The following is a 230,686-nucleotide window of genomic DNA, read 5'->3' as shown; positions in this document are numbered from 1 at the left end:
CGACAATACGCGTCAGGGCTATAGTCCAAAAACATCGGTAATATCAGGGTATTTTTGATAAAAAAGCCTGCGCAATAAATGTTGCGCAGGCTATTGGTACGACAGAACCTTTTATTTACATAGAATAACTCCAGTAAATGGATCTGGCGCATATACGCTCCCTGTCGTACTTGAGCCGTCAGTGGCAGTTAAATACTTGTAATACATTACACTTGAATTACCAGTTTTATATCCATATGAAATAATAGTTTGTTCTGGAGCAGTGATACTGTAAGTTTCTCCGGTTAGTTTATGGCTTGCTATAAAATACTGAGTACCTTCGTATAAACCACGTATTCCGTCATGGTTCCCGGAACTTCTGCATTGATTCGGGTAACCTGCATATCGAGCCAGATTGGTCACAGGGACTTTTGCTACAGCCAGTAAGTCTATTGTAGGAGACGTTTGTGTTATGCCCGTCTCATTGTCAGTAAAGGTTAGCGTTCCTGTAACAATGCTTCCTTTGGTTACCGTTGCCATGACTGTAGTACCGTTTATCGGGATGCCATTTGTTGCTGTTAATGTCCAACGAGAGCTATCAACAGCTTTATTTCCTGCTGTGACGAATTGCACGGGCTTATTTAAAGGCAATATAAAACCGCTCATATCAGACCACTCCAGAATGCTTTTATCAACCTGGTTTAATGGTTTAATAAGCGGCGTCACGCGAGGGTATGCTTTCAAAGCAAAAGGTGCATTATTAACAGTATAAGATGCGCTTATTTCAGCGTCCGTCGTAGCATCGACAAGTTCATCGGGTTTGATGGCAATAGTAGCAATACCATCAGCATCTGTTTTACCTGCAGTTATCGTTGCATTATAGGCAACCGTCATATCTACATCAGCATCTGGCACTGGGTTGCTATATTTATCGCGCAATGTCACGCTGCACTGAAATTCTGTGCCTGCGAGTCCTTTACAGTCAGTTGCTGTTGAGTTTGTCGGATCAGCCGGGCCGGCAATAAAGCTAACTTTGCTACTTGCCGCAACTTTACTCCCACCGTTTACACTGGCCGATATTTGAACATCAGAAACAGCCTTTGAGCTGCTCATGGTGATCATGGCTTTACCGTCGGCTCCAGTGGTACTGGTACTGGCGGACAGTACCGTGTTGGCATTGTCCACACTCCAGTTCAGAGCTGCACCGCTCACCGCGTTGCCGTTGGCATCGGTGACGAGGACGGTACAGGTAACCTGATCAGTGCCATCGGCGACGACCTGGGTTTTGTCGACCTGGACGTCAGACAGGGTCGTGGTGGCAATATTACCAATCATCTTCACCGTTACGGTCTGACTGGACTGATTAATACTCGCTGTAATTTGCGACGCACCGGCTTTGGTGGCGGAATAGGTAATTTCCGCAATACCCTGGCTGTTAGTAACGCTGTAATTATTGGTCTGGAAAGTTCCTGTTGCATCATCCGAACTCCAGTTAACCCGTTGATTGGCAACTGGATGTCCGGTTTTGTCCGTTACTGTAGCTTTCAGCGTTATGTTATCACCTGCGGGCACATCCGTTGTTGTGGACGGGGTGAGCGCCGTCACAGTGGCGGTAGCCGCGTCGGCAGCAAAACTGATAGTTTCAGACGACTGATTTACGCCATTAACGGTTGCTACAGCCTGATAAGCGAGCACATCCTCTGAGGTGAGTGTTGCTGTAACCTGACCTTTGGCATCAGTTTTTTGCGGACTGCTGGTAAGATGATATTTACCTGTTGCTGGCTGAACCTGCCATGTCACTTCACTCTGGCTGACGAGGTTTTTGTATTCATCTTCCACGGTGGCGGTCAGGGTAACCACATCCTTGCCGTTCGCCGTCGCGCTGTTTTTACTGACGCTGACGTTAACCGGTTTTGCACTCTGTATATCAGGCGTGATGGTTAGCTGCACGGTTTTCTGGCTGTGGTTGTCGCTGGATGCCGTAATGGTGGTGACTTTCGCGAGCGTACTGCTGTAAGTCACCTTCGCGCTACCCTGCGCATCGGTATTCGACGTTGTTTCACTGAAAACGCCAGCGGCATTGTCAGACTGCCAGACAACAGGTTTATTCGCTACCGGGTGACCGGACGCGTCCAGAACCTGTGCAGTCAATGTGACGATACCTTTACCGGCAGCAACACTGGTGTTGTCCGCCGCCAGGTTTTGCAGTGTGGCAGACGTCGCATCTTCGGTGAACTTCACACTGTCTGATGTCGCCAGCACTCCGTTGGCTATGTGAGCAATGTTACCGCTGATCTTATGTTCCCCGCGTTGTTTTGAGGTCAGAGATACCGTCACATTACCGTTGCTGTCTGATGTGCTGGACGCCGCCGACAGAAGACCCGTGGCAGGTATTGCTGCCCAGTTGATGCTGATGCCCGACAGCGGGTTATTGTTTGCATCCACCACAGTCCACGTGAAAACAACTTCATCGGTGCCGTTAGCAAGAGCGTTCTGTTTACTGAGCTTCAGGTCGGTAAGCTGCGCGGTGCGGGTGTCGCCAATAAAGGTTACCTGCGGCGCATTAAACGCACTGCCTGCTTCTGCCTGTGCCGAGAGGCTGACCGTACCGGTTTTGAGCGCCGACAGCGTGACGGAAGCGACGCCTGAGGCACTGGTTGTTGCGCTCGGTGCTGAAAGTGTACGCCCGTACCAGAGGCGTTCCAGGTCACTTTATGATTTGTAACCGGGTTGCCTTTAGCATCTTTTACTGCTGCGGTGTAGGTAATAAGCGCCTTGCCGTCGGCAATAGCCTGCGTTTTATCCACGGTGACATCAGTCACTTTTGCCGAAGTGCTGTCGGCAATAAAGTGCAGACTATGAGAAGCCACTGCGGCTCCAGCTACGCTGCTGGCAGAAACCACCACATCTCCGCTTGACTCAGAGGTAAGCGTTACCACGCTGTTACCACTGGCATCAGTGGTGTTCTGTGCGGTACTTAGAGTTCCCTTGCCGGACGTAATGACCCACTTCACCAGGCTGCCGGACACTGGGTGCTTGCTGGCATCACTGACCTGTGCTGTCAGTTGAATGGCATCATTCAGGTTGGCGACGGCGGTTTCTTTATTGGCGTTAAGCGAAGTCACCGCGGCGGTTCTACTGTCCGCCATAAAATGCAGAACTGGAGAAGTCAGCTTCTGCCCCTGCAGAGTGGCTGTCAGCGTAACCTCTTCCACCGCCGGAGAACTGGCCTGGATACTGACATTTCCCTGGTCATCCGTCTGGGTGGTTGTGGCAGATAACTGAGCGGTATTGCTGGTTGAACTCCAGTCTATCTGGATATTTTTTAACGGATTACCCTGCGCATCTTCAACGACGGCGGACAGCGTGGCGTAGTCCTTTCCGTCGGCCAGCAACGTGGTTTTATCCGGCGCGATGTTTTTCAGCACGGCGCTTTGGGTGTCGGCAATGAAAGTTAGCGTGGTGTTTTTTTTCGCTGCACCGTTCGCGGTGGTAGCGGAAACAGTAGTCTGTCCGGCGTGAGTGGAGGTGAAACGCATGGTCGCAACCCCCTGATTATCCGCAAGACTGTTGGTGCTGGCGAAGATCAGCGTCGGATCGTTGCTGCTCCAGTTAACCTGCGCGCCTGGCAGGATATTGCCGTTCGCATCTTTCACCGTGACCGACCAGGTCATCGATTCGTTGCCATCGGCCACGGCCTGGGTTTTGTCGACTTTACTGTCAGACAGAGTGGCGGTGGCCATATCACCGATAATATTCACCGTTATATCCCGGCTGGTTTGATTCGAGCTCGCCGTGATGTGCGTGGCCCCGGCACGGGTGGCCTTATATTTTATATCCGCAATACCCAGACTGTTGGTTTCGCTGGCATCAGCTGGCGAGAAATCGCCAGTGGTGTTATCAGAACTCCAGTAAACTATTTGCTTTGCAACAGGATGACCGCTGCTGTCAGTCACTGCGGCCCGCAGCGTAATAATATCTTTGCCCGCAATAACATCGGATGTTGTGGGAGAAGTGAGCGCGACAACACCGATAGTGGCAGCGTCGACATCAAAGCTGATGGTGGCAGACGATTTGCTCATACCGTTGGCGGTTGCCACGGCCTGGCAGGCGACCACATCCTCTGAAGCCAGCGTTGCGGTAACCCGGCCCTGAGCATCGGTTTTTTGTGGACTACCGGTAAGATGGTACTTACCTGTCGGCTGGATCTGCCAGCTAACATCCTGCTGACTGACAGGGTTCCGGTATTTATCTTCCACAGTAGCGGTCAGGGTGACCACATCCTTGCCGTTCGCCGTCGCGCTGGTTTTATTGACATTGACGTCAATAGGTTTTGCGCTCTTGATATCGGGCGTGATGATCAGCTGCACCGTCTTCTGACTGTTATTGTCGCCGGATACCGTAATGGTGGTGGCCTGCGCACGGGTGCTGCTGTAGGTCACTTTCGCGTTGCCCTGGGCATCGGTATTCGAGGTGGTTTCACTGAAAACGCCGGCGGCATTGTCAGACTTCCAGGCGACAGATTTGTTTGCCACCGGATGACCGGACGCGTCCAGCACCTGAGTGGTCAGCGTGACGCTGTCTGTACCGGCGGTGATACTGGTTTTGTCGGCATTCAGGGCGGACAGTCTGGCAGTGGCGGCATCTTCGGTGAATGTCACACTGTTTGAGATAACCGGTTTGCCGTTCACCTGGCCGGTAACCTGATGCGCGCCACGTTGTGTTGAGGTCAGGGATACCGTCACGTTACCGTTGCTGTCTGACGTACCAGTTGCGGTGGACAGGTGACCAGTGGCAGGCGTTGCGGTCCAGCTGACAATGATACCCGACAATGGATTATTGTTTGCATCCATCACCACACCGGTGAAGGTCACTTCGTCGGTGCTGTTGGCGAGCGCGTTTTGTTTACTGGCCTCAGGTTGGTAAGCTGCGCGGTGCGGGGGTCACCGATAAAGGTGACCTGCGGCGCATTAAACGCCAGACCGGCTTCTGCCTGTGCCGAGAGACTGACCGTACCGGCTTTGAGTGCTGACAGCGTGACGGAAGCGACGCCTGAGGCGTTGGTTGTTGCGCTTGGTACAGAAAGCTTAACGCCAGCAGCGGAGGTATGCCATGTCACGTTATGGCTGGCAAGGGCGTTACCTTTATCATCTTTTACCGTCGCGGTGTAGGTTACAGACTCTTTTCCGTCGGCAATGGCCTGTTTTTTATCCACGGTAACGTCGGTGACTTTTGCCGAAGCACTGTCAGCAATAAAGTGCAGGCTGTGAGAAGCCACTGTGCTACCGTTTTCGGTGCTGGCAGTCACCACTACATCTCCGCTTGAGGCGGATGTAAGCATGACCACGCTGTTGCCACTGGCATCGGTGGTGTTCTGCTCTGTGCTGAGTGCACCCTTCCCGGACGTAATGGCCCACTTCACCAGACTGCCGGACACCGGGTGCTGACTGGCATCACTGATTAGTGCAGTCAGTTGAATGGCATCATTCAGGTTGGCAACGGCGGTTTCTTTATTGGTGCTAAGCGATGTTACTGCTGCGCTTTTATTATCAACCGTAAAATGCAAGGTTGGGGAGGTCATCTTCTGTCCCAGGAGGGTAGCAGTCAGTGCCACATCTTCCACAGCAGAGGAGCTCACCTGGGTGGTGGCTTTGCCATCATCATCCGTCAGCGCGGTTGTCGGGGTAAAATGTGCGGTGATGCTGAGGGTACTCCAGTCGATCTGGACATTCTTTAATGGGTTACCCAGCGCATCTTCCGCAATAACGGTCAGCGTTGCGTTCTCTTTCCCGTCGGCCAACAGTGTGGTTTTATCCGGCGTGATGTTTTTCAGCACGGCGCTTTTGGCGTCGGCAGAAAAAGTCAGTGGGGCGGAGTGCTTCGCTGCCGCTTTACTGGTTGCCTCGTCTCCGGTAGTGGCGGAAACGGTAACCTGTCCGGCACCGGTGGAGGTGAGAAGCATGGTTGCCACGCCGTTCGGATTGGTCTGGCTCTGGCTGCCAGCCAGATGCGCAGTGGTGCTACCTGCGCCAAGAGCCCAGTTCACGGTCTGCTCTGGTAACGGGTGGTTGCTGGCATCGGTTACGATGGCCTGCAGGGTGATGATGTCCTGACCATCGGCGATAGCGGCAGTTTTATCGCCATCAATCTGACTGACCACGGCGCTGGCGTTATCTGCAATAAACTGAATTGCTTCACTTTTAACTACTTCGCCGTTATCAAGATGGGCGCTGATTGTTGCGCTCAGAAGTTGGGTGCTGCTCAGTGAGATGCTGGCATTCCCCTTGTCATCGGTGAGAACGGACGTTGCCGACAGGATCGCCTGTGCATTATCCGTGGTCCAGGTCACGGGAACGCCTGGAACCGGATTACCCGTCGCATCCACGACGTGCGCCGTAAGATTTATGGCATCTTTGCCGTTAGCCAGGGCTGACGTTACCGACGCGGTTATTCCGTGGGCGGCGAAACGCTCGCTGGCGGCGGGAGATTCGAGGGTAATGGTAGTGCCGCTAATCTTCTGGGTTTTGTTATAGAAAACATCGACAGTTGCCAGCCCAGGAATATTACTGGCATGGAAGGTACTGACATACACGCCGGGCGAGGGTTCTTTAAACGCCGAGATACTGGCTAGCGTCTGCGCTGGTGTGGTTACCGGAGGGAGAGTCGCTTTCTTTTGCAGTCTGGCTTTCTTTTGTGGCTTTTGTTGTTTTGGGGCGCCTTGCGTGATTTGAGCGCTGAGGTTGGCTGCTTGTCCGGTGATTTTCTCACCACTGGCGGTGGTCAGCGTTACGCTAATCGATGTGCTGCTTGCCCCATCCGCTGGCAACGTTGTTTTAGCGGCGCTGACGGTGGCGATTGCTTGTTGAATATTAAAACTATCAACCTGCACAGTCATGTACGCCAGAGGTGACTGGTTACCTTTCGTATCCAGAGCCGTAGCGGAAACAACATAGACATTCTTCACGGCGTTGCCGGTATGATAATGCGGGAGCGTGACGGACCAGGCGCCATTTTTCTCGCTGATGTTGCCGCCGTTTTTCAGCAGACTCTCGGCCTGCCAGTGGATGTGATCAAGTGGATATTTGCTCTTCACCTGCACATTTACTGGTAGAGTCATTGATTCAGTGCCGGAAATTTTATCCTGCAGGGTCAGCCAGATAACCTGCTGCTTACGGTACTCCAGTACAATGTTATTGTTTCTGTTCACCAGCTCGTAGCGGCTACCCATCAGCGTTCTGCTGGCGCCGACCGCTTCTGGATCGAGGTGGCTAGCCAGGGACTCGCCCATCTTCCAGTTAAGATTGAGATTTACCTGGATGTCGTTCTGATCACCTTTACCCATTTTCTGGTTCAGGCCCACGGTCATTAGTGGGAATGGTGTGTAGCTGACGCCCAGCGTCATGGCCCACGGGTCGCGCAGGCGCTTGTCACTGTTATTCTGCGAGAGCGCCACTTCCTGACCAAAGTACTGTTCCCACGCCAGTTCTGCACCTAACTGTGGATAAACGGGTAAATACCCCTCGGCGCGAATGTCATAACCATTGGCGACGCGTTCCTGATAATCGTCATAACGTTTTGAGTTTTTCCAGCCGGAAAGTCGGCGATAGCCGTTTGCGCTCAGGCGGAAGAAATCGCTGCCCAGTTCCGCTCCGACGCCCAGACGCTGGTGTTTATTACCAGAGATTTGTTGATCGTAAAAAGTGTTGACGCCCCACATCCAGTGGTCAGCGAAGTAGCGATAACCAATACCGATATTGGCGATATCGCGATCATCATTGCGGCGGGCTCCAACCTGGGTAAACACGAGATCCTGCTTCTTGTTGTCGTAAAGAGGCACCAGGAGATCCACGCTGGCATTATTGAGTGCCATTTTGCGGTCCAGGCTCGCGTTAACTTTGGCGGTTCCGAACTGCTGCAACCACTGCTGCACTTCACTGGTTGCAATCGAAGACGTGCTGCCGATAGCTGAGGAGATCAGCGCATCTGTTCTGTTGCTCTGCTTTAATAATTCAGCCGTGCTGGTAATTACCGAGGCGATTTTTTTATCGTCACCCTCATTCTGTTCCGCCGCTTTTGTAGTACGTTTCCCTTTTTCTTCTTGTCTGGACTTATTCTCCGGCGAATTCGTTGCCGCCTGAGCAGGGAACGTAAAGACAAAGGAGTTCATAAAAATAACCGTGAGCTGCAAAAATATTTGCAGGCAGGCCGTGAGTCTTTGTTTCATAATAACATCAGTCTGTTGTTTGAAATTTGTTAATAAACGGCGGACAGTATTTAAATATATCTGGGCCAATCTTCCTTAAGGTACTTTTTGTTCTGTCCAATTTTCCTGAAGCAGGCGGCGGAACAGCGTATGGCTGACGTTTATTTGAACGCCGGTGGTAATGTGTTTAATTTATGTCTTCTGACCTGGGAGGTGATAGAGACTAAAGAATATTAATGAATTTTTGTTAATAATGGAATATTCGGATAGTTGTGATTTTATATGTGTTTTTCAATGAAAACATACTGTTATGCATAACAGTTGCTATAATTCCTGGTGGTGTTGTTCTTAACAAGAAAATATAGGTATGGTTGCTATGTAAAATCACAGCATAAAATTCCATTATTAGTGCATTGGTTGGTGTGAATGCTATTATTATTTATCTTTGTGCTATGACTATATTTATGTATATCAGTGACTTAACTTTCTTTGGTGTCGCGTTTTATATTGAATTATGTTGTTTGGGTTTTTATTTTTATTAGGGGGTTTACCTTAATTTGTTTTGATGCCAATGAGCGTTCTATTTTAAAAGGTGGAATAACCACGTAATTCTGCATAATTTGATTGATTGCAGTCGCGGGATGTATGGCATTATGGGCCGTAAAAATATCATAGTCCAATCAGGTTAAATATATCCATAAATGGCAGCATTTCCATCATTTAGTTAGCGATAATTGTTACTGCGCTATAACTGAAAAATTTATCGGTGTGCTGATGTCAGTCAGAAGGCATATCCACCAGGTTATAAGGATAAGAGCGATGTTTAAAAGAGTATTACTTACCGGGGCCGGTTTGCTTGCATTGGCACCATCTACATACGCAGCCCAGAGTATCAACTTTTCTCCTGATAGTGTGTCAGTTGAAACATCCCTTTCGGTATTAAACGGCGAGTCTCGCGAGTTTGTTTATGATGAAGGGGCTAAAGCAAGCCAGCTTAACTGGAAAATTAACAATGCGCCGATTATTAAAGCTGGCATTACCTGGGAGCCATTATCATGGTTGTCGCTGAATGCAAATGGGTGGACGACGCTGGCATCTCGCGGTTCAGGCATGGATGATTATGACTGGTCTTATCCGTCACAAAGTCACTGGAGTGACTGGTCAGGCAGCCCTGATACGCATCTGAATTTTGCCAACCAGTTTGATCTGAACGTTACTGGCTGGTTGCTGAAAGAAAATATCTTTAAGCTCGGTGCTTTGGTGGGGTATCAGGAAACTCGTTTTAGTTGGCTGGCTGAGGGCGGGCATTATTCCTATGATAATGGCGCGGAGGTGGGCGATTTCCCGCGCGGTGAACGTACCATTGGTTACCAGCAGAAATACCGGGTGCCTTACTTAGGGCTGACGGGGAAATATGTTTACCAGGATTTTGATATCACTGCACAGTTTAAATTCAGTCCGTGGGTAGAAGCTCGCGACCACGATGAGCATTACATGCGTGACCTGAGTTTTAACGAAAGTGCCAGTAATTCAAACTATTACTCAGGAACTATCAACGCGGGATATAACATTACTTCCCAGGCTCGTGTCTTCACTGAATTGAGCTGGACGCGTTTCTCTGAAGGCAGGGGGGACTCAACTGTGCATGATAAAGTCACCGGTGATTCTGAACATTACAATGATGCTGCAGGTATTCAAAACTATAACTACGCCATTGGTGCAGGGATTGAGTACCGCTTCTGATGGTTAAATGCGTCTTCAGGGGGCAGTAAACGCCCCCGAGTTTAAATAAAAATTACGTAGTTACAACATCCTGATAATTTCCCCATCCGTTGCAGCAGCCGTCTTGCCAACATTAAGTACCTTTAGTCAGTAACACTCTGGTGAAAAATTCAGTTATCCAGTATGTATAGCAATTGCTACACAGCAATAATCTGCTATGCTGTATAGCAAATGCTATACGGAGTGTTACCATGAAATCAGATGTCCAACTCAACCTTCGCGCCAGAGAATCCCAGCGGGCGCTGATAGATACGGCAGCAGAAATTCTGCATAAGTCGCGCACGGATTTTATCCTCGAAATGGCTTGCCAGGCCGCAGAGAATGTCATTCTTGAACGCAGGGTATTTAATCTGAACGAGGAGCAGTATGCCGAGTTTATCGATATGATCGATGCACCGGTAGAATCTAACCCAGCATTAGAAAAACTTCTGGCAAGGAAACCACAGTGGGATTTGTAACTCAGCCTGAACCTTTATCGAGTTCTCATCAACTTGCGGAATTTGTTAGCGGTGAGGCTGTTCTGGATGAATGGTTAAAACACCGGGGATTAAAGAATCAGGCGCTTGGGGCTGCGCGGACGTTTGTTATCTGCAAGCAAGAGACAAAACGTGTAGTTGGTTATTACTCACTTGCAACCGGTAGTGTGAATCATGTCGAAGCAACGGGAAATATTCGCCGTAATATGCCTGACCCCATACCGGTGATTATCCTGGCTCGTCTGGCGGTCGATCTTTCGTTCCACGGTAAAGGACTGGGCGCCGATCTGCTTCATGATGCGGTATTGCGATGCTACAGAGTCGCTGAAAATATCGGCGTTCGCGCCATTATGGTTCATGCGCTTACTGACACTGCCCGACGCTTTTACCTGCATCATGGTTTTAAAGCATCACAAACGCAGGAGAGAACGTTGTTTCTCCGACTGCCGTAATAATGGGGGCAAGGGAGATTGAAATGTGCATACTGAGGGCTTACAGATGTGTTATTTAACATAATCTTTGTTATATGTACTTTAAAATCAATAAGTTACTTGTTTATACGATTTATTGTAGGCACTTAGGCATGGCTTGCGATAAATGTCACTCGGCCCAGTCGGTTAACAGAACAGCAATATAGAACATTAAGCGCGATAGATCAGTTATAGACGCGGACGGCGCTGTTGAGTGTCTGCTGTGAAGCAGACATTTAATTAAATAAATGACGGGTTAACGATATTGCTCGTTCTCCACGGTTTCCGGATTTTAAGCAAAGCTTTTTGTAAGTTATCAATTGTCACAGATCCAAGAGCAATCCTACAACGCTTATAGCGTTTATGCCTTGGGGTATACCCTAACTGTGCGACCATCGCTTACCACAAGCGAAAATTTCAGTTTCATCTGGCGTGAGCCAACAACAATGGATAGCGGGTCCGTTGGGTTTCGATCACAGGTAGTTACGGTTAATCATCTTCTGCTGTACCAAGGGATGAAAAGTCTCAGGGTTCCTCCCCAGAATACGCCATCAATAAGTCCTGTTACACCGCCAAATAACATACAAAAACTTGCGGATGACCGTAATCCCGGTTGCAGATAAATGGCTGAAGTAAGTATGAACTTCATGCAAAAAGTAATCACCAATCAGCCCCAGGGTCAGCGGCGTCCCAGCCCTGATAATCATGCCCGGATTATCTGAATCTCTCAGCGGTGGCTGTAAGCGCCACAACCTGTATCCAAGAGCGGTGCCTGCGAGCAGTCCTGCTGCCATCATTGAAAGGCTTGCGCCAGCAAGTGCTGTCTCAGTGATAACACCATATGCCCCCCAGACAAGAAAAAGCACTGGGAGAAAAAACAACCGCCTGATTGTCATCTCCCGGACATAAAGAGCAGCAAAGCCGCGTCGCAGTAAAAAAGCCAGCAGGATCCATACCCAGACAGGTGTATCTCTTAAAAAGATTGCAATATTCATAAGTTGTCCCAGTTACGAAAGTTAATCTTTTTCAGTACAGGTGAATCGGCAAACCATTACTTTTCAGTGGTATTGTTATTCGATATTTTATTTCCTGACCGAAGAATTTTCTGCAACCTGCGTTGTTGCCATAAGGCGATTTTCCCTCGCATGATAAACACGCGTATTCCCCTGAGTATGACAAGTCCTCCCCATATAACAGCTACCACGACGGACCAGTAACTTTCCGGGGTAAATAGATAGTTAATTATCATTAATGCTGTGCATACCAGAACAGCAGTAACCAGAATCCGATAAAACCGGGTTTCCTGTGCTACCTGAATTTTGGCTTCGCTGATGCGTTCATCAAGAGCCTGGCTGGCAACGTAAGTCTCTTCCGAGAGATCAGAAACATTTATATCAAAGGCTGAAGCGATCGCACTGAGTGTTTCCAGACTCGGCTTCTGGCCTTTTTCAGTTCGCTGCACAGTCCTTACAGAAAGAGAGGCGACTTCAGCCAGTTGTTCCTGCGACCATGCCTTTCTCAGACGATATGTTTTCACCTTTTCAGCGACAGTCATCATTGTTCCCGTTCTCTGCAATGTCTGTGACAATAATACTTGCACATCAGTCCGGCACCGTATACGACACCACCATGACAGCAAGGCGACACGCCAGTGTCATAAGGTCGGCCCCCTGCACATTCAGTTGGGTCTGGAGCTGGGTGACAGCCGCAGCTTCCCGATCTTTCCGTCGACTTCCAGCATCAGCGGAACGTCTGAATTTATGCTGAATATAGAGAAACTGAAGTAAAAGAGGTGCAGGATTATCCCTTACTGGTGATGCCGCAGTAATGATGATTATCTCGTCATATCCGGATTCCGGTCACAAGGTTATGCTCCGTTTTTGTGGATAACCAGGTGTCCGTCAGCATGGCTCAACATATCATTCACCCGGCATAGTGGATTACCTACATACGGCTCACGAGTCCTGTGACCAGTGTCTGTCATGATGATGGATGCAGGGCTACCTGCGGCAAACTCTGATTCAGCCATGAAGCACACTATACCGGGTGCGCACTTTCACTGGATCCACTGCACAGGGTACAGTTTTCACTTCAGTATCATCGCGTTATCAGAGCCGATCATCATTCACGATACACTGTACCAGGTAAAGTTTCCTAACCGTGCCGTCACGCTATCAGGTATGGTGGCAATGACGTGATCCACTATACCGGGTACTGATCACATTCTTGGCTAAAATACACACAAAACACACAGGAAAGTCAGAAGAAAATGGACTGCATCGGGGTAATGGGGCTGACGCCACCCGGTGTAGTGGAGATGCACTCTACCTGTATGGTCGTTTTTTATCCGCGATCGCGGCTATCGCAGTGTTTATCCCGTAAAGCGGATAAAATGCGTTTGCAGATTGACTTTATCCTCACTAAAGGATAAAACTGAAAATATCCCCTAAAGCGGATAAACTTCTTGTGGACGTATGGCATGATGAGCTTTCCGATGATCTATAGCCCAACGCAATTAGCAAATGCAATGAAACTGGTTCGTCAGCAAAATGGCTGGACGCAGAGCGAGCTGGCGAAAAAAATCGGTATAAAACAGGCGACCATTTCCAATTTCGAAAACAACCCTGACAACACCACGCTAACAACATTTTTTAAGATATTACAGTCGCTTAAGCTATCAATGACGCTATGCGACACGAAAAATGCCTCGCCAGAATCAACTGATCAGCAAGATCTGGAGTGGTAATGCCTAAACTTGTCACGTGGATGAACAACCAGCGGGTAGGCGAGTTGACGAAGCTGGCCAACGGTGCCCATACCTTTAAGTATGCACCGGAGTGGTTAGCCAACCGTTATACCCGGCCATTGTCGCTTTCGCTGCCATTGCAGAGGGGGAATATCACCTCTGATGCCGTATTTAACTTCTTCGATAACCTGTTACCCGATAGCCCGATTGTACGCGACCGGATCGTTAAACGTTATCATGCTAAATCCAGACAACCGTTTGATTTATTGTCAGAAATCGGGCGAGACAGCGTTGGCGCTGTAACGTTATTACCAGAAGACGAAACCGTAACGCGCCCGATAATGGCATGGGAAAAGCTTACTGACGCCAGACTTGAAGAAGTGTTAACGGCTTATAAAGCAGATATCCCGCTAGGCATGATTAGGGAGGAAGATGACTTTCGCATCTCGGTTGCTGGCGCGCAGGAGAAGACCGCGCTGCTCAGAATGGGCAATGACTGGTGCATTCCGAAAGGAATAACGCCGACGACGCATATCATTAAATTGCCGATTGGTGAAATCAGGCAGCCCAACGCGACGCTCGATCTCAGTCAGAGTGTTGATAATGAATATTACTGTCTGCTGCTGGCGAAAGAACTCGGGTTGAATGTTCCCGACGCAGAAATCATTAAAGCGGGAAAGGTGCGCGCGTTAGCGGTCGAACGCTTTGACAGGCGCTGGAATACTGAACGAACGGTTTTACTTCGCTTGCCGCAGGAGGATATGTGTCAGACATTCGGTTTACCTTCATCGGTGAAATATGAATCTGACGGAGGCCCAGGCATCGCGCGGATCATGGCTTTTTTGATGGGTTCCAGCGAGGCGCTTCGCGATCGTTATGATTTTATGAAATTCCAGGTATTCCAGTGGTTGATTGGCGCGACGGACGGCCATGCGAAAAAATTTCTCAGTGTTTATCCAGGCCGGTGGCAGTTATCGACTCACGCCATTTTATGACATCATTTCAGCTTTTCCGGTATTGGGTGGCCCGGGAATACATATCAGCGATCTCAAACTGGCAATGGGGCTTAACGCATCCAAAGGCAGAAAAACGGCAATCGATAAAATTTATCCGCGACATTTTTTGGCGACAGCAAAGGCACTGAAATTTCCGGAAGTGCAGATGCATGAAATCCTTAGTGACTTTGCCAGAATGATTCCCGCAGCACTGGATAAGGTGAAGACTTCATTACCGGCAGATTTTCCGGAGAACGTGTTGACGGCAATTGAAACCAATGTGTTGAGGTTGCACGGTCGGTTAAGCCGAGAATATGGAAATGAGGGTATGAATTGATTAGATAAATTGATGTTTTTTACAGATGTCGCTGCTGTTTCAAGTGCCTGATCATCACCTTTCCCTCTGGCATAAACTCGGTCCCATACCGTACAAGTCCGATACCTCTCAGTTCCGCATCGATGGTGTAATGCAGCTCCCCGGGCACTTGCTGTTCGAGTAAAGTTACATTAAGGGACTGCAAACGTGGTTCATACTTGAGCAGGACACCGGCCAGCGTATCGATTAGCTCGTGGGCTGTTCCGGGCATGCCTTGCAGAAATTTGGTCATATCCGGCAAACCATAATCTTGGAGATGGGATATAGCCCCGGTCCGGGCGTTCAAAATACTCTGGATGTTATCCAGCACGGATAAAATGACCAGGTCTTCTTCGTTTACAACTTCAAGAGGAAACTCCCCTGTAAAGTTGCCAGTGAGAATTTCATATAACGATGCGGATTTTCTATTGGGCATTTTGACCTCAGGCCCCTTGCTGAAATAATTGACTTCTATTTTTAATTAATGCTGAACAGTCATGTATTATCGTCTATCATTTCAATGCCTGCTGGTTTTGTCACTTAGTGAATTCGTATGAATCATAGCCTTTAGGTCCTGGGTAACCTGGGTAAAGTAAAGAATGGGTATCACCGTACAGGAATTCTATACCGTCATATGCTCCCATATTGGAAGTGCCATAATACGGAGACGGTTTAAAAACCATCTCGCCAGATGCATTGTAAATAATAAAAAATAATCCTCGTCCTTTAAATATTTATAAAGCCACATGGGGGAGGTTATCCTTACATGGTAAACAATTACTTTATATTTATTGTCAGGGCTATTGATCTCATATATTTTTGAATGTGAAGAAGGAATGATCGTTGATGGTAGAATGAACCAAGCAACTACTAATACGACGATAAAAAATCCCTTCGGAATTCGCTTCATGATAAAATAACCACCTTACACTTGGTAAGGGTTTTGGCCATAAAATGCCTGAAACTACTTCGTGCTTAAGGAAAGAAATATTTTTTATTATTATAACGAATAGATAACTTATTATAAAACAACCACCCATAAGACAGACCCTTAGTGGATGCACAGAAAACCACTCATAAAATAGATAGAGCATTGCAAGTGCAGCGATAGTTAAATTTATTCTTAACGGTGTAAACAAAGTGAGCAGTAATATTGGGGGCACAATAACCAAAAAGAAAAAAGATATGAATATCATTCCGACAGTTCGATGAGAAGAAACGGTGAATACCTGCTCGTACATCCATGATGCTAATGAATAACCGCCTACCATAACTACAATGGCGGACATAAATGTAAGGACCATTATAATTATTTTATTTTTTCCAGATGCCATATTTCTCTAACTCCTCTTTAGTTATACTTTCTCCGAGTGATTTTGCATTGACATCATGTGATGTCTCTTCTACATCTACCGCAGGATAGGTTTTTCCAGACGGGGTAATCTTATACGAGAATTTTTTACTTGCATATAACGCACCCCTAAGAACAAAGAAATTATCATATTCATTCGTTGAATCTGATTTTTGCATGAGGGCATCTAATGGATTACCTGTGGCCCATGTCATACCCGTTTCTACGGTTGCTTTTATTGTATGGTATGTGCGGTAAGTGCCTACAGCAAAGGGAATTTGCCCTATTGCATCAGACCAATAAGGTATTTTATCAATAAGCGATAAAAGGAACTTCCCCCCTCCATCAGGAACATTCTTCCAGTCCCCGCTACCACCTGTCCTATAAGATAGTAGTGCTCTGTCTACTAATGCAAAGTCGGCAATGTCCTCCCATGAATATACTTTATATGCGTCCAGGGTATAATCGGCGTTATTAACAAAAAGTAACTCGCGATAGTTATCTGCTAAGGGCTCAAACCATTGATATGGAAATTTGTCATAAAGCTCTTGAGCTGTAATAATCGCAAAGTTATCTTCTTCAGTGCCACGCAAGATAAATAACACATCAGCATTTTTTCTAGTAATGATGAGAATGTTAGGTACTTTGACTTCATGAGGTGTATTATCTTTTTCTGGGGTTGTATTCCCCTTTATGCCCAACTCAGTCTTTCCATCCTTTGTGACAATGAGATAGCTCTTTCCATCTATTTCAACATTTAGTTTTTTCATGGTCTTTTACTCAACTTACAAATATCCAATATTCATGTTCACTGTCACTTTTATCTATATAACCATCTGTTCCGGAGCCAGAAAGTAATTCCTCCCCATCTGATGTTTCAACACGATAATTGACATTTGAAGAGAAGTTCAACTTTCTGTCGTAGTACTGAGAGATCATTGCCATCTGCTTCAATGACTCGATTGGTTGATCGGTTGCACCAGCAGCCATCGTCCGCTTCACTTTGCGCGTATACGACGCTGTCGTACCATACTCGACCTTCCCGGCCTCAAGCTTCAGATAACTGCCACCACCAATCAGCGTGATACGTTTTTTTTCCGGCAAAGGAGATGTCACTCGCTGAGCTCAGCGTCAGCTTCTTCTCAGCAAACAACCGCATGTTAGCGTTTTGTGCCTGGACATCGACTGGCCCTTCTCCGGATTTCAGGCTCAGTTGGCCGGTGCGGGCAAATAGCCCCAGCTTCTCCCCGGTCAAAGCGGTCGCATTGCCCATCACTCCAGCACTGAAGTCTTCTCCGGCGTTAACCGCCAGGTTCCGGCCAGCGGCCAGCTGCATATCTTCACCGCTGGTCATGACCATGCCTTCCGGCGCCGAGAAAAGCACCGCTTCATTGAGTGGTTTCAGGCGCTGCTCAAACATCTGTATCTGGCTGTCGACATCCCCTTTCAGCGCCTGCGCTTTTTCAGCGGCCATTTCCAGTTGTTGCAGTTGCTGATTAAGCCTGTCGATTTCCTTCAGTGCAGCATCCATGTCCAGAGCATCGCCCTGCGCTTTCGCCTGGGTATCCGCAGCGACAAAGAGTCCCTTTCCCGCTCTCAGGACTCCCCACTCATCGGTGCGCAGCTCTGTGCCTTTACCGCGAAGTTGTCCCTTGCTGTCCACCAGGTGCCCGTTGTTGAGCTGCGTCTTACCGTATTCCGTGGCGAGTTTGATGTGCTCCTCACCACGCTTGTCTTCCATGCGTAATTTTGAGTTGGCAGGAGTCCGGAGGATGTTCCGGGTGTGATTGTCCCGGTTCACAAGATCGGGATGTCCGGAGTCATGTAGTGCACAGGCGATGTATGGCAGATCAATATCGCCATTGCTGTACGCAATCGCCACTTCAGTGCCATCAGTGAGCGGCGTATGCCAGCCCAGCGTTTCACCGGCATAAGGTTTCGCCATTCTCAGCCACAGGTAACCGTAACCGTGTTCTGTCCCCTCCCGGTCGAAGTCCAGCTTCACCCGATAGCGCCCCTGCTCGTCCAGGTGTGCGTAGGTATCATTTTTTTCGCGGCTTTCGATCCGGGCCGGAAGCGTACCCGCGATGACCGGACGCGTGATCTCTGCCGGACGGAAGCAGTAACGTTCGGTGTAAGGCTGGCCCCAGACCGACACATGCAGACGGGAATCACGCGCTCCCCGGAATGTCACCAGCGTGAGGATCACACCCTCTTGCAGGGCCGTAATGACGTTGCCCTGCGGCTCCAGCACCTGCCCGGGTGTGAGGCGTGCAGCATTGCTGAACAGGTGAATACGGGCCGACCTGTTGAGCTCCCGCTCGTGGTGAAGTCGGGCGTAGAACGCGCCAGATTCGGTTTCCGGCTCCGGGCTGGCGTCATCACCCGCATCACGATAAGGTGCCGCGTAACGATAATGCCCCCCGATGGTGACAGCATCATTACGCACGCTGACCGCAGCATCCATCGGCGTGGTGGCTGTCCGGTAGTTGTAATCACGCGTGGTGACAGTGCCGGTGGCAATGTTGTGCCAGGTCCGCACATCCCAGACCGATTCTGCCGCACCGTCGAACAGGCTGATGCCTCGCTGTAGGGTAGTCGCACGTCAAACTGATAGTTAAGCTGGCTGTCGGCCAGTATGTAGGTATCCAGGCCACGCACGTCGTCCATTTCCGTGCGCCAGTAAATGCCCACCTCAGACAGAATGCGCTGAATGAACTGCAAATCCGTTTCCCGCCACTGAGTGATAATTTCACGCGGTGGGTAGGTGCGCTCCAGTCTGAATTCAAAATCGGGACCTTCCAGACCGTGTTTACGCAGCACCTGCTCAACCACCTCAGGAACGGACTGGTTCTGATATACCGCGCACTGTCGGGTATATCCCAGGAGCGCCAGGCGCGAACTGAGCGTAAGCCGGTAGTGAGACTGGTCCTTTGAGGTGGAAAGCCATTCCAGGCGGGTCACCATGCCGTGCACACTTTTACCGCTCCGCATCCGGAAAGAGGCATATTTCATCAGCACCTCTTCCGGGGGGATATTCGCCTGAAGCGTTGTGAACTCGATGTCCCAGCTGAAGGGTTCGCTCAGTGCTTCCCTGCCGTAAAAGCGCAGAACATCCGGCTTCACTGAGCTGTCAAAAATATCCAGAAAATATCGGGTCTGTCCGTCAAAAAGCGCTAACCAGTTATCCATCACGTCACTCCTTCACCGGCACGAGGCTGAGCCAGCCATCACCCAGTTCAATCGTGCGGGGGGTGTCCGGGTCCAGATCGTCACGGGTCAGCACCAGGCGCCAGCGGTTGTCCTTCTGATCCGGGCGGTTAAATAATCCCACCACCGCCACGAACTGAGCGTCTTCATCCATGGGCATATTGAGAGTCATGCTGCCTTTTGGCATCACCAGCAGCTCTTTAGACGCCAGTACGTCGTTTTTAAGTACCGTATCGGCATTGCGCAGCAGTGTCTGGTAATCGGCGGCATCAACCGCTTTACGATCCCTGAGCTGATAAACTCTCACCATCGTTGCCAGCGGTGTCTGTGCGCCATCAGCATTAATGGCCGTACGCGGGGTAAAATCCAGATGCAGCGTTTTGATTTTCTTGTAGAAGATGGATTTCGTGATGCTGACCGTACCGTCCGTGACAGCCTGAGTCAGACCGCAGCCAGCGAGCAGGCTACAGGCAATAAGCGTCAGCGCCCACCAACGGGTTACTGTTGCCATTCAAAAGTTCCTTTATTGAGAGTGGGAGTACGTGATTATTCGAAGCGGTAGTGCCCGTCTTCAGCGGACGGTAGCGCAGAACATTGCAACCCTTCATAGCAGCCCAGACTGACGGTCAGACTCCCCCGTCTATTGCTGAGCTTGCCTGCTTTCAGGCCCAGCAAGCCGGTGCGGCCCAGCTGGATACGTCTGCCTTTGCCAAGGCGTGGCTCAGGCAGCAATCGTACGGGTACGGTGAGGCGCAGTCGGGCGTCACTGCGGTAGCCGAGATAAACGCGCAGCAGGACCAGTAAATCGGTATGGAGAAAACCACCAGGTAACCACCCTTTGGCTTCCTCCGGATCTTCTGTCTCCAGCGTCACCAGTACCCGACTGCATGTTTCCTTTGCCGTTTTACCCAGCGTGGCTCGCTGAGAAAGACAGATGCGGTTCCCGGTACCCAACCCGCTACGGTTATCGATATGGACCTTAACCGGATCGGGCTCGGTGATAATTGCCCGGGTATTCGGTGCCAGCAGGCTCACCAGGGCCCGAATGCCTTCTGCATTGCGGGTGGGTAATCGCATGGTACCCAGCAAGGCCAGAAAGCGTGAAACCGGCGTTGCCACCTGTTCAGCGGTGCCCGGTATACCAAGGCCGACCAGCCCCAGCAGACACTGAGATGTGGCATCGCGGCCACCTGCCTCGAAGGTGGCCGGCCAGGCGTATTTTCGCCAGATCCGATAGTACTGGGTGGTGATGCGGTGGCTGAAAATATCCAGAAACGAGGTAACTGCCTCGTGTCCTTCGCGGCGCTGCGCAATGTCGTCCAGCCAGGACGTCGGCAGAGGGGAGTCCACGCCATACATCCCCAAAAATGTCGTACGGACCGTTGGGGGCAATGTCGGGTTGTCTTCGTCGGTCTCCACCGTTTTGAGGGTACTGACCGGGAAGCCCATACCAGGCCAGGGCCTGAATCGGACCGGATCGTTGGCTGGATGGCTGGAGGAGCCCAGTTTCGGCGCGTCCGGATTTTCCTGCTCCAGCAGCTGGCAGAAACGATAAAAATTGGCCCGCCAGATATCTTTGCTCAGGACTAGTGTTAGCCCGGTACGTACTGGCTGTGATTCTCGCGCCATCTCAGTCGTTTTCCTGTCGGTTGCAGCACCAGCGTGAGCTGGTTGAAGAGGTGAATATCAGCATAGCGCGCGAAGAACCGGTGCAGCATTTCGCCGAAGAGATTCACATCCCCCTCGCCTGCAAAATTATCCATGTTTAGCGTGACCTCTATGTCTACGCCCCGGAGCATAAAGCCCTTCTCAAAACGGCGGATCAGGGTGTGCTTCACGGCGACGATAGCTTCAAGCCGACGTCGGTTCATTTCATCATCGGTCCAGTCGTACAGCGCCAGCGTTCCCCGCAGGACCTCCGGATTGTCCATCATGCTGAGGAAGTTTGAGCCGAGGTGGCTCATCACCCGCCAGTGAAAACGGTCGTTTGCAGGGGGATACAGCGGTATCGTCGGTGCGGTAACGTTCAGTACCCTGACGGGCACTTTGCCGGTTTTTGCCACCCTGTCCAGGAGCGTACTTTCCAGCGCTGTGCGCGGAAGCTGCCCGTTGGTACCGGTTATTCGCATTGAAAGGGATTCTGGTTTATCGGACAGCTGCTCCAGCTCGAACGAACGCCCCCCGAGAATCAACCAGGTGTCATACAGGCCAGAGGGGCCACGTTTCACGCGGGTGTGGTAATAACGTTCAGGGGCATCGTGGCGCATCATACCGCCCCGGTGCCGGAAGCTGGTGAACGGTACATAGGGGTGTTTGCCATTCTTTACCGCGCCATGGATATTATCGACGCTGTAAATCTCGGTGTGACCATCCTGAAGACGCAACGGCCTGAGCAGGTATTCGTTATCCAGCGGGTTAAGCGTCAGCGGATCTGCCTCCAGGGTGAAGAGGTTGATGACCGATGCACAGTGCAGCCGGAAGTTTTCCGTTTCAAAAGGCAGATCGGATGACCAGGCTTCACTGAGCACGATGTCGATTTCAAACCAGGAGCTGGCTTCAGTGAGCCCGATGGTGTCGAGGCCACGCAGCTCAACAAACATAAATTTCGGTCGGAAGCTGAAATACTCCAGCAGCAGCTGGTAACCACTGAAGGCAGTATCGGCTTTCTTCCACAGGCCGTCATTGTCGTCAAAGCCCATGGGTTTGCACCAGCCATCAAACTGATGACGTTCGGTGTATGTCCCTGAATGGCTGGCGTACATGGCGTGAACGCGACGGGTCAATGCCAGGTGGAGTGCTGAACTGATCGGACTCTCTGCGTTGAGGAATATGGCGACTTTGTCGATCCCGGCTTTGCTCCAGTCCACTTTTTCAGGGCATTCGAAGCGCAAACGAATAGCAGAGCGGCCATCAGTTTCAGTATGAAGGCGGGCATCCGCAAGATGCAGTGGTTGCAGAGGAACATCACGAGTCGTCCGGTACTGGCAGGCGGTTTTATGCGGCCCGACAGGGCGTGATTGTACGGAGAAACCTTCGGCAAGAAGTTCAGCCTGACGAAGGCCACGCCAGTCAGGAGAGAATTCGACGATAGCCAGCGACGGGATGGTCCGCATATAGTGTGGCCACAGCAGACTCACCAGCCCTTCGGTCAGTTCCGGCAGGTCATCATCCAGCTTCTGACGCAAACGGCCCATCAGGAAGGCAAAACCTTCAAACAGGCGCTCTACATAAGGATCGCGGGCGCCGGGTTTATCCAGATTAAGCATCGCTGCCCGATCCGGATGGGCACGGGCGAACTCTTTACCCGCCTCACGCAGATAGCGCATCTCTGCTTCGTAATAACGAAGGGTTAAATCATCCATACAATTTTAAATCCTGATTTATTGAATTACTATTTAATTAGGTTCTTTTGTTATGTATATTTCTGATTTGAAATCATCTTGATAAGAATATGCATAAACAGAGAGAATCAGATCTTCTCCGTCATATTTTATATAGAATGGATCCAGAATGCCTTCTACGGGGATGATTCGTTTTGTTGTTTTTTGGTTAATGTTAGTTTTCCAGATACAACCTAATGCACCGCTATTGTCAAAATAAAATGTATTGTTGTCATCTCCCCATACATATTTCCGGGTATATCCAAAAATATCATCAGTGATTGAATTATCAGCCTTGTCCGCAAAAACATTCAATCCCTGGTCCGGACGGTTGGCTGGAAATACGTACATGCCTTCATCCGGGTCTTTGACGTAACCGTCACTTGAAGCAAGTCTCCATTTACTATCAGGTGATAGTAATGAAGCATTACACTCTGAAGCCCCACAATAACCCATCCATAATTTGGTTTCCTGGTTCAGTGCTTCTGCCTGCCCGGAGGAAATGTCTGAAATACCTTTACCTCCATCCGGACTTATAAACAAATAATGATATTCTTTATGTGAATCATTCCTGACAGAAAAGTACGCTAAAGAGTTTCCCTGAGCATCTCTGGCACGAGATATTATATCTACATTACCATCATACTGTTGAATGATGCGGGGGCTTATATCATCCACAAGCTCTACGAGAAGTGTAATGTTTTTACCTTGATACTGTCCACTAACAGAAATATAAATGTACAAATCACCTTTAATTTCCTGATATGTCAGTACTGACGACACATACATTTTTTCAAGATTAATTCCTCCGTCAAAACTATCAGATGAAAATATTTTTTTTTACAAGCCATGGCGAGTCGGTTATTGTAAATCCAGACCTTGTCTTAATTGGACCATCCAGCATTTCATCCAGTTTGTCTCCTTCACGGTTGAAAATATCATTGACATTCTGGAGATTGTTGCTTGCTGCTAAACTTCGATTGCGTATTAAATAGCTATTGGTAATCACCGTTAGAGATTTAATTAATCACTCTCTATCCAATAGATGAAACAGCTTTTCCCTCGATAGTCCTGGGTGGATCTCTATCACAATTTAATACATGCTCATCAGAAGATGTTTCCTGAGGCGCTGCTGGCAATTTATTAATGGCGACAATATGCATGCAATCTACTGTTGATGATACGTTAGGTTAATTTTCCGAAGCACTGGATGAAAAAGTGGTTGTTAAAAACAACAACTTGCAAGCACATATTAAACAGTGTGTAAATCGACTGGTATAGTTTTAAATCATAGATTCCACCTGGTTTTTAAAAGCATAACGTTTAGCATATGAAACGTTATGCTAAAAGAACATTAATATTTAATTTATTTTGCTGCTTACTCTTATTATCGCATTGTCGTAAACAGGGTTTTGTTTTTCATTTTTGGCTGCATTGTAGTAATTCAGGGCATCATGATACTGACCTTCCTTTTCGTATATTTTTCCTATATTATAATTTGCACCAGCCCGGATTGTTGCTGCATTTTTACCAGAGGCCAGTGTAATAGCTTTGCGGTTTGCCCATATAGCTTCAGCAGTACGACCAACCTTCTGATATACCAACCCGAGATTGCCATATGCCTTGCCATTTTCTGAATAGTTATTGACTGACTCTGTGAAAAAAGAAATTGCCTCTTCATATTGCTTCCGACGGTATGATTCTTCACCCTTAAGATTCAGCGCATTTGAAATATTAATTTGCTCAGCCCCCCAGTTTTGATGAGGCAACGTTGCGTTGCTATTTAAAAGTGGTGTTAAAACATAATCGATATCATCGGCATCGGCGGAAATACCTTTTATATTGTTCACATCTTCGATGGCACCATTTTCATTAACTTTAAAAACAGTCCATAAATTCCCCGACTGGTTTTTAGGAACATAATATGTCCGAACTAAAGATTCCCCAACATAAACAAACACTTTCGCTTCGCTGTTGGAGAGATACTTGGCATCTGGATCAAACTTATTACTAAAGTCGTGAACAGCATAAATATAGGGTTTCCCATTCTCTCGTCTGGTTAACGTAATAGTCTCAGGTCCATAGCTATGTATATCATCAACGTCAAGATTTCCATTGTCGCCCAACTTATTGGCGAAGAAAATATGATTTCCCGGATATACCATATGTGAATCAAGATCAAAAGGTGAACGTCCCCACCCCAAAACCACGCGCATACTATCAAGCCCTTTCATTGTCGGGCTTAATGCATAACTCATCCCACTACATGGACATTTCGCCACCAGGGTTGAATATCCATTTTTCTTGATAATTATCAGACTGTCATTTGTGTCGGTTGTGTTATTGCCAATCTGGGCATTTCCGGAGTCATCACTTAAAGAAGAAATGGATTGCTCGCCGTTTCGTTGAATAACCACCTGCGCACCTGATATTTTTTTGTCCTTAACGACAGCGCTTAAGATCTCTACAGATTTACTTTCAGCACAACCAACAAAACTGAATGAGATTGATAAGGCCAGTAAACTTAATTTAATTACACCCTTCATGTTTATCCTTAAATAACTTCTATATTTTAATACAATTAACCGACACATCTTATTTCAGGATGATTTGTCGATATCCTCATGAAGTTGATGATGGCTTCCAGAGAATCGTCGTCCTTGCCATTGACGATTTTCGGTGGTTTCCATTTCAGCAACACACTTTTCTCTTCACCCTGAGTGGGTTTTCCCTTCCAGTAGCTTTGCCAGTGGCTTTTCGGATATGGGGATCGAAGACGCCAATGGGGTGCGGAGGATCTGTCCCCTGCGGTACTGACTCCGATACTCGCGGTGCCTGTCTGAGCGCCGAACCGACCCAGACACCTGCAAAAATTTGTACGGGTTTATCCGGAGGAATAAAACGTTGATGCTTTCCTACACGTTTGGGGGCTGGCCGGACGGGTTTCCCCTGACAGAGCATCGGTTTGACGGGGTTCACCCAGTATCCGAAAGATAATTTCATCGCAGTGCAGGCGTGTTTTTCCGGTGCGCTTGGCCGCAAGCCAACGTTTACACTGGCGAAACGTCATATACCGCCATGGGGCAAGTGAATCGGTTTCCCGCCACTTATCAACCTGACTGAATACACCTGAAGACCAGCCATCCACCTGTTTAGCAAAGGCCAGCGCAGGATGAATGCCTCTGTTCATATTTACTCAACGCCTTCAGTGCCAGCGGCAACGTTAAAAATGGACGCTGGCAGCGTAAATCCCTGTAGCTTTAGTAAGGCAAGCGGACCGTCGCCCAGCTCGCTGCGCATGATGAACTTCAGAGGATTGCCATCGGCGGTGATCCACACCAGTTGTGTACGGCTGGCATCGAGTGGAGTGATCAGGGCTTTGTCCAGCAGGCGAATGAAGCCCCAGTTACCCTGGTTACTGGCGAAGAGTTGCATACCGCTGTTTACACTACGCCAGATGAGCGACACACCAGGATAGTAAGTATTCCCCGGCCAGGTGAAGCTCTGCCAGCTTTCCATCTGATTGAAGTAATCCAGGTTCTGCTCATCGAGGGTAAGCTGCACTCTGGCAACATCCCGTGAAGGACGCGCCATCAGTTCGAAGTGAACACTCGCATCGCTCTGAGAGAACACGATATCTGACAGTTCCGCCAGCTGATTAATCGCCCGGAGAAAATCCGGACTAACAACCATCCCCTGACTTGCGGAAGGATCAACGACCCAGCGATTCCCTTCCTGGCGGAGGATCCCGCCGAGATTAGTTTTCAGGAAGGTAGTGATTCGACCTGAGTCGCTACGCAGGAACTGAGCCAGTAGCGGCAGGGAGGCATCGCTGCCAGTGGCTTTAAACGGGTACCGTCCCGCAAAGGCCTTATTCCACTGATCAACAATGGTTGTCTGCCAGCGGGCATTGAGGCTACCCGCAGCCGGGGCAACTACCTGCCGCCAGGCCAGATCAAGCGGTTGTACAAATAACGACTGGCCAAATCCATTCCACCCCTGCCCCAGACTCGCCGCAACCAGACTGCCGTAGTCGCGGGTATCGGTCAGATCGATGGCTTTGCCCTGGAATACTGTCTGGGCCAGCATCTGCGACATAGCCTGCGGATCCGGGGCGCTGGTGACTTGCTGAAGCTTCAGCCGCACCTGAGTTACGCGGGCCAGCCAGGACTGGAAACTGAGGTTATCGTTGGCACCGGTACCCTCTTTACCTTCCATAAGCCCCATCAGTGGTCCAAACACGCCATCAAGCGGACCTTTAGGGCCTTGTGCCTGTTCAATAAACTGTCTGGCATTTTTTTTCTGACCGATCAGCTTTTTCGCTGAATCCACTATCGAATCAGCCAGAGCCTCACCTTTCTGCCCCGTTTTCCCCTGGTAGTTCAGCGTGTTCATCAGTGCCACTAGCGGCGACTGGCGGACATCACCGATCAAACTGAGCTGGGCAATCGCCTCAGACAGTGACGTGGCTTCCTGCCACTGTATGCTGTTGACCATGTTGAGCCAGGCGTTACCAAAATCGGTGAAATAGCGTTCAGTCAGGCGGGCCTTCAGCGCCTCCGGGGAGATATCGCTCCCTGTCTGATGTGTCTTGTCCGACAGTACCCAGTCAATTTCATCGCGGCGGGTTTTCACGACCTCGTCAATCGCATCCTGTACCTGCTCTTCCCAGGCCTGACGCGTAAACATTCCCGGGACGACTTCGTCAGTGCTGAATACTGTTGAGGCATCGGTGTCACTGGTCATATCCGCAAGCGTTAAATCAGGCCAGTTGCTGGCCACGCGCTTAAGCATCTCCTGATATAACCCGGACTCAGCGTTCCGCTGGCCAATTTGCTTAAGCAGAATTTGACGGACTGTGCTGATTAATTCGGCATCAGGCTTAATTTTCCATTCCGGATGAGCCGGAAGGTTTTGCGCATAAAAACCCAGCAGTTTCGGTGCGATGTTCTGCCATGTGCCAGCCGGCACATTCTGGCGTTTCGGTAAGGCTTTCAGCGCGTTTTTTGCCAGCCAGCCGGCGTCCGCTTTGTCCGGACGCGCCAGCATCAGATAACTTTTGAGTATGTCATATGTATGCTGTGTGCCCTGCGTACGGGCATCACTGGCAGGAGGGAGTTGCACAAAGGCATTCAGCTGCTGCCTGAGACTGTCTGCTGTAGCATCCCTCATCAGCTGTGCGTTATTTTTCGCATACAGCGGCCAGAGTGCGGCCAGCGTGTCGCTGTCCTGATTAAGACCAAAACGGGTGTACCATGGCGCGCCGGTCGCTTCACGATGTTGCAGACGGGCAATGGCCTGCTGGAGTACGAGCTGATTGTGCAGACGTTCAGCCAGTGGTTTTGCAGTATCCGCTGCCTGTCTTGCCGTTTCCTGCGCCTGATAAATCTGAGCACGGTTAACGATCAGAGACAGCAGTGTAGCGGCCCCCCACAGGACAATCAGAGAAAGCAGAATTAACCGCAGCATCTTCAGCCAGTCGAAGCCCAGCTTCCTGCCGCTGACGGCATCACAGTCATCAATGACGGCTTTCCAGGTCAGTGTGTCGGGGCGTGTGTTTGGGACCGAACCGACAACGGCCACTTCAGGACTGAACATGACCCCTCGTAAACGAAAGGCCGCAGATCCCTGCATCAGCCCGCCGAGCAAAACATCCAGACTGGCTTTCAGCTCCTGCCGCAGTCGGAGGGATAACTGAAGCAGGCCGAAATCAGCCGGATTATTCAGTATCTGTGCCATACCTGCTTTTTGCAGATGCAGTGCCAGTGTAGAAAACCCTTCACCCGCGCCTTTCACGGTGCCGTCAGGCCCGAATATGACCCCTGTCGCAGCCGTTTCCGCGCCCTGCTGAGCATCGGTGGCGTTGTCAGTCAGCCACAGCCATACAGGCACCTGCCAGCCCAACTGATGGTCGGCTTTCTGACGGTAACGCAGGAGGGCATCCCGTTCGCCATCCGTCGGGAGTGCTGAAATACTCATCACCTGAATGATGCCATCAACCGGTTGCCCGGATCGCAGGCGCTTCAGTTTTGAAAGGAAGATCTCATCCGGGAGTGACTGCGTGTCACCGCCATAAATCAGCACATTGCCGTCGCCTTCCTGCCAGAGGTCATTACACAGGCCCGGGGCAGCTTTGTGGACGTCGTCCTGGTTGCCCATCACCAGAAGGAGTCGCACTTTATGCTTCCAGCGACGTCCATAGCGAAAGCGCAGGTGTTCGGATACAGCGTCTTCGCTGAAGACCGGTTCATCGTCGTCTTCTTCACCGGGAATGGTGTTCATTACCGGAGTGACGCTCTCCGCCTTTTTCCGTCCCCACTGGAAATACAATCCAGATTTACCGGCGAAGTCGAAAGCCTTCTCCGTCAGCCAGCCGAGTAAAAACAACGTGGCAACCAGTATGGCGCAGAATGTGAGTATGCGCTGACCGTCATACGGACCGAAGCCGGTGGCCGAGGCTACATTTTCCGGAAAGGCATAAAACAAAAATGCCACGATGGCTGTCAGGAAAAAGGCGACAGTTACAACGGAGCCGATGAGTGTGTTTTACTTTTACCTTAGACATTCTTGGGCGATTCCTTGCGAACTTCTTCTTTGGTGATGACGGCGACCCAGATGTCGTCCTTGTCAGCGGTGGGTTGGGCGGCGATAACCTGCGGGCCATGTTGTTCAACGTCAGCATTGGCAAGCGTGATGGCAAGCCATGGAGCAGCATGGCCCGTGTATCCCAGCACTGGATCGATACTGAAGTTGTCCTCTGAAAGGCTAAATTCCACCCCGCTCAGCTCGCAGGCATTATTCCAGCCGCTTCCAGAGGTCAATGTTGGACCGGTGAGCCAGCTTCCTTTGAGTTCATTGGGCCGGGTCTTCGCCCAGAGCAGCGCCCGGGTGAGTGTCTTAGTGAGCGTTGTTTCTGCTCCCCTTTCGGGGCGATGGAGTCGGAGTGCATCCGGCCAGGCGTGGGCTTTGCGGTTGCTCAATACCACCATCGAGACGGCATCTGCGTCATCTTCCCGAGGAGATGACGGTAACGACAGCGTGATGGCAACCAGAATGCCCGGATTGTCCCATCGTTTGTCCAGCCAGGCATCGAATGCGCTCAGCCCTTTTCCGGACATCAGGCGAAAAATCCTGCCGGTCTTGAGTGATAGATCGGCTTTAAGCTGCTCTTCAATCAAGGGGTACAGATCGTTATCACAATCCAGCACCAGCCAGCATGGCAGCTCCGGCGGAAGCGGCTGAACGATCCCTTCTACACGCGTGGCCAGTTTAGTCACCGCCGCTGTCAGGGCCTTTGTTAAATCTGCCTGGTATTCTGTTAATGCCGCGTATCTGACCGGTTTGTCACATCCTCTTGGGCGGGAGAAATCGATAGCGGGTGCTGCGGCCTTCATTGCCTCAAGCAGGTCATCGGTTTTGTTTCCCGCCGGGGCCTGAATGTATGTACCGAGGATCCAGGCGCAGCGCTGACCGCGAAGAATTTCACTGTCGATAAGAGCTTCACGGTCGACATTACGCGACTCAGCTCCGACCTGCTCTGCTTTATAGGCAACCCTGCGTAAACCGAAAATAAGCCCCCATGTGCAAAATGGAAGGCCCAGAGTGGTGAACCAGAAGACAAATCCGGTTCGCTCTGATGTCCAGCACCACAGTGTAAGCGCTATGCCCCCCAGCATGACAAACGCGAGGAAAAGCAACCAACGCCCGGTGCCGGGGCGCGCTATTTTTGTGGCCTTTTCAGGGATGGCATCCAGCCAGACGGGCATAATCAGGCAACCTTTGCAGCGGTAAATGAACTGATCAACGTACAACCACAGGCGCATTTGTGACCGTGAAACGCAACCGGGATACCATGATCAAGGTAATCAGGGTTGCCTTCTACGATGATTGTAAGGCCATGTCCCAGAACCGGACATGACACTTTGTCGCCTTTTCGGGCAACACCGATACCACCGAATTTCATCGTTTCTGAAGCGGTCAGTACTGAACCTCCGTGGGTTGTTTTATCGCCTTTACGGATAATCTGGAGCACTATTAAATTCCTCTTTCTTATTTCTTAACTAATTCATCATTCTTTAATTCCCATGTCTCAGCCGGGATCTTTTTACTTGTGCCATCGACAGCGATTGAAGGTATATTTATCTTGAATGTTTCTGGGCCACTGGTTATTGATGGGTAATGACCACCACAGAAGTCAATTGTCTTCAGAGGTTTAAATTTTCCATCTTCTGTTTTGCTATAAATATGTAACGGTCCACCATCACAAGCATTACCCATTGGGCTATCAATTATAACAAGCATTTGCTTATCGGCTTCGTATAAATAGGAGTAGTTTAGAATAGATGGTGCGCGGGAGTAATCACATTTGTAATTGTCGATAGTATCGCCATCTATCTGAATACTACATATTCCTTTATCTACAGTTGTGTTTACATGCGGTGCTTCACTTGCAAATGAAGATGTGCCACAGAAATAAAAAATGACTGGAATGGAAAGAAGAAAACTCTTTGATGTAAGCTTCATAAAATTAGCCTTCATAATTGAACCCTTTTGCATAAAATTCGTCTATGTTTTTTACAATTTCACTTTTAATTATCTTGCCATCTTTATTTTTGTCATGGAACTGGTTAACCGCATAGGCACGTTGTCCGCTTGAATATACGATATCTGTATCTTTGAGTAACATTGCTGCTGGTGTGAAAATTGAAAGATATACATCGCCCAATGTCCATTTGTTAGTAGGGTAATTAAAATTATTAGCCTGCATTTCAAAATATTTCTTCACGTAATCCATCTGCTCTACGTGTGTCATGGCGGCAAGTTTAGAAGTTGTTGTCCCTAAGTCTTTTGCAGTGTCAGACATGAATTGAATTAACCCGGTAGCAGAAGAATGAGGGTTTTTTGTAGATGTATTGAACTTCTCCCCAGTTTCTAACGCCATACATGCCATTATATAATTTGGGTCAATTGATAGTTCATTACCTACTTCTACGACCTTTTGTTTAAATGATTCAGCAATTTCTGTACCGAATCTCTTTTCAACCATTTTGATCCATATAAGTTTATTTCTGTTCTGCAATGCTCCTAAAAATAATACTGGATGCATGTGCCATAATGAAGGCCCCAGTTTTTCTGTTGTAACATCCTGCATCCAGGCCATCTTATCGATAAAATCTTCGCTGTATTTCTTCCATTCTGGCGCATCTTTTTTCAGCGCATTGAGGAACTGTTGCCAGAGAGCATCGCCTTTTTTTGAAGTACCAGTCGCTTGGGTGTTTTACGATTGTTTTCTGAATAACGTCACGATAGTCGGGATTGTGAAGTGCTCTCCAGTACTCCATTGGAGAATAGTGGTCACTTCCGCTGTCAATTTTATCCAGCAGACGCTGATAATTATGCTTCACCAGCGCATGACTGGTTCGCGAATCATCGGTTGCGGCCTGGTAGAGTGAATCAATAAGATTACGGAAGAATCCAGTGGGCTGTTTTTTTCCATCCAGGTAATCAAAACTTGCAGGCTCAGCGATTTCAGTTCTGAACCCCTGCTTTGCCAGATCATACTGTGACAAAAGTTGAGGTTCCGCCTGGCCTTTTGGCACGTACGCGTTTTCTGGTCGCAACTGCCAGTATTCCTGTTTGGTCGACGTATCGACTTCCGTTTGCACCTGACTCAGTGGAAGGATCCCTGCCCTGGTTGTTGCCCTTGTATCTTCTGTGAATGTTCCTGTTGCAACATCTTTTTTGTACAACGCAAGTCCCGGAGCGTACTTCAGCCAGATTGGATTCTTTTCTCCAACCTGCTCAGGGTTGGTCAGGAACGTTTCCAGGTTATCATCCATACTCGTGCATTCGATATGAACCTGGTATCGCGCTTCATATCCTCCATCCTTAGGTGCCTGATAATATCCCATATGACCAACAGGGTCACCTGCGCTGATAGCAAAGGGAGTCGGGCATACTACCTGGTCAAATTTCATCGCTTCTTTTGCTGGAGGCATGAGTTTCTGCCACCAGGAAGGCTGTACCGCCCCATCAGTGCCAGGAGACAGGTTGTTTTTGTCCACAAGCATCCAGTATTGCCGCCCTGGTTTCAGGGATGTTTTCTTGCCCTTTTTCAACGCCTGTTCTGAGAGGCTAACAAAGGTAACAAGGCCATACTCTCGCTTATTAAATGCAATGGTATGGAGGCCGCTGTCTGTTTTATCCCACTCAACAATAGATCCTTTTGGAATCGTGCCCTTGCGATAGCTTTCACTGGTACTTTTATTGTTGGTTCTGGCGGTCATGCCCCATTCTGGATCGTAGGCAGTAAGCGTATCCTGGACTGTCCACTCTGTTTCCGCCGGATTGACACTATAGGCTGAATAGGGGGCCAGGTGCATATACAGGGTATAGAAATGTAGTCCGCTGGTTTCTTTCTCCCCCGGTTGAATAAAGTGTTTAACCAGAACAAACGAACCGGAAAAGTTCAGCGGACCGGATTCCCATGCAATCGTCAGATAATCCCTGCAGATGCGGTAAGCAATCACTTCTCCGTCAGCCATGCATCGCACAGCCTGCTCACCTTTAAAGGGAACCGGGAAATCCACTGCTTCAAGAGGAGACTTGCCACTAAGCGCACACCACGGGGTCGTTGCTTCCGTGATATGGATCCCGCCATGCCACATGCCACTGCGGCCAATCATATACTGCCCGGTGGATTCCCCCCCGACATGAGAGAGGATCTCTTCCTGATTTTTGAACTCATTTCCCCGACTGTTGGAAGGGATTGGCCAGACAATTTTGGGTAATACAGACACGATTCACACTCCCTGTCAGTCATTGAATGACTTACTGCTGATTTTGCTTTCCTGAGTGATATTCGTCAGGCTGAAATTAGGTGCTTCGTTGGGAAGATTTGCGCCCGAGCCTGGTACCAGATAGTCAGACGTCTTTACAATAAACTCACCAGATGAACCATGCTCAATCCCGTTCTTACTCAGTCTCAGGTAAGACCCGCCACCGTTCAGCGTCAGCGTTTCCGGGGTGCTGATAATAATTTCGTCTTTACTACTGGTCACCGTCAGCTGCTTTTCAGAAAACAGGGCCATCGTGTTGTGCTGAGCCTGAATCTCGATGTCTCCCTGGTTGGCAACCAGCTTCGCCCCGTCTTTATGGACAAACAGACCCAGGGCTTTTTCAACCGTTACAGACAGATTTTTCATCGCCCCGATATCAAGATGTTGACCGGCATTGATCATGGTATTGCGGGTACTGCTGAGCTGAAGATGTTCACCTGAGGTAAACGCCACCCCCTGCGGAGCGCTACCCAGCAGGACCGCAGACTGGAGGTCCCTGATTTTGTCAGTCACAAGACTAATCTGAGTATTGATATCAGAGACCAGGGCTCCGGCGGCTTCAGCTGCGCTGACCGCGCAGAATTTCACTATCTATAAGAGCTGTACGGTCGACATTACGCGACTCAGCTCCGACCTGCTCTGCTTTATAGGCAACCCTGCGTAAAACGAAAATAAGCCCCCATGTGCAAAATGGAAGACCCAGAGCGGTGAACCAGAAGACAAATCCGGTTCGCTCTGATGGCCAGCACCACAGTGTAAGCGCTATGCCCCCCAGCATGACAAACGCGAGGAAAAGCAACCAACGCCCGGTGCCGGGGCGCGCTATTTTTGTGGCCTTTTCAGGGATGGCATCCAGCCAGACGGGCATAATCAGGCAACCTTTGCAGCGGTAAATGAACTGATCAATGTGCAACCACAGGCGCATTTGTGACCGTGAAATGCCACCGGGATACCATGATCAAGGTAATCAGGGTTGCCTTCTACGATGATTGTAAGGCCATGTCCCAGAACCGGGCATGACACTTTGTCGCCTTTTCGGGCAACACCGATCCCACCGAATTTCATCGTTTCGGAAGCGGTCTGTACCGAGCCGCCATGAGTAGTTTTATCGCCTTTACGGATAATCTGAAGCATTAATAAAAAACTCTATCGTTTAATAATTATTAGATTAGAGTAACTAGCCGTAACAATAATTACTCCTGAATCTGTTCCAGCAAGTCATTTAACTCATTCACTCTTGAAATATTCATGTCCATACGGCAGACACTATACATCGGTGTACCGATTATAAACCCTTGAACATCACACCAATTTTCACGTAAAGTAATCCAGTTTTTTTGTGACATCTCGAATTGACGAGTAATGTCAGGGATTTCACGTGTCTGAATGATTTTGTATATTTTCTGATAAACTATATTCATGTCTTTCTTAGCTGCGTCTGAAGCCATATCGGCACAGCCCATTACAACAGAGTTATTTATATCTTGATTTTCTTTACGACAATCTGTTTCAATTTTAGCATAGTCGGTTAGTGTGGCATTTGTAAAACAAGGAATTAATAGAAGCAAAACCAATGCTTTGTTTTTAACTTTCATATTTTTCTCATAAAGATTCTGGTGACAGTACAGATGAATAAATTCAACCAACAGCGCCGTGTTTTATTATTAAATAAATTCACACTGGACTCAGTGGCGTATACCTAGCTTTAATTGTTTATTCTGAATAATACTCATCCCCATTCCAGCGCAAAGTATATTTAGGCCCACAAAAGATATCTTTCAATCCTTTGTGAATTTTTTTTGATATTCCAATGGATTTGCACATATATGGTGCATCAATTGATGCTCCATCATGCATTGTTATTTGAAAAGTTAAAGTAGGAGAGTGGTCGAGATCAGACATACAATCTGCCTGAACACAGGTTCTTGGTGGCGTTGAACTAACAAATGTATACTCGATGATATCATTTTTACTGTCGCAATTTTAAGTCAGTAATCACGCGACCTGTTTGTCCATCGACAAAAGCAGATTTCATGAGGTTACTTGCAGTTACCAGAATATCAACATCTTTGCCTTGAGAACATGGAGCATATGTTGTCGATGCCATTAAAACTAAAGCTGTCAAAGAGAGTTTTATTTCCATTTTCATTATTTCCCTATGAATACAATAAATATTCTTTACTAAATCCTTTCCCAACATGACAATTATTAGTCTAATAAAGATCGGGAATAATATTCTGCATAGGTTCCAAATCTAGCATGGTAGATTTCTCATTAATTTCTTTCCCTGAAAGGTTAAATGTCTTAAACGTTTCACCACATGAATTACAGCCACCTGCGCCGGATAAAATGATTCTATCACTTTTACATGTGGCCCCGTAGAAAACGAAATTCATCATTTTTATTTTTTCGCCTTTAATGTTAATACGTTCCACAAAACCTGTAGACTCTGATAGGTCATGGTTTTCCTTACCAAGGATGAATATTTGTTTGCTGCAAATTGGTATGGCGAGTTTATCCTGGTCACCATTAAGATTATTTACACTACAAAATGATTCGATACTGTATTGAATACCACTGCAAGAAGACTTGAAAACAGTAGAAACGTTTGCATTACAAAACACTGGAGTTAGTAGCAGAAAAAATAAATTTTTCATAAGTGCTCTGGATAATTATATTCAATAAATTTTACTATTTCTGCTTAGGCAGCAAATAAATACGTCTAACTTTGTTTTCCTTCAGTTATGTGGCTTTCATTTTTTTAGTTTTCCTATTTTCTGTTTACCAAACGCGATGTAGCTTTCTATTACATAACACCAATTTCATAATGAAGCGTCCAAACAATGACTCATTAAAATTCAAACATTTTACTTAACAGTATTCTTGATTATTTTCCATAAACATCAACTTCTTTTTGAAGATTACAACCATTATCTTCTTCTTTAATAATGGCGTAATTCATTCCGTCGAAATTATATTTAATCGATCTGCACTCTGGAACTAAAAATTCTCCGTCTGCATCACGCAATGGCGCGTTAACAGCACGACCTATAATGGTCAATGATGTGCGATCTGCATAGGCAATTACTTTGAATTTAAGGCCGTCTGACGTTCCATTATCAACAGACTCAGCATAACAATTACCACCTTCTGGCGACGTTGGTAATGTCGAAACAACTTCACCAGTAGTTTTATCAATTACCCAACCACAAATCCAATAATCGTGAGTGCACTCTTTACCATGACCTCCCGGGGATACGAATAATCTGTACTTCCCCGCAAAGTTGACTGGCTTGCTTAACTCTACCTCGACATTCTCTTTCCACCAAGGTGAGAAGTCGTTCTGGGAGCCTTTTAATACTAACTCTTTTGTAAATGGCCCATTGCTAACATCAACAACATCGTTATGTTGGTGGGTTGCATAAGACAAGTGAGAGTATACTAAAAATAGTAAAGACAAATAATGGACTATTTTATCTGTTCTCATTTTTAGATTCCTCAAGAATTTCAACCATTTCATCCGGCATTAAATGTGCTCGATTCAAGCCGTCACCAGAGTAATATGAAACACCTTCGTTATGTGCCGTTCTACCTTTACTAATCGTTTTCCCTTTTCTGACTCCGCCTGAGGCGAATTCCTGCGCCCAAGCGTAAATAGCATCCTCTACGCTTCCATCTCCTTCAAGATATTCAATGATGGGTTTTCGTTTGATCTTTATTAAATACTCTTCAAAGATCTTATCCTGCATCGATTCATCATAAAGAGAGTTAACGTCTAGTTTCAATTCTTCCACGGCACTTCTTAATGTACTAGGAATGATTTGAAAACGCCCTGTAGCAAACATATCAAATCGAAATTGTGCACTCATGACTTGACTTATAGTCATCGACGTCAAGTTTGTTTTATAATGAGTCTCACTGTGAGTTGGGTTGGGATGGGGATAAGTTTTATTATATGCGGTATAATCATTTTTAGATTCAACATGCCCTAATAAATCAGCAAATGGACTATGCGCCCATCCAGTACTACTCTTAACTTCTAACGCTGCCAAAAACTTAATTGGGTGCATATGCCACAACGAAGGCCCTAATATCTCAGTGGAAACATCCTGCATCCATGCCATTTTATCAAGAAAATCTTCGCTGTATTTCTTCCATTCCGGAGCATCTTTCTTCAGCGCATTCAGGAAAGGCTGCCAGATTGCATCGCCCTTTTTGAAGTACCAGTCGCTGGGATGTTTTACGATTGTTTTCTGAATAACGTCACGATAGTCGGGATTGTGAAGTGCTCTCCAGTACTCCATCGGAGAGTAACGGTCGCTTCCACTATCAATTTTATCCAGCAGGCGCTGGTAATTATGCTTCACCAGGGCATGACTGGTTCGCGTATCACCGGTCGCAGCCTCGTAAAGTGCGTTGATAAGACTGCGGAAGAATCCAGTGGGCTGGTTTTTTCCATCCAGGTAATCAAAACTGGCAGGCTCTGAGGTTTCAGTTCTGAAGCCCAGCTTCGCCAAATCATACTGTGACAGAAGCTGAGGCTCAGCCTGCCCTTTGGGCGCATAAGCATTTTCTGGCCGTAGTTGCCAGTATTCCTGTTTTGTTGATTTATCCGTTTCAGCTGTGACTTTGCTCAACGGAAGGATGCCTGTCCGCGTTGTAGACGTCGCGCCCCTGGCGAAGGTGCCCTTCGCAACATCTTTTGTGAAGAGAGCAAGGCCAGGAGAATACTTCAGCCAGAGCGGGTTTTTCTCCCCCACTTTTTCTGGGTTGGTCAGGAACTTCTCCAGATTATCATCCATGCTCGTGCATTCGATATGTACCTGGTATCGTGCCTCATACCCCCCATCCTTTGGTGCCTGATAGTAGCCCATGTGGCCAATCGGGTCACCGGCCTTAATAGCAAATGGAGAACTGAGACTTACTGTTTTATCGAATACCATGGATTCCTTTGCGGGAGGCAGCAAGTGTCGCCACCAGTCGGGCCCGGTCCCCGGCGCTGGCTTAACATTGTTGTTATCCACAACAATCCAGTAGCGCTGACCGGGAGTGAGAGTACTGCTGGTTTTTTCTGGTAACCCCTTTAGCGTCACAAGGCCGTGTTTTCTCTTGTTACTTCCTGTGGCGTTAAGATTGCTGTCTGCAGGGTCCCACTCCACTCTGGCCCCTTCAGGCATGTGCCCTGCAATTTGTAGAGAAGTTTTATCTGAAGTCAGTTTCGCCGTCAGCCAGTCCATTTCAGAATATGCTCTTAGAGTATCCTGAATGACCCATTGATTTTCTGCTTCAGCCTCATAAGCTGAATACGGCGCAAGATGCATATACAGGGTATAGAAATGCAGTCCGCTGGTTTCTTTCTCCCCCGGTTGAATAAAGTGTTTAACCAGAACAAACGAACCGGAAAAGTTCAGCGGACCGGATTCCCATGCAAGCGTCAGATAATCCCTGCAGATGCGGTAAGCAATCACTTCTCCGTCAGCCATGCATCGAATTGCCTGCTCACCTTTAAAAGGAACTGGAAAATCTATCGCTTCAAGTGGAGACTTACCGCTAAGCGCACACCACGGGGTCGTTGCTTCCGTGATATGGATCCCGCCATGCCACATGCCACTGCGGCCAATCGCGTACTGTCCGGTAGATTCTCCACTCAAATGTGAAAGGATATCTTCCTGGCTCCCAAATTCATTTCCTCGGTTGTTCGAGGGGATCGGCCATACTATTTTGATAGGCTGAGTTTTTCCGCTACTACTATCAGAAGCAGTATTGTCATTGTAACGATAAAGGATATATGCGGGCTTTTCATTTCGATATTGTTGGCCGGGATAGAATCCTCTGAGTTGAATAAAGTCTGAAACCCAGTTTGTCCCATTAAATAAAGCAATATGGCCATGAGGATGCCCATCAATAGGTTGAATAACAACAACATCACCTGCTTGTTGTCCTGGTATAATTGCTGTGTCTGTAGGGCCTGAACCTGTATAAGAGTAAACAGGTTTGAATCCTACGGCCTCAAAAGATGGGCCGTAATCACATGCTGACGCGGAGTTGCCAATCCTTGGTGGTGGAATCTTAATTTTGACACCACCAGCCTCCGCGGCCCTTCTGACGTATGCAGCGCACTTCCCAAGACTTCTTGGTTCAACATGACTATTTATGTAACTAACGGATGCACTATTATTCCACATGGATTCAGCCTTTTTATTCCGTTACGCTGATGATTTTCCAGTTACTGTCGATTTTTTTAAGGGAAACATTGAGTGAGTTTTTAGGTTCAGAATCATCGCCCAGAATAACCCCAACCACAGACTTACTTCCATTTTCCGTAATCGTACCGGTCTTAATATTCAGCTTCCAGGAGGAGTATGTATCTTGAGACTTAGTGAAATAATTAACATCAGACTCAACCCAAACGCCGTACCAGTCACAAATATAGTTCCCTTTATATTGTTTGCACTCGTGTTTCTGTGAGCATTTTTTTTTCTAGTTCTGATGCAGAAACAGAATCGTCAGAATCATAATTACACATTGTGGAATCAGTGATGCTATTCATCAGTTGGTCAGATACGTACTTTTTGATTATTGCATCATTATTCTCTGTATCATCCTTGAGATATTCAGAGTAAAAATCATGGACAATATCTGCTGGGTTTGTAGATTCAGCAGAAAGCGCCGCATGTGAACAAGTAAGGAGGAAGGCGTAAATGAAAGCATGGAATATTTTGGGGGTTGATAATTTCATATTGACTTCTCATTCGTTAAAAAATGTAGCTATCAAAATTCTTTTTGTTTATAACAGCAATAGCCGCAGCATTTGATTTTAAGGTGCTCATGGCACTGTTTTGATTGAACATTGTCTCTCTCTGTTAGTTCTCGTTGCAATGGCCTGTTTTTCTGGATATGAACTTCACCGAATCCATTAGCCATTTGTCATTCTTGAGAACAATGCTGATATCATATTTTGACTCACTATCAGCATGGCCAAGCGTTAACTCAGCGGCAACCTTATTACTGCCCGTAGGCGATGTTTTAACTGCAATTTCATCCGCCCAATCTGGACATATTTCCTGAGCACTGATGAAATAATCAGCACCAGTATCATTATCACTATTCAATTTCTGAAGATATTTCGTCGTATAGGTATCAACTGCGTTTTGGCTTTTCTCTGCACCACTCTCCACATCAGGATTATTCCAGGCTTTGAGATAATCAGAGTAAAATGCTTTAACAACGAACTCTGGGCTTTTTGCATCGAGCGCTGGGCTATTATTTTCTCCAAAACTGAGGTTTGAAAATGTCGCAAAAATAAAAGTGAGTAACAGCAATAAATTTTTAAAACATGGTTTCATAGTGCATTTTCCCTGTTTACTATTTTTGTATCAGTCATTGAAAGACTTACTGCTGATTTTGCTTTCCTGAGTGATATCCGTCAGGCTGAAATTGGGTGTTTCGTTGGGAAGATTTGCGCCCGAGCCTGGTACCAGATAGTTCGATGTTTTCATAATGAACTCACCAGATGAACCATGCTCAATCCCGTTCTTACTCAGCCTCAGGTAAGACCCGCCACCGTTCAGCGTCAGCGTTTCCGGGGTGCTGATAATAATTTCGTCTTTACTGCTGGTCACCGTCAGCTGCTTTTCAGAAAACAGGGCCATCGTGTTGTGCTGAGCCTGAATCTCGATGTCTCCCTGGTTGGCAACCAGCTTCGCCCCGTCTTTATGCACAAACAGACCCAGGGCTTTTTCCACCGTAACCGACAGATTTTTCATCGCACCGATATCAAGATGTTGACCGGCATTGATCATGGTATTGCGGGTACTGCTGAGCTGAAGATGCTCACCTGAGGTAAACGCCACCCCCTGCGGAGCGCTACCCAGCAGGACCGCAGACTGGAGGTCCCTGATTTTGTCGGTCACAAAACTAATCTGGGTATTGATGTCGCAGACCAGCGCTCCGGCGGCTTCAGCGGCGCTGTTCAGCGCCTGCATCTGGCTGTTGGCCTGGTTAATCTGACTTATCGCAGGGGCCATTTCCAGTACCGGTCCCTGGGCTTTGGCCTGGGCATCAGCCGTCAGGAACAGCCCTTTTGCCGCACGTACAGCACCATGCTCATCCGTTCGCAGTTCGAAACCGGCTCCGCGCTTTTCACGCTGGCCATTGACCAGGTGTCCCATGTTCAGTTGCGTTTTGCCATATTCCGTCGCGAGCTTGATATGCTCTTCCTGGCGCTTATCCTCCATCCGCAACTTATTGTTCGCCGGGGTACGCCACACGTTTCGCGTATGGTTGTCACTGGTGACAGGGTCCGGATGTTCTGAGTCGTGCAGGGCATAGGCGATGTAGGGACGATCTGGGTCTCCGCCGTCAAATACGACGGCCACTTCCGTTCCGTCGATAAGCGGTGAGTGGAAGCCGTACGTATCACCGGCATAGGGCCTGGCCAGCCGCAGCCACAAACAGGCATAACCCTGTTCAGTACTGTTGCGGTCAAAGTCCAGTTTTACCCGGTAGCGCCCGTCCGGGTCGAGCCAGGAACAGGTGTCACCTTTCTGTGTGCTTTCCACCCGGGCCGGAAGCGAGCCGGATATCACCGGGCGATTGAGCAGCGCCGGACGGTAGCAAACGGATTCGCTATACGGGATACCTTCAAAGGTCAGGGTAAAGCTACTTTTTCGTGAGCCGCTGGTGCGCACCGTGGTGATGACGATGCCTTCTTTTACGGTATCGGGAAGCGTTCCGTCAGTTTCCAGTACCTGACCCGGAGCCAGATGAGGGCTGGAGGAATGCCCGGTGACGTGATATTGCGCATTCAGAATGCGTTCGTGACGCAGACGGGCAAAGTATGCCCCGGTCTCCGGGCTTTCAGCGTCACCTGCTGTCAGGAAAGGTTCAGCATAATGGTACGTTTCTCCGGTGGTGATCCCTTCTTTGCTGAAAATGCTCTCGACACTGTCCTGAGGTTGTAGCGCTTCACGGTAGTTGTAGTCCCGGGTGGCCACACTTCCGCTCACCACGTTATATGCGGTCTGAATATCCCAGATGCTCTCCTGCCCGCTGTCACTCATCCCGGCCTGGTTGCGAAACGGTAGCGTGACACCAAATTCATACTGCTGCTGGCTGTCCTGGAAAATCACCACGTCCTGTTCAAGACGGCTGTCCATTTCATAGCGCCAGTAAATGCCCACTTCTGCCAGCAGACGCTGGATAAACTCAAGGTCGGTTTCCCGCCACTGGGTGATGAGCTCCCGAGAGGGGTATTCGCGGGAGAGCCGGAACTCAAAATCAGGCCCTTCCAGACCGTGTTTACGCAATACCTGTTCAACCACTTCAGTGACTGACTGATTGAGGTAGATCTCGCTCCCTTTCGTATAGTCCAGAAGGGCAATACGGGGAACGATCGTCAGCGCGTAATGGGTCTCATCATTCGAGGTGGACACGCGGCGAAACGACTCAACTACGCCAAATACCGTCCTGACCGGCAGGGCCGGAGTTCCGTCAAACACGGGTGTCTGGAAAGTGAATGAAGCGGGCTTCAGCAGTAACGAGTCACAAGCAATATCCGCAGAAGAGCAGGTGACTGCCACGTTATAGCGCCAGGGCTGGCTGAGTGATTCAACGGCGTTGTAACGTAACACATCCAGGAAATGGTCGCATTCATGCACTTCAACCCGGTACCGTGATTGCCCTAAAAGCTGATGTACCAGGCTGGTAGCCTTGTTGGAGAGGGAACTGCTCATGACGGCTCTCCTTCTGCCTGCTCCAGCAGTTTCAGCAGCCAGTGCTCAGGCGTGATTTCTGTATGCGCATGGGACTGACATAAAAAAGCCGCCCCCTCCAGTACTCTGGTGCAATAAGGGGTAAGTCGTCGTAGCAGGACTGCTGAATGATGTTCCATGTCGTTCCCTCTTGTTCAGGCACGCTACCGCCCCTGGCCGTCAACCGATGCCCATAAGGTTCATGCCGATAAATTGTGAGACTGCTCTGCAAAGCGTCCGTCTGACAGGCGCTGTGCGGAGTAAAAAAAAGCGGGCAGAAAGGATCTGCCCGCCAGAGTCTTAGTCACGTACATCCTGTGACGCGTGTTGTACCCCAGGCAGACGACAGGCGTCAGCCTGGGGTACCAGACTGATCTCGACACGGCGGTTATGCGCACGGCCATCAGGCGTGTCGTTTGATGCAACCGGTCGGCTGTCACCGTAACCCTGCACGTCAATGCAACTTTCCGGTACGTCCCAGGTATCACGCATCCAGTTACGAACGGCCACCGCTCGTTGTAAAGACAGGGTCTGGTTGAGCTGAACGCTGCCGGTATTGTCTGTGTGGCCACTGACCACGATGAGCCAGCCTGGTCTGGCTTTGACCCCCGCCAGTGCATTGACGAGTATTTTGGTAGAGCCGTCTTTGAGTGCCGATTTGCCGGAATCAAACAGCGACATGCCGTCGAGACGAACAATTTTCGGTACTGGTTTTTGGTTAGGTACTGGTTTATGTATTGGTGGAGTCCAGGTATCGATAGCCTGTTGCACGGCCAGCCACAGGCGTAGCCCCGGGTAATAGCCCAGGCTGTAACGCAAAGGCTCTCCCTGACGCTGCCAGCGTTCAAGCAGGAGCGCATCCAGCTTCAGGGCGACCAGTGATTCTGCTTTAGGGCGATAGTGGTTCATCGGGATTGCATTCCAGCGCTGCAAATCGGTGCTCACCTGACAGATCAGGTCACGGTTATTGAGCGCAGAAATACCCAATGCGGTCAGAGCACACACCCACATCAGCAGGACCAGGCGACGGGTACGGTGCCCCCCCTGCACCGGTGATGCAAAAGGTGCCAGCAGCGGCAGAACCGCATCCGGAAATAAACTTACCGGATCTGTCTGCCCAGGCTTTCGGGAAAACTGCAAACAGGTGCGGGAATATAGCCAGTCGGCCCAGACTGACTGGGTTTCGGGAAGGACGGTACCGAGGCGCAGTGCCACGGAAAACGCTCGTTCAGGAGGGGTTAACCGATCAGGTTTCTCAAGTTCATCAGTCAGGATTTTACGGATAAATGAAAATGCCTGACTGATTACGGGTAGCGCCGTAATATTGTCATTAGCCTGCAACCAGTCGATGAAAGCCTGCGGCGAATCATTTACCGGACATACAATCGGCTTGTCACCACGAACGATTATCCACGGAGTCTCAGGTCCGGAGAATTCGGCACTCACCACAACCGGTAGAGTGAAACCCGTCAGAGTTTTGATTTGTTTACTCTGCTGGCGGAGCGTCTTTAATGTGGAGCGCAGAACCGCTTCATCCTGATGATGGTCTGGCAGGCAACGGTACATAACCGAAAGCTGACCGACCTGGCGTGGGAACTGCGTCTGTATGCTGCGGACAACATCCGTTAACCGGCTGACGTCATCGGCCCGGAGCCACCAACCCTGAGCTGTTTTACGCAGAGGACTCCCCTGAAACAGCGCACCCAGCCTGTCACCGCATACCAGTACAACGGGGCCCTGGGTGTCGAGTAGTGGCAGGTCAGCAGCTGAAATGGAGGTGTCGGATACCGACTGCTCCCGGCAGTAGTTCTTAAAAACATACCAGCCTGCCAGCAGGAGGATCAGCACCGTGGTCAGGCCTTTAAACACGTTCCCTGTTGGGATGAAATACCAGAGCAACCACAGCAATGTGGCAACAGCTGCAAAGGTGTGCAGGGCAACCGGAATAATGACTGATCTACGCATTAGTTACGTAGCTCCGGTATTTGTGCTGACAAGAGTGCCTGGAGCCACAGATGACCGCCCCACCAGATAACACCGGTAAGGATGATGGCAAGTGCTATCCAGAACCAGACTGAACGCATCAGACTCCAGCGATGTTTCCCCATCCGGTAAACAATCAGAGACAGGCCTGCATCAGGCGGAGAGCATCGCTCAGACAGGGCTTTGACGACTTCATCCCGCTGCGCCTGACTGACCGCCTTCAGTCCGTACACCCCCTGAAAACCCAGTGCAATTACCCGGTGATAACACGTCAAAACGGCCGGGTTCGGTGAGGGCTGACGCAGGACCTCTGCAATGCTATCCCACAGAGCCTCACCTGCTCGAAGTGATCCGAAAAATCGTGCCTGAAGCGGGACTTTACGCCATGCCACCTGGCCCTCATCAATTTTCGGCTCTTCTCCTTCCTCGCACTTTTCAGGCTTACGGCTCATCACCGCCTCGTCCAGCAAGGCACATTGTGCGTAGGAAATATGCCCGACACTGTCCTCGTCATAACCGGCACGTTCCAGCGCTTCCCGCACACTTTCAACCTGTTTAACGCACTTGTCGTAAAGCGCACTACCATTGAGCGTGACGGCGCCTTTCTTCAGCATGGTGACGGTGAGCCAGGTCTCTGTCATCAGCTGGTCGATATCGATATCCTGTTTCATGAGCGCAATACCGCAAACAGTTCAAGTTCCAGTGCGCCAAGCATTTCAGGCACGTAGAACATACACACGCCCTGCTCCTGCATTTCATGCGCAGCGGGGCTTTCCATATCAAGCGCGAAGTACTGGTTTTCCATGCGTACAGGCAAAGCCGCCGGGACCCTGCTGACAGGGATCAGAGGGATCCCCTTGAGTGCAACACCATAGATCTCATTGACGTCATCAGGTGAACCCGCCTGACAAAGTGCCGGGAATTTATCGGCAACCTGCCAGGCCGGTATGTCTGAGCGAACAGAGAGGTAGAGGTCCGCCTCTTCGCGCAGACGAATATCGTGAAGGTTTGCTTTCCAGGTTTGGCCGTCCGGACGGGACATTTCCAGAGCAATGACCCGGGATGGCAGACTTGCCTCAAGTAACCCCGAGATCAGGTCAAACAGCGGAGGAAACGTATTGGCGGGTTCCTCGTGGTCATATCCCGGTATGGCGTCGAGATCATGGTCCAGGGAAAAGGTCAGCATGCTTCCTGCCAGGCGTGCAAGCTCAGCCCACACCTGTTCAGGCGGACGGGAAGGAAAGCGTTCGTATTCCGTCAGCACCCTGGCGTGGGAATTTAGCGCATTCAGCAACCAGAAAAGGGAAACATCGGCGACGGCAAAATCGGCAAGTCTCTCGTTGCTCTCACGACGCATTGTCATCAGACGCTGGCGTCGGGAACGTAACTGGCGATTTAGCAGCACCAGACGTTCACGAAGAACCGGGCTTGCCGAAAATGACGCAACGGGAGGAATGAAAGACGGGTCCAGTAGCCACGCATTATGTCCGTCCCGGATTAGCCTTGCTACAGGGCAGACTTTCCAGGAATCATTACTTTCATGGGCAAACCGGATGGAGAAATTGAACCGGGCAACTGCCATTGATTCTTCTTCAGGTCCAAATGCATCTGGTAACGTCACCCATTCTTCGCGATAGCGAAGCGGTCGATCCGGGAAGATGCCTTCCTGCTCAACGTTGGCAACACCCGGCTGCATATGCGGCAGTGCGATAACGACAGTTACTGCATCAAGACCTGCCAGCTGACTGTCATCTAACTCACGTGGCGCCGGGGGCAGATCGCTTCTTTGCGCATCAATCAGCGTTCCATCTTCCAGCCAGAGACGTAACTGCGTAATCTGGATCAGACCCGATGAAAGAAGACTGTCGTTAAACTCAATCTTTTCCACACCCCAGGGGAATGCAGATACCAGTGCGGTTGCACCGGCGCTGCGAAAAGACTCCCATTCTGCCTGCTGCTGGAACTGCTGAGGGGACAGTAAAGCCCCCTCGTTCCACAATGGACGATAAATTTTCATCTCTACGCCCACCTTATGCTTTTGCTTTCGGCATCTGAGATACCAGCGACAGATTGACGTCCATACCCTCTCAGGGTGTTAGCAACATCAATACTAACCTCTGGGTTAAGCCCGGATAGAACGCTATTAAAGTTGTATTTTGAAATAGTTAACTTGCTGCGTTCAGAAAGCGGGAGAGTTTCTTTACCGTTGCTGAAATTTCCCACCGCGAGAAGTTTTAAGGGCAACTCTACTTTTTTTTTGGGCAGAACCCGTGTGCAGGTCGAGCTGGATGTTGACGCGTGCTTTTGGCACTTCATTCTGGAAGCTGGAATCTGCCATATCATTCCCTTTGTTGGGCAGTGGTGATAGTTACCACGAGGTATCTTTACAAAGCGATGATAGAACGTTTTGCTAAAAAATATCAACTTCGCAGATCAAAAATCTATAATTGGAATTTTATTAAGAATTTTAATCTGATCTGTAACAGGGCGCATCTCTAAGTATTGGGGTAAAGGTTTTTTTGTTCACTGCTTATGTCGTCATTTACAGGGGGATTAACTATAAATAGGTTCCTTGGTGGTTGAATGTTTCGTATGTGATCTTTTATTGGTTAAGATCAATGCAATGAGTGTGATGACTGCCTGGTGCGGATGTGTGCCTTTGCACTGATAACTCGCTGTAACAGTTACATTTTTTGTTACATGTCGTTGTGATAAAAAATTAGAAAGCGGACTTATAGGAAAAACATTGTAAGTAATGGAGGGTATTTCGTTTTAAAAACAATCTGATTTGTATGATGTTGAATAAGTTACGGGTTATGTGGCAGGTTTCAGCATCAAAATCGTTGTTTCTCAACCGGTCGTTTACGAAACCGCGCCCGTGGTTACTGGGCGCGGAAAAATCTAGGTTTCCGGTGAAAAAAAACTATATGGCATTTCTTAGGGGGGCTTGACTCAATCGGATAACCTAAATGCGATGACCACTGACTTTAAATCAGTCCCTTACAAATCAGGAGTAGTTAAATAATGCGCTTAACGTACAAAATTTTCCATTTCCCAAACCGACCCCACATACGGCTCGCGAGTCCTGCGGACAGTGTCTGTTATGATGATGGATGCAGTGCTACCTGCGGCAAACTCCGATTCAGCCATGAAGCACACTATACCGGGTGCGCACTTTCACTGGATCCACTACACAGGGTACAGCTTTCACTTCAGTATCATCACGTTATCAGAGCCGATCATCATTCACGATACACTGTACCAGGTAAAGTTTCCTAACCGTGCCGTCACGCTATCAGGTATGGTGGCTATAACGTGATCCACTATACCGGGTGAGGATCACATTCTTGGCTAAAATACACACAAAACACCCAGAAAAGGCAGAAGAAAATGGACTGCATCGGGGTAATGGGGCTGATGCCACCCGGTGTAGTGGAGATACACTATACCAGGTAAATCAAAGCGAGAGGAGAAGGATATCCACTATACCGGGTAACACAGGCAACTACGTTATCAGGCATCGATCATGGCTTCATGTTTCTCTTCAGAATATTCAGCACGTAATCGACGTTTTCTTTGTCTATGGAGTATTCCAGAAAATCGCTCTCTTTAAGCTGGCCCAGTGCCTTTTTAACCGTGGCATTCTGGTTTCCAAGGTGTGAGGACAGTTGCAACCGTTCACGCTCGACGAGATTGCAGAGGCTCGGCGCTATATGGAGGCCAATGGTCAGGTAGGCAAAATAGTTATGGTCGTAGAGTAATTCTTACCGCAGTATTTTATTAATGATTTTGCTATAGCCTGGAAAATATCCAGCTTTTTTATTATCCAGTGTGCCTTATATCCCCGTCCAGGTTTATGGGGTCAGTTCATTCAGGGCGGGGATATAAGGCGCGGTTTTTCACCTAACCAGGTGTTTGCTGTTGTTCAATGTATTGGCGGATGACGGATATTGGCGCACCTCCGCAGCTACTGGCAAAATAACTGGGACTCCACAAAACGCCTTTGTGGTAATACCTGGCTGCAATATCTGGTCGATCTCGTCGCAGTAATCTACTCGATACGCCTTTGAGGCTGTTTACCAGACTGGATATCGCCAGTTTGGGAGGATAGTTAATTAACAAATGGACGTGATCTTGTTCGCCATCCATTTCAACCAGTTCAGCTTCAAAATCAGCACATACATTTGAAAAGTAAGTGCGTAGTTTTTCTATCGCGTCATGGTCAAAAATCTGGCGTCTGTATTTGGTGACAAAGACCAGGTGAACCTGCATCAGGAAAACACAGTGCCTTCCGCGTCGGATGTCGGTTTCTTATTTCACAGACCAAAGTATTATTTGCCCTGTGAAACGACTACAGGCATTTAAATTCCAGTTAAGACCAGGTGGTCAACAGGAGCGTGAAATGAGGCGCTTCGCGGGCGCGTGTCGTTTCGTTTTCAATCGTGCTCTGGCGCTTCAGAATGAGAATCATGAGGCCGGTAATAAATACATCCCTTACGCGAAAATGGCTTCCTGGTTGGTTGAGTGGAAAAATGCCACTGAAACACAATGGCTTAAAGATGCCCCATCACAGCCATTGCAACAGTCACTGAAAGACCTTGAGCGGGCTTACAAAAACTTCTTCCAGAAGCGGGCTGCTTTTCCCCGATTCAAAAAGCGGGGACAGAATGATGCATTCCGCTACCCGCAGGGCGTTAAGCTCGATCAGGAAAACAGCCGTATTTTTCTACCGAAGCTTGGCTGGATGCGCTACCGGAACAGTCGTCAGGTCACGGGTGTTGTAAAAAATGTCACAGTCAGCCAGTCCTGCGGTAAGTGGTACATCAGTATTCAGACTGAAAGTGAAGTATCCACTCCTGTTCACCCTTCAGTATCAATGGTCGGACTGGATGCTGGCGTGGCTAAACTTGCCACGCTGTCAGATGGCACAGTCTTTGAGCCTGTAAACAGTTTTCAGAAAAACCAGAAGAAGCTGGCGAGACTTCAGCGACAGTTAAGCCGCAAGGTCAAATTCAGCAATAACTGGCAGAAGCAGAAACGCAAAATACAGCGACTGCATTTCCGTATCGCAAATATCCGTAGGGACTACCTTCACAAAGTCACAACGACCGTCAGCAAAAACCACGCAATGATAGTCATTGAGGATTTGAAGGTCAGCAACATGTCAAAGTCAGCAGCGGGTACGATCAGCCAGCCGGGGCGCAATGTCCGGGCAAAATCAGGTTTAAACCGTTCGATACTGGATCAGGGCTGGTATGAAATGCGCCGCCAGCTTGAGTACAAGCAGCTCTGGCGTGGCGGTCAGATACTGGCTGTTCCGCCAGCGTACACAAGCCAGCGTTGCGCGTGCTGTGGTCATACAGCGAAAGAAAATCGCCCGTCACAAAGTAAATTCGAGTGTCAGGCATGTGGATATACAGCGAACGCCGATGTAAACGGCGCTCGTAACATTTTAGCGGCGGGGCACGCCGTTCTTGCCTGTGGAGAGATGGTGCAGTCAGGCCGCTCGTTGAAGCAGGAACCCACCGAAATGATTCAGGCGACAGCCTGAACGTAGCAGGGATCCACGGCCTTCAGGGCGTGGAGGATGTCAATAACTCCACTTCTTAAGTGTTGGTCCCATATAACTCACGTAGCTTTTCGGCTACTGAAGATACGGGGATCTCACCAGTGGCCGCCCCACGGTAAGGTCTACCAGCACGGGAGAATCATAGACCTGCACACCGTTACGGCGCAGAAATAACAGCGCACTGTTTAGCGCGGTGCGCTTATTTGCATAATTGAAGATACGCCATCTCGCAGTAGCCACCAGGTAGGTTGCGGAGACTTCAAAAAGGTCGATGATCTCTTCATATACAACTCTGGGCTGGGCTCTCCCGATAATGGTTTCTGCCCTACCCGGATCCGGCAGGCCGTAGTGGCTTATATTTGTATCATGAAGCGCAATAAGCTCTTCCGGTGATATATGCCTAATTATCGGTTAACCAGTTCCTTGTTGGTGGAATCCAGTGTGTCAAACAGGGATGCAAATTCGGCATCCAGCGTCGCTTTTTTGTAGGCTTCGAAAGTAACCTTGTTGACAATTACAGCTGGCTCGCGGCCTCTGCGGGTGATTTCAACCTTTTCCCCGGCTTCAACATTTTTGAGCACTTCAGTAAGGTTGCCGCGTGCGGTACGTAAGTTGATGGATTGCATAAAAACCTCGTGTACTCGTTATGTGTATACAATCATGGGTTTTAATGACACAAAATACCACTTCTTTGCGCCTTAAATCACTGGGTAATCGTCAAATTTCTGAAGTGGTCAACAAAAACTGGCCACAGCTTTAGAGTTTTTCCAGAACAATCGTTCTGATTCATTCGGCGTCAAACCACCATTATATTGATGAGGTCTGAGCTGGCTGTAATATCCTGTGATGTAATTCGTTATTGCCGTGCTGGCTTCGCTAAAATTCGCGTAGCCATTATCCGGTACCCACTCTGTTTTCAGGCTTCTGAAGAACCGTTCCATTGGGCTGTTATCCCAGCAATTTCCCCGGCGACTCAGGCTTTGCTTTATCTGATATCTCCACAGTAACTGTCTGAAATTCCTGCTGGTATAGTGACTGCCTTGATCCGAGTGATACAGTAAATTAGCCGGTTTCCCCCGTGCTTCCCAGGCCATCGACAGGGCTTTACCTGTCAGTGCGGAATCAGGGAAAAATGACATCGCCCAGCCAACCGGTTTACGGGAAAACAAATCGAGTACAACAGCCAGATAAGCCCAGCGTTTTCCCGTCCAGATATAAGTCACATCACCGCACCAAGCCTGATTAGGCTCGGTAACAGCAAACTGGCGATCCAGATAATTAGGGATCTCAATGTGTTCCTTAGACGCCTTCTTATAACGATGGCCAGGTTGCTGACAGCTGATAATATTGAGCGCTTTCATCAGCTTTGTTGCCCGCCAGCGGCTCAGTTTTATACCTTTGGTGGTGACCATTGCGGCAATGCTTCGCGCTCCTGCTGAACCGTTACTTTCGTGATAAACTTCACGCACAAGGCTCAGTAATGCCACTTTCGTGGCGTCAGGCTTCCTGGGCTGCCGCCAGTATTTATAACTGCTGCGATGAACCCCAAACACGTTGCACACAACGGCAACAGGAAACCGCGCCCTGAGTTTCTCAACTAATGAGAATTGTTCAGGGAGTCTGACATCAAGAGCGCGGTAGCCTTTTTTAATATATCCCTTTCCATTTCAACGCGTTGAAGTCTTTTCTTCAACTCACGTATTTCAATCTGCTCAGGTGTCATGGGTGAAGCTATGGGTGATTTTCCCGCTCGCTCTTCTTTCAGTTGTCGAACCCATTTATCCATCGTGGATTTGCCGACATTCATCGCAGTGGCAGCGGCGGCAACGGTGTAATGCTGATCGAGTACAAGCTGGGCAGCCTCGAGGCGAAACTCGGGGCTAAAATTGCGTCTGTTACGTCCGGTCATAATGTCACCTGTTTTGACTATGAGGTGATGATATCACCTCTATTCAGGTGGCCAAATTCACTATGCCACTACACACCCCTTACCCTCTTGCTTTGCCATCGTCAGTGTACGATTACCCATTTGTGACAGGTCTCCAGATTGGAGTTGCTGTTTCGCCACTTTCCTAGTTTCCTCGTCCTTGTAGACTGTAGGAATGGTTTGGACAACGGCCTCATGGTTACCGGCTGCGACAAAATCGACCTCGAACGTATGTTTGGCGTAGAAAGTTACAAGCCATGGATTATCTGCAGTGAACTCGTTTAGATCGACCTGTCGTTCTAAACCAGCTTTCTGGGACCCAGCGGCTTTGGCCTTTGCCTTAGCCATACCTCCAGAATCAGTTGGCTGAAGGGTAACGTCAAAGAAGGCTTGGTCCAAATCAGTGATGATGGCGCATCGCTTCTTAATGCGGATGTTATGGAAGAGTACCGCAACATTCTTGAAGCCTGTACTACGAATGTTGATAACACTGATGCCTAACTCATCAACGCTTACTCCCAATACTCGCTTAATTAGGATTGGTATCAGAATTTCCTCCACATCACCTTCGACGAGTATCACGCTTTTAGCGAAGAGCAGATTGCTACGCACGGCATCCAAATAACGCTGGATACTGTTTATCTGAACAGGCTCAAGATCTCTGGCTGGCTGATAGGCCTCGCAGAACGCCCCATGACGGCCCAATATATTGATATTACTTACATTACTCACTTCGGAGATATGAGTGGAGTGAGTCGTGTAGATGATCTGCGCGTCGCTATATGCAATGCGATCGAACAGGGTCTTTTGAATGTGTGTATGGATGTGCGCTTCCGGCTCCTCGATTAGGAGGAAATTGGCGATTGTCAGTTTTTCGCGCTGGTACTTGAACTCAAGTAGCTTGAGAGTCAAATAGATGAGATTGGCTCCGCCTAGGCTCAGCTCATGAATTGCCCCTTCGTACCCTTCCTCTGATTCACCCACGAACAGTCTGAGAGACTGGAAAAGCTTATCGGCTTCTTCTGGAAGATCAGATTTGATCGAAAGTGACGCTGGCGAGTAGGTTTCACCAGCGGCGTCCTTGATGGTTTCACGAATGTGATTGCGAACTGACTGAACGTCTTCTAGCCCTTCGATCGAGGCGTTGAGTTCGTGGACCATCTCGGTGATAGGCTCCATCGTCGCTGGATTGATTTCTCCACTCTTGCTTTTAAGTAGGGTCAATAATGGATTAGTGCGGTTGTTGTGGAATTCAGAAACAACATCCCGCAAGGCTTGGATGAAGGTCAGCGATACTTCTTTCGTAACGGAAAGGAAACCGGGCACCTTTGCCCCGATTTCTGGAAATTCCGTCTCAGACGAGAAGATACAGTTATCGAAATCGCCAACGATTTTTTTGTACACCAAAGGATTGCTGAAGTCCGCCCAGCTCCGTCCCGTGAAAATGGTTTCGTAATCATCGATTGTGATTGCATCAAGGATCTCCGTGAGTTGCTCACCCTCAAAGATGTCCAAGGCAGCCAGCTTCAGCCGAATATCTTTTTTAGGCCGGAAGATCAGGTTATAGGTGGCTTTATGGATCGGCTCAGCATCCAAAGAAGCTGTCCCATGGAGAAAGAGCGCCTGAACTGATTCATCGCTAGTGATTTCCTCGAACTCCATGCTGATGATGATCCAGTGCCCCTGCCATTGACCCAGTGAGCGGCTGAAATCAGACTCATCTAGGCGATAGGCAGCACGCACCATGGTGTCGTCAAGTAGGAGGCGAATAGCTCTCAGGATGTTAGATTTACCGGAGCCGTTTTCCCCGATAATGGTGTTCACTCCCTTGTGAAACTGGAGAGACGTGTTTTTGAAGTTCCTATAGTTGACCAAAGTCAGTTTTGAAATATGCATGTTTCTCCGGCCTACCGCTCCTTGAGCAGCCTAAATTATTTGCCAACGATTTTAGCGCAACTATTGATAGTCACTATTCATCACGTCTGTAGTTTGCACGAAGAAAATCCTCATACTTCGCTGGAAGTACGGCAATTTCTCCCCACGTTTTATCTTTGGACCAGTACCCTGCACCACATGAGTCTATTTTTCCAAAAAAGAGCAGAATTCGTCTCAATGCATTTGCCTGAGTAATTCCTCTGGCATCCAAATCACCATTACTGGCAGATATTCTGAAATCGACATTGCCAACGAGCCTAGGGTGCCTCAAAAATACGTGACTGGTATGTTCAAATCGATCTATGCGTACAATTTCTCCAAAATAAAAATTGGGTATATCATCTTCAGAATCGATCTCAGCGGCCTCCTTCAAAGACTCCGCTAAAACATAATGATAAACATGTTCCCCTACCGCAACGTGTATATCTCGATAGTAGTTTTGCCGAAAATTGGTGCACAACGATTGAACACTTGTCACCTTACTTGGTAGGTGGAAGGTCTGGCCTTCGTGCCTAGAGGCAGGAACATTAACTGGCGGCCCATCTTCACTTTCAAATTCTGTTTCAACCGGTTCAGGATGTTCTTCATCTTGTTGTCTTGCATTATTCTGAGGCCGCTCTTGCTTGAAACCACTAATGATAATAAGTTCACCATCTTCGACGGCTTGAGCTGCTTCGGCTTCGTTATCGTATTTTTTCCCAACCATGATCCCACTTCGTAAACGGCAATACGGTGCGTCTTCATCGGGGTAATGTCTAAAAAGAGCGTCAGCGCCGTTCGCCATGATAGACACTGCTGGGTCTCCTGGAACTCTTAACAAAGGCTCATAGCATGAAGGACAGTGAAGATATCCTTTCATTTCTGCTTCATATTCCAAAGGCTCAACTTCGACTCGGTTTAGCATTACAATGGGCATTGTTGATTTGTCCCATTTTGGATCGTAATAAGCATAAGCGATTCTGCGGCTAGTCATATCCTCTCCTTTCGATAAATTTCATCAATTATTGCTTTTTCCATAAGATGTAGAGATTCCGTCAAGATATCCCTGAGCATAGGCAGCATGCGGGCTCTTATGCCTTACATTTCCAGCTTGACTTTCAGGAAGAGAATCTAAATTAATCTGAAGTGTTTCATCACGTCTCATGCCTGCTTCATAACCTTTTTCATACGCGCAGCCACAACATTTATGTCTACCGATTCCTCCTTGATCGTCAGGAAGCTGTTCAAAAAAATCCCAGTAACGATGCTGATCTTCGCAATTAGCCATAATTCCAATTCCCTTTTGCAAATGAATACTCAAACTATATGAATATCCAGCACCCGTATTTCAAGAAGAATCCTAAAGACTTTTTGATCGACATCACAAATGCAAACAAAAGCTTGGTTTCATCCCTCCCAGCGAAGACCATCAATCACATAGCAGACCGAAATTAAAGGGAATGTATGCAGATAACGCTGGGTAATTCCTGATCCGCTTTTCTCATGACCGACTACCTGTTGCAGATGCGCTAAGTTGCCAACCCAACCGCCTAAACAGGTTGATATCATGGTGTGCCTAAACGAGTGCACCAAGCGCCGCTGTCCATAATCATCAAGGTACGGAATACCAAGCTGATCGCGAACGTCAGCTAACACTTTGCCGATCTTGGGCATGTTCTTACCCGACACTGGCGAGAAGATTTTCTCTTTCCACTGCCGATTAACAAAATCGAGGAATCCCCACTCGATCAGTTTGGGATGGATCGCCACCTGTCTTGTTGCGTTCTCGGTTTTTCCCTGTCCTCCCTCTGCAATCAGCAGATAGTGTCGCTGGCTGTCTTCGTCATATTTGATCTGTGACTTCTCCAGTTTGGCGATCTCTCCCCTTCTGGCTCCGGTGTATGCCAACAACAAGGTGATCCACTTCTCCCAGCCGTTAGGCTGCTTGAGCGCCCAACCAACAAATTTTTTCATTTCTGCTGCACTATATGCGCCAAACCTCGCCTTAGATGGCGCAGCAACAACGCCATCAGTCGGAGACTTCTCCAGAATATCCTTGTTATCGGTCAGGAAGGTTTTGAACAGCGATTTGTAAATCTTCAGATGCTTATGGATTGACTCTGCGCCAACCAAATCTTCAGGCGGTACATCATCACACTCGATCAATTGCTGGACAGTCATCGAACGGTAAGGCTGAACAACACGCTTAGGCAAGTTTTCAACAACTTCCATCACCTGCTTAATGTCCTGTTTGGTGATCGTCGTGACATCGGTTGTTGTACCAAGGACAATTAACAGCACTTCCATAAAGCGCTCATTGGCTTGTGAGATAGCCTTCGTCCAGTTTTGGGCTTTTTCCTTTTTGTACATATTCCAAGCGCCAGCCAGTGTTAACACATCCTTTGACTGTGCTTCTGTTTGTTCTTCCTCATCTTCTGAAGGCGCAACAACCTCGCGGTATTCCTGAACAACTATCGGCTGAAGATTGTGCCGTTCATCACTGAGAAATTGTTGAACCAGCCATTGTTCATTCTGTTGCTTTAAGCGGTTGCTGAAATAAGAAAGACGTTGACCAAACTGATCTGGGTGAATGGTTCCACGTTTGACTAATGGAATGGCTGGAGATGCAAATGACATCAAGAGTTGCGCGTGGCTGTGGCTATCTGTCTCTAACGACCGACGGAAATATTTATGACCCGACAGGCGAAAGCTGACGTAGTAGATCCCGTTACGGATGATGGTGTGATTGATCGGTGTGTGTGCCATTTTGTTTGTCTCTGTGAGTGACAACATAACAAAATGAAGAGAAAAAATTGTGCAAGTCTTTGATTTATATCTTTGATAATCGCCAGGACTACGCTGGCATTATCCAGATCAGGTGATACGGGTATTTCTCAGCCTTCACGCAGAAGGGCACCCCGAGTCGTTTGGTTGCGATGATAAATCGCAGAGGAGGATGGTAATGTCCAGCGCACGCGTTGTAAACGAGGAAAAACGGCAGTTTTACAATCGCGTTAATAAATTATTTGATATATGAATCCAGCACCTTCAGAACAACATCCAGATCTTCTTCACGCTTTAATTCATCGCCCTGATGAACAATGTGTTCCGTCAGATGGCCTTTAATCACTTCTCGCATCAAGCCGTTTACCGCACCACGGATAGCGGCAATCTGTTGTAGTACGGCAGCACATTCGTGCGGCTCGTCGAGCATTTTCTTGAGCGCAACAACCTGTCCCTGAATCTTACTGGCACGCGCTTTCAGTTTCTGTTTATCACGGATGGTATGAGACATGGCAACACCTGGTTAACAAGATCATGGAAAATCATAGCACTATTAATCTACTGGGGGGTAGTATAATGTACTGGGGGGGAGTAGAATCAGGCCGCCGACTTAATACTAAGAATTATTATCATGACCGAATTTACAACTCTTCTTCAGCAAGGAAACGCCTGGTTTTTCATCCCCAGCGCCATCTTACTTGGTGCACTACATGGTCTGGAGCCAGGACACTCAAAAACGATGATGGCGGCGTTTATCATCGCCATTAAAGGCACCATTAAACAGGCGGTGATGCTTGGACTGGCGGCAACCATTTCGCATACGGCAGTAGTCTGGTTGATTGCTTTTGGTGGGATGGTGATCAGCAAACGCTTTACTGCACAGTCAGCGGAGCCGTGGCTTCAGTTGATTTCCGCGGTGATCATTATTGGCACCGCGTTCTGGATGTTCTGGCGCACCTGGCGAGGTGAACAAAACTGGCTGGAGAATATGCATGAGCACCACCATCATGACCATCATCACGACCACAACCACGAGCATGATCATCATCACGAACATGACCAGAGCGACGAGTATCAGGATGCTCATGCGCTGGCCCATGCCAGTGACATTAAACGACGCTTTGATGGTAGAGAGGTCACCAACTGGCAAATTTTGCTGTTTGGCTTAACCGGCGGGCTTATCCCCTGCCCTGCGGCAATAACAGTGTTGTTGATTTGTATTCAGTTGAAAGCCCTCACATTGGGTGCAACTCTGGTCGTCAGTTTCAGCATCGGCCTGGCATTAACGCTGGTCACCGTAGGCGTTGGCGCAGCAATCAGTGTTCAGCAGGTTGCAAAACGCTGGAGCGGATTTAACACGCTCGCTAAACGCGCCCCCTATTTTTCCAGTCTGTTGATTGGTTTAGTCGGGTTGTATATGGGAGTGCATGGTTTTATGGGTATTATGAGATAAAACAATCATCTGGGATTCGTTATCCCTTTAGCCCAGGATGATTCTTAAATCAGCTTATTCCGCTCACTTCTCGCTCAATGAGGATGCTTTTGCTGCATCCTTTCATTTACACTTTTTACGAAATCATGGGATCACTAACAAAATATCTCTTGTCGGTTATATTGTATGGCAGGAAAGATATGCGACTGATTTTACTGATCCCCAAAGTGGAGAGTATATGACCATAAAAAATAAGATGTTGCTGGGTGCGCTTTTGCTGATAACCAGCGCAGCATGGGCCGCACCAGCCACCGCGGGTTCGACCAATGCCTCGGGAATTTCGAAGTATGAGTTAAGCAGTTTCATTGCTGACTTCAAGCATTTCAAACCAGGTGACACCGTACCAGAAATGTACCGTACCGATGAATACAACATTAAGCAGTGGCAGTTGCGTAACTTGCCCGCACCTGACGCCGGAACCCACTGGACCTATATGGGCGGTGCATATGTGCTGATCAATGATACCGACGGAAAAATCATTAAAGCCTACGACGGTGAGATTTTTTATCATCGCTAAAAAAAGCCCCCTCGGAGAGAGGGGGAAATGCAGACACCTTATTATTTTTTATTATTAGCCACTTGCACGTCTTACTTGTTATTAGTCGTATTTCACGTTGATTAATGCGGTTGCCTGTAGTGCGCCAGATTTTACTTTATTTTTATCATAAACATAGTAACTGGCCAGGACAGGTATATTAATAATATTACTATTTAAAGAAGCCCCGGGTTTATCTGTTTTCCATAATGATGTCGCCGCGCCCTGATCGCCGCTAGCAGAAATTTTGATGGCTGCTTCAGTCCCTTTGGGTGGTTCTTTTAGATCCAACACAAATCCTACACCATTATCTATGTTGCCGCGCAAAATTGTATTGCTTCCTGTAACTAAGTCACTACTGGAAAGATATACGACCATATTCCGCGATGCTTGTTTTGTGTCGCCGAAAAGATTATCACATTTCAACGTAATTATTCCTTCCTTACTGTTCGCCGTAATCTTTCCCTGACTTCTGAGTTGGGACAAGGCAATATCATCTACTTTTATTATTGTGTTTTCAGGCTTACAGGTCGTATTTTTTAGGATAATAGGAAATACTTAATCCAAGCGTAAATGTATCCCCCGCCAGTTTACTGGTGAGATAACTTACACACCAGTTAATCTTCAATGTCTTACAAATGCTCAACCAAAAGTCAATGGATGAAGATGACTCACCGCCAATATTTGCAATCACAGTATCTGAAAGAAACCAGGTAGGTTTTCTTTCTCCAGTAAAATCAGGTGTGCCTTTAGATATTTTAACCACATAGGGTAATACTGCCTGCGCATTGCTGGATTTCCCAATCGTGTCACTGGTTTTACCTAAAGACTCAATTTTAACCTTTAACTTTTCGCCATTACCAAAAGGCCCGACTTCAACCCAATCACTTTGGATATTTTTATAGACTATTTTATCCGTGCTCGTATCACAAGATATCCCAGTAAACACAACACTTTTACTAAAGGAAACCTCATTCGCTAAAATCTCCCCCACATTAATACTATCAGTAATATTTAATGATGCAGTGGTACGACATCCAGCCCAGGTAAAATTAGCCCATAAAATAAAAATTAGTAACATTCCATTTCTGAAAATCATATTCCACCTCTCACCGACAGATATAATTTTTACTTTCATCAATCTCTTTATCGAAGGTGATTATGCATGAAAGCCCTTGTTGCTTATCAATTGCCACATTAACCGCTGGCGGTACTTCATTGGTGCGAATAAATAACTGGCTTCCCTGGCCGACAACACCAATATTATGACCATGGATATCATTGACTTCATAACCAAACGTTAATGGTTGCCCATCCGCTCTTGACGCTTTTATAAACCAGGGCTTGCGCTGATCGGTATCAAAATCAACCAGTACAACCGCGCCGCGATAAGGTGCGGCAATTTTCCGGTTACCGCGTAATTCTGCTTCGCTATCGCTTTGCGACACATCCAGCATCAGGTGATTTTCCCGATAAGGTGTCATTCCGTCGTATACCACCACTCCATTACGGTTTGTTGTGCGATATTTTTGCCCATTGACATAAGCATCTTTAATTCCTGGCGCATTCATCACAGCAAACGTTTCGGAAAGACGGTTCGCCAGATTAACGCCACCCGACCAGGCGACGATGCCCCCTGAAACACTGGCTCCAGCCTGTCGATAAGTACTCGACTGACTATAGCTGCTATTCACTGTTGCCACCGGCGCGTTCCAGGTTAAATTCGCTCCAGCTGTCGTTTCATTTCCCTGATGTTGATGACTCAGGTTGACACCATAATTGAACTGATCCCGACTCCCTATTGTTCCTGATAATCCCGTATTATTTGAGGCAAAACCCTGATCATCAAACGTCGTTGAGTTAGACATATATATTTGCCGACGAGGCGTCGTAACGTCATCACCCCAATCAAAGGGAATTGATATAAAAATATTAAAACGTTTCTCTTCATGATGATTCTCGTCATACGCCTGACTTGCCGCGAGGGTATAGCTTATCCGTTGCCAGTTATTGGAATAACTCAGTTGATAATCTTTACTACTGCCACTGCGCCCCCAGTAATCACGCCATAAAGTACTTAATGACACAGATCCCCAGCCTTCTGGCATTGACTGACTCATATTGGCGGAAAAGCTATTTTTGCGACCAAAATCATTCTGGTAATAATCGGCAATGTCATAGACATCGTTTTTATCACGACGATAATTATCTTTATTATTTGCCCACACATAATCGTTAAACGTGCGGTAATCACGCGACGAATAACGCCAGGCCGCCAGACCAAAACGTGTCGATGTTTGGCTCAAAAATTTGTTATAAGCAATTTGATAACTGTGTCCGTCAAATACATCACCATTGTCTTGCTTACTGTGCGATTTAGTTGCATCGACTGAAATTGCGCCAATGCACGTGTTCCAGCCTGTTCCCAGGGTAAACGCGTAGTAATTATTAGCAACCATCGTGCCGCCATACAGCGTCAATAAGTTATTAAAACCATACTGATAACCTGCCTGGACAAAATCACTTTGCTTGCTCGCACCTTCAATATGACTACGGCCCGCTGCAAAATCATATTTTGATACGCCAGGTTGCAACATATTAGGTACTGCCGCATAAGGCACCAGATATGTAGTAACTGAACCATCGGCTTCCTTAACACTCACATCAAGATCCGCACCTCCGCCCGCTAACTGCAAATCACTAATCGAAAACGGACCTGGTGGAACCTCTTTCTGATAAACGACAAAACCGTTCTGTTCAATAGTTACCAACGCGTTACTCTGGGCAATCCCCTGTACCCGCGGGGTAAAATTTTGCTTCGAGTTTGGCAACATCTGCATATCACGAAATAACCGAACTCCGCTGAAGCGAACGGAATCAAATATATCGGCTGATGTGTACATATCACCAATACGCAGCGTACCGAGAATTTGAGAAAATCCACGCTCCAGATACAGTGTGTTGCTTTTCCACTCCCCTGGATTATTATCCGTTTTGCTAAAACTGGCATCAGAATGCAGCTGCCATCCCAGCAAATTTAGCCCACTGTTAAAACTCACATAGGTACTCTTACTATTACCCGAGGCTTTATAGTCACTGTAATACTGACTTACGTAATAAGACGTATAAAACGCATTAACTCCCCGTTCCCAGTTTTCTGGCGGAACGTAACCATTTTCCAGTTCTTCGACCCAGGCTTGCGGGACAGCAAGATCCAAACGAAAAATTCCAATATCCCAGGCGTAACTTCCACCCTGTACAAGTTGCTCAAATGTTAAGCATTGTTTGTCGCGTGCCAAATTATCGCTATTTATACCTAACCGCTTTACAATTTCACGCGTCAGGCAAGTTTCATCTGGGTTATCTTTTACGATAATCTCATATTTTCCACGCCATTGCTTATTGACATAAATATCAATGTCGTACTGGCCGGGTAAAGGCTGATTATCATCAAGACGCAAATTTGTTACTTGCTCACCTTTCATTCCTCCCATCATAAAATGGGTGTCAAAGGTTTCTTCTGTTGCATGTGCTTCAATGCCGAGCAATAACGCGACTATTGCTGATGCAAGCGGGGTCATTCTCAACATAGGAAGCTCCTGCGATTAAATTTTGTCACTAATATAGTTGCCGTGATCATCGATAATGGTCAGTTGCCAGCCATCCGTATTATTATTTTTTACACTGACATTCTGACTTTCTAGTGGTGCAATCATGATAGTTTCATAATTCACTTTGACGTTATTAGCCTTAACGTCAGAAATCGTTACCCAATTTGGCGAGTCATTTTTTATGACTACGTTATTACCGCTACGACTCACCCGCAATTTTTTTAAAGGTCGTTTTATTTACTGGGGCAACACCTGCAGGTCGGTAAAACAACTTGATTCTGTTTTGCATGGCAAATTTTAACGCATTCTTTCCTTCATCTTCTGGGCTATTCGGTGGAATATCCAGAACGTTTAGATAGAAAATACTCTCCTTATTAACAGGTAATTTATTAGGCATGATTTTAATTTTTATTTGTTGCCCAGAATTGGCCGCTACTTTCACTACTGGTGGCGTTAACATGAAAGGAACCTGAATCTTTTCTGGCGGCAGAGACGTGTCACCATCATCAATCCATACCTGCACCAGCGAAGAGCGGTTTCCCTGATTCATCAGTTGTACCATGACTTCTTTCTGCTCTGCCGGGTAAATGATACGTGTCCCGAAAATAACCATTCCGGCATGCACAGGAAATATCATAGAAGAGATGAGTAAAGATAATAATCCTTTCATCTTAATGCCTCTTATATTTATGCTGACCGCCATGAATATGGCGGCCATTTTAAGTTGCTGAAAAAATAAGGTGATTATTTTAAATGTTTAATCCTGGGCAACACGCATAACCAATGAAGAGTTAACAGTACCAGATGCAACATTACTGTCAGTCAACTTCAGATATTTTGCCTTAAACGGTATGGCATATTGTCCATCAGCAGTTTTATAACTTTCAATATTAAACGGTGCGGAAATATCCAGTACTTCACTGCTATCACCCAAATAGAGATAGTATCCAACTGTGTCATTACTACTGGATATTGCCTTATCATTACCAAGAATTTTCTCGTTGGTGATCAATGAAAGTTTTACGCCATCAATAGTCTTCGGACAAGTAATTTTCAGCATACTGCTGGTTACACCAACCGCATCATCATAAGTTGAATATTTCGCTTTACCATCAAATACAGTGGTTGGTACAGTCGGCATATTAATACTGACTGAATCACCACCAGCAACAAATGTACATGGAGATTCAGCAATATTTCCTTTAATGGTTAAAGTTCCGGTGTCGACGTCTTCAGCAAATACACCAGCACTCATAAATACAGAGGACAAGACAGCGGCAGCAATAATTGAACGTTTCATAATGTGTTCCTTAATAGGTTTATTTTGTTTTGTTAAGAGTCTGTATCTCTTGGAAACAAATTTCTCACACCAAAAAGGTTGCTTCAATGCAAACATATTGTTTTATTGATTTAAGACAAATTAACTAATGCAATATAATTACAACAAATAATTCCATATAACAAACATATTTGAAACTGATTGATTACCGAAAATTACCGTAAATAACATTTATTAAATAAAAAAAAAGCCAAAATCATTCACGAGAATGATTTTGGCTTTCTAAATATGCTTAAAACGGTGTTGCCAAATTAATCGTAACGATTTAACACGATTTTGCGTTTGTCATTATTACCCACAGCAACCACTTCTGTCGTAACGCCTTTTGCAGTAGAAGAAGCGCGATAGTTGGTTTCAACTCGTTGTAGCAACCGCCCACAACGTTGCTGAAGATGATTATTAACAACATCCATACTGCATGTAGGGGAACTAATCCTGCCATTGATGGTTAATGTTGCAGTATCAGAAGAGAACGCGGGTGATGCTAGTCCATAAGCAAGAAAAAAAAACTCCTGACAACCAATACTTATTCATTGAACGTTATCCCTGTAGTAAAGGTTATGCCGGGTAGATTGAGTGCATAACAAACTATAGCTGTACATCCGCTACACAGCCACGAGGGATGATAAAGAGACAGTGTTTGCACAATCAATCGCCTTTGTACAGTTTCGGACTAAGATCCACTGAATATTCGCAGCATTAAAAAAGGGGTTATTAAAGCTGCAAAAAAATTCACCGCATCAATTTAACATTGATGCGGTGAATGAAGAATAACCAGAAAGGTTAATACGCGTTATACGGCGCGAAAGGCAATCTCGCCAGGGATGACTTCGCCCTGCCAGTAGAGTTGGGCTGCAACACGGTCTGCCAGCTGGCGGTAGATAGCGGTAAATTCGCTCTCCGGACGGCTGATAACCGTTGGCGTGCCTTTATCGAGATCTTCGCGTAAGGAGATGTGTAACGGCATCTGCCCCAGCAGTTGCGTGTGGTATTTCTCTGCCAGTTTCTCTGCGCCGCCAGTGCCGAAAATCGGCTCATGGTGACCACAGTTACTGCAAATATGCACACTCATGTTCTCGACAATACCGAGCACCGGAACTTCGACCTTTTCAAACATCACGATGCCTTTTTTGGCATCAATCAGCGCGATGTCCTGCGGGGTGGTGACCACGACAGCACCGGTTACTGGAATGTTTTGTGCCAGTGTCAGCTGAATGTCACCAGTTCCTGGCGGCATGTCGAGCACCAGATAGTCGAGGTCTGGCCACAAGGTTTCCTGCAACATCTGCATTAACGCCTTGCTCGCCATCGGGCCACGCCACACCATCGCATTGTCGTCAGTGACCAGATAACCAATTGAGTTGGTTGCCAGGCCATGAGACATAATCGGTGCCATATGGGTACCGTCCGGCGAAGTTGGACGCTGATTTTCTGCCCCCAGCATGGTGGGGATTGACGGGCCGTAGATATCGGCATCCAGAATGCCCACTTTCGCCCCTTCCGCCGCCAGCGCCAGCGCCAGGTTTACCGCCGTGGAGGATTTACCCACGCCGCCTTTGCCGGAACTGACCGCAATGATGTTCTTCACGCCGTTAATACCCGGCTGATTCTTCACTCGTTTCAGAGTGGCAATGTTATGTGACAGTTTCCAGTCGATAGCTTTCGCCCCAGTGATACGCAGCAATTCGGCGCTACATTGCTCTTTTAAATCTTCGAACGCACTATGCCAGACAAACGGCATAACCAGTTCCACATGCAACGTGTCGTCCATCCAGGCAACATGGTGCAACGCTTTTAGCGTAGTGAGGTTATGCTTGAGGGTTGGGTGCTGAAAATTGGCCAGTGTCCCGGCGACCATTGCGCGCAGGGCTTCTGGTGATTTGGCCTGGGATTGTTCGTTCATCCCGACTCCTTATTTATTAAGATAACTTATCGCTATTAGTTTACCTGAAGTTAACAGCTAAGTACTTACCTAATAATGCATCATAAGATGCTTGCACAGGACTTACGTAACCATGCCCCATTTGGTACTATCTAAGCCCTTTTCACTACAAAGAAGTAATGCCTACTATGACTCAAGTCGCGAAGAAAATTCTGGTAACGTGCGCACTGCCGTACGCCAACGGCTCAATCCACCTCGGCCATATGCTGGAGCACATCCAGGCTGATGTCTGGGTCCGTTACCAGCGAATGCGCGGCCACGAGGTCAACTTCATCTGCGCCGATGATGCCCACGGTACGCCAATCATGCTGAAAGCCCAGCAGCTTGGTATCACACCGGAGCAGATGATTGGCGAAATGAGTCAGGAGCATCAGACTGATTTCGCAGGCTTTAACATTAGCTACGACAATTACCACTCTACGCACAGCGAAGAGAACCGTCAGCTGTCAGAGCTTATATACAGCCGCCTGAAAGAGAACGGTTTTATTAAAAACCGCACCATCTCTCAGTTGTACGATCCGGAAAAAGGCATGTTCCTGCCGGACCGTTTTGTGAAAGGCACCTGCCCGAAATGTAAAGCACCTGATCAATATGGCGATAACTGTGAAGTCTGCGGCGCAACATATAGCCCGACGGAATTGATCGAACCGAAATCGGTGGTTTCTGGCGCTACGCCGGTAATGCGTGATTCCGAACACTTCTTCTTTGATCTGCCTTCTTTCAGCGAAATGTTGCAGGCATGGACCCGCAGCGGTGCGTTGCAGGAGCAAGTGGCAAATAAAATGCAGGAGTGGTTTGAATCCGGCCTGCAACAGTGGGATATCTCCCGCGACGCGCCGTACTTCGGTTTTGAAATTCCGAACGCGCCGGGCAAATATTTCTACGTCTGGCTGGACGCGCCGATTGGCTATATGGGTTCATTCAAGAATCTGTGCGACAAGCGCGGCGACAGCGTAAGCTTCGATGAATACTGGAAGAAAGATTCCACCGCTGAGCTGTACCACTTCATCGGCAAAGATATTGTTTACTTCCACAGCCTGTTCTGGCCTGCCATGCTGGAAGGTAGCAACTTCCGCAAGCCGACCAACCTGTTTGTTCACGGCTATGTGACGGTGAACGGCGCGAAAATGTCCAAGTCTCGCGGCACCTTTATTAAAGCCAGCACCTGGCTGAATCATTTTGACGCCGACAGCCTGCGTTACTACTACACTGCGAAACTCTCTTCGCGCATTGATGATATCGATCTCAACCTGGAAGATTTCGTTCAGCGTGTGAATGCCGATATCGTTAATAAAGTGGTTAACCTGGCCTCCCGTAATGCGGGCTTTATCAACAAGCGTTTTGACGGTGTGCTGGCAAGCGAGCTGGCTGACCCTGAGCTGTACAAAACCTTTACCGATGCCGCTGAAGTGATTGGCGAAGCGTGGGAAAGCCGTGAATTTGGTAAAGCAGTGCGCGAAATCATGGCACTGGCTGACCTGGCTAACCGCTATGTCGATGAACAGGCTCCGTGGGTAGTCGCAAAACAGGAAGGTCGCGATGCTGACCTGCAGGCGATTTGCTCAATGGGCATCAACCTGTTCCGCGTGCTGATGACTTACCTGAAGCCGGTACTGCCGAAACTGACCGAGCGTGCGGAAGCATTCCTGAATACGGAACTGACCTGGGATGGTATCCAGCTACCGCTGCTTGGCCATAAAGTGAATCCGTTCAAGGCGCTGTATAACCGCATCGACATGAAACAGGTTGAAGCACTGGTGGAAGCATCCAAAGAGGAAGTAAAAGCCACTGCTGCACCAGTTACTGGCCCGCTGGCAGATGATCCGATTCAGGAAACCATCACCTTTGACGACTTCGCCAAAGTTGACCTGCGCGTGGCGCTGATTGAAAACGCAGAGTTTGTTGAAGGTTCTGACAAACTGCTGCGCCTGACGCTGGATCTCGGCGGCGAAAAACGTAATGTCTTCTCCGGCATTCGTTCTGCTTACCCGGATCCGCAGGCACTGATTGGTCGTCACACCATTATGGTGGCTAACCTGGCGCCGCGTAAAATGCGCTTTGGTATCTCTGAAGGCATGGTGATGGCTGCCGGTCCTGGCGGGAAAGATATCTTCCTGCTAAGCCCGGATGCTGGTGCTAAACCAGGCCATCAGGTGAAATAATCCCCCTTCAAGGCGCTGCATCGACAGCGCCTTTTCTTTATAAATTCCTAAAGTTGTTTTCTTGCGATTTTGTCTCTCTCTAACCCGCATAAATACTGGTAGCATCTGCATTCAACTGGATAAAATTACAGGGATGCAGAATGAGACACTTTATCTATCAGGACGAAAAATCACATAAATTCTGGGCGGTGGAGCAGCAAGGCAACGAGTTGCATATCAGTTGGGGCAAAGTCGGCACCAACGGGCAAAGCCAGGTAAAAAGTTTTGCTGATGCTGCTGCGGCGGCAAAAGCGGAACTAAAGCTTATCGCAGAGAAAACGAAAAAAGGCTATGTGGAAGGCGATTCGGCAAACGTATATATCCCTCCAGTCACCAAAGCCACTCCTGAAGTTAAAACTCCCCCTGTGAGTCAAAATAAACGCCCATGGCTGGCTGATGATGCAGTCATTCCGGTCACTGACGATATTAATCGATTTGCTTTTCCTCATCGCTCTCGCCCCAGAGAGATCAACTATCTGCACAAAGATAGTCAAATATGGAAGCGCATTGCGAATAACACCAGGGCATATGACCCCGACAACAGATACCGTTCTTATCCAGAAAACTGGCAGCAGGCTTTTGCTGAGTTACAAATGCGAGTTCAGGGTAATCAACAGACAGGGAGTGCGCAATCTGATGCAGCATTGCTCTGGAGTTTTTGGAACTCTTACTCTACAGATGAACTGGTCGATGACTTAGTCATTCGCTGTGGTCTGGAAAGTGCCGTTGAAATCGCCCTTCTCGCTCTTCAACTTAGGTATAAACCAGTAAAAGGTGCAGTAACCACCATCATTCCACCTAATCACGAAGCAGAATCGCTACCGAGTTGGCATCAACGTCTCTGTCATCATCTTTCACTCGCTTCAGAAAATGAGTGGCAACGCTGTGTAGATAAAGTACTTGCGGCTATTCCCTCGCTCTCCCCCGCACGGCAACCTTTTGCGGCGTTATTGATCCCTGAACGCCCGGATATCGCCAATGCTATGGCGCTACGTTATGCAGATCAAAACGTTCCGGCGATGACCTGGTTAAGACTGGTGGTAACCGATGATACCGCTCTGACTACAGCGGAAAAATACGACTTCCCGCCATTACATCGTGATTTTCGCGCTTATCTGGCAATGTTGCTGGCAAATAATGGAATTCGCGGTGCAGGCCGTATACTTACTGAGTTTACGGAAGAGCATTCTGACAATCCCACTTATCTCTTCGAGCGCATTAGCGAGACTGAAGATCTTGTCAAATGGCTATGGAAAACGAATCACCCGGATGCGATTCAAATTCTGATCCTCGGTGTAATTGGCAAGAAAAAGCACCTGGAATACTTAAGCAAAGCCTGTCAGAAACATCCCGCTGCGGCTATTGCGGCTTATGCTACTTTGCTGGCAATACATGAAGATAAAGAGTGGCGTAAAGCGCTTGTCAAACTGGTTACCGTCACACCAGAGTTAGTATGCGACGTCATTTCCTGGGTTAATGCTAAAGCCGCCGGCATCTTATCTGAATGTCGTCCGCAGCCAGTAGCTGAAGAATGTGATTACGCCACTACGGATATGTTGCCGGAGTTATTTGTTTCGCCGCCCTGGATAACCAAAGAGAAAAAGAAAAATACGCCAGTGTTTGATCTTCCTGTGCTTCCAGTTCCTTCTGTTTCGGATATCACTCCAGAGATTGCCAAAAAACTAACCCGTACATACCTTGTCACCCGCTTCCAGCAAATAGCCCAACAGCAGGCAACAAAACAGACATTGTTTACCGACCTGCCGCCGATGGAAAAAGCAAGCTGGGAGACACACATAGTCCCCCTCACACCAGAACAGCAAATTCTGTGGTGTCTTGGTTTTGACAAATGGCGGGAGGGCGGAGAAAAAATATACGAAAAAATTCCGGCGCCACAAAGTGCCGTTGATGCCCTGCTACGCTTCGATTTTCCAGCACTCAATGCTGAATTTGCGCAATACCATGACAATGCATATAAAAGCTGGAATCTCATTGCCCTCTGTTACCTGCCTGGTCAACAGGCCATTTCTTTTCTTAACCAGATAGTCAAAGAAGATAACTACTCTGGTGAGGAAAATATTCTGGCAATTTTTGGTCGCGCCGCCATACCTGCATTTATGACCTGTCTGCAACGTAATCCACGACGCCTGTGCTTCTTCACCTTCTTCCTCGGTGTCAGTGAACTGGCCTTACCGATGGCGCAACAGCTACAGAAAAAAAATGTCTTATGAAGATGCGCGAAACTGGCTAACTGACTACCCGCGCCATGCTGCCGCCGGGCTACTTCCTGTGGCCTTGGGCAAAAAAGGAAAAGATCGTGATTGTGCCCGCCAGGCGCTTCGTCTGCTGGTGAATTTAAACCAGCGAGAAACGATTGAAGAAATCGCCCGGGGGTATAACCAACCTGATGTTTTAGCTGCGCTGGCAACATTATTTGATAGCGACCCACTGGAAGAATATCCCGCTAAAATCGCCCCACTGCCCGGCTTTTATCAGTTCACCTTATGGCGCAGACCTCGGCTTAAAAGTAACAACCTGCCTCTGCCAGATGACGCTATGCGCCACCTCGGCACAATGTTGAGCTTTCCTCGCGACATTACCCCCTACGCAGGGCTTGCGATCATCAAAGAAACCTTCACCCGCGAATCACTGGCTGACTTTGGCTGGGATCTGTATACCGCCTGGACAGAAGCTGGCGCACCCGCAAAAGAAAACTGGGCATTTACTTCGCTTGGGATTTTAGGCAATGACGACACCGCGCGTAAATTAACCCCGCTCATCCGCGCATGGCCGGGTGAATCCCAGCATAAACGCGCGGTTTACGGGCTGGATGTGTTAGCCAGTATCGGTAGTGATATTGCGCTGATGCTGCTTAATGGCATTGCGCAAAAAATTAAATTTGCCGCATTGCAGGAACATGCGAGTGACAAAATCAGCATGGTCGCTGAAAACCGTGGGCTGACTATGGCTGAACTGGAAGACCGCCTGGCACCGGATTTAGGACTTGATAGCAGTGGCTCGCTGACACTGGATTTCGGCCCACGTCAATTTACCGTTGGTTTTGACGAAACCTTGAAACCCGTGGTTCGCGACGCAAACGGCAAAGTCCTGAAAGATTTACCTAAACCAAACCAGAGCGATGATAAAACACTGGCAACTGACGCCGTTAACCTCTTTAAACAATTGAAGAAAGATGCGCGAGCCATAGCCAGCCAGCAGATTGATCGTCTGGAGCAGGCTATGTGCCAACGCAGACGCTGGACGGCAGAGCAGTTCCGCCTGTTTCTGGTGGAGCATCCGCTGGTACGTCACTTAACCCGACGGCTGTTATGGGGAGTATATACTGAGGAAAACACGCTGATTGCCTGCTTCCGGGTCGCAGAAGACAGCACTTACAGCGATGCGCAGGAAGAGCTATTCACGTTACCAGCAGGAAACATCGGTATTCCGCATGTGCTGGAAATCTCCCCTGAATCCGCCGCTGCATTCAGGCAAATTTACGTTGATTACGAACTGCTTACCCCTTTCCAACAGCTCGATCGTGGTAGTTACCACCTTGCTGATAACGAGCGTAATGTCCATGAATTGTCACGCTGGCAAGGACGTCTTTGCCAGGCCGGGCGCATTGTCGGGCTTGAACGCCGAGGCTGGCAACGTCTGGAAGAAAGCGGCAGCGTTTATGCGATGCGCAAATCTACTCCTTATGGCGATCTCGAACTTGAAACAGAACCTTTTTCATTAATTTATGGTGAAACGGGGTATGGCGACCAGCTACCGGTTGAAAGCGTAAAAATCACCTCGCCTGATGATCGCTACGGTAAACAATCCTCGCTCACTTTCTCCGTACTCGACGACATCACCGCCAGCGAGCTGATTAACGACATCGAATCACTGTTTGATTAAAAGGATTTAGCAATGAAAACCTATATTTATCAGGACGAAAAATCACATAAATTCTGGGCGGTTGAGCAGCAGGGAAACGAGCTGCATATTAACTGGGGTAAGGTCGGCACCAACGGGCAAAGCCAGATAAAAAGCTTTGCAGATGCTGCGGCGGCGGAAAAAGCGGAACTGAAGCTGATTACGGAGAAGGTGAAGAAGGGGTATGTGGAGCAAGTAGACGCTAACGCTCACTCACATGATGCCTCAGCAAAGAAAGTCCTGGTCACAGAGGAAAAAGCCTCAATAAATCACCAGGCAGCAACTAATGGTTTACCCTGGCTGGCAGACAACGATCCCATTATTCTTCCCCCGAATATTGCCCGCCATGCCCTCAGCCACCGCCTTTGGCCGGGAGAGCCAGTAAAAAAACCAGCCAAACCCGAGAAACAAAATTTAATTTCCCGATTGGCAAATCGTACTTATCATTATTATAAAAATCTGACTTTCGATTACAGCTCATGCTCTGATGAATGGGCTGATGCGATTAGCCAGGCAATCAGCTTAATTAAGGCCCAAAAGACTGAGATACCCGCGCGTACTATGGCGGTACTTACTTTTCTGGAAATATGTTTTTGTCAGGGCTGGAATGATGAAACCTCATCCGAGTTGCTGGATGAAATTGTAAGCACCTTCGGTATCGAATACGCAACTGAAACTGTCATCTTCTGGTGGCAAATTGATTTCGATTTTGACTATAAAGATGAACATTTGACTTTCTTTATTAATTATGCAGATAGCAGCAAGGACAGTTATAGAAGGAATAACGACAAATTTAGTTTACGTCTGCGTAAACATTTATCACTAGCAGAAGAAGAAGTATGGCAAAATTGCATTGCAAAATTACTCGTTGCGTTACCAGATATATCACTCTATCGCCAACCGTTAATTGCCATTTTAATGCCAGAAATACCCGAAGTGGCCCATGAGATCGTACATCGTTTACACCAGGTCGCAGATGTTCCACAACTTGAAATGTTGAAACTGGTAGCGACAGATCCATTCACGCTCGAAATACTGGAGAACTATCAATACATTGATGTATTTAACACCTATGGTGCCAGTTGGTCAGCTACGGTATTACGGGAGCAAGGTATAGCGGCACTGGCTCGCCTGGCTCCCTATGCTGAAGAAGATAATTGCGGTGACGTACTGAAATGTATTAATCATCCGTTGGCCATTACGGCACTCATCGAAGCCGCCGATACTAATAAACGCTGTTATGAACGACTAATAAAAAGTGCCGAAAATTTTCCTTCTGCCACGATAGCGGCATTAGCCGAAGCATTGGTAAAAAAAGATGATAAACGCAAACATACGTTGCTGGTTTCATTACTTAATGCAAATCCTTTATTGGTCGAAAAATTAGTCATCGGATTATCGTCGCAAGCGGCAAATTTATTGCAACAATGTCAGCAATTGCTGAATAGTCGCAATGAAGATTTTGCAAACTCAGAAATTCTACCAATGGTACTAGTCTCGCCGCCCTGGGAAACTCAAAATAAAAATAACGACAACAGTCCTGTGGGTAAATACCCGGCGAAAATCCCCCCTTTACCGTTGTTTTATCAACCTCCATTATGGACTCGCCCGAAACTCAAAAATAGCAGCAAGGTACTGCCAGATAGCGCCCTCCTCCACCTCGGCGAAATGCTCCGCTTCCCTCAGGAAGAAGCGCTGTATCCGGGATTATTGCAGGTGAAAGACGCCTGTACCGCTGACTCTCTGGCTGAATTTGCCTGGGATCTGTTTACCGCCTGGCTGACTGCGGGAGCTCCGTCGAAAGAGAGCTGGGCGTTCAGTGCGTTAGGTGTTCTCGGCAACGACGACACCGCCCGCAAACTGACGCCATTAATACGCGCCTGGCCTGGTGAATCCCAGCATAAACGCGCCACCGTTGGGTTGGATATTCTCGCTGCTATCGGCAGCGATATCGCCCTGATGCAGCTTAACGGCATCGCCCAGAAACTGAAATTCAAAGCATTACAGGAGCGGGCAAAAGAGAAAATTGCCGATATTGCCGAGAGCCGCGAACTCACGGTCGCGGAGCTTGAAGATCGCTTAGCGCCCGATCTCGGTCTGGATGATAACGGTTCTCTGCTGCTGGATTTTGGTCCACGCCAGTTCACTGTCAGCTTTGATGAAACCTTAAAACCTTTTGTGCGTGATGTTTCCGGCAGCCGCCTGAAAGACTTACCTAAACCCAATAAAAGCGATGATGAAACACTGGCAGACGACGCTGTTAACCGCTACAAACTGCTGAAAAAAGATGCGCGTACCGTTGCTGCCCAGCAGGTGGCAAGGCTGGAATCCGCCATGTGCCTTCGTCGCCGCTGGTCGGCTGAAAACTTTCAACTCTTCCTGGTTGAACATCCACTGGTACGCCACTTAACCCGCCGTCTGATTTGGGGCGTTTATAGCGCCGAAAACCAGCTACTGGCGTGCTTCCGCGTGGCGGAAGATAACAGCTACAGCACCGCTGATGATGACCTATTCACCTTGCCGGAAGGCGATATCTCTATTGGTATTCCTCACGTTCTGGAAATATCACCGACGGATGCCGCCGCCTTTGGGCAGCTTTTTGCCGACTATGAACTGTTACCGCCGTTCCGCCAGCTCGACCGTAACAGTTACGCCCTGACAGAAACCGAGCGCAATGCCAGCGAATTGACCCGCTGGGCAGGCAGAAAATGCCCGAGCGGTCGGGTCATGGGACTGGCGAATAAAGGTTGGGTGCGTGGTGAACCACAGGATGGAGGCTGGATCGGCTGGATGATCAAATCTCTGGGCCGCTGGTCGTTAATCATGGAAATCGATGAAGGCTTTGCAGTTGGTATGTCGCCAGCCGAACTGAGCGCCGAGCAACTCTTAAGCAAGCTGTGGCTATGGGAAGGCAAAGCAGAAAGTTATGGCTGGGGAAGTAATTCAACACAGGAAGCGCAGTTCTCCGTACTCGATGCCATCACCGCCAGCGAGCTGATTAACGATATTGAATCACTGTTTGATTAAAAGGATTTAGCAATGAAAACCTATATTTATCAGGACGAAAAATCACATAAATTCTGGGCGGTGGAGCAGCAAGACAACGAGCTGCATATCAACTGGGGCAAAGTCGGCACTAACGGGCAAAGTCAGGTAAAAGGCTTTGCCGATGCTGCGGCGGCGGAAAAAGCGGAACTGAAGCTGATTGCGGAGAAAGTAAAGAAGGGGTATGTGGAGCAAGCGAAGGATAGTTCTTTGCAACCTTCCCAAACGGTAACGGACTCTCTCAAGGTAGCGGACTTATCCACCATTATTCAGGAACAACCCTCTTTCGTAGCAGAAACCCGTGCGGCTGACAAAAATACAGATGCTGTTTTACCGTGGCTGGCGAAAGATATTGCTGTCGTTTTTCCGCCCGAAGTTGTACACACCACGTTAAGTCATCGCCGCTTTCCCGGAGTTCCTGTTCAGCAAGCAGACAAATTGACCCAATTACGTCGCTTAGCCTGTAGTGTGTCGCAACGGGATAATAAAACAGCCACATTTGACTTCAGCGCCTGTTCTTTAGAATGGCAAAACACCGTCGCCCAGGCGATCAGTCAGATCGACGGCCTGAAAACAACACTGTTACCATCACCAGTAATGGCTGTACTCACGGCACTTGAAATGAAATGCACAAGATATAAAGTGCGTGAGGATGTTATGGATCAGATCGTCCAGGAAGGCGGTCTGGAATATGCTACTGATGTAATAATACACCTTCAACAGATTGATATTGAATGGGATTATGCGAATAATGTCATTATTATTCTGCCGTCTGGCATTGCACCTAACTACTTGGAGCAATATTCCAGATTTGAATTACGCCTACGTAAACATTTATCACTGGCGGAAGAGTTTCTCTGGCAAAAATGTGCACAAAAACTTATTGCCGCAATTCCACATATTCCAGAATGGCGGCAACCATTAATTGCTTTGTTATTACCCGAAAAACCAGAAATTGCACATGAAATTGCCCAGCGTCTACTGGGGCAAAAAAAATCACCCTCGCTTGAGTGGCTAAAAATAGTGGCGACTGATGAGCACATTCTTGCCTCATTAGAAAGATATCACGAGCCATATGCCATTTTTGATGATTACTATTGTGGTGCGATATGGTCAGCCACCGTATTACAGGAGCAAGGTGTTGCAGCCCTGCCCCGATTTGCTCCCTATGCCGCAAGTGACTACTGCGCCGATGTGTTGCGTCATATTAATCATCCGTTCGCATTAACACTGCTTATACGTGTAGCCGGGCATACTAAACGCTGTCACGATCGAATGACGAAAGCCTGCGCTGCGTTCCCACACGCAGCATTGGCAGCACTGGCGGAACTTCTTGCGCAAAAAGAAGAGAATAGTTGGCGCATTATGCTGATGACGATGCTTATCTCGCAACCGACACTGGCAGATCAGGTCATTCCCTGGCTTTCGACACCCGCAGTTGCAGTGCTGAAATCATGCCTGCAACAACTGACACAGCCCTCAAACCATGCCAGCGCCGATCTACTGCCAGCCATAGTAGTCTCCCCACCATGGCTTTCGAAAAAGAAAAAAGCGACGATTCCGGTGCTGGAGTTAGCGCCATTAGGCATTGAGCCAATCTGTTATCTGACAGAAGAAATCAGTAATCAACTTTTGGCGAAATATATCTGGTATTCAAAACACATCACGGTTAGCCATGAAGAAAGTACTGCCAACCTGTTGGCAAGAATGGGTTTTCAACGACGGATCGCTGGTACATATATTAAAGCTCCCGAAGCGGTAGTTGAGGCATGGCTAAATGAAGATTATTCAACCTTAATAAGTGAATTTAAGGTGTTTCATTCACCTACCGGGCATTATTGGCATTTGGGGATTTTGACAACATTGCCGCTGGAGAAAGCAGTAAAAGCATGGAATGCCCTTACCCTATCTCCACATACCGATACCGAATACGCCATGTTACATTTTGGACTCAAAGGGTTACCTGGGTTAGTAAACTCACTTGCACGCTATCCACAGGAAGCCTTGCCCATCACGAATTACTTCGCAGCGAGTGAGCTGGCACCTGCCGTCGCCCGTGCCTTCAACAAACTCAAAACGCTACGCGAAAACGCCCGCACCTGGCTGCTGAAATACCCGGAACATGCCCTTACCGGCCTGCTGCCTGCGGCGCTCGGCAAAGCCGGTGAAGCCCAGGATAACGCCCGCGCTGCCTTGCGAATGCTTAGCGAAAACGGTCATCAGCCATTACTGCAAGAAATCGCCCGGCGTTATAACCAGCCGGAAGTAACCGATGCGGTGAACGCTCTGCTTGCGCTCGATGCCTTAGATAATCACCCGACAAAAATCCCCACTCTTCCGACTTTTTATCAGCCATCGCTCTGGAACCGCCCGGTATTAAAAGCAAACGCCCAATCACTGCCAGATAGCGCCCTCCTCCACCTCGGTGAAATGCTCCGCTTCCCTCAGGAAGAAGCGCTGTATCCGGGATTATTGCAGGTGAAAGACGCCTGTACCGCTGACTCTCTGGCTGAATTTGCCTGGGATCTGTTTACCGCCTGGCTGACTGCGGGAGCTCCGTCGAAAGAGAGCTGGGCGTTCAGTGCGTTAGGTGTTCTCGGCAACGATGACACCGCCCGCAAACTGACGCCATTAATCCGCGCCTGGCCTGGTGAATCCCAGCATAAACGCGCCACCGTTGGGTTGGATATTCTCGCTGCTATCGGCAGCGATATCGCCCTGATGCAGCTTAACGGCATCGCCCAGAAACTGAAATTCAAAGCATTACAGGAGCGGGCAAAAGAAAAAATTGCCAACATTGCCGAGAGCCGCGAACTCACGGTGGCGGAGCTTGAAGATCGGTTAGCACCGGATCTCGGTCTGGATGATAACGGTTCGTTGCTGCTGGATTTCGGCCCACGCCAGTTCACCGTCAGCTTTGATGAAACCTTAAAACCGTTTGTGCGTGACGCTTCCGGCAGTCGTCTGAAAGACCTGCCCAAACCAAACAAAAGCGATGATGAATCACAGGCGAACGATGCTGTTAACCGCTACAAATTGCTGAAAAAAGATGCGCGTACCGTTGCTGCCCAGCAGGTAGCAAGGCTGGAATCCGCCATGTGCCTTCGTCGCCGCTGGTCGGCTGAAAACTTTCAGCTCTTCCTGGTTGAGCATCCGTTGGTTCGCCACTTAACCCGCCGTCTGATTTGGGGTGTTTATAGCGCCGAAAACCAGCTACTGGCTTGCTTTCGCGTGGCGGAAGATAACAGCTACAGCACCGCTGATGATGACCTATTCACCTTGCCGGAAGGCGATATCTCTATTGGTATTCCTCACGTTCTGGAAATATCACCGACGGATGCCGCCGCCTTTGGGCAGCTTTTTGCCGACTATGAACTGTTACCGCCGTTCCGCCAGCTCGACCGTAACAGTTACGCCCTGACAGAAACCGAGCGCAATGCCAGCGAATTGACCCGCTGGGCAGGCAGAAAATGCCCAAGCGGTCGGGTAATGGGGCTGGCGAATAAAGGCTGGATAAAGGGCACCCCGCAGGATGGAGGCTGGATCGGCTGGATGATCAAACCCCTGGGCCGCTGGTCGTTAGTCATGGAAATCGATGAAGGTTTTGCGGTAGGCATGTCGCCAGCCGAACTGAGTGCCGAGCAACTCTTAAGCAAGCTGTGGCTATGGGAAGGCAAAGCAGAAAGCTATGGCTGGGGGAGTAATTCAACACAGGAAGCGCAGTTCTCCGTACTCGATGCCATCACCGCCAGCGAGTTGATTAACGATATTGAAGCTCTGTTTGAATAAGGAAAACACATGAGCAAGGAACTACCGTGGCTGGCGGATAACGCACAACTGGAACTGAAATATAAAAAAAGGCAAAACACCACTCAGCCATCGTCGCTGGCCGGGAGAACCGGTGCCTGTTATCACTGAAAGCATCATTCAGACACTGGGTGATGAATTGCTACAAAAAGCTGAGAAGAAAAAAAACATTGTCTGGCGTTATGAAAATTTTTCACTGGAGTGGCAGTCCGCCATTACGCAGGCCATCAACTTGATCGGCGAACACAAACCCTCAGTCCCGGCCCGCACAATGGCGGCGCTAGCCTGTATCGCGCAAAATGACAGCCAACAGTTGCTCGACGAAATCGTCCAACAAGAGGAGCTGGAATATGCGACTGAGGTGGTGATTGCACGCCAGTTTATTGCACGGTGTTATGAGAGTGATCCTCTGGTAGTCACATTGCAGTATCAGAACGAGGACTATGGCTATGGTTATCGCTCAGAAACCTATAACGAATTCGATCTCCGACTGCGTAAACACCTCTCTCTGGCAGAGGAAAGCTGCTGGCAGCGTTGCGCCGACAAACTCATTGCCGCACTGCCAGGAATAACCAAAGTTCGCCGCCCTTTTATTGCGCTGATCCTCCCCGAAAAACCAGAAATCGCCAATGAGTTGGTAAGCCTTGAATGCCCGCGGACTCATTATCATTCTAAGGAGTGGTTAAAAGTTGTTGCTAATGACCCCACAGCGGTGAGAAAACTCGAACGCTACTGGAGCCAGGATATATTTAGCGATCGCGAAGCCAGCTACATGTCGCATGAAAACCACTTCGGTTACGCGGCCTGCGCTGCCCTTTTGCGCGAACAAGGACTGGCAGCCGTTCCGCGCCTCGCGATGTATGCACATAAAGAAGATTGCGGCAGTCTGCTGGTACAAATTAACCATCCGCAAGTCATCCGCACCTTGCTGTTAGTTGCTGATAAAAACAAACCCAGCCTGCAACGTGTGGCTAAATACAGTAAAAACTTCCCCCATGCGACGCTCGCCGCACTGGCAGAACTGCTGGCGTTAAAAGAACCACCAGCCCGCCCAGGTTATCCAATCATCGAAGACAAAAAGCTGCCTGCACAGCAAAAAGCACGCGATGAATACTGGCGTACGCTGTTACAAACGCTGATGGCATCGCAGCCACAACTAGCAGAAAGGGTGATGCCGTGGTTAAGTACTCAAGCCAGGGCAGAGCTGAAGAGTTATTTATCGGCACCTCCAAAACCGGTTATTGATAGCACCGATAACAGCCAAATGCCTGAAATCCTCGTTTCACCACCGTGGCGTAGTAAGAAAAAAATGACAGCTTCACGTCTTGATTTGGCACCGCTCGAATTAACTCCGCAAGTTTACTGGCAATCAGGCGAACAAGAGAGGCTTGCGGCCACTGAGTCTGCCCGTTATTTCAGCACGGAATCTCTTGCGGAACGCATGGAACAAAAAAGTGGACGAGTTGTATTACAGGAACTGGGTTTTGGGGATGATGTATGGCTGTTTCTGAATTATATACTCCCCGGAAAACTGGACGCTGCACGCAATTCACTCATTGTTCAGTGGCATTACTACCAGGGGCGGGTTGAAGAGATCCTGAATGGCTGGAACTCCCCGGAAGCACAATTAGCAGAACAGGCGCTTCGCAGCGGTCACGTAGAAGCGTTAATTAACATATGGGAAAATGACAACTACTCACGTTATCGTCCGGAAAAGAGTGTCTGGAACCTGTATTTGCTGGCACAGCTGCCACGAGAGATGGCACTAACGTTCTGGCTGCGTATCAATGAGGAAAAATTCCTGTTCGCTGGCGAAGACTATTTTCTCAGTATCCTCGGGTTGGATGCGCTACCCGGTTTGTTATTGGCTTTTTCGCATCGTCCAAAAGAAACATTTCCGTTAGTGTTAAATTTCGGCGCCACCGAACTGGCCCTGCCCGTTGCTCGCGTCTGGCGACGTTTCGCGGCACAGCGTGATCTGGCTTGCCAGTGGATTTTACAATGGCCGGAACATACGGCAACCGCCCTTATTCCACTTGTCTTTGATAAACCCAACGACAACAGCGAAGCGGCATTACTAGCCCTTCGTTTCCTGTATGAACAGGGATATGGTGAATTACTGCAAACCGTGGCAAACCGCTGGCAGCGTACAGATGTATGGCCTGCCCTGGAGCAATTACTTAAACAGAGTCCAATAGAGATTTACCCAGCACGCATTCCAAAAGCTCCTGATTTCTGGCATCCGACAATGTGGTCCAGGCCGCGCCTTATCACTAATAATCAGCCTGTTACCGATGACGCTCTGGAAATTATCGGCGAAATGCTGCGCTTTACCCAGGGTGGACGTTTTTATAGCGGGCTGGAACAACTGAAAACGTTCTGCCAACCGCAAACGCTGGCCACTTTTGCCTGGGATCTCTTCACCGCATGGCAACAAGCTGGCGCCCCCGCAAAAGACAACTGGGCATTTCTGGCGTTAAGTCTCTTTGGCGACGAAAGCACGGCACGGGATCTGACGACACAGATCCTCGCCTGGCCACAAGAAGGCAAATCTGCCCGTGCTGTCAGTGGTCTGAATATACTCCCCCTGATGAATAATGATATGGCGCTGATACAGCTGCATCATATATCGCAACGGGCGAAATCCCGCCCCTTACGTGATAACGCGGCGGAATTCCTTCAGGTGGTCGCAGAAAATCGCGGGCTAAGCCAGGAAGAGTTAGCGGACAAATTAGTCCCAACCTTGGGCCTTGATGATCCGCAGGCGTTGATTTTTGATTTTGGTCCACGGCAGTTTACCGTTCGCTTCGATGAAAACCTCAACCCGGTTATCTACGATCAGCAAAACATTCGCCAGAAAAGTGTTCCCCGGTTGCGAGCCGATGACGATCAACTGAAAGCGCCCGAGGCACTGGCCCGATTAAAAGGGCTAAAAAAAGATGCCACTCAGGTGAGCAAAAACCTGCTCCCGCGTCTTGAAACTGCCCTGCGCACCACCCGACGCTGGTCGCTGGCAGATTTTCATTCTCTCTTTGTTAATCATCCCTTTACCCGTCTGGTTACCCAGCGATTAATATGGGGGGTTTATCTGGCAATTGAACCGCGACATTTACTCAACGCCTTTCGTGTGGCCGCAGAGGGGGAATTCTGCAATGCACAAGATGAGCCAATTGACCTGCCTGCGGACGCTCTGATTGGCATTGCCCACCCGTTAGAAATGACAGCAGAAATGCGCAGTGAATTTGCACAGCTTTTTGCCGATTACGAAATTATACCGCCACTTCGCCAGTTGACACGACGCACGGTGCTGCTCACGCCTGACGAGTCAACCAGTAACAGCCTGACTCGCTGGGAAGGTAAATCCGCTACCGTTGGGCAACTTATAGGAATGCGATACAAAGGCTGGGAGTCAGGCTATGAGGACGCATTTGTCTATGACTTGGGCGAGTACCGGCTGGTCCTTAAGTTTTCACCCGGTTTTAACCACTACAATGTTGATAGCAAAGCGCTAATGAGCTTCCGTTCTCTTCGGGTTTACCGTGACAATAAATCCGTCACTTTTGCCGAACTTGATGTGTTTGATTTGAGTGAAGCGTTAAGCGCACCCGACGTCATTTTCCATTAAAACACAGCGGGCAGTGATGCGACTGCCCGTTATCAACCCGACTTACCACCGGGAAAAGCGATGATCGTGCAAAAAGAGCTGGTTGCTATTTACGATTATGAGGTCCCTGTACCTGAAAATCCGTTTTCCTTCAGACTTTAGATCCATAAATGCTCTGAATTATTTACAGGTTCCGTCTATCGACTGGAACGATTCCGGCTACGTCCAACATTTCATCAACGTGATCGAGAAGATGCTGACCCGCTAATAAATGATGCGTTGATTTATATAAGAGATGAGTGTATTGATGAGCGAAAATTACGAGGTGAATCACCTGAAACGGTAATAGCAATTTTTAATCGCGAACTACAGAATATATTCAACCAAGAAATAGAATAATAGTTTATTAAAGGGGGAAACGGTATTCCCCCTTAGATGCGTTTCAATTTGCCCGTTACTTCAACAAATCAATCAACCGTAACAGAGCCACTAATAGCTCCAGTACGGCAATGAGCACGGTTAACTTTTGTGTCAGCGTGTCCATCCGCTCTCCTTATTAAGGAGCGCAACACCAGCACCTTACCCTTACACTGCCTGTCGATACTGGTTTACGTATGTTGGTACGAAACGTTGCTCTCCGGATCAGGGCACCGCCTGCGGCACCACCCGTCCGGCAGCCAGGACTTAAAATTGGTCCGATCCGGCACAACCTCCCAACGGGCAGGATTATAAATCTCACTCACTGAATTGCAATGGAGTGTGGATATGGTTATAATTTATTCGTTGGTACGAAATGTTGCACAATCAGCAAGTTAGCGTCATTGTAGTAAATAAAAAGAACCTGCCTCACCAGCAGGTTTTTTTATTTACTGTGATCTGTTTTCCAGATATTTTCCGCTCAAACAACTAATGCGCCAAACATTTATTTCGCGTAAAATATCGTTTATTTTATTAATACATTTCAGGGATGAATATATGTCACCGCAGAATAATCATCTGCAGCGTCCGCCTGCTGCTGTGTTATACGCCGATGAACTGGCAAAATTAAAACAAAATGATAACGCACCTTGCCCGCCCGGTTGGCAGTTAAGTTTGCCCGCGGCCCGTGCTTTTATCCTTGGCGACGAAGCGCAAAATATTAGCCGTAAAGTCGTGATTAGTCCCTCCGCTGTCGAACGTATGTTAGTCACTCTTGCCACCGGACGCGGTTTGATGTTGGTGGGGGAACCGGGTACCGCAAAATCTCTCCTGTCTGAATTACTGGCAACCGCTATTAGCGGCGATGCCGGGTTAACCATTCAGGGCGGCGCATCTACCACCGAAGATCAAATCAAGTACGGCTGGAACTACGCCCTGCTTATCAATCATGGTCCGTCAACGGAAGCGCTGGTCCCTGCCCCGCTTTACCATGGAATGCGCGACGGCAAAATCGTCCGTTTTGAAGAGATAACGCGTACACCGCTGGAAGTGCAAGACTGTCTGTTAGGTATGCTTTCTGACCGGGTTATGACGGTGCCGGAACTCACCGGTGAAGCCAGTCAGCTCTATGCGCGAGAAGGCTTTAATATTATTGCCACTGCCAATACCCGCGATCGCGGCGTCAATGAGATGAGTGCCGCGCTAAAGCGTCGCTTCGATTTTGAAACTGTCTTTCCGATTATGGATTTCGCCCAGGAGCTGGAACTGGTCGCCAGTGCTTCGGCGCGTTTGCTGGCCCATAGCGGTATTCCGCATAAAGTGCCTGACGCGGTACTGGAGTTACTGGTACGCACCTTCCGCGATCTGCGTGCCAACGGCGAAAAGAAAACGTCAATGGATACACTAACAGCGATTATGTCCACCGCTGAAGCCGTGAACGTGGCCCACGCCGTGGGCGTCCGCGCCTGGTTTTTAGCGAATCGCGCAGGTGAGCCAGCCGATCTGGTGGACTGTATTGCCGGAACCATCGTCAAAGATAACGAAGAAGATCGCGCTCGTCTGCGCCGTTACTTCGAACAGCGTGTCGCCACACATAAAGAAGCTCACTGGCAGGCTTATTATCAAGCCCGCCACCGCCTGCCGTGAGGAAAGATGCATGAGCGAGCCGTTAATTGTCGGCATACGGCATCATAGTCCGGCCTGCGCCCGGCTGGTGAAATCGTTAATCGAAAGCCAGCGGCCACGATACGTGTTGATTGAAGGCCCGGCTGATTTTAATGACCGGGTAGACGAACTGTTGTTAGCCCACCAGCTTCCGGTAGCTATTTACAGTTATTGCCAGTATCAGGACGGTGCGGCCCCCGGGCGTGGTGCCTGGACGCCATTTGCTGAATTTTCGCCGGAGTGGCAGGCGCTACAAGCCGCACGTCATATTAAGGCACAAACTTACTTCATCGATTTGCCTTGCTGGGCGCAGAGTGAAGAAGAGGACGATTCGCCCTATACGCAAGAGGAAAACCAGACCTTGCTGCTGCGTGCCACCCGCATGGATAACAGCGACACCCTGTGGGATCACTTGTTCGAAGATGAAAGCCAGCAAACTGCATTACCCTCTGCACTGGCGCACTATTTTGCCCAACTGCGGGGCGACTCCCCCGGCGATGCACTCAATCGTCAGCGCGAAGCCTTTATGGCCCGCTGGATTGCATGGGCGATGCAGCAAAATAATGGCGACGTGTTAGTCGTCTGCGGCGGCTGGCACGCTCCGGCACTGGCAAAAATGTGGCGCGTATGTCCGCAGGAAATTAACAAGCCAGAATTGCCCTCACAGGATGAGGCCGTTACAGGTTGCTATCTCACGCCATACAGCGAAAAGCGCCTTGATGTGCTGGCTGGATACCTTTCCGGTATGCCTGCCCCGGTCTGGCAAAACTGGTGCTGGCAGTGGGGCTTGCGGCAGGCGGGAGAACAACTGCTAAAAACGGTTCTTACCCGTTTGCGCCAACATCACTTGCCTGCTTCAACCGCGGATATGGCTGCCGCTCATCTGCATGCAATGGCACTGGCGCAGTTGCGCGGACATACACTACCGTTACGCACTGACTGGCTGGATGCCATAGCAGGCTCGCTGATTAAAGAAGCCCTGAATGCACCGTTGCCGTGGAGCTATCGCGGCGTTATTCATCCCGATACCGATCCGATTCTGCTAACGTTGATAGACACATTAGCGGGTGACGGATTCGGTAAACTTGCCCCCTCCACGCCACAACCGCCTCTGCCAAAAGATGTCACCTGCGAACTGGAACGTAGCAAAATCACTCTTCCGGCGGAGCTTACCTTAAATCGCTTTAACCCCAATGGACTAGCGCAAAGTCAGGTGTTACATCGGCTGGCAATACTGGAGATCCCAGGGATTGTGCGCCGGCAGGGAAGTACACTGACACTTGCAGGTAACGGTGAAGAACGCTGGAAATTAACTCGCCCGCTTAGCCAACATGCGGCATTGATTGAGGCCGCCTGTTTTGGTGCCACACTCCAGGAAGCCGCACGCAATAAATTAGAAGCCGATATGCTGGACGCGGGCGGAATCGGCAGTATCACCACATGTCTTAGCCAGGCGGCGTTAGCGGGTCTGGCGTCTTTCAGTCAACAATTACTGGAGCAACTCACATTATTAATCGCCCAGGAAAATCAATTTGCCGAAATGGGCCAGGCGCTGGAAGTGCTATATGCCTTATGGCGGCTGGATGAAATTAGCGGTATGCAAGGCGCGCAGATATTACAAACGACGTTATGCGCGGCTATCGATCGCACGCTGTGGCTGTGTGAATCTAACGGAAGACCGGATGAAAAGGAGTTTCACGCTCACCTGCATAGCTGGCAAGCGTTGTGTCATATCCTGCGCGATCTGCATAGCGGTGTGCAGCTCCCCGGCGTTTCTCTTTCTGCGGCGGTGGCCTTACTGGAGCGCCGCAGTCAGGCGGTTCATGCCCCGGCACTGGATCGCGGCGCGGCTCTTGGCGCACTGATGCGTCTGGAACATCCCAACGCCAGTGCCGAAGCGGCGCTGACGATGCTGGCGCAATTATCCCCGGCACAATCCGGCGAAGCGCTGCACGGTTTGCTGGCGCTGGCCCGCCATCAACTGGCCTGTCAGCCGGCATTTATCACCGGTTTCAGCAGTCATTTAAATCAACTGAGTGATGCCGATTTTATTAACGCCCTGCCCGATTTACGCGCGGCGATGGCCTGGCTACCGCCACGAGAACGCGGGACGCTGGCGCATCAGGTGCTTGAGCATTATCAACTGGCGCAACTTCCCGTTTCGGCGCTGCAAATGCCGTTGCATTGTCCACCGCAAGCCATTGCACACCATCAAAAACTCGAACAGCAGGCACTGGCATCGCTGCAACACTGGGGAGTTTTCCATGTCTGAACTGAACGATCTTCTGACCACCCGTGAGCTACAACGCTGGCGATTGATTCTTGGCGAAGCGGCAGAAACGACGCTTTGTGGACTGGATGACAACGCCCGACAAATAGACCACGCGCTGGAGTGGCTGTACGGGCGCGATCCTGACCGGCTCCAGCGTGGTGAACGCTCCGGTGGATTAGGTGGCTCAAATCTCACTACACCTCAGTGGATCAACAGTATTCACACACTGTTTCCGCAACGGGTGATCGAGCGACTGGAAAGCGATGCCGTACTGCGCTACGGCATTGAAGATGTGGTGACGAATCTCGACGTGCTGGAACGTATGCAGCCTTCTGAAAGCCTGCTACGCGCCGTTTTGCACACCAAACATCTGATGAATCCTGAAGTGCTGGCTGCCGCCCGCCGGATAGTGCGCCAGGTTGTTGAAGAAATTATGGCGCGACTGGCAAAGGAGGTTCGTCAGGCTTTTTCTGGTGTCCGCGATCGCCGTCGCCGCTCATTTATTCCACTGGCGCGTAATTTCGATTTCAAAAGTACTCTGCGCGCCAACCTGCAACACTGGCACCCGCAACATGGCAAGTTGTATATCGAATCCCCCCGCTTTAACAGCCGTATTAAGCGCCACAGTGAACAATGGCAACTGGTCTTACTGGTTGATCAAAGCGGATCGATGGTCGATTCGGTGATCCACTCTGCGGTGATGGCGGCCTGTTTATGGCAGTTACCCGGCATTCGTACCCATCTGGTCGCTTTTGACACCAGCGTGGTTGATCTCACGGCAGACGTTGCCGATCCGGTAGAGTTATTAATGAAAGTGCAATTAGGCGGCGGGACCAATATCGCCAGTGCCGTAGAGTATGGTCGGCAACTTATTGAACAACCAGCAAAAAGCGTCATTATCCTCGTGAGCGATTTTTATGAAGGGGGTTCATCATCATTGCTGACGCATCAGGTGAAAAAGTGTGTCCAGAGCGGTATCAAAGTGCTGGGACTGGCAGCGCTCGATAGCACAGCAACGCCATGCTATGACCACGATACGGCCCAGGCGCTGGTTAATGTCGGCGCACAAATAGCCGCGATGACGCCGGGCGAGCTGGCATCATGGCTGGCGGAGAATCTTCAGTCATGAATTCACTACGTCCGGAATTATTAGAACTGACACCGCAGGCGCTGACGGCGTTAAGCAATGCCGGTTTTGTGAAGCGCAGTCTTAAGGAACTGGAAAATGGCAACATTCCGGAAATCAGCCATGAGAACGGTGTTTTACTCGCCACGTTCAGTGACGGTGTCCGTACCCAGCTGGCGAACGGTCAGGCACTGAAAGAGGCTCAGTGCACTTGCGGGGCCAGCGGCATGTGCCGTCATCGCGTGATGCTGGTGTTAAGTTATCAACGACTTTGCGCTACCGCCCAGCCCACAGAAAAAGAAGAAGAGTGGGATCCAGCAAACTGGCTGGGAGAGCTGGCAACCCTACCCGATGCCACCCGTAAACGTGCACAAGCCCTTGTCGCTAAAGGCATCAGCATCGAGTTGTTCTGTGCGCCGGGCGAACTTCCCTCTGCCCGATTGCCGATGAGTGATGTGCGTTTTTATTCCCGCAGCAGCATTCACTTCGCCCGCTGTGATTGTATTGCCGGAACGCTTTGCGAACACGTGGCGCTGGCGGTACAAGCATTCGCCGAGGCCAAAGCGCAGCAAGCTGAGTTTACTCATTTAATCTGGCAGATGCGCAGCGAACACGCCGCATCTAACGACGATCCATTTGCCAGCCAAGAAGGCAAAACGTGTCGTCAATATGTTCAGCAATTAAGTCAGGCATTATGGCTGGGCGGCATCAGCCAGCCGCTCATCCATTACGAGGCCGCATTCAGCCGTGCATTGCAGGCGGCAGAGACCTGCAACTGGCGATGGGTGAGTGAATCGCTACGGCAAATGCGCGCCAGCGTTGATGCCTTCCACGCCCGCGCCAGCCATTATCATGCCGGAGAATGCTTGTGTCAGCTTGCCGCATTAAACAGTCGATTAAATTGCGCACACGAAATGGCGCAGCGCGACAGTGTTAGTGAAATTCCTACCATGCCGTGGCGCACGGTCGTTGGCGCAGGCATTGCCGGAGAAGCAAAGCTTGATCATCTGCGGCTGGTGTCGCTAGGTATGCGTTGCTGGCAGGATAATGAGCAGTATGGTTTACGCATCTGGTTCACCGATCCCGACACCGGCAGTATTTTGCACCTTTCGCGCAGTTGGCCGAGAAGCGAACAGGAAACTCACCGGCAGCCACACGTCGGCTGTTTAGTTTTCAGGCTGGCGCACTGGCAGGTGGGCAAATTGTTTCACAAGCCGCGCGTCGCAGTGCCGAAGGTGAGCTGCTGTTAGCTACTCGCAACCGCTTAAGTAGCGTTGTCCCACTGTCGCCCGATGCCTGGCAAATGCTGAGTGCACCGTTGCGCCAGCCCGGCATTGTGGCTTTGCGGGAATACTTACGCCAGCGTCCGCCAGTCTGCGTCCGGCCGCTTAATCAGGTGGATAATTTATTTATTCTGCCGGTGGCGGAGTGTATTTCGCTGGGATGGGACAGCAGCCGCCAGACGCTGGATGCGCAGGTGATTAGCGGCGAAGGTGAAAATAATGTGCTGACGTTATCGCTGCCAGCCTCTGCCTGCGCGCCCTTTGCCACTGAACGCATGGCGGCACTTTTACAACAGCAGGATGATCCTGTGTGTCTGGTTTCTGGATTCGTCAGTTTTGTTGAAGGACAGTTAACGCTGGAACCTCGAGTCATGATGACGCAAACCAGAGCCTGGGCTCTGGATGCTGAAACTGCGCCTGTTGCAGCACTACCTTCAGCGTGCGTTCTTCCTGCGCCATCCACCGCTCATCAGTTGCTGATGCGCTGTCAGGCGTTGCTCATTCAATTGCTACACAACGGCTGGCGCTATCAGGAACAGAGCATCATTAGTCAGGCTGAGTTGCTGGCAATAGATTTAACCGCGGCGGGGTTTTATCGGCTGGCGCATGTGTTGAATCAATGGCGTCATACGGAAGGTGAGACACTAATAGAAACATTGAATAGTTGCGTTTTACTTTGCGAACAATTATTACCGTTGCTTGAGTACCAGGAAGGAGAAAATGCTTTTTATTAAGAGAGCTACTCCATTTCCGGACTGCTCAAGCCGTTATATTAGGCATATCCTATAGCGCCCTGGTGAGAGTCACCAGTTTCCTGATTTTGATAAAATGGAGTTTTACATGAAGGCTTTCAACAAGCTGTTTTCCCTCGTAGTTGCATCTGTTCTGGTTTTCTCTCTCGCAGGCTGCGGTGACAAAGAAGAATCTAAGAAATTTAGCGCTAATCTGAACGGTACTGAAATTGCCATTACTTATGTCTACAAAGGCGACAAAGTGATTAAGCAATCTTCAGAAACCAAAATTCAGTTTGCAACCATTGGTGCAACCACCAAAGAAGATGCAGCTAAGAAACTTGAGCCATTAAGCGCCAAATACAAAAACATTCCGGGCGTTGAAGAAAAATTAACCTATACCGATACTTACGCGCAGGAAAATGTAAATATCGATATGGAAAAAGTTGATCTGAAAGCCCTGCAGGGCATTTCTGGTATCAAGATGGGTGATGAAGATACCAGCAAAGGTGTCAGCATGAAGCAGATTGAACTGGTCATGGCTGCTGCTGGTTTTAAAGAAGTGAAATAATCTGTCGGCGGCCATGTTCTTGCATGGCCGCCATCTCGCCTTAGCTTTTCTTCACATGCTGGCGCGCTGCCAGTCCACGCAGAAAATAACGCAAGAATTGATCGCCGCATTCACGGAAGTTTTTATGATCCGGTGCACGCATCATCGCAGTAATTTCCGGCATGGAAACGCGGAACTGTTGTTCGGTGAGGATCGCCAGAATGTCATCGGTTTTCAGTGAAAACGCGATGCGTAATTTTTTCAGCACGATGTTGTTATTAATGCGTCGTTCCGGCTCCAGTGCCGGAGCAGACTCATCCTTGCCGCGTTTTTCGTAAATCAAACCATTCAGGAATGAAGACAAAACAATGTCCGGACAACGCTGAAAACCCTCTTCGTCTTCTTTACGTAGCCAGACGGCGATCTGTTCCGCGGTGGCTTCAACATTAGCCAGCGCCAGGATACGCACCAGGTCATTATTGTTGGCTTTCAAAATGTAGCGCACGCTGCGCAGAATATCGTTACTTAGCATGAGGCCTTCGGGTGTTAATGAGGCAAAAAGCCATTTTAGCAGTCTTTTACAGGCCAATCGCCTCTTTTAAACTTTTCAGATAACGGCGGCTGACAGGGACGGTTAATCCATTACGCAAAATCAACTCAGCCTGACCGTTATCTTCCAGGCGAATCTCCTGTAAATGCGCGAGGTTAACCAGATACTGTCGATGGCAGCGCAGTAGCGGGGTGCGGCTCTCCAGCGTGCGCAAAGTTAATTCTGTGAAGCCCTCTTTCCCTTCCTGGCTGATAACGTAAACACCGCTCATTCGACTACTAACAAACGCCACATCTTTCATTTGCAGCAAATAAATACGACTATGACCGGTACAAGGGATAAATTTCAGCGCCTGCTGATTTTCCGGTAACAGCGAAACATCCTGCTTGCTGCGCTCCTGTCGCAAACGCACCAGTGTTTTCTCCAGCCGCGCTTCATCAATCGGCTTCAATAGATAATCAAAGGCATGTTCTTCAAAGGCTTTTATAGCGTATTCGTCAAATGCGGTGAGAAAAACAATATACGGGCGATGTTCCGGGTCAAGCATGCCAACCATTTCCAGACCGCTGATACGCGGCATCTGGATATCGAGAAACAACACATCCGGGCGCAGTTTATGCACCGCGCCGATCCCTTCTACGGCGTTTGAACATTCGCCGACAATTTCAATATCACTCTGCTCCTGCAGAAACACACGCAGGTTTTCCCGTGCTAACGGTTCATCATCAACAATTAAGACTTTAATCATGCCTCGTCCCTCCATGGCAGTCGTAACGTTATTCGGGTGTAACTATCAGGCTCACAGGCGACGCTTATCCCATAGTCATCACCAAACCGTTCACGTAAACGCTTATCCACCAGATTCATCCCCAGCCCGCTGGCATTGGTTGCCGGTTGATACAAACCGGCATTGTCTTCGATCTCCAGCATTAAATGTTGCCCATCACGTCGGGCGCTAATTGCCACTCGTCCTGTTTCCAGCAGTTGTGATGTCCCATGTTTGATGGCGTTTTCCACTATTGGTTGCAGGGTAAATGCGGGTAACTGCTGCTGAGATAACGCCTCCGGAATAGAAATGTTGACCTGCAACCGCGACTGGAAACGCGCCTTTTCAATTTGCAGATAAGCATTCACATGTTCAATTTCGTCAGCGAGAGTAACAAACTCCGAAGGCCGCTTTAAGTTTTTGCGGAAAAAAGTGGAAAGATACTGCACCAGCTGACTGGCCTGTTCGCTGTCACGGCGGATCACGGCTTTGATGGTGTTAAGTGCATTAAACAAAAATGGGGATTGACCTGGGCGTGAAGCAGTTTGATCTCTGACTGGGTGAGCATCGCTTTTTGCCGCTCATACTGCCCGGCGAGGATCTGCGCCGAAAGCAGTTGTGCAATCCCCTCACCCAGCGTGCGGTTGATCGAGCTGAACAGCCGATTTTTAGCTTCATACAATTTGATGGTACCCATCACCCGCTGATTTTCACCACGCAGAGGGATCACCAGCGTTGAGCCTAACTTGCACTGCGGATGCAAAGAGCAACGATAAGGCACTTCGTTGCCATCGGCGTAGACCACTTCTCCGGTTTCAATGGCTTTTAAGGTATAAGCCGAAGAAATTGGTTTACCTGGTAAATGATGGTCGTCACCAATACCAGTAAAAGCCAACAGTTTCTCGCGATCGGTAATCGCTACCGCGCCAATATCCAGCTCCTGATACAGCACCTGGGCCACCTTCATGCTGTTCACTTCGTTAAAGCCCTGGCGCAAAATGCCTTCCGTCGAGGCCGCAACTTTCAGCGCGGTAGCGGAAAAAGCTGAGGTGTATTTTTCAAACATCGCGCGCTTATCAAGCAAAATGCGCATAAACAGCGCCGCGCCCACGGTGTTGGTTACCATCATCGGCGCAGCGATATTACTCACCAGACGCACCGCATCTTCATAAGGTCGGGCAATCGCCAGGATGATCAGCATTTGCACCATTTCCGCGACGAATGTGACGGCACCAGCGGTAATGGGGTTAAAGACTTTATCGGTACGCCCGCGGCGGATCAGGATGCTATGTACCAGCCCGCCGAGCAATCCTTCGACGATCGTCGAGATCATGCAACTCAGCGCAGTCATGCCCCCCATCGAATATCGATGTAGACCGCCGGTCAGACCAACCAGTCCGCCCACTACCGGACCACCGAGTAAGCCGCCCATTACCGCACCTATGGCCCGGGTATTGGCAATAGAGTCGTCAATGTGCAGCCCGAACCAGGTGCCCATGATGCAGAAGATGGAAAAGACGATATAGCAGAGAAATTTGTGCGGCAAACGAACTGTGACCTGCATTAATGGTATGAATAATGGCGTTTTACTCATCAACCACGCAATGACCAGAAAAACGCACATCTGCTGAAGCAGCAGCAACACCAGATTAAAATCGTACATACCCGCAAACCACACGTCCCTTTAAAACGCGTAACATACATTGCTCACGTTCAACTTTCTTTGAACTGTTGCAGAAAAATGAAAAATCGTGAGTACGATCACTCAAAACAACCTGGCAAAAACAAAATCATCCTAATCGAGATCAAAAAACGGCCAAAACTACCTGGTTCATAAAAGAACGTCTACAGTTATGCTGGGACCTCGCAAGCAAGGGTGGGACGATGGCGCTTTACACGATTGGTGAAGTGGCGTTGCTTTGTGATATCAACCCTGTCACGTTACGCGCGTGGCAGAGGCGTTATGGGCTGTTAAAACCGCAGCGCACAGACGGCGGTCATCGCCTGTTCAACGATGCCGATATCGACCGGATCCGGGAGATCAAACGCTGGATCGACAACGGTGTGCAGGTCAGCAAAGTTAAAATGCTACTCAGTAATGAGAATGTTGATGTGCAGAACGGCTGGCGCGATCAGCAAGAAACTCTGCTTAGTTACCTGCAAAGTGGCAACCTGCAAAGTCTGCGAATGTGGATCAAAGAGCGTGGTCAGGATTATCCCGCCCAGACGCTCACCACACATCTGTTCATTCCTCTGCGCCGACGGCTTCAGTGCCAACAACCGACTCTCCAGGCACTGCTGGCGATTCTGGACGGCGTACTGATCAACTACATCGCCATTTGCCTGGCTTCGGCACGTAAAAAACAGGGCAAAGATGCGCTGGTGGTTGGCTGGAATATTCAGGATACCACTCGTCTGTGGCTGGAGGGCTGGATTGCCAGTCAACAAGGATGGCGCATTGATGTCCTCGCCCACTCGCTCAATCAACTACGCCCTGAACTGTTCGAAGGCCGTACATTGCTGGTGTGGTGCGGCGAAAATCGAACCTCCGCCCAACAGCAGCAACTCACCAGTTGGCAGGAACAAGGGCATGATATTTTCTCACTCGGCATTTAATGATTCGTTAACAAATGCGCTTTACTGTACAATCCTTTCGTTAACATAAGGAGTGCATTATGCGCATAGCTAAAATTGGGGTTATCACCCTGTTCCTGTTTATGGCGTTAGGCGGTATCGGTGGCGTAATGCTCGCAGGTTATACCTTTATTTTGCGTGCTGGTTAAGCGCCTGCACCAGCCGTTCAAACAGGCGGTCTACGATGATCGCCGCCAGTGCCACCAGTAACGCCCCCTGAATCACATAAGCGGTATTAAATCCGCTAAGCCCGATGATGATCGGCGTACCCAGCGTACTGGCCCCAACCGTTGAGGCGATCGTCGCCGTGCCAATGTTGATAATTACTGAAGTCCGCACGCCCGCCAGAATCACCGGCGCAGCCAGCGGTAACTCGACTTTGCGCAGTCGCTGACTACGGCTCATTCCCATGCCTTTGGCAACTTCGGTCACGCTGGCATCAATCACTCCCAGCCCGGCAAGTGTCGCCTGCAAGATGGGTAGCACGCCGTAAAGGATCAGCGCGATAATCGCCGGTTGCTGACCAAAGCCGATCACCGGAACGGCAATCGCCAGCACCGCGACGGGCGGAAAAGTCTGCCCAACGGCGGCAATAGTTTCCACCATCGGGCGAAATTCCGCGCCCCACGGGCGAGTGACAGCAATTCCAGCACCAGTGCCAATGATCACCGCAAATAAACTCGAAATTCCCACCAACCAGAAATGGGCCAGCGCCAGGGCTGCAAAGCTTTCTTGCTGATAAACGGGCCTCGGCAGTTGCGGAAATAAAGCACCGAACAGCGGCTGGCTGTAAGGCAGCCAGAAGATCAGTGCCACAAACAGAGCAATGAGCCAGAACAGCGGATCGCGCAAAATCTTCATACGCTTACGCCTCCACCAGCAGATCCTGAAAATGCAGCGTGCCGCAAGGCTGGCCCTGCGTGTTGACCACCGGCAGCACTTCGCATCCCCGCGCAACAAACAGGGAGAGCGCATCGCGTAGCGTCATCTCTTCTGCCAGCGCCTCACCTTCAGCCCGTTCTTCGCGACGCACGTAATCCGCCACACTACGTAACGAAAGCAGGCGCACACCCAGTTCGCTGCGCCCAAAAAACTGGCGGACAAAATCGTTTGCCGGACGAGTAAGCATCGCCACCGGATCGCCCTGCTGCACCACCTCTCCGTTATCCATCAACACCAGATGTTCTGCCAGCCGTAGCGCCTCGTCGATATCATGGGTCACCAGCACAATAGTGCGCCCCAGCAAACGGTGAATGCGCGTCATCTCTTGTTGCAACGCGCCGCGCGTTACCGGGTCCAGTGCGCCAAAAGGTTCATCCATCAGTAAGACTTGCGGATCGGCAGCCAGTGCGCGCGCCACTCCCACACGTTGCTGTTGACCGCCGGAAAGCTGATGCGGATAACGCTCACGCAAATTCGGTTCCAGCCCCAGTAACGCCATTAGTTCGTCGATACGATCGTCAATCCGCGCCCGCGACCATTTTTGTAATTGCGGCACGGTGGCGATGTTTTGCGCCACGCTCCAGTGGGGAAACAGGCCAATAGATTGAATGGCATAGCCCATCCGGCGGCGCAGCTCCAGTACTGGCAGCGAGCGAATTTCTTCTCCGGCAAAGCGGATCACTCCGCTGTCATGCTCCACCAGGCGGTTAATCATTTTCAGGGTGGTGGATTTGCCGGAGCCAGATGTGCCAATCAGCACCGAAAAACTCCCTTCCTGAAAATTGAGATTGAGATCGTTAACGGCTTTTTGTGCGCCGAACAGTTTGCTGACATGGCTAAATTCAATCATTATGTTTCACCTTCAGCAGTGCGATAAGCAAATCGAACAGCGCGTCGGTAAGCACCGCCAGAACAATTACCGGGATCACCCCCAGCAACACTAAATCAATGGCACTGCTTAACAGCCCCTGGAAAACCAGCGCACCAAAACCGCCTGCGCCGATTAACGCCGCAATCACCGCCATGCCTACAGTTTGCACCATCACCACCCGCAGGCTGCGCAGAAATACCGGTAACGCCAGCGGTAACTGAACATGCAGGAAACGCTGCGCCCCGCTCATGCCCATCGCTCTGGCGCTCTCCAGCACATCACGCGGGATCTGATTCAAGCCGACTACCACGCCACGCACCAGCGGCAGCAAGGCATAGAGCACCAGCGCAATCAGTGCGGGTGTCATTCCGGTTCCTGCTATGCCGAGCTTCCCCAGCCACGGAAAGGCCGTAACCAGCGCGGCAAGCGGCGCAATCAGCAGGCCAAAGAGCGCCACCGAAGGCACGGTCTGAATGACATTGAGCAGAGAAAAAATCGCCCCCTGCCGCGCGGTGGAAAAGTAGCACCAGATGCCCAACGGCACACCAATCACTAACGCAGGCAGCACCGCACCAAACAGCAACGTCAGATGTTGTGCCAGCGCGTCGTCAAACACATCCTGACGGTTGGCGTATTCTTTCATTAGCGAGAGATCGTTAAGCGTGCCGGAGTACAGCAACCACAGCGGAATAATGGCAATCTGCATATGCAACAACCAGCGCCACAGCGGATGCGGGGAGATTCGGCGGATGGCATCGCTACAGGCCAGCAATGCCAGCGCCACAGCCAGCCAGAAACCACTGCCGAGGCTGGTACGCGCCAGCGCACTGCCGTTTTGCGCCAGTTGGGTCGCCGCCTTTCCAGCTCCCCACACCAGCAATACGAAGACGAATTGCGCCAGAATGAGTGCAAAAATGCTGCCTTTTTTAGCGGGAATAAAACAGGCTGTCAGCCAGGCGCAACCAACGCCCACCAGCATCCAGATCGTTTGCGGCCACAGCTGCCAGAGATAACGCCCCTCACCAGAGACTAAACGATTAGGCGCGTAACTGATAAACGGCAGCGCCGCTGCGATTGCCGTCAGCAACAGCAGCAGCGCCAGAACAGGATTAATACGTAGATAAGTCACGGGAAATTACTTCGTCCACCCTTTTTGTTTCAGGTAGTCGGCAGCCACTTTTTTGGCATCCAGTCCTTCCACTGCAATGCTGGCATTCAGTTGCTGCAATGTTTTTTCATCGAGGCTGGCGAAGACTGGCTGTAGCCACTGTGCCATTTGCGGATACTCTTTCAGCACCGACTCACGCACCACTGGTGCAGGCGCGTAGATAGGTTGCACGCCTTGCGGATCGCTTAAGGTTTGCAGCCCCAGCGCCGCTACCGGGCCGTCAGTGCCGTAAGCCATTGCGGCATTAACGCCAGAGGTTTGCTGGGCAGCGGCTTTAATCGTTACCGCCGTGTCGCCGCCGGCCAGTGACAGCAACTGATCCTGACCGAGCTTAAAGCCATAGGCTTTTTCAAAAGCGGGTAACGCATCGGCGCGTTCGATAAACTCTGCTGAGGCCGCCAGTTTGAAGGTGCCGCCCTCGTTCAGATAACGGCTCAGGTCGGCAAGCGAAGTGAGTTTGTTTTTCTCTGCCACATCCTGACGCACGGCGATGGTCCAGGTGTTATTCGCAGGTGCGGGCGTCAGCCAGATTAACTTGTTTTGCTCTGCATCGAGTTTTTTGACTTTCTCGTAGCCTTGCCCGGCATTTTTCCACGCTGCATCGTTTTCATCTTTAAAGAAGAAAGCGCCATTGCCAGTATATTCCGGATAGATATCCAGTTCGCCGGAAGTAATCGCCCCGCCGCACCACAGGAGTGGTTCCCAACTGGACTTTATTGACCGTCGGTACGCCATGGCTTTCGAGTACCTGTAAGATGATGTTGCCGAGTAGCGCGCCCTCGGTATCGATTTTCGAACCAACTTTAACGGGGGAAGCCGCCTGTAGCGGCAGGCTCACGGCTGCCAACATAACCAGTGAACCTGTCCAGAGCTTTGAGAGTGGCATGATGCTTTCCTCATTCTTTTACTGTTGTTTTCAGCGAATTAAGAGAAAAGCATAGTTGATAATAACAGGGTTAGCCTGAGCGGACGGATTCAGTTGCAGAATCAGATAAATACTTAAAGGGCATATTCGGTCCGGCGTTTCCTGCCGGATGCGGCGCGAGCGCCTTATCCGGCCTACAAAGGGCGAAAATTCAGCAAGTTAAGATATGAACATCAGGCAAAGGGCGCAAACGTCGCGCCCTTACTAAAGCATTACAGCAACTCAAACTCGCCTTTCTTAACGCGTGCGGAATCGGTGCCGATGAAGACGTTGAATTTGCCAGGCTCGGCGTCATACTTCATCTGTTGATTCCAGAACTTCAGCGCCTCAATATCGATTGGGAAGCTGACGGTCTGAGTTTCGCCCGGTTTCAGGGTGATTTTCTCAAATCCTTTCAGCTGTTTCACCGGGCGACTCATGGAAGCCGTTACATCCTGCAAATACATCTGCACTACCGTCGCCCCTTCGCGCTTACCGGTGTTCGTCACCTGCACGCTGGCGGTCACTTTACCGTCACGCTTCATGGTCGGCGCAGAAAGTTTCACATCAGAGACGGTGAAAGTGGTATAGCTCAGACCATAGCCGAACGGATAAAGCGCCCCGTTAGCTTCATCAAAATAACGCGAAGTGTATTTGTTCGGCTTGTCGGCATTATACGGACGACCGGTGTTCAGATGGCTGTAGTACACCGGGATCTGCCCGACAGAACGCGGGAAGGACATCGGCAGCTTACCGGACGGGTTGTAATCACCAAACAACACATCGGCAATCGCATTACCCCCTTCCGTACCCGCAAACCAGGTTTCCAGAATCGCATCAGCCTGCTGATCTTCTTTCACCAGCGCCAGCGGACGACCGTTCATCAGCACCAGCACCAGCGGTTTTCCGGTGGCTTTCAAAGCCGCAATCAAATCTCGCTGGCTTTGCGGAATAGTGATATCGGTACGGCTGGAAGCCTCATGCGCCATCCCCTGGGCTTCACCGACCACAGCCACTACCACATCAGATTGTTTCGCGGTCTGCACCGCTTCATCAATCATCTCTTGCGGCGAACGCGGATCGACTTTGACCGCTTCTTCATACTGATTCAGGAAATCGATAATGCCTTTGTCACTGGTAACGTTCGCCCCTTTGGCATACAGCACCTTGCCGTTTTCACCGACGGCATTTTTAATCCCGGTCAGCACAGTCACGGATTGATCGGCAACACCGGCTGCGGACCAGCTGCCCATCACGTCACGTTTGCTGTCCGCCAGTGGCCCAACCACCGCAATGGTTGCCGATTTTTTCAGCGGTAACGTTTCGAGACGGTTTTTCAGCAACACCAGGCTTTCACGCGCCACTTCACGTGCTTCTTTACGGTGCAGGCGGCTTTCGGCATTGGTATCCACCGGATCAGACTCTTTCGGCCCCAAATGGCTGTATGGGTCGTTAAACAACCCCATATCATATTTAACGTTCAGTACATGGCGGGCAGCGTCGTCCAGCTCTTCCATCGTCACTTTGCCGGATTTGATCAACCCAGGCAGATACTTCGAGTAGTACTCGTCGCTCATGCTCATGTTGATCCCGGATTTCAGCGCCACGCGCACCGCATCTTCCGGGTCTGCCGCCGTACCGTGTTTGATCAACTCTTTGATTGCGCCATGATCGGAAACGGTGATGCCTTTAAAGCCCCACTGATCGCGCAGGACATCTTTCAGCAGCCAGGAATCAGAAGTTGCAGGCGTGCCGTTGAGTGAGTTCAGCGCCACCATTACCGCGCCGCTGCCTGCGTCCAGCCCCGCTTTGTACGGCGGCATATAGTCATTAAACAGACGCTGCGGGCTCATATCGACAGTGTTGTACTCTTTACCGCCTTCTACCGCGCCGTAAGCAGCAAAGTGTTTGACGCTGGTCATCACCGAGTAGCGATCCGCCGGGCTTTTACCCTGCATCGCTTCAACCATGGTTTTACCCATAGTTGAGGTGAGATACGTATCTTCACCAAAACCTTCGGAAGCACGTCCCCAGCGAGGATCGCGCGAGACATCAACCATCGGCGCCCAGGTCATGTTCAGGCCATCGTCCGCCGCTTCATAAGCAGAAACGCGCCCGACGGTTTTCACTGCGTCGAGGTTAAAAGAGGACGCCAGACCGAGGCTAATCGGGAAGACGGTGCGCTGACCGTGCAGCACGTCGTAGGCAAAGAAGAGAGGAATTTTCAGGCGGCTTAATTCCATCACCTGATCCTGCATGGCGCGGATATCCTGACGGGTGACGGTATTGAAAATCGCCCCCACCTGCCCGTCTTTGATCATCTCGCGGATCGCCTCTTTCGGGTTATCCGGGCCGACGCTGATTAAGCGCAGCTGACCAATTTTCTCATCGACCGTCATTTTCTTGAGCAGTTCGGTGACGAACGCATCCCGCGCTTCGGGCGTTAATGGATGGTTGCCGAATAAATCATCCGCCAGTGCTGGCTGTAGGGCCAGACTCACCGCGATACCTACTGAACATAGCCATTTCATATGGATTATTCTTCCTCTGTTGCCCGACGTGGCAGCGAAAATGGTGCAAAAGCGGTAGTTTGCCATAAGCCTGATAGAGAGAGAAAAAGAAAGCTCAGTTTATTGTCTGAATTTTCAAAATATTCACTCGCTGAATTGTCATACAAGGCGCTATTCTAGTTTGTGATGTTTTTTCGCCACCACAAGGAGTGGAAAATGTCTTCCATGACAACAACTGATAATAAAACCTTTTTGAATGAACTTGCCCGTCTGGTCGGTTCTTCACACCTGCTCACCGATCCCGCAAAAACGGCCCGCTATCGCAAGGGCTTCCGCTCCGGTCAGGGTGACGCGCTGGCCGTTGTTCTTCCAGGCTCGCTACTGGAATTGTGGCGAGTACTGAAAGCCTGCGTCACCGCCGACAAAATTATTCTGATGCAGGCCGCCAATACCGGTCTGACCGAAGGCTCCACGCCAAATGGTAACAATTATGATCGCGATATCGTGATCATCAGCACCCTGCGCCTCGACAAGCTGCATGTTCTCGGTAAGGGCGAACAGGTGCTGGCGTATCCTGGCACCACGCTCTATTCGCTGGAGAAAGCTCTCAAACCATTAGGCCGCGAACCGCACTCGGTGATTGGTTCATCGTGTATTGGCGCATCGGTTATCGGCGGCATCTGTAATAACTCTGGTGGTTCGCTGGTGCAGCGTGGCCCGGCGTATACCGAAATGTCGTTATTCGCACGCATAGATGAAAACGGCAAGCTGACGCTGGTTAACCATCTGGGAATTGATCTGGGTGAAACGCCGGAGCAGATCCTTAGCAAGCTGGATGACGATCGCATCAAAGATGACGATGTGCGTCACGATGGTCGTCACGCCCACGATTATGACTATGTCCACCGCGTCCGTGATATTGAAGCCGACACGCCCGCACGTTATAACGCTGACCCGGATCGGTTATTTGAATCTTCTGGTTGCGCCGGGAAGCTGGCCGTCTTTGCGGTACGTCTTGATACCTTCGAAGCGGAAAAAAATCAGCAGGTGTTTTATATCGGCACCAACCAGCCGGAAGTACTGACCGAGATCCGCCGCCATATTCTGGCTAATTTCGAAAATCTGCCGGTTGCCGGCGAATATATGCATCGGGATATCTACGATATCGCGGAAAAATACGGCAAAGATACCTTCCTGATGATCGACAAGCTAGGCACCGACAAGATGCCGTTATTCTTTAATATCAAGGGGCGTACCGATGCGATACTGGAGAAGGTGAAGTTCTTCCGACCACACTTTACCGATCTCGCAATGCAGAAATTCAGTCATTTGTTCCCCAGTCATTTGCCGCCACGCATGAAAAGCTGGCGCGATAAATATGAACATCATCTGCTGTTAAAAATGGCGGGGGATGGCGTGGGCGAAGCAAAATCCTGGCTGGTAGATTTTTTCAAACAGGCCGAAGGCGATTTCTTTGTCTGTACGCCGGAAGAAGGCAGTAAAGCGTTTTTGCACCGTTTCGCGGCGGCAGGCGCAGCGATACGTTATCAGGCCGTGCATTCCGATGAAGTCGAAGACATTCTGGCGCTGGATATTGCTCTGCGGCGTAATGACACCGAGTGGTATGAACATCTACCGCCGGAAATCGACAGCCAGCTGGTGCATAAGCTCTATTACGGGCATTTTATGTGCTACGTCTTCCACCAGGATTACATCGTTAAGAAAGGCGTGGATGTGCATGCGCTGAAGGAACAGATGCTGGAGTTGTTACGCCAGCGCGGCGCGCAATATCCTGCCGAGCATAACGTCGGTCATTTGTATAAAGCACCGGAGACGTTGCAGAAGTTTTATCGTGAAAACGATCCGACCAACAGTATGAATCCGGGGATCGGTAAAACCAGTAAGCGGAAAAACTGGCAAGAAGTGGAGTAAATACGGCTGGATGCCTGATACGCAAGCATCGCATCAGGCAGTGGGCATCGAATGCCGGATGCGGCGATAAACGCCTTATCCGGCCTACGGTTCAGGACTATTTGTAGGCACGATAAGACGCGCCAGCGTCGCATCGGGCATTGTTTGCCGGATGCGACATAAACGCCTTATCCGGCCCACGGTCCATGACTATTTGTAGGCACGATAAGACGCGCCAGCGTCGCATCGGGCATTGTTTGCCGGATGCAACATAGATCCAAATGCCACTGTATAAAGTTTTAGTTGCCGTTCTTCCCGCCTGTCAGGGGCGGGTTTTTTATGGCTTAGATAAACGCAAACGCATCGCCAAACAGGCGATCTTCCCGTGCATTACGCTCATTGCAGAACAGGTCACGGGCGATTTTCGCCATCTCAAAGCGGCCAGCGATATAGATATCATGCTCCGCCAGCGTACCGTGATCCTGCAATACCGCTGTTAACACGGTGCCAGTACGTCCACGCCAGCCCGCTTCTGGTTGTTCAACCACCGGCACCACACGCAAACCAGGATGCTTCAGAGAAAGCGCCTCAAGCTCGGACAGATCATAAAGGTGTTGCTCTTCACGCCCGCCCCAGTAAATGGTGATATCGCGATTGGGATTACGCGCCAGCGCTGTCAGCAAAATCGAGCGCGCATAAGAGAATCCCGTGCCGCCCGCAATCAGAATCATCGGACGTTCTTCATCATCGCGCAGCCACGCTTCACCGTGGGGAATATCCACCACGATTTGATGATCTTTAAGGATGCGATCCATAACGGCTTTGGCGTAGAGATTGATTTCCGAAGCGCCAATGTGCAACTCAATGAAACCTTGTTCATTCGGCGTCGAAGCCATTGAAAACGGGCGTTTGTCGCGCTCGTCCATCACCACCATCAAATACTGACCAGCACGAAAAGAAAAGGCCGCGTCTGGCACAATGCGGACACGATATACGGTATCCGTGATAGCTTCTACCGAGGTCACTTTACAGCTTAAGGTTGTCATGCGCTTTCTCTGTCGGATCGATAAATAGGGCAAAACAAACGCGCATCAGGCGCTTTTACCGTTGTTAAAAATAGCCAGTTCATCCCAGATGGCGTCAATATGCGCGACAACATCTGGATCTTTTTTGATGGGACGCCCCCATTCACGCTGGGTTTCCCCTGGCCATTTATTCGTGGCATCCAGCCCCATTTTTGAACCCAGCCCGGAGACGGGCGAGGCAAAATCCAGATAATCAATGGGCGTATTTTCTACCAACACCGTATCCCGCGCAGGGTCCATACGGGTGGTAATTGCCCAAATCACATCGTTCCAGTCGCGTGCGTTGACATCATCATCGCAGACGATCACGAACTTAGTGTACATAAACTGGCGTAAGAATGACCAGACCCCCATCATGACGCGCTTCGCATGTCCGGCGTACTGTTTTTTGATTGTCACTACCGCCAGGCGATAAGAACAGCCTTCCGGCGGCAGGTAAAAATCGACAATTTCCGGGAACTGTTTTTGCAGAATCGGCACGAACACTTCGTTCAACGCCACGCCCAGTACCGCAGGTTCATCTGGCGGACGCCCGGTATAGGTGGAATGGTAAATCGCATCTTCACGCTGGGTAATATGCGTCACGGTAAATACCGGGAAACTATCGACTTCGTTATAGTAACCAGTGTGGTCGCCATACGGCCCTTCCGGCGCCGTTTCGCCTTGTTCGATATACCCTTCCAGCACAATCTCCGCACTGGCGGGCACTTCAAGGTCATTGGAGATACACTTCACCACTTCGGTCTTGGTGCCGCGCAGCAATCCGGCAAAGGCGTATTCCGACAATGTATCCGGGACTGGCGTCACTGCACCGAGAATCGTAGCGGGATCGGCACCCAGCGCCACAGAGATCGGGAAACGTTCGCCCGGATGCGCCGCGCACCACTCCTGGAAATCCAGCGCGCCGCCACGATGCGACAGCCAGCGCATAATCAGTTTGTTTTTGCCAATCAGCTGCTGGCGATAAATGCCCAGATTCTGCCGCTCTTTATGCGGGCCGCGCGTTACGGTCAGCCCCCAGGTAATCAGCGGAGCGGCGTCTTCCGGCCAGCAGGTCATAATGGGAATGCGGTTAAGATCGACGTCATCACCAGAGACGATTTTTTGTTGGCAAGGCGCACCACGCAATCGCTTTGTCGGCATGTTTAACACCTGCTTAAACTGCGGCAGTTTATCAAACAGGTCGCGGAAACCTTTTGGCGGCTCCGGCTCTTTCAGAAACGCCAATAATTTACCGACTTCACGCAGCGCCGAAACATCTTCCTGGCCCATGCCCATCGCCACGCGCTTTGGCGTACCAAACAGGTTGCACAGCACCGGCATCGAATAACCTTTGGGGTTTTCAAACAACAACGCAGGTCCACCGGCACGCAGAGTGCGGTCAGCAATTTCAGTGATTTCCAGATGCGGATCCACCGGGAGCGTGATACGTTTTAGCTCACCCTGCTGTTCAAGCAGCGTCAGGAAGTCGCGTAAATCGTTATATTTCATGGCGTCCATTGTAGCCTCTTAATCTTCGCCCATTATACGGCGTTCATCTTCGCGATGCTGTAAATTTGTTAAATTAGCGTGAACTCTGACGGCATAACGCAAACCGGGGAATATAATTAACTTAGCGTAAAGCTTTTGCTATCCTTGCGCCCCGATTAAACGGATAAGAGTCATTATGCAATCCTGGTATTTACTGTACTGCAAGCGCGGGCAACTTCAACGTGCCCAGGAACACCTCGAAAGACAGGCGGTGAATTGCCTGGCGCCGATGATCACCCTGGAAAAAAATCGTGCGAGGCAAACGTACCGCAGTCAGTGAACCATTGTTCCCCAACTACCTGTTTGTGGAATTTGACCCGGAAGTGATTCATACCACAACCATCAGTGCTACCCGCGGCGTCAGCCACTTTGTGCGCTTTGGCGCATCGCCGGCGATAGTCCCATCTGCGGTTATTCATCAACTGTCGGTGTATAAACCGGAAGACATTGTTGATCCGGCGACGCCCTATCCTGGTGATAAGGTGATTATCACCGAAGGCGCTTTCGAAGGTTTTCAGGCTATTTTCACCGAACCCGACGGCGAGGCTCGCTCTATGCTATTGCTTAATCTTATCAATAAAGAGATTAAGCACAGTGTGAAGAACACCGAGTTCCGCAAACTCTAGAACGCAATCCTAAATAACTTTTTGACATTGGCATCCGTGGTGGCAGCCAGCCATGCGGCATCTTCCCCACGCCAGTGTGCAATACGTTGCAAAATATGGGGCAGATAGGCTGGCTCATTACGCCGTGACGATGGCTTCGGCGTGAGATCGCGCGGAAGCAAATACGGTGCGTCTGTTTCAAGCAGCAATTGCTCCGCCGGAATAAATGGCAACAGTTCTCGCAGCTCCAGTCCGCGTCGTTCATCGCAAACCCAACCAGTAATGCCGATATAAATTCCGCGCGCCACGCACGCCTGCATCTCTTCGCGTGTGCCGGTAAAACAGTGCAACACCGCGCCAGGCAGTTTATCCAGCCACGGCTCCAGCAATGCCATAAACCGCTCGTGGGCATCACGGCAGTGCATAAATACCGGCATGTTTAACTTTGCGGCAATACGTAGCTGGGCAACAAAAGCGCGTTCCTGCTCTTCCGGCGTCGAAAAGTTGCGATTAAAGTCGAGACCACATTCACCAATCGCCACCACTTCTGGCTGCGCGGCCAGCTCAATAATCGCTTCTTCAGTCGCAGCTTGCCACTGGCTACTGTCATGAGGATGCACGCCCGCCGTTGACCAACAGGACGAATACTGACGCGCCAGCTTTTGCGCCTGCTGGCTTTCGCGCAGGTTAGTGCCGGTGATGAGTAGCCCATTAACTCCCGCGTCAAAAGCGCGCGCTACAACATCATCACGGTCTTTCGCAAATTGCGAACTGGTCAAATTAACGCCGATATCAAACATCCTGTACTCCATATGACAACCGCCCTGACGGGCGGTTGAATTTATTCTTCAGTTTTTTCGCTTTCTGCTTCAGCGTCGTTTTCCTCTTCCCGATTTCGCCCTTTACCAACGTAAAAGCGTGAGAAGAAGACACCGATTTCAAACAGACAGTACATCGGGATCGCCAACAGCGTTTGCGAGAAGACATCCGGCGGCGTCAGAAGCATCCCGACGACGAATGCGCCAACCAGCACATACGGACGTTTTTTTGCGTAAGTCTTCTGGCGAGGTAATCCCCATCCAGCACAGCAGCACAATCGCCACAGGCACTTCAAAGGAGATACCAAACGCCATAAACAGCGCCATCACGAAGCTCAAATAGCTGGCAATGTCGGTGGATACCTGCACCCCTTCAGGCGCGGTATTGGCAAGGAAACCAAACGCTAGCGGGAAGACCACGAAATAAGCGAACGCCATGCCGATATAAAACAGCAGAGAGCTGGAAACCAGCAGCGGCACCACCAGGCGACGTTCGTGCTTATAGAGTGCAGGAGCGATAAATGCCCACACCTGATAGAGAATCACCGGCGCTGACAGAATCAGCGACACCATAAAGGTCAGCTTGATTGGCGTAAAGAACGGCGAGGCCACATCGGTGGCGATCATCGTTGAACCTTGCGGCAACTGCTTGATCAATGGCGCGGATACCAGGTGATAGATGTCATTGGCGAAATAGACCAGACACAGGAATATCACGATCACCGCGATAATGCAGTTCAGCAGACGCTTACGCAGCTCAATCAGATGCGTGATAAGCGGTTGAGTATCTTCTACAGACATGTTTACGGTTTATCACTCGACGAAGGGGAATGTGCAGCGGTTTTCGGTTCAGCGTCCGCAGCAGGTTTTACCACCGGCTCTGGCGTGGTTTCTGGCTTCTGTTCCGGCGAACTGGCCTGCGTTTGTGCAGCGGCAGGCGTGACGCCTTCATGCGCAGCCTCATTGTCTTTCACCACCGGGTTATGAATGGTGTGCGCTTCATCGCTCGCCTTTTCAGGGTCATTCGCAACGTAGGAACGCTTCATCGACTCCGCGGCCTGGCGCAGTTCATCCATTGACGCTTTCAGTTCAGGCGTCAGGTTGGTGAGACTCGCCTTTTCAACCTTTTTCAGGCTGTCCTGAAACTCCTGGAGTTTTAACTCCTGGGTCAGTTCGTTCTGCACCGTTGTTGCCAGTGAACGCAACGCACGAATCCAGCCCGCTACCGTTTTTACCGCCACAGGCAGTCGTTGCGGCCCCAGAACGACGAGGCCGATGATGAATACCAATAGCAGTTCGCTAAAACCGATATCAAACACGGATTACACCTGCTCTTTATCGTGGCGCTTTGCGTCTTCTGTTTTAGCCTGTTCCTGATTCGCATCCGCCTGCTTATCGGCGATAGTTTTCGCAGTAAAATCAGCATCCTGACTGGTTTTATCCTGCTTTGGTTCATCATCGCTCATTGCTTTTTTAAAGCCTTTGATCGACGCACCAAGATCGGAACCGATGGAGCCGAGCTTTTTGGTGCCAAAAAGCAGTACAACGATGACGGCAATAATCAATAACTGCCAAATACTGATACCACCCATACATGTTCCTCTGTGGTAGATGATGATTAAACAAGGCCGCATTATACGTTACACGGCCCGCCTTGAGCGATGAAAAAATCAGCGTGTTTTGCACCAACCGACAAACCAGGCGATCAGACCGGCCGCCATTAACCAGCCGGGCATCAGCCCCCATTCCGGTCGGCTGACCAACAAGAATGTGCCGCTTAATACTAACGTCGCACCAATCCCCAATAAATAACGAGATTGTCCCTGACGCACATGATTCGACTGTAACTCGCGCGCAATCTTATCAACACTATGCTGTAAATACTTGCCCTGGCGCAAACTGTCATAAACCAATTCAGGCAGTTCTGGCATTTTTTTCGATCCAGAACGGCGCTTTTTCCTTAAATGCTCTCACCAGCGCGGGAATACCGACCTGATCTTTAATCCACGATTCAAGGAAAGGTTTTGCAGTTTTCCATAAATCGAGCTGCGGATAAAGCTGCCGTCCTACCCCTTCGATATAGAGCAAGGTTTTCTGAAGTAACACCAGTTGCGGCTGCACTTCCATATTGAAGCGACGCGCCGTATTAAACAGATTTAACAGCACATGTCCAAACGAAATTTCGGCCAGCGGTTTCTCAAAGATAGGTTCGCAAACGGTACGAATGGCAAATTCGAACTCTTCAACGTTGGTATCTGGCGGTACCCAGCCTGAATCGACATGCAGCTCTGCCACTTTGCGATAGTCGCGGTTAAAGAAGGCGATAAAGTTTTCCGCCAGATAACGTTTATCTTCCTTGTTTAGCGAGCCGACTATCCCGCAATCAATGCCGATATATTTCGGGTTTTCCGGGTGTTCATAGCTTACGAAGATGTTGCCTGGATGCATATCGGCATGGAAAAAGCTGTCACGGAAAACCTGGGTGAAGAACACCTGCACACCGCGTTCCGCCAGCAATTTCATGTTAGTGCCGTTTTTCTCCAGCGCCGCAACATCAGAAACGGGAATGCCGTAAATGCGCTCCATCACCATCATCCCCTCGCTGCAATAGTCAGGGTAAACTTCCGGGATGTAGAGCATCGGGCTGTCTTCAAAATTGCGTCGTAACTGAATGGCGTTGGCAGATTCCCGCAGCAAATTCAGTTCATCAATCAAGGTCTTTTCGTACTCGCGCACTACTTCAGTTGGGCGCAGACGGCGGCCATCCGGCAGCAAACGCGGCACCCAGCGAGCCAGGCGGTAGATGAGTTTCAGATCCGCTTTAATCACCGGCAAAATGTCCGGACGGATGACTTTAATTACCACATCTTTGCCATTCGATTTCAATCGCGCGGTATGAACCTGGGCGATAGAGGCCGACGCCAGCGGCTCGATTTCAAAATCGTCAAACCACGCCTCCACCGGCAAGCCGCCCATTGCAGCTTCAATCTGCTGCTTTGCCAGTCTGCCATCAAACGGTGCGACTTTGTCCTGCAATAACGCCAGCTGATCGGCAATATGCGGTGGGAAAAGGTCGCGACGGGTAGACAACATCTGCCCAAACTTGATCCATACCGGACCCAATTCTTGCAGCGCCAGTCGTAGTCGCTCACCTAATGGTTTGTCTTTGTGCCGGTTCGGCATCCAGAAGAGCGTGTATCGCCATAGCCGCAGCGGCAGGGTGATACGCATGTTGGGGATCAGTTCATCAAGTCCGTAGCTTAGAAAGGTGCGAATGATGAAATATAGGCGCCGTACTTCACCTGGCGTCATTTAGCCTCCAGTTTTTCCAGCCGTTTGGTCAGGGCATCAACAGCACGCTCGACGGCAGCCGTCTCTTCCGCAAACCAGGCCACTTCAAGCGGACCAGGCGCCATACGCCACTCTTCGGTGATAGCTTCTGCCACGTAACGTTGCTGGCGTTTAATACCATGATGCAGGAATTTCGCACCGCCGCGCAGGGCTTTGCTGATTCCTTCAGCGGCGATATCACCGGTATAAGGGGCCAGCAGTTCCGCAGGGTCGAACTCTGCCAGATCTGCCAGCGCAACGAAATTCTGTACCACCTGAATATCGCCCTGCACTTCCAGCTCACCGCTACGAATTAGTGCGGCAAGCTGCTGGCGGTCACGAAGTTTCGGCAACACGCTGGCGTAGGCGATAACGGTGCAATCAGCATCGCCAGACCATTCGCCCAGCACATCGACCTGGCGTTCACTAAACACCAGAATTAGCGACGTCGAAAAGCCTTTTACCTCCACGCGCAATACTTTACCCAGCAGACGCGAGCGGGCTGTTTTCAGCGCGGGTGAGCGATACAGGAAAGTGTTGAGCAGACTTTCAATTCCTGCCGTCACTAAAGGTTTAAAAGGCATAATCGTACTCCTGTCAGAATTTATAACCACGATGCAGCGCCACAACGCCAGCCGTCAGGTTGTAATAATCGACACTTTCGAATCCGGCATCCTGCATCATGGCCTTCAGCGTATCCTGATCGGGATGCATACGGATGGATTCGGCCAGATAGCGGTAGCTGTCGGCATCGTTCGCCACCAGCGAACCAATACGTGGCAGCACATGGAAGGAGTAAGCGTCATAGGCTTTGCTTAACGGTTCGATAATCGGCTTCGAGAACTCAAGCACCAGCAGGCGGCCGCCCGGTTTCAGCACGCGATACATCGAACGCAGTGCTTTATCTTTGTCGGTAACGTTACGCAGACCAAACGAAATGGTGATGCAATCAAAGGTGTTATCCGGGAACGGCAGCGCCTCTGCGTTCGCCTGAACATACTCAACGTTGCCAATCACACCGATATTACGCAACTTCTCGCGGCCCATTTTGAGCATGGATTCATTGATATCGGCGAGGACCACTTTGCCAGTCTCACCGACCAGGCGGGAGAATTTTGCCGTCAGGTCGCCGGTGCCGCCAGCCAGATCCAGCACGGTCTGCCCACGGCGTACGCCGCTGCAATCAATCGTGAATCGCTTCCACAAACGATGAATACCAAATGACATCAAATCATTCATGACATCGTATTTCGATGCCACGGAATGGAAAACGTGGGCGACCATATCCGCTTTTTGTTCTTTCGCGACGGTCTGAAAACCAAAGTGCGTCGTTTCTTGTGACTTATCCACCATCTCAATGCCTGCTCATCAAAAAATTGTTCCAGAAGTGTAACAGATTGGGCGTCGATGCCCTAGATTTCTACCCGGCTTAACTACCCCTAATGGGCTAGCGCGACTGCTGATTATATTCATCATCGCGTTGATAAGCTTCATCATTCGGCTGCCCCGGAACCGACCGCAGTCGATACTCTTCATCCTGGCTCACCGCCTGTTCAGCCAAGTCCGGATTAATCTCGCGTTTAATTTCTACCCCTAAACCGCGAAACGCTTCTGCCTGCGCCAGCACATTTCCGCGACCTGAAGAGAGTTTTTTCATCGCCTGGCGATAGTTATCCTGCGCTTTGTCCAGACTTTGACCAATCGCGGACATATCATCAATAAACAGACGCATCTTGTCGTACAGCTTGCTGGCACGATCGGCGATCTGCTGGGCGTTACGGCTTTGATGCTCATAACGCCACAGGTTGGCGATAGTACGCAACGCCACCAGCAGTGTGGTGGGGCTAACCAGCATGATGTTGTTCTTTAACGCTTCGGTGATCAGCTCTGGCTGGCGATCAAGCGCCAGTAAAAACGCTGGCTCAACGGGAATAAACATCAGCACATAATCCAGCGTTCGTAGCCCCGGCAGCTGTTGATAGTCTTTGCGCCCAAGCAAGCGGATGTGATTACGTACCGAAGCAATATGCTCCTGCAATGCGCTTTCACGTGTGTAGTCGTCTTCCGCGTTGAAGTAGCGTTCATAGGCGACCAGCGTCATTTTTGCATCGATCACCACATCTTTCCCCTGCGGTAGCCGCACGATGACATCCGGCTGCATCCGCGAGCGAGCGTCATTTTCAATGCTTACCTGGGTTTCGTATTCATACCCTTCACGCAGTCCGGAAGCCTCCAGCACCCGCGTCAGTACCACTTCGCCCCAGTTCCCCTGGGTTTTGTTATCACCTTTCAGCGCGCGCGTCAGGTTGATCGCTTCCTGGGCCATTTGCGCGTTGAGTTGCTGTAGATTACGAATTTCGTGGGTCAGGGTATGGCGTTCTTGTGCTTCTTTACCAAAGCTGTCCTGTACCTGTCGGCGAAAACCATCCAGTTGTTCACGCAGCGGCGATAGCAGGTTGTTCAGACTCTGGCGATTTTGTTCATCTACACGGCGATTACTGTGCTCAAAAATACGGTTGGCGAGGTTTTCAAACTGCTCGCTCAAACGCTGCTCGCTGTTAATCATCTGGCGAATTTTATCGTCAGCATGTTGCTGTGCAGCTTCCATCCGCGTGGTTACTTCACGCAGATCTGCCTCCAGCGAGGTGTTAATACTTTGCAGACTACGCACTTCGTTATTGAGCAATTCACACTCTGCACGCCAGTGCTCACTTTGGGTAATTTGTTGTTTTGCCGCACTTAACTCCGCGACCATCTCTTCACGTTCAGCTAATTGCTCGGCTTTTTGCTGCGCATGTTGATAACTGGCAAACAGCCAACCGATGGCCACACTGACCAGCGCAATAATGGCATAAACAATGATTGAGAAATCCACAAAGCCTCCTGACGCAACAACTTACCCGCACAAAATAGAATTGTGCTGTACAAACGTCCAGTTTGAAAGGTATTTCCTGCGAGGCGCTACGCAAAACGATCGTTTATTTTGCTTATTTTATCCCACAATATGAGACTAAGTTTATATTGTGGGACGCATCACCTTTTCCCCACTTTATTCTGTGAAACACTCGGCAATATCATCAGGAGACACCTATGGCAGAAACCTCTTCAACCACCGCTGGCGCACAAACGTTATTACGCGGACTGGCGGTTATTAATGCTGTTTATAACGGTTGCCATGACCTGAAAAGTATCGGCGAGTTCACCGGCACGACGCGGAGTACAACCCATCGTTTAGTCTCTGTTTTGGTGGAGCAACGCTATCTGCGCCATGTCCCAACTCAGGGCTACCAACTGGGCGCCAAACTGATCGAACTCGGTGCCAGAGCTCTGGAAAGCACTTCATTGTATGAAGTTGCACAGCCCGTTTTGCAGCGTCTGGCCCGTTACACCCTGGACACCGTGCATCTGGGTATCGTTGAAAGCGACGAAGTGCTGTATCTGGAGAAGATCAACGGTCAGCGCGGGCTGGAGATGCGCTCACGTCCTGGGCATCGCATGCCTCTGGCAATTACGGGAATCGGTAAGGCGTTGATCCTCAACCGAACAGAAGAAGAGTGGCGCACACTATTTTTGACTTGTGGTGATGAAACAAAACTGGGCGCATTTATACAAAACATGCGCCGTTATGCCGCCAGTGGTTTTGCTTTTGATCTGGAAGAGAACGAGCCCACTATCCGTTGCATTGCAGCGCCGATTTACAACGCCCGGAATGAAATTGTGGCGGCCATTTCTGTCGCCAGTACCACCACGTATATGTCGCTGGCGCGCCTGGAAGAACTGGCACCTTACGTCAAATCCTGTGCAGAAGAGATCTCCGCTGAACTGGGCTGGGGTAAGCATGTCCGCAAAGATAATTAAACCATGATTAAAGGAAACGGCTAATGTCGGGAAATACCTCATTTATTGCCCTGGACTGGGGAACGTCATCGCTTCGGGCATGGCGTTTTGGTGACTCACCAGATCCACAAGAAAAACGTGAATTCCCTTGGGGAATCATGAAATTACCCTCCCAGGCAGCAACACGTGAGGACGCTTTCCACGATACATTTTTGCGTATCTGTGGCGACTGGCTGGCACAAACCTCATGCCCGGTTCTGGCTTGCGGCATGATCGGCAGTGCGCAAGGGTGGCAACCAGCAGCTTATTTACCTTGCCCGGTCACTCTCGATGGACTGGCGAAGCAACTGACGCCGGTTATCCACCAACAGCAGACAATGCTGCACATCATTCCCGGCGTGATTAAAGAAGGTGAAATGCCCGAAGTGATGCGTGGCGAAGAGACACAAATCTTCGGTGCCATCACAATGGAACCTACCCTGCAAGACGCAATCCGTAAGGGTGTGCCGGTGCTAATTGGCTTACCTGGCACTCATGCGAAATGGGCGGTGGTTGAAAACAACACCATTACCGATTTCCGAACCTTTATGACGGGCGAGTTATTTGATGTTTTATCCCGCCATTCTATTCTTGGCGCCACCATGCGTCCGGGAGATGAACCGCACTGGGATGCCTTTGCCCAAGGATTGACAGCGGCACTGGAGCATCATCAGACCGGATTATTATCGACGCTGTTTTCGACCCGTTCGCGCTTACTGACCGATAATCTTACGCCGTCCTCACAGGGCGATTATCTTTCCGGATTACTGATAGGCCATGAATTATGTGGTCTGGCATCCAGCTTGCTGCGTGATTTACCTGCCACAACGCCGATCGCCTTAATCGGTAGCTCCACCCTGAACAGCCGCTATTCACGGGCGTTCAGCCACGTTTTTCCCGACAGACAGCTTCACGCAATTCCTAATGCCACTGAACAGGGATTATGGCGAATCGCCCACGCTGCCGGGTTACTCTCCACCAACGCCAGGGAATGTACTCATGCCATTTAATACTCTTTTGCAAAAAACCGGGTTAGTCGCCATTTTACGCGGCGTGAAACCGGATGAGATTGTCGCCATCGGTGAAAAGCTGTACGCCGCCGGATTCCGCCTGATTGAGATTCCCATGAACTCGCCGGAGCCGTTGCAAAGTATCAGTCTACTGCGCGACGCCCTGCCTAAGGACTGCCTGGTCGGGGCCGGTACCGTGCTTTCGGTAGAGCAGGTAGTCGCGGTTAAAGAGGCAGGGGGCCAGATAATTGTGATGCCGCATTGCGATACTGCGGTGATCCGTCGCGCCCGTGCGCTGGGTATGTATTGCGCGCCTGGCGTCGCTACGCCCACCGAAGCCTTTGCTGCCATTGAACATGGCGCCAATGCAATCAAGCTGTTTCCGGCCGAACAAATTACACCAGAAGTCACCAAAGCCTGGCGTGCGGTTATTCCGCAATCCGTTCCGATGTTACCGGTTGGCGGTATTACACCGGAAACAATGGCGCGTTATCTGAGCCACGGCGCAAACGGCTTCGGCCTCGGTTCTGCGCTATATCGCCCCGGCATGACGCCAGAGCAGGTCTATGAAAATGCAGTGCTGTTTATGAACGCATGGAACAATTTAAATAATAAATAACTGATAAATAAGGATATAAAACCAATGATAAAACATCTTACCTTACCGAAAAAAATGGCTGCGATGGTACTTCTTGCAGGCGCTGCCCTCAGCACTGCACCCGTACAGGCGGCTTCCTACCCAACCAAACAGATCGAGTTAGTCGTACCCTACGCTGCCGGAGGCGGTACGGATCTGGTTGCCCGAGCCTTTGCTGATGCCGCCAAAAACCATTTACCCGTCAGCATCGGGGTTATCAATAAACCTGGCGGTGGCGGCGCTATTGGCCTGAGCGAAATCGCCGCTGCCCGCCCTAACGGTTACAAAATCGGTTTAGGCACGGTTGAACTGACCACCCTTCCCAGCCTCGGAATGGTGCGTTTTAAAACCAGCGACTTCAAACCCATCGCCCGTCTGAATGCGGATCCGGCGGCTATCACCGTCCGTGCCGATGCGCCGTGGAATAGCTATGAAGAATTTATGACTTACGCCAAAGCGAATCCCGGAAAAGTACGCATTGGTAACTCAGGCACCGGGGCTATCTGGCATCTGGCGGCGGCTGCACTGGAAGACAAAACTGGCGCGAAGTTTTCTCATGTCCCCTATGACGGCGCAGCCCCTGCCATTACAGGCCTGTTAGGCGGGCACATTGAAGCGGTTTCCGTAAGCCCTGGTGAAGTTATCAACCATGTGAAAGGCGGCAAGCTGAAGACACTGGTGGTGATGGCGGATGAGCGAATGAAAACCATGCCTGACGTCCCGACGTTAAAAGAGAAAGGCGTTGATCTCTCCATTGGCACCTGGCGCGGTCTGATTGTGTCGCAAAAAACGCCGCAGGATGTGGTGGATGTTCTGGCGAAGGCAGCAAAAGAGACGGCTGAAGAGCCTGCATTCCAGGATGCACTGCAAAAGTTGAATCTCAACTATGCATGGCTTGATGGCGCCAGCTTCCAGACCCAAATCAGCGAGCAGGAAAAGTACTTTGACGAGTTGCTGACTCGCCTGGGCCTGAAAAAATAAACCTGAGGTACGGTCGATGAACACAAAACAGTCTGTTGCTCAGCTCGCCGTACCGCACCGCAAGCGCCTTTCATCCACTGTGGTGGTGGCGCTGTTACTTTGTGTGGTTGCTGGCGCGGTGATGATTAATGCCGCTGATTTTCCAGCAACTGCCATTGAAACAGATCCCGGTGCAAGTGCCTTCCCTACCTTCTATGCCTGCGCCCTGATTGTGCTCGCTGTCTTGCTGGTGATACGCGATCTTTTGCAGGCAAAAGCAGAATCTTGCGCCAACGCACAGGAAAAACCGGCATTCAGGAAAACGGCAACAGGAATTGCGGCAACCGCATTTTATATTGTGGCAATGAGCTACTGCGGTTATCTCATTACTACTCCTGTTTTCCTCATCGTCATTATGACGTTGATGGGCTACAGGCGATGGGTACTCACACCGGGTATTGCGCTGCTGTTAACGGCAATCCTCTGGTTGCTGTTTGTCGAAGCGTTACAGGTGCCATTGCCTGTCGGCACATTTTTCGAATAACAGGGGCCAGCAATGTTTGAAAGTGAACTTTTAACTCAGGGTTTTTCGACATTACTCAATAATCCTCAGGCGCTGCTGTTTGCCACTTTTGGGGTGATGCTGGGTATTGTGATTGGCGCTCTGCCCGGTTTAACAGCGACCATGGGGGTGGCGATTTTACTGCCTTTCACCTACGGCATGGAGCCTGTTTCTGGCTTGTTGATGATTTGCGGCGTCTTTTTTTGGCGGCGTCTATGGCGGCTCTATCACCGCAATTTTGCTCAAAATTCCCGGAACGCCTGCCGCCGCTGCCACCGCCATTGACGGTTATGAGCTGACGAAGCAGGGAAAAGCCGGGCTGGCGTTGAGTGCCGCCACGTTCTCTTCCTTTAGTGGCGGAACGATCAGTATTATCGTGCTGATGTTTCTCTCTCCGGTGCTTGCCAGTTGGGCGCTGAAATTTAGTGCCTCGGAGTCCTTCGCCCTGGCAACTTTCGGGCTGAGCATTATTGCCAGTATTTCCGGTGAGTCGTTGATTAAAGGGCTGATTGCCGGGGTTGGCGGATTGCTGATCGCAACGATAGGCCTTGATCCAATGGGCGGTTTTCCACGGTTTACAGGTGGATTTGTGGAGCTGATGAATGTGCCATTTATCCCGGTGATGATTGGTTTATTTGCTGCTTCAGAAGCATTCCGCTCTATGGAGCAAAACCAGCAAATTCGTCAGGGCGCGAAGGTGGCTATCGGCAGTCTGTTACTGCCCTGGCAAACGCTACGTCGCATCGCATTAACCATTTTGCGCTCATCAGGATTAGGGGTTTTTATCGGCATGATCCCCGGTGCGGGGGCGGATATTGCAGCTTTTGTTGCCTATAACGAAACTCGTCGTTTCAGTAAGACACCAGAAAACTTTGGTAAGGGTGAAATTAAAGCTGTGGCCTCCTGTGAGGCAGGCGCGAATGGCTGCACCGGTGGCGCATTGTTACCTATGCTGACGCTGGGGATCCCTGGCGATGCGGTAACCGCCATCATGCTGGGCGCGTTAACGTTACAGGGAATGCAACCAGGCCCGCTGATGTTTACCGACCACGGCGATATGGTTTATACACTGTTTGTCGGCATGATCTTCTGTTACTTCATGCTACTAGTTCTTGGACTGCTCTCTTTGAAAGTCATCGGTAATGTGGTGAAAATTCCCGGCAATATTCTCACACCGATGATCCTCGCACTTTGTGTGGTCGGGACTTATGCGTTGAACAATAGCCTGTTTGATGTTGGCATTATGCTGATTGCAGGCGTGGTGGGCTATTTCATGCAGAAAGGAGGATATCCGGCATCACCCGTAGTGCTGGCATTGATTATGGGGCCAATGGCGGAAAGTAATTTTCGCCGCGCGCTGTCGCTTTCTAGTGGGTCACTCGACTTTCTGTATACCCGACCGATCACTCTGGCATTGCTGATACTGGCTGCCTTTACGCTGCTGACGCCAATAATCCGCAAAATTATGCGCTTACGGCGTCAGTAATTGATATCGCTCCCCGACGTTGGGGAGCATTTTTTTATTTCAGCAGACGACGCGCCGCTTCCACCACGATTTTCACCGCATGGCTTTCAGTTTGTTTCATCGTCTCAGCATTCGGGATCTCTTGCTGGGTGCGGTTAACGATAACGCCCGCCACCATACCCGCACGCAGGCCCTGGCTTGCGCACATGGTTAGCAACGTTGCAGATTCCATTTCATAGTTCATCACGCCCATCGCCTGCCACTCTTCCATAGAACCTTTAAAGTGGCGGACTACGCGACCAGAGTATGTGTCATAACGTTCCTGGCCCGGGTAGAAGGTGTCAGAAGAAGCAGTCACACCAATGTGGGTGGTCGCGCCAATGGATTTCGCGGCTTCTACCAGTGCAGTAGTACATTCGAAATCAGCGACAGCCGGGAACTCCAGCGGAGCAAAGTGCAGGCTCGCGCCATCCAGACGAACAGACGCCGTGGTAACCAATACATCACCAACATTAATATGCGGCTGAATAGCACCCGTCGTACCGATACGCAGGAAGGTGCGAATGCCCAGCTGTGCCAGCTCTTCAACAGCAATAGAAGTAGACGGACCGCCGATACCGGTAGAGCAGACAATAACAGGTTTACCATCCAGCTCTGCGCGCCAGGTGGTGAATTCGCGGTGAGATGCCAGCTTAACCGGCTTATCCATCAGCGCGGCGATCTTTTCCACACGATCCGGGTCGCCAGGGACGATGGCAAGCGTAGCCCCTTGTAAATCGTTTTTAGTGAGGCCGAGATGAAAAACATCAGACTTGGACATATACAACTCCTCTGTGAATCGGTTTAGTCAGAAGAAGCAAAAAGACACTTTACCGAAGGATTTAACATTTTTTCGTGACACCCATCACCATGACGCAAATGTGTTGCATGCATTTACCCGATAAAAGTGATTTAAATCACATAAATAACTCTTTACCGTGTGTTGTTGCATAAAAGATGAGCCGATTCAGGCAATGTGATTTGTTGCATGCTGACTATAGTTAACATTGCGCAAAATTTTTATAAGGGTACGGAGAATACCATGGCAACAACACAACAATCTGGATTTGCACCTGCTGCATCGCCCCTCGCCTCAACCATCGTTCAGACTCCGGAAGATGCGATTGTGGCAGGGTTCACCTCTATCCCTTCGCAAGGGGATAACATGCCTGCTTACCATGCTCGCCCAAAGCAGAGCGATGGCCCACTGCCAGTGGTCATTGTAGTGCAGGAAATTTTTGGCGTGCATGAACATATCCGCGACATTTGTCGCCGTCTGGCGCTGGAGGGGTATCTGGCTATCGCACCTGAACTTTACTTCCGCGAAGGCGATCCGAATGATTTCGCCGATATCCCAACGCTGCTAAGTGGTCTGGTAGCAAAAGTACCTGACTCACAGGTATTGGCCGATCTCGATCATGTCGCCAGTTGGGCGTCACGCAACGGTGGCGATGTCCATCGTTTAATGATCACCGGATTTTGCTGGGGCGGACGCATCGCCTGGCTGTATGCCGCGCATAATCCACAGTTAAAAGCCGCAGTGGCGTGGTACGGCAAACTGACGGGCGATAAGTCACTGAATTCACCGAAACAACCTGTTGATATCGCAACCGATCTTAACGCTCCGGTTCTCGGCTTATATGGCGGCCAGGATAACAGCATTCCGCAGGAGAGCGTGGAAACGATGCGCCAGGCGCTGCGGGCAGCAAACGCGAAAGCAGAGATTATCGTTTACCCGGATGCCGGGCATGCGTTCAACGCCGATTATCGTCCGAGCTATCATGCAGAATCTGCAAAAGACGGCTGGCAGCGTATGCTGGAATGGTTCAGGCAGTATGGTGGCAAGAAGTCGCTGTAATGAGAAAAGACCGGGTGGTATTACCACCCGGTTTGGATTTATCCCCGACGCAAATTCTGCGCCGCCTGTACCATGTTCGCCAGCGCGGCGCGGGTTTCTGGCCAGCCGCGTGTTTTCAGGCCGCAGTCCGGGTTAACCCACAGGCGCTCTGCCGGAATGCGTTTTGCCGCTTTCTTCAGCAAGGCTTCAATCCATTCTACGCTCGGTACGTTTGGCGAGTGAATGTCATAGACGCCTGGACCGATTTCATTCGGATAATCAAACTCTTCGAACGACTCCAGCAACTCCATGTCGGAACGCGAGGTTTCGATGGTGATGACGTCTGCATCCAGCGCCGCAATCGAATCCATGATGTCGTTGAACTCGCAGTAACACATGTGAGTGTGGATTTGTGTGTCATCTTTCGCCACGGCGGCGTTGATACGGAAAGCCTCCACGCCCCACTGGAGATAGGCATCCCAGTCGCTGCGACGCAACGGTAAACCTTCGCGCAGTGCCGGTTCATCAATCTGGATGATGCCAATTCCAGCGGCTTCCAGGTCCGCCACTTCATCACGCAGCGCCAGCGCAATTTGTTTGGCGATGGTTTCACGGCTGACATCTTCACGCGGGAACGACCAGCAGAGAATCGTCACCGGGCCAGTCAGCATCCCTTTCACCGGTTTGTCGGTCAGCGATTGTGCATACTTCGCCCACTCTACGGTGATCGGTGCCGGGCGGCTAACGTCACCAATAACAATCGGTGGCTTCACGCAGCGGGAACCGTAACTCTGTACCCAACCGTTTTGCGTAAAGACAAAACCGTCGAGGTGCTCACCAAAGTATTCCACCATGTCGTTACGCTCGGCCTCGCCATGTACCAGCACATCCAGTCCCAAACGTTCCTGCTCAACAATGGCCTGCTTGATATGTTCCGCAATGCCCGTGCGGTAGTTATTGGCGTCAAGATTGCCCTTTTTGAAATCCAGACGCAGGGTACGAATTTCCGTGGTTTGCGGGAAGGAACCAATCGTGGTGGTCGGCCACGCGGGCAGTTTAAAACGCGCACGCTGGGCTTCAGCACGCACTTCATAGACATTCGCACGCTGACTGTCCTGCGCGGTGATCGCCGCCAGACGCTTTTCTACCGCCGGATTATGGACACGGGTAGAGTGGCGGCGCGCCTGAATCGGGGCGCTCCACTCTGCCAGAGCTGCCGTGTCACCACTGTTCAGCGCATCGCGCAGCAGTGCCAGTTCATGACATTTTTGTAGGGCGAAGGCAAACCAGCTTTTCACTTCTGCATCAAGACGCGTTTCCACGCTCAGGTCGATGGGGCTGTGCAGCAGTGAGCAGGAAGATGCCACCCACAAATCACGTTTGCCGACAATGTCCTTAATTTGCGCATATTTCTCGGTAAGATCGGCGCGCCAGACGTTACGACCATTGATAAGACCCGCAGACAGCAGCCAGTCAGAAGGCAGGCGCTTGTGCAGTTCAGCAACGTCATCTTTACCATGTACGAGATCGACATGCAGACCCTGAACAGGCAGCGCAGTAATCGTGTCGAGGTTTAGCGTTACGCCTTCAAAATAGGTGGTCAGCAGCAGTTTCACCTGGCCCTGGAGCGCGTCGTAAGCGGGTTTGTATGCATCCAGCCACGCCTGCGGCAGTTCCAGTACCAGCGCGGGTTCGTCGATCTGTACCCACTCAATGCCGCGTTTTGCCAGTTCTGCCAGCACTTGCTGATAAACCGGCAGAATGTCGTTCAGCAGGCTCAGGCGGTCAAATTGCTCACCTTTCACTTTACCCAGCCACAGGTAGGTAATCGGCCCCAGCAGCACAGGTTTCACCTTGTGGCCCAGCGCCAGCGCCTCGTCCACTTCCTCCAGCAGCTGCGTCCAGGTCAGTTTGAACTGTTGGCCTTTTACGAACTCCGGCACCATGTAGTGATAGTTGGTGTTAAACCATTTGGTCATTTCCGCTGCCGCCGCAGGTTCGCCAGTCGGCGCACGTCCACGACCAATACGGAACAGGGTGTCGATATCTACCGAACCCTCTTTGTTCTGATGACGCGCCGGAACATTACCTAGCAGCAGACTGGTAGTCAGAACATGATCGTACCAGGCAAAATCGCCCACCGGCAGCAGGTCGATACCCGCTTGCTTTTGTTGATCCCAGTGACGAGCACGTAATTCACGCCCTACTGCCAGCAGTTCTTCACGCGTGGAGTTCCCCGCCCAATAACTTTCTTGCGCTTTTTTCAGCTCGCGACGCAGGCCAACGCGAGGAAAACCGAGGGTGTGATTAAGAATTGTCATTATATGCCCCTTGTGGAATTTTTAGTATTTAGACGTCCAGATGTTTACACATCCATATTTGCCAGTTACTGTATATTCCTCAAGCGCAAATTATTCATGCCGAAGTGAAGGACTTTCATGATCGAAGTAAAACACCTGAAAACGCTACAAGCGTTGCGGAACTGCGGCTCGCTCGCAGCCGCTGCGGCGACGTTGCATCAGACGCAATCCGCCCTGTCTCACCAGTTTAGCGATCTGGAACAACGTCTTGGCTTCCGGCTATTTGTGCGTAAAAGCCAGCCGCTTCGCTTTACACCGCAGGGAGAAATCCTGCTACAACTGGCAAACCAGGTACTACCGCAAATCAGCCAGGCACTGCAAGCCTGTAATGAACCGCAGCAGACACGCCTGCGCATCGCCATCGAGTGCCACAGCTGTATTCAGTGGCTGACGCCTGCGTTAGAAAATTTCCATAAGAACTGGCCGCAGGTGGAGATGGATTTTAAATCAGGAGTAACGTTTGACCCGCAGCCCGCGTTGCAACAGGGCGAGCTGGATCTGGTGATGACGTCCGATATTCTGCCGCGCAGTGGCCTGCATTATTCGCCAATGTTCGATTATGAAGTACGCCTGGTGTTAGCACCTGATCATCCACTGGCGGCGAAAACGCGTATCACGCCGGAAGATCTCGCCAGCGAGACGCTGTTGATTTATCCGGTGCAGCGTAGCCGACTGGATGTCTGGCGCCATTTTCTTCAGCCGGCAGGCGTCAGCCCGTCACTGAAAAGCGTCGATAACACCTTATTGCTGATTCAGATGGTTGCCGCGCGGATGGGCATTGCCGCCCTGCCGCATTGGGTAGTAGAGAGTTTTGAGCGCCAGGGTCTGGTGGTCACCAAAACCCTGGGCGAAGGCTTGTGGAGCCGACTGTACGCCGCAGTGCGCGATGGCGAGCAGCGTCAGCCGATTACGGAAGCGTTTATTCGCTCAGCGCGCAATCACGCCTGCGATCATCTGCCGTTTGTGAAGAGCGCGGAGCGACCCACTTACGATGCACCCACAGTGAGGCCAGGATCACCAGCGCGCCTGTAATAAATGTTGGCCAGTGCGGCTGTTGGTGCCAGATAGCCAGGTTTACCAGCAGCCCTGCCGGAACGTGCATATTATTCATAATACCCAGCGTTCCGGCGTCCACCTGCGTCGCGCCGTAGTTCCACATAAAGTAGCCAATTCCGGAAGCCACCACGCCAAGAAACACCAGAATGCCCCATTGCAGCGAGGTTTGCGGCATTTTCTGCGCATTTCCCAGCAAGAACCATGCAATCACCGCCACCAGGAACGCGCCGAGATAGAACCACGCAAAGGCGTTATGCTGTGGCATCGGGCGAGTTTCCATCAGGCGTTTGTAACCCACCATGCCGATGGCGAAAGTGATGTTGGAGAGCTGCACCAGCAACAGGCCGGTCCAGAAGTGGTCGGTAACCTGATCATAGCGAATAATCCCAGCACCAATCACCGCCAGCAAGGCGCTAAAGGCATAGCCCCAGCGCAGACGGCGCTTACTCATGATGTCATAAATCAGCGTGATGTAGAGCGGCGTCAGCACGGTAAATAACAACAACTCGGAAACCGTCAGGTAGAGATAAGCACGGAAACTCAGCATATACATCACGCCAAGCTGCATCGCGCCCACCAGCATATACAGGCCGACCGTTTTCAGGCTATTGCCACGGGTACGCAGAAACGGCAGAAAAACGAGTGCCGCCAGGCCAACGCGCACCAGCACCGCAAAATAGCTATCGACGTGCCCCGCAAGGTACTCGCCATAAAAGCTAAAGGAGAAGGCCCACAGAATCGTGGTGATGATAAGTAGCGCCACAATGGAAAACTCTTTGATTAACGAGTATCCATTGTAGCGAAGTATCAGGTTGACAACTGACCAAATAAAGAACGATTACGATAAATAGAGCTTACGCAGATAATGCGGCACTGCGTCTTCGGCGTTAGTACCAATCACTTCCAGCTCTGGATGCAGGTCTTTCAGCCGTTGGTGTGCGCTGCCCATAATGCAGCCCTTACCCGCCATCGACAGCATTTCGGCATCGTTCATCCCGTCACCAAACGCAATACAATCCTTCAGGCTGTAGCCCAGTTTCTTCGCCACCGCTTCCAGCGCATGGCCTTTTGAAACGCCGCCAGCCATGACTTCCAGGCAGGTTAAGGTAGAGAAACTGACATTGACGCGATCGCCCCAGCGAGCGTTAATCGCTTGCTCCAGTGGCAGAAGTTTTTCATGGGAATCACTGGTGAAGAACACTTTGCTGACACCTTCTGGTTCCAGCAACCCCGGCTCATATAGCGCATATTTGAACACCGCTTCTTTAAAAAAGCGCATCTCTTCCGGGCGGTGGCGATTCATAAACCATTCGTCGTCGCGATAAACGTTAGTAATGATGTCCGGATTGTCGTTGACTACGCCAAACAGGTCACTGGCAATGTCGCGATCCAGGTTATGAGCAAAAACCAGATTGCCATCCAGATCGTGAACGCGCGCGCCATTGGAGGTAATCATGTAAGACTTAATCTCCAGATTATCGCGTATTTGCCCCACATCAACGTGGTGGCGACCAGTCGCAAACACAAAGTTGATGCCTCGCGCGGTGAGCAGCTTCAGAGTTTCTTTGGCGTAAGGGGATAACGTATGGTCGGGAGAAAGTAACGTGCCATCTAAATCAGACGCAACAACCTGGTACATAAGAAATTTAAACCTCTGTAGAGCGGTTTCCGCTGGGTGAGTTATGCCTGTTGAAAAAATCAACGATGGCGTGGAGCGCGACTGAGCGCATTGCGTCCTTTTCAAAAAGGATCTCGTGGTACGCACCTTTAATTACCAACGGTCGACCTCCTTCTACAGGGTGGCCCGCGGCGGCGCGAAGTTCACAAAAACGGTCGTGCATGCGGTTATCCACCACGCGCTCTTCTTCAGCCTGCAAGAGAAGCGTTGGCGTGGCGTCATCACCTGCTCCGGCTAACACCTGTTCTCCGGCCAGAATACTTTCACGTACCCAATGGTATGTCGGCCCGCCGACACGAATTGTTGGGTCATCAGCATAGAAGCGTAGATTGCGCCGATATCGCTGCCTGCTGTGGGTAAGCACGTTGATGGCAAACGGCAAGGCGCGCCAGCGCCCGGTGCCTATCGCATAGCCATCGCGAAAACGTGGGTGCGCTTCGGCCCAGTTTAGGATCTGCCGCGCCATAAATGACGGCATGCGAATCACAATGCCGAACATTGGCGCGGTCAGTGCAATGGCATCGCACACGCCAGGATGGCGTTGCAGGAACAGAGTGGAGATTGCGCCGCCCATCGAGTGGGCCAGTATATAGCGTTTACGCCACGGACCTGGCTGGACCTCTTGTTGCCAGAACGCCGCCAGATCATCAACATAATCATCAAAGCGATTAACATGGCCGAGATGCGGATCGGCTAACAGACGACCAGAACGCCCTTGCCCGCGATGGTCGATGATTAATACGTCAAACCCCAGGTGAAACAGGTCGTAGGCCAGTTCCGCATATTTTACGTAGCTCTCAATGCGCCCCGGGCAGATGACTACCACCCGGTCATGGTGCTGTGCGCGAAAACGGACAAAGCGCACCGGAATGTCATCCACACCAGCAAACTCTGCTTCATCACGCTGACGCCAGAAATCAGTCAGCGGTCCCATGGTAAAAGCAGCAAACGCTTTTTCTCTTGTTTCCCAGTCTTTTTGCTGCTGAAACATCGGGTAATCTGCCTCTTAAACCACGTAAAATCGTTTTTTTAAGCGTGCCTGACACAACGCTGCAACAGTAGCGTATTGTGGCACAAAAATAGACACACCGGGAGTTCATCATGACTTTAGAATGGTGGTTTGCCTACCTGCTGACATCGATTATTTTAAGCTTGTCGCCAGGCTCTGGCGCAATCAATACCATGACCACTTCCCTTAACCACGGTTATCGTGGCGCAGTGGCGTCTATTGCTGGTTTACAAACCGGGCTGGCGATTCATATTGTGCTGGTTGGCGTGGGATTGGGGACGCTGTTTTCCCGCTCAGTGATTGCGTTTGAAGTGTTGAAGTGGGCAGGCGCGGCTTACCTGATTTGGCTGGGGATCCAGCAGTGGCGCGCCGCTGGTGCAATTGACCTTAAATCGCTGACCCCGACCCAATCACGGCGTCATCTGTACCAACGGGCCGTGTTTGTGAATCTCACCAATCCTAAAAGTATTGTGTTTCTGGCAGCGCTATTTCCGCAATTCATCATGCCGCAGCAGCCGCAAGTTATGCAGTATATCGTGCTCGGCGTCACCACCATTGTGGTCGATATTATTGTGATGATCGGTTACGCCACGCTCGCCCAACGAATCGCGTTATGGATAAAAGGGCCGAAACAAATGAAGGCATTGAATAAGATTTTCGGCTCGCTGTTTATGCTGGTGGGAGCGCTGTTGGCATCGGCAAGGCATGCGTGAAAAATAATGTCGGATGCGGCGTAAACGCCTTATCCGACTTACTCTGATGACGCGTCTGGCATCAACGCGAAATAATCAAATGAATGCCAAATCCAGCAAATAACGCCCCGGCAAAACCATCAATCCACTTCGCCAGACGTTGATAGCCACGGCGCATTTGCGGCAGGGCAAACAGGCTGGCAACGACGGTAAACCATGCCAGCGTTTCGACAATAATCAGCGCGAAAATGCCCCAGCGCTCGGTGGTGCCGACGTTATCGCCGACAAACAGCGAGAACACCGAACCAAAGTAGATAATCGCTTTCGGATTGGCGAGATTGGTCAGTAAACCTTTCAGGAAACTGCGCCCACTTTTCGCCAGTTCTACCTGTGGCGCAGGTGCAGAAACAACCTCTTTTTTCAGTGCGCTACGCAGCATCTGATAACCCATCCAGCAGAGATACAGGCCACCACCTACCATAATCAGCGTATGCAGCCAGGCCATTTTTTCGATAATCAGATGCAGGCCAAGCAGCGCAATCCCAGCCCAAACCATTACGCCGCAGGTAATGCCCAGCACACCCATCATCGCTTCTTTACGGGAACGACTAACGGCGGTCTGAGAGACAAAAAAGAAATCGGGACCGGGGCTCATAAGCGCCACGATGTGCACCATGGCAACGGTGAGGAATAACATCAACATACAATTGACTCGGCGGGGGAAACGTTTACGGAATGTTCATCCTGGCACTTTTTTATGCCGCTGACTACTCTTCGTCATCGCCGTCAACATGCGCGCGGATAAGCGTCATAAACGGTTTACCAAAGCGTTCCAACTTGCGCATCCCAACGCCGTTAACACTCAACATTTCGCTGGCAGTGATTGGCATCTGTTCCGCCATCTCAATCAAGGTTGCGTCGTTAAACACCACGTACGGCGGGACATTGCTTTCATCGGCAATCGATTTACGCAGTTTGCGTAATTTAGCGAACAGTTTACGGTCATAGTTGCCGCCGAACGATTTCTGCATTGCCTTCGGTTTAAGCGCCACAATACGCGGCACGGCGAGTTGCAAAGAAGATTCGCCGCGCAGTACCGGGCGCGCGGCTTCTGTCAGTTGTAACGCGGAGTGCTGGGCAATATTTTGCGTCACCAGGCCGAGGTGAATCAGCTGGCGGATCACGCTCACCCAGTGCTCATGACTTTTATCACGGCCCATGCCATAGACTTTCAGTTTGTCATGACCATAGTCGCGGATACGCTGGTTATTGGCGCCGCGAATCACTTCCACCACATAGCCCATACCAAACCGCTGATTCACACGACCAATAGTGGAAAGGGCAATCTGCGCATCGGTTGAACCATCGTATTGTTTCGGCGGATCGAGGCAGATATCGCAGTTACCACATGGTTCCTGACGACCTTCGCCAAAATAGTTCAGCAACACCAGACGACGGCAAGTTTGCGCTTCGGCAAACGCGCCCATCGCATTGAGTTTATGGCGCTCGATATCCTGCAACTGCCCTTGCGGTTTCTCTTCCAGGCAACGGCGCAGCCACGCCATATCAGCCGGATCGTAAAACAGCATCGCTTCCGCGGGCAGGCCATCACGCCCGGCGCGACCGGTTTCCTGATAATAGGATTCGATATTGCGCGGGATATCAAAATGCACCACGAAGCGGACGTTCGGCTTGTTGATGCCCATGCCAAACGCCACCGTCGCCACCACAATTTGCAGGTCATCGCGCTGAAATTTTTCCTGCACATCGGCGCGAACATCGTTTTCCAGCCCGGCATGATACGCCGCCGCGCTAATTCCTTTACTTTGCAGACGCGCGGCGGTGTCTTCTACTTTCGCCCGACTGTTGCAGTAGATAATGCCCGACTTTCCCCGCTGTTCCTGCACGTAACGCATCAACTGATCGAGCGGTTTGAACTTCTCCATCAGCATGTAGCGAATATTCGGACGGTCAAAACTGCTGATTTGAATTAGCGGATCGTTCAGCCCCAGCAGGCGCACAATATCCTGGCGCGTGGTGTCGTCGGCGGTGGCGGTTAGCGCCATAAACGGCAGCGTCGGAAAACGCTGACGCAGCTGACCGAGCGCGGCATATTCCGGGCGGAAATCGTGGCCCCATTGGGAGATACAATGCGCTTCATCGACGGCTAATAAGACAGGATTCCAGTGCGCCAGATGCTCAAGAAAGTTATCCAGCATCAGGCGTTCCGGGGCGATATAGAGCAGACGAATTTGCCCGGTACGACAGCCTGTCATCACTTCAAGTTGCTGCTCGCGGGTTTGCGTCGAGTTAAGGCACGCCGCCGCCACGCCGTTGGCTTGCAGTTGATCCACCTGATCTTTCATCAACGAAATCAGCGGGGAAACAACCACGGTAAGGCCGTTTAGCAATAAGGCAGGAATTTGATAGCAAAGGGATTTTCCGCCACCAGTGGGCATGACGACCAGGCAATCGCGACCGGAAAGTACGGTGTCGATAATCTCTTCCTGACCAGGGCGAAACTGTTGGTAGCCAAAGGTTTCTTGTAAAACCTGCTTAGCTCCGGACTCCAGATTCAACACTTCCGCCTGCGCCACATTCACCCCGATTGCCTGAAATAAAAACAGGCGCTATTTTCAGCGCCTGCGCGAGAAACTGCAATGCTTTTAGTCTCTGAGAGGGTAATCCTGGATGCTGGATTCCAGATTTGCCTTTCAATCAACTCACATCAGAACAGGTCGTTTAGCATAACTCCCACACCGACGCGGGTCTGGTTAAAGTTATAGTCGATGAGCGATTCGCCATAGCCGCTGTAGACTTGGGTATAAAGACGCACATGTTTGGTGATCGGGTAGCTTAAGCCTAACTCCGCACCACCATAACCGGTGTTCCAGTTGTACTGCCCTTTCGCGCTCAGCACAGCATCACCGAGGTGATAACCAATTTTAAGCTGGTAGTAACCCATATATTTGGTGATGTCCGGGTTATCGTCCGTATTACCGACGACATACCACGGCTTCACTTCTACCAGCCAGTTACCGTTCTCTGCCATCAGGCGGGTGTAGATACGGTTCCAACTACGGGAAGTTGGGTCAGAACGTCCGTTAGAGTCGTGATTATAACCCATCTCTACATCGCGCAGCGTCCAGCCTGCAAAGCTGTAATCGGTGGCGAACCCGAGGAATAATTGCGGTTCGTAGTTAGTTTCACGAAACGGTGATGACTCATCGCTATTAGAAAGCTGCCACCAGGATTTCTGGGTGTAGGAAGCGCCCAGTACAGAGTTTGGCCCCAAAATCCCCCGCCACAGCGGAAACGCCAGGCTCAACTGGAACTTTACTTCATCCTTACGCGCGTTCTCTGCCCAGTCGTAACTGGCAATAGCTTCTTTATTGAGATCGCTGGTTTGGGTGTAGATGATGTAGTTGGTGTCGTAAGGATAAAGGGTGAAAGGATTGTCATGCTCCTGCAACATATTGGCGATAATGCTGCCACGTACTGCTGGCGCGTCATGCACATCTTTCACCGTTGCCTCTTGCGCATTTGCCACTATCGGCAGCATACACATCGGCAACAAGCAGCCCAGTAGAGTCCGCATCGCTCGTGTTCTCCGTAACGAATTATTGATTAGATGAATATTTTTTCTGCGGGCTATTTTACATACTTAACTCAATTGCCGTTAGTTATCCCTTCCTAAAGTAGAAACCAACAACAAAGAAGCATAAAATCAACATTTCATTAACCAATGAAGTGTAAGGATGATATGTCTGCCGTACTGACCGCCGAACAAGCCCTGAAATTAGTGGGTGAAATGTTTGTTTATCACATGCCATTTAACCGCGCATTGGGGATGGAGCTGGAGCGTTACGAAAAAGAATTTGCACAGCTGGCCTTTAAAAATCAGCCGATGATGGTTGGTAACTGGGCGCAAAGCATTTTGCACGGTGGGGTCATTGCGTCGGCGCTGGATGTCGCCGCAGGTCTGGTGTGCGTGGGAAGTACCTTAACCCGCCACGAAACCATCAGTGAGGATGAACTGCGCCAGCGGCTATCGCGGATGGGGACAATTGATCTTCGCGTCGATTATCTACGTCCAGGCAGAGGCGAGCGTTTTACAGCTACCAGTAGCCTGCTGCGTGCGGGTAATAAAGTCGCCGTCGCCCGCGTTGAACTGCATAATGAAGAACAGCTTTATATTGCCAGTGCTACCGCCACCTATATGGTAGGTTGAATACATAAAAGCAGGTAAACTGCTGAGACTTATGACAAACGCAAAATTGCCTGATGCGCTACGCTTATCAGGCCTACCAGAGAAATGCAATATATTGAATTTGCATAGTTTTGTAGGCTGAATATGGCGTTAACGCCGCATCCAGCATGAACAAAGCACACTTTGTCAGCAAACTGAGCAGGTCAACTGCTATCAACAACAAAAAATGAGTTTTCCAATGGATGCAAAACAAACGCGGCAGGGCGTATTACTCGCTCTTGCCGCTTATTTTATTTGGGGTATCGCCCCAGCGTACTTCAAGCTGATTTACTACGTGCCCGCCGATGAGATCCTGACGCATCGCGTGATCTGGTCGTTTTTTCTTTATGGTGGTGCTGATGAGCATCTGCCGCCAGTGGTCCTATTTAAAAACGCTGATTCAGACGCCACAGAAAATTTTTATGCTGGCAGTCTCTGCCGTGCTGATTGGCGGCAACTGGCTACTGTTTATCTGGGCGGTGAACAATCACCATATGCTAGAAGCCAGTCTCGGGTACTTTATTAACCCGCTGGTGAACATTGTGCTGGGGATGATTTTCCTCGGCGAGCGATTCCGCCGGATGCAATGGCTGGCGGTGATTCTGGCGATATGTGGCGTGTTGGTCCAGCTGTGGACTTTTGGTTCGCTGCCAATCATCGCGCTGGGGCTGGCGTTTAGCTTTGCCTTCTACGGCCTGGTACGCAAGAAAATTGCCGTTGAAGCGCAAACCGGCATGTTAATCGAAACTATGTGGCTACTGCCCGTAGCGGCGATTTACCTGTTTGCTATTGCCGACAGCTCAACCAGCCATATGGGGCAAAATCCTATGTCGCTGAATTTACTGCTGATCGCCGCCGGTATTGTCACTACCGTACCGCTGTTGTGTTTTACCGCCGCAGCCACGCGCCTGCGTCTCTCAACGTTAGGCTTTTTCCAGTACATTGGCCCGACGCTGATGTTCCTGCTGGCTGTGACGTTTTATGGTGAAAAACCGGGTGCCGATAAGATGGTGACTTTCGCCTTTATTTGGGTGGCGCTGGCAATTTTTGTGATGGATGCGATTTATACGCAGCGTAGAACGTCCAAATAAAAAATAAATATATTCTGAAAAAATATGCCTGCTCTTGCATGAGAGTGGGCATATTGCCATGCTGACAGGAGACTCACACAAGGATGTAAAATTTATGTTGCGTATATTTATCCCAACATCTAACGGTAAGATTTCCAGACGCCGATATATATTTTCATTTATTTTAATAAATTTCATTTTTGCCTTTCTTATTATCTTTTTTAACGATGGGGAAGCAGGTTTTCTTGTTATAGTCTCTACCATCGCACTCCATTATCTCGTCATCAACATGAATTGCCAACGACTCCGTGATAGTGGTTTCATATATATAAAAACTTATGTTTTTGGTACATTGGCAGTATATATTATCTCTATCATCACAATGATAGCCGAAGATTTTGCCTGTTCAGGCAATGGTTCGATGATTTTTTTAATTTGCTACTTTTCCACTTTCAGTATGCTAATGCTTGCACCTACTGATTCATCAAAACAATAGTACGGAGTATTTATGAGTAAGGAATATATGAACGATGGTTCATTAAGTGAAAAATGGAAATATCGATTTAATTTTTATAATCAACATGGTTTTCCTGGATTCTGGGGGGCAACACCAGAATATAAAGCAGCATTTAAAGCATTAAAAGTAAGACAACGCTTAACTATTCAAATGAATTTCATTGCTTTCTTCTGTTCCTGGATATATTTATTTGTCCTGGGATTATGGAAAAAAGCAATTATAGTTCTATTACTTGGTATTCTATCTCTATTTGTTGGTGCACTAATTGGCGTTAACATTCTGGGAATTGCCGTAGCAGCCTATGTTGCTGTTAACACGAACAAATGGTTCTATGAGAAAGAAGTAAAAGGGTTAAATACCTGGAGTCTTTGAATAAGAGATGGCTTAGCCAGGCTAAGCCACCGCCTTCTTTTTACAACCAGTTCTTGCGCTTAAAGTACAGATACGGTGCCAGGCCCGCGAGGATCATAAAGATAATCGCTGCCGGGTAGCCGAAGCTCCACTTCAACTCTGGCATAAACTCAAAGTTCATCCCGTAGCTGGAAGCGACCAGCGTTGGCGGCAGGAACACGACGGATACCACCGAGAAGATCTTGATGATGCGGTTCTGCTCGATGTTGATAAAGCCCATCGCCGCCTGCATCAGGAAGTTCACCTTCTGGAACAAGGATTCGTTATGCGGCAGCAGGGATTCGATATCTCGCAGGATTTCACGCGCCTGCTCCAGTTGCCCACCCGGTAAGCGTGCTTTACGCACCAGGAAGTTGAGCGCGCGCTGGGTATCCATCAGACACAGGCGAACTTTCCAGCCGATATCTTCCAATTCTGCCAATGTGGAGAGTGCCTCGTCGTACTCATCGCCCTGACGCCCTTCCATAATCACCCGGCTCAGTTGCTCCAGATCGCTGTAGATGTTTTCAATTTCATCCGCTAACTGTTCGATTTTGGTTTCGAACAGATCCAGCAGCAGCTCGTAAGCGTTACCGTCTACCATCGACTGGCTGCGGGCGCGCATACGATACAGACGGAATGCAGGCAGCTCGCGTTCACGCAGTGTAAACAGACGACCATCGCGGATGGTAAATGCTACAGTAGAGTTACCGGCGTGATCTTCCGCATCTTCAAAGAAGAAGAAGGAGTGAATATGCAGGCCGTCATCGTCTTCAAAGAAACGCGCCGATGCTTCGATGTCTTCCAGTTCCGGGCGGGTTGCCAGGCTCTGGCCAAGTTCAGATTGTACGCGCAGTCGCTCGTCGTCATCCGGTTCGACAAGATCAATCCATACTGCATTTACAAGGGGTTGTGACTCTTCGACTTCCAGCCGGGTCAGTCGGTTATTTTCCAGTTGAAATGCGCTCAGCATGACCGGGACTCCCAATGCTTAAAATATCGGACAGTTCGGTGGGCACACAGAAACAAATTGAGTTTCAGACCATTAAACAGCCTGACTCAGCGCGACGGGAAAATTGAGGTCGCTGACAACCGCTAAGGCTATCAGCAAAAGGGGATAGCCTTAGGAGTTGATCCTGGATGACAGGATAGTGAGCCAGTATCTACTGGGTGTGTCCAAGGCGAATGTCCTCTTAGAGTGATCGTGCGCGCATGTTACGCCAGCAAAATTTTGCCGTCAACACGCAACGGAACACCACAGAACAATAGTTGAACTTCGCGCTTTTTGGTACTCGTCAAGGTCATTAACAGGATAAAAAAATCCCACATCCAGGACCTATAATGGCGCATCGGCTACTCATTGGTAAAGGAATGATCACCTTGAATCTCAAACGGATTTTTCTCGCCCTCACCTTGCTCCCCTTGTGTGCTGTTGCTGCTGATGACTGCGCGTTCTCTGACCCAACGCTGACTGTGCAGGCGTATACCGTTAATCCTCAAACCGAACGGGTGAAAATGTACTGGCAAAAAGCCAATGGCGAAGCGTGGGAAACGTTACATGCTCTGCTGGCGGATATGAATAGTCAGGGGCAAGTTCAGATGGTGATGAACGGCGGCATCTATGATGAAAGCTATGCGCCGCTCGGTTTGTACATCGAAAACGGTCAGCAGAAAGTGGCGTTAAATCTCGCCTCGGGGGAAGGTAATTTCTTTATCCGTCCTGGCAGCGTTTTTTATGTTGCGGGAAATAAAGTCGGCATCGTTCGTCTGGATGCCTTTAAAACCAGTAAAAAGATTCAGTTTGCGGTGCAGTCAGGGCCAATGTTGATGGAAAATGGCGTAATTAATCCGCGCATTCATCCCAACGTCACCTCACGCAAAATCCGTAACGGTGTGGGGATTAATAAACAAGGGAACGCTGTGTTTTTGTTGAGCCAGCAGGCGACAAACTTTTATGATTTTGCCTGTTATGCCAAAGCGAAACTGGACGTCGAGCAGCTGCTGTATCTTGATGGCACGATTTCACATATGTATATGAAAGGCGGGGCAATCCCGTGGCAACGCTATCCTTTTGTCACCATGATTTCCGTCGAGCGGAAAGGTTAAGCATTGTACACTCGAGGAGGCCAGACAAACTGGGGCTGGCTATACAGCTGGAAAATCATCAGATAAATGAAGGGAAACAAAAATGAAAAAAAAGCTCGCGACGTTATTTTTATTAACGTGTCTGGGATCATCGTCCGCTTATGCGGATAACGCTTTGATTTTACAAACGGATTTTAGCCTGAAAGATGGGGCCGTCTCGGCGATGAAAGGCGTCGCTTTCGGCGTTGACCATAATCTTAAAATCTTTGATTTAACCCACGAAATTCCACCGTATAACATCTGGGAAGGTGCTTATCGCCTGTATCAGACTGCCAGTTACTGGCCGCAAGGTTCGGTGTTTGTCAGTGTGGTCGATCCGGGCGTAGGCACTGACCGTAAATCGGTAGTGCTGAAAACCAAAAACGGTCAATACTTCGTTTCACCGGATAACGGTACGCTCACTTTGGTGGCGGAATCGCTGGGTATTGAGAGCGTCCGGCAAATCGATGAAAAAACCAACCGCCTGAAAGGTTCCGAAAAGTCATATACCTTCCATGGTCGCGATGTATATGCCTACACAGGGGCGCGTCTGGCTTCCGGCGCGATTTCCTTTGAGCAGGTGGGGCCTGAGCTTCCGGCAAAAGTTGTCGAACTGCCTTATCAAAAAGCGAAAGCGACAAAAGGTGAAGTGAAGGGCAATATCCCGATTCTCGATATTCAGTACGGTAACGTCTGGAGCAATATCAGCGACGAGTTGTTGAATCAGGCGGGGATCAAACTCAACGATACGTTATGTGTGACCATTTCCGAAGGTTCCGAGAAAAAATACGAAGGGAAAATGCCGTATGTCGCCAGCTTCGGCGATGTGCCGGAAGGCCAGCCGATGGTCTATCTGAACAGCTTGTTGAATGTTTCCGTGGCGCTGAATATGGATAATTTTGCGCAGAAACATCAGGTTGCGTCTGGTGCTGACTGGAATATTGATGTGAAGAAGTGCGCTAAGTAAGGTGCTGATGCCGGATGCGGCGTAAACGCCTTATCCGGCAACGTGATCGTAAATTACACCGTCTCCAGTCGGGCGTAAGCTGCCACCAGCCATTTGATTCCCTGGCCCTGGAATGCCACCTGCAAACGGCTATGCTCGCCGCTGCCTTCCATATTGACGATAGTGCCTTCACCAAACTTAGCGTGGCGCACGCGCTGGCCGAGTTTGTAGCCGCTGTCGTTCTCGACCATCGGCGTACCCATCCGCTGATGGCTAACCGGGCGGCTTACCGTGGCGCGCAGGCGCACCTCTTCCACACACTCTTCCGGCAGCTCGCCGATAAAGCGCGACGGGCGATGGTAAACCTCTTTGCCATACAGACGGCGAGTTTCCGCGTAGGTCAGCGTCAGTTTCTGCATCGCGCGGGTTACGCCAACGTAGGCCAGACGGCGTTCTTCTTCCAGACGTCCGCCTTCATCCAGCGACATCTGGCTTGGGAACATGCCCTCTTCCATACCAACGATAAACACCTGCGGAAACTCCAGACCTTTCGCCGAGTGTAGCGTCATCAACTGCACCGCGTCCTGCCAGGTATCCGCCTGCCCTTCACCTGCTTCCAGTGCCGCATGGGAGAGGAACGCCTGCAGCGGCATTAAATCTTCGTCTTCTTCGTTGTAGCTGAACTGGCGCGTTGCCGTCACCAGCTCCTCTAAGTTTTCGATACGCGTCTGGCCTTTTTCGCCCCTCTCCTGCTCGTACATGGTGCGTAGGCCGGAGTCTTTAATTACCCGGTCAGTCTGTACATGCAGCGGCATATCGGCAGTTTCCTGCGCTAAGGCGTCGATCAGTTCCATAAACCGTTGCAAGGCACTGGCAGCACGCCCGGCGAGGGCTTTTTCCTGCAACAGTTCACGGCACGCCTGCCACAGCGTTAACTGGCGATCGCGCGATGTCTGACGTACCACGTCCAGCGTCCGGTCACCAATACCCCGCGTTGGTGTATTCACCACGCGCTCAAAGGCCGCGTCGTCGTTGCGGTTGGCAATCAGGCGCAGATACGAGAGCGCATCTTTGATTTCCTGGCGTTCGAAGAAGCGCATCCCGCCGTAAATACGGTACGGCATACTCGCCTGCAATAACGCCTCTTCCAGCACGCGCGACTGGGCGTTGCTGCGGTAGAGAATCGCGCACTCGGCAAGCGCCCCGCCGTTGTCCTGCCAGGTCTTGATGCGGTTAACCACAAAACGCGCTTCGTCGAGTTCGTTAAAAGCGCAATAAAGGGAAATCGGCTCACCGTCCGCGCCATCGGTCCACAATTTTTTACCCAAACGCCCGTTGTTGTTTTCAATCAGGGCGTTAGCGGCGCTCAGAATATTGCTGGTAGAGCGGTAGTTCTGCTCCAGACGGATAGTTTCAGCACCGGGGAAATCATTGAGGAAACGCTGAATATTCTCGACCTGCGCCCCGCGCCAGCCGTAGATTGACTGATCGTCATCGCCAACAATCATTACTTTGCCAGTGTCGCCCGCCAGCAGGCGGATCCACGCGTACTGAATGTTGTTGGTATCCTGGAATTCGTCCACCAGGATGTTGGTAAAACGTTCGCGGTAGTGTTGCAGGATATGCGGCTTGTTAAGCCACAACTCGTGAGCGCGCAGCAGCAGCTCGGCAAAGTCCACCAGGCCCGCACGATCGCACGCTTCCTGATACGCCTGATACACCTTCTGCCAGGTCTGCTCCACCGGGTTACCGTAGCTTTGAATATGATGCGGACGCAGGCCTTCATCTTTCTGGCTGTTGATGTACCACATTGCCTGGCGCGGCGGCCACTGCTTCTCGTCGAGGTTCATCGCCTTGATCAAACGCTTAAGCAGGCGCAGCTGGTCTTCACTGTCGAGGATCTGGAAATCCTGCGGCAGGTTGGCGTCCATGTGGTGCGCACGCAGCAGGCGATGCGCCAGCCCGTGGAAGGTTCCGACCCACATGCCGCCCTGGCTGGTGCCCATCAGTTGCCCGATACGATGACGCATTTCCGCCGCCGCTTTGTTGGTAAACGTCACCGCCATAATCGAGTATGGCGAGCAGTTTTCCACGCTCATCAGCCAGGCGATACGATGCACCAGTACGCGCGTCTTACCACTGCCCGCGCCCGCCAGCACCAGAAGGTTGCTGCGTGGCGCGGCCACCGCTTCGCGCTGTTTGTCATTAAGGCTATCGAGCAGGTAAGAAACGTCCATTGGCACCGCCGCGTAAAAATAGGTTGGGCGGAGAAGCGCAACGCCCTCCGCCAAAAAGCTGGGTATATATACAGATTTGCTGATTATATCAGCGAGGTCAGAGATGCCAACCGGGAAATTTCCAGATGCGGGAGTAAACGGCTATCCCAGGTTTGCATCAGACAGCCATTTTCCGGTCTGATCCAACAGGCCTGCATTCCGCTGCGAATTGCCCCGCCCACGTCGGTGGTGAGATCGTCCCCAACATGTAAGATCTCGCCGATCGGCACGTTGAGTTTTTCCGCCGCCAGGAAGTACATATCGCTGAACGGTTTCGAGCGCCCGTGCGGGCCAGCGCGCAGCACAAACTCAAAATAATCCCCCAAACCAAACAGCTCCGGCTGGGCGTTACCGTTGGTGATCGCCACCAGCGGCCATTTCTTCGCCAGCTGTTTTAAGGTGTCGTGGGTTTGCTGCGGGACGTCGATTCGGCTGCGCCATTTGGCAAAGTTGATCATTGCTGCGTGTGCGCCTGCACTGGCTTCTTCGGCACTCAGCCCGGCGTCGAGCATCGCTTGTTCAATCGAACGAAAACGCCAGCGCGTCACGTCGTGATAAATCTCGGGTTCCGCTTCCCGTACCGCCTGGCGCAGGCGTTGCAGATCTTCATTCTGGAAACTGCGCAGCGCCGGATGATAATTTTGCACAAAGATAAGTGCTTCTTGCTCAGTACGTTGGATCACCGGACGGTTATCGTAAAGGGTATCATCCAGGTCAAAGGTGAGCGCCGAGATGCGCCCCAAAGGCCGGTAAAAACGCATTATTTCCCCCGTTTGGCGCGTGGATGCGCCGCATCGTACACCGAGGCAAGGTGTTGAAAATCAAGATGAGTATAGATTTGCGTGGTGGAGAGGTTGGCATGACCCAGCAGCTCCTGCACACCACGAAGATCGCCGCTCGACTCCAGTATATGCGTAGCGAACGAGTGACGTAATTTATGCGGGTGAACGTGGTTATTCAGCCCTTGTTTTATGCCCCATTCGGCAAAGCGTTTCTGCACATTACGCGCGGAGATACGCTTGCCCAGTTTCGACAGAAAAAGCGCGTCGTCTTCGCTACCAAACAGGTCGCGCAAATCAAGCCAGTGCTCAATCCACGCCACAGCGTTGCGACCAATCGGCAGGCGGCGCTCTTTGCTGCCTTTCCCCATCACCCACACTTCGCCGGACTCCAGGTCGAGGTGTTTGATATCCAGCCCCACCAGTTCGGAAAGACGCAGGCCCGCGCCGTACATCACTTCCAGCATTGCCCGGTCGCGCACGGCGAGGGGATCGTTGATATCAATATCCAGCAGCCGATTCATATCGTCGACGTCGATATTCTTCGGCAGATGACGTGGCGCTTTCGGTGCTGAAACACCTTTCGCCGGGTTGGCTTTGAGCTCGTTCTGGCTGACCAGCCAGTCAAAAAAGCTACGTAGCGCAGAGAGGCGTAATGCGAGGCTTGCCGCGCCCAGCCCTTTACGGCGACTGCGTACAGCAAAATTGCGCACCATCGTCACATCACATTGCTGCCAGCTTTGCAGGCCGTTTTCGCTGGCAAAATTGATGATCGCCTCAAGCTGGCGCTGGTAGTTAAGCAGGGTTATCGGGCTAAGCTGACGCTCCACGCTCAGATAACGTAGATAGCGTTCTACATCGGTATGTAAATTGGTCATACGCGTTCAATCCAACGCTCCAGAAGCTCCGGCATCATCAGCGCAATTTCATCAAGTAACTGCGTTCCCTGCCCTTGTTGATAGTGATTAGCATCGCGACTGGTGAACAGCACTACGCCTAAATCAGCATCGCTTCCCAGCATCGACATCGCCACCGATCCCACCGCTTTCGCTTCCGGTAGCACCACCAGCAGCTCCGGTCCGTTAAGCGGCCCCAGATAATGCTGCTCCTGGCCCAGACGCTGAATACGCAGCGGTTCGAAAGCCTGACGGTTTAATGCCAGATGAGTATGGTTCGACGGCGCACCTAAGCGCCAGCGATCCGGAAACAGACGCACACTCGCGCCCGCCAGACCGAGATCGCGCGCCCAGCGGTGAAAGCGCATCAGCATATCGTCGAGACTGCTGGCGGCGGTGAGACTGCGCTGCAGGTAGAGTAGGCGATAAAACAGGCCTTCGTTGGCGATAGCCTGTTCCATCAACAGCGACATGTTCTCTTCCAGAACATGAATATGGTTACGCGCGCGAGCCATATGCCATTCGACCAACGAAACGGTACCGCGTACCGGATGTGGCACACGTATCGCTTCTACTGCGCGCGCATTGCGGATAAAAAACTCAGGATTTTTAATCAGATAATCGACAACCGCCCGGTCATCAAGCTCCGTGAGTGTTTCCTGTAGTTCTTCCCCTGGTTGCTTCATAGATGAATAAATCCGTCGTAAACATGTACTGCCGGACCCGTCATATATAACGGATGACCCGGACCTTTCCAGGCGATATCAAGACGACCACCAGGGAGTTCCACACGTACTTCTTCGGCCAGCAAACCTTGCTGAATCCCTACCGCAACCGCCGCACACGCGCCGCTGCCGCAGGCCTGGGTTTCTCCTGCCCCACGCTCATAAACGCGTAAACGAATATGCTCGCGCTTAACCACTTGCATAAAACCGATATTGGCGCGCTCCGGAAAACGCTCGTGGCTTTCCAGAACAGGCCCCAGTGTTTCTACCGCCGCAGTATCGACATCATCGACCTGAATCACGCAGTGCGGATTTCCCATCGACACCACGCCACATAAGATTGTCTGCTCGGCGGCGCGCATAATATAGGTCTTTTCCGCTTTGTTAGCGCGAAACGGCACAGCGGAAGGCTCGAAGTTGGGCTCGCCCATATTTACGCGGACCAGATCATCATCGGTGACGGTCAGAACCATCCGCCCGTTGCCGGTGCTGACGCGGATATCGCGCTTATTGGTCAGCCCTTTCAGACGCACAAAACGGGCAAAGCAGCGCGCGCCGTTGCCACACTGCGCCACTTCACTGCCATCAGCATTAAAAATGCGATAGTGAAAATCCAGTTCAGGATCATACGGCGGCTCAACCACCAGCAACTGGTCAAACCCTACCCCCAGGTGCCGATCCGCCAGGCGACGAATCAGTTCCGGTGAAAAAAAGACATTCTGCGTTACCGCGTCGACGACCATAAAATCGTTGCCAAGGCCATGCATTTTCGAGAACTGCATCATTTACTCCAATCACGCGGGTACAGAAACTGACTTTTAGTAATTCACCTGGGATGGACCATCGCCAGTGGCGCGGTCGTTTTTATCCGGCACCGTGGATTGCGTTTGCGTCTCAACCGGTTTGGTCGGCGGCGGTGCGTTTTTATCTGCAGGCGGGAAATAGAGCGGACCTTTCAGACCGCAGCCCGTCAGGCTGAAGAGAGTAAGTAATACAGTGAGTGCCTTAAACACGTTTTTCATTATGGATTGCCTGTAAAGTTCATCGCTTTCTGCTTTCTATCATCGCAGGAGAAGGCGTAAAAGCAAGCGTTTAGCGACTCTTTATGAAGTCTGAAAAGTGAGGAAATGCTGCGAGTATAACGCTTACTCGTAGGGATTTATGTTTTGCTGGTGGTTTCGTGATCGGCACCTCGCGCCAGGATGGCTTTATGCACTATCGCAATGTGGTTTGTTTGTTGGCTTGTTCGTTGTTTTTATCGTCGGCATGGAGCTTTTAAAAGATTTGCGCACCATGCAATTTCGTTGTCTGACCTTAGTCGCCAGTGACATACAACTTTGCCAACCAGGTGATAAGAGGGAATAAAATCTGATGGGGCTATTTACCCGACTGGAAAAATTTGACCAAAAGCTTACGCGCGGTTATGCCCGCTGGGGACGCTGGGTATGGCGGACGTTAATTGTCTTTCCGATACTGGTCGTGTTGTGGAATATAGGACAGGCAGTATGGGGAGGACCAAGAGGTGGAGTGATTCTGGAAATCCACAGTGAAATTGACCGTCCGATACTGGGATTCAGTGTTAACGGCATGGCGGGCGCGAATGCTTTTGCGAATGGTGGTGGTTCAATCACCTGTTGCGGTGATGTCAGTGGGGATACGGCAGAGGTTATCTGGACATTAGATATGACTCACGAGCAATATCTTAAAGGGATGCGTCTGGAGAAACGTAACAAGACTTTGCCTCTCCCAAAAAGAGAATGGGGAGAAAATTATCTGCACGTGCATTTTATGCCTGGCGATAAAGTGTTGCTGGGGTGGAGTAAAGATTCTTTTTCTCCGTATGAAGATCTTCACAACGGGGGGTACAAGACCCGCGTTCGGCAGGATGTGAAAGATAAACTTTATGGCACAGGAAAAATGAATTGATAGATTTCTATAAAAATCACGTTCGGCAGAAAGCGTAATAATGTGGGGAATGTTAGATACCGGTGGTGGGACCTGAGTACAACACGCGAAAGGCAATAAAGTAGGTAACGGTGGGCAGAGTCGCATGTTGACACCCTTCCCGGCGTCAATCCGGCACATTTTAACGTGATCAGTCACACCATGGCGCAGTACCTCGTATTTATATCGTGAATGAAAACCTCAAGTTTACCCCAGCAACTATCAGAAAATAGCGATGACCTTTATGGATTCTGAAAAGTGACGATTTGCTGCGAAAGTTACGCTTACGTGCGGAGATTTATGTTCTGCTGGTAGTTTCGTGATCGGCACCTCGCGCCAGGATGGCTTTATGCACTATCGCAATGTGGTTTGTTTGTTGTCTTGTTCGTTGTTTTTATCGTCGGCATGGGGATGCCGGCTTGATGAGCCGGAACATAATATTTACCAGAAACAGGGGAAAGGCGTGGTGTACCTGCGCCCTTATGAAAAGACCAATATTTCGCTACCGCAGATTAACTACAAGCGTCTGCGTCTGTTACCGAATTTGTTAATTGACCCAACAAAACTGGAGGATTGGGAAACGGTGCCCCCGGCTACCGATCTCACGACAGACGTTGTCTACAACGGCGCAAACGCAACTTTTCCCCATTACTCTTACTATAGCGATGGTCGCGCTATTCTCTACGCTGGCGAGATTGTGCAAAACCCTCCAGGCACACCGCCAGTCGATATCTCGTCATTTCAGGCATGGGGTGATTTTGCCGCAGATAAGCACAGCCTCTATTACGAAGGCAAACGCACCGATAGCAACCAGCAACTAAACCGCCAAACGTTGCGTCAGGTAGAATTTAACCCGCAATGGAAACCAGACTGGCTAGGTTTGATTCTCCGTGACAAGCATTATCTTTACGCAAATGGTCAGCGCCTTGATGATCCCGACACCTTTACGGTACTGGCACAAAAGTCATGGGATCAGCGAGGAAAGTTTTCTACCGCGTTTAATCCCTGTGTGGCTACCCCATTTGGCCCTTGGGATATCCTGGCTCGTACACGGACCAAAATCCTGATCAACGGCGAACAACTGGATGCCGACCCGAACACCTTTTCCGTCGTACGCTGGATGCCCGGCTCACTCTTGACCTGGCGTGATAAAAACGGGCTACAGCGTAAAGTCCTCGACAAGGAAAATCTGGCGTGGGATGAGGATTTAACAAAGCACTGTCTGGATTTTTCTCTGCTGGAAAAGAAAGTGTTCTGGCGTAAAGGGCCTGCTTGTAAACAGGAAGAGTTACCCGGACTCGATCCTGAACAGTTCCACCCCATCAGTGATGCTGTCGCCCAGTATCAGGACTCGCTTTATACCATCATCGAAACAGAGTCTGGTGACCGCAAGCTGGAGATCGTAAAACTCGATGATCCCAATCTTATTATCAACAAACGTTTCAACGCCGGGAAACACCACGGCTATTTACTTACGCGTGCCGAAGGGTGGCCATACCATTCCGGTTTACACGTGTTTGAATCTGACGGACCGCTGATCTTACTGGATAACCGCTCTCCGGATGAACGCGAAGCCCATCTTAATGACCATCCCTTTATGCGCAGATGGTATGCCCGCGATAACCGCTACGTTTACAGCTTTGATGGCGCGCAGCTCTGGCGATACCGCACCGCGGATCCGAAACAAGTTCGCTTAATCTGGAAGGAACAACATTCGGGATATGGCTATGGCGTAAATTACAAAACGGGATATCTGGACGGAAAAATTACCGATGACGGCGAATTTATTCCTGCCCCGCGCAATGAGGCGACAAAATGAAGGGTCAAATAATCACAGTTGCACTCATCCTGTTGGGGCACACATTTCTGACACCTCCTGTACAGGCCATAGGGTTCGACTATTACAACGATCACGGTGTCATGTCTTACGGTAAAGGTAATTGGGTGGATAAGAAAATCATTGCCCAATTTCCGAAGATGAACAGGACCGATTTGCGCCTTGTGACAAATATATCCGGGGAGCGGGAGTTGGTGGAAGGCTATATACCTTCCGATGAAATAAGCATAGAAAATGAGGAATATCACTGGGTGACAGACGGCCGCGTTATTCTCTGGCGTGGCAAAATCGTTAGCAATCCACCGGGAACACCCACTGTCGATATTGCCAGCTTTCAGGCTATGGGCCGCTTCGCGGTCGATAAATATAGCCTCTATTTTGACGGACAGCGTACCGAAAGTAATAGCGGCGCGTCACGTGTTGATCTGGCGACACTAAAAGCTATCGAAGGTAACTCTACCACGCTGGTGGATAGTAAAAATCTCTACTTGTCCGGTAGACGTCAGGGGAGCAGCAGTGATGTTACTGTATTAGAAAAAAGATGGTGGGGTATTAATCCACGTCTTATGAGTGTAAACAGAAATTTGTATTCCAATGATCTGCTTATCCGCAGTGGGCAGAATATTTATTTAAATGGCGTTCGCCTTGCGGCGGATGCAGATTCATTTGAAATAATTCGCTGGATACCTCATTCACTGCTGGTTTTTCGCGACAATAAGGGTCTGCATCGTTATCCCTTTGGTCAATTATCTGGCAAAGCGATACCCGTAGATGATGACGTCTCTTTTGAAGTAGGGGAAAGTCGCGTTCGCTGGCGTAAACAGCTCACGCCCGACCGTCAGTGGAGCAAGTGGATAGACCTACCGGGTATTGAACCTGAACAATTTCATCTGATTACTGGCAATATTGCGCAGTATAAAGATCGGCTGTATGTAACAAAATTATCGGCATTTGGTGAAGACCAGCTTGAGATAATCCCGCTGGATACGCCAGACCTGGTCATTGAACGCTCATTTAATAGCGGTAAACAGCATGCTTATTTTATCCGCCCATTACGGTCAAAGAGTGTGCAAATTATTCCAGTTAACGGTCCGCTAACTAAAAACGATCGCTTCGCTTATGACGATCGCAATGTTTATACATGGACCGATACAGAGGTAAGGATTACGCCATCCCCCTGCCCGGCTAAAACACGCGTCAGAGAAGAGAATGTGCGTGAAATTCATAACAGAGACATTATTATTCCGGTGACGGATGAATCATGCCGGAACGCAGCAGCAAAGGTGCAACCTTTGAAGCCCTGACCCCATGCCGCTATACTGCCGCCATCACTTAAAAACAGGATACAACAATGAACGACAGTGAATTTCATCGCCTGGCTGACCAACTGTGGCTGACCATTGAAGAGCATCTGGACGACTGGGATGGCGACAGCGATATCGACTGCGAAATCAACGGTGGCGTGCTGACCATTACCTTTGAAAACGGCAGCAAAATCATTATTAATCGTCAGGAACCGCTGCACCAGGTATGGCTGGCAACCAAACAGGGCGGCTACCATTTTGACCTGAAAGGCGATGAGTGGATTTGCGACCGTAGCGGTGAAACCTTCTGGGATTTGCTGGAACAGGCGGCAACGCAGCAGGCGGGTGAAACAGTCAGTTTCCGCTAAAATTGCATGCCGGATAAGCCTCGCTTTCCGGCACGCTCATCACGAAAAATACTGCTGTAATAGCGGCGTGTCGTGATCCTGATTGGCAGGCGGCATGTTACCGATAGATTTGGTGCGGAACGGAATCACCTGTTCACGACCATCAACCTTCACAATCTGATAGAACTGCGGCAGGTTGAAGTTGATGAAGCTTGAGCCGTAGGTGAAGCGGTCGTGCGATGACGAGTAGAAGCGACTGACATCACGCACCAACTCCTCTTTGCTACCTTCGCAGTGGTGATACACCTCAACCCGGTTGCTTTCGTCGAGAATGTAGATATTAAAGCCATTTTCATCCTGCGTTTCTTCGAAGAAGAACTGGATGATCCCTTCACTAGCAAAGCCGTCCACCACCGCCGGTAATTTGACGTGATTGGTTTCAACCTGCACTGACAGGCCGTGCAGTTTGTTATGCGAAATAGCGCCATAAAACTCGATGGCGTTCTCCAGTTTCTGTACCGATACATTCAGGCGTTCGAAGAACAAGCCCCAGGTTTGACCAGAAACGCGCAGCGCCTTGAAGCGCCCAGTTTCCTGGCGGGTGCTGGAAAGACGCAGTTCAATACACTCAGAAACCAGTTGCTGCACGCGAGTACGGATTAAACCGCGCAGATGCTGGCTGTAGCAGAAGACTTCCACGCTATCTGGCGGTGCGGCGTCCTGATGCATTTTGCCGAGAATGGTTTTCAGGGCTTCAATCATCGACTGCTCACCGTTGAAGTGCAGCGTACGCACTTCGTTCCAGGAGTTGCGGTACAGCAGGTCAACACTACCTACCAGGCAATTTTGATTCTCGCCAAAGCTGAAGACATCCAGCTTACGGAAATCAAAATGCACCACCTGATTGCGGAAGGCTGCCGTCGGGTCATATTCCAGGTTAACGATAATCGCCAGATGGCGGATCTCACACGGGCTGTAGAGCGCCTTCGGTGTCGGTGCAGGTAAGCGCAGCGGGAAATGGTGCGACACGTCGGCGACCATCTCCTGCAACTTCGGCAAGTCGACAACGCCGTTGCCTTTAATGTACAAACGGGTGCGCGAGGTCAGCAGGCCGTTAAACCATGCCCACGCCACCAGCTTATTCAGGTAACGGTTATATTCCAGCGGCTGATGGCTGATGATCGACTCAATATTTGGCGCGCGGTTATACAGATACCAACCTGAACGGTTAGCACGGCCCGGCGGTACATAAATAAAGGTCAGATTCGGTTCCGAGAGATCAGGTGAAATCTGCGGGTTTACCAGCGTCACTTTACCCGGTAATGCTTCAAACGCGGCATACAGTTTACGCGTCAGCACACCGATATCCTGCGGGCTGGCGGAGACGCTAAGGTTATTGCGGCGCGCAAAGCGGATCAGATTACGGTAGCTCTGCATCATTGCGTCGAGCAGCTCGTTGTGCGCCTCACGCACCTGATCTATCTTCCAGTTAGCGCGGTTATCGAGCATTGCCAGACGAGCATCGTCCCATTCCCACTCTTTCACCAACTGGCTTAACACTTCACGACGCCAGCCTACGCAGGCGCGTTCACGGCTGAGTTTTTCGCACACTTTTAAATAGAAGCAGCGGCGTACTAAATCCAGACGGGTGAAATCTTCAATCGCCGTCAGGTACTCAGTAACACGCTCCAGCATCATGCAGTACGGATCGAGGCCAAACGACACAATCTCGCCGTCGTGCAAACGCTGTTTGATATCTTTCGCCAGCAGGCGTGGATTCGGATATTCCCAGGAATAGGCTTCCAGCAGCAGTGTCTTCAGCACCGCTTTGTACGGGGAATCGATACTTTTGTAGAGTTGCCAAAGGCTGGCACCAAAGTACTCTTCAGCGGAAAGCGAGCTTAAGCCGCCGAGATCCAGCCATTCATTTGGCGTCAGCACGCCCTGCGCGTAGAGCGTCATTACGTAGTCATCGTAATGCTCTTCTTCGTCGCAAGGCACCATATTCCACAGAATACGCTTACCGGCGAGACGCACGGCGGTACGGTAAAATTCATCAAGTAGCAGTATATGCTGGGTGGAGCCGCAATCTTCGCCCCCCAGACTGCCACTCTCGTTGTGGCGGAAACGGTTTTCATCAATCAGGAAGAAGCTAACTTCCACCCCCAGTGAGGCGGCCCAGCTTTCCAGCAGGCTACATTTACGTTGTAGTAATTGGCGCTCTTCGCTATCGAGCCAGGATTGATGACAGACCCAGATATCCAGGTCAGAGGAACAACTTTGCCCTACGGACGAAGTACTGCCCATCGTGTATACACCAGTAATCGGAAGCTCGCCTTTCGGCGGGTCCTGTACTGACATTCCACGATACAGTTCAAGTTCGTTCAGGTAGTGGCGTTGGGTTTCATCAGGCGTGTAAAGGCAAATGCCTTTGGGAACGTTACCATCAAGGTAACCCGGCATTAGCGGATGGTGATAGTGCAACAATGTCGGCAGCAGACTGTAAACCTGTTGGAATGCAGGCCCCATGGCAGCAAGCGCGCGATCCACGCGCAATTGATTTATGGCATCCAGTCTCTGTTTCAGAGTCTCAATATAGAGGTACAAGACGTATCGCCTGATTTGCTACCCGTCATGTCTGTGATTCCGGCAACATCAACGGAAACACGCGGCATTCGGGATATTTCGTATGTCAAAGGTAACTGTTACCACTTTCCGCGCCTGGTTTTTTTAGTTTCACGACGAAAAAATGGTCTAAAACGTGATCAATTTAACACCTTGCTGATTGACCGTAAAGAAAGATGCGCTACATACAAGTGTAGCACCGTTTATTCTCTGTAAATTCCTTATTACGACGGCTTGAAACGCCTGTCAGGATTCCATTTACGTTTTGCATTAACGTCAACGTTTCACCACAACACTGACATCGCTCCAGCAAGGATGTTAGGATGGACCACGGATGATAATGACGGTAACAAGCATGTTAGACAATGTTTTAAGAATTGCCACACGCCAAAGCCCACTTGCACTCTGGCAGGCACACTATGTCAAAGACAAGTTGATGGCGAGCCATCCGGGATTAGTCGTTGAACTAGTACCGATGGTGACGCGCGGCGATGTAATTCTTGATACGCCGCTGGCGAAAGTAGGCGGAAAAGGCTTATTTGTTAAAGAGCTGGAAGTCGCGCTCCTGGAAAACCGCGCCGATATCGCCGTACATTCGATGAAAGATGTGCCGGTTGAATTCCCGCAAGGTCTGGGGCTGGTCACCATTTGCGAACGCGAGGATCCGCGTGATGCCTTTGTGTCCAATAATTATGACAGTCTGGATGCATTACCGGCTGGCAGTATCGTCGGGACTTCCAGCTTACGTCGCCAGTGCCAACTGGCGGAACGCCGCCCGGACCTGATTATCCGCTCTCTGCGTGGGAACGTTGGAACACGCCTTAGCAAGCTGGATAACGGCGAATACGATGCCATTATTCTTGCCGTGGCTGGATTAAAACGTTTAGGGCTGGAGTCCCGCATTCGCGCTGCGCTGCCCCCTGAAATTTCTCTTCCGGCAGTCGGACAAGGTGCCGTAGGTATTGAATGCCGCCTTGATGATACGCGTACCCGCGAGCTTCTTGCCGCGCTTAATCACCATGAAACCGCGCTACGCGTCACCGCTGAACGTGCGATGAATACCCGTCTGGAAGGGGGTTGTCAGGTGCCGATTGGCAGCTATGCCGAACTTGTCGACGGCAAAATCTGGTTGCGTGCGCTGGTCGGTGCGCCGGACGGTTCGCAGATTATTCGTGGTGAACGCCGCGGTGCGCCGCAGGATGCCGAGCAAATGGGGATTTCACTGGCGGAAGAGCTACTGAATAACGGCGCACGGGAGATTCTCGCTGAAGTCTATAACGGAGACGCGCCAGCATGAGTATCCTGGTCACCCGCCCATCTCCAGCTGGAGAAGAGTTAGTGAGCCGTCTGCGCACACTGGGGCAGGTGGCCTGGCATTTTCCGCTGATAGAGTTTTCCCCGGGTCGGCAATTGCCACAACTTGCCGACCAGCTATCAGCACTTGGTGAAGGCGATCTATTGTTTGCCCTTTCGCAACACGCCGTTGCTTTTGCCCAATCACAACTGCATCAGCAAGCCCTTAAATGGCCATCACTTGCTGGTTATTTCGCCATCGGCCGCACCACTGCGCTGGCGCTGCATACCGTGAGCGGACACCAGGTTCGTTATCCGCAGGATCGGGAAATCAGTGAAGTCTTGCTACAATTACCGGAATTACAAAGTATTGCGGGCAAACGTGCGCTGATATTACGTGGCAACGGCGGTCGTGAGCTGATTGGAGAAACTCTGACGGCACGCGGTGCTGAAGTCACTTTTTGTGAATGTTATCAAAGGTGCGCCATTCATTATGACGGTGCAGAAGAGGCGATGCGTTGGCAATCCCGCGAGGTGACGACCGTCGTTGTTACCAGCGGTGAAATGTTGCATCAACTCTGGTCATTGATCCCACAATGGTATCGTGAGCACTGGTTACTACGCTGTCGGCTTTTGGTCGTCAGTGAGCGTTTGGCGAAACTCGCCCGGGAACTGGGCTGGAATGACATTAAGGTCGCCGATAACGCTGACAACGATGCGCTATTACGGGCATTACAATAACTCTCATAACAGGAAGCCATAATGACGGAACAAGAAAAAACCTCCGCCGTGGTTGAAGATACCAGGGAGGCCGTGGACACCACGCCACAACCTGTCGTTGCAGAAAAGAAGAGTAAGAACAGTACCGCTCTGATTCTCAGTGCGGTGGCTATCGCCATTGCTCTGGCAGCAGGCGTCGGTTTGTATGGCTGGGGTAAACAACAGGCCGTCAGTCAGACTGCCACCAGCGATGCCCTGGCGAGCCAACTCACAGCACTGCAAAAAGCCCAGGAAAGCCAAAAAGCGGAGCTGGAAGGCATTATTAAGCAACAGGCTGTACAGTTAGAGCAGGCGAATCGACAGCAAGAAACGCTGGCCAAAAAGCTGGATGAAGTTCAACAAAAGGTCGCCACTATTTCAGGTAGTGACGCCAAAACCTGGCTTCTGGCACAGGCGGACTTTCTGGTAAAACTTGCCGGACGTAAACTCTGGAGCGATCAGGACGTCACCACCGCAGCAGCGTTACTGAAAAGCGCTGATGCCAGCCTGGCAGATATGAATGACCCCAGCCTGATTGCTGTTCGTCGGGCAATTACCGATGATATCGCCAGCCTTTCTGCGGTATCACAGGTGGATTATGACGGTATTATCCTCAAGTTGAATCAGCTCTCTAATCAAGTGGATAACCTGCGTCTGGCCGACAATGATAGCGACGGTTCGCCAATGGATTCCGATGGTGAAGAGCTTTCCAGCTCCATCAGCGAATGGCGCATCAATCTGCAAAAAAGCTGGCAGAATTTTATGGACAACTTCATTACGATTCGCCGTCGTGATGATACTGCCGTACCGCTGTTAGCGCCGAATCAGGATATCTATCTGCGCGAAAATATTCGTTCCCGTCTGCTGGTCGCCGCACAAGCTGTGCCGCGTCATCAGGAAGAGACGTACCGCCAGGCGCTGGAGAACGTCTCCACCTGGGTTCGTGCTTATTACGATACTGAAGATGCCACCACCAAAGCGTTTCTCGACGAGGTGGACCAGTTAAGCCAGCAAAATATCTCGATGGATCTCCCGGAAACCCTGCAAAGCCAGGCGATGCTGGAAAAACTGATGCAGACTCGCGTGCGTAACCTACTGGCACAACCGGCAGCAGGGGCAACGGAAGCTAAACCTGCACCTGCACCGCAAGCTGATGCCCCGGCAGCCGCGCCGCAAGGAGAATAACCATGCTAAAAGTGTTATTGCTCTTTGTGTTGCTGATTGCGGGGATCGTGGTCGGCCCGATGATTGCCGGTCATCAGGGTTACGTACTGATCCAGACCGACAACTACAATATCGAAACCAGCGTGACTGGCCTGGCGATCATTTTGATTCTGGCGATGGTCGTGCTGTTTGCCATTGAGTGGCTACTGCGGCGGATCTTCCGCACCGGCGCGCACACCCGGGGTTGGTTTATCGGACGTAAGCGTCGCCGCGCACGTAAGCAGACAGAACAAGCGCTGCTAAAACTGGCGGAAGGCGATTATCAGCAAGTTGAAAAGCTGATGTCAAAAAATGCCGATCACGCTGAACAGCCGGTGGTGAACTACCTGCTGGCTGCCGAAGCCGCACAGCAACGAGGGGATGAAGCGCGCGCCAATCAGCATCTGGAACGCGCAGCGGAACTGGCGGGTAACGACACCATTCCGGTGGAAATCGCCCGCGTTCGCCTGCAACTGGCGCGTAATGAAAACCATGCTGCACGCCACGGCGTGGATAAGTTACTCGAAGTCACACCACGCCATCCGGAAGTGCTGCGTCTGGCGGAACAAGCGTATATCCGTACCGGCGCGTGGAGTTCACTGCTGGACATCATCCCGTCAATGGCGAAAGCCCACGTTGGTGATGAAGAACATCGCGCAATGCTCGAACAACAGGCATGGATTGGCCTGATGAATCAGGCGCGGGCCGATGACGGCAGCGAAGGTTTACGTAACTGGTGGAAAAACCAAAGCCGGAAAACGCGTCATCAGGTGGCTTTGCAGGTGGCAATGGCGGAACATCTTATTGAGTGTGACGATCATGATACTGCCCAGCAAATTATCATCGACGGCCTGAAACGCCAGTATGATGATCGCCTACTGCTGCCGATCCCACGACTGAAAACCAACAATCCGGAACAGCTTGAAAAAGTGCTACGCCAGCAAATCAAAAACGTCGGCGATCGCCCGCTGTTGTGGAGCACGCTGGGTCAGTCACTGATGAAGCACGGCGAATGGCAGGAAGCATCCCTCGCCTTCCGCGCGGCACTGAAACAACGCCCGGACGCCTACGATTACGCATGGCTTGCCGACGCGCTGGACAGACTGCACAAACCGGAAGAAGCCGCATCGATGCGCCGCGACGGCTTGATGTTGACGTTGCAGAACAATCCACCGCAATAGTTCTTTCTAACCCGGAGGCAAGCACCTCCGGGGCCTTTCTGATACATAAAAAAACGCCTGCTCTTATTACGGAGCAGGCGTTAAAACAGGTCTGTATGACAACAAGTGGGTGCTTCACTCAACGTTGTGTCCATGGTGTCTGATGAGGCATAAGCGACATCTGTCAGTGGACGATAAGCACCGTAAACGGCTCTGCGTCATTCCTAAGTTTATGAGGCACTAAGGCGAACATAAGAGATGGAATGAGCATCTACCCAATTATTATGCCACACAGGCCCGGGAAATAACATCCTTTAATACTTGTTATGAGACAATTCTGCAATCCAGGTTTCTTTCGTTCGCAATAATTACCTGAGAAAATATCATCCAGAACCTTACTCTCTTTAATTATAAATACTGTGAATTGTTAAAAATATTCAATAACCAATATATATTAATTACACTTCTAATCAAAAACAGCATCAATAATCAACACCATACAATAAACCTGCCTTACATATGCCCCGCACCAAGGGTAGGATTGAAAACGCTCTCCTGATCTTTCGATTCATCCTCATGGCAAATAAATAATATATTTTCATCATAATTATTTATAACCCCATTTTATCAGGGAGAGGGACCTCAATTATCAATGCTTAATTATGTCATCCATTTAATGACATGAAACCGGAGCGTTTTGCATGGAAATTTCGTTTTCACCCAAACTACTGGTGGTCGCAGTCGCCACCGCTATTCCTTTGCTGGCCAGTGCTGCAGATACCCCGTCAACCGCTACCGCGCGCGAAGGCTATGCCGGGTATGATCACCCTAACCAGTACCTGGTTAAACCTGCAACCACCATTGCCGATAATATGATGCCTGTGATGCAGCATCCGGCACAGGATAAAGAAACTCAGCAGAAGCTGGCGGAATTAGAGAAAAAGAGCGGTAAGAAACCGAATGTGGTTGTTTTCTTACTGGATGACGTGGGCTGGATGGATATCGGCTTTAATGGCGGTGGCGTAGCGGTAGGAAACCCAACGCCAGATATTGACGCCGTTGCCAGCCAGGGGCTGATTTTAACCTCTGCGTATTCTCAACCGAGTTCTTCCCCTACCCGCGCCACCATTCTCACCGGGCAATACTCCATCCACCACGGCATTCTAATGCCGCCGATGTACGGGCAACCAGGCGGGCTGCAAGGGTTAACCACCCTGCCGCAATTGCTGCACGACCAAGGTTACGTCACCCAGGCTATCGGGAAATGGCACATGGGGGAAAACAAAGAGTCGCAGCCGCAGAACGTCGGCTTTGATGATTTCCGTGGCTTCAACTCAGTGTCCGATATGTATACCGAATGGCGCGATGTTCACGTCAACCCGGAAGTCTCCCTGAGTCCGGACCGTTCTGAATACATCAAGCAATTACCATTTAGCAAAGATGATGTTCATGCTGTACGCGGCGGAGAACAGGAGGCCATTGCTGACATTACGCCGAAATATATGGAAGATCTGGATCAGCGCTGGATGGAATATGGCGTTAAGTTCCTCGACAAGATGGCGAAGAGCGATAAGCCTTTCTTCTTATATTACGGTACGCGCGGCTGCCACTTCGATAACTACCCGAACGCCAAATATGCGGGAAGTTCTCCGGCACGCACCTCGTATGGTGATTGCATGGTAGAGATGAACGATGTATTCGCTAATCTGTATAAAGCACTGGAGAAAAACGGTCAGCTGGATAATACGCTTATTGTCTTCACCTCCGATAACGGTCCGGAAGCCGAAGTGCCTCCGCACGGCCGCACACCGTTCCGTGGTGCGAAAGGATCTACCTGGGAAGGCGGCGTTCGCGTTCCGACTTTCGTGTACTGGAAAGGCATGATCCAACCGCGTAAATCTGACGGTATTGTTGATCTGGCAGATCTCTTCCCAACAGCACTGGATCTGGCGGGGCATCCTGGGGCGAAAGTGGCGAATTTAGTGCCGAAAACCACCTTTATCGATGGTGTAGACCAGACATCTTTCTTCCTGGGAACAAACGGCCAGTCTAACCGTAAGGCCGAGCACTACTTCCTCAACGGCAAACTCTCTGCTGTACGTATGGATGAGTTCAAATACCATGTGCTGATTCAGCAGCCATACGCTTATACCCAGAGCGGGTATCAGGGTGGGTTCACCGGCACAGTAATGCAAACGGCCGGATCGTCGGTGTTTAACCTCTACACCGATCCACAGGAAAGCGACTCTATCGGCGTGCGCCATATTCCGATGGGTGTACCGCTACAGACCGAAATGCACGCGTATATGGAGATCCTGAAGAAATATCCTCCACGCGCGCAGATTAAATCTGATTAAGCCGGCGATATCGCTACATCGGGCCACACAGACCTTGCCGGATGCGGCGTGAACGCCTTATCCGGCCTACAAGCCTTGCAAATTCAATAAATTGTAACGTTCTGTAGGCCGGATAAGATGCGGTCAGCATCGCATCCGGCAATCAACCGCAGGCGGCCGCCGATTTCTACTTATTCACCACCAGCAAATGTGCCTGCATAATGTCGCTGGCCGGGCGACCGTGCGCCAGCAAATCAGCCATTGCTTTAAGATATGGCGGTAGATGGCGGAAATAACGCTGATATCCGGCACACAAATAATTCAGCCCCGGCTTGCCGCTGGCATCGAGCATAAAGCGGTGTTTCGGGCAGCCTCCCCAGCACGCTTTTAACACGTTACAACTGCGACACTGCGTCGGTAACTGCTTAAATTTATCTTCACCAAACACCTGCTGTTGCGGGGAATCGATCATTTCTGCAATTGTTTGCTGAAGCATATTCCCCAGCCGATATTGCGGATAAACATAGTGATCGCAGGCGTAAACGTCGCCGTTGTGCTCAACAATCACCGAGCGCCCACAGGTTGGCTGATGATGGCAAACCGCACCCGGCGCACCGACAAAATTGGCAAACGCCCATTCGATATTCATCACGAAAATCTTGCCGACGTCGCGTTTGATCCAGTGGTCGAATATCGCCACCAGAAACTCACCAAACTCATCGGGGCGCACCGACCATTCCGTCAGTTCGCCCTGAATATCGCCGGGAGCATATAGTTTCAGTCCATCGCGGGTAGCTATTTCATCAGCCAGACGCTCCACTACCGGAATAAACTGGATGAACTCCACGCCCGCATCACGCAGAAAATCATAGACCTGCAAAGGTTGTAACGCGCTGGTGCGGTTAACGCAGACCAGCACGTTATAGTCGACATGATGCTTTTGCAGCAGCGTCAGGACACGCATCACCAGCTTATGCGTGGGTCTGCCGCTTTTGGTCACGCGATATTGATTGTGGATCTCAGCCGGACCATCCAGCGACAGGCCAACAAGGAAATGATGCTCTGCGAGAAACGCGCACCATTCATCATCCAGCAGCACGCCGTTGGTCTGGAAGCTGTTACTGACCTGCCTTCCCGCACCATATTTTGCCTGCAGCGCCACGGCACGGCGGTAAAACTCCAGCCCCAACAGCGTTGGCTCACCGCCCTGCCAGGTAAAAGCGACTTCGTTTTGCGGTTCGCTGGCGGCAATATAGTGACGGATATACGCTTCCAGCGTGTCATCGTCCATATGCGTGACTGGCTTTTCGCGATAAAGGGATTGTTTTTCGAGATAAAAACAGTAGTCACAGTTCAGATTACAATCGGAACCGCTCGGTTTCGCCATCACGTGAAACGCACGCGTTGGAACCTGTTGCAGCATGGTCGCTCCTTGCCTGAAGTCATCCTTCAATACGTTAAGGGCGAAATCATACCGTGGGGCAATGAGTTACCACGGGCGTTTATTGCGAAGGGAGAGTGACGAAATGCACAGAAAACAAAAAACCCCGCCGAAGCGGGGTTCAAAATTGGTCGGCGAGAGAGGATTCGAACCTCCGACCCACTGGTCCCAAACCAGTTGCGCTACCAAGCTGCGCTACTCGCCGAAATACTGCTTTTTGAATTTTTAGTTCAATTCTTTAAAGTCGTGGTGCGAGGGGGGGGACTTGAACCCCCACGTCCGTAAGAACACTAACACCTGAAGCTAGCGCGTCTACCAATTCCGCCACCTTCGCATTGTCACAACTTCTAATAATGGGGTGGCTAATGGGATTCGAACCCACGACAACTGGAATCACAATCCAGGGCTCTACCAACTGAGCTATAGCCACCACTACAAATCTTGTTACGCGGTATTACTACCACCGCAGCTCAAGCGCCGGGACTAAATGGCGCGCCCGACAGGATTCGAACCTGAGACCTCTGCCTCCGGAGGGCAGCGCTCTATCCAGCTGAGCTACGGGCGCTTAGCGCCGTTGCGGGGGTGGATAATACGGACTTCCCACCCCTCTGTCTAGTCCCTTTTTAAATAAAATGCGCGTTTGGTTACGGTTTGCGCGCTTTGCTGATTATTTCTCCAGTTTATGCGCTTTACCGTGGCGATTAAGGCCAAAAACTTTATAAATCGCCGTCACCGCCAGCATGAAGATGATGCCGACAAACAGCGACATACGGGTATCTTCATTAAAGTACATACCGATCAAAACGCAAATCAGGAATGCCATTGTTACGTAGTTAGCCCACGGGAACAGGATTGAGCGGAACGGATGGCTGGCAATCGCCGCTTTGTGTGCACGACGAAAACGCAGCTGGCTTATCAAAATCACAAACCACGGCACCGTGCCCGGAAGCACGCTGGCGCTGTAGACGTAGACAAATACGCGCTGTGGGTTAGGGATGATATAGTTCAGGCATGAGCCAATTAGCAGGATAGCAATAGATACCGCCACTCCTGCAACCGGCACACCGTGACGGGAAACTTTCGCCATCACCGCCGGTAACTGACGGTTTTTCGCCAGCGCGTAGAGCATACGTCCGCAACTGTACATGCCGCTGTTACAGCCAGAGAGCGCAGCCGTCAGCACCACAAAGTTGATAATGCCCGCCGCTGCGGTAATACCGATTTTGGCAAAAGTAAGTACAAACGGGCTGCCGTTGCTACCTATTTCATTCCACGGGAAGATGGTGACGATAACGAAAATCGCGCCTACGTAGAAAATCAGGATTCGCCACAGCACCTTGCCTACGGCACTGCGCAGCGTCACCTGCGGATTCTTCGCTTCACCAGCGGTGATGCCAATCAGCTCCACACCCTGGTAGGACGCCACCACAATACACAGAGCGGTCAGGAACCCTTTCCAGCCACCCGCAAAGAAACCGCCATGCTCTGTGAGATTGCTAAAACCAATCGACTGCCCACCATTGCCAAAGCCAAAGAAAATCACGCCCAGGCCAATGACAATCATCACGATAATCGTGGTGACTTTGATCATCGCGAACCAGAACTCGATTTCACCGTACAACCGCACCGCTGCCAGATTCGCCAGTGCCACCAGCGCCACCGCGATCAATGCGGGTATCCACTGCGCCATCTCCGGGAACCAGAACTGGACATAAACGCCAATGGCGGTGATTTCTGAGATCCCCACAGCCATCCACATAAACCAGTAAGACCAGGCAGTGAGATAGCCAAAGAACGGGCTCATGTAACGATGCGCATAAACGGCGAACGAACCGGTAACCGGTTCGAGGAACAACATTTCGCCCATTGAACGCATGATGAAAAAGACGAACAGCCCGGCGATGATATAGGCCAACAATACGGATGGCCCGGCCCATTTCAGGGTACTGGCGGCCCCCATAAACAGGCCGACGCCAATGGTGCCCCCCAGGGCGATGAGTTCGATATGTCGAGCTTCCAGCCCACGCTGTAGCTCTGGTTTGTTATCTGCCATAAATCCTCGTGTTGTGTTTGCATGCTTTCCGGTGTTACCGGTTATCGTTATGGGTACATCGAGTGTTGCGAATGTTTTCGTAATTCAGGAGAAATGGCAAATAAAGCATTAAAAAATTTGAATGCTTTGTGTAATAAAAAGACAGGCAGGCGACGAAGTGACCACTCCGTCGCTTTACAGAGAGAGGAAAATCAGAGATCGCCGGTGTAATGCCAGCGTAAATAACGCAGCAAACGAAGCTGGCGCTTAATGCGACTCGGCTGCGAAAGCAGTCTATAAAGCCACTCCAGTCCCAGCGTTTGCCAGATTTTCGGCGCGCGTTTTACGTGACCGGTGAAAACATCATAAGTCCCGCCAACGCCCATATACAGCGCATCTGGATGCACCAGGCGGCAGTCGCGCATGAAGATCTCCTGCTTTGGTGACCCCATTGCGACAGTGACGATTTGCGCACCACTGGCGTGAATACGCTCAAACAGCGCCTGACGCTGCTCAGGCTTGAAATAACCGTCCTGGCTGCCAACGATATTCACATTCCACTGGTCGCGCAGTTTAGCTTCGGTCTGCGCCAGCACATCAGGTTTACCGCCCACAAGAAATACCGGCGTCCCTTCCTTGCCAGCGCGCGCCATTACTTCTTCCCAGAGATCGGCACCGGCAACGCGGGAAACCTGTGCCTGCGGGTACTTTTTACGCACCGACCGCACAACGCTAATGCCATCGGCATATTTAAATTCGGCAGCGTTAATTAACTCCCTGACCTCGGCGTTATCTTCAATGGTCAGCATTTTTTCGGCATTAATGGCAACCAGCGTTCCCTGCTTAAGCTGCCCGTCAGCGAACAGATAATCGAGGGCATGCTGCATATCACGCCAACCGATCAACTGTAAGCCACGCAGCGTATAGGTCGGTGCCGTGGTGTTGTTATTCATTGTTATCCTTCAACCTGCGTCCGGAGCGATGATTTTATTCGTTTATGAACGAGTCCGGCGCTATCAAAAAGCCAGTACAGCAGTTTTGCAATCATCAGGCTTGCGCCGAAGACCACGATAAAAAAGACGACACGCGAGACAAACGAATCCAACCCTTCGCGCGCCAGCACGATCATATTGAAGATCGCCCCGAAGCAGAAACTGTGGAGAATCGCAGCCTTATAGCGATTAGTTTCGCGGTTGCCCAGCTCATACAACCAGTCGAACCACTTGATGATCAGACCAACCACAATCGCCCCAAGCGGGATGAACAACGCACCGCCCATAACAACCAGTGAGCCTATAAGCGTAGGCGAGATCGCCAGTCCGGAGTGGTTATTCAGCACTTCCCAGGTAAAGTAGTTGGCGGAGTTCAGCACCATACTCGGACGCCCCGGCCACAGCCAGGAAGGGATAAAGACATAGAAATCGCGGACAATTGGAGCCAGGCCCTGGAAGTCAATGTTGTCGTAGTTCTGCAACAGCAGCGCCAGATTCTCCCACGGCGAGAAGGTGTCGCGGGTGAGATAGAGAAACGTATAGAACGCCTCATCGCCGCTGACGCTCATTCCATAGCGTTTTAGCGCCAGCCAGAACATGCCAACAATCCCCAGCACGCCCGCCGCCGCCAGCATCCACAACGAAATCCAGCCGCGAATAATGCCGATAAACAGGAAGATAGCGAACGCGATAATGATATTGGCGCGAGTGCCGCCGACAATCATGTAAGTCAGCAAACCAAAGGCGACCGTGCTGACGAGGAAAAACAGCCACGCTTTACTGTCCTGGCGCAGAAAGTAGACCACTAACATTGCCGGGATGAAAAAGTAAAAGAAACGCTTTAACGCCACGCCAGAGACTTCGCTGGAGAAGATCTGGCTGTAGGAGTTAAGCCGGAACAGCAAAAAACCGTTATGCATGAAAAAGATGCCAACGCTCACCAGCGCGATACCCATCAGAATCACCCACGTGAGATTGGTTTCCACGCGGTTCATGGTAAACACAGGACGGCGCGGTGCATCAGCAACGCGTTTGCGTAAGCGTGTTTTGTAAGTGACGTAGTAAACTGCGTAAAATCCCCCCGCAGAAAGTAACGCCTGCAACAAGATCTCTGGCGGCGCAACACCAACATCAAAGCGAAACACCAGCAAGCTGGTCAGCGGGAAGCCGAAGAAAAAGGTCAGCAAAAACAGCAATGAAAAGAAGACATTGAAGTTAAAGCGCACGCGGCGAAACTCAAACCATGTCAGCGTGGCGATAAACAGCGTGCAGAGCAGCCAGACAACAAACAGGCCGCTGAATTGCAGCAGGCTCATGCGACCTCCCCGGAGGCAATAGCCAACGCCCGCTGCCAGCCTTGCAGATAGTTCGGGCTAAAGAAGGCAATGGTGTTTTTATCCACCGACGTCAGCTGGCGCTGCGCTTCACGCACAATATCTTCGTTGAGATCGTCAGTGGTAAACAGCACCGGCAAATGCTGTTCTGTCATATCCTGCCAGAACGGATTTTCCCGGTTAAGCACACAAGGAATGCCCGCCTGAATCAGTAAGCACAGCGTACCAATGCCCTGCTGGCGGGCAAAAATAAAGTAGCCGAGATCGCACTGGCGAAGTAGCGCCAGATAGGTGTCAAATTCCAGTTTTTCGCTCAGAACTTGCAGATTTTCTTCGCTGAATAACTCGAGCCCCGCCTGACGAACTTCGTCGATATACGCTTCGTTATTAGGCGGATAGCCCATCGGTACAACCACTTTTACCGTATCACCAAACTGCTGATGAACAGCGCGCAAGGCGGCGATATGCTCATTGCTGCGATCGCCGGAGTTCCCTACCAAAATGGTCATTTTCCCTTCACGTTGCCGATCGTTCGCCATTGTATTGAGAGAAGGGTCCATCCGGGTTGGGAAGTAAATCAGTTCGCCCCGCACCTTTGGATGCGTTTTGGCAAAAAAGCTCAAGTCTCCCCGAGTGGCAAACACACAGCCCACTCGCTTTTGTGCCAGTCGGCGCAGAGGATAAAAGAGTTTATATTTCAATCCACTGGAAACTTCATAGAGATCTGCCCCCCAGATATGCCAGTAAAACTGGCTGGGCTTGATTCCGCCACTAAGCAGCGCCAGCCACAGCTTGGGATTGAACTGGCCGTGGAAGAAAAACCGTTGCTGGCGGTTAGCTTTCGCTTTAGCGATAACGGCTTCTGCCAGTGATTTTTTCCCAGGGAAAAATTGCACAGAAAGCGCCGGACAACTATCACTTAAGCCGTCGTCCTTGCCAGCAACCATAAACTCGCGCGCGTGCTCGCTCGTCGCGGCCAGCGCGTCATTGAAAAACCGCAGAACGGTTTGGTTATGGTGAGGGATATCCGATCCCAGTACGTGAATCAGTACAGTCATGCCCGCCTACGCCAGAGTAAAAACACGCCACAACAAAGAGAGAAATAGACGATATAGGTTGCCATGTAGGCCTGCGCCGCGCCCAGGGCGCCATGCACGGGGATCAACCAGTGGGCAAATACCATCAATAAAGTGAACTGGCTGACTTCCGCCAGAATATAAAAACGCAGCGACGCTTTGGCGATCACTAAATAACCAAAGACATAAGCGCCCACTTTCAACACATCGCCGACCAACTGCCAGGCAAAGAGATCCCGCATGGCGGTAAATTTATTCGACAACAGTAACCAGATGGCAAAATCACGCAGTAGCCAGACGGTGAAACTCGCTGCCGCCACGGCCGGTAAAACAAATTTCAGCGACTTCACCACTTCCCGGGTGATATCGCGCTTTTCCGTTAGCCGCGACAACGTGGGCAGTAAATACACGCTAAAGGAAGCAGTAATAAATTGCAGGTAGGCATCGGAAATACTGCTCACCCCTTGCCAGATCCCCACGTCATCCCAGCTATACTGCGCCGCCAACAGTTTACGCATCATGATGTACGCAACGGGCAAGGTCACCGACGTAATCAACGCCATGAGTGTAAATTTGCTCAACTGCCCTGCCAGACCGTTATCCCAGCTGGGTTTTAGATAGCTTAACGGGATAGCGCCACGCTTAATTAACATGACGGCGGCAGGCATTACCACCAGCGCGGGAATCAACGCCAGACCAAGCAACGCGCCTTCATAACCGCCAAAACGGTAACTGACATAATAAGCGATAACGCCAATCAGGCTGCCGACAATCAGCGATAACGCATTACCCGCGGCATCGCGAAAGCCTTTCATCAACGCCAGCAACAGGTTGCCCCAGGCGATCCCCATTTGCACTAGCGCCACTAAACGCACCAGCCCTTGATAGTCGTTATTACCAAATAATCCCTGGCTGATTGGCGCAGCTGCCAGCACAAAGACCAGCGCCATCAGCGTGGAGAAGCCAAGCACCATCGCAGATGAAGTGCCGACCACACGGCGCAGCTGCTGCGGATTATCGTGGTACTGGGCAACGTATTTGGTTACGCCATTAAAGATGCCCGCCCCGGCAAGCACACCGAGCACGGTTATCAACTGGCGGAAATTTGCCGCCAACCCTAGTCCTGCAGGACCAAATGACACCGCCAGTAATTTACCAACCAGTAACCCAGCGCCAATCTTGACCAGTGTACTGGCCGCCGTCCACAAGGACGCTTTTGCCAGCGACATATCAGGAGAAGTAGTTCAACAAGGTCGCAATTACCGTGCGCTGATTGACGGACGACAGGTTGTAGAACAGCGGCAGGCGCAGCAGGCGCTCGCTCTCTTTGGTGGTGTAGCGATCTTCACCGTGAAACTCACCAAAGCGTTCACCCGCAGGGCTTGCATGCAGCGGAATGTAATGGAACACCGCCATGATTTCCGCTTCCTTCAGGAAGCTAATCAACGCGCTCCGGTCATCAATATCCCGCAGCTTGATGTAGAACATATGCGCGTTCTGCACGCAGTCATCCGGAATCGACGGCAGCTCGATACGCCCGGCTTCCGCCAGAGGTGCTAACGCATCGAAGTAGTTTTGCCACAGCGCCAGACGTTGCTGGTTGATGCGTTCGGCTGCTTCCAGTTGCGCCCACAGATACGCAGCTTGCAGATCGGACATCAAATAGCTGGAGCCGATATCGCGCCAGGTATATTTATCAACCTGACCACGGAAGAACTGGCTGCGGTTAGTCCCTTTTTCGCGAATGATCTCGGCACGTTCAATCAACGCTTTATCGTTAATCAGCGTCGCCCCGCCTTCACCACCCGCCGTGTAATTTTTGGTTTCATGGAAGCTAAAGCAGCCAATATGGCCAATGGTTCCCAGCGCACGCCCTTTGTAAGTGGACATCACGCCCTGAGCGGCATCTTCCACCACAAACAGGTTATGCTTTTTCGCCAACGCCATAATGGTGTCCATTTCACAGGCCACGCCCGCGTAATGGACCGGAACGATAACGCGTGTTTTGTCGGTGATCGCCGCTTCAATCAGCGTCTCGTCGATGTTCATGGTGTCCGGGCGAACATCAACAAAAACGATTGTTGCTCCACGTAGCACAAAGGCATTGGCGGTGGAGACAAAGGTGTAGCTCGGCATGATCACTTCATCGCCAGGCTGGATATCGAGCAGCAGCGCCGCCATCTCCAGCGAAGCGGTGCAGGACGGCGTCAGTAACACTTTGGCGCTGCCAAAACGTTGCTCCAGCCACTGCTGGCAGCGACGGGTAAAACCGCCATCACCACACAGTTTGCCGCTACCCATTGCCGACTGCATATAGTCGAGTTCGGTTCCCACCACCGGCGGTGCGTTAAATGGAATCATGTGATCACCTGTATAACCAGTACGCGGTGCTTTCTACATTCGCACCACTTTGTATGTATCGTTTAAGCGCGGCGGTGTTGCCCATCTGGGTCGCCACCCGCAATGTTGTTTTACCGCGAGCATACGCCCAGTTTAGCGCTGCTTGCATCAGGTGTGCACCTGCTCCGCGTCCTGCCAGTAAACCAATGCGCGCGTCAGTGGAATTCAACTCTCGCAGAGAAACATAGCCGCGAATCTCGCCGGAAGCCGCGCGTAAAACCAGGCATTGATGATCAAAGGTGCCGCGCACGGCATTTTCAATCCACTGCGCATAAAAGCGACCGCTGGCGTCAGGCGCATACCACGGCGCACGAAAACGGCTTTGCGCGAATGCTTCACGGGCTAACTGGCGTAGTACTGGAATATCTGATTCTTGAGCCACTTCCGCATGGCTTTCACTGACGTTGATCACGGGAAGAGCCAAATCCACTTCCCCTTCTACCAGTGAGAATCCCAGCTGTTGCAGAGCATCCAGTTCATCGGTATTGGATGCGGCAATTTTGGCCTGCACCCGTGACCACGGCGCCAAAACGTCTGGTGTCAGGAGCGGTGCATCAGGACTAATGCGCACGATGGCGCTGTTAACGCCAAAGAAGGCGTTTTCCCAGGTTAGTGATTCAATACTGGCGTGGACGGGCATTCTAATCTCCCTCAACACAGTCTTTTACTGTAATCAGTATCAGCGCCAGACTCCTTTGGTATCCACCACATACTGCTGCTGAACATCATCGCCGCTAATGGCTTTAAACTGGCTGTGATCTACCAGCATCACCAGCACATCTGCCATCGCCAGCGCCTCGTCAAGCTGCGCCAGCATGCAAAGCCCAGTCAGTTTTTTCGGCAACTGGTGAATGTTAGGCTCAACAACCAGCGTTTCGCCGCTGTGCCACTGGGCGATCAGTTCAGCGATTTCCATCGCCGGGCTTTCGCGCAGATCATCAATATTCGGTTTAAACGCCAGACCAAAGCAGGCAATTTTCAGTTCACCGGCGCGTTTATCAGTGGCAGCCAGACAATCAGCGACCGCCGCTTTCACCTGATCGATAACCCAGAAAGGCTTGTGATCGTTCACTTCGCGCGCGGTACGGATAAGCTGCGCCTGCTGCGGGTTCTGTGCCACGATAAACCACGGATCAACAGCGATACAGTGACCGCCCACGCCCGGACCAGGCTGGAGAATATTGACTCGTGGATGGCGATTCGCCAGACGAATCAGTTCCCAGACGTTAATTCCTTGCTCGGCACAAATCAGCGACAATTCGTTAGCAAAAGCAATATTCACGTCGCGAAAGCTGTTTTCTGTGAGCTTACACATTTCCGCCGTCCGCGAGTTAGTGACGACACACTCACCTTCGAGGAAAATTTTGTACAGTTCGCTGGCGCGCGCCGAGCAAACTGGCGTCATGCCGCCAATGACGCGATCGTTTTTAATCAGCTCGACCATCACCTGGCCCGGCAACACGCGTTCCGGGCAATAAGCAATATTGACGTCCGCCTGCTCGCCCACCTGCTGCGGGAAAGTCAGGTCCGGACGCATCTCTGCTAACCATTCTGCCATCTTCTCGGTTGAGCCCACTGGCGAGGTGGATTCAAGGATCACCAACGCACCTTTTTTCAGCACCGGCGCAATGGAGCGGGCAGCCGATTCGACGTAGGCCATATCCGGCTCATGATCGCCTTTAAATGGCGTTGGGACAGCAATCAGCCAGGCATCAGCCTCAACCGGCGTCGTGCTCGCTCGTAAAAAACCACCTTCTACGGCCGTTTTTACCACGCTCGCCAAATCAGGTTCGACGATATGGATTTCGCCACGATTGATGGTATCAACCGCTTGTTGGTTGATATCGACACCAATAACCTGTTTTTGCCGAGAGGCAAACGCAGCCGCCGTTGGCAGCCCGATATAACCTAGTCCGATAACAGAAATGGTCGCAAAACTCATAGTGATATCCGATTATTTTTTAACGCTTCCAAAATGCGAGAGCATGCCTGACCATCACCATACGGGTTATGGGCGCGGCTCATAGTTTGATATTCATCTTCGTCTTCTAAAAGACGCGTCACTTCCTCGACGATCCGTTGCTTATCCGTCCCCACCAGACGTACCGTACCTGCGGTCACCGCTTCTGGGCGTTCGGTGGTATCGCGCATCACCAGCACCGGTTTACCCAGAGAAGGTGCTTCTTCCTGAATGCCGCCAGAGTCAGTCAAAATCAACCAGGCGTGGTTCATCAACCAGACAAACGGTAAATACTCCTGGGGATCAATCAAAATGACATTTTTCACATGCCCCAGAATGCGATTGACCGGCTCTCTGACATTCGGGTTAAGGTGTACCGGATAAACAATCTGGATGTCCTGATGAGTGGTAGCGATTTCAGCCAGCGCATGGCAGATTTCTTCAAAACCACGACCAAAGCTCTCACGCCTGTGACCGGTCACCAGAATCATCTTTTTATCGGGGTCGATAAACGGGTAATTTGCCGCCAGTTCTGAACGCAGCGTATCGCTGCTCATTACCTGGTCGCGCACCCACAGCAGCGCATCAATTACTGTATTACCGGTAATAAATATTCGGCTGTCAGCGACGTTTTCACGCAGCAAATTTTGCCGGGAAGTTTCAGTTGGTGAGAAATGGTACATCGCCAGATGCCCGGTCAATGTACGGTTAGCCTCTTCCGGCCACGGCGAATAGAGATCGCCCGTGCGCAGTCCGGCCTCAACGTGACCAACAGGAATTCGCTGATAAAACGCTGCCAAGCTGGTTGCCAGTGTGGTGGTAGTATCACCGTGAACCAGCACAACGTCTGGTTTGAACTCGGCAAGAATAGGTTTTAGTCCTTCCAGAATCCGACAGGTTATCTCTGTCAGGCCCTGTCCTGGCTGCATTATGTTGAGATCGTAGTCAGGTACAATGGAAAAGAGTTTCAGCACCTGATCGAGCATCTCCCGATGCTGCGCAGTGACGCAAACTTTAGCCTCAAAAAAAGGATCTTTTGCCAACGCATGCACCAACGGCGCCATCTTGATGGCTTCCGGGCGCGTACCAAATACAGTCAGTACTTTCACATCGATTCTCTTCGAATAAGCGGCGAGCGCCTTTGCGCTCACCACAGCTGTGTTGCTATTTCGAGCAACGGCGGGTTAATGCGACACCAGCCCCGATCAGCCCCCCGACAATGCCCCACATAATCATCAGGAAGGCACGACGTGGGCTATCGCGTTTTACCGGTTCTTCCGGTGTACGCAAATAGCGATAGGTCTGAAAACGCGGATCCAGGGTTGGACCAACATTAAGGGTGTTTAACATGGCCCGATTCTGATCATAGTCGAGATCAAAGGCTGGGCCGACAGCCTGTAAATTTTCGAGTCGCGCCTGGAGCATCGGGCGCCCCAACAGGAACATTTCTGAATCAGGTAATTCCTCGGCTGGCACGTCTGTCGCACTGCGAGAAATATTGTGTTGCTCGGCGATTTTAAGTGCCTGTTCAATACTGTTCATCCGGCGGTCGTAGATGGACTTAGCCACTTCTTCCTGACGCTTCACCTGAGCTTTCATCTGAATAGTGCGCGCCGCCCATGCGCCTTTCAGCTCATCATTCAGATGGCTGGCTGCACGCTGGCTGGCAAAAGCAACATATTGACGAAGCAGGTTATTAGCATCGGGGGCAGTTTCGGCAACCAGCTTAACGCTGTCATTGACCGCACGGGCGAAATCACCAGGAATAAACAGGATGTTGTTGATCATTTCATCCAGCAGAGCCGCATCGGCTTTACTGTTACCGACCATCCGCTGTTTGTAATAGTCAGTCTGCAACCAGAAATCGCGGCGGGTATCCCACGATGCCAGTTGCATAACAAACTCTTTATAGGCTTCATCCATAACCGATGGTTGGTCGGCAGGGGCCATATTTGAACGAACATCCAGGTTACGCAAAAATTGCTGCTGCGAGTAGTACCCGCCCAGCATATTCACGGTTGGACGATCGGTAATCGCCGTCGCACTCCACTCCTGACGCGCAAAAAAGTATACGCCAACGCGATTAAGGCAAACACCAGCCCCATGCCAATAATCCACAGCTTCCCAGCCCACAAGGTACGAAACAACCCACGAATATCCAGTTCATTTTCAGCGTCTTCGGCTGGTTTCCCAGGCATTGGTTGCGTCATTACATCCTCATTTTATTTGGTTAAATTAGGGCTGCCATCACGGTTTCTGCGCAGTCGACGTTTCACGCGTTTGATGAAGCGAGCAACCTTCCAGGCACGCTTAATGCAATAGCCATAGAGGAAGAATGCTAGCAAAAAGAGCACCAGCATGACCCATTCCGGGACAAAATGAGAATATTCTGCCAGTACGCCAATAGAAGCGAGTAGCGCTGCAGCAAGGGTAATCAACACAAACGCCTGACGAGAAGTAAATCCAGCGCGCATGATCAAATGATGAATGTGCTGTCGGTCAGGTGAGAATGGACTCATGCCTTTACGCAAACGACGATACATAATCGCCACCATGTCCATCAGCGGGATAGCAATGATCCATAAGGCGGTAACCGGGCTGATTGGATGTGTGGCTCCCTGGGTAGTTTCCAACAGGATCCAGATAACAGTAAAACCAATCAGCGTACTACCGGCATCGCCCATAAAGACTTTGTAGCGACGCCCCAGAATACCAAGGTTTAGCATGATATAAGGCAGGATGGCGGCGATCATGGCAAAGCACCAGATAGCGAGGCTGGTTTGCCCGTCGAACCACAAAATCATACCGATTGCCGCAAACGAGACACAGGATAACCCGCCCAGCAAGCCATCAATACCATCGACCATGTTGAAGGCATTAATCGCCGCCCAGACAGCAAACAGCGTCAGAAAGTAACCAAACGGTCCGAGCACCATCTCCCAGGAGCCAAAGATATAACCCAAACTACTGAGATAAAGTTTGCCGAACACCATCATAACAATGCCAACAGCTGCCTGTATGGTGGCACGGATTTTTACGCTGATATCAAAACGATCATCCAGCGCGCCAATGAACACAAGCACACCGGCACAAACGAGATAGAGAGCTGCATGCGGAATATAGTAATCGACGATTCCGAACGTGAAGCAAATCCCTGCGTAAACCGAAATACCCCCAACGAGCGGTATCAATCCCTGGTGACGTTTGCGGAAGTTAGGTTTATCCACTAAACCGACTTTTTTTGCCACCTTGCGGGCAAAAAACAGAAAACAGTGTCGTGAATAAAAAAATACTGATGAGATCAGTACTCACTGTCAGTAAATTCACAATGCATGCTCTCAGAGAAAATTATTAGCTGAAGTATACCCACGAAGACCTTTATTCAGAAGGGAAACTACTTTCTGAATCTCTCAGAAGCGAGCAAAAATCAACCAATTGATATGTAAATCGCATAAAACACCCGCAAAAACCAGGAATTTTCACACCATCACAGGTATACCGCTAAGATTACAGATATAAAAGCAAAACGCCACGTAAACACGTGGCGTTTTGCTGTAACACTAACTTATGAGCGTTTCATCATCTCGAAGAAATCATCATTGGTCTTGGTCATCGCAAGCTTATTAATGAGGAATTCCATTGCGTCGATTTCGCCCATCGGGTGAATGATTTTGCGCAGGATCCACATTTTCTGCAGCTCTTCCTGAGTGGTAAGCAACTCTTCTTTACGAGTACCAGAACGGTTGTAGTCGATTGCCGGGAAGACGCGTTTTTCAGCGATTTTACGAGAAAGGTGCAGTTCCATGTTACCTGTACCTTTAAACTCTTCGTAGATAACTTCGTCCATTTTGGAGCCGGTATCGATTAGCGCCGTTGCAATGATGGTCAGGCTACCGCCCTCTTCCACATTACGTGCTGCACCGAAGAAGCGTTTCGGACGATGCAGGGCGTTGGCGTCCACACCACCGGTCAACACTTTACCGGAAGCCGGTACGACGGTGTTGTAGGCACGAGCCAGACGAGTGATGGAGTCGAGCAGAATAATAACGTCTTTCTTATGCTCAACCAGGCGTTTTGCCTTCTCGATCACCATTTCCGCAACCTGAACGTGGCGAGATGCTGGTTCGTCGAAGGTAGAAGCCACAACTTCACCTTTAACCAGACGCTGCATCTCGGTCACTTCTTCCGGGCGTTCGTCAATCAGCAGAACCATCAGTACGCAGTCTGGATGGTTGTAAGCGATGCTCTGAGCAATGTTCTGCAGCAGCATGGTTTTACCCGCTTTTGGCGGTGCCACAATCAGACCACGTTGCCCACGACCGATAGGCGATGCCAGATCCAGTACGCGTGCGGTTAAATCTTCGGTAGAACCGTTACCACGTTCCATACGCAGACGAGAGTTTGCGTGCAGCGGCGTTAAGTTCTCAAAGAGGATTTTGTTACGGGCGTTTTCTGGTTTGTCGAAGTTAACTTCGTTAACCTTCAGCAGCGCAAAATAGCGTTCACCTTCTTTCGGCGGGCGAATCTTACCAGAGATGGTATCACCAGTGCGGAGGTTGAAACGGCGGATTTGGCTAGGAGAAACGTAGATGTCATCAGGGCCGGCGAGGTAGGAGCTGTCTGCGGAACGGAGGAAACCAAATCCATCCTGCAATATCTCCAGTACGCCATCACCAAAGATATCTTCGCCACTCTTTGCGTGCTGCTTCAGGATGGCAAAAATAATGTCCTGCTTACGCATACGAGCCAGGTTTTCCAGCCCCATATTTTCGCCGAGAGTGATCAGCTCAGAAACCGGCGTATTCTTTAATTCGGTAAGATTCATAGTGGTGTGAGTTCTTAAACTTGGGGTAAATCTCGAACTTAATGTTGTGAATGGTATGGCAGGATCATCCATGCCTGTTTACGGTCATCAACTCATGTCTTTTCGCTGTCTGGTCACAGGAGAGTACGCAGAACTGAAACGACAAGACGGATTGAGTGACGAGCCAGAAATCTGTTCACTTCGCATTTAAGAAAAACAGGAAGCGTTGGATATTACAAGATTCAAACTTAATAAGGTATGTTTAATACGAAGTCAACATTAAGTTAGCATGACTCACGCCGGGCGTCCAGTTTTTAGCGACGGGGCACCCGAACATGAAATTCCCTTACGCCAGGTTAGCGTCGAGGAACTCTTTCAACTGACCTTTAGACAGTGCGCCCACTTTGGTTGCGGCCAATTCGCCGTTTTTGAACAGCAGCAGAGTCGGGATACCACGGATGCCATATTTCGGCGCAGTGCCGGGGTTTTGATCGATGTTCAGTTTTGCAACAGTCAGTTTGCCCTGATATTCGTCAGCGATTTCATCCAGAATCGGGGCGATCATTTTGCACGGACCGCACCACTCTGCCCAGAAATCAACGAGGATCGCCCCGTCCGCTTTGAGTACATCCGTGTCAAAACTGTCGTCAGTCAGGTGAATAATTTTATCGCTCATATATAACTCCACAGGAATAAGCCTGGCGTGTTGGTTTCGTTGTTGGTGTAACATTAACCAACTAAAGGTTGACTTTATTTCACCGGATACGCTTTCGTAAAGCAATAGTAAGCTGATATTCTACCACACTATGAGCAAAACACATTTAACAGAACAGAAGTTTTCCGACTTCGCCCTGCATCCGAAAGTTGTAGAAGCCCTTGAAAAAAAAGGGTTTCATAACTGTACGCCCATTCAGGCACTGGCCCTTCCGCTAACGCTGGTGGGTCGTGACGTAGCCGGGCAGGCGCAAACCGGTACCGGAAAAACGATGGCGTTTCTTACGTCAACGTTTCATTATCTTCTCTCTCATCCCGCGATTGCCGATCGCAAGGTGAATCAACCGCGTGCCTTAATTATGGCACCGACGCGTGAACTTGCCGTGCAGATCCACGCCGATGCGGAACCACTGGCGCAAGCTACTGGCCTGAAATTGGGTCTGGCTTACGGTGGCGACGGCTACGACAAACAGCTGAAAGTGCTGGAAAGCGGCGTTGACATTTTGATTGGCACCACGGGTCGTTTGATCGACTACGCCAAACAGAACCACATCAACCTCGGCGCCATTCAGGTAGTGGTGCTGGACGAAGCCGATCGCATGTACGATCTGGGCTTTATTAAAGATATCCGCTGGCTGTTCCGCCGTATGCCGCCTGCAAACCAGCGCCTCAACATGCTGTTCTCCGCCACGCTTTCGTACCGGGTACGTGAACTGGCGTTCGAGCAGATGAACAATGCCGAATATATTGAAGTGGAACCGGAACAGAAAACGGGCCACCGCATTAAAGAAGAACTTTTCTACCCTTCTAACGAAGAAAAGATGCGTTTATTGCAAACGCTGATCGAAGAAGAGTGGCCAGACAGAGCGATTATTTTCGCCAACACCAAACATCGTTGTGAAGAGATCTGGGGTCACCTTGCGGCAGATGGTCATCGTGTTGGCCTGTTAACGGGTGATGTAGCGCAGAAAAAAAACGTCTGCGTATTCTTGATGAATTTACCCGTGGTGATTTGGATATTCTGGTTGCCACCGATGTTGCCGCGCGTGGCCTGCATATCCCGGCTGTGACGCACGTCTTTAACTACGATTTACCCGATGACTGTGAAGATTACGTTCACCGTATTGGTCGTACAGGTCGCGCTGGCGCAAGTGGTCATTCCATCAGCCTGGCATGTGAAGAGTATGCATTGAATTTGCCTGCTATTGAGACCTATATTGGTCACTCAATTCCGGTAAGCAAATACAATCCGGACGCATTGATGACCGATCTGCCAAAACCGCTGCGCCTCACGCGCCCGCGTACAGGCAATGGTCCGCGTCGTACTGGCGCTCCGCGTAATCGTCGTCGTTCAGGTTAAATAAAAAATGTCATACTCAAAATCATTCAAACTGTATCAAGATGGCAAGAGAATGAATCCCGACGAGCTTACTGTAGTAAGTGATTCGGGTGAAAGAACGCAGCCAACGCAGAGACAGATTGAAGGATGAAGAGTATGGGTTCCACCTCGTCGCTTTATGCCGCTATTGATCTCGGTTCGAATAGTTTTCATATGCTGGTTGTGCGCGAGGTGGCTGGCAGTATCCAGACGCTGACGCGAATTAAACGCAAAGTGCGTCTGGCTGCTGGCCTGAACAGCGAAAATGCCCTTTCTAATGAAGCAATGGAGCGCGGCTGGCAATGCCTGCGTCTGTTTGCTGAACGTTTGCAAGATATCCCTCCCTCGCAAATTCGCGTTGTCGCCACGGCGACGTTACGTCTTGCCGTCAATGCTGGTGATTTCATCGCAAAAGCGCAGGAAATCCTTGGCTGTCCGGTACAGGTCATTAGCGGTGAAGAGGAAGCACGCCTGATTTATCAGGGCGTTGCTCACACCACTGGCGGTGCAGATCAGCGCCTGGTGGTAGATATCGGCGGCGCCAGTACTGAACTGGTAACCGGCACCGGCGCACAAACGACGTCCTTGTTCAGCCTGTCTATGGGCTGCGTTACCTGGCTTGAGCGCTATTTTGCCGATCGTAATCTGGGGCAAGAAAACTTTGTCGCAGCCGAACAAGCCGCGCGCGAAGTGCTACGTCCTGTTGCCGATGAATTGCGCTATCACGGCTGGAAGGTGTGCGTTGGTGCTTCCGGCACCGTGCAGGCTTTGCAGGAAATCATGATGGCGCAGGGTATGGATGAACGCATTACCCTGGCGAAATTGCAGCAACTGAAACAGCGCGCTATTCACTGTGGCAGGCTGGAAGAGCTGGAAATCGAAGGGCTGACGCTGGAACGCGCGTTAGTATTCCCAAGTGGTCTGGCGATCCTGATAGCCATTTTTACCGAGCTGAATATCCAGTGTATGACGCTGGCCGGCGGCGCACTGCGTGAAGGACTGGTTTACGGCATGTTACATCTGGCGGTCGAGCAGGATATTCGCAGCCGAACACTGCGTAATATTCAACGTCGCTTTATGATTGATACCGATCAAGCACAGCGTGTGGCTAAACTCGCCGCTAACTTGTTCGATCAGGTCGAAAATACCTGGCATCTTGAAGCGATTAGCCGCGATTTACTGATCAGCGCCTGTCAGCTTCATGAAATTGGCCTTAGCGTTGATTTCAAACAAGCGCCGCAACATGCCGCTTATCTGGTGCGTAACCTGGATCTTCCTGGTTTTACCCCCGCGCAGAAAAAGCTGCTGGCGACGTTATTACTCAACCAGACGAATCCGGTCGATCTCTCATCGCTGCATCAGCAAAATGCCGTACCGCCGCGCGTCGCAGAACAACTCTGTCGTTTACTGCGCCTCGCCATCATTTTTGCCAGCCGTCGTCGTGATGATTTAGTACCAGATATTAAATTACAGGCCGATCATGAGCAGTTGACCTTAACGCTGCCACAAGGTTGGCTGACCCAGCACCCGCTGGGTACAGAGGTTATCGATCAGGAAAGCCAGTGGCAGAGCTATGTCCACTGGCCGCTGGAAGTGCATTAACGTGCAAGGTGCTGGATGCGATGCTGACGCATCTTTCCGGCTTCCCCAGGGAGTGATTATTTCCCTCGTTTTGCCGCCATCATCGCTTTCAGATTCGCCAGATGGCTTTGCCCTTTCTGCATCCGTTCTTCGGCGCTGACCACTTTACGCTCTTGTTCCCAAATCAGATCATCCTGCGGCAGCTCCAGCAAAAAGCGGCTCGGCTCCGGGCGCACCAGTTCGCCGTACTGACGGCGTTCTTTACACAGCGTAAAGGTCAATTCCTTCTGGGCGCGGGTGATGCCGACATAGGCCAGCCGCCGCTCCTCATCGATATTGTCTTCATCGATGCTGCTCTGGTGCGGCAAAAATCCTTCTTCCATACCGACCATGTAGACATAGGGAAACTCCAGCCCTTTCGACGCGTGCAGAGTCATCAGTTGCACCTGATCCAGCTCTTCCTCGCTTTCCCCCCGCTCCATCATGTCGCGCAGAGTAAAGCGCGTCACCACCTGGGTTAACGTCATCGGCTCATCCAGTTCGCTGCCTTCCAGCATCTCCGTCATCCAGCTAAATAACTGGTTAACGTTCTTCATGCGCATTTCGGCGGCTTTCGGGCTGGGCGATGTTTCGTACAGCCAGGATTCATAATCCATGCCGTGGATCAGATCACGCACCGCGGCAATCGGCTCCCGCTCCGCCAGACGCTGGATTTCTGCCAACCAGTGAGTGAAGCGGGTCAATGCTTCATAACCACGTCCGCTAAGCGTCTGACTCAGGCCCATATCAAAGCTGGCGGTAAACATACTTTTATTGCGCGTCATCGCCCACTCACCCAGCTTTTTCAGCGTCGCTGGGCCAATCTCTCGCTTCGGCGTGTTGACGATACGCAGAAATGCGCTGTCATCGTCCGGGTTAGTCAGCACGCGCAGATAAGCCAGCAAGTCCTTGATTTCAGGACGAGAGAAAAACGACGTACCACCAGATATTTTGTACGGGATGCGGTTTTGCATCAGGAATTTTTCAAACACCCGCGACTGATGGTTGCCGCGATAGAGAATGGCGTAATCTTTGTACTGCGTTTTATTGACGAAGTGATGCGCAATCAGTTCACCGGTGACGCGCTCGGCTTCATGTTCCTCGTTATTCGCGCTTAAAACTTTTAGCTCTGCGCCGTAGCCCAGTTCGGAGAACAGACGCTTTTCAAAGACGTGCGGGTTATTGGCGATCAGAATATTCGCCGCTTTCAGAATACGCCCGGAAGAGCGGTAGTTCTGCTCGAGTTTAATCACCTTCAACGCCGGAAAATCCTGGCTTAACAGCACCAGGTTTTGCGGACGTGCGCCGCGCCAGGAGTAGATCGACTGGTCATCATCACCCACCACGGTAAAGCGCGCGCGGCTGCCCACCAGCAGTTTCACCAGTTCATACTGGCTGGTGTTGGTGTCCTGATACTCATCCACCAGCAGGTAGCGAATTTTGTTCTGCCAGCGCTCGCGTACTTCTCCATTGCGTTGCAGCAGCAACGTCGGCAATAAAATCAGATCGTCGAAGTCGAGAACATTGCACGCTTTCAGGTGCGCATCATACAGTCCATAACAATGGGCAAAAATTCGATCCCGCTCGCCCTTTGCCTCTGCCGCCGCCTGCGCCGGTGTTTTGAGATCGTTCTTCCAGTTGGAGATGGTCGAAATTAGCTGTTGCAAGAGAACTTTGTCATCTTCGATCAGCCCTTCGGTCAACTCTTTAAGCAAAGCAAGCTGATCGGTATCGTCAAACAACGAGAAGTTCGCCTTCATCCCCAATGCTGCATACTCGCGTTTGATGATATCCAGCCCCAGCGTGTGGAAGGTGGAGATCATCAGCCCGCGCGCCTCTTTACGCCCCAGCGTCTGCCCGACACGCTCTTTCATCTCGCGCGCCGCCTTATTGGTAAAGGTCACCGCCGCGATATGTCGCGCCTGATAACCGCAACCGCGGATCAGATGGGCGATTTTATTGGTGATAACACGAGTTTTACCGGAACCCGCGCCCGCCAGCACCAGGCAAGGGCCGGTAACGAATTCGACAGCTTGTTGTTGGCCGGGGTTTAGACGCATAGGAAAATCGCTCAATGAAAGTCGGGAGGGGAAAATAACAGCGTGGTAGTATAGCCAGCCTCATCCTTACCACTCAAGGCACGATCATGGCAAAAACAGCAGCAGCACTGCATATCCTTGTAAAAGAAGAGAAACTGGCTCTGGATCTTCTCGAGCAGATTAAGAACGGTGCCGATTTCGGCAAGCTGGCGAAGAAACACTCCATTTGCCCGTCAGGCAAACGCGGCGGTGATTTAGGTGAATTCCGCCAGGGTCAGATGGTTCCGGCGTTCGATAAAGTGGTGTTCTCTTGTCCGGTACTGGAGCCAACCGGCCCGCTGCACACCCAGTTCGGTTACCACATCATTAAGGTGCTGTACCGTAACTAATAGCAAGGCCTTCTCCGGGAGAAGGCCTTGAACTCTGAATCGCTATTATCCCGCAACAGCAATACGTTTCATATCCGTCATATAGCCGCGCAGTTTCTTACCTACCTGCTCAATCGCATGACCGCGAATGGCTTCATTCACATCACGCAGCTGCGCGTTATCTACCGCGCCTTCCGGAATAGCTTTACCCAAATCGCCCGGTTGCAGCTCTGCCATAAACGGTTTCAGCAGCGGCACACAGGCGTAAGAGAACAGATAGTTACCGTACTCGGCGGTATCAGAGATAACCACGTTCATTTCGTACAGACGCTTACGGGCGATGGTGTTGGCAATCAGCGGCAGTTCGTGCAGTGATTCATAGTAAGCAGACTCTTCAATGATGCCGGAATCAACCATGGTTTCGAACGCCAGTTCAACGCCCGCTTTCACCATTGCGATCATCAGTACGCCTTTATCGAAGTACTCCTGCTCGCCGATTTTACCTTCATACTGCGGCGCGGTTTCAAACGCGGTTTTGCCGGTCTCTTCACGCCAGGTCAGCAGTTTCTTATCGTCGTTGGCCCAGTCCGCCATCATGCCGGAGGAGAATTCGCCAGAGATGATGTCGTCCATATGTTTCTGGAACAGCGGTGCCATGATCTCTTTCAGCTGTTCAGACAACGCGTAAGCTCGCAGTTTCGCTGGATTAGACAGACGGTCCATCATCAGGGTGATGCCGCCCTGTTTCAGCGCTTCGGTGATGGTTTCCCAACCGAACTGAATCAGTTTTTCTGCGTATGCCGGATCGGTGCCTTCTTCCACCAGCTTGTCGAAGCACAGCAGAGAGCCGGCCTGCAGCATACCGCACAGAATGGTTTGCTCGCCCATCAGGTCAGATTTCACTTCCGCAACGAAGGACGATTCCAGCACGCCCGCACGGTGACCACCGGTTGCTGCCGCCCATGCTTTAGCGATCGCCATGCCTTCGCCTTTCGGATCGTTTTCCGGGTGAACGGCAATCAGCGTCGGTACGCCGAATCCACGTTTGTATTCTTCACGCACTTCGGTGCCTGGGCATTTCGGCGCAACCATCACCACGGTGATGTCTTTACGGATCTGCTCGCCCACTTCCACGATGTTGAAACCGTGAGAGTAGCCCAGCGCCGCGCCATCTTTCATCAGGGGCTGTACGGTGCGCACTACGTCAGAGTGCTGCTTGTCTGGCGTCAGGTTAACAACCAGATCCGCCTGCGGGATCAGTTCTTCGTAAGTGCCAACTTTAAAACCGTTTTCGGTCGCTTTACGCCAGGATGCGCGCTTTTCGGCAATCGCTTCTTTACGCAGGGCGTAAGAGATATCCAGACCTGAATCACGCATGTTCAGGCCCTGGTTCAGACCCTGTGCGCCGCAGCCGACGATGACCACTTTTTTACCCTGAAGGTAGCTCGCGCCATCGGCGAATTCGTCGCGCCCCATAAAGCGACATTTGCCCAACTGTGCCAGCTGCTGGCGCAGGTTCAGTGTATTGAAGTAGTTAGCCATGGTGATTCCTCGTGATGTTGTGCTTCTTATTGTTCGGTTCGCGTTTGCGAGATTGAATTCACTATATGACAGGAAATTTATTGCGGAAATTGATATATTCACAACGTCACATTGCAATTTCTGCAACGTCAACATTGAGGCTGCGCCATTGGATTTACGCGATCTGAAAACCTTCCTGCATCTGGCGGAAAGCCGCCATTTTGGCCGCAGCGCGCGGGCGATGCACGTTAGCCCATCCACGCTCTCACGGCAGATTCAGCGCCTGGAAGAAGATCTCGGTCAGCCGCTGTTTGTGCGCGATAACCGCACGGTAACGCTGACGGAAGCGGGCGAAGAACTGCGCGTTTTCGCCCAGCAAACACTGTTGCAGTATCAGCAATTGCGCCACACCATCGATCAGCAAGGTCCGTCGCTCTCCGGCGAGCTGCATATCTTCTGCTCGGTCACCGCTGCCTACAGCCATCTGCCGCCGATTCTGGATCGCTTCCGCGCGGAACACCCGTCGGTGGAGATCAAACTCACTACCGGTGATGCGGCAGATGCAATGGAAAAAGTGGTCACGGGAGAAGCGGATCTGGCGATTGCCGGGAAGCCGGAGACGCTACCAGGCGCGGTGGCGTTTTCGATGCTGGAGAATCTGACGGTGGTGCTGATCGCGCCTGCCCTACCGTGCCCGGTGCGTAATCAGGTTTCGGTAGAGAAGCCGGACTGGTCTACAGTGCCGTTTATCATGGCCGATCAGGGACCGGTACGCCGCCGCATTGAACTGTGGTTTCGACGCAATAAAATCAGCAACCCGATGATTTACGCCACGGTTGGCGGGCATGAAGCGATGGTATCGATGGTGGCGCTCGGTTGCGGCGTGGCCTTGTTGCCAGAAGTGGTGCTGGAAAACAGCCCCGAACCGGTGCGTAACCGCGTAATGATTTTAGAGCGTAGCGATGAGAAAACGCCGTTTGAGCTGGGCGTTGTGCACAAAAAAGCGGCTGCATGAGCCGCTGATTGAGGCGTTTTGGAAGATTTTGCCGAATTAGTTTTACGGCCCCACCATTACCCGAACGGGCTTCCCAATACGACTTAGCATATTCACCAAAGCATCGATGGTGAATTTGCTGCATTTCTTGTTGACGACATCAGAGACGCGCGGCCGTGATATATGTAAAACGGTTGCCACCTCGGCTTGCTTCATCTGGTTTTGCGTAATCCAGAGGGTAATTTCTTCCATGAGCTGTTCTTTGATGGCTAATGTATTTTCGATTTCACTCAGGGAATCAGCGTAAAGCTTTTCTGCTTCCTGCTTATCAAACCCCAAATCAGCAAAAACATTACCGCCAGATGGCGTCACATGTCGAATATCACTATCAGTTTTGGCAATCACTGGCTGTTTCTCCGTTGTTGCACCACCCGGTTATAACGCGTTCTGGCGATGTTTTTATCGTGCTGACTGGTTTGTTGCGTCTGTTTCTGGAAACTATGCAAAACGTAGAGCGCTTCTACGAACTTCGCAACATACATAACGCGATAGATACCATTGTTGTCACGAATACGAATTTCATTTACCCCAGCCCCAATTTCTGAAAACGGTTTCCAGTCATCGGGTTCAATTCCATACTGAATTTTGTGAAGCTGATAACCGACTGCTTTACGTACCGTTATGGGAAAAGCCAGGAGATCCTCCAGAGAAGATCCCACCCATCGAATTTCTTTTTCATTGGGGATAGCTCGGGTGAGTAACATAACATCCTTGTGTATAAAATTTTATACATTGCTTTTAACAGGCGCAAGTGATAGCGGTGCACAAATAACCAAAATGGCGATGCTAACGATATGGTGAGCCGAGTTTCACCACAAGCAGGTTGAGCGCCTTCTGGAAAACGTCTCGCAAAATTGAATGAGTGGATGCTTCGGACTGGCAGAAAAGCCCAATAACTGAGGGAAGATCATATCTGGATATTAGGCCCACTTTACTTTGTGGGCCTGAAAACAGAAACGCTGAGTTAACCCGCCAAAAAGAACCTGAACGCCGGGTTATTGGTTTCGTCGTGGCAATCGTAACCCAACTCATTCAGCCGGGTTTCGAAATCCGGTTCATGGTCGCCGAGTTCGAACGCCGCCAGTACGCGCCCGTAGTCGGTGCCATGGCTGCGATAGTGGAACAAAGAGATGTTCCAGTGCGTGCCTAATGTGTTGAGGAAGCGCAGCAGCGCACCGGGCGATTCCGGGAATTCGAAACTGTAGAGGCGCTCCTGCAACGGATGCGATGGACGCCCACCGACCATATAGCGCACATGCAGCTTCGCCATTTCGTCGTCGGAGAGATCTACCACGCTGTAGCCGCCGTCGTTGAGCATCTGCAAAATTTCTTTGCGCTCTTCGAGGCCGCGGCTTAAGCGCACGCCGACAAAGATGCAGGCGTTTTTGGCATCGGCAAAGCGATAGTTGAACTCAGTGACCGAACGCCCGCCAAGTAGCTGGCAGAATTTGAGGAAGCTGCCTTTTTCTTCCGGGATGGTCACCGCCAGCAACGCTTCACGCTGTTCGCCCAGTTCGCAGCGTTCCGAGACGTAGCGCAGGCCGTGGAAATTGACGTTTGCCCCCGAAAGTACATGCGCCAGTCGTTCGCCGCGAATGTTGTGCTGGGCGATATATTTTTTCATTCCCGCCAGCGCCAGCGCGCCAGACGGCTCCGCCACCGCGCGCACATCTTCGAACAGGTCTTTCATCGCCGCGCAGATAGCATCGCTGTCGACGGTGATGATGTCGTCGAGATACTCCCGGCACAAACGGAAAGTTTCATCGCCGATGCGTTTTACCGCAACGCCTTCAGCAAATAGCCCCACGCGTGGCAGATCAACCGGATGACCCGCATCCAGCGCCGCTTTCAGGCAGGCGGAGTCTTCCGCTTCCACGGCGATCACTTTGATTTGCGGCATCAGCTGTTTGATCAGCACCGCCACACCCGCCGCCAGGCGCCGCCGCCGACCGGTACAAATACGCGATCAAGATGGGCATCTTGCTGGAGCAGTTCCAGCGCCAGCGTGCCTTGCCCTGCGATCACCATCGGATGGTCGAACGGCGGCACCCAGGTGAAGCCCTGCTGCTGAGACAATTCAATCGCTTTGGCTTTTGCTTCATCGAAGTTCGCACCATGAAGCAGCACTTCGCCGCCGAAGCCGCGTACCGCATCAACTTTGATGTCAGCGGTGGCGGTTGGCATGACGATCAGGCCTTCACGCCTAACCGCGCGGAAGAAAACGCAACGCCCTGCGCGTGGTTACCCGCAGAAGCGGTGATCACGCCGTGCGCTTTTTGTTCTTCCGTCAGGCCCGCCATCATGGCGTATGCGCCGCGCAGCTTAAAGCTGTGCACTGGCTGGCGGTCTTCGCGCTTCACCAGAATCACGTTATCAAGACGCGACGACAGCTTTTCCATTTTCTGTAGTGGCGTGACCTGTGCCGCTTCATAGACCGGTGCGCGCAGCACCGCTCTTAAATATTCGGCTCCTTCCGGGGCGCCGGAGAGGGGTTGTGATTCTGCCATCATTAACCCCCCAGTTTCGATTTATCGCGCACCGCGCCTTTGTCGGCGCTGGTCGCCAGGCTGGCGTAGGCACGCAGCGCAAAGGAAACCTGGCGTTCACGATTTTTCGGCGTCCAGGCCTGGTCACCTCGTGCTTCCTGCGCTTCACGACGCGCCGCCAGTTCGGCATCGCTTACCTGTAACTGAATGCCACGGTTCGGAATGTCGATAGCGATAAGATCGCCGTCTTCAATCAGGCCAATGCTGCCGCCGCTTGCCGCTTCCGGCGAGACGTGGCCGATGGAAAGACCAGAGGTACCGCCAGAGAAACGACCGTCGGTGATCAGCGCACAGGCTTTACCGAGACCCATCGATTTCAGGAAGCTGGTTGGGTAGAGCATTTCCTGCATCCCCGGACCGCCTTTCGGGCCTTCATAGCGAATTACTACCACATCGCCGGCGACAATTTTACCGCCGAGAATCGCTTCTACCGCGTCGTCCTGGCTTTCGTATACTTTCGCCGGGCCGGTGAATTTGAGGATGCTGTCATCGACGCCCGCGGTTTTAACGATGCAGCCGTTTTCTGCGAAATTACCATAAAGCACCGCCAGACCACCGTCTTTGCTGTAGGCGTGTTCCAGCGAGCGGATACAGCCGTTTGCGCGATCGTCATCGAGAGAATCCCAACGGCAATCCTGCGAGAATGCCTGTGTAGTACGAATGCCAGCAGGGCCTGCGCGGAACATATTTTTTACCGCGTCATCCTGGGTCAGCATAACGTCGTATTGTTCCAGCGTTTGCGGCAACGTCAGGCCAAGTACGTTTTTCACATCACGGTTCAGTAATCCCGCGCGATCCAGTTCACCGAGAATACCGATAACCCCACCAGCCCGGTGAACATCTTCCATATGGTATTTTTGGGTACTCGGCGCAACTTTACACAGCTGCGGGACTTTGCGGGAAAGCTTATCGATATCACTCATGGTGAAGTCGATTTCCGCTTCCTGCGCCGCCGCCAGCAGGTGAAGTACGGTGTTAGTCGATCCGCCCATCGCGATATCCAGCGTCATAGCGTTTTCAAACGCCGCAAAACTTGCAATGTTACGCGGCAGCGCGCTTTCGTCGTTTTGCTCGTAGTAACGTTTGGTCAGCTCAACAATACGTTTACCGGCATTGAGGAACAGCTGCTTACGGTCGGCGTGGGTTGCCAGCAGCGAGCCGTTGCCCGGCTGCGACAGGCCCAGCGCTTCGGTCAGGCAGTTCATCGAGTTGGCGGTGAACATCCCGGAGCAGGAACCGCAGGTTGGGCAGGCGGAACGTTCAACCTGATCGCTCTGGGAGTCAGAAACTTTCGGGTCTGCGCCCTGGATCATCGCATCAACCAGATCGAGTTTGATGATCTGATCGGACAGTTTGGTTTTCCCGGCTTCCATCGGGCCGCCGGAAACGAAGATCACCGGAATGTTTAATCGCAGGGAAGCCATCAGCATCCCCGGGGTGATTTTGTCGCAGTTAGAGATGCAGACCATGGCGTCGGCGCAGTGGGCGTTGACCATATATTCAACGGAATCAGCGATCAGTTCGCGAGATGGCAGTGAATAAAGCATCCCCCCGTGGCCCATGGCAATCCCATCATCCACCGCAATGGTGTTGAACTCTTTGGCAACGCCGCCAGCCGCTTCAATTTGTTCGGCGACCAGTTTACCGAGATCGCGCAGATGGACGTGACCCGGTACAAATTGGGTGAACGAGTTCACAACCGCGATAATCGGCTTACCGAAATCGGCGTCGGTCATTCCGGTGGCGCGCCACAGCGCACGAGCACCCGCCATATTACGACCATGAGTGGTGGTGGCGGAACGGTACTTAGGCATACTTTATTTACTCCCAGTGTCTGTCTCGTAAATGGGACGGTGCGTGCCGTCCCATTTTTTGTATTTATTGATTAACTTGATCTAACCAGCCCCATTTATCTTCGGTTTCGCCAGTGAAGAGGCCGAAGAAGGCTTGCTGAATGCGTTTGGTAACCGGGCCGCAACGACCTTCGCCAACCTGAATACCGTCTACGCTGCGCACTGGCGTGATTTCAGCCGCCGTACCGGACATAAACACTTCATCCGCCAGGTACAGTGATTCGCGCGACAGCACCTGCTCACGCACTTCAATTCCCAGCTCTTTCGCCAGTTTGATGATGGCATCACGGGTAATACCCGGCAGCGCGGAGGAGGTGAACGGTGGGGTGAACAGCACGCCGTCTTTCACTTCAAACAGGTTTTCGCCTGCACCTTCAGAGATGTAGCCATTCACATCCAGCGCGATACCTTCCTGATAACCGTGGCGGCGCGCTTCACTACCCACCAGCAGGGAAGAGAGATAGTTACCACCGGCTTTCGCCGCGGTTGGGATGGTGTTTGGTGCTGCACGGTTCCAGGAGGAAACCATCGCATCGATCCCCTGCTCCAGCGCTTCTGCGCCCAGATACGCTCCCCACGGGAAAGCGGCGATAATCACATCGGTTGAGTATCCCGCTGGCGGGTTAACGCCCATACCAACATCACCGACGAAGATCAGCGGACGGATATAGGCGCTGGTGAGATTGTTTTTGCGGATCACGTCACGACAAGCTTCCATCAGCTCATCAATGCTCTGCGAAACCGGGAAGCGATAGATTTTGGCGGAGTCATGCAGACGCTGCATATGCTCACGATGGCGGAATACAACCGGTCCTTTGTGCGAGTCGTAGCAACGGATGCCTTCAAAAACCGAGGTGCCATAGTGCAGCGCGTGCGACATCACATGCACCTTCGCGTCTTCCCAGCGAACCATCTCCCCATTGAACCAAATGTAATCAGCTTTCTTCGTGGTCATTTTTATATTCCTTTTGCGCTCAGGCGCGGATTTGTTGTGATGTGGTTGTGCTCTGGCAGATGGCAACGTGTGCGACGTCCACCAGTTTATTTAACTGACTAAACAGTAAGTCGACCGACCGTGGGCTGGCAACGGTCAATTCGATATTTATATTTTGTGCATCGCTGGCGGCGGCCATATTCATTGAGCAGACGTGGAAACCACGATGACGCACCACGCGTAAAACACGTTCTAAGGTTTCTGGATTGAAGCGAGCCGATACATTGACCTGATGTTGCATCATGATAATTTCTCCAACATTTCTGAATTACTGGCGCCAGGCGGCACCAGCGGCCAGACGTTCTCAAGTTCGTCGATTGAGACATGAAGCAGGTATGGCCCATCACTGTTCAGCATGGTGTCGAGTGCCGCTTCAACCTGGTCTTTACGGGTGATGTGTTGGCCAGGGATGCCGAAGGCGCTGGCTAACATGAGGAAATCGGGGTTATCGGTAAGGGTGGTTTCGCTGTATCGCTCCTGGAAAAACAGTTGCTGCCATTGTCGAACCATCCCTAACCGTTGGTTATCGAGTAAGACGATTTTCAACGGTAACTGCTTGCGTTTTACGGTGCCCAGCTCTTGCACATTCATCATGAAAGAGCCGTCACCGGAGATACAGACGACGGTATCGTTCGGTCGCGCGACTTGTGCGCCAACCGCCGCTGGTAAACCAAAACCCATGGTGCCTAAGCCGCTAGAGGTGATGAAATTTTCCGGGCGAGTGTGGGCGATGTGCTGCGCAGCCCACATCTGGTGCTGCCCCACATCTGTGGTCACAACGCAATCCGCAGGTTTACGATCCGACAGTTGTTTTAACAACAACGGCGCGTAGATTGCATCACCGGGATGGTCGTAACGCCAGGCATGTTCATCACGCAGCTGCGCGCAGTATTGCTGCCAGTCATTGATATTTAACGGCTGCTGTAATGCTGGTAACAGAGCATTTAAATCACCCTGTAATGCCACATGCACCTGACGCAGCTTGTTCATTTCTGCCGGGTCGATATCCATATGGATAACACTGGCGTGCGGTGCAAAGGTGTTCAGTTTGCCGGTCACCCGGTCATCAAAACGTGCGCCCACGGCGATCAGCAGATCGCACTCCTGCACCGCGAAGTTCGCCGCTTTGGTGCCGTGCATTCCCAGCATGCCCAGATAGTACGGATAATCTGCTTCAACTGCGCCCAGCCCTTTCAACGTGCAGGTGCCAGGCATTTTTGTGGCAGAGAGAAATTCACGCAAAGCGGGAACAGCCTGCGCCATGCCCACGCCACCGCCAACGTACAGCATCGGTTTTTGCGCTTTTGCCAGCATCTGGCGCGCTTGCTCGACTTCGGCATGTGGGAAAGTCACTTCGTTTTCAACGGTGGTGAACCACGGTTCCAGATCGCCGCTGGCTAACTGGATATCTTTTGGGATATCGACCAGAACCGGACCAGGACGACCTGAGCTGGCAACGTCGAATGCTTCAGCCATGATGCGCGGCAACTCTTCCAGCGACTGCACCAGGAAGCTGTGTTTGGTACAGGCTAACGACAATCCCAGGACATCCACTTCCTGAAATGCGTCGGTGCCGATGAACGGAGCGGACACCTGACCGGTGATGGCAACAACAGGGATGGAATCTAACAGTGCGTCCGCAAGCCCGGTTATCAGGTTGGTTGCGCCCGGACCAGACGTGGCGATACATACGCCAGTTTTGCCAGTAGCACGGGCATAGCCGATAGCCGCCATTGCCGCTCCCTGCTCATGTCGGCACAGCAAGTGCTCCACGCCGCCGTCATACAATGCATCGTAAACCGGCATAATTGCGCCACCCGGATAACCGAAAACGGTATTCACACCCTGTGCCCGCAACGCATGTACCACCCACTGTGCGCCATTCATAGTTAGTTCCCCGTCCTGAATCTTGAGAAACAGAATTTTGTGCTGTTATTCATTGTCTGCTCCTCGGTTATGTTTTTAAGGTCAAAAAAAACCCCCGGACCTTTCGGTGCGGGGGTCTTAGTTCGTTAAGGCTTGATCTCTAAGCCTTTCCTCGTCCAAGTGCAGCCCCGCACGGTGGGATAATAATCACCACCACGCTAATCACGACCAGGCTAATCACTCGTAGAAGGGCTGTCATTTTGTCTTTTCTTGCATCTTGTTCGAAGGAATGCCTAAAGAGTTACCATAGATTTTGCGAATGGCACAAGATTATTTTTTAATCACGTTTTGCTGTATTCCCAATAATTTCGATAAAAACCATTGTTTTTTATATAAAAAAAAGATGAGTGAAAAAAATTCAATTTCCGTATATTTCTTGCCCTCACCCAGAGGCTAATTTTTTTACTTCTCATTTTTGCGAGAGTTATTCCATCACTCATACAACTCAGATCACGTTGCATAAATAAACGGGAATCAGCCGCTAATTAACGCAATCTGGCAGACTACAGCAGTGATCTCTTATGCACATAATGGTGGCTCAAGGAGGGCTTATGTCACTATCAATTGTTCATACTCGTGCGGCTCTGGGAGTAAACGCTCCCCCGATCACTGTTGAGGTTCATATCAGTAAAGGTCTACCAGGATTAACGATGGTGGGCTTACCAGAAACAACGGTAAAAGAAGCACGCGATCGCGTGCGCAGCGCCATTATCAATAGCGGATATGAATATCCGGCGAAAAAAATCACCATTAACCTTGCACCAGCCGACCTGCCGAAAGAAGGAGGGCGATATGATTTACCTATCGCTGTTGCTTTGCTGGCAGCCTCTGAACAGCTTACAGCCAATAAGTTGCATGAATATGAATTAGTCGGGGAACTGGCGCTTACAGGCGCTCTGCGCGGCGTTCCTGGCGCAATCTCCAGTGCAACTGAAGCCATTAAGTCGGGCAGAAAAATTATCGTCGCGAAAGACAACGAAGATGAAGTGGGGCTAATTAACGGTGAAGGATGCCTGATAGCCGATCATCTGCAGGCTGTCTGTGCGTTTCTCGAAGGTAAGCATGCTCTCGAACGCCCGAAACCAACTGATGCAGTATCCCGCGCGCTACAACATGATCTCAGTGATGTTGTCGGTCAGGAGCAAGGAAAGCGAGGGCTGGAAATTACCGCCGCAGGGGGCCACAACCTTTTACTGATTGGGCCACCAGGAACAGGTAAAACAATGCTCGCCAGCCGTATTAATGGCCTGTTGCCAGATTTAAGCAATGAAGAGGCACTGGAGAGCGCTGCGATATTAAGTCTGGTAAATGCCGAGTCAGTGCAAAAACAATGGCGGCAGCGCCCGTTCCGCTCACCGCATCACAGTGCGTCGTTAACTGCGATGGTGGGCGGTGGCGCAATTCCCGGGCCTGGTGAAATTTCGCTGGCGCATAACGGCGTGCTTTTTCTTGATGAGCTACCTGAATTTGAACGGCGTACACTGGATGCCTTGCGGGAACCCATTGAGTCTGGGCAGATCCATCTTTCACGCACGCGAGCAAAAATAACCTATCCAGCCCGTTTCCAGCTTGTTGCGGCGATGAACCCCAGCCCTACCGGACATTATCAGGGAAACCATAACCGCTGCACACCAGAACAGACATTACGTTATCTCAACCGACTCTCTGGTCCCTTTCTTGACCGCTTTGACCTCTCACTGGAGATCCCACTACCGCCCCCCGGCATTTTGAGTAAAACGGTAGTACCGGGAGAAAGCAGCGCCACCGTTAAACAACGTGTAATGGCCGCCAGAGAGCGCCAATTTAAGCGGCAGAATAAACTGAATGCCTGGCTGGATAGCCCGGAAATACGCCAATTCTGCAAGCTTGAGAGCGCAGATGCGCAGTGGCTGGAAGAAACGCTGATCCATCTGGGGTTATCGATTCGTGCCTGGCAGCGATTACTGAAAGTAGCACGAACCATTGCTGATATTGATCAATCTGACATTATCACACGGCAGCATTTGCAGGAGGCAGTTAGCTATCGTGCGATTGACCGCTTGCTCATCCATTTGCAAAAACTGCTGACATAAAAAAAGGGCATTTCGCCCTTTTTATTAATCGTCGGAATCGGTGTAGTCTTCAGCTCCTTCAACCTGCGGTTTACCGCCGGAAAGGGTATGAAAACGTTTTGGACGCTTAATACGCGTCATATACTTGGACCACACGCGTTCTGCTTCTGTCACTGGCTCACGTTCGCCACGGCATACTGCTACGAAGAGTTTCTCTTCCTCGGTAACCGGCTCGCGTTTGCCGAGATCCAGCTCATTGAAGGCATAACCATGACGTTCAAGCAGTTGTGCCTCTTTGATGGTGAAATCACCATGACGAGAGAATCCACGTGGATAATGTTTATTGTCGAAATATCGATTAGTCGTCGTAAAGCTTTCCGCCATCCTGCACGCTCCTAATTCTTTGACCGAGCTAGTTATGGCGCGGAGTATTAGTTACGCTTGACAGAGTGTAAAACAAAACATTTAAATCATAACGACAAATAATTTTGCGGAGAGCACTGTGGATACGGAATTGTTAAAAACTTTCCTGGAAGTTAGCCGAACGCGTCACTTTGGTCGAGCGGCTGAATCGCTCTATCTGACCCAATCAGCCGTGAGCTTTCGAATCAGACAACTGGAAAATCAACTGGGTGTGAATCTTTTCACCCGCCACAGAAACAATATCCGTTTAACCGCTGCCGGAGAAAAGCTTCTGCCTTATGCAGAAACGCTAATGAGCACCTGGCAGGCCGCCCGCAAGGAGGTGGCGCATACCTCACGACATAATGAGTTTTCTATTGGTGCCAGCGCCTCGCTGTGGGAGTGTATGCTTAATCAGTGGCTGGGGCGCTTGTATCAGAATCAGGATGCCCACACAGGCCTGCAATTTGAAGCGCGGATTGCCCAACGACAGTCTCTGGTAAAACAGCTACATGAACGTCAACTTGATCTTCTTATTACCACTGAAGCGCCCAAAATGGACGAATTTAGTAGCCAGTTATTGGGACATTTCACTTTAGCGCTCTATGCCAGCGCCCCCTCTAAGTTAAAGGGTGATCTTAACTATCTGCGTCTGGAATGGGGGCCGGATTTTCAACAGCATGAGGCAGGTTTAATCGGTGCTGATGAAGTTCCTATCCTGACAACCAGTTCTGCTGAACTGGCACAACAACAGATTGAAATGCTTAATGGCTGCACCTGGCTACCGGTAAGTTGGGCGCGCAAAAAAGGCGGTTTGCATACTGTTGTCGACAGTACAACACTTTCACGGCCGCTCTATGCCATATGGCTGCAAAATAGCGACAAACACGCGCTGATTCGAGATCTATTAAAAATTAACGTACTGGATGAAGTGTATTAATCTGAATGGCTGGCAAGGACGCCGGTGGAAGGATTTACTTCGGAGAGGGTTATTTTAGATAAAAAAAATCCTTAGCTTTCGCTAAGGATTATTTCTGGCAGGGGCGGAGAGACTCGAACTCCCAACACCCGGTTTTGGAGACCGGTGCTCTACCAATTGAACTACGCCCCTAATTAGGGTGGCGGAACGGACGGGACTCGAACCCGCGACCCCCTGCGTGACAGGCAGGTATTCTAACCGACTGAACTACCGCTCCACCGAATTCTTTTACAACCACCGGTTTTATGACCGGCTTACTGCTTAATTTGATGCCTGGCAGTTCCCTACTCTCGCATGGGGAGACCCCACACTACCATCGGCGCTACGGCGTTTCACTTCTGAGTTCGGCATGGGGTCAGGTGGGACCACCGCGCTACGGCCGCCAGGCAAATTCTGTTTTATTAACCCGCTTACGCCGGTTAATCTAATCTGTTATCAAGCTTACTTATCGATGTCTCATCCGCCAAAACATCTTCGGCGTTGTAAGGTTAAGCCTCACGGTTCATTAGTACCGGTTAGCTCAACGCATCGCTGCGCTTACACACCCGGCCTATCAACGTCGTCGTCTTCAACGTTCCTTCAGGAGACTTAAAGTCTCAGGGAGAACTCATCTCGGGGCAAGTTTCGTGCTTAGATGCTTTCAGCACTTATCTCTTCCGCATTTAGCTACCGGGCAGTGCCATTGGCATGACAACCCGAACACCAGTGATGCGTCCACTCCGGTCCTCTCGTACTAGGAGCAGCCCCCCTCAGTTCTCCAGCGCCCACGGCAGATAGGGACCGAACTGTCTCACGACGTTCTAAACCCAGCTCGCGTACCACTTTAAATGGCGAACAGCCATACCCTTGGGACCTACTTCAGCCCCAGGATGTGATGAGCCGACATCGAGGTGCCAAACACCGCCGTCGATATGAACTCTTGGGCGGTATCAGCCTGTTATCCCCGGAGTACCTTTTATCCGTTGAGCGATGGCCCTTCCATTCAGAACCACCGGATCACTATGACCTGCTTTCGCACCTGCTCGCGCCGTCACGCTCGCAGTCAAGCTGGCTTATGCCATTGCACTAACCTCCTGATGTCCGACCAGGATTAGCCAACCTTCGTGCTCCTCCGTTACTCTTTAGGAGGAGACCGCCCCAGTCAAACTACCCACCAGACACTGTCCGCAACCCGGATCACGGGTCCACGTTAGAACATCAAACATTAAAGGGTGGTATTTCAAGGTCGGCTCCATGCAGACTGGCGTCCACACTTCAAAGCCTCCCACCTATCCTACACATCAAGGCTCAATGTTCAGTGTCAAGCTATAGTAAAGGTTCACGGGGTCTTTCCGTCTTGCCGCGGGTACACTGCATCTTCACAGCGAGTTCAATTTCACTGAGTCTCGGGTGGAGACAGCCTGGCCATCATTACGCCATTCGTGCAGGTCGGAACTTACCCGACAAGGAATTTCGCTACCTTAGGACCGTTATAGTTACGGCCGCCGTTTACCGGGGCTTCGATCAAGAGCTTCGCTTGCGCTGACCCCATCAATTAACCTTCCGGCACCGGGCAGGCGTCACACCGTATACGTCCACTTTCGTGTTTGCACAGTGCTGTGTTTTTAATAAACAGTTGCAGCCAGCTGGTATCTTCGACTGATTTCAGCTCCATCCGCGAGGGACTTCACCTACATATCAGCGTGCCTTCTCCCGAAGTTACGGCACCATTTTGCCTAGTTCCTTCACCCGAGTTCTCTCAAGCGCCTTGGTATTCTCTACCTGACCACCTGTGTCGGTTTGGGGTACGATTTGATGTTACCTGATGCTTAGAGGCTTTTCCTGGAAGCAGGGCATTTGTTGCTTCAGCACCGTAGTGCCTCGTCATCACGCCTCAGCCTTGATTTTCCGGATTTGCCTGGAAAACCAGCCTACACGCTTAAACCGGGACAACCGTCGCCCGGCCAACATAGCCTTCTCCGTCCCCCCTTCGCAGTAACACCAAGTACAGGAATATTAACCTGTTTCCCATCGACTACGCCTTTCGGCCTCGCCTTAGGGGTCGACTCACCCTGCCCCGATTAACGTTGGACAGGAACCCTTGGTCTTCCGGCGAGCGGGCTTTTCACCCGCTTTATCGTTACTTATGTCAGCATTCGCACTTCTGATACCTCCAGCAACCCTCACAGGCCACCTTCACAGGCTTACAGAACGCTCCCCTACCCAACAACACATAGTGTCGCTGCCGCAGCTTCGGTGCATGGTTTAGCCCCGTTACATCTTCCGCGCAGGCCGACTCGACCAGTGAGCTATTACGCTTTCTTTAAATGATGGCTGCTTCTAAGCCAACATCCTGGCTGTCTGGGCCTTCCCACATCGTTTCCCACTTAACCATGACTTTGGGACCTTAGCTGGCGGTCTGGGTTGTTTCCCTCTTCACGACGGACGTTAGCACCCGCCGTGTGTCTCCCGTGATAACATTCTCCGGTATTCGCAGTTTGCATCGGGTTGGTAAGTCGGGATGACCCCCTTGCCGAAACAGTGCTCTACCCCCGGAGATGAATTCACGAGGCGCTACCTAAATAGCTTTCGGGGAGAACCAGCTATCTCCCGGTTTGATTGGCCTTTCACCCCCAGCCACAAGTCATCCGCTAATTTTTCAACATTAGTCGGTTCGGTCCTCCAGTTAGTGTTACCCAACCTTCAACCTGCCCATGGCTAGATCACCGGGTTTCGGGTCTATACCCTGCAACTTAACGCCCAGTTAAGACTCGGTTTCCCTTCGGCTCCCCTATTCGGTTAACCTTGCTACAGAATATAAGTCGCTGACCCATTATACAAAAGGTACGCAGTCACCCCATAAAGAGGCTCCCACTGCTTGTACGTACACGGTTTCAGGTTCTTTTTCACTCCCCTCGCCGGGGTTCTTTTCGCCTTTCCCTCACGGTACTGGTTCACTATCGGTCAGTCAGGAGTATTTAGCCTTGGAGGATGGTCCCCCCATATTCAGACAGGATACCACGTGTCCCGCCCTACTCATCGAGCTCACAGCATGTGCATTTTTGTGTACGGGGCTGTCACCCTGTATCGCACGCCTTTCCAGACGCTTCCACTAACACACACACTGATTCAGGCTCTGGGCTGCTCCCCGTTCGCTCGCCGCTACTGGGGGAATCTCGGTTGATTTCTTTTCCTCGGGGTACTTAGATGTTTCAGTTCCCCCGGTTCGCCTCATTAACCTATGGATTCAGTTAATGATAGTGTGTCGAAACACACTGGGTTTCCCCATTCGGAAATCGCCGGTTATAACGGTTCATATCACCTTACCGACGCTTATCGCAGATTAGCACGTCCTTCATCGCCTCTGACTGCCAGGGCATCCACCGTGTACGCTTAGTCGCTTAACCTCACAACCCGAAGATGTTTCTTTCGATTCATCATCGTGTTGCGAAAATTTGAGAGACTCACGAACAACTTTCGTTGTTCAGTGTTTCAATTTTCAGCTTGATCCAGATTTTTAAAGAGCAAATATCTCAAACATCACTCGTAAGTGAGTTTTGAGATACAGAGGTCGGCGACTTTCACTCACAAACCAGCAAGTGGCGTCCCCTAGGGGATTCGAACCCCTGTTACCGCCGTGAAAGGGCGGTGTCCTGGGCCTCTAGACGAAGGGGACGTATCAGTCTGCTTCGCAAGACGCCTTGCTTTTCACTTTCTATCAGACAATCTGTGTGAGCACTTCAAAGAACGCTTCTTTAAGGTAAGGAGGTGATCCAACCGCAGGTTCCCCTACGGTTACCTTGTTACGACTTCACCCCAGTCATGAATCACAAAGTGGTAAGCGCCCTCCCGAAGGTTAAGCTACCTACTTCTTTTGCAACCCACTCCCATGGTGTGACGGGCGGTGTGTACAAGGCCCGGGAACGTATTCACCGTGGCATTCTGATCCACGATTACTAGCGATTCCGACTTCATGGAGTCGAGTTGCAGACTCCAATCCGGACTACGACGCACTTTATGAGGTCCGCTTGCTCTCGCGAGGTCGCTTCTCTTTGTATGCGCCATTGTAGCACGTGTGTAGCCCTGGTCGTAAGGGCCATGATGACTTGACGTCATCCCCACCTTCCTCCAGTTTATCACTGGCAGTCTCCTTTGAGTTCCCGGCCGGACCGCTGGCAACAAAGGATAAGGGTTGCGCTCGTTGCGGGACTTAACCCAACATTTCACAACACGAGCTGACGACAGCCATGCAGCACCTGTCTCACGGTTCCCGAAGGCACATTCTCATCTCTGAAAACTTCCGTGGATGTCAAGACCAGGTAAGGTTCTTCGCGTTGCATCGAATTAAACCACATGCTCCACCGCTTGTGCGGGCCCCCGTCAATTCATTTGAGTTTTAACCTTGCGGCCGTACTCCCCAGGCGGTCGACTTAACGCGTTAGCTCCGGAAGCCACGCCTCAAGGGCACAACCTCCAAGTCGACATCGTTTACGGCGTGGACTACCAGGGTATCTAATCCTGTTTGCTCCCCACGCTTTCGCACCTGAGCGTCAGTCTTCGTCCAGGGGGCCGCCTTCGCCACCGGTATTCCTCCAGATCTCTACGCATTTCACCGCTACACCTGGAATTCTACCCCCCTCTACGAGACTCAAGCTTGCCAGTATCAGATGCAGTTCCCAGGTTGAGCCCGGGGATTTCACATCTGACTTAACAAACCGCCTGCGTGCGCTTTACGCCCAGTAATTCCGATTAACGCTTGCACCCTCCGTATTACCGCGGCTGCTGGCACGGAGTTAGCCGGTGCTTCTTCTGCGGGTAACGTCAATGAGCAAAGGTATTAACTTTACTCCCTTCCTCCCCGCTGAAAGTACTTTACAACCCGAAGGCCTTCTTCATACACGCGGCATGGCTGCATCAGGCTTGCGCCCATTGTGCAATATTCCCCACTGCTGCCTCCCGTAGGAGTCTGGACCGTGTCTCAGTTCCAGTGTGGCTGGTCATCCTCTCAGACCAGCTAGGGATCGTCGCCTAGGTGAGCCGTTACCCCACCTACTAGCTAATCCCATCTGGGCACATCCGATGGCAAGAGGCCCGAAGGTCCCCCTCTTTGGTCTTGCGACGTTATGCGGTATTAGCCACCGTTTCCAGTAGTTATCCCCCCCCATCAGGCAGTTTCCCAGACATTACTCACCCGTCCGCCACTCGTCAGCGAAACAGCAAGCTGTTTCCTGTTACCGTTCGACTTGCATGTGTTAGGCCTGCCGCCAGCGTTCAATCTGAGCCATGATCAAACTCTTCAATTTAAAAGCTTGATGCTCAAAGAATTAAACTTCGTAATGAATTACGTGTTCACTCTTGAGACTTGGTATTCATTTATCGTCTTGCGACGTTAAGAATCCGCATCTTCGAGTGCCCACACAGATTGTCTGATAAATTGTTAAAGAGCAGTTGCGACGCGGCTTTCAGCTCACTGTCGCGAGGTGGCGTATATTACGCTTTCCTCTTTCAGAGTCAAGCGTTTATTTTCGCTTTTCTCTGCCGGAATTCTCATGAGAATCCCACTGACCCGGCGGCGTGTTTGCCGTTGTTCCGTGTCAGTGGTGGCGCATTATAGGGAGTTATTCTGAAGAGACAAGCGGAAAATATAAAAAATTTATCGTTCGTTCAATTCTTAAGCAAAACACCTTAAAAACGACCATTTTCGGTTGGAAATTAGACAAAAAGCGAGCCCCGAAGGGCTCGCTTTTCTTATTTACTGGACGGCGACAATCCGGTCTTCATTAACTTCCAGGCGAATAACTTTACCCGGAACCAATTCACCAGACAGTATTTGCTGTGCCAGCGGGTTTTCGATCTGCTGCTGAATTGCACGTTTCAGAGGACGTGCGCCATAGACCGGATCGTAACCGTTCTCGCTCAGCAGTTTCAGCGCCTCGTCAGAAATGTGGATTTCATAACCACGTTCTTCCAGACGTTTGTACAGACGTTTCAACTGAATCTGCGCAATCGACGCAATGTGCTGTTCACCCAGCGGATGGAAGACTACCACTTCATCGATACGGTTAATGAATTCCGGACGGAAGTTATGGCTTACCACACCGAGCACCAGCTCTTTCATGCGCGCATAATCCAGTTCACCAAAGCGTTCCTGAATCAGATCAGAACCGAGGTTAGAAGTCATAATGACCACCGTATTACGGAAGTCGACCGTTCTCCCCTGCCCGTCAGTCAAACGTCCATCATCCAGTACCTGCAACAGAATGTTGAAGACATCCGGATGCGCTTTTTCCACTTCATCCAGCAGGATGACGGAATACGGACGACGACGCACCGCTTCAGTCAGGTAGCCACCTTCTTCATAACCGACATATCCCGGAGGCGCACCAACCAGACGAGACACCGAGTGTTTCTCCATAAACTCAGACATATCGATACGGACCATCGCCTCGTCGCTATCAAACATAAAGTTCGCCAGCGCCTTACAAAGTTCAGTTTTACCCACACCTGTTGGGCCGAGGAACAGGAATGAACCAATCGGGCGATTTGGATCCGCCAGCCCCGCACGGCTACGACGAATAGCGTTAGATACCGCATCAACCGCTTCGTTCTGACCAATAACGCGCTGGTGCAATTCTTGCTCCATACGCAGCAGTTTTTCGCGCTCGCTTTCCATCATGCGAGAAACCGGAATCCCCGTCCAACGCGCCAGCACTTCAGCAATTTCGGCGTCGGTCACTTTATTACGCAACAGACGCATAGTTTTACCTTCGAGCTGCGTTGCGGCTTCCAGTTGCTTTTCCAGTTCCGGGATTTTGCCGTATTGCAGTTCAGACATCCGCGCCAGGTCACCCACACGGCGAGCCTGTTCAATGGCGATTTTTGCCTGCTCCAGTTCCGCTTTAATGGTCTGCGTACCAGAGAGCGACGCTTTCTCTGCTTTCCACTCTTCTTCTAACTCGGAGTACTGACGTTCTTTGTCGCTCAGTTCTTCGTTGAGCATATCCAGGCGTTTTTTTACTGGCTTCATCAGACTCTTTCATTAACGCCTGTTGTTCCAGTTTGAGCTGGATAATACGGCGATCAAGTCGGTCGAGTTCTTCCGGTTTTGAGTCAATCTGCATACGAATGCTGGATGCTGCTTCATCGATCAGGTCGATGGCTTTATCCGGCAGCTGACGGTCAGCAATGTAGCGATGAGACAACGTCGCCGCTGCAACAATTGCCGGGTCAGTAATTTGCACATGGTGGTGCAGCTCGTAACGTTCTTTCAGGCCACGCAGAATAGCAATGGTGTCTTCAACAGAAGGCTCGGCAACAAACACTTTCTGGAAGCGACGTTCCAACGCAGCATCTTTTTCGATGTACTGGCGATATTCGTCCAGCGTCGTAGCACCCACACAGTGCAGTTCACCACGCGCCAGTGCCGGTTTCAGCATATTCCCGGCGTCCATTGCGCCATCGGCTTTACCTGCGCCAACCATAGTATGTAATTCGTCGATAAACAGGATGACGTTGCCTTCCTGTTTGGAGAGATCGTTAAGCACGCCTTTTAAACGTTCTTCAAACTCACCGCGATATTTCGCCCCAGCCACCAGCGCGCCCATATCCAGCGCCAGTACGCGGCGGCCTTTCAGCCCTTCCGGCACTTCGCCATTGATAATACGCTGCGCCAGACCTTCAACGATGGCAGTTTTACCAACACCAGGTTCACCAATCAGCACCGGGTTATTTTTAGTACGACGTTGCAGTACCTGAATGGTACGGCGAATTTCTTCATCACGACCAATCACCGGATCGAGTTTGCCTTGTTCGGCTCGTTCGGTAAGGTCGATGGTGTATTTTTTCAAAGCCTGACGTTGGTCTTCAGCTCCTTGATCGTTCACGCTTTCACCTCCGCGCATTTGTTCAATCGCTTGAGTAATGTTGGCGGTGGTCGCCCCTGCTGCTTTCAGGATATCGGCCAGCGTGCCGCGAGACTCAAGTGCCGCCAGAACGAACAGTTCTGACGAGATAAAGTTATCACCACGTTTTTGCGCCAGCTTGTCGCAAAGATTAAGAACGCGCACCAGATCCTGTGATGGCTGGACATCACCACCAGTACCTTCAACCTGCGGTAAACGGTTTAATGCCTGAGTGATATCTGTGCGCAACTGGCCTGCATTAATGCCAGCGGATGTTAATAAAGGACTAACCGAACCCCCTTCCTGATTCAGCAGGGCGCTCATTAAATGAAGTGGTTCGATGAATTGGTTGTCGTGCCCGAGTGCAAGTGATTGGGCATCGGCAAGAGCAAGCTGGAATTTATTAGTAAGACGATCCAGACGCATAACTCCTCCCATAACGGATCAAAGTTGCTACTGGAGATTAAATGAGGTCATCCCTCAATTATTCAAGGTTATTGACCAGATTAATGTGAAAAGAAAATCACGCGTACCGGATCGTCTTGATTCTTTAGGTTATATCAGCCAAATGAAACTTGCCATACGACCGGTGGTCTTGTCGCGACGATAAGAGAAGAAAGTCTCATTTTCCGTATATGTACAACGGTCGCCGCCGAAAATTTGTTCAACACCAACGCTCGCCAGACGCTGCCGGGCAAGCTGATAAATATCCGCCAGATACTTATCACCATGCTGAATGAAAGCTGTACTCGCTTTGGCGTCTACTGCCATAAACGCCTCGCGAACCTCCGGCCCCACTTCAAACGCGCGTGGACCAATTGCCGGCCCCAACCAGGCAAGAATGTTTTCGGGCTTATCGGCAAAGCAGGAAACCGTCTCTTCCAGAACGCCAGCGCACAATCCGCGCCAGCCTGCATGGGCAGCCGCGACTTCCGTTCCTGCCCGATTGCAAAACAGCACAGGCAGGCAATCGGCTGTCATTACGGCACAAACCGTGCCGGGTGTGTTGCTATACGAGGCATCCGCCCGTTTTGAGGTATAAGGTTCGCCAGTAAGCTTAAGCACATCTTTGCCGTGTACCTGCTCAAGCCAGACCGGTTTTGAAGGCAAATTACCCGCAGCAAAAAGCCGCTTGCGATTTTCCTCGACGTGCTCCGGGTTATCACCACAATGAGCACCGAGGTTGAGCGAGTCGTAGGGCGGCAAGCTCACGCCGCCGATACGGGTAGAGCTACAGGCCGCAACACCTTTTGGCAGCGGCCACTGCGGGACAATCAGCTTACTCATAACCAGTCCACTTCATCCTTATGCTCTTCGAAATCGGCGCGCATCACCTCAATCAGCTCCACCATATCTTGCGGAATAGGCGCATGCCATTCCATTTCGATGCCGGAGATCGGGTGATAAAGACGCAGCATGGTTGCATGTAGCGCCTGGCGGTCAAACTTACGCAGCGTGGAGATAAACGCTTCCGAAGCACCTTTTGGCGGACGCGGACGGCCACCATAAACCGGATCGCCCACCAGCGGGTGGGTGATATGGGCCATATGCACGCGGATCTGGTGCGTACGTCCAGTTTCCAGACGCAGCCGCAGACGCGTGTGCACACGGAAGTGTTCCATAATGCGATAGTGAGTGACCGCCGGTTTGCCCATGGGATGTACCGCCATGTGAGTACGTTTGGTCGGGTGGCGGCTGATTGGCTCATCCACCGTGCCACCAGCAGTCATATGACCAATGGCTACCGCTTCATACTCACGAGTAATTTCACGTCGTTGCAGAGATTCCACCAGGCGCGTCTGGGCTGGAACGGTTTTTGCCACAACCATCAGGCCAGTGGTGTCTTTATCCAGACGATGGACAATACCCGCACGCGGTACATCGGCAATGGGTGGATAGTAATGAAGCAACGCATTCAATACCGTGCCATCCGGGTTACCCGCGCCAGGATGTACCACCAGGTCGCGCGGTTTATTAATGACGATGATGTCTTCATCTTCATAGACGATATCCAGCGGGATATCCTGCGGTTCAAAACGCGCTTCTTCTTCAATCTCGGCGTTGATGGCCACCAGCTCGCCACCTAATACTTTTTCTTTCGGCTTATCACAAACTTTGCCGTTAACCAGCACGCGCTGGTCGAGGATCCATTCTTTTATTCGCGAACGTGAATAATCCGGGAACATTTCGGCTAAAGCCTGATCTAAGCGTTGACCGAGTTGGTTTTCGGACACTGTTGCAGTGAGTTCTACTCGTTGTGCCATATATACTGCTTCTTCGTTTATCGTTGGGGTTTTACGGCTTTGCCGTTTAATATAGTGTGCTATTGTAGCTGGTCTTAACCGGGAGCAGGAACAGAGAATCTCCCGTATTACATTTTGAGGAAAGTCAAAACGTCATGACGCGCATGAAATATCTGGTGGCAGCCGCCACACTAAGCCTGTTTTTGGCGGGTTGCTCGGGGTCAAAGGAAGAAGTACCTGATAATCCGCCAAATGAAATTTACGCGACTGCACAACAAAAGCTGCAGGACGGTAACTGGAGACAGGCAATAACGCAACTGGAAGCGTTAGATAATCGCTATCCGTTTGGTCCGTATTCGCAGCAGGTGCAGCTGGATCTCATCTACGCCTACTATAAAAACGCCGATCTGCCGTTAGCACAGGCTGCCATCGATCGTTTTATTCGCCTCAACCCGACCCATCCGAATATCGATTATGTCATGTACATGCGTGGCCTGACCAATATGGCGCTGGATGACAGTGCGCTGCAAGGGTTCTTTGGCGTTGACCGTAGCGATCGCGATCCTCAACATGCTCGAGCTGCGTTTAGTGACTTTTCCAAACTGGTACGCGGCTATCCAAACAGCCAGTACACCACTGATGCAACCAAACGTCTGGTGTTCCTGAAAGATCGTCTGGCGAAATATGAATACTCCGTTGCAGAGTACTACACCGAACGTGGCGCATGGGTTGCCGTCGTCAACCGCGTCGAAGGCATGCTGCGTGACTACCCGGATACCCAGGCTACGCGTGATGCGCTGCCGCTGATGGAAAATGCTTACCGCCAGATGCAGATGAACGCTCAGGCTGAAAAAGTCGCGAAAATTATTGCCGCTAACAGCAGCAACACTTAACTGGTGTAATATACGCAAAACGGCAGCCCTGGAGCTGTAATGCCAGTCAGTTAAGCAACTGACTGGCTCTTTTTCGGGGCTGTGGGGTATTTCCAGGGCCTCTCCTTTACCACTCTCGGGAAGGCCCTTTCCCTTCTTGTCGGTAATTTCACTAGTTGTCCCATACTTGCAAGATCGCGCGTCAGCTCCGGTATACGTCCCGGTGAAGCGCCCTGCAATGTCATCAGCATTCTCATCACCATTCCGCATGATTCTGAGAAACTCAGTTGATTCGGCCAGTAACCTTTCAGATGTTCCGCCATTTTAATCATCTGATATCTCACCAGATTATAAGCCAGTAAGACACCCCACAGCTCTTGCTCCACAAGCTCCGGCTTTTTACTTCTCAGCGTCAGCCTGCTCAGTTGCATCGTCTGTTTTATCTCCCTGTATCCCAGTTCGATTTCCCAGCGATGACTGTACAGATCCGCCATTTCTCCTCCGGGGAAGCGCATGGCGTCCGTCATCGACGTCAGCAGATGGCAGACTTTTCCTTTGCGCGTCACGGTCAGCAGGCGGGCTGTCACCTCATTTCCCAGTCCCGGCCACTTTTTTCGTGCCTGCGGGCTGGTTTTCAGCTTCACCAGATGATCGCCTTTACCCAGTTTTCTGATCTCTTCATATTGCGCTCCCTTTCTGAGAGGGATCATCCAGTGGCGGTGTTCTCCCGCCAGGCTCCAGGCATTTAACAGTCCCAGTGAGTAATAACCTTTATCCATTAACGTTAGGGTGTTATCGCCGGTTTGTTCTATAAGTTGCTCAGCAAGCTCATTTTCGCTGTTCTTCATCGTGCCGAAGGCTGCAGCCGTCAGCAGATGGCTGGTCAGTTCCATCTGGCAGACCATTTTGACCTGTGGGTAGAGTGCCGGGTTCCCGGCATGTGTCTGGCGGGGGGAAGGCTGCATCGTTCTCTGGTGTATCCGGTGTGCGCCAGAACACACCATCGATGGCCAGCAGGGTCTGGCCGCACCAGTGCGGATGCGGCGTGGCGTTATGCCAGAGCTGCGCTGTTTTCGTGAACACGCGGCGGACAGCCTCACTTCCCAGACGCTGGCGGGCCTGAATAACGGCACTGGGGGCAACGAAGGGGCGATTGCCCGGCAGCATGATGTCCAGGCGATTCACAATCTGGTGAAGAGGTTCTTTACGCTCAAGCGCCATGCCAACAATACACCAGACCATCATTTCGAGGGGAAGACGGCGCTTGCGTAGCGTTACAGTACCTGATTCGGCAAGGCAACGAGAGATGAGTTCGGGGTCGAGGTAATCCCCCAGAGAAGTCAGTGGGTTACGCAGAGAATCGTAACGGGATACCAAATCAAGTGCCTGTCCAATGAGCATAAAAAAATCCGGAAACGAGTGAGCGTTTCCGGATTCTTACACAGCCACTGGATCGGTCAACTGATCCTTAACTGATCGGCATTACAGCCCTGGAGCTGCCGTTTTTTTATTTCGATTTGAACGCTAACTAAAGCGATTCAGTCGCGACTGATCTTATCAAATATGGCTCGCTTTGAGACATTCCTCAAGTAAAAAAACACCTCTTCCTGCGATTTCTCACAAAAAAACCTCGTTGACAAAAAGTGACAAAATTATGAGATTTTCATCACACATTTTGACATCAGGAGCGGTATGCTGAATTCACCAAGACGGGAAGACAAGAGGTAAAATTTATGACAATGAACATTACCAGCAAACAAATGGAAATTACTCCGGCAATCCGCCAACATGTCGAAGACCGTCTCGCCAAACTGGAAAAATGGCAAACGCACCTGATTAATCCGCATATCATTCTGTCCAAGGAACCACAAGGGTTCGTTGCTGACGCCACTATCAATACACCTAACGGCGTTCTGGTTGCCAGTGGTAAACATGAAGATATGTACACTGCAATTAACGAATTGATCAACAAGCTGGAACGGCAGCTCAATAAACTGCAGCACAAAGGCGAAGCACGTCGTGCCGCAACGTCGGTGAAAGACGCCAACTTCGTCGAAGAAGTTGAAGAAGAGTAGTCCTTTATATTGAGTGTATCGCCAACGCGCCTTCGGGCGCGTTTTTTGTTGACAGCATGAAAACAGTACGGGTACTGTACTGAAGTTGCTTAAGGAAACAAACATGAAACAAACGCCGTTTTTCTTCGCATTCTTTTTTACCTTCCCCTGAATGGGAGGCGTTTCGTCGTGTGAAACAGAATGCGAAGACGAACAATAAGGCCTCCCAAATCGGGAGGCCTTTTTTATTGATAACAAAAAAGGCAACACTATGACATCGGAAAACCCGTTACTGGCGCTGCGCGAGAAAATTAGCACGCTGGACGAAAAAATTGCTGGCGTTACTGGCAGAGCGGCGCGAGCTAGCCGTTGAGGTGGGAAAAGCCAAACTGCTTTCTCATCGCCCGGTGCGTGATATCGATCGTGAGCGCGATTTGCTGGAAAGATTAATTACGCTTGGTAAGACACACCATCTGGATGCCCACTACATTACTCGCCTGTTCCAGCTCATCATTGAAGATTCCGTATTAACTCAGCAGGCTTTACTCCAGCAGCATCTCAATAAAATTAATCCGCACTCAGCCCGCATTGCTTTTCTCGGGCCCAAAGGCTCTTATTCACATCTTGCGGCGCGCCAGTACGCTGCCCGTCACTTTGAGCAATTCATTGAAAGCGGCTGCGCCAAATTTGCCGATATTTTTAATCAGGTGGAAACCGGCCAGGCCGACTATGCCGTCGTACCGATCGAAAACACCAGCTCCGGTGCCATAAACGACGTTTACGATCTGCTGCAACATACCAGCTTGTCGATTGTTGGCGAGATGACGTTAACTATCGACCATTGTTTGCTGGTTTCCGGCACCACCGATTTATCGACTATCAACACGGTCTACAGCCACCCGCAGCCGTTCCAGCAATGCAGCAAATTCCTTAACCGTTACCCGCACTGGAAGATTGAATATACCGAGAGTACGTCCGCGGCAATGGAAAAGGTTGCGCAGACAAAATCACCGCATGTTGCTGCGTTGGGAAGCGAAGCTGGCGGTTCCTTGTACGGTTTACAGGTACTGGAGCGCATTGAGGCGAATCAACGACAAAACTTCACCCGATTTGTGGTGCTGGCACGTAAAGCCATTAACGTGTCTGACCAGGTTCCGGCAAAAACCACACTGTTAATGGCTACCGGACAACAAGCTGGTGCTCTGGTTGAAGCGTTGCTGGTATTGCGCAACCACAATCTGATTATGACCCGTCTGGAATCACGCCCGATTCACGGTAATCCGTGGGAAGAGATGTTTTATCTGGATATTCAGGCCAATCTTGAATCCGTGGAAATGCAAAAGGCGTTAAAAGAGTTAGGGGAAATCACCCGTTCAATGAAGGTATTGGGCTGTTACCCAAGTGAAAACGTAGTGCCTGTTGATCCAGCCTGATGACAAAAGCCGGATGATGTGAATCATCCGGCACAGGATTATTACTGGCGGCTATCGTTCGCCTGACGCAATAATACGCGGCTTTCATTCTGGAAGCGTTGTGCGTAATCGCCGAACCAGTGCTCCACCTTGCGGAAGCTGTCAATAAACGCCTGCTTATCGCCCTGCTCCAGCAACTCAATCGCCTCACCAAAACGCTTATAATAACGTTTGATCAACGCCAGATTACGTTCTGAAGACATAATAATGTCGGCATAAAGCTGCGGATCCTGGGCAAACAGTCGCCCGACCATCGCCAGCTCAAGACGATATATGGGCGAAGAAAGTGCCAGAAGCTGCTCAAGCTGAACATTTTCTTCTGCCAGATGCAGGCCATAAGCAAAAGTGGCAAAGTGGCGCAACGCCTGGATAAACGCCATATTCTGATCATGTTCGACGGCGCTAATGCGATGCAGTCGCGCGCCCCAGACCTGAATTTGTTCAAGAAACCATTGGTACGCTTCTGGCTGACGTCCATCACACCAGACCACGACCTGCTTCGCCAGGCTGCCGCTATCCGGACCAAACATCGGGTGAAGCCCCAGCACCGGACCATCATGCGCCGCCAGCATGGCCTGTAATGGTCCATTCTTCACTGATGCCAGATCGACCAGAATACAGTCTTGCGGTAAACGTGGTAATTTGCCAATGACTTGTTCAGTAACGTGGATGGGCACACTAACAATCACCATACCGGCATCGGCAACAATCTCAGCCGCGCGATCCCAGTCATGTTGCTCCAGAATCCGCACCTGATAGCCAGAGAGCGTCAACATCTTCTCGAACAAGCGCCCCATCTGACCGCCGCCACCAACAATAACTACTGGACGTAGTGAAGGACAAAGCGTTTTAAATCCTTTGTCGTTTTCGCTGGAGTAGGACTCACGCATTACCCGACGCAGAACATCTTCAATCAGATCTGGCGGAACGCCGAGGGCTTCCGCCTCTGCGCGCCGCGAGGCCAGCATGGATGCCTCGCGCTCCGGTACATAAATGGGCAACCCAAAGCGGCTTTTCACCTCACCGACTTCAGCAACCAACTCCAGACGCTTTGCTAATAAATTCAGCAGCTCTTTATCGACTTCATCAATTTGATCGCGTAATGCGGTCAACTCAGCAACCATAATAAACCTCTTAAGCCACGCGTGCCGTCAGCTGCCCATTCAGATCCTGATGAATTTCACGCAGCAAGGCATCGGTCATTTCCCAGCTTATGCAGGCATCTGTTACGGATACACCGTATTTCATTTCACTGCGCGGTTGCTCGGAAGACTGATTGCCTTCGTGGATGTTACTTTCGATCATCAGACCAATAATTGAGCGATTGCCATCTTTAATTTGGGCAACCACGGATTCTGCCACCGCAGGCTGACGGCGATAATCTTTATTGGAATTACCGTGGCTGCAATCTACCATCAGTGAGGGGCGCAGTCCCGCCTGTTCCATCTCTTTTTCACATTGCGCGACATCCGCCGGGCTATAGTTCGGTGCTTTTCCGCCACGCAGGATCACATGTCCGTCCGGATTACCCTGAGTTTGTAGCAGCGCCACCTGTCCTGCCTGATTAATACCAACAAAGCGATGCGGTTGTGCAGCGGCACGCATAGCATTGATTGCCGTTGCCAGACTGCCATCAGTGCCGTTTTTAAAACCAACCGGCATGGAAAGCCCGGATGCCATTTCACGGTGCGTTTGCGATTCCGTGGTACGAGCACCAATTGCCGACCAGCTAAATAGATCCCCCAAATATTGCGGGCTGTTTGGATCTAACGCTTCCGTCGCCAATGGTAATCCCATATCTACCAGTTCCAACAGCAACTTACGTGCAATCTTTAATCCTGTTTCAACATCAAAGGAGCCATCCATATGTGGATCGTTAATCAACCCTTTCCAGCCGACAGTGGTACGGGGCTTTTCAAAATAGACGCGCATCACCAAATAGAGGCTATCGCTGACCTCTGCGGCAAGGGCTTTAAATCGACGAGCATATTCCAGTGCAGTTTCAGGATCATGAATGGAACAAGGACCACACACCACCAGCAGCCGGGGATCGCGCCCGGCGATGATATCTGAAATAGTTTTACGCGAATCAGCAATCTGGGCCTCTTGTTGTCGGCTTAATGGAAAAGCTGCCTTCAACTGTTCCGGGGTCATCAGAACCTGTTCGTCGGTAATATGTACGTTGTTCAGCGCGTCTTTTTGCATGATGGCGATCCTGTTTATGCTCGTTTGCGATAGTTGCTCCTCAGCGAGGATGACGCAACGATATCACAACTAGTAAAGATTTCAATCCATATTTCGTAAATAATATTTTACACCAGCAATTCAGATACGTTTTTACCACCAATAAATGTACAAATAAATTTACACACACAATAAAAACAATCCGCTATGCTTTGAAAAAGGAGAAAAAACAATGAAACACTTTATCGCCTCTTTGTTAGCTTTGGTTGTTAGCGGCTGTCAGATTGATCCCTATACTCACGCACCAACCTTGACCAGTACTGACTGGTATGATGTTGGTATGGAAGATGCGATATCAGGCGTTGCTATAAAAAATGACGATGCTTTTAACGATTCACAGGCTGATCGGGGGATATATCTTAAAGGATATGCCGAAGGGCAAAAGAAAACCTGCCAGGTCGATTTTACTTATGCCCGAGGGCTTTCCGGTAAAAGTTTCCCTGCCAGCTGCAATAATGTAGAAAATGCCAGCCAATTGCATGAAGTATGGCAAAAAGGAGCTGATGAAAATGCCCGCACGATGAGACTTAATTAATTTAAATCCCACCACAAAATTAATCATAAGATTTAGCTTATTCGATTTTTAATTCTCTTATGGATGACGACCACACAAAAGAATGATATTTTAATGAACATTCTGAAAAATTTTCGATACGTTTCGAGCGAAGATGGTGAGGATCCCTGAATGCGCTTTTCTCACCTACTGTTCTTACTGCTGCTATTCCTTCTGGCAGGCGCGCCATTACTCGCTCAGGAAACCACTGACGTTGCGAAAAATGTGCGTTTAATGGTTTCCGGTATCGTAAGCTACACTCGCTGGCCGACGGTATCTGGTCCGCCAAGACTATGTATTTTTTCATCTTCACGATTTAGCACCGTCCTGCAAGAGAAAGGTGCGACGCCTTTGCCTTATCTGCCTGTCATCGTTAACAACAAACAAGAGGCGATGATTTCAGGCTGCAATGGTTTTTATTTTGGCAGCGAGTCACCGACATTCCAGACAGAATTAATCGAACAATATCCGTCTAAGGCGTTATTATTAATTGCCGAACAAAATACCGAGTGCATTATTGGCAGCGCATTTTGTCTGGTCATCAACAATAATAACGTCAGGTTTGCCGTAAACCTGGATGCCTTATCGCGTAGTGGTGTTAAGGTCAACCCGGATGTCTTAATGCTCGCACGGAAGAAAAACGATGGATAACGATAATTCTCTTCATAAGCGCCCCACGTTTAAAAGAGCATTACGCAACATCAGCATGACCAGCATATTTATCACTATGACGCTGATCTGGCTGCTGCTTTCCGTGACGTCAGTACTAACCCTGAAACAATACGCGCAAAAAAACCTGGCACTAACCGCTGCAACAATGACTTACAGCCTGGAAGCTGCTGTCGTTTTTGCCGATGGTCCTGCAGCAACAGAAACTCTGGCCGCACTAGGTCAGCAAGGCCAATTTTCAACCGCAGAAGTGCGTGATAATCAGCAAAACATTATTGCTTCCTGGCACTACACTGCCAGAGAACCGGGAGATACCTTCAGTAATTTCATTAGCCACTGGCTCTTTCCGGCTCCCGTCATTCAGCCGATTCGCCACAATGGCGAAACTATTGGCGAAGTGCAGTTAACCGCACGCGACAGCTCAATTAGCCATTTTATCTGGTTTTCACTCGCTGTCCTGACTGCATGTATTCTGCTGGCATCAGGCATCGCGATTACCCTCACCCGCCATTTGCACAATGGTCTGGTTGAAGCGTTAAAAAACATCACCGATGTCGTACATGATGTGCGTTCCAACCGCAATTTTTCCCGACGAGTTTCGGAAGAACGTATCGCAGAGTTTCACCGCTTCGCTCTCGACTTCAACAGTCTGCTGGATGAAATGGAAGAGTGGCAGCTTCGCTTACAGGCCAAAAATGCGCAGCTTCTACGTACCGCGCTACATGACCCATTAACCGGGCTGGCTAACCGCGCAGCGTTTCGTAGCGGCATCAACACGTTGATGAACAGTTCCGATGCCCGAAAAACGTCGGCATTACTGTTTCTTGATGGCGATAATTTCAAATATATCAATGATACCTGGGGTCATGCGACGGGAGATCAGGTCTTGATTGAAGTGGCAAAACGATTAGCTGAATTTGGTGGGCTGCGACATCAGGCATACCGCATTGGCGGCGATGAATTCGCTATGGTCCTCTATGGCGTGCAGTCGGAATCTGAAGTGCAGCGGATTTGCACGGCACTGACACAAATTTTTAATCGACCATTCGATCTTAATAATGGCCATCAAACCACTATGACATTAAGCATTGGTTACGCGATGACCATTGAGCACGTCTCCGCCGAAAAATTACAAGAGCTGGCCGACCATAATATGTATCAGGCCAAGCACCAGCGCGCTAAAAAGCTGGTGAAATAACAAGGAAATATCTACATGATAAAGCAACTGGTAGTTCCCCTGGTGTTCTCTTCACTGATACTGACTGGCTGCCAGTCACCACAAGGGAAGTTTACTCCAGAACAAGTCGCCGCTATGCAGTCTTATGGTTTTACTGAATCCGCTGGCGACTGGTCGCTGGGCTTATCTGATACCATTCTGTTTGCTAAAAATGACTACAAACTGCTCCCGGAAAGTCAGCAACAGATCCAGACCATGGCCGCAAAACTGACCTCCACAGGCTTAACCCATGCCCGTATGGATGGACATACCGACAATTACGGCGAAGACAGTTACAACGAAGCTTTATCGCTGAAGCGGGCAAATGTCGTCGCCGATGCGTGGGCAGAAGGTGGGCAAATTCCTCGCAGCAATCTCACCACTCAGGGCTTAGGGAAAAAATACCCCATCGCCAGTAACAAGACCGCACAGGGTCGCGCCGAGAACCGTCGTGTCGCTGTGGTGATTAGTGCACCGTAAACGCAATTTCAATAAATAAAAAAAGGGCCAGCCAATTGGCCAGCCCTTCTTAACAGGATGTCGCTTAAGCGAAATCTTAGTTAAGACGCTCTTTGATACGAGCAGCCTTACCAGTACGCTCACGCAGGTAGTACAGTTTAGCTTTACGAACAGCACCACGACGTTTGACAGAAATGCTGTCAACTACCGGAGAGTGAGTCTGGAAGACACGCTCAACGCCTTCGCCGTTGGAAATTTTACGAACAGTGAATGCAGAGTGCAGACCGCGGTTACGAATAGCGATAACCACGCCCTCGAATGCCTGCAGACGTTTTTTTGGAACCTTCAACAACCCATACTTTCACTTCCACGGTATCACCCGGACGGAAGGAAGGTACGTCCTGCTTCATCTGCTCTTGTTCAAGTTGCTTAATAATGTTGCTCATAATTTAATCTCTTATCCTGGGTAAACTGATATCTCGGGGGCTTACGCCATCCCATCATGTTTATGTTGCTGTTGTGCGTGTTCCGTTTTGAACTCCGCCAGCAACCTTGCTTGCTCTTCAGTCAGAGCCAGGTTTTCCAGAAGTTCAGTCTTCTAAGCCAGGTACGGCCCAGCGACTGTTTCAAACGCCAGCGACGTATCTCGGCATGGTTGCCCGACAGTAACACTGACGGAACTTCCATCCCTTCTAACACCTCAGGCCGCGTATAGTGCGGGCAATCCAGCAATCCTTCAGCAAAGGAATCTTCCGTTGCTGAGGCTTCATGTCCCAGTACTCCCGGAATAAACCGGGAAACGGAGTCAATCAGCGTCATTGCTGGTAACTCACCACCACTGAGAACGTAATCGCCGATTGACCATTCTTCGTCAATTTCGGTTTGGATCACGCGCTCATCTATACCTTCGTAGCGACCGCACACCAGAATCAATTTTTGATTCGTTGCCAGTTCGCTGACGCCCGCTTGATCAAGCTTGCGTCCCTGTGGTGACAGATAAATCACCTTTGCGCCTTCACCCGCCGCGGCTTTTGCTGCATGAATGGCGTCCCGCAAGGGTTGCACCATCATTAACATCCCCGGTCCGCCGCCGTAAGGACGATCGTCCACGGTACGGTGCCGGTCATGCGTGAAGTCGCGAGGACTCCAGCTCTGGATGCTCAGCAGGCCATTTTTAACTGCCCGGCCAGTTACCCCGTAATCGGTAATTGCGCGGAACATTTCAGGAAACAGGCTAATTATGCCAATCCACATAGCGCCGTCTTTTACCGTTTATCCGGTGGTTTAAAAACCAGGATCCCAATCTACTTCGATTGAACGAGTAGTGAGATCGACTTTCTTGATAACCTGCCCATCGAGGAACGGTACGAGACGTTCCTTGATACCAAACGCATCTTTCAGGTTTGCCTTAATGACGAGAACGTCATTAGATCCGGTTTCCATCATATCGACGACTTTACCGAGATCGTAGCCTTCAGTGGTTACTACCTGGCAGCCCATCAGGTCTTTCCAGTAGTAGTCGCCCTCTTCAAGCTGAGGCAGTTGCGATGAATCCACGACAATTTCACAATTCGTCAGCAGGTTCGCCGCATCACGATCGTCAACGCCTTTCAGCTTGATGATCATGTCCTGATTGTGGTGCTTCCAGCTTTCCAGCTGGACTTGCTGCCACTGACCCGCCTTCTGGATAAACCAGGGCTGATAGTCAAAAATGCTTTCGGCGTCTTCGGTGGAAGAAAACACTCTGAGCCACCCACGAATACCGTAAGACGAACCCATTTTTCCCAAAACGATGGGATCAACAGGTGCTTGCGCGGTGAGTTGTTTGCTCATCATGACCACCGTGACAGATTAAGCTGCTTTGTTTACTTCTTTGATCAGCGCAGCAACGCGATCAGAAATAGTTGCGCCCTGGCCAACCCAGTGAGCGATGCGATCCAGATCCAGGCGAGTGCCTTCTTCTTTTTCGCTAGCGATTGGGTTGAAGAAACCAACGCGCTCGATGAAGCGACCGTTGCGTGCATTACGGCTGTCAGCGACAACAACCTGGTAGAACGGACGCTTTTTAGCGCCGTGACGTGCTAAACGAATAGTTACCATAACATCCTCTTGTGTGAATAAAACAACCGGACCCCATCGAGGAACGGAGTCCGGTGTCATATTAAAAGCCCGAAAATTTTACTGATTTCTGGAGAAAATGCAATCAGCAGTTAATAACTCTGTCGCATAAGGTCATTTAGCGACCAGGAAATCCCGGTGGCATCATCCCTTTCATGCTTCTCATCATCTTCGCCATTCCGCCCTTCTTCATTTTCTTCATCATGCGCTGCATGTCGTCGAACTGCTTCAGAAGACGGTTAACGTCCTGCACCTGCATACCGCAACCGGCAGCGATACGACGCTTACGCGAACCTTTGATGATTTCTGGCTTAGCGCGCTCTTTCATCGTCATCGAGTTGATGATGGCTTCCATACGCACCAGCACTTTATCGTCCATCTGCGACTTGACGTTATCCGGGATCTGCCCCATGCCCGGCAGCTTGCCCATCAGGCTGGCCATGCCGCCCATATTTTTCATCTGGCGCAGCTGCTCAAGGAAGTCGTTGAGATCGAAGCCGTCGCCTTTTTTCAGCTTGCTGGCTAATTTCTCTGCCTGCGCACGGTCAACTTTGCTTTCGATATCTTCGATCAGCGACAGAACATCGCCCATGCCGAGAATACGGGAAGCGATACGGTCCGGGTGGAACGGCTCCAGCGCCTCTGTTTTCTCGCCAACACCGAGGAACTTGATCGGTTTGCCAGTGATGTGACGAATAGAGAGCGCCGCACCGCCGCGGGCATCGCCGTCCACTTTGGTCAACACTACGCCGGTAAGCGGCAGCGCTTCGTTGAAGGCTTTCGCGGTATTCGCGGCATCCTGACCTGTCATTGCGTCAACTACAAACAGGGTTTCAACCGGGTTAATCGACGCATGGACTTGTTTGATCTCGTCCATCATCGCTTCGTCAACGTGCAGACGACCGGCGGTATCCACCAGCAGCACGTCGTAGAATTTCAGTTTGGCTTCTTTCAGCGCCGCGTTAACGATATCTACCGGCTTCTGACCAACATCAGAAGGGAAGAAATCAACGCCCACCTGCTCTGCAAGCGTCTCAAGCTGTTTGATTGCCGCCGGGCGATAGACGTCGGCAGAAACCACCAGCACTTTCTTCTTGTGCTTCTCGCGCAGGAATTTACCGAGTTTACCCACGCTGGTTGTTTTACCGGCACCTTGCAGGCCCGCCATCAGCACGACCGCAGGCGGTTGCGCCGCCAGGTTCAGGGTCTGGTTCTCTTCGCCCATCGCCGCAACCAGTTCGTTACGGACGATTTTGACGAACTCCTGCCCCGGCGTCAGGCTTTTATTAACTTCATGACCAACCGCTTTCTCTTTTACGCGATTGATAAACTCACGCACTACCGGCAGAGCGACGTCCGCCTCCAGCAGCGCCATGCGCACTTCGCGCAGCGTATCTTTTACGTTGTCTTCAGTGAGGCGTCCACGGCCACTGATATTGCGCAGCGTGCGCGACAAACGATCGGTTAAATTATCAAACATTGTCTCTCGCCTGGGGTGGAAACGGTTGGCCGCAATCGCGACACATCATCAGTATTTTGCCGCAGTATAACATGAAGGCGTCTTTGTTGTTATGCAACGGTTGGAGCAGCGTTCACCTGACGCTATACTGCTTCTCTTTCTTATTGCTCAAACTGTCGACATTACTATGCCCGTTTTTGCTCTGCTCGCGCTTGTCGCCTACTCCGTCAGTCTTGCGCTGATTGTTCCCGGTCTGCTGCAAAAAAACGGCGGCTGGCGGCGCATGGCTATTATTTCTGCGGTCATCGCGCTGGTCTGCCACGCAATCGCTCTGGAAGCCCGCATCCTGCCCGACGGTGATAGCGGACAAAACCTCAGCCTGCTGAACGTTGGTTCATTGGTCAGTTTGATGATCTGTACGGTAATGACCATTGTGGCTTCTCGCAATCGTGGCTGGTTGCTGCTACCCATTGTCTATGCCTTTGCGCTTATCAACCTGGCGCTGGCGACCTTCATGCCCAATGAATACATCACCCATCTGGAAGCAACGCCAGGGATGCTGGTGCACATTGGCTTATCGCTCTTTTCCTATGCCACGCTAATTATCGCCGCCCTGTATGCGCTGCAACTGGCATGGATTGATTACCAACTGAAGAACAAGAAGTTGGCATTCAGTCAGGAAATGCCGCCATTGATGAGTATCGAGCGTAAAATGTTCCACATTACGCAGATTGGCGTGGTGCTGTTAACGCTTACTCTTTGCACTGGCCTGTTCTACATGCACAACTTATTTAGCATGGAAAATATCGACAAGGCTGTGCTCTCTATCGTGGCGTGGTTTGCCTATATTGTGCTGCTGTGGGGACATTATCATGAAGGATGGCGTGGACGCCGCGTCGTCTGGTTTAACGTTGCGGGTGCAGTCATTCTGACACTGGCCTATTTCGGCAGCCGAATTGTCCAGCAGTTAATCAGCTAAACCCAGAAAAGGAGTTTCCCCTGGAACACATTTCTACTACTACGTTGATCATTATTCTGATCATCATGGTGGTCATTTCAGCCTATTTTTCCGGGTCCGAAACCGGAATGATGACCCTCAACCGCTATCGTCTGCGGCATATGGCAAAACAGGGTAATCGCTCGGCCAAACGGGTCGAAAAATTGCTGCGTAAGCCAGACCGCCTGATAAGCCTGGTGTTAATCGGCAATAACCTGGTCAATATTCTTGCCTCCGCGCTCGGCACTATTGTTGGGATGCGTTTGTACGGCGATGCGGGCGTGGCAATTGCGACTGGTGTGCTGACTTTTGTCGTACTGGTTTTTGCTGAGGTATTGCCGAAAACCATGCTGCGCTGTACCCGGAAAAAGTCGCCTATCCGAGTAGTTTTCTGCTGGCTCCGCTGCAAATTTTGATGATGCCGCTGGTCTGGTTGCTGAATGCTATTACCCGCATGTTAATGCGCATGATGGGCATCAAAACCGATATCGTGGTTAGCGGCTCTTTGAGCAAAGAAGAGTTGCGTACTATCGTGCACGAATCGCGCTCACAAATTTCCCGTCGCAATCAGGATATGCTGCTTTCGGTACTCGATCTGGAAAAAATGACCGTTGATGACATCATGGTGCCGCGCAGTGAAATTATCGGTATTGATATCAACGATGACTGGAAATCGATTCTGCGCCAACTCTCCCACTCACCTCACGGGCGCATCGTGCTCTACCGTGATTCGCTGGACGACGCCATCAGTATGCTGCGAGTACGTGAAGCCTGGCGACTCATGTCGGAGAAAAAAGAGTTCACCAAAGAAACCATGCTACGCGCCGCGGACGAGATCTATTTTGTCCCGGAAGGTACGCCGCTCAGCACGCAGCTGGTGAAGTTTCAGCGCAACAAAAAGAAAGTCGGCCTGGTCGTCAACGAATACGGAGACATTCAGGGGCTGGTGACGGTCGAAGATATTCTGGAAGAGATTGTCGGCGATTTCACTACGTCCATGTCGCCAACACTTGCCGAAGAAGTCACTCCGCAAAACGACGGTTCGGTGATTATCGATGGCACCGCCAACGTGCGAGAAATTAACAAAGCCTTTAACTGGCATCTACCGGAAGATGATGCCCGCACGGTTAATGGCGTCATTCTTGAGGCACTGGAAGAGATCCCGGTTGCAGGCACCCGCGTGCGTATTGGCGAGTACGATATCGATATTCTCGACGTACAGGACAATATGATTAAGCAGGTAAAAGTTTTTCCTGTGAAACCGCTGCGCGAGAGTGTGGCGGAGTAAAAAAAACGGCCCGGCATTCGCATGCTGGGCGTGATTTATTACGAAAACAGAAATTAAGCTTTTGCCTTCGCTACAGTAACCATCGCCGCACGAATCGTACGACCATTCAGCGTATAACCCTTCTGCATAATGCCCAGTACGTTACCTGGCGCAACGTCATCAGATTCCACCATTGCGATGGCCTGATGCACATTCGGGTCCAGTGGGACGTTAGTTTCGGCGATCACTTCAACGCCAAACTTACGCACAACATCCAGCATCGACTTCAGCGTCAGCTCAATGCCTTCAACCATCGCGGACATATCCGGGTTAGCTTTATCAGCCACTTCCAGCGCACGATCCAGGCTATCAATCACCGGCAGTAATTCGTTGATGAATTTCTCCAGCGCAAATTTGTGGGCTTTTTCGATATCCAGTTCAGTACGACGACGCAGGTTTTCCATTTCGGCTTTTACGCGCAAAATGCCGTCACGTTCACGGGTCTGGGCTTCGGCCAGCTGAGCTTCGAGATTCGCAATTTTTTCATCGCGCGGATCCACCTGCTCAGCAGAAGCTTCTGGCTCAACTGCCTCAATCTCTTCGTGCTGATCCATGATAATTTCTTCCGGGGCTTGCCCCTCAGGCGTTTTCTGTTCTTTACTACTCATGAATTTCTCCGCGTTTTTTTTCGCATTCATCTCGCTAACTTCGCTTATTATGGGGATCAGTTTCAGGGTTTCAAGGGAAGCACTCACATTGTCATCAATCTTCGCAACAAGGACCTCGGAAAAATGAATAATCATTTCAAGTGTATTGGCATTGTGGGACACCCACGGCACCCTACTGCACTGACAACACATGAAATGCTCTACCGCTGGCTGTGCACAAAAGGTTACGAGGTCATCGTTGAGCAACAAATCGCTCACGAACTGCAACTGAAGAATGTGAAAACTGGCACGCTCGCGGAGATTGGGCAACTGGCTGATCTCGCGGTAGTCGTTGGTGGCGACGGTAATATGCTGGGCGCGGCGCGCACACTCGCCCGTTACGATATTAAAGTTATTGGAATCAACCGTGGCAACCTGGGTTTCCTGACTGACCTTGACCCCGATAACGCCCAGCAACAATTAGCCGATGTGCTGGAAGGCCACTACATCAGCGAGAAACGTTTTTTTGCTGGAAGCGCAAGTCTGCCAGCAAGATTGCCAGAAACGCATCAGCACAGCGATAAATGAAGTTGTACTTCATCCAGGCAAAGTGGCGCATATGATTGAGTTCGAAGTGTATATCGACGAGATCTTTGCGTTTTCTCAGCGATCTGATGGACTAATTATTTCAACGCCAACAGGCTCCACTGCCTATTCCCTCTCTGCGGGCGGTCCTATTCTGACACCCTCTCTGGATGCAATTACCCTGGTGCCCATGTTCCCGCATACGTTGTCAGCACGACCACTGGTCATAAACAGCAGCAGCACGATCCGTCTGCGTTTTTCGCATCGCCGTAACGACCTGGAAATCAGTTGCGACAGTCAGATAGCGCTGCCGATTCAGGAAGGTGAAGATGTCCTGATTCGTCGCTGTGATTATCATCTGAATCTGATTCATCCGAAAGATTACAGCTATTTCAATACATTAAGCACCAAGCTCGGCTGGTCAAAAAAATTATTCTAATTTTACGCCAGCCTCTTTACTGTATATAAAACCAGTTTATACTGTACACAATAACAGTAATGGTTTTTCATACAGGAAAACGACTATGTTGGCACAACTGACCATCAGCAACTTTGCTATCGTTCGTGAGCTTGAGATTGATTTTCACAGCGGCATGACCGTAATAACCGGTGAAACCGGCGCGGGTAAATCTATTGCGATAGATGCCCTCGGCCTTTGTCTCGGTGGTCGCGCTGAAGCCGACATGGTGCGTACCGGCGCTGCTCGCGCTGATCTGTGCGCCCGTTTTTCACTGAAAGATACGCCAGCGGCTCTGCGCTGGCTGGAAGAAAATCAACTGGAAGATGGCCGTGAATGCCTGCTTCGTCGCGTAATCAGTAGCGATGGTCGCTCCCGTGGTTTCATCAACGGTACAGCTGTTCCTCTGTCACAACTGCGCGAACTGGGTCAGTTGCTGATTCAGATCCATGGTCAGCACGCTCATCAATTACTCACCAAATCCGAGCACCAAAAATTCCTGCTTGATGGCTATGCCAATGAAACCTCTCTGCTCCAGGAAATGACCGTACGTTATCAGTTGTGGCATCAAAGCTGCCGCGACCTCGCGCACCATCAACAACTAAGTCAGGAACGCGCCGCCCGTGCGGAACTGCTGCAATACCAATTAAAAGAACTTAACGAATTTAATCCGCAGCCCGGAGAGTTTGAGCAAATTGACGAAGAGTACAAACGTCTGGCGAACAGCGGTCAATTACTGACTACCAGTCAGAATGCATTGGCATTAATGGCCGACGGTGAAGACGCAAACCTGCAAAGTCAGCTTTACACGGCTAAACAGCTGGTGAGTGAATTGATTGGCATGGACAGCAAACTGTCCGGCGTACTTGATATGCTGGAAGAAGCTACCATCCAGATTGCTGAAGCCAGCGACGAACTGCGCCACTACTGCGATCGTCTGGATCTCGATCCCAACCGACTGTTTGAACTTGAACAGCGCATCTCAAAACAAATTTCGCTGGCACGTAAACATCACGTCAGCCCTGAGGCATTGCCACAGTATTACCAGTCGCTACTGGAAGAACAGCAGCAACTGGACGATCAGGCCGACTCACAAGAAACGCTCGCGCTGGCGGTAACGAAACATCATCAGCAAGCACTGGAAACGGCACGCGCGTTACACCAGCAACGCCAGCATTATGCAAATGAGTTGGCACAGCTGATCACCGATAGTATGCATGCACTCTCTATGCCGCATGGGCAGTTTACGATTGATGTTAAATTTGACGAGCATCACCTGGGCATTGACGGTGCCGATCGTATTGAGTTTCGGGTAACCACCAACCCAGGTCAGCCAATGCAGCCTATTGCCAAAGTCGCATCCGGTGGTGAATTGTCCCGCATCGCATTGGCAATCCAGGTCATTACCGCGCGTAAAATGGAAACCCCGGCACTGATTTTTGATGAAGTGGATGTAGGGATTAGCGGTCCAACAGCGGCAGTTGTCGGCAAACTGCTACGTCAGCTTGGCGAATCAACCCAGGTGATGTGTGTTACCCATTTGCCGCAAGTCGCAGGATGCGGTCATCAACACTATTTTGTCAGCAAAGAAACCGATGGCGCGATGACCGAAACTCATATGGAGTCGCTGGACAAAAAAGCGCGGTTACAGGAGCTGGCGCGCCTGCTTGGTGGCAGTGAAGTCACACGTAACACACTGGCGAATGCGAAAGAACTGCTTGCGGCGTAAACTTTTTTCCTGCTTTACGGTCAGAGTAAACAGCAAAAACGCCGTAAGACCGGAAAGCAAAAGGTTTTAAAGTGATGAAAGGTCTATTATCATCGGCATATTACAGATGAGCCACGTACTGCTCGGGCCCGAAAAGGAATCAAATCACTATGCGCTGTAAAACGCTGACTGCTGCAGCAGCAGTACTATTGATGTTGACCGCAGGCTGTTCCACTCTGGAGCGAGTGGTTTACCGTCCTGACATCAACCAGGGGAACTATCTGACCGCTAACGACGTATCCAAAATACGTGTTGGCATGACGCAACAACAAGTTGCGTACGCATTGGGTACACCGCTGATGTCCGATCCATTTGGTACGAATACCTGGTTCTATGTGTTCCGTCAGCAACCAGGCCATGAAGGTGTAACACAGCAAACGCTGACGCTGACCTTTAACAGTAGCGGTGTGTTGACCAACATTGATAACAAACCCGCGCTGACTGGCAACGAATAAAATTTGCTGTTTATAACGATTAAAAAAAAGGTGCTCAATGAGCACCTTTTTCATAGGAGGATCCTATGTCTGTACCAGAAAGCAAAGCTGCACTGTTGCAGGAAATGGAAAAATCATGGAATGGACTTACAAAAAAGTTATCTCGCATTCCAGAAGAAAAAGCTTTTCTCATCACAATGGAAGGGCATGCCAGCGGCACTGTGATGAGTGCGGCTAACCTGGTAAGCTATCTAATAGGTTGGGGAGAGCAGGTTCTTATCTGGCACAGACAAGAAGAAGCAGGAATCCCCATTGATTTTCCGGCTAAAGACCATAAGTGGAATGAACTTGGGAAACTAGCGCAGACATTTTACGCTAATTATTCCCATGTCACATCATGGTCCCAATTGTGCGAAATGTTAGAAACCAACCATCAGCAACTCAAATCGCTAGTGGAACGCTACAGCGATAACGAGTTATACCATCATCCCTGGTACGGTAAATGGACGCGTGGCCGAATGATCCAATTTAATACCGTATCACCCTATAGAAATGCAAGCACACGTCTGAACGCCCTACTAAAACAATTCTGACAATAGATTTGCTATTTATTCGCTGATTTTTCTGCTCGTTGCCTGCGAAGCTCTTTCGGATCGGCAATGAGAGGGCGATAAATCTCCACCCGATCGCCATCATGCACGGTATCGCTCAGTTTTGCCGGACGGCTGTAAATGCCGACTTTGTTTTTAGTTAAATCGATATCGGTACGCAATTCCAGCAAGCCACTGGCGCGAATTGCTTCTTCAACCGTCGCGCCCTCCTGCAATCTTACCCGTTGCAGGTATTGTTTCTCGGGTAATGCGTAAGCCACCTCAACGGCAATTTTACCTGGCACTGTAGACCTCTTTTGCACGAACAGTAAAAGCCTGCACCATATTAGCTGCCAGCTCTTTAAACACGCGACCAAAGGCGAGTTCAATCAATTTATTGGTAAACTCAAAGTCGAGATGAAACTCAATACGGCACGCGTCCTGGCTCAACGGCGTAAACTTCCAGCCGCCGATCAATTTCTTAAACGGTCCATCAACCAGACTCATCAGAATACTTTGGTTACTGGTCAACTGGTTGCGGGTAGTAAACGTTTTGCTGATCCCAGCCTTAGACACATCTACCGCAGCGGTCATCTGCCCAGGAGTGGACTCCAGAATCCGGCTTCCAGTGCACCCTGGTAAAAACTGAGGATAAGACTGAACGTCATTCACTAACTGATACATTTGCTCCGCGCTGTAGGGTACCAGTGCGGTCCGGCTAATCTGAGGCATAACAATTTCCATCAACAAAAATCCAACAAATAATATCATTTATCCTGCCGTAAAAAAAACGCTATCCCGACGCTGGGTAACATCCGGTTCATGCTAAGATAGAGCCTTGTCCCCCGCAGGATTGATATGGGGTATTTTCGATTTCAGATTACCGATGATTCACGACGCTTATGACGAAGAAAAAAGCACATAAATCTGGTTCAGCGACCATCGCGCTTAACAAGCGCGCCCGTCACGAATACTTTATTGAAGAAGAGTTCGAAGCGGGACTTGCCCTGCAAGGCTGGGAAGTTAAATCCCTGCGCGCAGGAAAAGCCAATATTAGCGACAGCTATGTCCTTCTGCGCGACGGAGAAGCGTTCCTGTTTGGAGCAAACATCACGCCGATGGCAGTGGCTTCCACGCACGTGGTGTGCGACCCTACTCGCACCCGCAAACTGCTTCTCAACCAGCGCGAACTTGACTCTCTCTATGGCCGAGTGAACCGTGAAGGTTATACCGTAGTGGCGCTCTCCCTGTACTGGAAAAATGCCTGGTGCAAAGTAAAAATCGGCGTCGCGAAAGGTAAGAAACAACACGATAAACGTTCTGATATCAAAGAACGCGAATGGCAGGTTGATAAAGCACGTATCATGAAAAATGCGCACCGTTAAACCTATATAAGCGATACTAATCAAATCTTCACCGCGCCTCCCTATCCGGTGGCGCGAATGAACATCTTGTCGACTGTCAAATCTGACACTGATGTAGCCATCCCATTGCTTAATCGAAGAAAAATCATACTATGCAGGCGCTAATTCCAGGATGATAACGCCTTTGGGGCTAGTCATGGCGCTCAAAAATCTGGTATACTTAACGTTACACATTGGGGCTGATTCTGGATTCGACGGGATTTGCGAAACCCAAGGTGCATGCCGAGGGGCGGTTGGCCTCGTAAAAAGCCGCAAAAAATAGTCGCAAACGACGAAAACTACGCTTTAGCAGCTTAATAACCTGCTTAGAGCCCTCTCTCCCTAGCCTCCGCTCTTAGGACGGGGATCAAGAGAGGTCAAACCCAAAAGAGATCGCGTGGAAGCCCTGCCTGGGGTTGAAGCGTTAAAACTTAATCAGGCTAGTTTGTTAGTGGCGTGTCTGTCCGCAGCTGGCAAGCGAATGTAAAGACTGACTAAGCATGTAGTACCGAGGATGTAGGAATTTCGGACGCGGGTTCAACTCCCGCCAGCTCCACCAAATAAATCAAGGGGTTACGTGAAGGCGTAGCCCCTTTTTCTTTGGTAGTGGCGGCAAAATGGCGACAGAGTTTTGCGTCCGTCTTGCCTGTCGCCATCTTGAAATCATGCCAAGAGGTTTCACATGGAAGAACTTCACTTTGTTTACATCAATGCAAATGGTCGTATCGGTGTTCACTCAATACAGAGCATCAGTTATAGCGAAAATCATATACAGGGCATTTGTAAGAACACCGACCGAATAAAAACCTTCCGAAAAGACCGCATTCTTAAACAATACGATTCACAAGAACAAGCCATTCAGGAATGCGAGACATTCCTCCCCGAAAACTACTCACACCTCACTAAGCAGTCTGGCCCGAAAAAAAAATACATTCGATGTGTGTTTCACCGGATTTAAGAAAGCAGATAAAGAAAGGTTGGTTGATAAGGCGAATGAACAAGGATTAACGGTAAGAACCTCTGTAACCCAAAACCTTCAGATGCTCTGCTGCGGTTACAATGCAGGCCCATCAAAAGTATCGGCAGCAAGGATGAAAGGCACTATCATCATAGATGAGCCTGGCTTTATACATTTTCTTGAAACAGGTGAGATCCCAGATGAATAAAAACCTGCCGTAGCAGGTTCTCTTTCTCAAAAATTCATATGCCCCTGACCACCTGGCAATGGATGTGGAGGGGCTGTAGCAATCAATGCAGGTGTCACAATAAACCGGACCACTGTTTCATGGGTAACAAAAGTGCTCCCGCAGTTAATATTTTGGCACTGGCAGTAACGCTCTTTGGTGCTTTCCGTTACTTGAAAACTGCTCCTTGTGTGCGCCGCATGACCACACTTTGGACAATTCATCATATCCAGATCCCTACCTTTGCTATCAGAATCAATGCAATGATACACAAAATATCAATATTGAGAACCATTTATTCCATTTCAAGATCATCAATTTTCACTTCAAGTTCAATACCGGTCGTAAAACCGTTATCCGGGCTGACGGTATGCGTCAGAGTCGTAATGGTCCATTCCGCATCATCTATCGGCTGTTTAAAGCCACTGACTTTCACTGGCATTTCCGTGTAGAGATCCGCCCGCCCTTCTGCCAGTTGTAGTGAGAATGACGCAACACCGCGTTGCAGGCGTTCCCACTGCATTTTCGCCGCTCGTTCGGCGTTGCTCCGGTTGGCATAAGTGCGATTAAGTACCAGCACGTTTTCATCCGTCCCCACCAGGTAATCGCCCTGCTTCGCTTCCGGCTCTTTCTTCTGGGCCTTAGTCCTGCGCTTACGCTTCACTGTAGTGCTTTCTTTCTTCGTGGGTTCGCGGGTATGCAACCAGCTGGCAATTACGCCCGTGTAAGCTCCGCGATCTGCCAGGGTAAAGCGGTGACTGTCGCCGTCCTTACGTGTGATAGTGATCACCGACAGTGGTTTACCGCTGGCACTTTTACCCTGTCCCTGCCGGATGAATAACAGATTGCCATTTTTCACCGACGCAATAGCACCGTACTGGCGCGCCAGCCGCATCAGAAAACTACCGTCACTCTCATTAGTCTGGTCTATATGCTCCACGGGCTTATCCGACAGGTCTTTACCCAGTGCCATCTTCAGCTTGTGACGTGCGGCTATTTCCTTCACCACTTCCCCGACAGTGGTCTTGTGCCACGATTTTTCGCGGCGGGTATTCAGCGTTTCCCTAAAATCAGCACTTCGCGCCCGGATAGTCAGGCGGTCCGGTGCGCCAGTGTGTTCAATCTCGTCCACCGTGAATGCCCCTTTCGGGAAAAGCGGCTGCCCCTTCCAGCCCAGCGCCAGCGTAATGACCGCACCACGGCGCGGCAGCACGATTTTTCCGTCGGCGTCGTCCAGCTCCAGATCAAGCTGGTCTGCTTCAAAGCCCCGGTTGTCCGTCAGCGTCAGACTCATCAGGCGCTTATCCAGGACAGTAGTGATACTCCCTGCCCTCAATACTGATGCTGAATGCGGGAGTTTTGTTGCCTTTGTTAAGCAGTTCAGAGCTGAAATTCACGACAGCAGCCCTCCCACCGTTTTACTGATATCGCTTAAAGCAGATGTTGCCGTTTCCTGCAGATTATTCAGTTGCGCACTGAGATCACCGAACATATCGGACAGAGATTCATCCACCCGTTTGAGCGACAGGGTGAACTCAATCCGGCGCGGCATACCGTCGCGGAAAACTCCGTTTTAGTCTGATTCAGTCCCTCAATCACATACATGCCATAAATCGTGCCGCTGCCTTCAATCAGGGGCCATGCTTTCCCCTGTTCTGCCATCTGCTCCAGTGCCAGCAACGACAGCCTGCCGCCTGTTATCTCCGGCATAAGAACACCAGAAAGCGTCAGCATGTCGTTGTCCGGTCCCAGAAACTGCGTGGACGGACGACGGTTTACCCGACTGTTAGCCGCATGTCGCCAGCTGCGTTGATACTGCAGTTCCTGATACGGTACGGTGCGCAGCATAAACACATACAATCCCAGCACCATCATCATGCGTCGTATCCCCCCTGATCGCTGTAGTTACTCCTGGCTTTTGCCTTCAGCCTGCGTTCACGTTCATCAAGCTGGCGGGCCACCTCCCGCGCAATATCCTGCGCACTTTGTCCTGGCTGCGTCTGGATGATGATCTGCGTCGGTGCCTCAATCCGGTGAACGGGCGGCACAGTAGCTGCGCGACTCACCATCGCTTTGCCGCCTTTCGCGGGAAGCGCCAAAGGATGCAACGGTGGAAGCTCTGCTGGCGCGGCAGCAACGCCCATCATTCCGGCAACAACGGCAGCCAGTGCAGCTGTATTTCTCCGGCTGGTCACATTTGCCGGGCCGTTAACAATTTCCGGCCCGTTTTCACCGACGATGCCAAACTGCCCGCGCGGGATATACCCGCCGCTGTCATACATCCCCGCAAAGCCATATCCCCATGACGGAAAACCACCTGATGGCATCATCACTTTGCCGTCTGCATTCACTGTTGCGGGTTGCTGACGCGTCACGCTTTCCGGCAGTTTCGCCTTTGCAGCCTCTTTACTGATAATGCCGAGTTTCTCCAGCAACCAGGAAACGCCGGATTTCAGGGAGTCCAGCGGATGCATGACCATATTCAGCCCTTCTGCCAGTCGCCTCCCCGAATCGTCGCCCCATTGCCGCTGCGCTCTGCAGTTCGGCAGAGGTCGACTTAACGGGCGTCAGCAGATCAGTAAACCAGCCCCACAGAGCCTGCACTTTGTCACCAATCCACTGAAACACGGGCTTAAGTGGTTCGAATGCGGCACTGATGGGACCTGCCGCCGCTTTGAATCCTTCCACCACGCCACCGAGAAATGCGGTGATGGGTTGCCAGTATTTCCAGACAACCAGCGCCACGCCCGCCAGTGCAGTAACCACAAGACCTATCGGACTGAGCAGAGCACCTAACAGACCAGATATGGCATACAGGGCAACGCGCAGCATCACCAGCGGACCGGATGCCAGCACTCGCAACACTGCACCTGCGGCAGTCAGTCCACCGCGCAGTGCCGCCAGTGGATTCATAAACATCAAGGCAACAGCACGTAAACCGGATAAACCGGACCGCAACAGTGCAACAGGCGCAGCTGCCACAGTTTTCAGGGCATTTCCCGTCAGTGATGCCGTGCGGCGCAAAGACAACAGCGGCGCAGTAAGCAAACCCGCACTGCTCCCCGATGAAGCAAACCCGCGTCGCAGTACTGCCAGTGGCGCGCCTGCCAGCCTGGATAACGCGCTGCTGGTTCGTGTTACTGCATCCGTCACCGAAGGTAACGTCTTGATACCCAGCACAGAGAATCCCAGACGGATGACTGCCAGCGGCCCCAGCACTGCAGCCAACACCACAGCCAGGGTGCCGAGGCCCACGGTAACCGCAGCCACAACAGCGGCTACTTTCATCAGTGTGCCCGTCAGTTCCGGGTTAGCTTCCACCCAGCGACGCGACGCCCCCGTGACGCTTTTCACCGTGTACAGAATATCCATCAGCGGCTGGCGCAGCGTTTCGCCCAGGCTGCTGAAGGTGTTCTGCGCTCCGGTTTTGACCAGCAACCACTGCGCAGAAAGTGAATCCTTGTTAATGTCGGATTCTTTCTGCATGGAGCCGAGCGCATCATTGCCCGCTGTCAGTTTTAGCTGGCGCTGCAGTTCCGGCAGGTTGTTTGCCAGTTTCGCCGCGTCATCGCCAAACTCTTTACCAAACAACATGGTCATGGCAGACAGGCGCTTATCCTGCGGAAGCGCATTCACCTTCTCCAGTACGCGCTGGATGGTTCCCATCGCATCCTTCGTCATCTGCTTTTCAATCACTTCAGGATTGAGTTTCAGCAGATTCATTCCTTCAAAGAAACTCTTGCTCTGCATGGTGGCAATGGACAATTCACGCACCATCGCGTTTGCTGCACTGGCTGCAACCTCCGGCGCAGCGCCCAGTGTCAGGAAGGTTGAACCCAGCGCCGCCGCTTTACGATAATCCAGACGGTCAGCCACACCGCCCAGGCGTTGCATGACATCAATGATGTCTGCCCCTTTCGACATGGCGTTATCATCCAGATAGTTCAGCGCGTCACCGAGCTGTTCAATATTGCGTGTAGGGATTTTGTAGAGCTGGGCGATTTTCCCCAGACTTTCTGACAGTTCATCCGCTGGCAGCTCAAAGGCTGTTGCCGCCTTTGCCGCCGTGCTGGCGAAGGCCAGCAGGTCACGTTTCTGGTCTTCCCAACTGTCGTCAGGGTTTGCGACGTTCATGCGCGCACCACCTTCAACCAGTGCGGCGAAGTCCACAGCACCGTTTTCCATCGGCAACTGTTCGCTGGCAGCCTTGATGGCATCCTGCATTTCGTAAAAACGCGCAGTGCGGTTGCCATTATCGTCACGCAGACCATTGACCTGCTTTGCCACACCTTTCATGGCATCTTCCATGCTGGTATAGCTTTTTACTGCCGCCATCACTGGTGCGCCCATTGCCAGCCCTGCAGCCGTGGTGGTGGCTCCGGCCCCGGCAATCCGATCCCTTACTTCAAGACGCCTGGCGTAAGCCCCCCGGGCGGCGTGCATTTTTCGCTGTTGCTCCCCGACACGTCGTAACCTCGCTTCCTGCTCAGAAAGCTGCCTGTTATAACGCATCGTTTCACGGGTAATGCGGGCCGTCGCACTGGCGCCATCATTAGCTGAAATACCAGCACGATAAAGTTCTGCACGCACAAGCGCCGTCTGCTGCTGCAGCTTTTTCTGGCGTTCTTCCAGGCGCTGAACAGCCAGCCGTTGACGGCCCAGAGCAACAACCTGACGTTGCGAAGGCGGCCCCATTGATCCCAGTTCATGACTGAGTAAATTTGCACGCTGGCGGGCATAGTTCAGCCTGTCGCCTAATTTCTGATTTTCTGCCTGCAGCTTTCGGAAGCTGTCCAGACTGCTCCCGGCCTGATCAAGCTGCTTTATTGCATCGCGGGATTTTTTGACAGCAGCAGCCAGTTCTCTTGAACTGGCCTGCGCGGATCGAAATGGGCGGGTGAGCTTGTCAACCGCATTCAGAATCACCTGCAGACGCAGGTTATTGTCACTCATGGCTGGCCCCGCTTCTCTGAATCGCTTTATACCGCCATTCCAGCACTTCGGTCAGCGGCATAACGTCAGTAACGGATGGCGGCCAGTGAAAGATGGTGGCGATATCAGCCACCAGATCGTCAACCGTCAGGCTGTCGGTAAACCGGCAAGCACCGACTTCTTCAACAAAAAAGTGACAACCTCAACCGACATGGCAGTGAGATCTGCCGGATCCAGCTCTGCAATTTCCTGTGCAGTCAGTGCCGGACTGGAGATGCGGGGGATCACGGTCATCATCGCGTTCACATCCATATCCATAATGGCCTGCAGGCGTGTGCCGCGCAGCGCACCGGACTGCGGTTTACGCAACACAATTTCGGTAATTTCTGTTTTACCGCGCATGATGGGAGTATCCAGTTGAATGGTCTTTTCAGTCTGCTTATCGCTCATTTTGTTGTCCTGTAAATTGGGTTCTGGCGCGGCAATCCGCGCCGTTCAGATACATCAGAGGCCGAGGGCGTTGCGGTGCGCTTCCATCAGGTCCACACCGTCCACAATTTCCACCATGTTGATAAGGTCCACTTCATAAAGCACCTCACCATTGATGGTCAGCTTCGCGTAGCTGTTGGTACTGGTCACTTTGGTGGTGTTGCTTTCGCCCGTCTTCCACTCGCCGGAATCCACTTCTTTGTGACGTCCACGCACTACAAGCTCCACGGCCTGCACTTCCCCGGTATCGTCACGCTGGATAGAGCCGGTAAAGCGCAGCTGGATGCCATCCACCGTAGCTTTGCCCATCTGCTTAAACAGCAGTAGCTCAGTACCGCCAATGGAAAATTCAGTATCCAGTGCGCCGTCA

General features: G+C 50.6%; 167 protein-coding genes, 7 tRNA genes, 3 rRNA genes, 1 other RNA gene, 38 pseudogenes, 1 riboswitch and 1 other annotated feature (1 of these 218 running past the window's edge). Of the genes and pseudogenes, 71 read left to right on the top strand and 145 right to left on the bottom strand.

Going from position 1 to position 230,686, the window contains the following annotated elements; all coding sequences use genetic code 11:
- Window positions 1-111: 111 nt before the first annotated feature.
- From CRI63_RS18440 to CRI63_RS18430, 3 genes are read right to left on the bottom strand one after another with little or no spacing between them, the layout of a single operon-like run.
- Window positions 112-2,490, bottom strand: coding sequence for an Ig-like domain-containing protein (locus CRI63_RS18440; RefSeq protein WP_240782772.1), 2,379 nt, complete (start codon window positions 2,488-2,490; stop codon window positions 112-114).
- Between the two features lie 38 nt (window positions 2,491-2,528).
- Window positions 2,529-4,835, bottom strand: coding sequence for an Ig-like domain-containing protein (locus CRI63_RS18435; protein ID WP_346763497.1), 2,307 nt, complete (start codon window positions 4,833-4,835; stop codon window positions 2,529-2,531).
- Window positions 4,836-4,849: 14 nt separating this feature from the next.
- Window positions 4,850-8,203 carry an inverse autotransporter beta domain-containing protein gene (locus CRI63_RS18430; protein WP_135520347.1) on the bottom strand — a complete coding sequence of 1,118 codons (3,354 nt, stop codon included), beginning with the start codon at window positions 8,201-8,203 and terminating at the stop codon, window positions 4,850-4,852.
- A 798-nt stretch (window positions 8,204-9,001) separates the two neighbouring features.
- On the opposite strand from CRI63_RS18430, the gene CRI63_RS18425 reads away from it, so the two are divergent.
- The 3 genes from CRI63_RS18425 to CRI63_RS18415 all read left to right on the top strand — a co-directional run bounded on the left by CRI63_RS18425 (window position 9,002) and on the right by CRI63_RS18415 (window position 10,892).
- Window positions 9,002-9,925 carry an omptin family outer membrane protease gene (locus tag CRI63_RS18425; RefSeq protein WP_130224420.1) on the top strand — a complete coding sequence of 308 codons (924 nt, stop codon included), beginning with the start codon at window positions 9,002-9,004 and terminating at the stop codon, window positions 9,923-9,925.
- 230 nt (window positions 9,926-10,155) lie between these two features.
- Window positions 10,156-10,422, top strand: a complete 267-nt coding sequence (locus tag CRI63_RS18420) for a DUF1778 domain-containing protein (RefSeq protein ID WP_130209503.1) — start codon at window positions 10,156-10,158, stop codon at window positions 10,420-10,422.
- On the top strand, window positions 10,410-10,892 hold the full coding sequence (locus CRI63_RS18415) for a GNAT family N-acetyltransferase (RefSeq protein WP_130209501.1): 483 nt from the start codon (window positions 10,410-10,412) through the stop codon (window positions 10,890-10,892). Before CRI63_RS18420 ends, CRI63_RS18415 begins: the two co-directional genes overlap by 13 nt.
- 569 nt (window positions 10,893-11,461) lie before the next feature.
- Here the strand turns inward: CRI63_RS18415 and CRI63_RS18410 are convergent.
- Together CRI63_RS18410 and CRI63_RS18405 are read right to left on the bottom strand one after the other, a co-directional pair.
- Window positions 11,462-11,905 carry a DUF6622 family protein gene (locus CRI63_RS18410; RefSeq protein WP_240782767.1) on the bottom strand — a complete coding sequence of 148 codons (444 nt, stop codon included), beginning with the start codon at window positions 11,903-11,905 and terminating at the stop codon, window positions 11,462-11,464.
- A 56-nt stretch (window positions 11,906-11,961) separates the two neighbouring features.
- The gene (locus CRI63_RS18405; RefSeq protein WP_130224607.1) at window positions 11,962-12,465 is read right to left on the bottom strand and encodes a 2TM domain-containing protein; all 504 of its coding nucleotides are present in this window, start codon (window positions 12,463-12,465) and stop codon (window positions 11,962-11,964) included.
- Window positions 12,466-13,389: 924 nt separating this feature from the next.
- On the opposite strand from CRI63_RS18405, the gene hipB reads away from it, so the two are divergent.
- Both hipB and hipA read left to right on the top strand, forming a co-directional pair.
- Complete coding sequence (gene hipB, locus CRI63_RS18400; RefSeq protein WP_130224416.1) at window positions 13,390-13,656, top strand: type II toxin-antitoxin system antitoxin HipB; 267 nt, start codon at window positions 13,390-13,392, stop codon at window positions 13,654-13,656.
- Window positions 13,656-14,988 (top strand): annotated as a pseudogene (gene hipA / locus CRI63_RS18395) (type II toxin-antitoxin system serine/threonine protein kinase toxin HipA). The gene hipB and the pseudogene hipA overlap by 1 nt, the downstream one beginning before the upstream one ends.
- A 19-nt stretch (window positions 14,989-15,007) precedes the next feature.
- On the opposite strand, the gene tssE reads toward hipA, so the two are convergent.
- The 33 genes and pseudogenes from tssE to tnpA form a co-directional block, all read right to left on the bottom strand.
- Window positions 15,008-15,442, bottom strand: coding sequence for a type VI secretion system baseplate subunit TssE (gene tssE, locus CRI63_RS18390; RefSeq protein ID WP_130224412.1), 435 nt, complete (start codon window positions 15,440-15,442; stop codon window positions 15,008-15,010).
- A 186-nt stretch (window positions 15,443-15,628) separates the two neighbouring features.
- Entirely contained in the window at window positions 15,629-15,916 is a 288-nt protein-coding gene (locus tag CRI63_RS24495) for a DUF6201 family protein (protein ID WP_240780451.1), read from the bottom strand.
- Window positions 15,917-16,320: 404 nt separating this feature from the next.
- Complete coding sequence (locus CRI63_RS18380; protein WP_130224410.1) at window positions 16,321-17,127, bottom strand: hypothetical protein; 807 nt, start codon at window positions 17,125-17,127, stop codon at window positions 16,321-16,323.
- Between the two features lie 10 nt (window positions 17,128-17,137).
- Window positions 17,138-17,347 carry a hypothetical protein gene (locus tag CRI63_RS24490; RefSeq protein ID WP_240782773.1) on the bottom strand — a complete coding sequence of 70 codons (210 nt, stop codon included), beginning with the start codon at window positions 17,345-17,347 and terminating at the stop codon, window positions 17,138-17,140.
- Window positions 17,333-19,549 (bottom strand): annotated as a pseudogene (gene vgrG / locus CRI63_RS18375) (type VI secretion system tip protein VgrG); the annotation flags it as partial. The gene CRI63_RS24490 and the pseudogene vgrG (CRI63_RS18375), both read right to left, overlap by 15 nt.
- Before the next feature lie 4 nt (window positions 19,550-19,553).
- Window positions 19,554-20,078 carry a type VI secretion system lipoprotein TssJ gene (gene tssJ, locus CRI63_RS18370; protein ID WP_135520344.1) on the bottom strand — a complete coding sequence of 175 codons (525 nt, stop codon included), beginning with the start codon at window positions 20,076-20,078 and terminating at the stop codon, window positions 19,554-19,556.
- A 35-nt stretch (window positions 20,079-20,113) separates the two neighbouring features.
- Entirely contained in the window at window positions 20,114-21,196 is a 1,083-nt protein-coding gene (tssG, locus tag CRI63_RS18365) for a type VI secretion system baseplate subunit TssG (RefSeq protein ID WP_135520342.1), read from the bottom strand.
- A complete protein-coding gene (gene tssF, locus CRI63_RS18360; protein WP_135520340.1) occupies window positions 21,160-22,929 on the bottom strand; it encodes a type VI secretion system baseplate subunit TssF in 1,770 nt (589 codons plus the stop codon). Before tssF ends, tssG begins: the two co-directional genes overlap by 37 nt.
- Before the next feature lie 33 nt (window positions 22,930-22,962).
- Window positions 22,963-23,736, bottom strand: a complete 774-nt coding sequence (locus tag CRI63_RS24485) for a hypothetical protein (RefSeq protein ID WP_240782766.1) — start codon at window positions 23,734-23,736, stop codon at window positions 22,963-22,965.
- Window positions 23,737-24,308: 572 nt separating this feature from the next.
- On the bottom strand, window positions 24,309-25,493 hold the full coding sequence (locus tag CRI63_RS18350) for a tetratricopeptide repeat protein (RefSeq protein ID WP_130224400.1): 1,185 nt from the start codon (window positions 25,491-25,493) through the stop codon (window positions 24,309-24,311).
- Window positions 25,494-26,139: 646 nt separating this feature from the next.
- Window positions 26,140-29,512 (bottom strand): annotated as a pseudogene (locus tag CRI63_RS18345) (ImcF-related family protein).
- Window positions 29,505-30,713 carry a hypothetical protein gene (locus tag CRI63_RS18340; RefSeq protein ID WP_135520336.1) on the bottom strand — a complete coding sequence of 403 codons (1,209 nt, stop codon included), beginning with the start codon at window positions 30,711-30,713 and terminating at the stop codon, window positions 29,505-29,507. Before CRI63_RS18340 ends, CRI63_RS18345 begins: the two are co-directional and overlap by 8 nt.
- A 2-nt stretch (window positions 30,714-30,715) precedes the next feature.
- Window positions 30,716-30,979, bottom strand: a complete 264-nt coding sequence (locus CRI63_RS18335; RefSeq protein WP_130259216.1) for a PAAR domain-containing protein — start codon at window positions 30,977-30,979, stop codon at window positions 30,716-30,718.
- Window positions 30,980-30,996: 17 nt separating this feature from the next.
- Window positions 30,997-31,485 (bottom strand): hypothetical protein, encoded by a 489-nt coding sequence (locus CRI63_RS18330; protein ID WP_130224900.1) that lies wholly within the window; start codon window positions 31,483-31,485, stop codon window positions 30,997-30,999.
- Window positions 31,486-32,026: 541 nt separating this feature from the next.
- Window positions 32,027-33,746, bottom strand: a pseudogene (locus CRI63_RS18325) (hypothetical protein); the annotation flags it as partial.
- Window positions 33,747-33,761: 15 nt separating this feature from the next.
- Window positions 33,762-34,355: pseudogene (locus CRI63_RS18320) on the bottom strand (DUF2345 domain-containing protein); the annotation flags it as partial.
- Window positions 34,351-34,653, bottom strand: a pseudogene (locus tag CRI63_RS18315) (hypothetical protein); the annotation flags it as partial. The pseudogenes CRI63_RS18315 and CRI63_RS18320, both read right to left, overlap by 5 nt.
- Before the next feature lie 2 nt (window positions 34,654-34,655).
- Window positions 34,656-34,919 carry a PAAR domain-containing protein gene (locus tag CRI63_RS18310; RefSeq protein ID WP_135381357.1) on the bottom strand — a complete coding sequence of 88 codons (264 nt, stop codon included), beginning with the start codon at window positions 34,917-34,919 and terminating at the stop codon, window positions 34,656-34,658.
- 59 nt (window positions 34,920-34,978) lie between these two features.
- Window positions 34,979-35,380, bottom strand: coding sequence for a lysozyme inhibitor LprI family protein (locus tag CRI63_RS18305; RefSeq protein WP_130224884.1), 402 nt, complete (start codon window positions 35,378-35,380; stop codon window positions 34,979-34,981).
- A 118-nt stretch (window positions 35,381-35,498) separates the two neighbouring features.
- The gene (locus CRI63_RS18300) at window positions 35,499-35,687 is read right to left on the bottom strand and encodes a hypothetical protein (RefSeq protein WP_135520334.1); all 189 of its coding nucleotides are present in this window, start codon (window positions 35,685-35,687) and stop codon (window positions 35,499-35,501) included.
- A gap of 67 nt (window positions 35,688-35,754) precedes the next feature.
- Window positions 35,755-35,928, bottom strand: coding sequence for a hypothetical protein (locus tag CRI63_RS23995; protein WP_167852323.1), 174 nt, complete (start codon window positions 35,926-35,928; stop codon window positions 35,755-35,757).
- Window positions 35,929-35,998: 70 nt separating this feature from the next.
- Entirely contained in the window at window positions 35,999-36,442 is a 444-nt protein-coding gene (locus CRI63_RS18295) for a hypothetical protein (RefSeq protein WP_130224888.1), read from the bottom strand.
- A gap of 230 nt (window positions 36,443-36,672) precedes the next feature.
- Window positions 36,673-37,272, bottom strand: a complete 600-nt coding sequence (locus tag CRI63_RS18290; protein WP_130224890.1) for a hypothetical protein — start codon at window positions 37,270-37,272, stop codon at window positions 36,673-36,675.
- Complete coding sequence (locus CRI63_RS24480) at window positions 37,259-39,970, bottom strand: hypothetical protein (RefSeq protein ID WP_240782764.1); 2,712 nt, start codon at window positions 39,968-39,970, stop codon at window positions 37,259-37,261. Before CRI63_RS24480 ends, CRI63_RS18290 begins: the two co-directional genes overlap by 14 nt.
- A 254-nt stretch (window positions 39,971-40,224) precedes the next feature.
- Window positions 40,225-40,524: a hypothetical protein gene (locus tag CRI63_RS24470; RefSeq protein ID WP_240782763.1), complete on the bottom strand. Its 300-nt coding sequence runs from the start codon at window positions 40,522-40,524 to the stop codon at window positions 40,225-40,227.
- 124 nt (window positions 40,525-40,648) lie between these two features.
- On the bottom strand, window positions 40,649-41,131 hold the full coding sequence (locus CRI63_RS18275; RefSeq protein ID WP_130224896.1) for a DUF3828 domain-containing protein: 483 nt from the start codon (window positions 41,129-41,131) through the stop codon (window positions 40,649-40,651).
- Window positions 41,132-41,161: 30 nt separating this feature from the next.
- Window positions 41,162-43,519 carry a type VI secretion system Vgr family protein gene (gene vgrG / locus CRI63_RS18270; RefSeq protein WP_135520332.1) on the bottom strand — a complete coding sequence of 786 codons (2,358 nt, stop codon included), beginning with the start codon at window positions 43,517-43,519 and terminating at the stop codon, window positions 41,162-41,164.
- Window positions 43,516-43,677: a hypothetical protein gene (locus CRI63_RS23985; RefSeq protein WP_167852321.1), complete on the bottom strand. Its 162-nt coding sequence runs from the start codon at window positions 43,675-43,677 to the stop codon at window positions 43,516-43,518. Before CRI63_RS23985 ends, vgrG (CRI63_RS18270) begins: the two co-directional genes overlap by 4 nt.
- A gap of 160 nt (window positions 43,678-43,837) precedes the next feature.
- On the bottom strand, window positions 43,838-45,502 hold the full coding sequence (locus CRI63_RS18265; RefSeq protein ID WP_135520330.1) for an OmpA family protein: 1,665 nt from the start codon (window positions 45,500-45,502) through the stop codon (window positions 43,838-43,840).
- Window positions 45,502-46,191, bottom strand: a complete 690-nt coding sequence (gene tssL / locus CRI63_RS18260) for a type VI secretion system protein TssL, short form (protein WP_135520328.1) — start codon at window positions 46,189-46,191, stop codon at window positions 45,502-45,504. Before tssL ends, CRI63_RS18265 begins: the two co-directional genes overlap by 1 nt.
- Window positions 46,188-47,537 (bottom strand): type VI secretion system baseplate subunit TssK, encoded by a 1,350-nt coding sequence (tssK, locus tag CRI63_RS18255; RefSeq protein WP_135520326.1) that lies wholly within the window; start codon window positions 47,535-47,537, stop codon window positions 46,188-46,190. Before tssK ends, tssL begins: the two co-directional genes overlap by 4 nt.
- A 53-nt stretch (window positions 47,538-47,590) precedes the next feature.
- Window positions 47,591-47,858 (bottom strand): annotated as a pseudogene (locus CRI63_RS18250) (type VI secretion system contractile sheath small subunit); the annotation flags it as partial.
- 1,565 nt (window positions 47,859-49,423) lie between these two features.
- Complete coding sequence (tnpA, locus tag CRI63_RS18235; protein WP_167852322.1) at window positions 49,424-49,792, bottom strand: IS200/IS605 family transposase; 369 nt, start codon at window positions 49,790-49,792, stop codon at window positions 49,424-49,426.
- Window positions 49,793-49,862: 70 nt separating this feature from the next.
- Here tnpA and CRI63_RS18230 point away from each other — a divergent pair, with 70 nt between their 5' ends.
- On the top strand, window positions 49,863-51,071 hold the full coding sequence (locus CRI63_RS18230; RefSeq protein WP_135520322.1) for an RNA-guided endonuclease TnpB family protein: 1,209 nt from the start codon (window positions 49,863-49,865) through the stop codon (window positions 51,069-51,071).
- 55 nt (window positions 51,072-51,126) lie between these two features.
- Here the strand turns inward: CRI63_RS18230 and CRI63_RS18225 are convergent.
- The 8 genes and pseudogenes from CRI63_RS18225 to rcnR all read right to left on the bottom strand — a co-directional run bounded on the left by CRI63_RS18225 (window position 51,127) and on the right by rcnR (window position 58,225).
- Window positions 51,127-51,494, bottom strand: a pseudogene (locus tag CRI63_RS18225) (type II toxin-antitoxin system death-on-curing family toxin).
- The gene (locus CRI63_RS18220; protein ID WP_135488322.1) at window positions 51,494-51,715 is read right to left on the bottom strand and encodes a type II toxin-antitoxin system prevent-host-death family antitoxin; all 222 of its coding nucleotides are present in this window, start codon (window positions 51,713-51,715) and stop codon (window positions 51,494-51,496) included. The pseudogene CRI63_RS18225 and the gene CRI63_RS18220 overlap by 1 nt, the downstream one beginning before the upstream one ends.
- Window positions 51,716-51,823: 108 nt before the next feature.
- A protein-coding gene (locus CRI63_RS18215) for an IS3 family transposase (RefSeq protein WP_096247722.1) occupies window positions 51,824-52,998 on the bottom strand; the annotation gives its coding sequence in 2 pieces (ribosomal slippage) (window positions 51,824-52,740 and window positions 52,740-52,998; 1,176 coding nt in all).
- Window positions 52,999-53,058: 60 nt separating this feature from the next.
- Window positions 53,059-54,912, bottom strand: coding sequence for an AAA family ATPase (locus CRI63_RS18210; RefSeq protein WP_240782762.1), 1,854 nt, complete (start codon window positions 54,910-54,912; stop codon window positions 53,059-53,061).
- Window positions 54,913-54,985: 73 nt separating this feature from the next.
- Complete coding sequence (locus tag CRI63_RS18205) at window positions 54,986-55,924, bottom strand: hypothetical protein (RefSeq protein WP_135520320.1); 939 nt, start codon at window positions 55,922-55,924, stop codon at window positions 54,986-54,988.
- 24 nt (window positions 55,925-55,948) lie between these two features.
- Entirely contained in the window at window positions 55,949-56,218 is a 270-nt protein-coding gene (locus tag CRI63_RS18200) for a hypothetical protein (protein WP_135520318.1), read from the bottom strand.
- Between the two features lie 119 nt (window positions 56,219-56,337).
- Complete coding sequence (locus CRI63_RS18195) at window positions 56,338-57,696, bottom strand: integrase (RefSeq protein ID WP_135520316.1); 1,359 nt, start codon at window positions 57,694-57,696, stop codon at window positions 56,338-56,340.
- 68 nt (window positions 57,697-57,764) lie between these two features.
- Window positions 57,765-57,861: riboswitch (TPP riboswitch) on the bottom strand.
- Window positions 57,862-57,952: 91 nt separating this feature from the next.
- Window positions 57,953-58,225, bottom strand: coding sequence for a Ni(II)/Co(II)-binding transcriptional repressor RcnR (rcnR, locus tag CRI63_RS18190; protein ID WP_000019944.1), 273 nt, complete (start codon window positions 58,223-58,225; stop codon window positions 57,953-57,955).
- Between the two features lie 120 nt (window positions 58,226-58,345).
- On the opposite strand from rcnR, the gene CRI63_RS18185 reads away from it, so the two are divergent.
- Both CRI63_RS18185 and rcnB read left to right on the top strand, forming a co-directional pair.
- Window positions 58,346-59,167 (top strand): nickel/cobalt efflux protein RcnA, encoded by an 822-nt coding sequence (locus CRI63_RS18185; RefSeq protein WP_130221851.1) that lies wholly within the window; start codon window positions 58,346-58,348, stop codon window positions 59,165-59,167.
- 217 nt (window positions 59,168-59,384) lie between these two features.
- Window positions 59,385-59,723 (top strand): Ni(II)/Co(II) efflux transporter accessory subunit RcnB, encoded by a 339-nt coding sequence (rcnB, locus tag CRI63_RS18180; protein WP_131161432.1) that lies wholly within the window; start codon window positions 59,385-59,387, stop codon window positions 59,721-59,723.
- Between the two features lie 81 nt (window positions 59,724-59,804).
- Here rcnB and CRI63_RS18175 read toward each other — a convergent pair.
- The 6 genes and pseudogenes from CRI63_RS18175 to apbC form a co-directional block, all read right to left on the bottom strand.
- Window positions 59,805-60,840: pseudogene (locus CRI63_RS18175) on the bottom strand (fimbrial protein).
- A 10-nt stretch (window positions 60,841-60,850) separates the two neighbouring features.
- A complete protein-coding gene (locus CRI63_RS18170) occupies window positions 60,851-63,331 on the bottom strand; it encodes a fimbrial biogenesis outer membrane usher protein (RefSeq protein WP_135520314.1) in 2,481 nt (826 codons plus the stop codon).
- A 15-nt stretch (window positions 63,332-63,346) separates the two neighbouring features.
- A pseudogene (locus CRI63_RS18165) lies at window positions 63,347-64,022 on the bottom strand (fimbria/pilus periplasmic chaperone).
- Between the two features lie 87 nt (window positions 64,023-64,109).
- Entirely contained in the window at window positions 64,110-64,652 is a 543-nt protein-coding gene (locus CRI63_RS18160) for a fimbrial protein (protein WP_135520312.1), read from the bottom strand.
- A gap of 290 nt (window positions 64,653-64,942) precedes the next feature.
- A pseudogene (locus CRI63_RS18155) lies at window positions 64,943-65,225 on the bottom strand (DUF2574 family protein).
- A gap of 259 nt (window positions 65,226-65,484) precedes the next feature.
- The gene (gene apbC, locus CRI63_RS18150; protein ID WP_130217182.1) at window positions 65,485-66,594 is read right to left on the bottom strand and encodes an iron-sulfur cluster carrier protein ApbC; all 1,110 of its coding nucleotides are present in this window, start codon (window positions 66,592-66,594) and stop codon (window positions 65,485-65,487) included.
- A gap of 167 nt (window positions 66,595-66,761) precedes the next feature.
- Here apbC and metG point away from each other — a divergent pair, with 167 nt between their 5' ends.
- From metG to CRI63_RS18095, 12 genes and pseudogenes are all read left to right on the top strand, one after another.
- Complete coding sequence (gene metG / locus CRI63_RS18145) at window positions 66,762-68,795, top strand: methionine--tRNA ligase (RefSeq protein ID WP_130221853.1); 2,034 nt, start codon at window positions 66,762-66,764, stop codon at window positions 68,793-68,795.
- 140 nt (window positions 68,796-68,935) lie between these two features.
- Window positions 68,936-71,065: a WGR domain-containing protein gene (locus CRI63_RS24860; RefSeq protein WP_346763495.1), complete on the top strand. Its 2,130-nt coding sequence runs from the start codon at window positions 68,936-68,938 to the stop codon at window positions 71,063-71,065.
- A 595-nt stretch (window positions 71,066-71,660) separates the two neighbouring features.
- Window positions 71,661-72,737 (top strand): annotated as a pseudogene (locus CRI63_RS24855) (DUF4132 domain-containing protein); the annotation flags it as partial.
- Between the two features lie 12 nt (window positions 72,738-72,749).
- Complete coding sequence (locus tag CRI63_RS18135) at window positions 72,750-75,782, top strand: WGR and DUF4132 domain-containing protein (RefSeq protein WP_135520310.1); 3,033 nt, start codon at window positions 72,750-72,752, stop codon at window positions 75,780-75,782.
- Between the two features lie 12 nt (window positions 75,783-75,794).
- A complete protein-coding gene (locus CRI63_RS18130; RefSeq protein WP_135520308.1) occupies window positions 75,795-79,589 on the top strand; it encodes a WGR and DUF4132 domain-containing protein in 3,795 nt (1,264 codons plus the stop codon).
- A gap of 9 nt (window positions 79,590-79,598) precedes the next feature.
- Window positions 79,599-83,232: pseudogene (gene yehI / locus CRI63_RS18125) on the top strand (DUF4132 domain-containing protein YehI).
- A 60-nt stretch (window positions 83,233-83,292) separates the two neighbouring features.
- Window positions 83,293-83,610 (top strand): annotated as a pseudogene (yehK, locus tag CRI63_RS18120) (protein YehK).
- Window positions 83,611-84,186: 576 nt separating this feature from the next.
- Complete coding sequence (locus CRI63_RS18115; RefSeq protein WP_135520306.1) at window positions 84,187-85,275, top strand: MoxR family ATPase; 1,089 nt, start codon at window positions 84,187-84,189, stop codon at window positions 85,273-85,275.
- Window positions 85,276-85,285: 10 nt separating this feature from the next.
- Window positions 85,286-87,565: a DUF5682 family protein gene (locus CRI63_RS18110; RefSeq protein WP_135520304.1), complete on the top strand. Its 2,280-nt coding sequence runs from the start codon at window positions 85,286-85,288 to the stop codon at window positions 87,563-87,565.
- Window positions 87,558-88,694 carry a VWA domain-containing protein gene (locus CRI63_RS18105; protein ID WP_135520302.1) on the top strand — a complete coding sequence of 379 codons (1,137 nt, stop codon included), beginning with the start codon at window positions 87,558-87,560 and terminating at the stop codon, window positions 88,692-88,694. Before CRI63_RS18110 ends, CRI63_RS18105 begins: the two co-directional genes overlap by 8 nt.
- Window positions 88,691-90,708 (top strand): annotated as a pseudogene (locus CRI63_RS18100) (SWIM zinc finger family protein). The gene CRI63_RS18105 and the pseudogene CRI63_RS18100 overlap by 4 nt, the downstream one beginning before the upstream one ends.
- Window positions 90,709-90,814: 106 nt before the next feature.
- Window positions 90,815-91,276, top strand: coding sequence for a YehR family lipoprotein (locus CRI63_RS18095; RefSeq protein WP_130207020.1), 462 nt, complete (start codon window positions 90,815-90,817; stop codon window positions 91,274-91,276).
- 40 nt (window positions 91,277-91,316) lie between these two features.
- On the opposite strand, the gene CRI63_RS18090 is transcribed toward CRI63_RS18095, so the two are convergent.
- From CRI63_RS18090 to btsS, 3 genes and pseudogenes are all read right to left on the bottom strand, one after another.
- Window positions 91,317-91,787 (bottom strand): DUF1456 family protein, encoded by a 471-nt coding sequence (locus CRI63_RS18090; protein WP_130257535.1) that lies wholly within the window; start codon window positions 91,785-91,787, stop codon window positions 91,317-91,319.
- Window positions 91,788-91,833: 46 nt separating this feature from the next.
- Window positions 91,834-92,553 carry a two-component system response regulator BtsR gene (btsR, locus tag CRI63_RS18085; protein ID WP_130207024.1) on the bottom strand — a complete coding sequence of 240 codons (720 nt, stop codon included), beginning with the start codon at window positions 92,551-92,553 and terminating at the stop codon, window positions 91,834-91,836.
- Window positions 92,550-94,234, bottom strand: a pseudogene (btsS, locus tag CRI63_RS18080) (two-component regulatory system sensor histidine kinase BtsS). Before btsS ends, btsR begins: the two are co-directional and overlap by 4 nt.
- Window positions 94,235-94,455: 221 nt before the next feature.
- Between btsS and mlrA the strand changes: the two are divergent.
- Together mlrA and CRI63_RS18070 are read left to right on the top strand one after the other, a co-directional pair.
- A complete protein-coding gene (mlrA, locus tag CRI63_RS18075) occupies window positions 94,456-95,187 on the top strand; it encodes an HTH-type transcriptional regulator MlrA (RefSeq protein ID WP_130207028.1) in 732 nt (243 codons plus the stop codon).
- Between the two features lie 59 nt (window positions 95,188-95,246).
- Window positions 95,247-95,354, top strand: coding sequence for a protein YohO (locus CRI63_RS18070; protein ID WP_064526871.1), 108 nt, complete (start codon window positions 95,247-95,249; stop codon window positions 95,352-95,354).
- On the opposite strand, the gene yehW is transcribed toward CRI63_RS18070, so the two are convergent.
- From yehW to bglX, 5 genes and pseudogenes are all read right to left on the bottom strand, one after another.
- Window positions 95,335-96,066 carry a glycine betaine ABC transporter permease YehW gene (gene yehW / locus CRI63_RS18065; RefSeq protein WP_135520300.1) on the bottom strand — a complete coding sequence of 244 codons (732 nt, stop codon included), beginning with the start codon at window positions 96,064-96,066 and terminating at the stop codon, window positions 95,335-95,337. The two genes, CRI63_RS18070 and yehW, sit on opposite strands and share 20 nt — an antisense overlap.
- A 4-nt stretch (window positions 96,067-96,070) precedes the next feature.
- Complete coding sequence (gene yehX, locus CRI63_RS18060) at window positions 96,071-96,997, bottom strand: glycine betaine ABC transporter ATP binding protein YehX (RefSeq protein ID WP_135520298.1); 927 nt, start codon at window positions 96,995-96,997, stop codon at window positions 96,071-96,073.
- Window positions 96,990-98,147, bottom strand: coding sequence for a glycine betaine ABC transporter permease YehY (gene yehY, locus CRI63_RS18055; protein WP_135520296.1), 1,158 nt, complete (start codon window positions 98,145-98,147; stop codon window positions 96,990-96,992). Before yehY ends, yehX begins: the two co-directional genes overlap by 8 nt.
- Before the next feature lie 6 nt (window positions 98,148-98,153).
- Window positions 98,154-99,072, bottom strand: a pseudogene (gene osmF / locus CRI63_RS18050) (glycine betaine ABC transporter substrate-binding protein OsmF).
- 251 nt (window positions 99,073-99,323) lie between these two features.
- A complete protein-coding gene (gene bglX, locus CRI63_RS18045) occupies window positions 99,324-101,621 on the bottom strand; it encodes a beta-glucosidase BglX (RefSeq protein ID WP_000871512.1) in 2,298 nt (765 codons plus the stop codon).
- A 195-nt stretch (window positions 101,622-101,816) separates the two neighbouring features.
- On the opposite strand from bglX, the gene dld reads away from it, so the two are divergent.
- On the top strand, window positions 101,817-103,532 hold the full coding sequence (dld, locus tag CRI63_RS18040) for a D-lactate dehydrogenase (protein WP_135520294.1): 1,716 nt from the start codon (window positions 101,817-101,819) through the stop codon (window positions 103,530-103,532).
- 323 nt (window positions 103,533-103,855) lie between these two features.
- On the opposite strand, the gene fre is transcribed toward dld, so the two are convergent.
- Window positions 103,856-104,557 (bottom strand): NAD(P)H-flavin reductase, encoded by a 702-nt coding sequence (gene fre / locus CRI63_RS18035; protein WP_130209480.1) that lies wholly within the window; start codon window positions 104,555-104,557, stop codon window positions 103,856-103,858.
- Between the two features lie 45 nt (window positions 104,558-104,602).
- Window positions 104,603-106,096 (bottom strand): 4-hydroxy-3-polyprenylbenzoate decarboxylase, encoded by a 1,494-nt coding sequence (gene ubiD / locus CRI63_RS18030; RefSeq protein ID WP_135520292.1) that lies wholly within the window; start codon window positions 106,094-106,096, stop codon window positions 104,603-104,605.
- A 166-nt stretch (window positions 106,097-106,262) separates the two neighbouring features.
- Between ubiD and rfaH the strand changes: the two are divergent.
- A pseudogene (rfaH, locus tag CRI63_RS18025) lies at window positions 106,263-106,752 on the top strand (transcription/translation regulatory transformer protein RfaH).
- On the opposite strand, the gene tatD reads toward rfaH, so the two are convergent.
- The 8 genes and pseudogenes from tatD to rmuC all read right to left on the bottom strand — a co-directional run bounded on the left by tatD (window position 106,749) and on the right by rmuC (window position 113,754).
- Window positions 106,749-107,531 carry a 3'-5' ssDNA/RNA exonuclease TatD gene (tatD, locus tag CRI63_RS18020; protein ID WP_135520290.1) on the bottom strand — a complete coding sequence of 261 codons (783 nt, stop codon included), beginning with the start codon at window positions 107,529-107,531 and terminating at the stop codon, window positions 106,749-106,751. The pseudogene rfaH and the gene tatD overlap by 4 nt on opposite strands.
- 41 nt (window positions 107,532-107,572) lie before the next feature.
- A pseudogene (tatC, locus tag CRI63_RS18015) lies at window positions 107,573-108,350 on the bottom strand (Sec-independent protein translocase subunit TatC).
- A gap of 2 nt (window positions 108,351-108,352) precedes the next feature.
- The gene (gene tatB, locus CRI63_RS18010; RefSeq protein ID WP_130209474.1) at window positions 108,353-108,868 is read right to left on the bottom strand and encodes a Sec-independent protein translocase protein TatB; all 516 of its coding nucleotides are present in this window, start codon (window positions 108,866-108,868) and stop codon (window positions 108,353-108,355) included.
- Window positions 108,869-108,871: 3 nt separating this feature from the next.
- Window positions 108,872-109,141, bottom strand: a complete 270-nt coding sequence (tatA, locus tag CRI63_RS18005; protein ID WP_130209472.1) for a Sec-independent protein translocase subunit TatA — start codon at window positions 109,139-109,141, stop codon at window positions 108,872-108,874.
- 78 nt (window positions 109,142-109,219) lie between these two features.
- Window positions 109,220-110,861, bottom strand: a pseudogene (gene ubiB / locus CRI63_RS18000) (ubiquinone biosynthesis regulatory protein kinase UbiB).
- Complete coding sequence (gene ubiJ, locus CRI63_RS17995; protein ID WP_130223349.1) at window positions 110,858-111,463, bottom strand: ubiquinone biosynthesis protein UbiJ; 606 nt, start codon at window positions 111,461-111,463, stop codon at window positions 110,858-110,860. The pseudogene ubiB and the gene ubiJ overlap by 4 nt, the downstream one beginning before the upstream one ends.
- 13 nt (window positions 111,464-111,476) lie before the next feature.
- Window positions 111,477-112,232: a bifunctional demethylmenaquinone methyltransferase/2-methoxy-6-polyprenyl-1,4-benzoquinol methylase UbiE gene (gene ubiE, locus CRI63_RS17990; protein ID WP_000227958.1), complete on the bottom strand. Its 756-nt coding sequence runs from the start codon at window positions 112,230-112,232 to the stop codon at window positions 111,477-111,479.
- A gap of 94 nt (window positions 112,233-112,326) precedes the next feature.
- Window positions 112,327-113,754 carry a DNA recombination protein RmuC gene (rmuC, locus tag CRI63_RS17985; RefSeq protein WP_130219483.1) on the bottom strand — a complete coding sequence of 476 codons (1,428 nt, stop codon included), beginning with the start codon at window positions 113,752-113,754 and terminating at the stop codon, window positions 112,327-112,329.
- A gap of 215 nt (window positions 113,755-113,969) precedes the next feature.
- Here rmuC and CRI63_RS17980 point away from each other — a divergent pair, with 215 nt between their 5' ends.
- The 6 genes and pseudogenes from CRI63_RS17980 to CRI63_RS17955 all read left to right on the top strand — a co-directional run bounded on the left by CRI63_RS17980 (window position 113,970) and on the right by CRI63_RS17955 (window position 119,410).
- Window positions 113,970-114,737 (top strand): IclR family transcriptional regulator, encoded by a 768-nt coding sequence (locus tag CRI63_RS17980; protein WP_135520288.1) that lies wholly within the window; start codon window positions 113,970-113,972, stop codon window positions 114,735-114,737.
- Window positions 114,738-114,760: 23 nt separating this feature from the next.
- A complete protein-coding gene (locus tag CRI63_RS17975; protein WP_135520286.1) occupies window positions 114,761-115,765 on the top strand; it encodes a 2-dehydro-3-deoxygalactonokinase in 1,005 nt (334 codons plus the stop codon).
- Complete coding sequence (locus tag CRI63_RS17970; RefSeq protein WP_130209460.1) at window positions 115,755-116,384, top strand: 2-dehydro-3-deoxy-6-phosphogalactonate aldolase; 630 nt, start codon at window positions 115,755-115,757, stop codon at window positions 116,382-116,384. The genes CRI63_RS17975 and CRI63_RS17970 overlap by 11 nt, the downstream gene beginning before the upstream one ends.
- Window positions 116,385-116,408: 24 nt before the next feature.
- Window positions 116,409-117,383 (top strand): tripartite tricarboxylate transporter substrate binding protein, encoded by a 975-nt coding sequence (locus tag CRI63_RS17965; protein ID WP_135488505.1) that lies wholly within the window; start codon window positions 116,409-116,411, stop codon window positions 117,381-117,383.
- A 16-nt stretch (window positions 117,384-117,399) separates the two neighbouring features.
- A complete protein-coding gene (locus CRI63_RS17960) occupies window positions 117,400-117,906 on the top strand; it encodes a tripartite tricarboxylate transporter TctB family protein (RefSeq protein ID WP_130223359.1) in 507 nt (168 codons plus the stop codon).
- 12 nt (window positions 117,907-117,918) lie between these two features.
- Window positions 117,919-119,410: pseudogene (locus CRI63_RS17955) on the top strand (tripartite tricarboxylate transporter permease).
- A gap of 34 nt (window positions 119,411-119,444) precedes the next feature.
- Here the strand turns inward: CRI63_RS17955 and udp are convergent.
- Entirely contained in the window at window positions 119,445-120,209 is a 765-nt protein-coding gene (gene udp / locus CRI63_RS17950) for a uridine phosphorylase (protein WP_130209452.1), read from the bottom strand.
- A 261-nt stretch (window positions 120,210-120,470) separates the two neighbouring features.
- On the opposite strand from udp, the gene CRI63_RS17945 reads away from it, so the two are divergent.
- Complete coding sequence (locus CRI63_RS17945) at window positions 120,471-121,286, top strand: dienelactone hydrolase family protein (RefSeq protein WP_135403511.1); 816 nt, start codon at window positions 120,471-120,473, stop codon at window positions 121,284-121,286.
- Window positions 121,287-121,324: 38 nt separating this feature from the next.
- Here the strand turns inward: CRI63_RS17945 and metE are convergent, their stop codons facing one another.
- The gene (gene metE / locus CRI63_RS17940) at window positions 121,325-123,586 is read right to left on the bottom strand and encodes a 5-methyltetrahydropteroyltriglutamate--homocysteine S-methyltransferase (RefSeq protein ID WP_135520284.1); all 2,262 of its coding nucleotides are present in this window, start codon (window positions 123,584-123,586) and stop codon (window positions 121,325-121,327) included.
- Between the two features lie 117 nt (window positions 123,587-123,703).
- Here metE and metR point away from each other — a divergent pair, with 117 nt between their 5' ends.
- The gene (gene metR / locus CRI63_RS17935; RefSeq protein ID WP_000573618.1) at window positions 123,704-124,657 is read left to right on the top strand and encodes an HTH-type transcriptional regulator MetR; all 954 of its coding nucleotides are present in this window, start codon (window positions 123,704-123,706) and stop codon (window positions 124,655-124,657) included.
- Here the strand turns inward: metR and bioP are convergent.
- The 3 genes from bioP to pldB all read right to left on the bottom strand — a co-directional run bounded on the left by bioP (window position 124,545) and on the right by pldB (window position 127,350).
- On the bottom strand, window positions 124,545-125,444 hold the full coding sequence (bioP, locus tag CRI63_RS17930) for a biotin transporter (RefSeq protein ID WP_001196233.1): 900 nt from the start codon (window positions 125,442-125,444) through the stop codon (window positions 124,545-124,547). The genes metR and bioP overlap by 113 nt on opposite strands.
- Before the next feature lie 75 nt (window positions 125,445-125,519).
- Entirely contained in the window at window positions 125,520-126,320 is an 801-nt protein-coding gene (yigL, locus tag CRI63_RS17925; RefSeq protein ID WP_135520282.1) for a sugar/pyridoxal phosphate phosphatase YigL, read from the bottom strand.
- A gap of 7 nt (window positions 126,321-126,327) precedes the next feature.
- The gene (pldB, locus tag CRI63_RS17920) at window positions 126,328-127,350 is read right to left on the bottom strand and encodes a lysophospholipase L2 (protein WP_130219500.1); all 1,023 of its coding nucleotides are present in this window, start codon (window positions 127,348-127,350) and stop codon (window positions 126,328-126,330) included.
- A gap of 110 nt (window positions 127,351-127,460) precedes the next feature.
- Between pldB and rhtB the strand changes: the two genes are divergently transcribed.
- Window positions 127,461-128,081 carry a homoserine/homoserine lactone efflux protein gene (gene rhtB, locus CRI63_RS17915; protein WP_130219502.1) on the top strand — a complete coding sequence of 207 codons (621 nt, stop codon included), beginning with the start codon at window positions 127,461-127,463 and terminating at the stop codon, window positions 128,079-128,081.
- A 61-nt stretch (window positions 128,082-128,142) separates the two neighbouring features.
- On the opposite strand, the gene rhtC is transcribed toward rhtB, so the two are convergent.
- From rhtC to pldA, 3 genes are all read right to left on the bottom strand, one after another.
- Window positions 128,143-128,763, bottom strand: coding sequence for a threonine export protein RhtC (gene rhtC / locus CRI63_RS17910; protein ID WP_000928845.1), 621 nt, complete (start codon window positions 128,761-128,763; stop codon window positions 128,143-128,145).
- Between the two features lie 64 nt (window positions 128,764-128,827).
- Window positions 128,828-130,657 carry an ATP-dependent DNA helicase RecQ gene (gene recQ / locus CRI63_RS17905; RefSeq protein ID WP_130209494.1) on the bottom strand — a complete coding sequence of 610 codons (1,830 nt, stop codon included), beginning with the start codon at window positions 130,655-130,657 and terminating at the stop codon, window positions 128,828-128,830.
- Window positions 130,658-130,788: 131 nt separating this feature from the next.
- Complete coding sequence (pldA, locus tag CRI63_RS17900; RefSeq protein WP_130223375.1) at window positions 130,789-131,658, bottom strand: phospholipase A; 870 nt, start codon at window positions 131,656-131,658, stop codon at window positions 130,789-130,791.
- A gap of 165 nt (window positions 131,659-131,823) precedes the next feature.
- Between pldA and yigI the strand changes: the two genes are divergently transcribed.
- The 4 genes and pseudogenes from yigI (at window position 131,824) to CRI63_RS17880 (ending at window position 134,268) form a co-directional block, all read left to right on the top strand.
- Complete coding sequence (gene yigI, locus CRI63_RS17895) at window positions 131,824-132,291, top strand: acyl-CoA thioesterase YigI (protein WP_001277142.1); 468 nt, start codon at window positions 131,824-131,826, stop codon at window positions 132,289-132,291.
- A gap of 217 nt (window positions 132,292-132,508) precedes the next feature.
- A pseudogene (rarD, locus tag CRI63_RS17890) lies at window positions 132,509-133,400 on the top strand (EamA family transporter RarD).
- Window positions 133,401-133,494: 94 nt separating this feature from the next.
- On the top strand, window positions 133,495-133,875 hold the full coding sequence (gene yigG, locus CRI63_RS17885; protein ID WP_276606372.1) for a protein YigG: 381 nt from the start codon (window positions 133,495-133,497) through the stop codon (window positions 133,873-133,875).
- Window positions 133,876-133,887: 12 nt separating this feature from the next.
- Window positions 133,888-134,268, top strand: coding sequence for a DUF2628 domain-containing protein (locus CRI63_RS17880; RefSeq protein WP_135520280.1), 381 nt, complete (start codon window positions 133,888-133,890; stop codon window positions 134,266-134,268).
- A gap of 40 nt (window positions 134,269-134,308) precedes the next feature.
- On the opposite strand, the gene corA is transcribed toward CRI63_RS17880, so the two are convergent.
- Together corA and ysgD are read right to left on the bottom strand one after the other, a co-directional pair.
- Window positions 134,309-135,259, bottom strand: a complete 951-nt coding sequence (gene corA, locus CRI63_RS17875) for a magnesium/cobalt transporter CorA (protein ID WP_130209436.1) — start codon at window positions 135,257-135,259, stop codon at window positions 134,309-134,311.
- Window positions 135,260-135,409: 150 nt separating this feature from the next.
- Window positions 135,410-135,466 (bottom strand): protein YsgD, encoded by a 57-nt coding sequence (gene ysgD / locus CRI63_RS24460; protein WP_211180520.1) that lies wholly within the window; start codon window positions 135,464-135,466, stop codon window positions 135,410-135,412.
- Window positions 135,467-135,627: 161 nt separating this feature from the next.
- Between ysgD and CRI63_RS17870 the strand changes: the two genes are divergently transcribed.
- Entirely contained in the window at window positions 135,628-136,392 is a 765-nt protein-coding gene (locus tag CRI63_RS17870; protein ID WP_135520278.1) for a phosphodiester glycosidase family protein, read from the top strand.
- A gap of 82 nt (window positions 136,393-136,474) precedes the next feature.
- Entirely contained in the window at window positions 136,475-137,377 is a 903-nt protein-coding gene (locus CRI63_RS17865) for an S-adenosyl-l-methionine hydroxide adenosyltransferase family protein (protein ID WP_130219511.1), read from the top strand.
- 53 nt (window positions 137,378-137,430) lie between these two features.
- Here CRI63_RS17865 and uvrD read toward each other — a convergent pair whose 3' ends face one another.
- The 6 genes from uvrD to CRI63_RS17835 all read right to left on the bottom strand — a co-directional run bounded on the left by uvrD (window position 137,431) and on the right by CRI63_RS17835 (window position 143,054).
- On the bottom strand, window positions 137,431-139,593 hold the full coding sequence (gene uvrD / locus CRI63_RS17860; protein WP_135520276.1) for a DNA helicase II: 2,163 nt from the start codon (window positions 139,591-139,593) through the stop codon (window positions 137,431-137,433).
- Between the two features lie 83 nt (window positions 139,594-139,676).
- Window positions 139,677-140,393: a 5-amino-6-(5-phospho-D-ribitylamino)uracil phosphatase YigB gene (gene yigB, locus CRI63_RS17855; protein ID WP_130258638.1), complete on the bottom strand. Its 717-nt coding sequence runs from the start codon at window positions 140,391-140,393 to the stop codon at window positions 139,677-139,679.
- A complete protein-coding gene (gene xerC / locus CRI63_RS17850; RefSeq protein WP_135520274.1) occupies window positions 140,393-141,289 on the bottom strand; it encodes a tyrosine recombinase XerC in 897 nt (298 codons plus the stop codon). Before xerC ends, yigB begins: the two co-directional genes overlap by 1 nt.
- The gene (locus CRI63_RS17845; protein ID WP_135520272.1) at window positions 141,286-141,993 is read right to left on the bottom strand and encodes a DUF484 domain-containing protein; all 708 of its coding nucleotides are present in this window, start codon (window positions 141,991-141,993) and stop codon (window positions 141,286-141,288) included. The genes xerC and CRI63_RS17845 overlap by 4 nt, the downstream gene beginning before the upstream one ends.
- A complete protein-coding gene (dapF, locus tag CRI63_RS17840) occupies window positions 141,990-142,814 on the bottom strand; it encodes a diaminopimelate epimerase (protein WP_135520407.1) in 825 nt (274 codons plus the stop codon). The genes CRI63_RS17845 and dapF overlap by 4 nt, the downstream gene beginning before the upstream one ends.
- Before the next feature lie 36 nt (window positions 142,815-142,850).
- Window positions 142,851-143,054 carry a lipoprotein gene (locus tag CRI63_RS17835; protein ID WP_000799889.1) on the bottom strand — a complete coding sequence of 68 codons (204 nt, stop codon included), beginning with the start codon at window positions 143,052-143,054 and terminating at the stop codon, window positions 142,851-142,853.
- A 349-nt stretch (window positions 143,055-143,403) separates the two neighbouring features.
- On the opposite strand from CRI63_RS17835, the gene CRI63_RS17825 reads away from it, so the two are divergent.
- The 4 genes from CRI63_RS17825 (at window position 143,404) to cyaY (ending at window position 147,485) form a co-directional block, all read left to right on the top strand.
- Window positions 143,404-143,958, top strand: coding sequence for a DUF3304 domain-containing protein (locus CRI63_RS17825; protein ID WP_135520268.1), 555 nt, complete (start codon window positions 143,404-143,406; stop codon window positions 143,956-143,958).
- Between the two features lie 367 nt (window positions 143,959-144,325).
- Window positions 144,326-145,795, top strand: coding sequence for a DKNYY family protein (locus CRI63_RS17820; protein WP_135520266.1), 1,470 nt, complete (start codon window positions 144,326-144,328; stop codon window positions 145,793-145,795).
- Window positions 145,792-147,117 carry a DKNYY family protein gene (locus CRI63_RS17815; RefSeq protein ID WP_135520264.1) on the top strand — a complete coding sequence of 442 codons (1,326 nt, stop codon included), beginning with the start codon at window positions 145,792-145,794 and terminating at the stop codon, window positions 147,115-147,117. The genes CRI63_RS17820 and CRI63_RS17815 overlap by 4 nt, the downstream gene beginning before the upstream one ends.
- Before the next feature lie 47 nt (window positions 147,118-147,164).
- Window positions 147,165-147,485 (top strand): iron donor protein CyaY, encoded by a 321-nt coding sequence (gene cyaY / locus CRI63_RS17810; protein ID WP_000999936.1) that lies wholly within the window; start codon window positions 147,165-147,167, stop codon window positions 147,483-147,485.
- 39 nt (window positions 147,486-147,524) lie between these two features.
- Here the strand turns inward: cyaY and cyaA are convergent, their stop codons facing one another.
- A complete protein-coding gene (cyaA, locus tag CRI63_RS17805) occupies window positions 147,525-150,071 on the bottom strand; it encodes a class I adenylate cyclase (RefSeq protein ID WP_062883491.1) in 2,547 nt (848 codons plus the stop codon).
- Window positions 150,072-150,444: 373 nt separating this feature from the next.
- On the opposite strand from cyaA, the gene hemC reads away from it, so the two are divergent.
- From hemC to aslA, 5 genes are all read left to right on the top strand, one after another.
- Window positions 150,445-151,386: a hydroxymethylbilane synthase gene (hemC, locus tag CRI63_RS17800; RefSeq protein WP_130237980.1), complete on the top strand. Its 942-nt coding sequence runs from the start codon at window positions 150,445-150,447 to the stop codon at window positions 151,384-151,386.
- Window positions 151,383-152,123 (top strand): uroporphyrinogen-III synthase, encoded by a 741-nt coding sequence (hemD, locus tag CRI63_RS17795; protein WP_135403521.1) that lies wholly within the window; start codon window positions 151,383-151,385, stop codon window positions 152,121-152,123. The genes hemC and hemD overlap by 4 nt, the downstream gene beginning before the upstream one ends.
- A 21-nt stretch (window positions 152,124-152,144) precedes the next feature.
- Window positions 152,145-153,326, top strand: a complete 1,182-nt coding sequence (hemX, locus tag CRI63_RS17790; protein WP_135520262.1) for a uroporphyrinogen-III C-methyltransferase — start codon at window positions 152,145-152,147, stop codon at window positions 153,324-153,326.
- A gap of 2 nt (window positions 153,327-153,328) precedes the next feature.
- Window positions 153,329-154,525 (top strand): protoheme IX biogenesis protein HemY, encoded by a 1,197-nt coding sequence (gene hemY / locus CRI63_RS17785; RefSeq protein WP_130223391.1) that lies wholly within the window; start codon window positions 153,329-153,331, stop codon window positions 154,523-154,525.
- A 680-nt stretch (window positions 154,526-155,205) separates the two neighbouring features.
- Window positions 155,206-156,861 carry an arylsulfatase AslA gene (gene aslA / locus CRI63_RS17780; protein WP_135520260.1) on the top strand — a complete coding sequence of 552 codons (1,656 nt, stop codon included), beginning with the start codon at window positions 155,206-155,208 and terminating at the stop codon, window positions 156,859-156,861.
- 166 nt (window positions 156,862-157,027) lie between these two features.
- Here the strand turns inward: aslA and CRI63_RS17775 are convergent, their stop codons facing one another.
- The 19 genes and pseudogenes from CRI63_RS17775 to trxA form a co-directional block, all read right to left on the bottom strand.
- Window positions 157,028-158,263, bottom strand: coding sequence for an anaerobic sulfatase maturase (locus CRI63_RS17775; protein WP_135520258.1), 1,236 nt, complete (start codon window positions 158,261-158,263; stop codon window positions 157,028-157,030).
- A gap of 146 nt (window positions 158,264-158,409) precedes the next feature.
- Window positions 158,410-158,486 (bottom strand) — tRNA-Pro (locus tag CRI63_RS17770).
- A gap of 42 nt (window positions 158,487-158,528) precedes the next feature.
- Window positions 158,529-158,615: transfer RNA gene (locus tag CRI63_RS17765), tRNA-Leu, on the bottom strand.
- 20 nt (window positions 158,616-158,635) lie between these two features.
- Window positions 158,636-158,711: transfer RNA gene (locus CRI63_RS17760), tRNA-His, on the bottom strand.
- A 58-nt stretch (window positions 158,712-158,769) separates the two neighbouring features.
- Window positions 158,770-158,846 (bottom strand) — tRNA-Arg (locus CRI63_RS17755).
- A 102-nt stretch (window positions 158,847-158,948) separates the two neighbouring features.
- Entirely contained in the window at window positions 158,949-160,334 is a 1,386-nt protein-coding gene (locus CRI63_RS17750) for an amino acid permease (RefSeq protein WP_135520256.1), read from the bottom strand.
- Window positions 160,335-160,525: 191 nt separating this feature from the next.
- Window positions 160,526-161,266 (bottom strand): lipopolysaccharide N-acetylmannosaminouronosyltransferase, encoded by a 741-nt coding sequence (wecG, locus tag CRI63_RS17740; RefSeq protein ID WP_130223397.1) that lies wholly within the window; start codon window positions 161,264-161,266, stop codon window positions 160,526-160,528.
- A gap of 2 nt (window positions 161,267-161,268) precedes the next feature.
- Entirely contained in the window at window positions 161,269-162,621 is a 1,353-nt protein-coding gene (gene wzyE / locus CRI63_RS17735; protein WP_135520254.1) for an ECA oligosaccharide polymerase, read from the bottom strand.
- Window positions 162,618-163,697, bottom strand: coding sequence for a TDP-N-acetylfucosamine:lipid II N-acetylfucosaminyltransferase (gene rffT / locus CRI63_RS17730; RefSeq protein ID WP_135520252.1), 1,080 nt, complete (start codon window positions 163,695-163,697; stop codon window positions 162,618-162,620). Before rffT ends, wzyE begins: the two co-directional genes overlap by 4 nt.
- Entirely contained in the window at window positions 163,694-164,944 is a 1,251-nt protein-coding gene (gene wzxE, locus CRI63_RS17725; RefSeq protein WP_130209400.1) for a lipid III flippase WzxE, read from the bottom strand. The genes rffT and wzxE overlap by 4 nt, the downstream gene beginning before the upstream one ends.
- A 1-nt stretch (window position 164,945) precedes the next feature.
- A complete protein-coding gene (rffA, locus tag CRI63_RS17720; RefSeq protein WP_135520250.1) occupies window positions 164,946-166,076 on the bottom strand; it encodes a dTDP-4-amino-4,6-dideoxygalactose transaminase in 1,131 nt (376 codons plus the stop codon).
- 4 nt (window positions 166,077-166,080) lie between these two features.
- Entirely contained in the window at window positions 166,081-166,755 is a 675-nt protein-coding gene (gene rffC / locus CRI63_RS17715; RefSeq protein WP_135520248.1) for a dTDP-4-amino-4,6-dideoxy-D-galactose acyltransferase, read from the bottom strand.
- 39 nt (window positions 166,756-166,794) lie between these two features.
- Entirely contained in the window at window positions 166,795-168,057 is a 1,263-nt protein-coding gene (gene wecC, locus CRI63_RS17710) for a UDP-N-acetyl-D-mannosamine dehydrogenase (protein WP_135520246.1), read from the bottom strand.
- On the bottom strand, window positions 168,054-169,184 hold the full coding sequence (gene wecB, locus CRI63_RS17705; RefSeq protein ID WP_064530529.1) for a UDP-N-acetylglucosamine 2-epimerase (non-hydrolyzing): 1,131 nt from the start codon (window positions 169,182-169,184) through the stop codon (window positions 168,054-168,056). The genes wecC and wecB overlap by 4 nt, the downstream gene beginning before the upstream one ends.
- A 55-nt stretch (window positions 169,185-169,239) precedes the next feature.
- Window positions 169,240-170,285 (bottom strand): annotated as a pseudogene (wzzE, locus tag CRI63_RS17700) (ECA polysaccharide chain length modulation protein).
- Between the two features lie 12 nt (window positions 170,286-170,297).
- Window positions 170,298-171,402 (bottom strand): annotated as a pseudogene (gene wecA, locus CRI63_RS17695) (UDP-N-acetylglucosamine--undecaprenyl-phosphate N-acetylglucosaminephosphotransferase).
- A 238-nt stretch (window positions 171,403-171,640) separates the two neighbouring features.
- Window positions 171,641-172,900: a transcription termination factor Rho gene (rho, locus tag CRI63_RS17685; RefSeq protein ID WP_001054527.1), complete on the bottom strand. Its 1,260-nt coding sequence runs from the start codon at window positions 172,898-172,900 to the stop codon at window positions 171,641-171,643.
- Window positions 172,901-172,987: 87 nt separating this feature from the next.
- Window positions 172,988-173,086: a rho operon leader peptide RhoL gene (gene rhoL / locus CRI63_RS17680; RefSeq protein ID WP_032145636.1), complete on the bottom strand. Its 99-nt coding sequence runs from the start codon at window positions 173,084-173,086 to the stop codon at window positions 172,988-172,990.
- A 139-nt stretch (window positions 173,087-173,225) separates the two neighbouring features.
- Window positions 173,226-173,555: a thioredoxin TrxA gene (gene trxA / locus CRI63_RS17675; RefSeq protein ID WP_064530526.1), complete on the bottom strand. Its 330-nt coding sequence runs from the start codon at window positions 173,553-173,555 to the stop codon at window positions 173,226-173,228.
- Window positions 173,556-173,685: 130 nt separating this feature from the next.
- On the opposite strand from trxA, the pseudogene rhlB reads away from it, so the two are divergent.
- A pseudogene (gene rhlB / locus CRI63_RS17670) lies at window positions 173,686-174,953 on the top strand (ATP-dependent RNA helicase RhlB).
- 135 nt (window positions 174,954-175,088) lie between these two features.
- Window positions 175,089-176,573 (top strand): guanosine-5'-triphosphate,3'-diphosphate diphosphatase, encoded by a 1,485-nt coding sequence (gene gppA / locus CRI63_RS17665; protein ID WP_130223411.1) that lies wholly within the window; start codon window positions 175,089-175,091, stop codon window positions 176,571-176,573.
- Between the two features lie 56 nt (window positions 176,574-176,629).
- Here gppA and rep read toward each other — a convergent pair whose 3' ends face one another.
- A complete protein-coding gene (rep, locus tag CRI63_RS17660; protein ID WP_135520242.1) occupies window positions 176,630-178,651 on the bottom strand; it encodes a DNA helicase Rep in 2,022 nt (673 codons plus the stop codon).
- 86 nt (window positions 178,652-178,737) lie between these two features.
- Here rep and ppiC point away from each other — a divergent pair, with 86 nt between their 5' ends.
- Window positions 178,738-179,019, top strand: coding sequence for a peptidylprolyl isomerase PpiC (ppiC, locus tag CRI63_RS17655; RefSeq protein ID WP_001140251.1), 282 nt, complete (start codon window positions 178,738-178,740; stop codon window positions 179,017-179,019).
- Window positions 179,020-179,064: 45 nt separating this feature from the next.
- Here the strand turns inward: ppiC and ilvC are convergent, their stop codons facing one another.
- Window positions 179,065-180,540: a ketol-acid reductoisomerase gene (ilvC, locus tag CRI63_RS17650; protein ID WP_130219555.1), complete on the bottom strand. Its 1,476-nt coding sequence runs from the start codon at window positions 180,538-180,540 to the stop codon at window positions 179,065-179,067.
- A gap of 148 nt (window positions 180,541-180,688) precedes the next feature.
- On the opposite strand from ilvC, the pseudogene ilvY reads away from it, so the two are divergent.
- A pseudogene (ilvY, locus tag CRI63_RS17645) lies at window positions 180,689-181,574 on the top strand (HTH-type transcriptional activator IlvY).
- A gap of 2 nt (window positions 181,575-181,576) precedes the next feature.
- Here the strand turns inward: ilvY and CRI63_RS17640 are convergent.
- From CRI63_RS17640 to ilvL, 9 genes and pseudogenes are all read right to left on the bottom strand, one after another.
- Complete coding sequence (locus CRI63_RS17640; protein WP_135403529.1) at window positions 181,577-181,918, bottom strand: helix-turn-helix domain-containing protein; 342 nt, start codon at window positions 181,916-181,918, stop codon at window positions 181,577-181,579.
- The gene (locus tag CRI63_RS17635) at window positions 181,915-182,232 is read right to left on the bottom strand and encodes a type II toxin-antitoxin system RelE/ParE family toxin (protein ID WP_165383549.1); all 318 of its coding nucleotides are present in this window, start codon (window positions 182,230-182,232) and stop codon (window positions 181,915-181,917) included. Before CRI63_RS17635 ends, CRI63_RS17640 begins: the two co-directional genes overlap by 4 nt.
- A gap of 305 nt (window positions 182,233-182,537) precedes the next feature.
- Window positions 182,538-184,080: pseudogene (ilvA, locus tag CRI63_RS17630) on the bottom strand (threonine ammonia-lyase, biosynthetic).
- A 2-nt stretch (window positions 184,081-184,082) separates the two neighbouring features.
- Window positions 184,083-185,933 (bottom strand): dihydroxy-acid dehydratase, encoded by a 1,851-nt coding sequence (gene ilvD, locus CRI63_RS17625; protein ID WP_135520238.1) that lies wholly within the window; start codon window positions 185,931-185,933, stop codon window positions 184,083-184,085.
- A 64-nt stretch (window positions 185,934-185,997) separates the two neighbouring features.
- Window positions 185,998-186,927, bottom strand: a complete 930-nt coding sequence (gene ilvE / locus CRI63_RS17620) for a branched-chain-amino-acid transaminase (protein WP_000208520.1) — start codon at window positions 186,925-186,927, stop codon at window positions 185,998-186,000.
- A 19-nt stretch (window positions 186,928-186,946) separates the two neighbouring features.
- On the bottom strand, window positions 186,947-187,210 hold the full coding sequence (ilvM, locus tag CRI63_RS17615) for an acetolactate synthase 2 small subunit (RefSeq protein ID WP_000983255.1): 264 nt from the start codon (window positions 187,208-187,210) through the stop codon (window positions 186,947-186,949).
- On the bottom strand, window positions 187,207-188,853 hold the full coding sequence (gene ilvG, locus CRI63_RS17610) for an acetolactate synthase 2 catalytic subunit (protein ID WP_135520237.1): 1,647 nt from the start codon (window positions 188,851-188,853) through the stop codon (window positions 187,207-187,209). Before ilvG ends, ilvM begins: the two co-directional genes overlap by 4 nt.
- A gap of 2 nt (window positions 188,854-188,855) precedes the next feature.
- The gene (gene ilvX, locus CRI63_RS17605; RefSeq protein ID WP_001387183.1) at window positions 188,856-188,906 is read right to left on the bottom strand and encodes a peptide IlvX; all 51 of its coding nucleotides are present in this window, start codon (window positions 188,904-188,906) and stop codon (window positions 188,856-188,858) included.
- 86 nt (window positions 188,907-188,992) lie between these two features.
- Window positions 188,993-189,091, bottom strand: coding sequence for an ilv operon leader peptide (ilvL, locus tag CRI63_RS17600; protein WP_001311244.1), 99 nt, complete (start codon window positions 189,089-189,091; stop codon window positions 188,993-188,995).
- Between the two features lie 352 nt (window positions 189,092-189,443).
- On the opposite strand from ilvL, the gene CRI63_RS17595 reads away from it, so the two are divergent.
- Window positions 189,444-190,964: a YifB family Mg chelatase-like AAA ATPase gene (locus CRI63_RS17595; protein ID WP_135403533.1), complete on the top strand. Its 1,521-nt coding sequence runs from the start codon at window positions 189,444-189,446 to the stop codon at window positions 190,962-190,964.
- 24 nt (window positions 190,965-190,988) lie between these two features.
- On the opposite strand, the gene maoP is transcribed toward CRI63_RS17595, so the two are convergent.
- A complete protein-coding gene (gene maoP, locus CRI63_RS17590; RefSeq protein WP_000841001.1) occupies window positions 190,989-191,327 on the bottom strand; it encodes a macrodomain Ori organization protein MaoP in 339 nt (112 codons plus the stop codon).
- A 118-nt stretch (window positions 191,328-191,445) separates the two neighbouring features.
- On the opposite strand from maoP, the gene hdfR reads away from it, so the two are divergent.
- Window positions 191,446-192,285 (top strand): HTH-type transcriptional regulator HdfR, encoded by an 840-nt coding sequence (hdfR, locus tag CRI63_RS17585; RefSeq protein WP_130219563.1) that lies wholly within the window; start codon window positions 191,446-191,448, stop codon window positions 192,283-192,285.
- Window positions 192,286-192,380: 95 nt separating this feature from the next.
- Here the strand turns inward: hdfR and CRI63_RS17580 are convergent.
- The 9 genes and pseudogenes from CRI63_RS17580 to rluD form a co-directional block, all read right to left on the bottom strand.
- Window positions 192,381-192,456: transfer RNA gene (locus CRI63_RS17580), tRNA-Trp, on the bottom strand.
- Between the two features lie 8 nt (window positions 192,457-192,464).
- Window positions 192,465-192,541: transfer RNA gene (locus CRI63_RS17575), tRNA-Asp, on the bottom strand.
- A gap of 54 nt (window positions 192,542-192,595) precedes the next feature.
- Window positions 192,596-192,711: ribosomal RNA gene (gene rrf / locus CRI63_RS17570) — 5S ribosomal RNA — on the bottom strand.
- Window positions 192,712-192,808: 97 nt separating this feature from the next.
- Window positions 192,809-195,710 (bottom strand): 23S ribosomal RNA (locus tag CRI63_RS17565).
- A gap of 193 nt (window positions 195,711-195,903) precedes the next feature.
- A tRNA-Glu gene (locus tag CRI63_RS17560) sits at window positions 195,904-195,979 on the bottom strand.
- An 85-nt stretch (window positions 195,980-196,064) separates the two neighbouring features.
- Window positions 196,065-197,606 (bottom strand): 16S ribosomal RNA (locus CRI63_RS17555).
- The 16S, 23S and 5S rRNA genes sit together here with 3 tRNA genes alongside, the layout of an rRNA operon.
- A 449-nt stretch (window positions 197,607-198,055) precedes the next feature.
- Window positions 198,056-200,630 (bottom strand): annotated as a pseudogene (gene clpB / locus CRI63_RS17545) (ATP-dependent chaperone ClpB).
- 129 nt (window positions 200,631-200,759) lie between these two features.
- Window positions 200,760-201,491 carry a purine nucleoside phosphorylase YfiH gene (gene yfiH / locus CRI63_RS17540; protein ID WP_135487413.1) on the bottom strand — a complete coding sequence of 244 codons (732 nt, stop codon included), beginning with the start codon at window positions 201,489-201,491 and terminating at the stop codon, window positions 200,760-200,762.
- Complete coding sequence (rluD, locus tag CRI63_RS17535; RefSeq protein ID WP_115438707.1) at window positions 201,488-202,468, bottom strand: 23S rRNA pseudouridine(1911/1915/1917) synthase RluD; 981 nt, start codon at window positions 202,466-202,468, stop codon at window positions 201,488-201,490. Before rluD ends, yfiH begins: the two co-directional genes overlap by 4 nt.
- 134 nt (window positions 202,469-202,602) lie before the next feature.
- Between rluD and bamD the strand changes: the two genes are divergently transcribed.
- Window positions 202,603-203,340 carry an outer membrane protein assembly factor BamD gene (bamD, locus tag CRI63_RS17530; protein ID WP_000197686.1) on the top strand — a complete coding sequence of 246 codons (738 nt, stop codon included), beginning with the start codon at window positions 202,603-202,605 and terminating at the stop codon, window positions 203,338-203,340.
- 50 nt (window positions 203,341-203,390) lie between these two features.
- Here the strand turns inward: bamD and CRI63_RS17525 are convergent.
- Window positions 203,391-204,720: pseudogene (locus CRI63_RS17525) on the bottom strand (IS4-like element IS4 family transposase).
- 332 nt (window positions 204,721-205,052) lie between these two features.
- Between CRI63_RS17525 and raiA the strand changes: the two are divergent.
- The 3 genes and pseudogenes from raiA to pheA all read left to right on the top strand — a co-directional run bounded on the left by raiA (window position 205,053) and on the right by pheA (window position 206,806).
- Window positions 205,053-205,394: a ribosome-associated translation inhibitor RaiA gene (raiA, locus tag CRI63_RS17520; RefSeq protein ID WP_000178461.1), complete on the top strand. Its 342-nt coding sequence runs from the start codon at window positions 205,053-205,055 to the stop codon at window positions 205,392-205,394.
- A gap of 102 nt (window positions 205,395-205,496) precedes the next feature.
- Window positions 205,497-205,622, top strand: a sequence feature (Phe leader region).
- Window positions 205,498-205,545 carry a pheA operon leader peptide PheL gene (gene pheL, locus CRI63_RS17515; RefSeq protein WP_100229775.1) on the top strand — a complete coding sequence of 16 codons (48 nt, stop codon included), beginning with the start codon at window positions 205,498-205,500 and terminating at the stop codon, window positions 205,543-205,545. Its footprint overlaps the feature before it by 48 nt.
- A gap of 22 nt (window positions 205,623-205,644) precedes the next feature.
- A pseudogene (gene pheA, locus CRI63_RS17510) lies at window positions 205,645-206,806 on the top strand (bifunctional chorismate mutase/prephenate dehydratase).
- A 41-nt stretch (window positions 206,807-206,847) separates the two neighbouring features.
- Here the strand turns inward: pheA and tyrA are convergent.
- Together tyrA and aroF are read right to left on the bottom strand one after the other, a co-directional pair.
- Window positions 206,848-207,969: a bifunctional chorismate mutase/prephenate dehydrogenase gene (gene tyrA / locus CRI63_RS17505; RefSeq protein ID WP_135403821.1), complete on the bottom strand. Its 1,122-nt coding sequence runs from the start codon at window positions 207,967-207,969 to the stop codon at window positions 206,848-206,850.
- A gap of 10 nt (window positions 207,970-207,979) precedes the next feature.
- On the bottom strand, window positions 207,980-209,050 hold the full coding sequence (aroF, locus tag CRI63_RS17500; RefSeq protein ID WP_130217289.1) for a 3-deoxy-7-phosphoheptulonate synthase AroF: 1,071 nt from the start codon (window positions 209,048-209,050) through the stop codon (window positions 207,980-207,982).
- A gap of 211 nt (window positions 209,051-209,261) precedes the next feature.
- Here aroF and CRI63_RS17495 point away from each other — a divergent pair, with 211 nt between their 5' ends.
- From CRI63_RS17495 to CRI63_RS17480, 4 genes are all read left to right on the top strand, one after another.
- The gene (locus CRI63_RS17495; protein ID WP_130217287.1) at window positions 209,262-209,624 is read left to right on the top strand and encodes a DUF2799 domain-containing protein; all 363 of its coding nucleotides are present in this window, start codon (window positions 209,262-209,264) and stop codon (window positions 209,622-209,624) included.
- A gap of 150 nt (window positions 209,625-209,774) precedes the next feature.
- Window positions 209,775-210,293, top strand: a complete 519-nt coding sequence (locus tag CRI63_RS17490) for a YfiR family protein (protein WP_135520233.1) — start codon at window positions 209,775-209,777, stop codon at window positions 210,291-210,293.
- A complete protein-coding gene (gene dgcN, locus CRI63_RS17485) occupies window positions 210,286-211,509 on the top strand; it encodes a diguanylate cyclase DgcN (RefSeq protein ID WP_130217283.1) in 1,224 nt (407 codons plus the stop codon). Before CRI63_RS17490 ends, dgcN begins: the two co-directional genes overlap by 8 nt.
- A 15-nt stretch (window positions 211,510-211,524) precedes the next feature.
- Complete coding sequence (locus tag CRI63_RS17480) at window positions 211,525-212,007, top strand: OmpA family protein (RefSeq protein ID WP_064529888.1); 483 nt, start codon at window positions 211,525-211,527, stop codon at window positions 212,005-212,007.
- Window positions 212,008-212,083: 76 nt separating this feature from the next.
- Here the strand turns inward: CRI63_RS17480 and rplS are convergent.
- The 5 genes and pseudogenes from rplS to ffh all read right to left on the bottom strand — a co-directional run bounded on the left by rplS (window position 212,084) and on the right by ffh (window position 215,584).
- Window positions 212,084-212,432 (bottom strand): annotated as a pseudogene (gene rplS / locus CRI63_RS17475) (50S ribosomal protein L19).
- A 41-nt stretch (window positions 212,433-212,473) separates the two neighbouring features.
- Window positions 212,474-213,240: pseudogene (gene trmD / locus CRI63_RS17470) on the bottom strand (tRNA (guanosine(37)-N1)-methyltransferase TrmD).
- Window positions 213,241-213,270: 30 nt separating this feature from the next.
- On the bottom strand, window positions 213,271-213,819 hold the full coding sequence (rimM, locus tag CRI63_RS17465) for a ribosome maturation factor RimM (protein ID WP_000043335.1): 549 nt from the start codon (window positions 213,817-213,819) through the stop codon (window positions 213,271-213,273).
- 18 nt (window positions 213,820-213,837) lie between these two features.
- Entirely contained in the window at window positions 213,838-214,086 is a 249-nt protein-coding gene (rpsP, locus tag CRI63_RS17460) for a 30S ribosomal protein S16 (protein WP_000256450.1), read from the bottom strand.
- A gap of 136 nt (window positions 214,087-214,222) precedes the next feature.
- The gene (ffh, locus tag CRI63_RS17455; RefSeq protein ID WP_000460035.1) at window positions 214,223-215,584 is read right to left on the bottom strand and encodes a signal recognition particle protein; all 1,362 of its coding nucleotides are present in this window, start codon (window positions 215,582-215,584) and stop codon (window positions 214,223-214,225) included.
- A gap of 166 nt (window positions 215,585-215,750) precedes the next feature.
- On the opposite strand from ffh, the gene CRI63_RS17450 reads away from it, so the two are divergent.
- Both CRI63_RS17450 and CRI63_RS17445 read left to right on the top strand, forming a co-directional pair.
- A complete protein-coding gene (locus CRI63_RS17450) occupies window positions 215,751-216,542 on the top strand; it encodes an inner membrane protein YpjD (protein ID WP_135520405.1) in 792 nt (263 codons plus the stop codon).
- 20 nt (window positions 216,543-216,562) lie between these two features.
- Window positions 216,563-217,848, top strand: a pseudogene (locus CRI63_RS17445) (HlyC/CorC family transporter).
- A 53-nt stretch (window positions 217,849-217,901) separates the two neighbouring features.
- Here CRI63_RS17445 and grpE read toward each other — a convergent pair.
- Window positions 217,902-218,495: a nucleotide exchange factor GrpE gene (grpE, locus tag CRI63_RS17440; protein ID WP_001296310.1), complete on the bottom strand. Its 594-nt coding sequence runs from the start codon at window positions 218,493-218,495 to the stop codon at window positions 217,902-217,904.
- Between the two features lie 123 nt (window positions 218,496-218,618).
- On the opposite strand from grpE, the pseudogene nadK reads away from it, so the two are divergent.
- From nadK to CRI63_RS17420, 4 genes and pseudogenes are all read left to right on the top strand, one after another.
- A pseudogene (gene nadK, locus CRI63_RS17435) lies at window positions 218,619-219,498 on the top strand (NAD(+) kinase).
- Window positions 219,499-219,583: 85 nt separating this feature from the next.
- Window positions 219,584-221,245, top strand: a complete 1,662-nt coding sequence (recN, locus tag CRI63_RS17430) for a DNA repair protein RecN (RefSeq protein WP_130261274.1) — start codon at window positions 219,584-219,586, stop codon at window positions 221,243-221,245.
- A 149-nt stretch (window positions 221,246-221,394) separates the two neighbouring features.
- Window positions 221,395-221,739 (top strand): outer membrane protein assembly factor BamE, encoded by a 345-nt coding sequence (gene bamE, locus CRI63_RS17425; RefSeq protein ID WP_064529892.1) that lies wholly within the window; start codon window positions 221,395-221,397, stop codon window positions 221,737-221,739.
- A 65-nt stretch (window positions 221,740-221,804) separates the two neighbouring features.
- On the top strand, window positions 221,805-222,311 hold the full coding sequence (locus CRI63_RS17420; RefSeq protein ID WP_130221572.1) for a ClbS/DfsB family four-helix bundle protein: 507 nt from the start codon (window positions 221,805-221,807) through the stop codon (window positions 222,309-222,311).
- An 11-nt stretch (window positions 222,312-222,322) separates the two neighbouring features.
- Here CRI63_RS17420 and CRI63_RS17415 read toward each other — a convergent pair whose 3' ends face one another.
- Window positions 222,323-222,613 (bottom strand): RnfH family protein, encoded by a 291-nt coding sequence (locus CRI63_RS17415; protein ID WP_064529893.1) that lies wholly within the window; start codon window positions 222,611-222,613, stop codon window positions 222,323-222,325.
- Window positions 222,603-223,040 carry a type II toxin-antitoxin system toxin RatA gene (gene ratA, locus CRI63_RS17410; RefSeq protein ID WP_001339419.1) on the bottom strand — a complete coding sequence of 146 codons (438 nt, stop codon included), beginning with the start codon at window positions 223,038-223,040 and terminating at the stop codon, window positions 222,603-222,605. The genes CRI63_RS17415 and ratA overlap by 11 nt, the downstream gene beginning before the upstream one ends.
- Before the next feature lie 170 nt (window positions 223,041-223,210).
- Here ratA and smpB point away from each other — a divergent pair, with 170 nt between their 5' ends.
- The 3 genes and pseudogenes from smpB to CRI63_RS24850 all read left to right on the top strand — a co-directional run bounded on the left by smpB (window position 223,211) and on the right by CRI63_RS24850 (window position 224,877).
- Complete coding sequence (gene smpB / locus CRI63_RS17405; RefSeq protein WP_097428054.1) at window positions 223,211-223,693, top strand: SsrA-binding protein SmpB; 483 nt, start codon at window positions 223,211-223,213, stop codon at window positions 223,691-223,693.
- Between the two features lie 214 nt (window positions 223,694-223,907).
- Window positions 223,908-224,270: a transfer-messenger RNA gene (gene ssrA, locus CRI63_RS17400) on the top strand.
- Between the two features lie 123 nt (window positions 224,271-224,393).
- Window positions 224,394-224,877 (top strand): annotated as a pseudogene (locus CRI63_RS24850) (hypothetical protein).
- A 26-nt stretch (window positions 224,878-224,903) separates the two neighbouring features.
- Here CRI63_RS24850 and CRI63_RS17390 read toward each other — a convergent pair.
- The 7 genes and pseudogenes from CRI63_RS17390 to CRI63_RS17360 all read right to left on the bottom strand — a co-directional run.
- Window positions 224,904-225,122 carry an ogr/Delta-like zinc finger family protein gene (locus tag CRI63_RS17390; RefSeq protein WP_000980501.1) on the bottom strand — a complete coding sequence of 73 codons (219 nt, stop codon included), beginning with the start codon at window positions 225,120-225,122 and terminating at the stop codon, window positions 224,904-224,906.
- Between the two features lie 68 nt (window positions 225,123-225,190).
- A pseudogene (locus CRI63_RS17385) lies at window positions 225,191-226,292 on the bottom strand (phage late control D family protein).
- A pseudogene (locus tag CRI63_RS17380) lies at window positions 226,289-226,773 on the bottom strand (phage tail protein). The pseudogenes CRI63_RS17385 and CRI63_RS17380 overlap by 4 nt, the downstream one beginning before the upstream one ends.
- Window positions 226,770-229,848, bottom strand: a pseudogene (locus CRI63_RS17375) (phage tail tape measure protein). Before CRI63_RS17375 ends, CRI63_RS17380 begins: the two co-directional pseudogenes overlap by 4 nt.
- Entirely contained in the window at window positions 229,841-229,960 is a 120-nt protein-coding gene (locus tag CRI63_RS17370; RefSeq protein WP_000763312.1) for a GpE family phage tail protein, read from the bottom strand. The pseudogene CRI63_RS17375 and the gene CRI63_RS17370 overlap by 8 nt, the downstream one beginning before the upstream one ends.
- Before the next feature lie 14 nt (window positions 229,961-229,974).
- Entirely contained in the window at window positions 229,975-230,277 is a 303-nt protein-coding gene (locus CRI63_RS17365; RefSeq protein ID WP_021568121.1) for a phage tail assembly protein, read from the bottom strand.
- Window positions 230,278-230,331: 54 nt separating this feature from the next.
- On the bottom strand, window positions 230,332-230,686 hold the 3' portion of the coding sequence (locus tag CRI63_RS17360) for a phage major tail tube protein (protein ID WP_001207656.1). 161 nt of this gene lie beyond the right edge of the window; only the last 355 of its 516 coding nucleotides appear in the window; its start codon lies off the right edge, out of view — the gene reads right to left on this strand; its stop codon occupies window positions 230,332-230,334.

The organism is Escherichia sp. E2661, from assembly GCF_004745185.1.
Taxonomy (GTDB): Bacteria; Pseudomonadota; Gammaproteobacteria; order Enterobacterales; family Enterobacteriaceae; genus Escherichia.
This window is presented reverse-complemented; position numbering and strand designations above follow the sequence as displayed.

Coding starts and splice junctions, on each gene's coding strand:
- yehW (WP_135520300.1), bottom strand. CDS start 96,066: ATGAAGATTTTGCGCGATCCGCTGTTCTGGCTCATTGCTCTGTTTGTG.
- CRI63_RS17865 (WP_130219511.1), top strand. CDS start 136,475: ATGAAAAAAAAGCTCGCGACGTTATTTTTATTAACGTGTCTGGGATCA.
- CRI63_RS24490 (WP_240782773.1), bottom strand. CDS start 17,347: ATGGCTGCTGGTGCAACCGATCAACCAATCGAGTCATTGAAGCAGATG.
- CRI63_RS17490 (WP_135520233.1), top strand. CDS start 209,775: ATGCGCTTTTCTCACCTACTGTTCTTACTGCTGCTATTCCTTCTGGCA.
- hemC (WP_130237980.1), top strand. CDS start 150,445: ATGTTAGACAATGTTTTAAGAATTGCCACACGCCAAAGCCCACTTGCA.
- cyaY (WP_000999936.1), top strand. CDS start 147,165: ATGAACGACAGTGAATTTCATCGCCTGGCTGACCAACTGTGGCTGACC.
- ratA (WP_001339419.1), bottom strand. CDS start 223,040: ATGCCTCAGATTAGCCGGACCGCACTGGTACCCTACAGCGCGGAGCAA.
- rhtC (WP_000928845.1), bottom strand. CDS start 128,763: ATGTTGATGTTATTCCTCACCGTTGCCATGGTGCACATCGTGGCGCTT.
- CRI63_RS18095 (WP_130207020.1), top strand. CDS start 90,815: ATGAAGGCTTTCAACAAGCTGTTTTCCCTCGTAGTTGCATCTGTTCTG.
- CRI63_RS23995 (WP_167852323.1), bottom strand. CDS start 35,928: ATGGAAATAAAACTCTCTTTGACAGCTTTAGTTTTAATGGCATCGACA.
- tssL (WP_135520328.1), bottom strand. CDS start 46,191: ATGAAACAGGATATCGATATCGACCAGCTGATGACAGAGACCTGGCTC.
- gppA (WP_130223411.1), top strand. CDS start 175,089: ATGGGTTCCACCTCGTCGCTTTATGCCGCTATTGATCTCGGTTCGAAT.
- rffC (WP_135520248.1), bottom strand. CDS start 166,755: ATGCCCGTCCACGCCAGTATTGAATCACTAACCTGGGAAAACGCCTTC.
- raiA (WP_000178461.1), top strand. CDS start 205,053: ATGACAATGAACATTACCAGCAAACAAATGGAAATTACTCCGGCAATC.
- tatD (WP_135520290.1), bottom strand. CDS start 107,531: ATGTTTGATATCGGCGTTAATTTGACCAGTTCGCAATTTGCGAAAGAC.
- tssE (WP_130224412.1), bottom strand. CDS start 15,442: ATGCCCAATAGAAAATCCGCATCGTTATATGAAATTCTCACTGGCAAC.
- ubiE (WP_000227958.1), bottom strand. CDS start 112,232: ATGGTGGATAAGTCACAAGAAACGACGCACTTTGGTTTTCAGACCGTC.
- pldA (WP_130223375.1), bottom strand. CDS start 131,658: ATGCGGACTCTACTGGGCTGCTTGTTGCCGATGTGTATGCTGCCGATA.
- CRI63_RS24495 (WP_240780451.1), bottom strand. CDS start 15,916: ATGAAGCGAATTCCGAAGGGATTTTTTATCGTCGTATTAGTAGTTGCT.
- aslA (WP_135520260.1), top strand. CDS start 155,206: ATGGAAATTTCGTTTTCACCCAAACTACTGGTGGTCGCAGTCGCCACC.
- wecG (WP_130223397.1), bottom strand. CDS start 161,266: ATGAATAACAACACCACGGCACCGACCTATACGCTGCGTGGCTTACAG.
- CRI63_RS17365 (WP_021568121.1), bottom strand. CDS start 230,277: ATGAGCGATAAGCAGACTGAAAAGACCATTCAACTGGATACTCCCATC.
- CRI63_RS24860 (WP_346763495.1), top strand. CDS start 68,936: ATGAGACACTTTATCTATCAGGACGAAAAATCACATAAATTCTGGGCG.
- rcnR (WP_000019944.1), bottom strand. CDS start 58,225: ATGTCTCATACCATCCGTGATAAACAGAAACTGAAAGCGCGTGCCAGT.
- btsR (WP_130207024.1), bottom strand. CDS start 92,553: ATGATTAAAGTCTTAATTGTTGATGATGAACCGTTAGCACGGGAAAAC.
- CRI63_RS17390 (WP_000980501.1), bottom strand. CDS start 225,122: ATGATGAATTGTCCAAAGTGTGGTCATGCGGCGCACACAAGGAGCAGT.
- rffA (WP_135520250.1), bottom strand. CDS start 166,076: ATGATTCCATTTAACGCACCGCCGGTGGTGGGAACCGAACTCGACTAT.
- CRI63_RS18310 (WP_135381357.1), bottom strand. CDS start 34,919: ATGCTTCAGATTATCCGTAAAGGCGATAAAACTACTCATGGCGGCTCG.
- wecC (WP_135520246.1), bottom strand. CDS start 168,057: ATGAGTTTTGCGACCATTTCTGTTATCGGACTAGGTTATATCGGGCTG.
- hemD (WP_135403521.1), top strand. CDS start 151,383: ATGAGTATCCTGGTCACCCGCCCATCTCCAGCTGGAGAAGAGTTAGTG.
- rho (WP_001054527.1), bottom strand. CDS start 172,900: ATGAATCTTACCGAATTAAAGAATACGCCGGTTTCTGAGCTGATCACT.
- metE (WP_135520284.1), bottom strand. CDS start 123,586: ATGACAATTCTTAATCACACCCTCGGTTTTCCTCGCGTTGGCCTGCGT.
- xerC (WP_135520274.1), bottom strand. CDS start 141,289: ATGACCAATTTACATACCGATGTAGAACGCTATCTACGTTATCTGAGC.
- ilvE (WP_000208520.1), bottom strand. CDS start 186,927: ATGACCACGAAGAAAGCTGATTACATTTGGTTCAATGGGGAGATGGTT.
- CRI63_RS18300 (WP_135520334.1), bottom strand. CDS start 35,687: ATGTCTGATCTCGACCACTCTCCTACTTTAACTTTTCAAATAACAATG.
- ubiJ (WP_130223349.1), bottom strand. CDS start 111,463: ATGCCTTTTAAACCTTTAGTGACGGCAGGAATTGAAAGTCTGCTCAAC.
- apbC (WP_130217182.1), bottom strand. CDS start 66,594: ATGAACGAACAATCCCAGGCCAAATCACCAGAAGCCCTGCGCGCAATG.
- CRI63_RS17870 (WP_135520278.1), top strand. CDS start 135,628: ATGGCGCATCGGCTACTCATTGGTAAAGGAATGATCACCTTGAATCTC.
- CRI63_RS24470 (WP_240782763.1), bottom strand. CDS start 40,524: ATGAAATTATCAACCCCCAAAATATTCCATGCTTTCATTTACGCCTTC.
- CRI63_RS17980 (WP_135520288.1), top strand. CDS start 113,970: ATGGCAGAAACCTCTTCAACCACCGCTGGCGCACAAACGTTATTACGC.
- tnpA (WP_167852322.1), bottom strand. CDS start 49,792: ATGCAGGTTCACCTGGTCTTTGTCACCAAATACAGACGCCAGATTTTT.
- CRI63_RS23985 (WP_167852321.1), bottom strand. CDS start 43,677: ATGGAACATCATTCAGCAGTCCTGCTACGACGACTTACCCCTTATTGC.
- uvrD (WP_135520276.1), bottom strand. CDS start 139,593: ATGGACGTTTCTTACCTGCTCGATAGCCTTAATGACAAACAGCGCGAA.
- CRI63_RS17880 (WP_135520280.1), top strand. CDS start 133,888: ATGAGTAAGGAATATATGAACGATGGTTCATTAAGTGAAAAATGGAAA.
- CRI63_RS18210 (WP_240782762.1), bottom strand. CDS start 54,912: ATGCATATTTCAAAACTGACTTTGGTCAACTATAGGAACTTCAAAAAC.
- yigG (WP_276606372.1), top strand. CDS start 133,495: ATGTTGCGTATATTTATCCCAACATCTAACGGTAAGATTTCCAGACGC.
- CRI63_RS18130 (WP_135520308.1), top strand. CDS start 75,795: ATGAAAACCTATATTTATCAGGACGAAAAATCACATAAATTCTGGGCG.
- CRI63_RS17495 (WP_130217287.1), top strand. CDS start 209,262: ATGAAACACTTTATCGCCTCTTTGTTAGCTTTGGTTGTTAGCGGCTGT.
- wzxE (WP_130209400.1), bottom strand. CDS start 164,944: ATGTCGCTGGCAAAAGCGTCCTTGTGGACGGCGGCCAGTACACTGGTC.
- yigL (WP_135520282.1), bottom strand. CDS start 126,320: ATGTACCAGGTTGTTGCGTCTGATTTAGATGGCACGTTACTTTCTCCC.
- dgcN (WP_130217283.1), top strand. CDS start 210,286: ATGGATAACGATAATTCTCTTCATAAGCGCCCCACGTTTAAAAGAGCA.
- ilvD (WP_135520238.1), bottom strand. CDS start 185,933: ATGCCTAAGTACCGTTCCGCCACCACCACTCATGGTCGTAATATGGCG.
- CRI63_RS17450 (WP_135520405.1), top strand. CDS start 215,751: ATGCCCGTTTTTGCTCTGCTCGCGCTTGTCGCCTACTCCGTCAGTCTT.
- yigI (WP_001277142.1), top strand. CDS start 131,824: ATGTCTGCCGTACTGACCGCCGAACAAGCCCTGAAATTAGTGGGTGAA.
- CRI63_RS17975 (WP_135520286.1), top strand. CDS start 114,761: ATGTCGGGAAATACCTCATTTATTGCCCTGGACTGGGGAACGTCATCG.
- CRI63_RS18205 (WP_135520320.1), bottom strand. CDS start 55,924: ATGACTAGCCGCAGAATCGCTTATGCTTATTACGATCCAAAATGGGAC.
- pldB (WP_130219500.1), bottom strand. CDS start 127,350: ATGTTTCAGCAGCAAAAAGACTGGGAAACAAGAGAAAAAGCGTTTGCT.
- CRI63_RS18115 (WP_135520306.1), top strand. CDS start 84,187: ATGTCACCGCAGAATAATCATCTGCAGCGTCCGCCTGCTGCTGTGTTA.
- CRI63_RS17595 (WP_135403533.1), top strand. CDS start 189,444: ATGTCACTATCAATTGTTCATACTCGTGCGGCTCTGGGAGTAAACGCT.
- ilvG (WP_135520237.1), bottom strand. CDS start 188,853: ATGAATGGCGCACAGTGGGTGGTACATGCGTTGCGGGCACAGGGTGTG.
- ilvL (WP_001311244.1), bottom strand. CDS start 189,091: ATGACAGCCCTTCTACGAGTGATTAGCCTGGTCGTGATTAGCGTGGTG.
- CRI63_RS18200 (WP_135520318.1), bottom strand. CDS start 56,218: ATGGCTAATTGCGAAGATCAGCATCGTTACTGGGATTTTTTTGAACAG.
- CRI63_RS18275 (WP_130224896.1), bottom strand. CDS start 41,131: ATGAAACCATGTTTTAAAAATTTATTGCTGTTACTCACTTTTATTTTT.
- wzyE (WP_135520254.1), bottom strand. CDS start 162,621: ATGAGCCTGCTGCAATTCAGCGGCCTGTTTGTTGTCTGGCTGCTCTGC.
- rhoL (WP_032145636.1), bottom strand. CDS start 173,086: ATGCGAAGTGAACAGATTTCTGGCTCGTCACTCAATCCGTCTTGTCGT.
- CRI63_RS17820 (WP_135520266.1), top strand. CDS start 144,326: ATGCACTATCGCAATGTGGTTTGTTTGTTGTCTTGTTCGTTGTTTTTA.
- CRI63_RS18425 (WP_130224420.1), top strand. CDS start 9,002: ATGTTTAAAAGAGTATTACTTACCGGGGCCGGTTTGCTTGCATTGGCA.
- dapF (WP_135520407.1), bottom strand. CDS start 142,814: ATGCAGTTCTCGAAAATGCATGGCCTTGGCAACGATTTTATGGTCGTC.
- trxA (WP_064530526.1), bottom strand. CDS start 173,555: ATGAGCGATAAAATTATTCACCTGACTGACGACAGTTTTGACACGGAT.
- CRI63_RS18430 (WP_135520347.1), bottom strand. CDS start 8,203: ATGAAACAAAGACTCACGGCCTGCCTGCAAATATTTTTGCAGCTCACG.
- CRI63_RS17480 (WP_064529888.1), top strand. CDS start 211,525: ATGATAAAGCAACTGGTAGTTCCCCTGGTGTTCTCTTCACTGATACTG.
- CRI63_RS17420 (WP_130221572.1), top strand. CDS start 221,805: ATGTCTGTACCAGAAAGCAAAGCTGCACTGTTGCAGGAAATGGAAAAA.
- CRI63_RS17815 (WP_135520264.1), top strand. CDS start 145,792: ATGAAGGGTCAAATAATCACAGTTGCACTCATCCTGTTGGGGCACACA.
- hipB (WP_130224416.1), top strand. CDS start 13,390: ATGATGAGCTTTCCGATGATCTATAGCCCAACGCAATTAGCAAATGCA.
- CRI63_RS18410 (WP_240782767.1), bottom strand. CDS start 11,905: ATGAATATTGCAATCTTTTTAAGAGATACACCTGTCTGGGTATGGATC.
- CRI63_RS18135 (WP_135520310.1), top strand. CDS start 72,750: ATGAAAACCTATATTTATCAGGACGAAAAATCACATAAATTCTGGGCG.
- ubiD (WP_135520292.1), bottom strand. CDS start 106,096: ATGGACGCCATGAAATATAACGATTTACGCGACTTCCTGACGCTGCTT.
- yehX (WP_135520298.1), bottom strand. CDS start 96,997: ATGATTGAATTTAGCCATGTCAGCAAACTGTTCGGCGCACAAAAAGCC.
- CRI63_RS17775 (WP_135520258.1), bottom strand. CDS start 158,263: ATGCTGCAACAGGTTCCAACGCGTGCGTTTCACGTGATGGCGAAACCG.
- tyrA (WP_135403821.1), bottom strand. CDS start 207,969: ATGGTTGCTGAGTTGACCGCATTACGCGATCAAATTGATGAAGTCGAT.
- CRI63_RS18195 (WP_135520316.1), bottom strand. CDS start 57,696: ATGGCACACACACCGATCAATCACACCATCATCCGTAACGGGATCTAC.
- CRI63_RS17965 (WP_135488505.1), top strand. CDS start 116,409: ATGATAAAACATCTTACCTTACCGAAAAAAATGGCTGCGATGGTACTT.
- CRI63_RS18420 (WP_130209503.1), top strand. CDS start 10,156: ATGAAATCAGATGTCCAACTCAACCTTCGCGCCAGAGAATCCCAGCGG.
- CRI63_RS17750 (WP_135520256.1), bottom strand. CDS start 160,334: ATGGCAGATAACAAACCAGAGCTACAGCGTGGGCTGGAAGCTCGACAT.
- ppiC (WP_001140251.1), top strand. CDS start 178,738: ATGGCAAAAACAGCAGCAGCACTGCATATCCTTGTAAAAGAAGAGAAA.
- metR (WP_000573618.1), top strand. CDS start 123,704: ATGATCGAAGTAAAACACCTGAAAACGCTACAAGCGTTGCGGAACTGC.
- CRI63_RS24480 (WP_240782764.1), bottom strand. CDS start 39,970: ATGTGGAATAATAGTGCATCCGTTAGTTACATAAATAGTCATGTTGAA.
- ilvC (WP_130219555.1), bottom strand. CDS start 180,540: ATGGCTAACTACTTCAATACACTGAACCTGCGCCAGCAGCTGGCACAG.
- CRI63_RS18305 (WP_130224884.1), bottom strand. CDS start 35,380: ATGAAAGTTAAAAACAAAGCATTGGTTTTGCTTCTATTAATTCCTTGT.
- CRI63_RS18340 (WP_135520336.1), bottom strand. CDS start 30,713: ATGCCCGTCTGGCTGGATGCCATCCCTGAAAAGGCCACAAAAATAGCG.
- vgrG (WP_135520332.1), bottom strand. CDS start 43,519: ATGAGCAGTTCCCTCTCCAACAAGGCTACCAGCCTGGTACATCAGCTT.
- fre (WP_130209480.1), bottom strand. CDS start 104,557: ATGACAACCTTAAGCTGTAAAGTGACCTCGGTAGAAGCTATCACGGAT.
- ffh (WP_000460035.1), bottom strand. CDS start 215,584: ATGTTTGATAATTTAACCGATCGTTTGTCGCGCACGCTGCGCAATATC.
- CRI63_RS17845 (WP_135520272.1), bottom strand. CDS start 141,993: ATGAAGCAACCAGGGGAAGAACTACAGGAAACACTCACGGAGCTTGAT.
- bamD (WP_000197686.1), top strand. CDS start 202,603: ATGACGCGCATGAAATATCTGGTGGCAGCCGCCACACTAAGCCTGTTT.
- rffT (WP_135520252.1), bottom strand. CDS start 163,697: ATGACTGTACTGATTCACGTACTGGGATCGGATATCCCTCACCATAAC.
- metG (WP_130221853.1), top strand. CDS start 66,762: ATGACTCAAGTCGCGAAGAAAATTCTGGTAACGTGCGCACTGCCGTAC.
- CRI63_RS17960 (WP_130223359.1), top strand. CDS start 117,400: ATGAACACAAAACAGTCTGTTGCTCAGCTCGCCGTACCGCACCGCAAG.
- CRI63_RS17945 (WP_135403511.1), top strand. CDS start 120,471: ATGGCAACAACACAACAATCTGGATTTGCACCTGCTGCATCGCCCCTC.
- rcnB (WP_131161432.1), top strand. CDS start 59,385: ATGACCATAAAAAATAAGATGTTGCTGGGTGCGCTTTTGCTGATAACC.
- tssJ (WP_135520344.1), bottom strand. CDS start 20,078: ATGGCAACAGTAACCCGTTGGTGGGCGCTGACGCTTATTGCCTGTAGC.
- CRI63_RS18110 (WP_135520304.1), top strand. CDS start 85,286: ATGAGCGAGCCGTTAATTGTCGGCATACGGCATCATAGTCCGGCCTGC.
- ilvM (WP_000983255.1), bottom strand. CDS start 187,210: ATGATGCAACATCAGGTCAATGTATCGGCTCGCTTCAATCCAGAAACC.
- bamE (WP_064529892.1), top strand. CDS start 221,395: ATGCGCTGTAAAACGCTGACTGCTGCAGCAGCAGTACTATTGATGTTG.
- rhtB (WP_130219502.1), top strand. CDS start 127,461: ATGACTTTAGAATGGTGGTTTGCCTACCTGCTGACATCGATTATTTTA.
- rluD (WP_115438707.1), bottom strand. CDS start 202,468: ATGGCACAACGAGTAGAACTCACTGCAACAGTGTCCGAAAACCAACTC.
- CRI63_RS17825 (WP_135520268.1), top strand. CDS start 143,404: ATGGGGCTATTTACCCGACTGGAAAAATTTGACCAAAAGCTTACGCGC.
- udp (WP_130209452.1), bottom strand. CDS start 120,209: ATGTCCAAGTCTGATGTTTTTCATCTCGGCCTCACTAAAAACGATTTA.
- smpB (WP_097428054.1), top strand. CDS start 223,211: ATGACGAAGAAAAAAGCACATAAATCTGGTTCAGCGACCATCGCGCTT.
- yfiH (WP_135487413.1), bottom strand. CDS start 201,491: ATGAGTAAGCTGATTGTCCCGCAGTGGCCGCTGCCAAAAGGTGTTGCG.
- CRI63_RS18170 (WP_135520314.1), bottom strand. CDS start 63,331: ATGTTGAGAATGACCCCGCTTGCATCAGCAATAGTCGCGTTATTGCTC.
- corA (WP_130209436.1), bottom strand. CDS start 135,259: ATGCTGAGCGCATTTCAACTGGAAAATAACCGACTGACCCGGCTGGAA.
- CRI63_RS18290 (WP_130224890.1), bottom strand. CDS start 37,272: ATGAGAACAGATAAAATAGTCCATTATTTGTCTTTACTATTTTTAGTA.
- bglX (WP_000871512.1), bottom strand. CDS start 101,621: ATGAAATGGCTATGTTCAGTAGGTATCGCGGTGAGTCTGGCCCTACAG.
- rimM (WP_000043335.1), bottom strand. CDS start 213,819: ATGAGCAAACAACTCACCGCGCAAGCACCTGTTGATCCCATCGTTTTG.
- CRI63_RS17970 (WP_130209460.1), top strand. CDS start 115,755: ATGCCATTTAATACTCTTTTGCAAAAAACCGGGTTAGTCGCCATTTTA.
- CRI63_RS18265 (WP_135520330.1), bottom strand. CDS start 45,502: ATGCGTAGATCAGTCATTATTCCGGTTGCCCTGCACACCTTTGCAGCT.
- CRI63_RS18090 (WP_130257535.1), bottom strand. CDS start 91,787: ATGCTAAGTAACGATATTCTGCGCAGCGTGCGCTACATTTTGAAAGCC.
- recN (WP_130261274.1), top strand. CDS start 219,584: ATGTTGGCACAACTGACCATCAGCAACTTTGCTATCGTTCGTGAGCTT.
- CRI63_RS24485 (WP_240782766.1), bottom strand. CDS start 23,736: ATGTATGTGTCGTCAGTACTGACATATCAGGAAATTAAAGGTGATTTG.
- hemX (WP_135520262.1), top strand. CDS start 152,145: ATGACGGAACAAGAAAAAACCTCCGCCGTGGTTGAAGATACCAGGGAG.
- aroF (WP_130217289.1), bottom strand. CDS start 209,050: ATGCAAAAAGACGCGCTGAACAACGTACATATTACCGACGAACAGGTT.
- CRI63_RS18185 (WP_130221851.1), top strand. CDS start 58,346: ATGACCGAATTTACAACTCTTCTTCAGCAAGGAAACGCCTGGTTTTTC.
- dld (WP_135520294.1), top strand. CDS start 101,817: ATGTCTTCCATGACAACAACTGATAATAAAACCTTTTTGAATGAACTT.
- CRI63_RS18295 (WP_130224888.1), bottom strand. CDS start 36,442: ATGAAAAATTTATTTTTTCTGCTACTAACTCCAGTGTTTTGTAATGCA.
- CRI63_RS18330 (WP_130224900.1), bottom strand. CDS start 31,485: ATGAAGGCTAATTTTATGAAGCTTACATCAAAGAGTTTTCTTCTTTCC.
- tatA (WP_130209472.1), bottom strand. CDS start 109,141: ATGGGTGGTATCAGTATTTGGCAGTTATTGATTATTGCCGTCATCGTT.
- rpsP (WP_000256450.1), bottom strand. CDS start 214,086: ATGGTAACTATTCGTTTAGCACGTCACGGCGCTAAAAAGCGTCCGTTC.
- tssG (WP_135520342.1), bottom strand. CDS start 21,196: ATGGCGCGAGAATCACAGCCAGTACGTACCGGGCTAACACTAGTCCTG.
- maoP (WP_000841001.1), bottom strand. CDS start 191,327: ATGGCGGAAAGCTTTACGACGACTAATCGATATTTCGACAATAAACAT.
- CRI63_RS18405 (WP_130224607.1), bottom strand. CDS start 12,465: ATGACTGTCGCTGAAAAGGTGAAAACATATCGTCTGAGAAAGGCATGG.
- grpE (WP_001296310.1), bottom strand. CDS start 218,495: ATGAGTAGTAAAGAACAGAAAACGCCTGAGGGGCAAGCCCCGGAAGAA.
- CRI63_RS18380 (WP_130224410.1), bottom strand. CDS start 17,127: ATGAAAAAACTAAATGTTGAAATAGATGGAAAGAGCTATCTCATTGTC.
- CRI63_RS17835 (WP_000799889.1), bottom strand. CDS start 143,054: ATGAAAAACGTGTTTAAGGCACTCACTGTATTACTTACTCTCTTCAGC.
- rep (WP_135520242.1), bottom strand. CDS start 178,651: ATGCGTCTAAACCCCGGCCAACAACAAGCTGTCGAATTCGTTACCGGC.
- CRI63_RS18220 (WP_135488322.1), bottom strand. CDS start 51,715: ATGCAATCCATCAACTTACGTACCGCACGCGGCAACCTTACTGAAGTG.
- CRI63_RS18160 (WP_135520312.1), bottom strand. CDS start 64,652: ATGAAACGTTCAATTATTGCTGCCGCTGTCTTGTCCTCTGTATTTATG.
- CRI63_RS18350 (WP_130224400.1), bottom strand. CDS start 25,493: ATGAAGGGTGTAATTAAATTAAGTTTACTGGCCTTATCAATCTCATTC.
- tssK (WP_135520326.1), bottom strand. CDS start 47,537: ATGAAAATTTATCGTCCATTGTGGAACGAGGGGGCTTTACTGTCCCCT.
- mlrA (WP_130207028.1), top strand. CDS start 94,456: ATGGCGCTTTACACGATTGGTGAAGTGGCGTTGCTTTGTGATATCAAC.
- hemY (WP_130223391.1), top strand. CDS start 153,329: ATGCTAAAAGTGTTATTGCTCTTTGTGTTGCTGATTGCGGGGATCGTG.
- yigB (WP_130258638.1), bottom strand. CDS start 140,393: ATGCGTTTTTACCGGCCTTTGGGGCGCATCTCGGCGCTCACCTTTGAC.
- tssF (WP_135520340.1), bottom strand. CDS start 22,929: ATGGATGATTTAACCCTTCGTTATTACGAAGCAGAGATGCGCTATCTG.
- CRI63_RS18105 (WP_135520302.1), top strand. CDS start 87,558: ATGTCTGAACTGAACGATCTTCTGACCACCCGTGAGCTACAACGCTGG.
- CRI63_RS18070 (WP_064526871.1), top strand. CDS start 95,247: ATGCGCATAGCTAAAATTGGGGTTATCACCCTGTTCCTGTTTATGGCG.